This window comes from Streptomyces sp. Qhu_M48 (assembly GCF_051305195.1).
Taxonomy (GTDB): Bacteria; Actinomycetota; Actinomycetes; order Streptomycetales; family Streptomycetaceae; genus Streptomyces.
Genome location: NZ_CP195432.1, coordinates 4,692,426 through 4,923,111, shown reverse-complemented (window position 1 = coordinate 4,923,111; position 230,686 = coordinate 4,692,426). Strand labels below are relative to the sequence as shown.

At 72.5% G+C, this 230,686-nt stretch carries 196 protein-coding genes, 1 tRNA gene and 5 pseudogenes (2 of these 202 only partly in view); 111 read left to right on the top strand and 91 right to left on the bottom strand.

The genetic code is table 11. The features are described from left to right. Window positions 1–347 carry the 3' portion of an ArsR/SmtB family transcription factor gene (locus ACRRSS_RS22290; RefSeq protein ID WP_435972889.1) on the top strand. It extends 34 nt beyond the left edge of the window, so 347 of the gene's 381 nt are visible here — the last part of the coding sequence; the start codon falls outside the window, past its left edge; the stop codon is at window positions 345–347. Between the two features lie 10 nt (window positions 348–357). On the opposite strand, the pseudogene ACRRSS_RS22285 reads toward ACRRSS_RS22290, so the two are convergent. Further along, window positions 358–771, bottom strand: a pseudogene (locus ACRRSS_RS22285) (arsenate reductase ArsC). Between the two features lie 88 nt (window positions 772–859). Here ACRRSS_RS22285 and ACRRSS_RS22280 point away from each other — a divergent pair. The 7 genes from ACRRSS_RS22280 to ACRRSS_RS22250 all read left to right on the top strand — a co-directional run bounded on the left by ACRRSS_RS22280 (window position 860) and on the right by ACRRSS_RS22250 (window position 6,938). Beyond that, window positions 860–1,168 carry an ArsR/SmtB family transcription factor gene (locus tag ACRRSS_RS22280; protein ID WP_435972888.1) on the top strand — a complete coding sequence of 103 codons (309 nt, stop codon included), beginning with the start codon at window positions 860–862 and terminating at the stop codon, window positions 1,166–1,168. A gap of 585 nt (window positions 1,169–1,753) precedes the next feature. Further along, window positions 1,754–3,016: an ATP-grasp domain-containing protein gene (locus tag ACRRSS_RS22275; protein WP_435972887.1), complete on the top strand. Its 1,263-nt coding sequence runs from the start codon at window positions 1,754–1,756 to the stop codon at window positions 3,014–3,016. Between the two features lie 38 nt (window positions 3,017–3,054). Then, window positions 3,055–4,080 carry an S-methyl-5-thioribose-1-phosphate isomerase gene (gene mtnA, locus ACRRSS_RS22270; RefSeq protein WP_435972886.1) on the top strand — a complete coding sequence of 342 codons (1,026 nt, stop codon included), beginning with the start codon at window positions 3,055–3,057 and terminating at the stop codon, window positions 4,078–4,080. Next, window positions 4,077–4,769, top strand: a complete 693-nt coding sequence (mtnB, locus tag ACRRSS_RS22265) for a methylthioribulose 1-phosphate dehydratase (RefSeq protein WP_435972885.1) — start codon at window positions 4,077–4,079, stop codon at window positions 4,767–4,769. The genes mtnA and mtnB overlap by 4 nt, the downstream gene beginning before the upstream one ends. Further along, window positions 4,766–5,341 (top strand): 1,2-dihydroxy-3-keto-5-methylthiopentene dioxygenase, encoded by a 576-nt coding sequence (locus ACRRSS_RS22260; RefSeq protein WP_435972884.1) that lies wholly within the window; start codon window positions 4,766–4,768, stop codon window positions 5,339–5,341. The genes mtnB and ACRRSS_RS22260 overlap by 4 nt, the downstream gene beginning before the upstream one ends. Continuing rightward, window positions 5,341–6,120, top strand: a complete 780-nt coding sequence (mtnC, locus tag ACRRSS_RS22255; RefSeq protein WP_435972883.1) for an acireductone synthase — start codon at window positions 5,341–5,343, stop codon at window positions 6,118–6,120. The genes ACRRSS_RS22260 and mtnC overlap by 1 nt, the downstream gene beginning before the upstream one ends. After that, window positions 6,117–6,938, top strand: a complete 822-nt coding sequence (locus tag ACRRSS_RS22250) for an S-methyl-5'-thioadenosine phosphorylase (RefSeq protein WP_435972882.1) — start codon at window positions 6,117–6,119, stop codon at window positions 6,936–6,938. Before mtnC ends, ACRRSS_RS22250 begins: the two co-directional genes overlap by 4 nt. An 80-nt stretch (window positions 6,939–7,018) precedes the next feature. Here the strand turns inward: ACRRSS_RS22250 and ACRRSS_RS22245 are convergent, their stop codons facing one another. Together ACRRSS_RS22245 and ACRRSS_RS22240 are read right to left on the bottom strand one after the other, a co-directional pair. Then, the gene (locus ACRRSS_RS22245) at window positions 7,019–7,531 is read right to left on the bottom strand and encodes an N-acetyltransferase family protein (RefSeq protein WP_435972881.1); all 513 of its coding nucleotides are present in this window, start codon (window positions 7,529–7,531) and stop codon (window positions 7,019–7,021) included. Between the two features lie 120 nt (window positions 7,532–7,651). Next, the gene (locus ACRRSS_RS22240) at window positions 7,652–8,773 is read right to left on the bottom strand and encodes a permease (protein ID WP_435972880.1); all 1,122 of its coding nucleotides are present in this window, start codon (window positions 8,771–8,773) and stop codon (window positions 7,652–7,654) included. Between the two features lie 399 nt (window positions 8,774–9,172). On the opposite strand from ACRRSS_RS22240, the gene ACRRSS_RS22235 reads away from it, so the two are divergent. Both ACRRSS_RS22235 and ACRRSS_RS22230 read left to right on the top strand, forming a co-directional pair. Then, window positions 9,173–9,502: an ArsR/SmtB family transcription factor gene (locus tag ACRRSS_RS22235; protein WP_229902042.1), complete on the top strand. Its 330-nt coding sequence runs from the start codon at window positions 9,173–9,175 to the stop codon at window positions 9,500–9,502. A gap of 107 nt (window positions 9,503–9,609) precedes the next feature. After that, window positions 9,610–9,909 (top strand): ArsR/SmtB family transcription factor, encoded by a 300-nt coding sequence (locus ACRRSS_RS22230; protein WP_435975395.1) that lies wholly within the window; start codon window positions 9,610–9,612, stop codon window positions 9,907–9,909. Between the two features lie 91 nt (window positions 9,910–10,000). Here the strand turns inward: ACRRSS_RS22230 and ACRRSS_RS22225 are convergent, their stop codons facing one another. Beyond that, window positions 10,001–10,513 carry an N-acetyltransferase family protein gene (locus ACRRSS_RS22225; protein WP_435972879.1) on the bottom strand — a complete coding sequence of 171 codons (513 nt, stop codon included), beginning with the start codon at window positions 10,511–10,513 and terminating at the stop codon, window positions 10,001–10,003. A 316-nt stretch (window positions 10,514–10,829) separates the two neighbouring features. Beyond that, window positions 10,830–11,192, bottom strand: a complete 363-nt coding sequence (locus ACRRSS_RS22220) for an ArsR/SmtB family transcription factor (RefSeq protein WP_187620923.1) — start codon at window positions 11,190–11,192, stop codon at window positions 10,830–10,832. A 380-nt stretch (window positions 11,193–11,572) separates the two neighbouring features. On the opposite strand from ACRRSS_RS22220, the gene ACRRSS_RS22215 reads away from it, so the two are divergent. Genes ACRRSS_RS22215 through ACRRSS_RS22205 form a run of 3 tightly spaced genes read left to right on the top strand, consistent with a single transcriptional unit; the run spans window position 11,573 to window position 14,695 of the window. Beyond that, window positions 11,573–12,937, top strand: coding sequence for an NAD(P)-binding domain-containing protein (locus ACRRSS_RS22215; RefSeq protein ID WP_435972878.1), 1,365 nt, complete (start codon window positions 11,573–11,575; stop codon window positions 12,935–12,937). Window positions 12,938–12,975: 38 nt separating this feature from the next. After that, window positions 12,976–13,443, top strand: a complete 468-nt coding sequence (locus tag ACRRSS_RS22210; RefSeq protein WP_435972877.1) for an ArsI/CadI family heavy metal resistance metalloenzyme — start codon at window positions 12,976–12,978, stop codon at window positions 13,441–13,443. 7 nt (window positions 13,444–13,450) lie between these two features. Then, a complete protein-coding gene (locus ACRRSS_RS22205; protein ID WP_435972876.1) occupies window positions 13,451–14,695 on the top strand; it encodes an MFS transporter in 1,245 nt (414 codons plus the stop codon). 15 nt (window positions 14,696–14,710) lie between these two features. Here ACRRSS_RS22205 and ACRRSS_RS22200 read toward each other — a convergent pair whose 3' ends face one another. Beyond that, entirely contained in the window at window positions 14,711–15,160 is a 450-nt protein-coding gene (locus ACRRSS_RS22200; protein ID WP_435972875.1) for an endonuclease domain-containing protein, read from the bottom strand. A 380-nt stretch (window positions 15,161–15,540) separates the two neighbouring features. Beyond that, a pseudogene (locus ACRRSS_RS22195) lies at window positions 15,541–15,645 on the bottom strand (LLM class flavin-dependent oxidoreductase); the annotation flags it as partial. Window positions 15,646–15,761: 116 nt separating this feature from the next. On the opposite strand from ACRRSS_RS22195, the gene ACRRSS_RS22190 reads away from it, so the two are divergent. After that, window positions 15,762–16,253: an LNS2 domain-containing protein gene (locus tag ACRRSS_RS22190; protein ID WP_435972874.1), complete on the top strand. Its 492-nt coding sequence runs from the start codon at window positions 15,762–15,764 to the stop codon at window positions 16,251–16,253. 265 nt (window positions 16,254–16,518) lie between these two features. Here the strand turns inward: ACRRSS_RS22190 and ACRRSS_RS22185 are convergent, their stop codons facing one another. Beyond that, window positions 16,519–16,734: a dodecin gene (locus ACRRSS_RS22185; protein ID WP_435972873.1), complete on the bottom strand. Its 216-nt coding sequence runs from the start codon at window positions 16,732–16,734 to the stop codon at window positions 16,519–16,521. A gap of 314 nt (window positions 16,735–17,048) precedes the next feature. Here ACRRSS_RS22185 and ACRRSS_RS22180 point away from each other — a divergent pair, with 314 nt between their 5' ends. From ACRRSS_RS22180 to ACRRSS_RS22170, 3 genes are all read left to right on the top strand, one after another. After that, entirely contained in the window at window positions 17,049–18,296 is a 1,248-nt protein-coding gene (locus ACRRSS_RS22180; RefSeq protein ID WP_435972872.1) for an extracellular solute-binding protein, read from the top strand. 136 nt (window positions 18,297–18,432) lie between these two features. Continuing rightward, window positions 18,433–19,281 (top strand): GNAT family N-acetyltransferase, encoded by an 849-nt coding sequence (locus ACRRSS_RS22175; RefSeq protein ID WP_435972871.1) that lies wholly within the window; start codon window positions 18,433–18,435, stop codon window positions 19,279–19,281. Continuing rightward, the gene (locus tag ACRRSS_RS22170; RefSeq protein ID WP_435972870.1) at window positions 19,278–20,231 is read left to right on the top strand and encodes a lysophospholipid acyltransferase family protein; all 954 of its coding nucleotides are present in this window, start codon (window positions 19,278–19,280) and stop codon (window positions 20,229–20,231) included. Before ACRRSS_RS22175 ends, ACRRSS_RS22170 begins: the two co-directional genes overlap by 4 nt. On the opposite strand, the gene egtD is transcribed toward ACRRSS_RS22170, so the two are convergent. The 4 genes from egtD to egtA are packed head-to-tail and all read right to left on the bottom strand — an operon-like array spanning window position 20,126 to window position 24,427. After that, window positions 20,126–21,091, bottom strand: coding sequence for an L-histidine N(alpha)-methyltransferase (gene egtD / locus ACRRSS_RS22165; protein ID WP_435972869.1), 966 nt, complete (start codon window positions 21,089–21,091; stop codon window positions 20,126–20,128). The genes ACRRSS_RS22170 and egtD overlap by 106 nt on opposite strands. Further along, a complete protein-coding gene (egtC, locus tag ACRRSS_RS22160; RefSeq protein ID WP_435972868.1) occupies window positions 21,088–21,840 on the bottom strand; it encodes an ergothioneine biosynthesis protein EgtC in 753 nt (250 codons plus the stop codon). Before egtC ends, egtD begins: the two co-directional genes overlap by 4 nt. Further along, the gene (gene egtB, locus ACRRSS_RS22155; RefSeq protein ID WP_435972867.1) at window positions 21,840–23,171 is read right to left on the bottom strand and encodes an ergothioneine biosynthesis protein EgtB; all 1,332 of its coding nucleotides are present in this window, start codon (window positions 23,169–23,171) and stop codon (window positions 21,840–21,842) included. The genes egtC and egtB overlap by 1 nt, the downstream gene beginning before the upstream one ends. After that, the gene (egtA, locus tag ACRRSS_RS22150) at window positions 23,168–24,427 is read right to left on the bottom strand and encodes an ergothioneine biosynthesis glutamate--cysteine ligase EgtA (protein WP_435972866.1); all 1,260 of its coding nucleotides are present in this window, start codon (window positions 24,425–24,427) and stop codon (window positions 23,168–23,170) included. Before egtA ends, egtB begins: the two co-directional genes overlap by 4 nt. Window positions 24,428–24,666: 239 nt before the next feature. On the opposite strand from egtA, the gene ACRRSS_RS22145 reads away from it, so the two are divergent. Further along, window positions 24,667–25,500 carry a TIGR02452 family protein gene (locus ACRRSS_RS22145; RefSeq protein WP_435972865.1) on the top strand — a complete coding sequence of 278 codons (834 nt, stop codon included), beginning with the start codon at window positions 24,667–24,669 and terminating at the stop codon, window positions 25,498–25,500. Window positions 25,501–25,577: 77 nt separating this feature from the next. Continuing rightward, window positions 25,578–25,748 (top strand): hypothetical protein, encoded by a 171-nt coding sequence (locus ACRRSS_RS22140; protein ID WP_351908720.1) that lies wholly within the window; start codon window positions 25,578–25,580, stop codon window positions 25,746–25,748. A gap of 87 nt (window positions 25,749–25,835) precedes the next feature. Here ACRRSS_RS22140 and ACRRSS_RS22135 read toward each other — a convergent pair whose 3' ends face one another. The 4 genes from ACRRSS_RS22135 to ACRRSS_RS22120 all read right to left on the bottom strand — a co-directional run bounded on the left by ACRRSS_RS22135 (window position 25,836) and on the right by ACRRSS_RS22120 (window position 29,680). Then, window positions 25,836–27,251 (bottom strand): flotillin family protein, encoded by a 1,416-nt coding sequence (locus ACRRSS_RS22135; RefSeq protein ID WP_435972864.1) that lies wholly within the window; start codon window positions 27,249–27,251, stop codon window positions 25,836–25,838. An 83-nt stretch (window positions 27,252–27,334) separates the two neighbouring features. Beyond that, entirely contained in the window at window positions 27,335–27,565 is a 231-nt protein-coding gene (locus tag ACRRSS_RS22130) for a hypothetical protein (RefSeq protein WP_435972863.1), read from the bottom strand. A gap of 14 nt (window positions 27,566–27,579) precedes the next feature. After that, the gene (locus tag ACRRSS_RS22125) at window positions 27,580–28,287 is read right to left on the bottom strand and encodes an alpha/beta fold hydrolase (RefSeq protein ID WP_435972862.1); all 708 of its coding nucleotides are present in this window, start codon (window positions 28,285–28,287) and stop codon (window positions 27,580–27,582) included. A gap of 43 nt (window positions 28,288–28,330) precedes the next feature. After that, complete coding sequence (locus ACRRSS_RS22120) at window positions 28,331–29,680, bottom strand: MFS transporter (RefSeq protein WP_435972861.1); 1,350 nt, start codon at window positions 29,678–29,680, stop codon at window positions 28,331–28,333. A gap of 158 nt (window positions 29,681–29,838) precedes the next feature. On the opposite strand from ACRRSS_RS22120, the gene ACRRSS_RS22115 reads away from it, so the two are divergent. From ACRRSS_RS22115 to ACRRSS_RS22105, 3 genes are all read left to right on the top strand, one after another. Further along, entirely contained in the window at window positions 29,839–30,873 is a 1,035-nt protein-coding gene (locus ACRRSS_RS22115) for a LacI family DNA-binding transcriptional regulator (RefSeq protein WP_435972860.1), read from the top strand. Between the two features lie 18 nt (window positions 30,874–30,891). After that, entirely contained in the window at window positions 30,892–31,161 is a 270-nt protein-coding gene (locus ACRRSS_RS22110; RefSeq protein WP_435972859.1) for a hypothetical protein, read from the top strand. A gap of 373 nt (window positions 31,162–31,534) precedes the next feature. Beyond that, on the top strand, window positions 31,535–32,722 hold the full coding sequence (locus tag ACRRSS_RS22105) for a thiolase family protein (RefSeq protein ID WP_435972858.1): 1,188 nt from the start codon (window positions 31,535–31,537) through the stop codon (window positions 32,720–32,722). A 235-nt stretch (window positions 32,723–32,957) separates the two neighbouring features. Here ACRRSS_RS22105 and trxA read toward each other — a convergent pair whose 3' ends face one another. Next, window positions 32,958–33,332, bottom strand: coding sequence for a thioredoxin (trxA, locus tag ACRRSS_RS22100; RefSeq protein ID WP_435972857.1), 375 nt, complete (start codon window positions 33,330–33,332; stop codon window positions 32,958–32,960). A 115-nt stretch (window positions 33,333–33,447) separates the two neighbouring features. Between trxA and ACRRSS_RS22095 the strand changes: the two genes are divergently transcribed. Beyond that, complete coding sequence (locus ACRRSS_RS22095) at window positions 33,448–34,896, top strand: dihydrolipoyl dehydrogenase family protein (RefSeq protein ID WP_435972856.1); 1,449 nt, start codon at window positions 33,448–33,450, stop codon at window positions 34,894–34,896. 191 nt (window positions 34,897–35,087) lie between these two features. On the opposite strand, the gene ACRRSS_RS22090 is transcribed toward ACRRSS_RS22095, so the two are convergent. After that, window positions 35,088–35,684, bottom strand: a complete 597-nt coding sequence (locus ACRRSS_RS22090) for a TetR/AcrR family transcriptional regulator (protein WP_435975394.1) — start codon at window positions 35,682–35,684, stop codon at window positions 35,088–35,090. A gap of 209 nt (window positions 35,685–35,893) precedes the next feature. Here ACRRSS_RS22090 and ACRRSS_RS22085 point away from each other — a divergent pair, with 209 nt between their 5' ends. Then, window positions 35,894–37,309, top strand: coding sequence for a purine-cytosine permease family protein (locus ACRRSS_RS22085; protein WP_435972855.1), 1,416 nt, complete (start codon window positions 35,894–35,896; stop codon window positions 37,307–37,309). 60 nt (window positions 37,310–37,369) lie between these two features. Next, on the top strand, window positions 37,370–39,031 hold the full coding sequence (locus ACRRSS_RS22080; protein WP_435972854.1) for an amidohydrolase: 1,662 nt from the start codon (window positions 37,370–37,372) through the stop codon (window positions 39,029–39,031). A 131-nt stretch (window positions 39,032–39,162) separates the two neighbouring features. Here the strand turns inward: ACRRSS_RS22080 and ACRRSS_RS22075 are convergent, their stop codons facing one another. The 3 genes from ACRRSS_RS22075 to ACRRSS_RS22065 all read right to left on the bottom strand — a co-directional run bounded on the left by ACRRSS_RS22075 (window position 39,163) and on the right by ACRRSS_RS22065 (window position 40,832). Then, a complete protein-coding gene (locus tag ACRRSS_RS22075) occupies window positions 39,163–39,858 on the bottom strand; it encodes a DUF305 domain-containing protein (protein ID WP_435972853.1) in 696 nt (231 codons plus the stop codon). A gap of 88 nt (window positions 39,859–39,946) precedes the next feature. Then, a complete protein-coding gene (locus tag ACRRSS_RS22070) occupies window positions 39,947–40,351 on the bottom strand; it encodes a DUF6153 family protein (protein ID WP_435972852.1) in 405 nt (134 codons plus the stop codon). Window positions 40,352–40,484: 133 nt separating this feature from the next. Then, entirely contained in the window at window positions 40,485–40,832 is a 348-nt protein-coding gene (locus ACRRSS_RS22065; protein WP_435972851.1) for a tetratricopeptide repeat protein, read from the bottom strand. Window positions 40,833–40,935: 103 nt separating this feature from the next. Between ACRRSS_RS22065 and ACRRSS_RS22060 the strand changes: the two genes are divergently transcribed. Further along, window positions 40,936–41,901, top strand: a complete 966-nt coding sequence (locus ACRRSS_RS22060) for a pirin family protein (RefSeq protein WP_435972850.1) — start codon at window positions 40,936–40,938, stop codon at window positions 41,899–41,901. A gap of 495 nt (window positions 41,902–42,396) precedes the next feature. On the opposite strand, the gene ACRRSS_RS22055 is transcribed toward ACRRSS_RS22060, so the two are convergent. Next, window positions 42,397–43,239 (bottom strand): DUF6585 family protein, encoded by an 843-nt coding sequence (locus tag ACRRSS_RS22055; RefSeq protein WP_435972849.1) that lies wholly within the window; start codon window positions 43,237–43,239, stop codon window positions 42,397–42,399. Window positions 43,240–43,544: 305 nt separating this feature from the next. Between ACRRSS_RS22055 and ACRRSS_RS22050 the strand changes: the two genes are divergently transcribed. The 6 genes from ACRRSS_RS22050 to ACRRSS_RS22025 all read left to right on the top strand — a co-directional run bounded on the left by ACRRSS_RS22050 (window position 43,545) and on the right by ACRRSS_RS22025 (window position 54,343). Beyond that, window positions 43,545–43,922 (top strand): hypothetical protein, encoded by a 378-nt coding sequence (locus tag ACRRSS_RS22050; RefSeq protein ID WP_435972848.1) that lies wholly within the window; start codon window positions 43,545–43,547, stop codon window positions 43,920–43,922. Then, window positions 43,919–47,548: a protein kinase domain-containing protein gene (locus ACRRSS_RS22045; protein WP_435972847.1), complete on the top strand. Its 3,630-nt coding sequence runs from the start codon at window positions 43,919–43,921 to the stop codon at window positions 47,546–47,548. Before ACRRSS_RS22050 ends, ACRRSS_RS22045 begins: the two co-directional genes overlap by 4 nt. Before the next feature lie 187 nt (window positions 47,549–47,735). Next, window positions 47,736–51,761 carry a protein kinase domain-containing protein gene (locus tag ACRRSS_RS22040; RefSeq protein ID WP_435972846.1) on the top strand — a complete coding sequence of 1,342 codons (4,026 nt, stop codon included), beginning with the start codon at window positions 47,736–47,738 and terminating at the stop codon, window positions 51,759–51,761. 58 nt (window positions 51,762–51,819) lie between these two features. Beyond that, window positions 51,820–52,266: a hypothetical protein gene (locus tag ACRRSS_RS22035; protein ID WP_435972845.1), complete on the top strand. Its 447-nt coding sequence runs from the start codon at window positions 51,820–51,822 to the stop codon at window positions 52,264–52,266. 16 nt (window positions 52,267–52,282) lie between these two features. Beyond that, a complete protein-coding gene (locus tag ACRRSS_RS22030) occupies window positions 52,283–53,629 on the top strand; it encodes a protein kinase domain-containing protein (RefSeq protein WP_435972844.1) in 1,347 nt (448 codons plus the stop codon). A gap of 309 nt (window positions 53,630–53,938) precedes the next feature. After that, window positions 53,939–54,343, top strand: a complete 405-nt coding sequence (locus ACRRSS_RS22025) for a type II toxin-antitoxin system PemK/MazF family toxin (RefSeq protein ID WP_435972843.1) — start codon at window positions 53,939–53,941, stop codon at window positions 54,341–54,343. Between the two features lie 589 nt (window positions 54,344–54,932). On the opposite strand, the gene ACRRSS_RS22020 is transcribed toward ACRRSS_RS22025, so the two are convergent. Next, the gene (locus ACRRSS_RS22020) at window positions 54,933–57,098 is read right to left on the bottom strand and encodes a glycoside hydrolase family 9 protein (RefSeq protein WP_435972842.1); all 2,166 of its coding nucleotides are present in this window, start codon (window positions 57,096–57,098) and stop codon (window positions 54,933–54,935) included. Between the two features lie 279 nt (window positions 57,099–57,377). Here ACRRSS_RS22020 and ACRRSS_RS22015 point away from each other — a divergent pair. The 7 genes and pseudogenes from ACRRSS_RS22015 to ACRRSS_RS21985 form a co-directional block, all read left to right on the top strand. After that, window positions 57,378–57,518, top strand: a pseudogene (locus tag ACRRSS_RS22015) (arsenic transporter); the annotation flags it as partial. Window positions 57,519–57,553: 35 nt separating this feature from the next. Continuing rightward, window positions 57,554–58,068: pseudogene (locus ACRRSS_RS22010) on the top strand (universal stress protein). Between the two features lie 378 nt (window positions 58,069–58,446). Beyond that, window positions 58,447–59,448, top strand: a complete 1,002-nt coding sequence (locus ACRRSS_RS22005; RefSeq protein ID WP_435972841.1) for an ABC transporter substrate-binding protein — start codon at window positions 58,447–58,449, stop codon at window positions 59,446–59,448. 67 nt (window positions 59,449–59,515) lie between these two features. Beyond that, a complete protein-coding gene (locus tag ACRRSS_RS22000) occupies window positions 59,516–61,075 on the top strand; it encodes a sugar ABC transporter ATP-binding protein (RefSeq protein WP_435972840.1) in 1,560 nt (519 codons plus the stop codon). Beyond that, complete coding sequence (locus ACRRSS_RS21995; RefSeq protein WP_435972839.1) at window positions 61,072–62,187, top strand: ABC transporter permease; 1,116 nt, start codon at window positions 61,072–61,074, stop codon at window positions 62,185–62,187. Before ACRRSS_RS22000 ends, ACRRSS_RS21995 begins: the two co-directional genes overlap by 4 nt. Then, window positions 62,184–63,182: a galactofuranose ABC transporter, permease protein YjfF gene (gene yjfF / locus ACRRSS_RS21990; protein WP_435972838.1), complete on the top strand. Its 999-nt coding sequence runs from the start codon at window positions 62,184–62,186 to the stop codon at window positions 63,180–63,182. Before ACRRSS_RS21995 ends, yjfF begins: the two co-directional genes overlap by 4 nt. A 118-nt stretch (window positions 63,183–63,300) precedes the next feature. Then, window positions 63,301–64,368 (top strand): aldose epimerase family protein, encoded by a 1,068-nt coding sequence (locus ACRRSS_RS21985; RefSeq protein WP_435972837.1) that lies wholly within the window; start codon window positions 63,301–63,303, stop codon window positions 64,366–64,368. 75 nt (window positions 64,369–64,443) lie between these two features. Here ACRRSS_RS21985 and mmsB read toward each other — a convergent pair whose 3' ends face one another. The 3 genes from mmsB to chvE are packed head-to-tail and all read right to left on the bottom strand — an operon-like array spanning window position 64,444 to window position 68,434. Then, complete coding sequence (mmsB, locus tag ACRRSS_RS21980) at window positions 64,444–65,688, bottom strand: multiple monosaccharide ABC transporter permease (RefSeq protein ID WP_435972836.1); 1,245 nt, start codon at window positions 65,686–65,688, stop codon at window positions 64,444–64,446. Next, window positions 65,685–67,328, bottom strand: coding sequence for a multiple monosaccharide ABC transporter ATP-binding protein (mmsA, locus tag ACRRSS_RS21975; protein ID WP_435972835.1), 1,644 nt, complete (start codon window positions 67,326–67,328; stop codon window positions 65,685–65,687). Before mmsA ends, mmsB begins: the two co-directional genes overlap by 4 nt. Further along, a complete protein-coding gene (gene chvE / locus ACRRSS_RS21970) occupies window positions 67,325–68,434 on the bottom strand; it encodes a multiple monosaccharide ABC transporter substrate-binding protein (RefSeq protein ID WP_435972834.1) in 1,110 nt (369 codons plus the stop codon). Before chvE ends, mmsA begins: the two co-directional genes overlap by 4 nt. Before the next feature lie 221 nt (window positions 68,435–68,655). On the opposite strand from chvE, the gene ACRRSS_RS21965 reads away from it, so the two are divergent. The 4 genes from ACRRSS_RS21965 to araD all read left to right on the top strand — a co-directional run bounded on the left by ACRRSS_RS21965 (window position 68,656) and on the right by araD (window position 74,118). Further along, window positions 68,656–69,702, top strand: coding sequence for a LacI family DNA-binding transcriptional regulator (locus ACRRSS_RS21965; protein ID WP_435972833.1), 1,047 nt, complete (start codon window positions 68,656–68,658; stop codon window positions 69,700–69,702). A 373-nt stretch (window positions 69,703–70,075) separates the two neighbouring features. Beyond that, window positions 70,076–71,782, top strand: coding sequence for a ribulokinase (araB, locus tag ACRRSS_RS21960; RefSeq protein ID WP_435972832.1), 1,707 nt, complete (start codon window positions 70,076–70,078; stop codon window positions 71,780–71,782). A 75-nt stretch (window positions 71,783–71,857) separates the two neighbouring features. After that, a complete protein-coding gene (gene araA, locus ACRRSS_RS21955) occupies window positions 71,858–73,366 on the top strand; it encodes an L-arabinose isomerase (RefSeq protein ID WP_435972831.1) in 1,509 nt (502 codons plus the stop codon). Between the two features lie 38 nt (window positions 73,367–73,404). Next, entirely contained in the window at window positions 73,405–74,118 is a 714-nt protein-coding gene (araD, locus tag ACRRSS_RS21950; RefSeq protein WP_435972830.1) for an L-ribulose-5-phosphate 4-epimerase AraD, read from the top strand. Window positions 74,119–74,175: 57 nt separating this feature from the next. Here araD and ACRRSS_RS21945 read toward each other — a convergent pair whose 3' ends face one another. The 4 genes from ACRRSS_RS21945 to ACRRSS_RS21930 form a co-directional block, all read right to left on the bottom strand. Beyond that, window positions 74,176–75,615: an endo-1,4-beta-xylanase gene (locus tag ACRRSS_RS21945; protein ID WP_435972829.1), complete on the bottom strand. Its 1,440-nt coding sequence runs from the start codon at window positions 75,613–75,615 to the stop codon at window positions 74,176–74,178. A gap of 354 nt (window positions 75,616–75,969) precedes the next feature. Beyond that, window positions 75,970–77,448 carry a glycoside hydrolase family 43 protein gene (locus tag ACRRSS_RS21940; protein ID WP_435972828.1) on the bottom strand — a complete coding sequence of 493 codons (1,479 nt, stop codon included), beginning with the start codon at window positions 77,446–77,448 and terminating at the stop codon, window positions 75,970–75,972. After that, window positions 77,445–79,664, bottom strand: a complete 2,220-nt coding sequence (locus ACRRSS_RS21935; RefSeq protein WP_435972827.1) for a beta-glucosidase — start codon at window positions 79,662–79,664, stop codon at window positions 77,445–77,447. Before ACRRSS_RS21935 ends, ACRRSS_RS21940 begins: the two co-directional genes overlap by 4 nt. A gap of 9 nt (window positions 79,665–79,673) precedes the next feature. Beyond that, the gene (locus ACRRSS_RS21930) at window positions 79,674–80,687 is read right to left on the bottom strand and encodes a LacI family DNA-binding transcriptional regulator (RefSeq protein WP_435972826.1); all 1,014 of its coding nucleotides are present in this window, start codon (window positions 80,685–80,687) and stop codon (window positions 79,674–79,676) included. Between the two features lie 262 nt (window positions 80,688–80,949). On the opposite strand from ACRRSS_RS21930, the gene ACRRSS_RS21925 reads away from it, so the two are divergent. From ACRRSS_RS21925 to ACRRSS_RS21895, 7 genes are all read left to right on the top strand, one after another. Next, window positions 80,950–82,242: an extracellular solute-binding protein gene (locus tag ACRRSS_RS21925; protein WP_435972825.1), complete on the top strand. Its 1,293-nt coding sequence runs from the start codon at window positions 80,950–80,952 to the stop codon at window positions 82,240–82,242. Window positions 82,243–82,246: 4 nt separating this feature from the next. Next, entirely contained in the window at window positions 82,247–83,224 is a 978-nt protein-coding gene (locus tag ACRRSS_RS21920) for a carbohydrate ABC transporter permease (protein ID WP_435972824.1), read from the top strand. Beyond that, window positions 83,221–84,051, top strand: a complete 831-nt coding sequence (locus ACRRSS_RS21915; protein WP_435972823.1) for a carbohydrate ABC transporter permease — start codon at window positions 83,221–83,223, stop codon at window positions 84,049–84,051. The genes ACRRSS_RS21920 and ACRRSS_RS21915 overlap by 4 nt, the downstream gene beginning before the upstream one ends. A gap of 298 nt (window positions 84,052–84,349) precedes the next feature. Further along, entirely contained in the window at window positions 84,350–85,825 is a 1,476-nt protein-coding gene (locus ACRRSS_RS21910; RefSeq protein ID WP_435972822.1) for a non-reducing end alpha-L-arabinofuranosidase family hydrolase, read from the top strand. 476 nt (window positions 85,826–86,301) lie between these two features. Further along, a complete protein-coding gene (locus ACRRSS_RS21905) occupies window positions 86,302–87,186 on the top strand; it encodes a hypothetical protein (RefSeq protein ID WP_435972821.1) in 885 nt (294 codons plus the stop codon). Window positions 87,187–87,317: 131 nt separating this feature from the next. Continuing rightward, on the top strand, window positions 87,318–87,728 hold the full coding sequence (locus tag ACRRSS_RS21900) for an SgcJ/EcaC family oxidoreductase (RefSeq protein WP_435975393.1): 411 nt from the start codon (window positions 87,318–87,320) through the stop codon (window positions 87,726–87,728). A gap of 202 nt (window positions 87,729–87,930) precedes the next feature. After that, window positions 87,931–88,101: a hypothetical protein gene (locus ACRRSS_RS21895; RefSeq protein WP_435972820.1), complete on the top strand. Its 171-nt coding sequence runs from the start codon at window positions 87,931–87,933 to the stop codon at window positions 88,099–88,101. Between the two features lie 16 nt (window positions 88,102–88,117). Here the strand turns inward: ACRRSS_RS21895 and ACRRSS_RS21890 are convergent, their stop codons facing one another. The 6 genes from ACRRSS_RS21890 to ACRRSS_RS21865 form a co-directional block, all read right to left on the bottom strand. Then, a complete protein-coding gene (locus ACRRSS_RS21890; protein WP_435972819.1) occupies window positions 88,118–88,306 on the bottom strand; it encodes a CsbD family protein in 189 nt (62 codons plus the stop codon). 111 nt (window positions 88,307–88,417) lie between these two features. Further along, a complete protein-coding gene (locus ACRRSS_RS21885) occupies window positions 88,418–88,744 on the bottom strand; it encodes a hypothetical protein (RefSeq protein WP_435972818.1) in 327 nt (108 codons plus the stop codon). 159 nt (window positions 88,745–88,903) lie between these two features. Beyond that, the gene (locus tag ACRRSS_RS21880; protein WP_435972817.1) at window positions 88,904–90,172 is read right to left on the bottom strand and encodes an MFS transporter; all 1,269 of its coding nucleotides are present in this window, start codon (window positions 90,170–90,172) and stop codon (window positions 88,904–88,906) included. 1 nt (window position 90,173) lies between these two features. Next, window positions 90,174–91,946, bottom strand: coding sequence for a condensation domain-containing protein (locus tag ACRRSS_RS21875; protein WP_435972816.1), 1,773 nt, complete (start codon window positions 91,944–91,946; stop codon window positions 90,174–90,176). Continuing rightward, window positions 91,943–93,277: a DUF6271 family protein gene (locus ACRRSS_RS21870; RefSeq protein WP_435972815.1), complete on the bottom strand. Its 1,335-nt coding sequence runs from the start codon at window positions 93,275–93,277 to the stop codon at window positions 91,943–91,945. Before ACRRSS_RS21870 ends, ACRRSS_RS21875 begins: the two co-directional genes overlap by 4 nt. After that, window positions 93,259–94,407, bottom strand: a complete 1,149-nt coding sequence (locus tag ACRRSS_RS21865; protein WP_435972814.1) for a phytanoyl-CoA dioxygenase family protein — start codon at window positions 94,405–94,407, stop codon at window positions 93,259–93,261. The genes ACRRSS_RS21870 and ACRRSS_RS21865 overlap by 19 nt, the downstream gene beginning before the upstream one ends. Window positions 94,408–94,947: 540 nt before the next feature. Between ACRRSS_RS21865 and ACRRSS_RS21860 the strand changes: the two genes are divergently transcribed. The 11 genes from ACRRSS_RS21860 (at window position 94,948) to ACRRSS_RS21810 (ending at window position 108,804) form a co-directional block, all read left to right on the top strand. Further along, window positions 94,948–95,808 (top strand): hypothetical protein, encoded by an 861-nt coding sequence (locus ACRRSS_RS21860; RefSeq protein WP_435972813.1) that lies wholly within the window; start codon window positions 94,948–94,950, stop codon window positions 95,806–95,808. Window positions 95,809–95,873: 65 nt separating this feature from the next. Continuing rightward, entirely contained in the window at window positions 95,874–96,107 is a 234-nt protein-coding gene (locus ACRRSS_RS21855) for an acyl carrier protein (RefSeq protein ID WP_351900396.1), read from the top strand. 22 nt (window positions 96,108–96,129) lie between these two features. Next, window positions 96,130–97,008, top strand: coding sequence for a 4'-phosphopantetheinyl transferase family protein (locus tag ACRRSS_RS21850; RefSeq protein ID WP_435972812.1), 879 nt, complete (start codon window positions 96,130–96,132; stop codon window positions 97,006–97,008). 220 nt (window positions 97,009–97,228) lie between these two features. After that, window positions 97,229–98,218: an alpha/beta hydrolase gene (locus ACRRSS_RS21845; RefSeq protein ID WP_435972811.1), complete on the top strand. Its 990-nt coding sequence runs from the start codon at window positions 97,229–97,231 to the stop codon at window positions 98,216–98,218. Window positions 98,219–98,306: 88 nt separating this feature from the next. Then, window positions 98,307–99,752, top strand: coding sequence for a peptidoglycan DD-metalloendopeptidase family protein (locus ACRRSS_RS21840; RefSeq protein WP_435975392.1), 1,446 nt, complete (start codon window positions 98,307–98,309; stop codon window positions 99,750–99,752). A gap of 29 nt (window positions 99,753–99,781) precedes the next feature. After that, window positions 99,782–101,275, top strand: coding sequence for a hypothetical protein (locus ACRRSS_RS21835; RefSeq protein ID WP_435972810.1), 1,494 nt, complete (start codon window positions 99,782–99,784; stop codon window positions 101,273–101,275). An 856-nt stretch (window positions 101,276–102,131) separates the two neighbouring features. After that, complete coding sequence (locus ACRRSS_RS21830) at window positions 102,132–103,370, top strand: hypothetical protein (protein WP_435972809.1); 1,239 nt, start codon at window positions 102,132–102,134, stop codon at window positions 103,368–103,370. 168 nt (window positions 103,371–103,538) lie between these two features. Then, window positions 103,539–104,336 (top strand): serine/threonine protein kinase, encoded by a 798-nt coding sequence (locus ACRRSS_RS21825; RefSeq protein ID WP_435972808.1) that lies wholly within the window; start codon window positions 103,539–103,541, stop codon window positions 104,334–104,336. Between the two features lie 5 nt (window positions 104,337–104,341). Then, complete coding sequence (locus ACRRSS_RS21820) at window positions 104,342–105,802, top strand: serine/threonine-protein kinase (RefSeq protein WP_435972807.1); 1,461 nt, start codon at window positions 104,342–104,344, stop codon at window positions 105,800–105,802. A gap of 147 nt (window positions 105,803–105,949) precedes the next feature. Then, window positions 105,950–107,020 (top strand): AI-2E family transporter, encoded by a 1,071-nt coding sequence (locus tag ACRRSS_RS21815; RefSeq protein ID WP_435972806.1) that lies wholly within the window; start codon window positions 105,950–105,952, stop codon window positions 107,018–107,020. Between the two features lie 134 nt (window positions 107,021–107,154). Beyond that, window positions 107,155–108,804 carry a glycosyl hydrolase family 8 gene (locus tag ACRRSS_RS21810; RefSeq protein WP_435972805.1) on the top strand — a complete coding sequence of 550 codons (1,650 nt, stop codon included), beginning with the start codon at window positions 107,155–107,157 and terminating at the stop codon, window positions 108,802–108,804. Here the strand turns inward: ACRRSS_RS21810 and ACRRSS_RS21805 are convergent. The 3 genes from ACRRSS_RS21805 to ACRRSS_RS21795 all read right to left on the bottom strand — a co-directional run bounded on the left by ACRRSS_RS21805 (window position 108,781) and on the right by ACRRSS_RS21795 (window position 112,700). Beyond that, window positions 108,781–110,484, bottom strand: coding sequence for an FAD-dependent monooxygenase (locus ACRRSS_RS21805; protein ID WP_435972804.1), 1,704 nt, complete (start codon window positions 110,482–110,484; stop codon window positions 108,781–108,783). The two genes, ACRRSS_RS21810 and ACRRSS_RS21805, sit on opposite strands and share 24 nt — an antisense overlap. 270 nt (window positions 110,485–110,754) lie before the next feature. After that, complete coding sequence (locus ACRRSS_RS21800; RefSeq protein WP_435972803.1) at window positions 110,755–112,107, bottom strand: carboxyl transferase domain-containing protein; 1,353 nt, start codon at window positions 112,105–112,107, stop codon at window positions 110,755–110,757. 134 nt (window positions 112,108–112,241) lie between these two features. Further along, on the bottom strand, window positions 112,242–112,700 hold the full coding sequence (locus ACRRSS_RS21795; RefSeq protein WP_435972802.1) for a Crp/Fnr family transcriptional regulator: 459 nt from the start codon (window positions 112,698–112,700) through the stop codon (window positions 112,242–112,244). Window positions 112,701–113,085: 385 nt separating this feature from the next. Here ACRRSS_RS21795 and ACRRSS_RS21790 point away from each other — a divergent pair, with 385 nt between their 5' ends. From ACRRSS_RS21790 to ACRRSS_RS21775, 4 genes are read left to right on the top strand one after another with little or no spacing between them, the layout of a single operon-like run. Next, window positions 113,086–113,850 carry an amino acid ABC transporter ATP-binding protein gene (locus tag ACRRSS_RS21790; RefSeq protein WP_435972801.1) on the top strand — a complete coding sequence of 255 codons (765 nt, stop codon included), beginning with the start codon at window positions 113,086–113,088 and terminating at the stop codon, window positions 113,848–113,850. A 10-nt stretch (window positions 113,851–113,860) separates the two neighbouring features. After that, window positions 113,861–114,709, top strand: a complete 849-nt coding sequence (locus tag ACRRSS_RS21785; RefSeq protein WP_435972800.1) for a glutamate ABC transporter substrate-binding protein — start codon at window positions 113,861–113,863, stop codon at window positions 114,707–114,709. A gap of 10 nt (window positions 114,710–114,719) precedes the next feature. After that, complete coding sequence (locus ACRRSS_RS21780) at window positions 114,720–115,385, top strand: amino acid ABC transporter permease (RefSeq protein ID WP_435972799.1); 666 nt, start codon at window positions 114,720–114,722, stop codon at window positions 115,383–115,385. Beyond that, entirely contained in the window at window positions 115,382–116,296 is a 915-nt protein-coding gene (locus ACRRSS_RS21775; RefSeq protein WP_435972798.1) for an amino acid ABC transporter permease, read from the top strand. Before ACRRSS_RS21780 ends, ACRRSS_RS21775 begins: the two co-directional genes overlap by 4 nt. A 121-nt stretch (window positions 116,297–116,417) precedes the next feature. Here ACRRSS_RS21775 and ACRRSS_RS21770 read toward each other — a convergent pair whose 3' ends face one another. Both ACRRSS_RS21770 and ACRRSS_RS21765 read right to left on the bottom strand, forming a co-directional pair. After that, window positions 116,418–117,173 carry an anti-sigma factor gene (locus ACRRSS_RS21770; RefSeq protein WP_435972797.1) on the bottom strand — a complete coding sequence of 252 codons (756 nt, stop codon included), beginning with the start codon at window positions 117,171–117,173 and terminating at the stop codon, window positions 116,418–116,420. Next, entirely contained in the window at window positions 117,170–117,754 is a 585-nt protein-coding gene (locus tag ACRRSS_RS21765; RefSeq protein WP_351900416.1) for a sigma-70 family RNA polymerase sigma factor, read from the bottom strand. Before ACRRSS_RS21765 ends, ACRRSS_RS21770 begins: the two co-directional genes overlap by 4 nt. Before the next feature lie 225 nt (window positions 117,755–117,979). Here ACRRSS_RS21765 and ACRRSS_RS21760 point away from each other — a divergent pair, with 225 nt between their 5' ends. Next, window positions 117,980–118,609: a fasciclin domain-containing protein gene (locus tag ACRRSS_RS21760; protein WP_435972796.1), complete on the top strand. Its 630-nt coding sequence runs from the start codon at window positions 117,980–117,982 to the stop codon at window positions 118,607–118,609. Window positions 118,610–118,621: 12 nt separating this feature from the next. Here the strand turns inward: ACRRSS_RS21760 and ACRRSS_RS21755 are convergent, their stop codons facing one another. Continuing rightward, window positions 118,622–120,754: an MMPL family transporter gene (locus ACRRSS_RS21755; protein WP_435972795.1), complete on the bottom strand. Its 2,133-nt coding sequence runs from the start codon at window positions 120,752–120,754 to the stop codon at window positions 118,622–118,624. A 291-nt stretch (window positions 120,755–121,045) separates the two neighbouring features. Continuing rightward, a complete protein-coding gene (locus ACRRSS_RS21750) occupies window positions 121,046–121,540 on the bottom strand; it encodes a MarR family winged helix-turn-helix transcriptional regulator (RefSeq protein WP_435972794.1) in 495 nt (164 codons plus the stop codon). A gap of 141 nt (window positions 121,541–121,681) precedes the next feature. On the opposite strand from ACRRSS_RS21750, the gene ACRRSS_RS21745 reads away from it, so the two are divergent. Both ACRRSS_RS21745 and ACRRSS_RS21740 read left to right on the top strand, forming a co-directional pair. Next, window positions 121,682–123,292: an SDR family oxidoreductase gene (locus tag ACRRSS_RS21745; RefSeq protein WP_435972793.1), complete on the top strand. Its 1,611-nt coding sequence runs from the start codon at window positions 121,682–121,684 to the stop codon at window positions 123,290–123,292. A 229-nt stretch (window positions 123,293–123,521) separates the two neighbouring features. Continuing rightward, on the top strand, window positions 123,522–124,895 hold the full coding sequence (locus ACRRSS_RS21740; protein ID WP_435972792.1) for a cryptochrome/photolyase family protein: 1,374 nt from the start codon (window positions 123,522–123,524) through the stop codon (window positions 124,893–124,895). A 40-nt stretch (window positions 124,896–124,935) separates the two neighbouring features. Here the strand turns inward: ACRRSS_RS21740 and ACRRSS_RS21735 are convergent, their stop codons facing one another. After that, complete coding sequence (locus ACRRSS_RS21735) at window positions 124,936–125,928, bottom strand: MerR family transcriptional regulator (protein WP_435972791.1); 993 nt, start codon at window positions 125,926–125,928, stop codon at window positions 124,936–124,938. Between the two features lie 133 nt (window positions 125,929–126,061). On the opposite strand from ACRRSS_RS21735, the gene ACRRSS_RS21730 reads away from it, so the two are divergent. From ACRRSS_RS21730 to ACRRSS_RS21670, 13 genes are all read left to right on the top strand, one after another. Continuing rightward, window positions 126,062–126,748 (top strand): sigma-70 family RNA polymerase sigma factor, encoded by a 687-nt coding sequence (locus tag ACRRSS_RS21730; protein ID WP_435972790.1) that lies wholly within the window; start codon window positions 126,062–126,064, stop codon window positions 126,746–126,748. A 94-nt stretch (window positions 126,749–126,842) separates the two neighbouring features. Further along, window positions 126,843–128,429, top strand: coding sequence for a molybdopterin-dependent oxidoreductase (locus ACRRSS_RS21725; RefSeq protein ID WP_435972789.1), 1,587 nt, complete (start codon window positions 126,843–126,845; stop codon window positions 128,427–128,429). Window positions 128,430–128,462: 33 nt separating this feature from the next. Continuing rightward, window positions 128,463–130,541, top strand: coding sequence for an ATP-binding protein (locus tag ACRRSS_RS21720; protein ID WP_435972788.1), 2,079 nt, complete (start codon window positions 128,463–128,465; stop codon window positions 130,539–130,541). 181 nt (window positions 130,542–130,722) lie between these two features. Continuing rightward, window positions 130,723–131,553: an ammonia-dependent NAD(+) synthetase gene (gene nadE, locus ACRRSS_RS21715; RefSeq protein ID WP_435972787.1), complete on the top strand. Its 831-nt coding sequence runs from the start codon at window positions 130,723–130,725 to the stop codon at window positions 131,551–131,553. A 105-nt stretch (window positions 131,554–131,658) separates the two neighbouring features. Continuing rightward, window positions 131,659–132,048, top strand: coding sequence for a VOC family protein (locus ACRRSS_RS21710; RefSeq protein ID WP_435972786.1), 390 nt, complete (start codon window positions 131,659–131,661; stop codon window positions 132,046–132,048). 116 nt (window positions 132,049–132,164) lie between these two features. Continuing rightward, entirely contained in the window at window positions 132,165–132,845 is a 681-nt protein-coding gene (locus ACRRSS_RS21705) for an ABC transporter permease (protein ID WP_435972785.1), read from the top strand. Next, entirely contained in the window at window positions 132,842–133,516 is a 675-nt protein-coding gene (locus ACRRSS_RS21700; protein ID WP_435972784.1) for an ABC transporter permease, read from the top strand. The genes ACRRSS_RS21705 and ACRRSS_RS21700 overlap by 4 nt, the downstream gene beginning before the upstream one ends. Then, window positions 133,513–134,481 carry an ABC transporter substrate-binding protein gene (locus ACRRSS_RS21695; protein WP_435972783.1) on the top strand — a complete coding sequence of 323 codons (969 nt, stop codon included), beginning with the start codon at window positions 133,513–133,515 and terminating at the stop codon, window positions 134,479–134,481. The genes ACRRSS_RS21700 and ACRRSS_RS21695 overlap by 4 nt, the downstream gene beginning before the upstream one ends. A 175-nt stretch (window positions 134,482–134,656) precedes the next feature. Continuing rightward, entirely contained in the window at window positions 134,657–136,129 is a 1,473-nt protein-coding gene (locus ACRRSS_RS21690) for a cellulase family glycosylhydrolase (RefSeq protein ID WP_435972782.1), read from the top strand. 132 nt (window positions 136,130–136,261) lie between these two features. After that, window positions 136,262–137,569, top strand: coding sequence for an alpha/beta fold hydrolase (locus tag ACRRSS_RS21685; protein ID WP_435972781.1), 1,308 nt, complete (start codon window positions 136,262–136,264; stop codon window positions 137,567–137,569). Window positions 137,570–137,637: 68 nt separating this feature from the next. Further along, a complete protein-coding gene (locus ACRRSS_RS21680) occupies window positions 137,638–138,825 on the top strand; it encodes a GntR family transcriptional regulator (protein WP_435972780.1) in 1,188 nt (395 codons plus the stop codon). A 90-nt stretch (window positions 138,826–138,915) separates the two neighbouring features. After that, window positions 138,916–139,848: an SIS domain-containing protein gene (locus ACRRSS_RS21675; protein WP_435972779.1), complete on the top strand. Its 933-nt coding sequence runs from the start codon at window positions 138,916–138,918 to the stop codon at window positions 139,846–139,848. Beyond that, window positions 139,845–140,597, top strand: a complete 753-nt coding sequence (locus tag ACRRSS_RS21670; protein ID WP_435972778.1) for a PIG-L deacetylase family protein — start codon at window positions 139,845–139,847, stop codon at window positions 140,595–140,597. The genes ACRRSS_RS21675 and ACRRSS_RS21670 overlap by 4 nt, the downstream gene beginning before the upstream one ends. Window positions 140,598–140,628: 31 nt before the next feature. Here ACRRSS_RS21670 and ACRRSS_RS21665 read toward each other — a convergent pair whose 3' ends face one another. Continuing rightward, the gene (locus ACRRSS_RS21665; protein WP_435972777.1) at window positions 140,629–141,408 is read right to left on the bottom strand and encodes a VOC family protein; all 780 of its coding nucleotides are present in this window, start codon (window positions 141,406–141,408) and stop codon (window positions 140,629–140,631) included. A 193-nt stretch (window positions 141,409–141,601) separates the two neighbouring features. Then, window positions 141,602–142,564 (bottom strand): annotated as a pseudogene (locus ACRRSS_RS21660) (NAD(P)/FAD-dependent oxidoreductase); the annotation flags it as partial. Window positions 142,565–142,631: 67 nt separating this feature from the next. On the opposite strand from ACRRSS_RS21660, the gene ACRRSS_RS21655 reads away from it, so the two are divergent. The 11 genes from ACRRSS_RS21655 to ACRRSS_RS21605 all read left to right on the top strand — a co-directional run bounded on the left by ACRRSS_RS21655 (window position 142,632) and on the right by ACRRSS_RS21605 (window position 153,877). Beyond that, window positions 142,632–143,219, top strand: a complete 588-nt coding sequence (locus tag ACRRSS_RS21655; RefSeq protein ID WP_435972776.1) for a helix-turn-helix domain-containing protein — start codon at window positions 142,632–142,634, stop codon at window positions 143,217–143,219. Window positions 143,220–143,338: 119 nt separating this feature from the next. Further along, window positions 143,339–144,307: an NADPH:quinone oxidoreductase family protein gene (locus ACRRSS_RS21650; RefSeq protein WP_435972775.1), complete on the top strand. Its 969-nt coding sequence runs from the start codon at window positions 143,339–143,341 to the stop codon at window positions 144,305–144,307. Beyond that, window positions 144,304–145,485, top strand: coding sequence for an acyl-CoA dehydrogenase family protein (locus ACRRSS_RS21645; protein ID WP_435972774.1), 1,182 nt, complete (start codon window positions 144,304–144,306; stop codon window positions 145,483–145,485). Before ACRRSS_RS21650 ends, ACRRSS_RS21645 begins: the two co-directional genes overlap by 4 nt. Then, entirely contained in the window at window positions 145,482–146,615 is a 1,134-nt protein-coding gene (locus ACRRSS_RS21640) for an acyl-CoA dehydrogenase family protein (RefSeq protein ID WP_435972773.1), read from the top strand. The genes ACRRSS_RS21645 and ACRRSS_RS21640 overlap by 4 nt, the downstream gene beginning before the upstream one ends. Window positions 146,616–146,703: 88 nt before the next feature. Further along, window positions 146,704–148,320 (top strand): ABC transporter substrate-binding protein, encoded by a 1,617-nt coding sequence (locus ACRRSS_RS21635; protein ID WP_435972772.1) that lies wholly within the window; start codon window positions 146,704–146,706, stop codon window positions 148,318–148,320. Next, on the top strand, window positions 148,317–149,309 hold the full coding sequence (locus ACRRSS_RS21630) for an ABC transporter permease (protein ID WP_435972771.1): 993 nt from the start codon (window positions 148,317–148,319) through the stop codon (window positions 149,307–149,309). Before ACRRSS_RS21635 ends, ACRRSS_RS21630 begins: the two co-directional genes overlap by 4 nt. Then, window positions 149,302–150,138 (top strand): ABC transporter permease, encoded by an 837-nt coding sequence (locus ACRRSS_RS21625; protein WP_435972770.1) that lies wholly within the window; start codon window positions 149,302–149,304, stop codon window positions 150,136–150,138. Before ACRRSS_RS21630 ends, ACRRSS_RS21625 begins: the two co-directional genes overlap by 8 nt. Window positions 150,139–150,167: 29 nt before the next feature. Continuing rightward, window positions 150,168–151,172 (top strand): ABC transporter ATP-binding protein, encoded by a 1,005-nt coding sequence (locus ACRRSS_RS21620; RefSeq protein WP_435975391.1) that lies wholly within the window; start codon window positions 150,168–150,170, stop codon window positions 151,170–151,172. Then, window positions 151,165–151,857 (top strand): ABC transporter ATP-binding protein, encoded by a 693-nt coding sequence (locus tag ACRRSS_RS21615; protein ID WP_435972769.1) that lies wholly within the window; start codon window positions 151,165–151,167, stop codon window positions 151,855–151,857. The genes ACRRSS_RS21620 and ACRRSS_RS21615 overlap by 8 nt, the downstream gene beginning before the upstream one ends. A gap of 119 nt (window positions 151,858–151,976) precedes the next feature. Then, window positions 151,977–152,171, top strand: coding sequence for a hypothetical protein (locus tag ACRRSS_RS21610; protein ID WP_435972768.1), 195 nt, complete (start codon window positions 151,977–151,979; stop codon window positions 152,169–152,171). Window positions 152,172–152,326: 155 nt separating this feature from the next. Beyond that, window positions 152,327–153,877 (top strand): hypothetical protein, encoded by a 1,551-nt coding sequence (locus ACRRSS_RS21605; RefSeq protein WP_435972767.1) that lies wholly within the window; start codon window positions 152,327–152,329, stop codon window positions 153,875–153,877. Between the two features lie 58 nt (window positions 153,878–153,935). Here the strand turns inward: ACRRSS_RS21605 and ACRRSS_RS21600 are convergent, their stop codons facing one another. The 3 genes from ACRRSS_RS21600 to ACRRSS_RS21590 all read right to left on the bottom strand — a co-directional run bounded on the left by ACRRSS_RS21600 (window position 153,936) and on the right by ACRRSS_RS21590 (window position 156,373). Further along, a complete protein-coding gene (locus ACRRSS_RS21600) occupies window positions 153,936–154,733 on the bottom strand; it encodes a VOC family protein (RefSeq protein ID WP_435972766.1) in 798 nt (265 codons plus the stop codon). Between the two features lie 108 nt (window positions 154,734–154,841). After that, window positions 154,842–155,783: a universal stress protein gene (locus ACRRSS_RS21595; protein ID WP_435972765.1), complete on the bottom strand. Its 942-nt coding sequence runs from the start codon at window positions 155,781–155,783 to the stop codon at window positions 154,842–154,844. A 191-nt stretch (window positions 155,784–155,974) separates the two neighbouring features. Further along, entirely contained in the window at window positions 155,975–156,373 is a 399-nt protein-coding gene (locus ACRRSS_RS21590; RefSeq protein WP_351900460.1) for a DUF5997 family protein, read from the bottom strand. Window positions 156,374–156,437: 64 nt separating this feature from the next. On the opposite strand from ACRRSS_RS21590, the gene ACRRSS_RS21585 reads away from it, so the two are divergent. After that, window positions 156,438–157,265, top strand: a complete 828-nt coding sequence (locus ACRRSS_RS21585; RefSeq protein WP_435972764.1) for a LysR family substrate-binding domain-containing protein — start codon at window positions 156,438–156,440, stop codon at window positions 157,263–157,265. 96 nt (window positions 157,266–157,361) lie between these two features. After that, entirely contained in the window at window positions 157,362–157,940 is a 579-nt protein-coding gene (locus tag ACRRSS_RS21580; RefSeq protein ID WP_435972763.1) for a Type-2Aa cytolytic delta-endotoxin, read from the top strand. A gap of 63 nt (window positions 157,941–158,003) precedes the next feature. Here the strand turns inward: ACRRSS_RS21580 and ACRRSS_RS21575 are convergent, their stop codons facing one another. The 3 genes from ACRRSS_RS21575 to ACRRSS_RS21565 all read right to left on the bottom strand — a co-directional run bounded on the left by ACRRSS_RS21575 (window position 158,004) and on the right by ACRRSS_RS21565 (window position 162,581). Then, window positions 158,004–159,662 (bottom strand): FAD-dependent oxidoreductase, encoded by a 1,659-nt coding sequence (locus tag ACRRSS_RS21575; RefSeq protein WP_435972762.1) that lies wholly within the window; start codon window positions 159,660–159,662, stop codon window positions 158,004–158,006. A 33-nt stretch (window positions 159,663–159,695) separates the two neighbouring features. Then, the gene (locus tag ACRRSS_RS21570) at window positions 159,696–160,598 is read right to left on the bottom strand and encodes an AurF N-oxygenase family protein (protein WP_435972761.1); all 903 of its coding nucleotides are present in this window, start codon (window positions 160,596–160,598) and stop codon (window positions 159,696–159,698) included. A 204-nt stretch (window positions 160,599–160,802) separates the two neighbouring features. Then, entirely contained in the window at window positions 160,803–162,581 is a 1,779-nt protein-coding gene (locus ACRRSS_RS21565) for a S8 family peptidase (protein WP_435975390.1), read from the bottom strand. Between the two features lie 191 nt (window positions 162,582–162,772). Here ACRRSS_RS21565 and ACRRSS_RS21560 point away from each other — a divergent pair, with 191 nt between their 5' ends. Further along, on the top strand, window positions 162,773–162,946 hold the full coding sequence (locus tag ACRRSS_RS21560; protein ID WP_435972760.1) for a hypothetical protein: 174 nt from the start codon (window positions 162,773–162,775) through the stop codon (window positions 162,944–162,946). Between the two features lie 50 nt (window positions 162,947–162,996). Here ACRRSS_RS21560 and ACRRSS_RS21555 read toward each other — a convergent pair whose 3' ends face one another. Continuing rightward, on the bottom strand, window positions 162,997–165,999 hold the full coding sequence (locus ACRRSS_RS21555; protein ID WP_435972759.1) for a carbohydrate binding domain-containing protein: 3,003 nt from the start codon (window positions 165,997–165,999) through the stop codon (window positions 162,997–162,999). 269 nt (window positions 166,000–166,268) lie between these two features. Here ACRRSS_RS21555 and ACRRSS_RS21550 point away from each other — a divergent pair, with 269 nt between their 5' ends. Then, on the top strand, window positions 166,269–166,406 hold the full coding sequence (locus tag ACRRSS_RS21550; RefSeq protein WP_435972758.1) for a hypothetical protein: 138 nt from the start codon (window positions 166,269–166,271) through the stop codon (window positions 166,404–166,406). A gap of 12 nt (window positions 166,407–166,418) precedes the next feature. On the opposite strand, the gene ACRRSS_RS21545 is transcribed toward ACRRSS_RS21550, so the two are convergent. Beyond that, window positions 166,419–166,748, bottom strand: a complete 330-nt coding sequence (locus tag ACRRSS_RS21545) for a helix-turn-helix domain-containing protein (RefSeq protein ID WP_435972757.1) — start codon at window positions 166,746–166,748, stop codon at window positions 166,419–166,421. 186 nt (window positions 166,749–166,934) lie between these two features. Then, window positions 166,935–167,396 (bottom strand): MarR family winged helix-turn-helix transcriptional regulator, encoded by a 462-nt coding sequence (locus tag ACRRSS_RS21540; protein ID WP_435972756.1) that lies wholly within the window; start codon window positions 167,394–167,396, stop codon window positions 166,935–166,937. A 104-nt stretch (window positions 167,397–167,500) separates the two neighbouring features. Between ACRRSS_RS21540 and ACRRSS_RS21535 the strand changes: the two genes are divergently transcribed. Further along, window positions 167,501–168,448: a quinone oxidoreductase family protein gene (locus ACRRSS_RS21535; protein ID WP_435972755.1), complete on the top strand. Its 948-nt coding sequence runs from the start codon at window positions 167,501–167,503 to the stop codon at window positions 168,446–168,448. Between the two features lie 103 nt (window positions 168,449–168,551). Here the strand turns inward: ACRRSS_RS21535 and ACRRSS_RS21530 are convergent, their stop codons facing one another. Continuing rightward, a complete protein-coding gene (locus ACRRSS_RS21530) occupies window positions 168,552–169,019 on the bottom strand; it encodes a MarR family winged helix-turn-helix transcriptional regulator (RefSeq protein ID WP_435972754.1) in 468 nt (155 codons plus the stop codon). A 118-nt stretch (window positions 169,020–169,137) separates the two neighbouring features. Here ACRRSS_RS21530 and ACRRSS_RS21525 point away from each other — a divergent pair, with 118 nt between their 5' ends. Next, window positions 169,138–170,604, top strand: a complete 1,467-nt coding sequence (locus ACRRSS_RS21525) for an MFS transporter (protein ID WP_435972753.1) — start codon at window positions 169,138–169,140, stop codon at window positions 170,602–170,604. A 184-nt stretch (window positions 170,605–170,788) separates the two neighbouring features. Here the strand turns inward: ACRRSS_RS21525 and ACRRSS_RS21520 are convergent, their stop codons facing one another. From ACRRSS_RS21520 to ACRRSS_RS21485, 8 genes are all read right to left on the bottom strand, one after another. Continuing rightward, entirely contained in the window at window positions 170,789–171,625 is an 837-nt protein-coding gene (locus tag ACRRSS_RS21520) for a VOC family protein (protein WP_435972752.1), read from the bottom strand. Between the two features lie 103 nt (window positions 171,626–171,728). Beyond that, window positions 171,729–174,461 carry a fumarate reductase/succinate dehydrogenase flavoprotein subunit gene (locus ACRRSS_RS21515; protein ID WP_435972751.1) on the bottom strand — a complete coding sequence of 911 codons (2,733 nt, stop codon included), beginning with the start codon at window positions 174,459–174,461 and terminating at the stop codon, window positions 171,729–171,731. A gap of 61 nt (window positions 174,462–174,522) precedes the next feature. Further along, the gene (locus tag ACRRSS_RS21510; RefSeq protein ID WP_435972750.1) at window positions 174,523–175,299 is read right to left on the bottom strand and encodes an ABC transporter ATP-binding protein; all 777 of its coding nucleotides are present in this window, start codon (window positions 175,297–175,299) and stop codon (window positions 174,523–174,525) included. Next, window positions 175,296–176,153 (bottom strand): ABC transporter permease, encoded by an 858-nt coding sequence (locus ACRRSS_RS21505; RefSeq protein ID WP_435972749.1) that lies wholly within the window; start codon window positions 176,151–176,153, stop codon window positions 175,296–175,298. Before ACRRSS_RS21505 ends, ACRRSS_RS21510 begins: the two co-directional genes overlap by 4 nt. Beyond that, complete coding sequence (locus ACRRSS_RS21500) at window positions 176,150–177,508, bottom strand: ABC transporter substrate-binding protein (protein ID WP_435972748.1); 1,359 nt, start codon at window positions 177,506–177,508, stop codon at window positions 176,150–176,152. Before ACRRSS_RS21500 ends, ACRRSS_RS21505 begins: the two co-directional genes overlap by 4 nt. Before the next feature lie 44 nt (window positions 177,509–177,552). Continuing rightward, window positions 177,553–177,780 carry a 4Fe-4S dicluster domain-containing protein gene (locus tag ACRRSS_RS21495; protein WP_030313017.1) on the bottom strand — a complete coding sequence of 76 codons (228 nt, stop codon included), beginning with the start codon at window positions 177,778–177,780 and terminating at the stop codon, window positions 177,553–177,555. Window positions 177,781–177,820: 40 nt separating this feature from the next. After that, entirely contained in the window at window positions 177,821–178,588 is a 768-nt protein-coding gene (locus ACRRSS_RS21490; protein ID WP_435972747.1) for a GntR family transcriptional regulator, read from the bottom strand. A gap of 564 nt (window positions 178,589–179,152) precedes the next feature. Then, window positions 179,153–179,818, bottom strand: a complete 666-nt coding sequence (locus ACRRSS_RS21485; RefSeq protein WP_435972746.1) for a GOLPH3/VPS74 family protein — start codon at window positions 179,816–179,818, stop codon at window positions 179,153–179,155. Window positions 179,819–180,066: 248 nt separating this feature from the next. Here ACRRSS_RS21485 and ACRRSS_RS21480 point away from each other — a divergent pair, with 248 nt between their 5' ends. From ACRRSS_RS21480 to ACRRSS_RS21470, 3 genes are all read left to right on the top strand, one after another. Continuing rightward, entirely contained in the window at window positions 180,067–181,002 is a 936-nt protein-coding gene (locus tag ACRRSS_RS21480) for a LysR substrate-binding domain-containing protein (RefSeq protein WP_435972745.1), read from the top strand. A 277-nt stretch (window positions 181,003–181,279) separates the two neighbouring features. Beyond that, on the top strand, window positions 181,280–182,650 hold the full coding sequence (locus tag ACRRSS_RS21475; protein ID WP_435972744.1) for a carbohydrate-binding protein: 1,371 nt from the start codon (window positions 181,280–181,282) through the stop codon (window positions 182,648–182,650). Window positions 182,651–182,785: 135 nt separating this feature from the next. After that, on the top strand, window positions 182,786–183,538 hold the full coding sequence (locus tag ACRRSS_RS21470) for a hypothetical protein (RefSeq protein WP_435972743.1): 753 nt from the start codon (window positions 182,786–182,788) through the stop codon (window positions 183,536–183,538). A 17-nt stretch (window positions 183,539–183,555) separates the two neighbouring features. Here ACRRSS_RS21470 and ACRRSS_RS21465 read toward each other — a convergent pair whose 3' ends face one another. From ACRRSS_RS21465 to ACRRSS_RS21450, 4 genes are all read right to left on the bottom strand, one after another. Continuing rightward, window positions 183,556–184,959, bottom strand: a complete 1,404-nt coding sequence (locus ACRRSS_RS21465; protein WP_435972742.1) for a GH1 family beta-glucosidase — start codon at window positions 184,957–184,959, stop codon at window positions 183,556–183,558. A 64-nt stretch (window positions 184,960–185,023) separates the two neighbouring features. After that, window positions 185,024–185,962, bottom strand: coding sequence for a carbohydrate ABC transporter permease (locus ACRRSS_RS21460; RefSeq protein ID WP_435972741.1), 939 nt, complete (start codon window positions 185,960–185,962; stop codon window positions 185,024–185,026). Beyond that, window positions 185,959–186,924 carry a carbohydrate ABC transporter permease gene (locus ACRRSS_RS21455; RefSeq protein WP_435972740.1) on the bottom strand — a complete coding sequence of 322 codons (966 nt, stop codon included), beginning with the start codon at window positions 186,922–186,924 and terminating at the stop codon, window positions 185,959–185,961. Before ACRRSS_RS21455 ends, ACRRSS_RS21460 begins: the two co-directional genes overlap by 4 nt. Window positions 186,925–187,226: 302 nt before the next feature. Then, window positions 187,227–188,540 (bottom strand): ABC transporter substrate-binding protein, encoded by a 1,314-nt coding sequence (locus ACRRSS_RS21450; RefSeq protein ID WP_435972739.1) that lies wholly within the window; start codon window positions 188,538–188,540, stop codon window positions 187,227–187,229. Between the two features lie 280 nt (window positions 188,541–188,820). Here ACRRSS_RS21450 and ACRRSS_RS21445 point away from each other — a divergent pair, with 280 nt between their 5' ends. After that, complete coding sequence (locus ACRRSS_RS21445; RefSeq protein WP_435972738.1) at window positions 188,821–191,592, top strand: glycosyl hydrolase; 2,772 nt, start codon at window positions 188,821–188,823, stop codon at window positions 191,590–191,592. Window positions 191,593–191,744: 152 nt separating this feature from the next. Here ACRRSS_RS21445 and ACRRSS_RS21440 read toward each other — a convergent pair whose 3' ends face one another. After that, a complete protein-coding gene (locus ACRRSS_RS21440; protein ID WP_435972737.1) occupies window positions 191,745–192,770 on the bottom strand; it encodes a LacI family DNA-binding transcriptional regulator in 1,026 nt (341 codons plus the stop codon). Window positions 192,771–193,034: 264 nt separating this feature from the next. Here ACRRSS_RS21440 and ACRRSS_RS21435 point away from each other — a divergent pair. The 3 genes from ACRRSS_RS21435 (at window position 193,035) to ACRRSS_RS21425 (ending at window position 200,361) form a co-directional block, all read left to right on the top strand. After that, window positions 193,035–193,106: transfer RNA gene (locus ACRRSS_RS21435), tRNA-Pro, on the top strand. Window positions 193,107–193,109: 3 nt separating this feature from the next. After that, window positions 193,110–195,443: a hypothetical protein gene (locus tag ACRRSS_RS21430; RefSeq protein WP_435972736.1), complete on the top strand. Its 2,334-nt coding sequence runs from the start codon at window positions 193,110–193,112 to the stop codon at window positions 195,441–195,443. A 28-nt stretch (window positions 195,444–195,471) separates the two neighbouring features. Further along, window positions 195,472–200,361, top strand: a complete 4,890-nt coding sequence (locus tag ACRRSS_RS21425; RefSeq protein WP_435972735.1) for a hypothetical protein — start codon at window positions 195,472–195,474, stop codon at window positions 200,359–200,361. Between the two features lie 30 nt (window positions 200,362–200,391). Here the strand turns inward: ACRRSS_RS21425 and acpS are convergent, their stop codons facing one another. Next, window positions 200,392–200,988, bottom strand: coding sequence for a holo-ACP synthase (acpS, locus tag ACRRSS_RS21420; protein WP_435972734.1), 597 nt, complete (start codon window positions 200,986–200,988; stop codon window positions 200,392–200,394). Window positions 200,989–201,103: 115 nt separating this feature from the next. On the opposite strand from acpS, the gene ACRRSS_RS21415 reads away from it, so the two are divergent. Continuing rightward, complete coding sequence (locus ACRRSS_RS21415) at window positions 201,104–202,189, top strand: branched-chain amino acid aminotransferase (protein WP_435972733.1); 1,086 nt, start codon at window positions 201,104–201,106, stop codon at window positions 202,187–202,189. 214 nt (window positions 202,190–202,403) lie between these two features. On the opposite strand, the gene ACRRSS_RS21410 is transcribed toward ACRRSS_RS21415, so the two are convergent. From ACRRSS_RS21410 to ACRRSS_RS21340, 15 genes are all read right to left on the bottom strand, one after another. Beyond that, window positions 202,404–203,768: a S8 family serine peptidase gene (locus ACRRSS_RS21410; RefSeq protein WP_435972732.1), complete on the bottom strand. Its 1,365-nt coding sequence runs from the start codon at window positions 203,766–203,768 to the stop codon at window positions 202,404–202,406. Between the two features lie 14 nt (window positions 203,769–203,782). After that, the gene (locus tag ACRRSS_RS21405) at window positions 203,783–205,357 is read right to left on the bottom strand and encodes an amino acid adenylation domain-containing protein (protein WP_435972731.1); all 1,575 of its coding nucleotides are present in this window, start codon (window positions 205,355–205,357) and stop codon (window positions 203,783–203,785) included. After that, on the bottom strand, window positions 205,354–205,920 hold the full coding sequence (locus ACRRSS_RS21400) for an RBBP9/YdeN family alpha/beta hydrolase (RefSeq protein WP_435972730.1): 567 nt from the start codon (window positions 205,918–205,920) through the stop codon (window positions 205,354–205,356). The genes ACRRSS_RS21405 and ACRRSS_RS21400 overlap by 4 nt, the downstream gene beginning before the upstream one ends. 58 nt (window positions 205,921–205,978) lie before the next feature. After that, window positions 205,979–206,260, bottom strand: a complete 282-nt coding sequence (locus ACRRSS_RS21395) for an acyl carrier protein (protein WP_435972729.1) — start codon at window positions 206,258–206,260, stop codon at window positions 205,979–205,981. Between the two features lie 6 nt (window positions 206,261–206,266). Next, on the bottom strand, window positions 206,267–207,847 hold the full coding sequence (locus ACRRSS_RS21390; protein WP_435972728.1) for a coproporphyrinogen-III oxidase family protein: 1,581 nt from the start codon (window positions 207,845–207,847) through the stop codon (window positions 206,267–206,269). Between the two features lie 22 nt (window positions 207,848–207,869). Then, a complete protein-coding gene (locus ACRRSS_RS21385; protein ID WP_435972727.1) occupies window positions 207,870–208,163 on the bottom strand; it encodes a 4Fe-4S dicluster domain-containing protein in 294 nt (97 codons plus the stop codon). 79 nt (window positions 208,164–208,242) lie between these two features. Beyond that, window positions 208,243–209,328 (bottom strand): aminotransferase class IV, encoded by a 1,086-nt coding sequence (locus ACRRSS_RS21380; protein ID WP_435972726.1) that lies wholly within the window; start codon window positions 209,326–209,328, stop codon window positions 208,243–208,245. Further along, window positions 209,325–210,563, bottom strand: coding sequence for an ATP-grasp domain-containing protein (locus tag ACRRSS_RS21375; RefSeq protein ID WP_435972725.1), 1,239 nt, complete (start codon window positions 210,561–210,563; stop codon window positions 209,325–209,327). The genes ACRRSS_RS21380 and ACRRSS_RS21375 overlap by 4 nt, the downstream gene beginning before the upstream one ends. Then, window positions 210,557–211,714 carry a GNAT family N-acetyltransferase gene (locus ACRRSS_RS21370; protein ID WP_435972724.1) on the bottom strand — a complete coding sequence of 386 codons (1,158 nt, stop codon included), beginning with the start codon at window positions 211,712–211,714 and terminating at the stop codon, window positions 210,557–210,559. The genes ACRRSS_RS21375 and ACRRSS_RS21370 overlap by 7 nt, the downstream gene beginning before the upstream one ends. Then, a complete protein-coding gene (locus ACRRSS_RS21365) occupies window positions 211,699–212,952 on the bottom strand; it encodes an MFS transporter (protein ID WP_435972723.1) in 1,254 nt (417 codons plus the stop codon). Before ACRRSS_RS21365 ends, ACRRSS_RS21370 begins: the two co-directional genes overlap by 16 nt. Then, window positions 212,952–213,536, bottom strand: a complete 585-nt coding sequence (locus tag ACRRSS_RS21360) for a bacilysin biosynthesis protein BacA (protein ID WP_435972722.1) — start codon at window positions 213,534–213,536, stop codon at window positions 212,952–212,954. The genes ACRRSS_RS21365 and ACRRSS_RS21360 overlap by 1 nt, the downstream gene beginning before the upstream one ends. Continuing rightward, the gene (locus ACRRSS_RS21355; protein ID WP_435972721.1) at window positions 213,533–214,666 is read right to left on the bottom strand and encodes a branched-chain amino acid aminotransferase; all 1,134 of its coding nucleotides are present in this window, start codon (window positions 214,664–214,666) and stop codon (window positions 213,533–213,535) included. The genes ACRRSS_RS21360 and ACRRSS_RS21355 overlap by 4 nt, the downstream gene beginning before the upstream one ends. Next, window positions 214,659–215,804 (bottom strand): DUF6421 family protein, encoded by a 1,146-nt coding sequence (locus tag ACRRSS_RS21350; protein WP_435972720.1) that lies wholly within the window; start codon window positions 215,802–215,804, stop codon window positions 214,659–214,661. Before ACRRSS_RS21350 ends, ACRRSS_RS21355 begins: the two co-directional genes overlap by 8 nt. A gap of 330 nt (window positions 215,805–216,134) precedes the next feature. Then, a complete protein-coding gene (locus tag ACRRSS_RS21345; RefSeq protein WP_435972719.1) occupies window positions 216,135–216,932 on the bottom strand; it encodes a CbtA family protein in 798 nt (265 codons plus the stop codon). 14 nt (window positions 216,933–216,946) lie between these two features. Then, window positions 216,947–217,174: a CbtB domain-containing protein gene (locus tag ACRRSS_RS21340; RefSeq protein WP_351900523.1), complete on the bottom strand. Its 228-nt coding sequence runs from the start codon at window positions 217,172–217,174 to the stop codon at window positions 216,947–216,949. Window positions 217,175–217,475: 301 nt separating this feature from the next. On the opposite strand from ACRRSS_RS21340, the gene ACRRSS_RS21335 reads away from it, so the two are divergent. Next, window positions 217,476–218,048, top strand: coding sequence for a histidine phosphatase family protein (locus ACRRSS_RS21335; protein ID WP_435972718.1), 573 nt, complete (start codon window positions 217,476–217,478; stop codon window positions 218,046–218,048). A gap of 47 nt (window positions 218,049–218,095) precedes the next feature. Here ACRRSS_RS21335 and ACRRSS_RS21330 read toward each other — a convergent pair whose 3' ends face one another. The 4 genes from ACRRSS_RS21330 to ACRRSS_RS21315 form a co-directional block, all read right to left on the bottom strand. Then, complete coding sequence (locus tag ACRRSS_RS21330) at window positions 218,096–219,205, bottom strand: FecCD family ABC transporter permease (protein WP_435972717.1); 1,110 nt, start codon at window positions 219,203–219,205, stop codon at window positions 218,096–218,098. After that, window positions 219,202–220,170, bottom strand: a complete 969-nt coding sequence (locus ACRRSS_RS21325; RefSeq protein WP_435972716.1) for a FecCD family ABC transporter permease — start codon at window positions 220,168–220,170, stop codon at window positions 219,202–219,204. Before ACRRSS_RS21325 ends, ACRRSS_RS21330 begins: the two co-directional genes overlap by 4 nt. 79 nt (window positions 220,171–220,249) lie before the next feature. After that, window positions 220,250–221,302 carry an iron-siderophore ABC transporter substrate-binding protein gene (locus tag ACRRSS_RS21320; protein ID WP_435972715.1) on the bottom strand — a complete coding sequence of 351 codons (1,053 nt, stop codon included), beginning with the start codon at window positions 221,300–221,302 and terminating at the stop codon, window positions 220,250–220,252. A 110-nt stretch (window positions 221,303–221,412) separates the two neighbouring features. Then, window positions 221,413–221,754, bottom strand: a complete 342-nt coding sequence (locus ACRRSS_RS21315) for a hypothetical protein (protein WP_435972714.1) — start codon at window positions 221,752–221,754, stop codon at window positions 221,413–221,415. An 86-nt stretch (window positions 221,755–221,840) separates the two neighbouring features. Here ACRRSS_RS21315 and ACRRSS_RS21310 point away from each other — a divergent pair, with 86 nt between their 5' ends. Beyond that, on the top strand, window positions 221,841–222,422 hold the full coding sequence (locus tag ACRRSS_RS21310) for a GNAT family N-acetyltransferase (protein ID WP_435972713.1): 582 nt from the start codon (window positions 221,841–221,843) through the stop codon (window positions 222,420–222,422). 329 nt (window positions 222,423–222,751) lie between these two features. Here ACRRSS_RS21310 and ACRRSS_RS21305 read toward each other — a convergent pair whose 3' ends face one another. Both ACRRSS_RS21305 and ACRRSS_RS21300 read right to left on the bottom strand, forming a co-directional pair. Beyond that, a complete protein-coding gene (locus tag ACRRSS_RS21305) occupies window positions 222,752–223,516 on the bottom strand; it encodes a MarR family winged helix-turn-helix transcriptional regulator (protein ID WP_435972712.1) in 765 nt (254 codons plus the stop codon). Window positions 223,517–223,666: 150 nt separating this feature from the next. Next, window positions 223,667–224,614: a methionyl-tRNA formyltransferase gene (locus tag ACRRSS_RS21300; RefSeq protein ID WP_435972711.1), complete on the bottom strand. Its 948-nt coding sequence runs from the start codon at window positions 224,612–224,614 to the stop codon at window positions 223,667–223,669. A gap of 248 nt (window positions 224,615–224,862) precedes the next feature. Between ACRRSS_RS21300 and ACRRSS_RS21295 the strand changes: the two genes are divergently transcribed. The 3 genes from ACRRSS_RS21295 to ACRRSS_RS21285 form a co-directional block, all read left to right on the top strand. Continuing rightward, a complete protein-coding gene (locus ACRRSS_RS21295) occupies window positions 224,863–226,248 on the top strand; it encodes a lysine N(6)-hydroxylase/L-ornithine N(5)-oxygenase family protein (RefSeq protein WP_435972710.1) in 1,386 nt (461 codons plus the stop codon). 109 nt (window positions 226,249–226,357) lie between these two features. After that, window positions 226,358–227,419: an iron-siderophore ABC transporter substrate-binding protein gene (locus ACRRSS_RS21290; protein ID WP_435972709.1), complete on the top strand. Its 1,062-nt coding sequence runs from the start codon at window positions 226,358–226,360 to the stop codon at window positions 227,417–227,419. 130 nt (window positions 227,420–227,549) lie between these two features. Beyond that, on the top strand, window positions 227,550–230,686 hold the start of the coding sequence (locus tag ACRRSS_RS21285; protein ID WP_435972708.1) for an amino acid adenylation domain-containing protein. It continues 11,278 nt past the right edge of the window; 3,137 of the gene's 14,415 nt are visible here — the first part of the coding sequence; the start codon lies at window positions 227,550–227,552; the stop codon falls past the right edge of the window.

Genomic DNA, 230,686 nt, shown 5'->3' with positions numbered 1-230,686 from the left:
ACGTGAGCGAGGAGCACTGTGTGCCCTGCTCTCCGGGGCGGCTGATCGACCGCGTAGAAGTCGAGACGCTGACCGCCCAGTTGAAGGCGATGGCTGACCAGACCCGCCTCCAGATCGTCCACCTCATCGACCAGTCGCCGGCCGGAGAACTCTGCGTCTGCGACCTGACCGAGTCGCTCGACCTGGCCCAGCCCACGGTGAGTCGCCACCTGAAGATCCTTACCACGGCCGGGCTTCTGCGCCGCGAACAGCGAGGAACCTGGGCCTGGTTCTCGATCCGCTGGGATGCTCTTCAGGGGCTCAGGAAGCATGCCTTCCCCCGAGGTGTCGACTGCTCGCCGTTCTGACCGTTCTGGTTCAACGTGCCGCCGCAGCGTCCATCTCCACGATGAGATTCTCGACGAGGTCCCTGATGGCATCGCGGATGGGGCGGACCGCCTCCACCCCTTGCCCGGCCGGGTCGTCGAGCTTCCAGTCGAGGTAGCGCTTGCCGGGGAACACTTCGCAGGTGTCCCCACAGCCCATGGTGACGCACACGTCCGACTCGCCGACGGCTTCCGTGGTGAGGATCCTGGGGACCTCCGCGGACATGTCGATGCCGACTTAGCGCATCGCTTCGACCGCCGCCGGATTCACCGACGAGGCCGGGGCGGAGCCCGCCGAACGGACCTCGATCCGGTCGCCGGCCAAGTGGCGAAGCCACGCGGCGGCCATCTGGGACCGGCCGGCGTTGTGAATGCAGACGAACAGGACAGAGGGCATCCGGGACACGTACGTCCCCTCAAATGGGCAGCGATACAAGAGCGTTCAGAAATCTGGTGGTTGACACCGGTTGTGCTCGGTGTGTCACGATCAAGCCATGCTGACGTCGGTGAACGCGGAACTGCTGAGGGCCCTGGCTGACCCACTACGGCTTCGCATCGTGTGCCTGCTTGCCTGTGAGTCGCTGTGTACGACTCATCTTGTCGAGGAGACGGGCGCGCGGCAGACGAACCTGTCGAACCATCTCCGGGTTCTCCGGGAAGCGGGTGTCGTGGAGACCGAGCCCTGCGGGCGTTTCACCTACTACCGACTGCGCCCCGAGGCGCTGGTCGATCTGGCCACGTTCTTCGGCGGTCTGGTCGACGGGGCGCACGAAGTCTCTGTGGCCCGGCGGCCGTGCGGTTGAGAGCCCGGCCGCTTCTTCTTCGAGCGCCCGCGCCGTCTCGACGTCCACTCGCCCGTGGCCCCCGCGGGCTGCGGATCGCGATCCGTGCGCGAAGGCTACTCTCTCCCCGCCGCTCTGACGACCCCGGTGCAGGTGGCTCGAGCACGTCAGCGACCGCGTGGGGCAGGTTGCGCCCGGGGGTCATCCGCTGCGTCTGGAAAATCGATGGTTACCGATCGAATTTCGACACGCGTCGCGCAGACAAGGCGTCATCCTGCAGCCCTGGCGACGGAATCCGCAAGAGTCGCAAGGTGTGTGGGCGCCCTTGGTTTCTACGGTTCTCATCTGCATGAATGCCCCCACTGGGCAACCTGACCAGCTTGCGCAAGCACCTACAGAGGTGGGCGAATCGGGGCAGGGGTGCGTGTGGCGGTGACGTCCGGCAGGGGGTGGCCCTTCGATTCATTCATCGATCTATTGACATACATCGCTTAACGCTGGCAAGGTTCCGGCCGTCGGCCGACAGCGCCGTGGCCGACCAGGGCGCTGCCCCGCTCCGTCGGCCGGCCTCGGCCCCGACCACACGTCGACACGAAGGTTCCCACCATGGCCGCCACGCCCCACCCGCACTCGTCTACCACCGAGGCACCGGTCCTGCTTCTCATGGGCAGCGGTGACCGCCGCTACCGGGAGTACCTCGTGGCGGCCGTCTCCCGCCACTTCCGCCTGTGGCTCCTCGACGCCCACGAGCCGAGTTGGCAACTGCCCTACGTGGAGGGGACCTCACTCCTCGACACCAAGAACCTCGACGAACTCCTCGCCGAGGCGAAGAAGGTCATGCAACGGATTCCCGTCGCAGGGGTCTTCACCTACGACGAGTCCCTCGTGCACGCTGCCGCGCGCCTCGCTGAAGCGCTCGGCCTGCCCGGGAGCGCACCCGAAGCGGTGCTCGCCTGCCGCGACAAGGCGACCACTCGGGCACGGTTGACGGCCGCCGACGTGCCGCAGCCGGCCTGCACCCCGGTCTCCACGGCGGCTGAGGCGCGCCGTGCGGCCGATGCGACCGGCTATCCCGTGGTGGTCAAGGCCCGTGGACTCGCAGGCAGCCTCGGTGTCGTCCGAGCCGACCACGGCGACGCCGTCGAAGAGGCCTTCGAAGCGGCCAGCTCCGCCAACTGGCCCGGAGTACCCCGCTACGAGGCCGACGTGCTGGTCGAGGAGTACCTCACCGGTCCCGAGATCAGCATCGACGCGGTCGTCGTCGACGGTGTGTGCACCCCGATGATCGTGGCGCGCAAGCAGGTCGGGATGGACCCGTACTTCGAAGAGACCGGCCACACCGTCGACGCCACCGACCCCCTCCTCCAGGACTCTGAACTCCTGGACCAGTTGCACCGCATCCACAAGTCGCTCGGCTTCGAACACGGCTCCACTCACACCGAGTTCAAGCTCACCCCCAAGGGGCCGCGCCTCGTCGAGATCAACGCGCGCCTCGGCGGCGACTTCATCCCCCTCATCGGAATGCTCGCCACCGGCACCGATCCCGCCGTCGCCGCCGCCCAAGTGGCAGCCGGGCTCACCCCCGACACCACGCCGAAGTCGCAGAAGACCGCAGCCATCAGGTTCCTCTACCCGGAGCGCGACTGCGAGGCGGTCGAAGTGGTCGTCCGAACCGACCTCTTCGGGTCCACGGTGCACAGCGCGGTCGCGACCGCCGGCCCCGGCACCCGGCTGGCCCTCCCGCCCCGGGCGTACATGAACCGGTACGGCTACGTCATCGCCGTCGGCGAGGACCACGAGCAGGTCACCGCCGACGTGGACGCAGCGCCCACCCTGGTCGAACTGCGGTCGCGCCCCCTGACCGACTAACCGGGTTCCACCTTTCAGGCCCCAAGGAGCCGCCGCCCGTGAGCAAGCCCTCCGACCAGCCGTCACTGCGCTGGGACGACAACGCGATCATCACCCTCGACCAGCGCGCGCTGCCCCACGAGCGGCGGCTCCTGCGCCTGGACACCGTGGACGACGTCATCACCGCCATCACGACCCTCTCGGTACGGGGTGCCCCCTCCATCGGTCTCGCGGGCGCACTGGGCGTCGCGCTGTCGGCGTACCTGCACTGCCCGCCCCGGGCAGACGGCCTGGGACGCGAGGCCGTACGCGCCGACGCCCGGCGGATCGTCGCCGCCCGCCCCACGGCCGTCAACCTCGCCTGGGCCGTGGGAAGGGCGCTCGGGCGGCTCTCCGACGGCCCCGACGCCGTCCTGGCCGAGGCCACGGCGATGATCGAGGAAGACAGGGCGGTCAACCGGCGGATGGTCGAGCACGCGGCACGGGCGGTACGGGACCGCTGCCCCCAGCGCTCCCTGCGGCTCCTGACCCACTGCAACACCGGCCGCCTGGCGACCGCCGCCGTGGGCACCGCGCTGGGCACGATCCTCGCCCTCGCGGAGGCCGGACAGGTCACCGAGGTCCTCGTCGACGAGACCCGGCCGCTCCTGCAGGGCGCCCGGCTGACGGCCTGGGAACTGGCCGAGGCCGGCGTGCCGCATCGCGTATGCGTGGACAGCGCGGCCGCCGCGGCCATGAGCCAGGGGCTCGTCGACTGCGTCCTCGTCGGAGCCGACCGCATCACCGCGCGAGGGGACGTGGCCAACAAGATCGGCACCTACGGACTGGCGATCGCCGCCGCCCACCACGACATTCCGTTCATCGTCGTGGCCCCGGAGTCGTCGTGGGACAGGTCGCTCGCCGACGGCCGGGACATCGTCATCGAGGAACGCGCTGCCGACGAGGTGACCTCCTACGGCGGGGTCCGCACCACGCCGCGCGGTACCCGCGCGTACAACCCCGCCTTCGACGTCACCCCGGCTTCCCTGATCACCGCGATCGTCTCCGAGCACGGTGTCCACCACGCATCCGAGGTGAGCGCATGAGCTACGCGCCGTCCACCGCCGCAGGCAAGCAGACCGCCCAGCAGCTGGCCGACATCTCCCGCACCCTGTATGAGCGCGGCTGGATGCCGGGCACGTCCGGCAACATTTCCACGCGGCTGCCCGACCATCCCGACCGGGCACTGATCACGGCGAGTGGCCGGGACAAGGGCGACCTGACCGCCCGGGACGTGGTGGAGGTCGACGCCCGCACCGGCGAGGCATCCCATCCCGGCCAGGTCCGCCCCTCGGCGGAGACAGCCATCCACGCGGCGGTCTACCGCGCCACCGGCGCCCGCGCCGTCATCCACGTCCACTCCCCGTACGCCACCGTCGTCGCCCACCGCGCCGCTGCCCTGGACGCTGTCTCCTCGGTACGAGTGGATCGCTTCGAACTGCTCAAGGGACTGGGACTGAACGACCCGACGTTCACGGACCTGCCGGTGTTCCCCAACTGGCCCCGGGTCGACCGAATCGCCGATGACGTCGCCTCCCACCTCGCGGTCGACCGGGACGCACCGCCCGGGCTGCTCCTGGCCGATCACGGCATCACCACATGGGGCGACTCGCTGGGGCAGGCGAAGATCCGGCTCGAGTGCCTCGAGTCGCTCTGCCAGCTGCTCGTGCTCTCTCACGCCGAGCTGCATGTCTCCCGTGCCGCGCAGGCACCCGACCACAGGACCGCGCCATGACACTGCTGCAGATCATGCCGGACGACGCACCGGACACCGTGCTGCTCCGCACCCGCGACGAGGACGCCATCGCGCAGGCCCTGCGCGAACGATCGGTCTCCTTCACCCGTTGGCCCCTGCGCGCACAGGTGACGCCGCAGACGTCGTCCGAGGAACTGCTCGACGCCTACCGGACCGAGGTCGACGAGCTGTGCGCCGACCAAGGGCTCCGCCTCGTCGACGTGGCCCGTCTGCACCCCGAGGAGGCAGCGGAGTGGCAGGAGCGTGCGGCCAAGGCACGCTCGACCTTCCTCGACGAGCACAGGCACGCCGAGGACGAGGTCCGGTTCTTCGCCCACGGCACCGGCTGCTTCTACCTGCACCTCGACGACCGCGTGTACGCCGTCGTGTGCGAGGCAGGCGACCTTCTGTCGGTCCCGGCCGGCACCCGGCACTGGTTCGACATGGGTCCGGTACCGGACTTCTGCGCCATCCGGTTCTTCGAGAAGGAGGACGGCTGGGTGGGCGACTTCACCCAGGAGCCCATCGCCGAAGGCTTCCCCCGCCTCGACGCGATCCTGCGGGAAGGCTGATGCCGGGCAGCCGGCAGGCCCACGTTCCCGAGATCGGGCTGCGGGCTGTCGTCCTCGACATCGAGGGAACCACCGGCTCCCTCAGTCACGTACGGGACGTCCTCTTCCCCTACGCGCGTGAGCGGCTCGCTCCCTGGCTCGTCGCTCACCGCGGCACCGCCCCCTGGCGGCAGATCCTCGACGCGGTCACCGCCCACACCGGGGAGGCCCAGGACGAGGCGAGCGCTCTGGCGCTCCTGGAGCAGTGGGCCGATGCCGATGTGAAGGCGGCGCCGCTGAAGACGCTGCAGGGACTGATCTGGTCCGGCGGCTACGCGGCGGGCGAGTTGTACGGACACGTGTACCCGGACGTACCGCCCGCACTCGACTGCTGGCGGACACAGGGCACGGGCCGCTTCATCTACTCCTCCGGCTCCGTTGCCGCCCAGCGGGACTGGTTCGGCCACACGGCCCACGGCGACCTGCGCCCCCTGCTCGACGGCTACTTCGACCTGACGACGGCCGGCCCCAAGGCGGACGCCGACTCCTACCGTGCGATCGCGGCGGAGCTGGGGCACGCACCCGCCGACCTGCTGTTCGTCAGCGACGTCGGTGCCGAGCTCGACGCCGCGGCCGAGGCCGGCTGGCAGACGGTGGCCGTGCGCCGCCCCGACGACGAACGCGCGGCCGTGCCTGGTCACGAGGCCGTCGCCTCTCTCACCCCACTCGTTTCCCTGACCCGGCCCGGGCAGCTCCACGGCCCCGGTCGACGCGCCCACGCAGGAGGAACCAAGCGATGAGTGATCCGTCCGACTCGGCGCCGAAGGCCGACATCGCGGTCATCGGCGGCAGCGGCTTCTACGAACTTCTGGAATCGGTACAGCGCGTCGAGGTCACCACCCCGTACGGCGCACCCTCCGACGCGGTGTCCGTCGGCACCGTGGGCGACCGCAGAGTGGCCTTCCTGCCCCGGCACGGCAGCCACCACGAACTCCCCCCGCACCGCATCAACTACCGCGCCAACATGTGGGCCCTGCGCTCGCTGGGGGTACGGCAGGTCCTCGCGCCCTGCGCCGTCGGCTCGCTGCGCGGTTCCCTCGGCCCCGGAAGCGTCGTCCTCCCCGACCAGCTCGTCGACCGGACCGCCGGCCGCGTGCAGACGTACTACGAGCACGGCGCCACCCACGTGTCGTTCGCCGATCCGTACTGTGCGTCGGGCCGCGCGGCCGTGCTCAAGGCCGCAGGGGAGGCAGGCGCCGAAGTCCACGACGGGGGAGTGATGGTGGTCGTCGAAGGCCCCCGGTTCTCCACCCGGGCGGAGTCCCAGTGGTACGCCTCCGCAGGCTGGTCCCTGATCAACATGACCGGGCACCCCGAAGCCGTACTCGCCCGTGAACTCGCCCTCTGCTACACCTCCATAGCCCTGGTCACCGACTACGACGCGGGTGTGGAGCACGGAGAGGGCGTCTCGCAGGACGAGGTGTTCCGCGTGTTCGCGGCGAACGTGGAACGCCTGAAGGGCCTGGTCCTGAAGACCGTCGACCTCCTGGAGCGCGAGCGGGCCTGCGCGTGCGCGACGGCACTGGACGGGATGGACCTGCCGTTCGAGCTCCCCTGACACGGTGGTCTGTACGGGCCATGTCCGTATCGACCAGGGACATACAGGCTGATGCCGGTCACCGTGGTGACCGGCATCAGTCATACGACCACCGGGCTGCGGCGCTCCACGAGCAGGACGTCGCGCCAGACGCCGTGATGTCGGGCCACGCGCTCTCGTCGGCCCAGCACGCGGAACCCCACGGACTCGTGCAGGGCCAGGCTCGCCACGTTCTCGGGGAAGATGCCCGCCTGGATCGTCCAGATCCCCGCCTTCTCCGTGGAGACGATCAACGCCTCCAGAAGCGCGCGCCCCACACCGGCTCCGCGCGCCGTGGGACTGACATACACGGAATGCTCGACGACCCCCGTGTAGGCGGGACGAGCCGAGACGCGGGACACCGCCGTCCAGCCGACGACCCGCCGTTGTACGTCGAGCGCCACGAGCCGGTGGGCCGGCAGCTTGGAGGTGTCGAAGGCGCTCCACGGCGGTGCGGCCGTCTCGAACGTGGCGTTTCCCTCGTCGATGCCCTGCTGGTAGATCGCCATGACGGCGGGCGCATGGTCGTCGGTCATGGGGGCGAGAACGATTGCGGTGCGTGGGGGTGCGGCCATGCTCGGCTCCTTTCCGGGGTGCGCTCCTGGAAGGTGCGCACGGGGGCGGGTACGGCGACGCTCCTGTGGCGGCGTCGGCCGCCACAGGAGCGTGGGTGGGGGGTGAGGAGGAGTTCCAGGTCAGAGAATCGCCAGCGAGACCAGGCCGATAGCCACGCTGCCGAGGAGGCCCACGCCGAGGTAGAACGCGAAGACCTTCGCCTTGACGACGCTCTTGACGGCCACCATCGCCGGGATCGTCGTGATGGCACCGCCGAGAAGGAAGGTGACACCCGCGGCAGCGACCATGCCCTGATCCAGGAGACCCTCGACGACCGGGATGGCGCCGACGCCGTTGAGGTAGAGCGGGACGCTGATGAGCCCGGCGACCAGGACGGAGAGGACGCCGTCCGTGCCCAGGATGCCCGACACGACGTCGGTGGGCACGTAGCGGACGATCAGGGCTTCGAGGACGATGGCGAGCAGCAGCCACTTGCCCAGGATCAGCGAGTCGCTGACGATCTCCTTGAGGATCTCGCCGGCGCGGAGGTTCTTGATGTCACGCCGGACGAGCACACGCCACGGAGTGCCGTCGTCGTCCGCGTCGTTCCGTGCGGTGGTGGAGCAACCTCCCGCCGCAGGCGTGGGCTCCTGTGTGGCACCTCCGCAGCCACCCTCGGGCGTGCCGCCGCCGACGCCGCCGCCACCGACGGTCACGGGCTCGGGGACGGTCGCCTTCGCCGTGGAGCACGCCGTCTCGGGAACGGTCACCGTCTCCTGAGTGCAGGTCTTCGCGGGCGTCTTCTCCTCAGTGGAGTCGAGCAGGGGATCGGCGAACCGCCCACGCCGTTCGAGCGCCAGGACGATGAGACCCGCGCCGAAGCTCAGCACCAGGGCACCGATGAGACGGGCGGTGGCGATGGGGAGCCCGAGCTGGGCGGCGGAGAGCGCGTAGATCTCCGGGTCCATGGAGGGGGAGGCGATCCAGAACGACATGACCGCCGAGAGCGGGACGCCGGCTATCAGGAAGCGGCGGATCAGCGGGATCACGGTGAAGGAGCAGAAGGGGCTGAAAGCTCCGATGGCCGTGACGATGGCGATGCCGAGGACGCCCTTACGCCCGTGGGCGAAGCTGCGGCGCGCGACCACGTCGATCGACAGACGCTGTACGGCGATCCCCAGGACGATGGCGACCAGGAACCACGGGAGATAGTGCAGCACCTCGAACAGGATGAACCGGCCAAGGGCCAGCAATTCGTCCACAGGTGAACCTCTCTGAGACGGTGACACATGAGGGGGAGCGGCGCCGTGAAGGAACGTACGGGGGACGTCGCGAGCCGCGTGGGGAGGCTCGAGCGGCATCCCCTTTATCGAATATCGATGATAGACGATTAAAGAGATGCCCGGCAATGGGGATCCGAGGTCCCTCGTCGCGCCGAAGAAGCCCGCCCTGCGCTTCCGGTGGCGGTTGCCAGGAAGGGAGCCTTGTTCCCAGGTCGCACCGGCGTGGCTACCTTCCATGTGGTGTCTACACAGTCGCTCGCGGCCGTGTCCTCGGGCGTGCCTGTGGCGCGGGCGGGCCTCAGCGGGCCCTCCGCAGGCCCCATCTGCGTGGAGCGAACCTTGCCGTCGCGGGTGGTCATCGAATAACATCGATGGATCATGAGCGGTACGATGAATGCCCAGCTGATCGACCGAAGCACGGCCGAGTCCTACGCAACCTGGTTCAAGGCCCTCTCCGACCCCACCCGCGTGCAGATCCTCAATCTCCTAGCGCTGGCAACCGGGCCGATGAGTGTCGGAGAGATCGTGGACCGGATGGGCGTCGGACAGTCGACGGTGTCCCACCACCTGAAGCTGCTCGCCGACGTGCGATTCGTCCTGCGCGAGCGTCAGGGGACCTCGATGCTCTACTCCATCAACGTCGCCTGCGTGGCTTGCTTCCCCAGTGCCGCCGACGCCGTCATGGGCCGCCCCGCGGCCTCGGCGTGAGGACCGGCCCCTTGACCAAGCCGACCCCACACATACCCGGTGCGCCCCCTACCGCCTGCTGCCCACCCATCGTGACCGCCGCGCTGTCCGAAGGGGACGCCGAGATCATGGCGGCGATGTTCAAGGCGCTGGCCGACCCCGTCCGACTCCGCCTCCTGTCCAGAGTGGCCTCGCACCCCAACGGTGAGGCATGCGTCTGCGACATAGCCGACGTGGGCGTCTCACAGCCCACGGTCAGCCACCATCTGAAGAAGCTCCGGGAAGCGGGCCTGCTCACTTCCGAGCGGCGCGGCACCTGGGTGTACTACCGCCCGGCGCCCGGCGTCCTGGCCTCGCTGGGGGAGTTCCTCGCCGACACCGAGAAGGCCGGTAAGGAAGAGATCGCGCTGACGGCCCAGGCATCCTGACGTTCGGCGCCGCCGCCCCTGCTCAGGGGCGGCGGCGCCGGTTCCGTCCTGGTGTGCGTGCCCGCATGCGGGCAGGCGTGCTTCCTTGCCGTCAGTCGATGCGCGGGCTGCGACGCTCCACGAGGACGGTGTCGCGCCAGACACCGTGGTGGCGGCCGACACGCTCGCGCGTGCCGATGATCCGGAAGCCCGCACGGGCGTGGACGGCGAGGCTGGCGGAGTTCTCAGGGAAGATGCCGGACTGAATCGTCCAGATCCCGGCCGCCTCGGTGGAGTCGATGAGCGCCTTCAGCAACACCGAGGCGACGCCGCGCCCCCGTGCATGGGGGTGTACGTACACGGAGTGCTCGACGACTCCGGCGTACGCGCACCGGTCGGAGACCTTCGTGGCCGCCACCCACCCGAGCACCCGGCCGGCCTCGTCGACCGCGGCGAATCGATGCGCGGGCATCTTGGCCGCGTCGAACTGTTCCCAGGTCGGAGCGGAGGTCTCGAAGGTGGCGTTGCCCTCGTCGATGCCGGCCTGGTAGATCGCGACGACCTCGTCGGCGTGATCGGCCGTGAGAGGTACGACGGTGATGGTGCGCATGGCTGATCCGGTCATGGGGCGGAGTCTCCCAGACGGTGGTGTGAGTCCGGCGCCGAGGCGGCGCCGCTCTTCGGGCTGCGCAGCAGCGCCCACGTGCTGCGTGACCTGGAATCGCCGCCGTGGACCGAACCGTCCGATGCCCGGCGCCTCATCGCGACCTGCCCGACGATCGAGGAGCAAGGCACGGGAGCGCGGGTCACCGTGGGCCGGTCCGGCGACCTCACACGTCTTCGCTTGCCCCACCGATCCCGACCATCCGGACAGGTGGAACATCCGGTAGCTCTTGGGCCAGCCTCGCTGGACAAAGCCACCCCGGCGACCTTGAGACCGGTCAGGCCGAGGCTGCCTTGGTGAGGAGGGCTCCCATGGCGGCGAGAACGGTGGGCTCGACGCGGTAGTAGACCCAGGTGCCGCGCCGTTCCGAGGAGAGCAGCCCGGCTTCCTTCAGCTTCTTCAGGTGGTGGGAGACCGTGGGCTGGGAGACGCCGACGTCGGAGATGTCGCAGACGCATGCCTCGCCACCCTCATGCGAGGCGACGGAGGAGAAGAGCCGCAGCCGGACCGGGTCGCCCAGCGCCTTGAACATGACAGCAGTCCGCTCGGCCTCCTCGGCGGTCAGAGGCCGCTCGTTCAGAGGCGGGCAGCAGGGCTCTATCTCGGGCTCCAGTACCGGCAGTACCTTGACGTTCGACATGTATCTATGTTGACACATGTCGAACCAGGCGCCCAGGGATTCACCCCTTGAGCCGTGCTCGGGCATGCCGACGACCGTTGTCAGCCGAGCCGGGATGCTTGCGATCGGAGCGCCGCTACAGGTCGTCGCGCAAGGGGGCGGCCGGTGCGAGCGCGACGAGGCTGGGCGTCTTGCGCCTATACCCCTGGGGCATAGGGCCCCTTTCTTTTCTGGTCGGCCCGCGTGAGGCCGGCCCGATGGCGAATATCGGCGCGAGCTACGGGGGTGAATGCCGCAGCACCGTCTAGGTTCGATGGATGTCTATGTTGACGCTTGTCGAATCAAGTGCCATGCTGAAGACACAAGAGATCGACGAACGTCGAATCAAAAGGGGAAGATCCGTGAACGTCACCGCCATCGACCAGCTGCCCGTCGTGGTCGTCGGAGCCGGGCCCGCCGGTCTGGCCGCTGCCGCGCACCTTGTCGACCGAGGCCTGGAACCCTTGGTCCTGGAGGCCGGCACCCAGGCGGGAGCGGCGGTGCGGGAATGGTCCCACGTGCGACTTTTCTCCGCCTGGGGCGAGGTCGTCGACCCGGTCGCCGAGAAGCTCCTGGCGCCGACCGGCTGGGTGAAGCCGGACGCGGACACCTACCCGACCGGCGGGGACTGGGCGGCCGCCTACCTCCAGCCGCTCGCGGACGTCCTCGGCGACAGGATCCGGCTCGACGCCCGGGTCACCGGCGTCTCCCGCACCGGACGCGACCGCGTCGTCGACGCCGACCGCGAGCAGCAGCCCTTCACGGTGCACATCCGCTACGGAGCCGGACGTGAGGAGCGCGTCCTTGCCCGGGCCGTGATCGACGCCTCCGGTACGTGGTCCACCCCGAGCCCCGCCGGCGGCGACGGACTCCCGGCCCTCGGCGAGCGCGCGGCGGCCGACCGGATCTCCTACCGCGTTCCCGACCTCAAGGACCCCGCCGTGCGCGCCCGTTACGCAGGCCGGCGCACCGCCGTCATCGGCTCCGGAGCCTCCGCCTTCACCGCCCTCGCCTCGCTCGCCGCCCTCGCACAGTCCCAGGACGGCGCAGACACTCGTGCGACATGGATCCTGCGGCGCGCCATTTCGGGCAACACCTTCGGCGGAGGCAGCGCCGACCAGCTCCCCGCCCGCGGCGCCCTCGGCCTCGCGGCGAAGGCCGCGGTCGACGAGGGGTACGCGGACGCCGTCACCGGCTTCCGTACGGATGCGATCGAGCGCGACGGCGAGCGCCTGGTCCTGGTCGCCGAGGACGGCCGACGGCTCGACCCGGTCGACGAGGTCATCGTCCTCACCGGGTTCCGCCCCGACCTGACCTTCCTCGATGAGCTGCGCCTCGGCCTTGACGACCGTCTCCAGGCCCCGGTCGAGCTGGCTCCGCTGATCGACCCGAACCAGCACTCCTGCGGCACGGTCTACCCGCACGGTGTGAAGGAGCTGGCGCACCCGGAGGAAGGCGTGTACCTGGTGGGCATGAAGTCCTATGGCCGCGCTCCGTCCTTCCTGGCCCTCACGGGCTACGAGCAGGTCCGCTCGGTCGTCGCCGCCATCGCCGGCGACCGCGAGTCCGCCGAGCGCGTCGAGCTCGTGCTCCCCGAGACCGGGGTCTGCGGCGGCGCCGGCCTCTTCGACCAGCCCGCCGACACCCCGGCCGGCGGCGGCTGCTGCGCGAGCCCGACGGCGCTCCAGATCGGCGTCGGAGCCCCGGCCGTCTCCGGCGGTTGCTGACCCCACCCCATCCACCCACCCGCAGCTGGAGGAACACGATGTCCCGCGTACAGCTCGCCCTGCGCGTCCCCGACCTGGCGGCGTCCGTCGCCTTCTACAGCAAGCTCTTCGGCACCGAACCGGCCAAGCTCCGTGACGGCTACGCCAACTTCGCCATTGAGGAACCGCCGCTCAAGCTCGTCCTCGTCGAAGGCGCCGAGGACGAGGACACCCGTCTGGACCACCTCGGCGTGGAGGTCGGCACCACCGATGCGGTCCACGCCGCCACCGCCCGCCTGGGCGAGGCCGGTCTGCCGACGACGGAGGAGAACGACACCACCTGTTGTTACGCCCTCCAGGACAAGGTGTGGGTCCACGGCCCCGGCCGTGAACCGTGGGAGGTGTACGTCGTCAAGGCGGACGCCGACACCCTGACCAAGCAACATGGCAGCACCTGCTGTGCCGGCACAGCGGCCACCGCCGACAACGAGGCGAGTGAACCGGTCGCCGCCGGCGGATGCTGCTGATCTCTCGATGACCGACCTTCACACCCGCGGAGCCGCGACCGGAGCAGGGGACCGGTCGCGGCCTCGTGCCGTTCTGCCCGCGCTCTGCGCCACCCAGATCACCAGCTGGGGCATCGTCTACTACGCCTTCCCGGTCCTGAACCCACAGATCACCGCCGACAGCGGATGGTCCACCGGCGCCACGGCGGCGGCGTTCTCGCTCGCCCTGGTCGTGTCCGGGATCGCCGGGATACGCGTGGGCCGCATCATCGACCACCGCGGCCCACGCACGGTCATGACGGCGGGCTCCGTGGCCGGGGTCCTGAGTCTGGTGATCGTGGCCCTGGCGCCGAACCTTCCGTTGTTCTTCGCCGGGTGGCTGCTGGGCGGGTTGGCCATGGCGGCGACCTTCTACCAGCCCGCGTTCGCCGCACTCACCCGCTGGTGGGCCCCCGACCACGTCCGCGCCCTCACGATCGTGACTCTTGCCGGCGGCCTCGCCTCCACGGTCTTCGCCCCGCTCACCGCGGCCCTGGCCGACCAACTGTCGTGGCGCGAGACCTATCTGGTGCTGGCGGCGATCCTCGCCGCCGTCACGATCCCGGCCCACGCGATCGCCCTCAGAGCCCCCTGGCCCCCGGCGGCACCCTCCCCGGCCGGTACGGACGCGAGCCCCGGCTCGGTCGCCCGCAGCCGACCGTTCCTCCTGCTCGCGGTCGCGTTCACCCTCTCGGCCTTCGCGATGTACGCCGTGGTCGTCGCTCTCGTCCCACTTCTGCTCGAACGCGGCTACACCACGTCCCAAGCGGCCTGGGCTCTCGGCCTCGGCGGCGCGGGCCAGACCCTCGGCCGCACGCTCTACGCCCCGCTCGCCCGCCTCACCGGCACGACAGTCCGCACCACGACCCTCATCGCGCTGGGCGCCCTGACCACCGCGGCCCTCGCCGTCACGCCGGGCCCGTACGGCCTGGTGATCACGGTGTCGATGGCAGCAGGCATGGTCCGCGGCAACCTCACGCTCCTCCAGGCCACTGCGATCACCGACCGCTGGGGCACACAGCACTACGGCCGACTCTCCGGAATCCTCACCGCGCCAGCCATGACCGCCTCAGCCCTCGCCCCCTTCACCGCCGCCCTTCTTGTGGGACCGTTGGGCGGCTATCCGGACCTGTTCGGAGCGCTCGCGGGTATCGGGGCGGTGGCCGCGTTCGTCGCGACGGCGACATCCGTCCCCGCCCCGCCCGCCCCGGCCCGGCCGAGCGCCCCGTTCTGAGCGTCGGCTACCCGGTCACGGGCAAGCAGGGCTCTCGACTCCGTTCTCAGCGGCCAGTTCCTCAGCGTATTTTCGGTCCATGATGAAGGACCATGAGGTTGGAAGGTACCGGTTGTCGCGGCCGTCGATGACCTCTGCTGCAGGCTTGCGCGCGGGTGGGTCGTTCAAGTAGCTGTGAAATCGCGGGCTATCGCGCAGCTCCGCAGGCCACCTTTCATAGGTGGGAAGCCGGTTGAGGTTGCACGGTTTGCACAGGATCCCGCGCACGCAGCATCCGCGCGAGCGCAGCGGACCGCAGCAACTGTGGTCGTGGTCGATCTGCCAGATCGACTTCGCCTCATGCGGGATGCCCATGTCGCAGGCCTCATCGCTGTCGCCGCAGAGAGCACAGCTGAATCCCTGTGCTCGCCAGATGGCGTTGTAACGCGCTATCGAGAGCCCGTACTTCCACATGCGCCGCTGCATCCGACGGCACCGGGCGCACACCTCTGAGCCCGCGACCAGGCGAGGAACCCAGTCCCGGCACAAGAGGCACAACTCGTCGCAGGCGTCGTCCCAGTCCCAGTCGCTTTCCTGTCCCCGTCTTGCCACCAAGACTCCCCTCTCCGCGGTGCGCACGAAGATAGGGCACGGGACTGACAGCGGCCTCTATGGGAAAGAGGCTGAGCTCATGGAGCGACCTGCCATGTGCTGTGACCGAGGCGCTCGAACCGGTCGGGTCCCGGGGAGCGTGGAACCTGGGCACACACGGCAGAGCGCAGAGTCGGCCCGGCGCGCCACCTTGCGGGAGCCGCCGCCGCCCGAGACCCGCAGAAGCGGTGGTGGCCGAGGGCCTCCACCTCCTAGGCGAGCCGTACGGTGTCGCGCAGCGCCCGGGGGGCGTCCTCGCCCTCCCGGGTGCGGGAGCGGTCGAGGACGGAGAAGCGGGTGCCGTCGGGAAAGGTGCTCACACGGGGTTCAACGCGGGAGACGTGCGGGGAGTCCGGGGACGGCGCCGAACGGGTTCCCGGGGGCGTCGCGGAGGGGACGCGCGGTGGATGTCCGACGGGGCTCCTAGGCTGGGGCCGTGACAGCCGACAACGACAGGCCGCTGGCCGTCTTCGACCTCGACAACACCCTCGCCGCGACCGCCCACCGCCAGCACTTCCTGGAGCGGCGCCCCAAGGACTGGGACGCCTTCTTCGCCGCGGCGCCCGACGATCCGCCGCTCGCCGAGGGGATCGCGCTGTGCCGGGAGGCGGCCGAGGAGTGCGACGTCGTCTATCTCACCGGGCGTCCGGAGCGCTGCCGTCGGGACACCCTGGCCTGGCTGGCCGGGCAGGAGCTGCCGGAGGGGCCGGTCCACATGCGCCGCAACCGGGACTTCCGGCCGGCCCGGGTGACCAAGGTGGAGATCCTGCGCCGGCTCGCCGCCGACCGGGGGGTCAGGATGCTCGTCGACGACGACCCGCTGGTGTGCGACGCGGCGGAGGCGGCCGGGTTCAGGGTCGTACGGGCCCTGTGGGCGACCCCGTCGGAGGAGCTGAGGGACGCCCAGGAGAAGGAGGGCCGGACCTGAGCCTCGCGGGCCCGGCGGCCCGATCGCGTTCGACGGCACCACGCGGGGGCCGACGGGCGCGACCGCGTACGACGCCGGCCCCACGCGGCCGGCGAACCCGGCCCCACGAGGCTGGCGAATCCGGCCCCACGCGGCCGGGCCTCGCAGGCCGGCGCCGGATCGCGCCCGCCCCCGACCGCGTACGGCCGAAGCGGGGACGCCGGTCCTGCCGTGCCCTCGGGCCCCGTTCTCGGGCCGCGTCCCGGGGTCGTCCGCCGCCCGTGACTCAGGCCTCGTCCTCCAGGCGGAATCCGACCTTCAGGCCGACCTGGTAGTGCTCGATCGCGCCGTCGACGATGTGGCCGCGGACCTGGGTCACCTCGAACCAGTCGAGGCCCCTCAGGGTCTGCGAGGCGCGCTTGATGCCGTTGTCGATGGCCTCGTCGACGCCCTCGGTGGACGTGCCGACGATCTCGGTGACGCGGTAGGTGTGGTTCGACATGGGGGCCGGGCTCCTCTCGTTGGGTTCCTCCACCGTGCCCCAGGGCTCGGCGGCGCGCGACACGGCATCGGCCGGGCGGCCGACGAATCCACCGCCCCGGCGCCGACCAGAAGCGACTGACGGGTAGTTACCGAAGGTAACGGAATAGATGGGGCGTCCAGGGCGCGGAAGGGGATGGTCAGGGACTTGACCATCCCGTTGGTCCAGACCAGAATCCAGGCCACATACCCGCGCGAACACCCCGTTCGGTCCCCCCATGTCGGGTCAGCCCCCCATGCGCACGACCCTGTGCTGAACCGCAGAAGGTGACCCACGTGAAGAACCGCCATCTCGCCTGTCCACTGGCAGCCGTCACCGCGCTCGCCCTCGCCGGCTGCGGGATGCTGCCCGGCGGAGGCGGGACCAAGACCGTCAGCATCTGGCTCATGCGGGACAGCGTCAGCGAGGACTTCCTCAACCGCTTCACCGAGGCCTACGAGGAGGAGCACGACGGCGTCGACCTCCAGGTCACCATCCAGGAGTGGACCGGCATCGGGAAGAAGGTCACCGAGGCGATCCAGGGCTCCGGCGGACCCGACGTCATCGAGGTCGGCAACACCCAGGTCGCCCAGTACGCCGACACCGAGAAGCTCTACGACCTCACCCTGGAGTCGGTCCGCGACCTCGGCAGCGAGGACTGGCTGCCCGGTCTCGCCGAGCCCGGCAGCATCGGCGGATCCCAGTACGGCATCCCCTGGTACGCGGCCAACCGCATCGTCATCTACAACAAGGACCTCTTCGCCGACGCCGGCATCGACAAGCCCCCGGCCACCCGCGCCGAGTGGCTCGCCGACACCGAGAAGCTCAACAGCAACGGCTCCCAGGGCATCTACCTCGCCGGACAGGACTGGTACACCCTCGCGGGGTTCATCTGGGACGAGGGCGGCGAACTCGCCACCGACAAGGGCGGCGCGTGGACCGGCGCGCTCGAGAGCTCGGCCGCCCTGCGCGGCATGGCCTACTACAAGGCGCTCCAGTCCCTCGGCTCCGGACCGAAGGACGCCGACGAGCAGAACCCGCCGCAGGCCGACGTCTTCGCCAAGGGCGACGTGGCCCAGCTGATCGCCGTGCCCGGCGCCGTCGCCGCGATCCTCAAGGCCAACCCGGGCCTCAAGGACAAGCTCGGCTACTTCCCGATACCCGGCGCCAAGGCAGGCCAGCCCTGCGCCGTCTTCACCGGCGGCTCCGACCTCATCATCCCGGAGAACGCCCCCCAGCGCGGGGCCGCCCTCGACGTCGTCAAGGCGCTCGCCGGCGAGAAGTGGCAGACCGAACTCGCCCGCACCATGGGCTACGTGCCCAACAAGAAGGGCCTCGCCTCCGTCGTCGCCGGCCAGGAGGCCACCGCCGTCATGGCCAAGGGCGCCGCGCGCGGCCGGGCCACCCCCAACTCCCCGCAGTGGGCGAACGTCGAGGCCGACAACCCCATCAAGCCCTACATGACGGCCGTCCTCCAGGGCGAGGACCCCCTGAAGGCCGCCAAGGAGGCCTCGACCGCCATCACGGACACCCTCGCCGAATAGCATTCAGCGCCTCCACACCCGCGAGTCCCCGGACGGTCATGTCGAATCCAGCCGGTCACGGAAGAAGTAAGGAGCAGGGCCACCGCTCACGGCCCGGCCCCGCCCCTTTCTTTTCCGTACGCCGGAGGAGCCCGACATGGCCGCACCGACCCCCACGCTCGCCGTCCCCGCCCCGCCGCAGGTCCCCGCCCAGCCCCGGGCCCTCGCCGTCCCCCCGTCCCTCGCCGCCCCCCGGCCCCCGGCCGAGGAGCCCGCGCCCCGGTACGTCGTCGGTCTCGCCCGCGACCAGGAGGACGTCCGCGCCGCCCAGCGGCTGCGCCACCAGGTCTTCGCCGGCGAACTCGGCGCCCGGCTCGACGGACCCGAGCCCGGCCTCGACTCCGACGCCTTCGACGCGTACTGCGACCACCTCCTCGTACGGGAGGAGACCACCGGCGAGATCGTCGGCACCTACCGCCTCCTGCCGCCCGACCGGGCCGCCGTCGCGGGGCGCCTCTACTCCGAGAGCGAGTTCGACCTCACCCGGCTCGCCCCCGTCCGCCACGACCTGGTGGAGGTCGGCCGCTCCTGCGTCCACCCCGCCCACCGCAACGGCGCCGTCATCGCCCTCATCTGGGCCGGACTCGCCCGCTACATGACGAGCACCGGCCACAACTGGCTCGCCGGCTGCTGCTCCCTGCCGCTCGCCGACGGAGGCACCCTCGCCGCCGCCACCTGGGACACCGTCAAGGCCAAGCACCTCGCCCCCGAGGAGTACTGGGTCACCCCGCACCGGCTGTGGAACTCCGAGGGCGTCGCCCGCCCCGAGGGCCGCGCCGAACTCCCGCCGCTGCTCCGCGGCTACCTCCGGCTCGGCGCCTGGGTCTGCGGCGCCCCCGCGCACGACCCCGACTTCGGCGTCGCCGACCTCTACGTCCTGCTCTCCCTGCGCCGGACCAACCCGCGCTACCTCAAGCACTTCCTCTCGCTCGCCCCGGCGCGGTGAACGGGACCACGGCCCCGTCGCCGTGGCTCCCCACGGCGCCCTGCACCCCGGGCCGCTGCGCCGCCCACCCCGAAGCCGCCCACCCCGAAGCCGCCCACCCCGCGTCAGCCCACCCCGCGTCCGGGCACCGGCCTCCCGGGGCGGCCGGGGCGGCTGGGGCGGCCGGATCCGTCCGCGCCGTGGCCCGGCTGGCCGCGGGACTCGCCACCGTCGTCCTCGGCGTCCTGCTCGCCCCGGCCACGGGCCTGCTCCCGACCGCCGTCCGGATCGCCCTCGTCCGGCACTGGCTGCGGGCGGTGGTCCGCGCCTTCGGCGTCCACGTCCGGTACGAGGGCGAGCCGGGCGGCGGCCCGCTCCTCGTGGTCGCCAACCACGTCTCCTGGCTCGACATACCGCTGATAGCGACCGTGCTGCCCGGCCGGATGGTCGCCAAGTCCGAGGTGCGCCGCTGGCCCGTCCTCGGCACCGTCGCCGCGCTCGGCGGCACCCTCTTCATCGACCGGGACGGGCTCAGAGCTCTGCCCGGCACCGTCCGCGCGATGGCCGGGGTGCTCGCCGGCGGCGGCCGGGTGATCGTCTTCCCGGAGGGCTCGACCTGGTGCGGACGAGCCGGCGGGCGGTTCCGGCCGGCCGCGTTCCAGGCCGCCCTCGACGCCGGCTGCGCCGTGCAGCCGGTACGGATCGACTACCGGCCCACCGGAGCCGCCGCGTACGTCGGGGACGACCCGCTCGGTACCTCCCTGTGGCGGGTCGTCACCACCCGCCGGCCCACCGCCGTCGTACGCCTCCGCGAGCCCTTTCCCGCGGCCCGGCACCCGGACCGGCGTGCCCTCGCGGCAGCCGCTCAGCGGGCCGTCGCGAGCGACACCGCGAACCTTCCCCCGCCGTCGGTCCACCAGCGGTCCAGGTCGAGGCCGGCCTCCGCCAGTTCGGCCCGTACGCCCGCCTGACGGAACTTCGCGGACACCTCCGTCCGCATCTCCTCGCCCGCCGCGAAGGGCACCACGAGATTCAGCTCTGGGATCTTCACGGTGAGCGCGCGGCGGGCCCGCAGCCGCATCTCGATCCACTCCCGCTCGCGGTCCCACACCGCCACGTGGTCGAAGGCGTCCGGATCGAAGTCGGCGCCCAGCTCCCGGTCGATCACCGACAGCACGTTCTTGTTGAAGGCGGCCGTCACCCCGGCCGCGTCATCGTAGGCGGCCGTGAGAGTCGCCTCGTCCTTCACCAGGTCCGTGCCGAGCAGCAGGGCGTCGCCCGGCGTGAGCATCGCCCGCACCGAGCGCAGGAAGCTGCTCCGCTCACCGGGGAGCAGATTGCCGATGGTGCCGCCGAGGAAGGCCACCAGACGCGGGCCCGGCGTCCCCGGCAGCGCGAGCCCCCGGGTGAAGTCGGCGACCAGCGCGTGCACCCGCAGCTCCGGCCGCTCGGCGAGCAGCGACTCGGCCGCCCCGGTCAGCGCGGACTCGCTGACGTCCACCGGCACGTAGCTTTCGAGCCCCGGGAGCAGGGCGTCGATCAGGAACCGGGTCTTCTCCGAGGAGCCGGAACCCAGCTCCACCAGGGTCCTTGCCCCGGTGGCGGCGGCGATCTCCGGCGCCCGCTCGGCCAGGATCTCCCGCTCGGCCCGCGTCGGATAGTACTCGGGCAGCCGGGTGATCTCCTCGAAGAGGTCGCTGCCCCGGGCGTCGTAGAACCACTTCGGCGGCAGCTCCTTGGGGGAGCGGCCCAGTCCGTGGAGGACGTCGGCGCGCAGGTCGGCGCCGGCGGCGTCCGCGGCGAGGGTGCGGGTCAGCTGGAACGGGCTCACGCGGAGGGCTCCTTGAGCGGGGTGAGGGTGACGTCGGCGCGGGTGGCGGTCACGAGCGTGCGCTCGGGAACCTCTCGCCAGCGCGGATCGTCGTCGTAGGGTTCGGAGGCCACGACCACCCGGTCGGGACCCGTCAGGTACCAGAGGCTGTTCTCCCAGGCGGTCGCGGCGATCAGCGAACCGTCGGTGAGCAGCAGGTTCAGCCGGGAGCCGGGGGCCGCCTCGGCGGCCTCCCGCACCGTGTCGGCCAGGGCGGGGCCCGGCGCGTCGCCGGACCGCAGCCGGTGCAGGACGAGCGCCCAGAGCAGCGCCGAGTCGGTGCGGGCCTCGACGCGGAGGAGCTCGCCGGCCGACAGCGTCCCGGCGAGCGGCTCCAGGGAGCCGGGCCAGTCCTCGACCGCGCCGTTGTGGCTGAACAGCCAGGGCCCGGCGGCGAACGGAGCCGCCGCCGCCTCCCCGTCGGCGCCCGGCAGCGTGGCGCCCCGGACCGCCGCGAGCAGTGCCCCGGAGCGCACCACCCGGGCGAGGTCCGCGAAGGACAGGTCGCCCCAGATGGGGGCCGCCCGCCGGTAGCGCGCGGGGACCGGATCGCCCTCCGCGTACCAGCCCACCCCGAAGCCGTCGGCGTTCACCACACCGCTGCTCTGCGTCCGGGGGTCCCAGGACTGCCGCAGCAGGCCGTGCTCCGGCTTCACCAGCAGCTCCCCGAGCGCCACCGGCTCGCCGAGGAAGGCGACATGGCGGCACATCAGCCCAGCTCCGCGTCGCGTGCCGTGCGGAAGCCGGAGAAGATCTGCCGCCGCACCGGCAGGTCCCAGTTCCGGAAGGTGCCCCGGCAGGCGACCGCGTCCACCGCGAACGACCCGCCCCGGAGCACCTTGTGCTCCGGCCCGAAGAACACCTCCGAGTACTCCTTGTACGGGAAGGCCGTGAAGCCCGGATACGGCAGGAAGTCGCTCGCCGTCCACTCCCACACGTCACCGATCAGCTGCCGTACGCCCAGCGGCGAGGCACCCTCCGGATAGCTGCCCGCCGCCGCCGGACGCAGGTGCCGCTGGCTCAGGTTGGCGTGCGCGGGCCCCGGGTCGGCGTCGCCCCACGGATAGCGCCGCGAGCGCCCGGACACCGGGTCGTACCGGGCGGCCTTCTCCCACTCCGCCTCGGTCGGCAGCCGCCGGCCCGCCCAGCGGGCGTAGGCGTCCGCCTCGTACCAGCTCACGTGCACGACCGGCTCGTCCTCGGGGACCGGCTCCGTCACCCCGAACCGGCGGCGCAGCCACTGGGCGCCGTCCCGGCGCCAGAACAGCGGCGCCGCGATGCCGTGCTCCCTGATCTGCGCCCAGCCCTCGGGCCGCCACCAGCGCCGGTCCGTGTACCCGCCCTCGGCCATGAAGGCCAGATAGGCGCCGTTGGTGACCGGAGTGGTGTCGATGCGGAAGGCGGGCACGGTCCGGGGGTGCGCCGGACGCTCGTTGTCGAGGGCCCACGGCTCGTCCGAGGTGCCCATCGTGAACGGGCCCCCGGGGACGAGGACGTCGGCGGGCAGCGGACCGGTCCGCGGAGCCGGCGGCGGGGGAGCGGTCAGCGCGACCGGCCCCCTCCTCAGCTGATGGGTGATCAGCATCGTCTCATCGTGCTGCTGTTCGTGCTGCGCGATCATGCCGAACGCGAAGGCGGCGTCGAGCAGCGGCCGCCCCTCGAACCGGGCGCTCTCCAACACGTCCAGGACCCGGAGCCGTACGTCCGCCGCGTAGGCGCGGGCCTCGCCCGGCGCGAGCAGCGGCAGCGACGGACGGCTGGCCCGTGAGTGCTCGAAGGCGTCGTACAGCGAGTCGATCTCGGGCCGCAGCGCCTCCTGCCCCGCGACGGCCCGCCACAGCCACTGCTCCTCCTGGTTGCCGATGTGCGCCAGGTCCCAGACCAGCGGCGACATCAAGGGGGAGTGCTGGGCGGTGAGTTCGCCGTCCTCGACGCAGGAGGTCAGCAGCGCCGTACGGTCCCGTGCGACGGTCAGCGCCTCCAGGGCCCGCCGGCGCAGGGCCTCCGGATCGTTCCGGGGCCCCGTCTCCGTCGTCGTCATGACGTCACCGCCTCGAAGTCGTCGGCCGGGCAGCTCCCGGGGAGCACGTACCGCTCGTGGTACGCGGCGACCGCCCGCCGCACCTCGTCGCTCGCCCCGATCCGGGGCAGCGCCTCCAGGGCGGACGAGAACACGGCGCGCGCGGCGGCGTGCAGCTCGGGGTCGGCGAGGCCGTCACGGGCCGCCGCGAGCCACAGCGGATTGCGCGGCGCGGGACCCGGCCCGGCGCGCTCGGCGAGCGGCTTCACCGCCCGGTACACGGTCTCGGCGGCCTCCGAGTCGTCGAACACCGCCGTCGTCACCGCCACCGGCACCATCCAGCCGTCCAGGCCGGGCTGCGCGTCGACCATCCGCAGCTCCAGATGACCGCGCGGACGCACCGGCGGGAAGAGTGTCGTCATGTGGTACCGCAGGTCGTCGGCGTCGGCGGGCCGGGGAAGGCCCGTACGCAGCCAGTCGCGGAAGGTCAGCCCCTCCGGCACCGGCCACGGCCCCTCCTCCATCCGTACGCACATCACCGGGGTGTCCAGGACGTGCGCCGCCCACCGCGCGCGAGGCTCTCCGTCCTGCGGGGGCGCGAGGGCCCGCAGCGGGTCGAGATCCGCCCACAGCGACTGCCGCGTCGAGCGCCAGCCCGTGCGCCGGCCCCCGTGCAGCGGGGAGTTGGCGAAGGCGGCCACGAGCACCGCGCCCACGAGATGGGAGAGCTGCCAGCGCCGGTGGTAGCCGAGCGGACCGGGCTCCTCCAGACCGGCGTCGAGACAGATCTGCACCGAGGCCGACTCGCGCATCATCGCCCGCCCCGCCGGGCCCGTCCGGTCGAGCGCGGCCTCCATCGCGTCGTACCGCGGTTCGTGGAGCACCCGGCCGCGCGGCGCGTGCCAGGGATCCACCCCGTACCCGCTGAGGGTCAGACCGAGCCGGCCGAGCGTCGACCGCACCGCCCGCAGGTCGGTGGCGAGCGAGTCGAGGCACTCCATGAGCGATCCGGCCGGGCGCGAGCTGAGCTCCAGCTGCCCACCGGGTTCGAAGGTGAGGGACGACACCAGCGGCAGGGACCGCACGGTGTCGAGGGCCGCCGCGAGCCTCGGCGTCCGCACGGGGACGCGGGGGTCACGCAGCTCGTGGACGAGCCACTCCAGCTCGACCCCGACGGTACGGGGCGGGCCGGTCTTGAAGCAGATACATCGCAGCAGGTCCTCCGCCTCCCTCACGGTGAGAGGGGGGCCGCCACGCGGTATGCCGCTCGACGACATCCGTGCACCTCCTGGTCATCGGGACTGCTCCCGGAGAGTCGTTGTCTCCACCTAAAGCCACTGCCGAGCGGCGTGCAAGAGCGCCCCCGGCCCGCCGGACGCGCCCCCCGTGCACCCGCCCGACCGAAACGGCCTGCCTCACCGGCTGCCCGCGAAAGCCGGCACGGAACCCCGGGGCTCGGCGACATGGCCGGGAAAACCCGTTGTGGCGGCCGAGAGGGGACGATCATCCTGAGCCCATGAGTGCACGACTGCGCGCGATCGCGCGGCAGACCGAGGAGATCGTGGCCGCGGGCCGCTACCGGGCCCCGGACGGCCGGACCGTCTCGCTCACCGAGGACCTGACCGCCGCCCTGGCCGGAACCCGCCTCCACGGCCCCGGACCCGTCACGGTCACCCCCGACACCGACCGGACGCCCACCCTCGTCGTCACCGGCGAGAGCAGTCTGGAAGCCGCCCGCAGGATGACCCGCGCCGACGCGGACCGTCCGGTGGCCGTCCTGAACTTCGCCTCCGCACGCAACCCCGGCGGCGGCTACCTCAACGGCGCCCAGGCGCAGGAGGAGGCCCTCTGCCGGTCCTCCGCCCTCCACACCACCCTGCTCCGCGCCCCCGCCTACTACGCCCACCACCGCGAGGAACGGGACGTCTTCTACACCGACCGGGTCATCCACTCGCCTCGCGTACCCGTCTTCCGCGACGACCGCGGCGGCCTCCTCGCCGAACCCTTCACCGTCGGCTTCCTCACCTCGCCCGCCCCCAACGCGGGCGTCGTGCGCCGCCGCACCCCCGACCGCGTCGGCGACCTGCCCGCCGCCCTCGCCGCCCGCGCCGAACGGGTCATGGAGACGGCCGCCGCGTCGGGCTACCGGCGGCTCGTGCTCGGCGCCTGGGGCTGCGGCGTCTTCCAGAACGACCCGGAGCAGGTCGCCGGCGCGTTCACGGCCCTGCTCACCGGGGACGGACGCTTCGCCGGCCACTTCGAGGAGATCGTCTTCGCCGTCCTGGACCGCGCCAAGGGCACGCCCACCCTGGCCGCCTTCGACCGGGTCGTCGGGGCGACCGCCGCCTGACATGCGGCCCCCGCACCCCCGTGACAGGCTGAGGAGACACGGACCATCGTCCGAGACTCCGCACGGGAGGCACCATCGTGGGCAAGAAACAGACCCGGACGAACCGGGGAGCCCGTACCGGCGGCCATGAGCACCGCACCGAGGCGGCCACGAAGGAACAGAGCACGGCGGTTCCCCGGCCGGAGCCCTCGATGCCGCTCGTGGAGCACTCCTCACACCGCAAGGAACGGAAGTTCGGCCACAACTGAGCCGAGCGGGGGACGGGGTCGACAGGGATACGCGGAAGGGGCCCGGCGCCGTCACGGCGCCGGGCCCCTCCCTCACCGCCGGGACCGCTACTCCTTGTCGCCGACCGTGATCTCGACGCCGGCCTCCGCCCCCCGGGGCGCCGGCGGCACCCCGGTGCCGAGCCGCTCCTGAGCCCCCGGGTTCATCGTGGAGAGCAGCTGCCGGGCCAGACCGAGCCCGGTCCCGCCCATGGTCAGCGCCTTGGCGAAGACGTCCGCCATGCCGTCGGCGCCGTTCAGGAGCACCATCTGGTCCACGTTCCCGAACGCCGACGCGCCCGCCGAGACGATCTCGGGCCACTTCTCGGCCAGCTGCTGGGCGACCACGGCCTCCTGGTTCTCCGCCAGCGCCGCCGCACGGGCCTTGATCGCCTCGGCCTCCGCCAGACCCTTCGCCCGGGTCGCCTCGGCGACCGCGAGCCCCTTCGCGTGCTGCGCCGCCGCCTCCGCCTCGCCCGTGAGCCGGGTCGCGGTCGCCAGGGCCGCGCTCGCCAGCTCCGTCTCCTTCGCCTCGGCCTCGGCCGCCGAGATCCGGGCGTCGCGCTCGGCCGCGGCCAGCGTCCGGGTCTCGTACGCCATCGCGTCGGCCGGCTTGCGGACCTCCGCCTGGAGCTGCTGCTCCTTGCGGTGTCCCTCCAGCTCGGCGACCCGGGTCTCCTGGACCACGACCTCCTGGCGCGAGGCGGCCTCGGCCAGCGGACCGGCCTGCCGGGCCCGCGCGGAGGCCTGGTCCCGCTCGGCCTGGTAGCCCGCCTGGAGGATCTCGCTGTCGCGGGTCGCCTCCGACATGCGCGCCGCGGCCTGCTGTTCGGCCTCGGTCGCCCGCCGGTTCGCCTCGGCCTGCGCGATCCGCGCGTCCCGCGTGACGGCGGCCGCGTGCGGGGCGGCCAGGTTCTTGATGTACCCGGTCGGATCCTCGATCTCGTGGATCTGCAAGGAGTCGACGATCAGGCCGAGCTTCTCCATCTCCGTGCCACAGGCCGAACGGGCCTGCCCGGTCAGCTTCTCCCGGTCACGGATCATGTCCTCCACCGTCAACCCGCCGACGATGGCGCGGAGATGACCGGCGAAGACGATGTGCACCCGCTCCGACATCAGCTTCTGCTGATCGAGGAAACGGCGCGCCGCGTTGGCGATCGACACGAAGTCGTCACCGACCTTGAAGATCACCACACCGCGGACCTTGAGCGGAATGCCCTGATGCGTGACGCACTCGACGGACAGCTGAGTCTCGTTGAGGTCGAGCGAGAGCTTGCGGACCGCCTGGACACCGGGCAGCACGAGCGTGCCGCGGCCGGTGACGATGCGGAACCCCATGCCCGCGCCGAGAGCCTCGTTCTTGTGGTTGGAACCGGAGATGATGAGCGCCTCGTTGGGTTCCGCGACACGCCACATCATTTTGAACACAGCGACGAGAACGACGAAGGCGCCGACGACGACCCCCGCCAGGATGCCGATGCCCATGGGCCTGATCCCCCTTCACCGGAGCCGACGTGGATCCGGTGAGGGGAGTGTGCGCCTGTGACGGGCGCCACTCAACGGCTCGGTCAACTGTCGTACGCGGCTGTGACATAGACGGTGCGTGGAGGGAGATGTTCCATGACCATCACGACCGTTCCGACATCGATCCGTTCCTTCGGCGCGGCCGGATGGGCGAGGAAGTGCTCGGCACCGCCCCGGATCCGGACGATCACCTCACCGACGAGACCGGGCCCGACGGTGCCCGTCACCCGGCCGAGCAGTCCCACCATCGAGGAGTCCATCGACGCGTCGTCCATGACCGAACGGTACGTCAGATCCAGCCCTCCAGGGCGGAGATGAACCCGTCGAAGTCGTCCCGGTGGATGGTGTGACCCGACCTGGCCACCGTACGGACGGTGAATCCACGCTCCTCCAGCATGCGGGCGGCGTCGGGCGGGACCAGCGTGCTCGGGTCGGCGAGGGTGACCAGGGAGGGGACGGTGGCGCGGGCCGGCCACAGGTCGGCCCCCACGAACTCCAACAGACCGTAGGCCGATCGCTCGTCCCAGAGGCGTACCGCCTCCATCTCGGTGTCGAGGTCCTCATCCGCCCAGCCGGGGTTGAAGCTCCTGATCTGCTCCCTGGTCAGTGACTTGCCCCGGACGAAGAGCTCGGCCCGGTAGCCGGCGGGGCCCGCGCTCAAGTGCCAGGCCGGGTCGGAGTAGACCGCGCGGACCGGCTTCAGCCGCTCCAGGGCGTGGGCGAGGACGAGGCCGCCGAGCGAGTGCCCGACGGCCAACTCGGCCCCGGCCGGAAGGGTTTCGACGAGATCGTCGGCATAGTCCTCCGGCCGGTACCCCTCCGGCCCGGCGGCCCGCCCGCTCACCCCGTGCCCCCGAAGGTCCACCGCGAGCACCCGGTAGCCGCGCTCCGCCAGCGCCGGTCCGACCCGCCGCCACGTGCGGTGGTCGGCCATGATGCCGTGGACGAGGAGGGCGATCCGGTCACCGGATCCCCAGGTGGTGGTGTGCAGGCGCACGATGCCGCCTCTCTGACGGTGGTCTGCGCGCGCCGACCGGGGGTCAGCGCACGCTGCGGATGGGGCGCACGGCGAGTGCGCCGAGTACCGACAGTACGGCCGCGATCAGGAACAGCGCCGTGTACCCGCCACTCAGCGAGACGACGAGCGAGGCCACGAAGGGGGCGACGATCTGCGGGCCCGCGTTGGCGACGTTGAGGACGCCCATGTCACGGGCCGCGTCCTCGGCCTTCGGCAACACCATGGTCACCAGGGCGGTGTCGACGGCCATGTAACAGCCGAAGCCGAGTCCGTTGACGGCGGCGAAGGCCAGCATCGCCGCCCAGCTCGTCGAGACGGCCGGGATGAGCAGGGCCGCGGCGGCGAGCGCCGCCGAGGCGCCGACGAAGAGCTTGCGCCGGTCGAACCGGTCCGAGAGCCAGCCGCCGAGCACGGTGGAGACCACCATGGCGACCGAGGTGAGCGGCATGAGGATCGCCACCGCCTCCTCGGGGCTCAGCCCGGCGGGCAGGTCGGTGTGGTCCTTGAGGATGTACAGCTGGAATCCGGCCACCGCGAAGTAGCCGAGGACCAGCAGGGCGCGGCCGATGAAGGCCCAGCGGAAGTCGTGGTCCTTCAGAGCGCCGCCGAAGGCCGCGATCTGCTCCCGCACCGGCAGCGGGGCCTTGGCCGGCATGCGCCGCTCGCGGGCGCAGGTGGTGAACAGCACGGCGGTGGCCGCGATGACCGCGCCGAAGACGAGGTAGCCGGTGCGGTAGTCCTCGGAGAACGCGGCGCCGACGAGGGCGCCGATCGTCGAGCCGACGGGCAGCCCGAGTCCGACGGCCGCCGAGGCCTTGCCGCGGGCGGCCAGTGGCACCCGGTCGGGTACCACGGAGGTCAGGGCCGCCTGGTAGACGTTCATGACGGCCTGCCCCAGGCACCAGGCGATGGTGACGAGCAGGATGGTGTGGACGCTGCCGAGGAGCAGCATCACGGGGACGGCGAGCAGGCCGCCGGCGAGGATCCACGGGTTGCGGCGGCCCGAGCGGTCCGAGAGGGCGCCCGCGACGGGGTTGAAGACGGTGGCGAAGATCGCGGATATGCCGGAGACGAGGCCGAAGTTCGCCACCTTGCCGGCGGGGTCGATCTCCTCGATCTGGAGTGCGAGGAGCATGCCGGGGACGCCGATGTACAGGGCGTACATCGCGGTGTTCCCGGCGAGGAGCAGGGGAAGCAGGCCACGCGTCGGCCGCGCGGCCGCGGGGGAGCCGGGCGCACGGGAGGCGGAGCCGGAGTCGGGTCCGGACGGGGTGCCGGAGTCGGATCCGGAGGGGGTCCCGGACGGGGTGCCGGAGTCGGATCCGGTGCCGGATCCCGAATCCGAGCCGGTCTCGGGGGAGGAAAGGGCCACGGTGCCCTCCTGGGGAGGATCGCCCGACGAGGGGGCGAGAGGCGGAACGAACGGGAGGTGTTTACACGTGTCAGTGACACGTGTGAGCATTGTGTAGCACTCGATTCCGGCCATCCGCCAGACCCCGTGCGGGATCGTTCTGGAAAGATGCCGAAGCGATGAGCCAGCCAACCGAACAGACCCCCGAACGCCCCACCGGGCGCACGGTCCCGACCAGCGCCGACGTCGCCCGCCTCGCGGGCGTCTCCCGGGCCACCGTCTCGTACGTCCTGAACAACACCTCGGCCGTCCGCATCAGCGAGCCCACCCGCCGCCGGGTGCGCGAAGCGGCCGAGGAACTCGGGTACGTGCCCCACGCCGCCGCCCGCAGCCTGCGCGCCGGCCACAGCCGGATGGTGCTGCTGCCCACCTCCCACGTCCCCGTCGGGCCGCTGTACAGCCAGTTCTTCAACGAGTTCCAGTGGGCCCTGCGGCGCCTCGACTACACGGTGGTCCAGTACGGCAGCGTCGGCCTGGAGGCCGAGGAGGCCGCCCGCGCCTGGGCCGAGCTCCGGCCCGTGGCCGTGGTCTCGCTCGGCGAGGTCCGGCTCACCGGACAGGGCGTGGAGATCCTCAAGCGGTCCGGGGCGCGGGCCGTGATCACCCTCGGCACCCAGGAGGTGGAGGGAGCCCACGCGCTCGTCATGGACCAGGGGCGGGTGGGCGAGGTGGCCACCGCCCACCTCGTGGAGAGCGGCCGGCGTCGGATCGGCGTCGTCATCCCCGAGGAGCCGGGCCTCGCGATGTTCTCCGGCCCCCGGCTCGACGGCGCCCGGCGCGCGGTCGAGGGCACCGACGCCACCGTCGTCCCCCTGCCCCTGCGGTACGAGGAGGATTCGGCGCACGCGCTCGCGGCCCGCTGGCGCGAGCTGGGCCTCGACGGGGTCTTCGCCTACAACGACGAGTACGCGATGCTCCTGATGCGGGCGCTCCAGGACGCGGGTGTCGCGGTGCCGGGGGAGACCGCCGTCGTCGGTGCCGACGATCTGCTCCTCGGCCGGCTCCTGCGGCCCCGGCTCAGCACCGTACAGATCGACATGGTCCTCGGCCGCGAGCTGGCGGAGCTGGTCGACCGGGCCGTACGGGAACCGGAGACCCCGCCCCGCAGCCGTGAGCTGCTCGCCTCGCGGGTCGTCCGGCGGGAGTCCAGCTGAACGCTTAGCGTCGGGACCATGAGCACAGTTCCGAAGCGTTTCGAGATCCTGCTGGTCCCCTCGCACGTCCTGGACCGGGGCGATGCCTCCGTGACGGACAGCGCGGTCCGTTCGGCGGTCGTCGAGGCCACCGGGCGGCAGGGCGAGTCGGGCTACCCGATCTACGAGGGGCACGGTCTCAGGGCCGACATCGACCCGGAGACGCGGACGGTCGAGGCGCTGCTCGTCGACGGGCGCGAGCTCGACTACGGCCTGACGGCCCTCGTCCGTCCGCCGTCCCGGGCCTGACCCGGGGAGCCCTCCGCTTGCCTTGCCCCGCCGTCCCGGGCCTGCCCCAAGGCGTCCTTTCCCTGCCTGTCCGGCAGTCCCGTGCCTGACCCGGGTGCCCTTCCCCTGCCGACCCCGCCGTCCCGTGCCTCACCCGGGGCCGCACTTCCCCTGCCTGCCCCGCAGTCCCTCGTATCCCCTCCCCGGGGGTCTCGCCTCCGCCCCCTCCATGCCCTTCCCCGTCCCGTGTCCCGAGACGGCCCGTTGACACGGCGGACCCCGGGACGGAGACTCTGCGCGCGCACCCGAGCCGGGCTCCCGGGCCGCGCGCTCGGGCGAAAGCCTTTTCACCGGGCGGACAGAGTCGTTCCGAAGGTCACGTGGGAGAGAACCGATGAGCATCCGCGACGTCTACATCGTCGACGCCGTCCGCACCCCGATCGGGAAGTTCGGGGGCGCCCTCGCCCCGGTCCGCCCCGACGACCTCGCGGCGCACGTCGTCCGGGCCCTCGTGGACCGTTCGCCCGCGCTCGACCCGGCCCGCGTCGACGACGTGTACTTCGGCGACGCCAACGGCGCGGGCGAGGACAACCGCGACGTGGCGCGGATGGCCGTGCTGCTCGCCGGGCTGCCCGTCTCCGTCCCCGGCGTCACCGTCAACCGCCTCTGCGGCTCCGGCCTCGAAGCCGTCATCCAGGCGGCCCGCGCGGTCGCCCTCGGCGACGCCTCCGTGGCGATCGCCGGCGGCGTCGAGTCGATGTCCCGCGCCCCCTGGGTCCTGCAGAAGCCCGAGCGGGCCTTCCCGGCCGGCCACCAGCAGCTCCACTCGACGACCCTCGGCTGGCGCATGACCAACCCGCGCATGCCCGCCGAGTGGACGGTCGCGCTCGGCGAGGGCGCGGAGCTGATCGCGGACAAGCACGCCCTCACCCGGGAGCAGCAGGACGCCTTCGCCCTCGCCAGTCACCGCAAGGCCGCCGAGGCCTGGGCGAAGGGGCTGTACGACGACGAGGTCGTGCCCTACCCGGGGGTCGAGCTCGGCCGGGACGAGTGCATCCGCGACTCCACCTCCATCGAGGCCCTCGCCAAGCTGAAGCCCTCCTTCCGCGCCGAGGGCGGCACCGTCACGGCGGGCAACTCCTCGCCGCTCAACGACGGGGCCGCGGCCCTGCTCCTCGTCGACGAGGATGGGCTGCGCGAGACCGGCCGGGAGCCGCTCGCACGGATCCGCGCCTCCGCCGTGACCGGCATCGAGCCCCAGCTCTTCGGCCTCGGCCCGGTCGAGGCGGTCCGGCGCGCGCTGGAGAAGGCGGGACGCTCCTTCGCCGACCTGCGGACCTTCGAGCTCAACGAGGCCTTCGCGGCACAGTCGCTCGGCTGCCTCGCGGAATGGCCGGAACTCGACCCCGAGATCGTGAACCCGCGCGGCGGAGCGGTCGCCATCGGTCACCCGCTCGGGGCCTCGGGCGCCCGGCTCGCCGGATCGGTGGCGCACCAGCTGGCGGCCGCGGGCTCGGGCACGGGCCTCGCCGCCCTCTGCATCGGTGTCGGCCAGGGCATCGCGCTGGTCCTGGAACGCTGAGCCCGAGCGGGCCCGCCGAACCCGACCCGGGTCCGCCCGGGCCGATGAGGTCCGCCGAACCCGAGCGGGTCCGCCCAGGCCGAAGAGGTCCGCTGAACCTCGGCGGGCCCGCCGACCCGCCCCGGCGCCGCTCGGCCGGCCGTCCGCCGCCGACTCGCCACGCCGCTGCCGAGTCCGTCCCGGACATGACGCGAGGGGGGTACGGGAGAGACTCCCGTACCCCCCTCGCGGTGGGTCACTGCCGCGGGGACTCCTTGGCGTCCTCGACGGACTTGCGGACCTCGTCCATGTCCAGCTTGCGCGCCTGGCCGATGACGTCCTCCAGGGCGTTCTCCGGCAGCGCGCCGGGCTGCGCGAACACGGCCACGTTGTCGCGGACGATCATCAGCGTCGGGATCGAGCGGATCTCGAACGCCGCCGCCAGCTCCTGCTGCGCCTCGGTGTCCACCTTGGCGAAGACCAGGTCCTGGTGGCGCTCCGAGGCGGCCTCGTAGACCGGGCCGAACTGACGGCAGGGACCGCACCAGGAAGCCCAGAAGTCGATCAGGACGAACTCGTTGCCGCTGACGACCTCGTCGAAGTTGTCCTTGGTGAGCTCTACGGTGCTCATGCTTCCTACCTTTCGGGGTCTCCTGGCGGTGTCCTCACGGTCCCCTGGGGACTCGCCCGGCACAACGGCGTATCGAGCCGCGCTATTCCGCACCGCTGCCGCCAGACTGGGACCCATGACACGAACGGTGGAAGACGGGCGCGAGCACGAGTACGACGTTGTGGTCCTGGGCGCCGGCCCGGTGGGCGAGAACGTCGTCGACCGGGTGCGGGCCGCCGGCCTCAGCGCCGCGATCGTCGAGAGCGAGCTGATCGGCGGCGAGTGCTCGTACTGGGCCTGCATGCCCAGCAAGGCGCTCCTGCGCCCCGTGCTCGCCCGCTCCGACGCCCGGAAGGTCGCGGGCCTGCGAGAGTCGGTCTACGGACCGCTCGACGCCCTGGAGGTCTTCGCCCACCGGGACGAGGTCGTCGGCGACTGGACGGACGACGGCCAGGTGGACTGGCTGGACTCGATCGGCGTACGGGTCTTCCGGGGCCACGGCCGCCTCCTCGGGGAGCGCCGGGTCGAGGTCACGGCCCCCGAGGGCGAGCGCCATGTCCTCACCGCCCGGCACGCGGTGGCCGTCTGCACCGGCAGCCGTGCCGTCCTCCCCGACCTGCCCGGCCTGGCCGGGGCGCGGCCCTGGACCAGCCGTGAGGCGACCAGCTCCGACCGGGTGCCCGGGCGCCTGATCGTGGTCGGCGGGGGAGTGGTGGGCGTGGAGATGGCCACCGCCTGGCACGCCCTCGGCTCGAAGGTCACGATGCTCGTTCGGGGCGGGGGCCTGCTGCCCCGGATGGAACCCTTCGTCGGTGAGCACCTGGCCGAGGCCCTCACCGCGCGCGGCGCGGAGATCCGTACCGGCGTCTCCGTCACCGCGGTGGTGCGCGACGGGGGTACGGGGCCGGTCACCGTGGTCCTGGAGGGCGGCGACCACGTCGAGGGCGACCAGGTGCTCTTCGCGACCGGCCGGGCCCCGCGCACCGAGGACATCGGCCTGGAGAAGGCCGGTCTGAAGCCGGGCTCGTGGCTCGACGTCGACGACAGCCTGCGGGTGACCGGAAGCGACTGGCTCTACGCCGTCGGGGACGTCAACCACCGCGCGCTCCTGACCCACCAGGGCAAGTACCAGGCCCGGATCGCCGGCGCCGCGATCGCCGCCCGGGCCCGGGCCGCCGAGCCGCTGGACGAGGGGAGCTGGGGCGCGCACGCGGCCACCGCCGACCACGCCGCCGTGCCGCAGGTGGTGTTCAGCGACCCCGAGGCGGCCGCCGTCGGTCTGTCGCTCGCCGAGGCCGAGCGGGCCGGGTACCGGGCCCGGGCCGTGGACCTCGACATGGGCCAGGTCGCCGGGGCCGGACTCTACGCCCAGGGCTACCGCGGACACGCCCGGATGGTCGTCGACCTCGACCGCGAGGTCGTCCTCGGCGCCACCTTCGTCGGCCCGGGCATCGGAGAGCTGGTCCACTCGGCGACGGTCGCCGTCGTCGGCGAGGTCCCGATCGCCCGCCTGTGGCACGCCGTCCCGTCGTACCCGACGCTGAGCGAGGCGTGGCTGCGCCTTCTTGAGGCGTACCGGGGCTGAGTCGCCCCCGGCGGGCCGGGGCCGGTGGGGAGACGGGCGCCCGCCGGGCCGGGCCACCGGACGCCCGTCGGACGAGGGACGTCCGGTAAGCCCGGCCTCCCGGCCCCCGTCAGCCGCCAGCGGTCAGCCGTCAGCCGTCAGCCGTCAGCCGTCAGCCGTCAGCCGTCGGGGGTCCGGCAGGCCCGCCCCCGTCAGCCGACGCTCCCGGCCGGTGTGTCGCCCGTCCCGGAGCCGTACGGCGTGATCAGTGCCCGTGTCGCCGAGCGGGCCACCTCCAGGGCCGGCCGGGTGTCACGGCCGGACTGCTGGCCCAGGACGACCCGGGTGCTCAACCCGTCGAGCAGGGCGAGGAGTTCGGAGGCGCGGGCGGCGATGTCGAGGGGGGCGAAGCGGCGTCGCGCGACCCCCGCCGCGAGCAGCGTCTCCAGGTCGTCCTGCCAGCCCCGGTCCAGCTCCTCCTGCGCCTCGCCGAGCGCGCTGTTGCCGGGGGTACGGGCCCACAGCTCGATCCACAGGGTCCAGCGCGGATCCCGCGGGCCGCGCGGCAGATAGAGCCGGAGGAACCCGTCGAGCTTGCGCTCGGCCGTGACCCGCCGTGACAGCAGCGCCCGGCGCTCCTCGGTGAGCCCGGCCTCGCTCCAGCGGAGGGCGGCGAGCAGCAGCAGGTCCTTGCTGCCGAAGTAGTACAGGATGTGGCCGCCGCTCGTGCCGAGCCGCTCCGCGAGCGCCGACATGGTGAGGGAGGCGAGGCCGTCCTCGGCGATCGCCGCCATGGCCTCTTCGAGCATCCGCTCCTGGGTGACGTGCCCGTCCCGTCGTCGTGCCGCCCCCGCCGTCGCCCCTGCCACCGTCACACTCCCCGTCCTGCCGTTTCCGCGAACCGATCGCCAGGTCGACCTTAATCGCAACCTCCGAAGGTCTTGACGTGGCCTGAACCCATCGCACATCTTGAATGGCATTCAAAGAGTTAGAACGGCGTTCAAGACAGGAGTGCGGTGTGCTCGGACACGAGACGGCGCCCGTGACCACGGGGCCCACAAGGACCACGGGTCGGGACGAGGTGTTCCAGGTCGAGGAGCACGGGATCGACCCCATACCCGACGCCGAACGGCACGGCGGCGCCAAGGACGTCTTCTGGCTCTGGTTCGGGTCGAACCTCACCTTCACCTACGTCATCAACGGCTCCCTCGCCGTCGCCTTCGGGCTCTCCTTCTGGCAGGCCACCGCCGTCGTCGTGATCGGCGGGCTCTCCTTCCTCGCCATCGGCGCGGCCGGACTCAGCGGTGTGCGCACCGGCACCGCCACCCTCGTCATCTCCCGCGCAGCCTTCGGGCCGCGCGGCAACTGGCCCGCCGGCCTGCTGAACTGGATCGTCAGCATCGGCTACACCATCGTGAACACCGTCGTGGGCACCCTCGCCCTCGAAACCTTCTTCGCCGACCTCGGCTGGAGCGGCGGATCGGCCGCCCGGGCCCTGGCCCTCGGCGTCACCCTCGCGCTGACCTTCGCCGTCGCCCTCTGGGGCCACGCCACCGTCCAGTTCGCCGAACGCTGGATGGCGTACGTCCTCGCCGCCGGCTTCGCCGTCCTGCTCGTCCTCGTCCTGCCCGGCGCCGACACCTCCGCCCCCTCGGCCGCACCCGGCGCCTCGGGGTGGAGCCTCGCCTTCGTCGTCATGCTCGCGGGCCCCTTCTCGTACCTCCCGATGCCCGCCGACTACACCCGCTACCTGCCCCGCACGACCTCCCTCAAGGCCGTGACCTGGAGCGGAGCCCTCGGTGGTTTCGTCTCCTCCGTCGCCCTGGGCGTCGCGGGAGTGGCCGCCGCGACCCAGGTCGACATGACCGACGCCGTCGCCGGCACCGAGAGCCTGCTCCCCGGCTGGTTCCAGCCCCTCTTCCTCGCCCTGGTCCTCGGCGGGTCCGTCACCAACTCGATCATCACGCTCTACTCGTCGAGCCTGAACCTCCAGGTCCTCGGCATCCCCTGGAGCCGGGCCCGCGCCATCGTCATCAGCGCCGCCGTCACCGCCCTCGGCTCCCTCGGCGCCCTCTTCCTCACCGACTTCACCACCTCGCTCCTCTCCTTCCTCTCCCTCCTGATCATCGTCTTCGCCCCCTGGGGCGGGGTCTTCCTCGCCGACATGGTGCTCCGACGCTGCACGTACGACGCCGCCGGACTGCACACGCCCGCCGGCGGCGCCTACTGGTACCGCTCCGGCTGGCACCCGGCCGGTGTCACCGCGCTCCTCGCGGGCCTCCTCTTCTCCGCGCTCACCTGCGACTCGGAGCTGTGGACCGGCCCGCTCGTCGCCCCCCTCGGCGGCGCGGACCTCACCCTGCTCGGCGCGGCGGTCTCGGCCCTGGTGTACGTGCTCCTCGCACGCCGCACCGTGGCGCCGGTGCCCGCCTGAGACCCGCCCGAACCCCCTCGCACACCCCTCGCCGGTACGTACGCCATGGAGTCACCCCGCATGAACAGCGCCACCCCTTCCCCCGCCCCCGCCGACCTCCTCCTCACCGGCGCCCGGATCCACACCGTCGACCCCGCGCTGCCCGAGGCCCAGGCCCTTGCCGTCCGCGCGGGCCGGATCGTCTGGCTCGGCTCCGACGCCGACGCGGCGGCCTGGACCGGGCCCGGCACCCGGGTGCTCGACGCCGCCGGCCGGCTGGTCCTCCCCGGCTTCGTCGACGCCCACAACCACGTCCGCCTCGGCTCCGACGACGCCTGCGTCCAACTCGCCGGCGCCCGCACCCTCGACGAGATCCACGACCGCGTCCGCGCCTGGCACACCGCCCACCCGGACGCCGAGTGGATCGAGGCCGAGGCCTTCGACTACTCCGCCGTCCCCGGCGGACGGATGCCCACCGCCGCCGACCTCGACCCGGCCACCGGCGACACCCCCGCCCTCGTCCTCAGCTACGACGTCCACACCGCCTGGCTCAACACCGCCGCCCTCCGCCGGCTCGGCGTCGACCGCGACCACACCGACCTGCCCTTCGGACGGGCCGTCACCGACCCCACGACCGGTGAGCCCACCGGGTTCGTGAAGGACTTCGCCATCAAGGGGCTCTCCCGCGAGGGCCACCGCGCCCTGCGCGAACTCGGCCTCCCCTGGGCCTCGCCCGACCGGCAGTACGGCAGGCTCGCCAAGAGCCTCGACGACGCCATCGGCTTCGGCATCACGACCGTCGTCGAACCCCAGAACTCCCTCGACGACCTCGCCCTCTTCCAGCGCGCCCGGGGCGAGGGCCGGCTCCGCTCCCGGATCGTGGCCGCGCTCTTCCACCCGCGCGGCACCACCGACGCCGACCTGGACGAGTTCCGGGCCGCCGCGAGGGAGTTCTCCGACGACCGGCTGCGGGTCGGCCCGCTCAAGCTGTACATCGACGACGTCGTGGAACCCCGTACCGCCGCCCTCCTGGAACCGTACGCGGGCTGCTCCCACCACCGCGGCGACACCTTCTACCCGCCCGAGGAGTTCGCCGACCTGCTCACCCGTCTCGACGCGCGCGGCTTCCAGTGCTTCGTCCACGCCACCGGCGACCGGGGCATCCGGACCGTCCTCGACGCCGTCGAGCGGGCCCGCGCCGTCAACGGACCGCGCGACGCCCGCCACCAGGTCGTCCACGTCGAGTGCCTCGACCCGGCCGACACCCCGCGCTTCGCCGCCCTCGGCGTCGTCGCCTGCATGCAGCCCCGGCACGCCGCCCCGGACATCGCGGGACCCGGCCAGGACTGGGCCGAGAACGTCGGCCCCGACCGCTGGCACAAGGCCTGGCCGCTGCGCAGCCTGCACGCCGCCGGGGCGGTCCTCGCCCTGTCCAGCGACTGGAACGTCGCCGAGATGGACCCCATGGTCGGCATCCACGCCGCCGTCACCCGCCGCCCGCCCGGCGGCGGCGAGGCGTGGACGGCGGGGGAGACGATCGACGTCGCCACCGCCGTCGAGGGCTACACGATGGGCTCGGCGTACGCCAACTTCCTGGAACACGAGCGGGGCTCGCTGACGGTGGGCAAGCTGGCCGACTTCGTCGTCCTCTCCCGCGACATCCTGCGCGTCGCCCCCGAGGAGATCCCGGGCACGGTGGCCGAGACGGTCGTGGTGGGCGGCGAGGTGGTGGTCGAGCGCTGAACCCGGGCGAAGTCCCCGGCGGGCTCTGGCCCTGGCAGGCTCCGGCCCGGGCGGGCTCCGGCCCGGGTGGGCGGCCCGGGTGGGCGGCCAGGCCCCTCCCGGGTGGGAGGGGCCTGGCCGCCGGGGGCGGGTCAGAGCCGGTCGAGGACCTCGCGCAGGGCGGTCACCTCGGCGGACTGGGTCCGCACGACGTCGTCGGCGAGCGCCTTGGCCGTCGCGTTGCGGCCGTTCCTCTGCTCGTCCTTCGCCATCTCGACGGCGCCGTCGTGGTGGGCGATCATCAGCTCGGCGAACCTGCGGTCGAAGGCCCTGCCCTTGACGGCGGCCAGGTCCTTCATGTCCCGGTCGGACATCATCCCGGCCATGCCGTGGGAGCCCTCGGCGCCGGAACCGTGACCGGCGGACTCGGGCCTGCCCCAGCCCTTGAGCCAGGCCTTCATCTTCTGGATCTCCGGGTCCTGGGCCCGCTCGATCGCGGCGACCAGCTTCTTGACCTCGGGGTCCTCGGCCCGGCCCTCGGCGAGCTGCGCCATCTCCAGGGCCTGCTCGTGGTGGGGGATCATCATCTGCGCGAACATGACGTCCGCGTCGTTGAACGCGCCGGGGGCCGAGGCCCCGCCGGCGGAACCGTCGGCGGTGGCGGACGGAGAGGTGGGCGCGGAGGCCGAGGCCGAGGCGGAGGCGGACGCGCCGCCGTGGCTCGTACCGCCGTGGCCCGTTCCGCTCGTCGTGTCGTCGGTGCCACAGGCGGCGAGCAGGAGCCCGGTCGCGGTGACGGCGCCGAGGAGGGCGAACTTCCTGGTGGTGCGGTGGGTGAAGGCACGCATGTGGGTGATACCTCGTGTGCTGGTCGTACGGAAAAGGGCAGGCCGAAGCGTTCACGGGCAGCGCGAGGCGCCCGCGGGGCGGTACGGCCTAGATCCGCAGGACGGACAGCTGGGCGAGGTCGGGAGGACGGGGCGGCGGCGCGTGCGGCCCCGGCGCGGGCGCGAGCCGCGCGAGGAGGAGGGCGAGCCAGTCGGGGCGCCGTCCGAGTGCGGCCCGGACGAGACCCGCGAGCAGCCAGCCGGCGAGGACGGCCACGCACAGGGTGGTCATGTCCATCGCCGTGCCCGGCTCGTGCCCGGCGGAGGAGCCCTCGTCACCGTGGGCGCCGTGGGAGGCGGCGCTGACGGAGATGGCCCCCGTGTCGCCGCCGGAGCCCTCGGGATGGCCGACGGTGTGCATGAGGAACACCCCGAGCGCGAGCACGACGACGAGCAGAAGGTGCGCCAGGGCACCTTCCGCTCGTCGACGGCGTTCCGCCCGGTGTGTACGCACGGCCAGGACCTCCCGGCCGGTGAATATACCGTGCGGGGGTATCAGGACCGTGTGAAGGGCCGCGCCTCGGCCGCGTCACGGCGGCCCGGCGGGGCCGTGCCTCGGCCGTGTCACGGTGGCCCGGCGGGCTGCGTCAGGGCGCGGGTGTCTCGCCCGCCATGGCGGCGGCCATCCGCAGGTGCGGCGCGGCCTCGTCCGCCCGCCCGAGCCGCTCCAGGGTGCGTCCGAGCATCAGCCGGGCGTAGTGCTCGACCGGGTCGCGCTCCAGGATCGTCCGCAGCTCGGTCTCGGCCCGGGAGAGCTGGGCGGAGTGGTAGTAGGCCCGCGCGAGCAGGAGCCGCTGGGCCGTCTGGTCCGGGTGCTCGGCGACCAGACCGCTCAGGATGCGGACGGCGGTCCCGTACTCCTTCGCGTCGAAGAAGAACCGCGCGCGGTCCCAGCGTTCTCCGGCTGTTCCGAACTCGTAGTACGTGTCGCTCACTTGCTCTCCCTCTCCGGAGTGCCGGATCTGCCACCCTGTGGGGTGGTCGACCAGGACAACACGCCTGGATGGTTGAACATTCCACAAGGATGGGTCGAGCGTCATGAGCAACCTTGATCGTCACGCCACGCTTTCCGTGTGCGGCGGCCGCGGATTCGTCGTCGCCGAGCCGGTACGGGAACTCCTCAGCCCCCGTCACGTCCGGCTCGGCGAGTCGACCGAGGTCCGCCGGCTGCTCCCCAACCTGGGCCGGCGGATGGTCGGAGCCTGGGCCTTCGTCGACCACTACGGCCCCGACGACATCGCCGACGAACCCGGCATGCAGGTCCCGCCGCACCCGCACATGGGTCTGCAGACCGTCAGCTGGCTCCACGAGGGCGAGGTCCTGCACCGAGACTCCACCGGCAGCCTCCAGACCGTCCGGCCGCGCGAACTGGGCCTGATGACCTCGGGGCGGGCCATCTCCCACTCGGAGGAGAGCCCCGCCCCGCACGCCCGCTTCCTGCACGGCGCCCAGCTCTGGGTCGCCCTGCCCGACGCCCACCGCCAGGTGGAGCCGCACTTCGAGCACCACGCCGACCTGCCCCGGGTCACCGGCCAGGGCCTCACGGCCACGGTGATCCTGGGCGAGCTGGACGGCGCCGCCTCGCCGGGGACCACGTACACCCCGCTCGTCGGCGCTGACCTCGCCCTGACGGCCGGCACCGAGACGGACCTTCCCCTCGACCCCGACTTCGAGTACGCGGTCCTGGCGATGTCCGGCGAGGCCCACGTCGAAGGCGTCCCGGTCCTCCCCGGCTCCATGCTCTACCTCGGCTGCGGCCGCACCGAACTCCCCCTCCGCGCGGTCTCCGACGCCGGCCTGATGCTCCTCGGCGGCGAACCCTTCGAGGAGGAGATCGTCATGTGGTGGAACTTCGTGGGCCGCACGGACGAGGAGATCCGCGAGGCGCGGGAGGCCTGGATGCGGGGCGACCGTTTCGGCGAGGTGAAGGGGTACGACGGCGGTCGGCTGGACGCCCCGGAGCTTCCGGCGACCCGGCTGAAAGCCCGAGGGCGGGCGCGCTGAACTGGGCTTTCCCTCCTCGGGGCCAGGGCCTGAATGGCGTTCGCTCGGTCACATCCCCGACTTTCCGCCCGGCGCTGGGAGGGATGGCGAAGTCCTCCCTCCCAGCGCCGCAGCCGGTGCGGTGTGCTTCTGCGGTGTGCCCGGTACTGCCGGCTCGACCACCGCTACCGAACGCCACCCCCGCAACCGGTGGGACGCCGCCCGATTCCCGAGACTCTGATCACGATCGGACCGGGCCCTGAGGGCAGCGGCCCGGCGGACCGCGAGAGTGGCATGGCCACCTCCGCAGCTGAGCCGTCTACCAGCTCCCCACCGCCTCAACTGACCCGCATCGACGCACAATCAACGGACATTGCCAGGGCCCTGAGCTGACGCGTGCCACCGCACACTCTCTTTCCAGCATTCCTCGCTCGCCCATTGACATTGCTGAGGGCCTGTTCGGCGAAACCATCCGCCCGCCGTCAGTGATGGCCGCGATGTTCCTGCCTGCGGGCCTCAGGACTGACGTGTGGCTTCGTGCAGTCTCGTGGCCACGGTGTAGAAGACCGGGAAGTTCGGTATCGACGAGACCGGGACGTCCATCGCGAGGAGCCGCCGGCCATCCTCCTTGACGTGAAGGCGGCCGTTGACAGGCCGCATTTCGCGTATGCGGGTCCACGGGAGGGTCTGCCCTTTGAATTCCATCCCGTTCAGGCTCAGCCTGATCGTGTTGAAGATGAGTTCCTGCCCGTGCGCCACGTCTTCCAGGGCGCGGCGCAGTTGGGCTTCGCTGACCGCCTGCACGATGGCCGGGCCCCATTGCCTGGGGTCGGTGAACTCCGCTCCCTGTACATGGGTGACGATGCCCGCGTAGCGGGAGGTGGACGTCCTGCGGGTATCGCCGATGGTGAGGGCCACTCCGTCCTCACCGATCAGCGTGTACACGTAGCTCGATTCGGTGATGCCGTTCTTCCGAGAGTGGAGCACGTCCTGGTGGACCTGGACGGAGTCCCAGCCGAAGGTGTGGGCCTTTCCGTCGTGGGTGGTCACTACCGCGCCGTGCTGGAAGAGGTCGAGCCGCGCGTTCCTGCCGCGCCGGGCCAGCTTGATCTTTTCGATCAGCATCCATCCGAACACCACGTACATGAGTGAGAAGGCCAGTAGCGGTATCGAAGCACCGAACGCGACGGTCATCGCGATCAGCAGCGGTGTGCCCCCGCCGACGAGGATGATGCCGCCCAGCACGTACCCGGCCCACGGCGGGCGCCTGGCCACATGGGTGGCCCGCTTCGCGCCGAGCCACGCGGCCGTGCCTGATCCGGTCATGCCGTCCCTACCCTCGGGTATCCCGTCGTCCACGGCGATGTGGTGGGACCACAACTCCGCACTCGAAGTCACTCTGGGGCACTCCCATGTTCCTGCACTGAAATCCCGCTGCAGGGAGCATGAAACCCGCAGCCAGACCTCCGCCGCGCCTGCAGGACACCCGAGGCTGACGGCCGGCCAGTGCTCGTGTCGCGCCACGCCGTCTCCCGGGAACGTCCGGCGTGCTCTCAGCCACTCCGAGAGGGGCGCCGGGCTGACCGGCTATGCCGCGATGGGCAAGATCGTGTGGCACAGTCGTTCGGGGTGCGGAGCGGCGGTGACGGGGGGAACACGACGTCATGAGTAAGGACTTCGAGGCGCATAGGGCCGCTCTCGGGCTCGATGAGGCTGCGGCACAGGTGGACAAGGGGCTCGAGTCCGGGTTTCGGGCGGGCGGGTCCGGGCGGCGGCAGATCGCCCAGGCGGACCGGCAGCAGGCGAGCGACGACCACGCCCACCACTGGTGGATCGAGCTGGACCTGCCGGTCGCGACCGCGGAGCACCAGGGAACTGCCGCCATGGCGATGACAGGCCTGCGCGACGGCTTCGGCACCGCCGACCCGCCGGACCTCCTCCACCCGGTATGGCACGAGAATGCCGGAGACCTGGACACCGTCATCGGGCTCCTGCTCGGACACCGACCGCCCGTCGGCGGCATGGAGCAGGGGGACCGATGAGCACAGGAGTGTCCGAGGTCCCGTGGTCGTGGCGGATCGGGGATGTCGTCGCCGGGCTCTACGAGGTGGCCGCCGTGCACGGAGACGGCGGGATGGGCGTGGTGTACAAGGTCAGGCACCGGGTCTGGGATGTCGATCTGGCGGTCAAGAGCCCGCGTCCTGAGCGGTTCCGGGGCGCAGTCGACCGGGAGCGTTTCGTCGCCGAGGCGGAGGCATGGGTCTCCCTGGGGTTGCACCCGCATGTGTGTGCGTGTCACTACGTCCGGACGCTGGGGGGCGTTCCGCGGATCTTCGCTGAGTATGTCGAAGGCGGCAGCCTGCGCGAGTGGATCGATGACCGCAGGCTGTACGCGGGCGGGCGGCAGGAGATCCAAGCCCGGATTCTGGACGTGGCGATCCAGATCGCGTGGGGTCTCGAGCATGCGCACAGCCGGGGTCTGGTGCATCAGGATGTCAAGCCGGCCAACGTGCTGCTGGACGGCGCGGGCACTGCCAAGGTCACCGACTTCGGGTTGGCCCGGGCCCGTTCCGTCACCGCTGCGCCTGACAGCTCGCCCGCAGACTCGCCGGGCCTCAGTGTGCTGGTGTCCAGCGGTGGCCTCACACCTGCCTACGCCTCTCCCGAACAGGCCGGCGGACGCCCCTTGGGGAGACGCAGCGACCTCTACAGCTTCGCGGTCTCGGTCCTGGAGATGTTCAACGGCGGGGTGAGCTGCATGACCGGAGCCGTCGCGGGCGAGGCGCTGGGCCTCTACCGCGCCGAAGGGCCGACCGACGCGGGCCTTCCCGCCATGCCGCCCTACCTGCACACCCTGCTGGCGCGGTGCCTGGAGGAAGAGCCGGGGCGAAGGCCCGCGTCGATGGCCGAAGTAGCCGCTCAACTGGCCAACATCTACCGGCGGGTGACCGGCCTGGCGTATCCGCGTCCGGCCCCGGCAGCCGCTGATCTGCGCGCCGACGAGCTGGGCAACCGGGCCCTTTCGCTGCTCGACCTCGGACGTGAGGCGGAAGCCGACGCCGCGTTCGCGGCGGCCCTGGAGGCCGACCCGCGCCATCTGGAGACCATCTACAACGCCGGGGGGCGGCGGTGGCGGCGCGGCGCGGTCTCCGACGAAGACCTCGTCGCCGAGATCGAGACGATCCGCGCCGACACAGGCGACAGCCGGCAGGCCAGGCACCTGCTCGCCCAGGTGCACATGGAACGCGGCGACCTCACCTCGGCCCGCGAACTCCTGGACCGAGTGCCCGCCCAGGAGCGGCCCGAGGTGCGGGCGACGCTGCGCACCCTCGACTCCGGCGAGATCGGCGACGCCCGTTGCACCGGCACCCGCGAGATCCCCTGGCACCAGAACCCGCCCCCGCGCACCAAGCTGCCGATTCGACTCAGCCCTGACGGGACCAGGGCGCTGACCGGCGAGGCGGACGGCACGCTGCGGCTGTGGGATTTGAGTACCGGAGCGTGCCTCCTGACGCTGAACGGACACGAGGGGCCCGTGCGCTCGGTCGACCTGAGCGGAATGCTCGCGGTGTCCGCGGGAGAGGATGACACCGTACGGCTGTGGGACCTGGCAGAAGGCCGGTGCATGCGGGTCATACCGGCGAGGGCCGGAGAGGCCGGCTTCGGCCTGGGCGGGCGGGTCGCGGTCTACTCGGACTGGAACGCCCGGTCCCACGTGTGGGACATCCGGGAGGAGCGAATCCGGGGGACGCTCAAGGCCCAAGGCTCCTACGGGCTGCGATCGGCGCGGGTGAGCCCCGACGGCCGCTGGGCACTGATCGCCGACACTGGGGGGCAGTCCACCGTCAGAGTGTGGGACCTCGAAGACTGCACTCTCCGGCACGTGCTGACCGGCCACGGTCCGGGACTTGCGGACCCCATCGGCTTCAGCCCCGACGGGCGTCACGCGGCCATCGCGACGTTCGGCGGGCCGATTCGCCTGTGGAATCTCAGCGAAGGCCGATGCGTACGCACTCTGGAGGCGGCCCGCGGGGGCGGCTTCGCCTCCCTGAGCGCCGACGGACGGCATATGCTGACCGGCCTCGGCGGATTCCTGCGCTTCTGGGACTGGGAAACGGGCCGCTGCGTACGGACCTTCAGGGTTCCCCAGGGCAGGTTGAGGGCCGTCCGCCTCAGCCCGGACGCCCGGTCCGCGCTGTCGATCGGCGACGACAACACGGTCCGTGGGTGGGACCTTCCGCACGGCTACCGTGCCGCGCCAACTCTGAGCCGTCCCCGCCGGCACACCGAGCTGAGCCTTCTCGGCGCGCGGGTGGACACCATGGTCGCCGAGGCGGAGCAAGCTGTCAGAGACCATCGCCTCCCGGCCGCGCTCGACCTGCTCAGACAGGCACGCGAGACCCCGGGGCACGAACGGGCGCCTGAGGTCCTGTCCGCCTGGCGGGCCCTGGGCAGTCGATCCGTGCGGACGGGTCTGCGAGCGGCTTGGCAGTGGCCGGACCTCACCGGGCATACGCGCGGCGTCAACGCCATCGACCTCACCGGCGATGGCCGGACAGCGGTCTCCGGAGGTGCTGACGGGACGATCCGGCTGTGGGACATCGAGGTCGGCGTCTGCACCGGCGTACTCAAAGGGCATACCAGCGCGGTGCACTCGGCGTGTCTGAGTCCCGACGGGCGGCGGCTGCTGTCCGGGGACTGGAGCGGCGTCGTACGGCTGTGGCGGCTCGATACCGGTGAGTGCCTGCGCACCTTCCCCGGTACCCACGCGCTGCCGGACCTCGTAGAGCCGGAACCCGCCACCAGCGGATGCGTCGTGGATGAACCGCTCATGGGCGCCGCGCACGTGGGGTTCAGCGCCGACGGACGGATGGCGGTGGTCGGAGGCGCTGATGGCGGTGTACGGCTGTGGGACCTCGGAACCGGCCGCCATCTGAGTACGCTCAGGGACGAGGCAGGCCCACCGGCGAGGGGCGGCAGCCAGGGGGTCGGCGTCACCGCCGTCTGGATCGGGCCCGACGGCAGGCTCGCCGCTTCCGCCGACCGGGGGATGATCCGACTGTGGGATCTGGGCAGCGGACGCTGCCTGCACAGCCTGCGGGCCCCGGCGAGCGCCGGGCCGTTCCCCGAGAGCGTGACGGCGCTGAGCCTCAGTGCCGACGGACGCTTCGCCCTCTCCAGCGGGCTGGCCAGCTGGCCGCTCCGGCTGTGGGACACCACGACCGGAAAGTGCGTACGCGAATTCGACGCGCTCGGAGGCTGGGCGACACAGGCCCGCTTCACCGTCGACGGCCGCTTCGCGGTCTCCGCCCACATGGGCACCGTCGGCATCTGGCACATCGGCAGCGCACAGTGCGTGCGCACCCTCGAATTCTCCGGAAAGGGCCACCTGCAATCCCTCGCCCTGTCCCGCGACAGCCGCTTCGTACTCACCGGGGACGGTGAAGGGACCATCCGGCGATGGGAGCTGGACTGGGAACTCGGCGCCCGCGAGTTGGCGGACTGGGACCCGGGAGCGGCCCCCTACCTGGAAACCTTCCTCCGCCGCCACGGAGGGCAGTGGACGGCCGGTGACGAGGAGGATCTGCTCCAGCTCCTCCAGCACGCCGGATACGGCTGGCTGCGCCCGGAAGGCATTCGGAGCAGACTCGACCGCATGACCGCATGACCGCGACCGCATGACATGCCGCCCGGGGCGCCGCCCCGCGGTCGCCCCCGCGTCCAGGACCGATGTCATCCATCCGGCTCTCAAGGAGCATCCCCACCACGTCGGTTGGACTCCATCGCGCACCACGAGAATTTCATGGACCCGCCCTAGAGTGGGCGATCGTCTTTGATCATGGGTGGTGCCGGGGGTGGCTGTGGACGAGGCGTTGGAGATACCGGCGGTGTGGCGCGTCGGCGACGTCATCGACGGACGGTACGAGGTCTCCCTGGTGCACGAGCGCGGCGGGATGGGATTGGTCTACCGAGTCCGGCATCTCGCATGGGGAATCGACCTGGCGGTGAAGTGCCCGCGGCCGGAGCTGTTCACCGGTGCGGTCGACCGCGAGCGGTTCGTCGACGAGGCGGAGACCTGGGTGTCCCTGGGCCTGCATCCGAACGTCTGCAGTTGCTACTACGTGCGCACGATGGGCGGCGTTCCCAGGGTGTTCGCCGAGTACGTCCCCGGCGGGAGCCTGCGGGAGTGGATCGACGACCGGCGGCTCTACCAGGGGGGACGCCAGAAGGCGTTGGCCCGGATCATGGACGTGGCGATCCAGGTCTCCTGGGGGCTGGCGCACGCCCATGACCGGGGCCTGGTCCACCAGGACGTGAAGCCGGACAACATCCTGCTCGATGGTGACGTCTCGCAGGACCTCGCGGCCAAGGTCACCGACTTCGGGCTGGCGCGGGCACGGGCGACCGCTGGGACACGTTCCGCAGGCGACAGTTCGTCGGACAGGACCGTGAGGGTGCCCACAGGCGGGATGACTCGTGCCTATGCCTCGCCCGAGCAACTGGCCGGCAGGGCTCTGGGGCGTCGCAGCGACATCTACAGCTTCGCGGTGTCGGTCTTGGAGATGTTCACGGGCGGAGTCACCTGGATGATCGGCTCTGTCGCCGGTGAGGTGCTCACCGCCTATCGCGCCGGCGGGCCGGAAGACGACGGACTGCCACATGTCCCGGATGCTGTGGCCGACCTGCTCGAGCGGTGCCTGGAGGCGGACCCGGCCCGGCGACCCCGGACGATGGCCGACGTCGCCGGCTCCTTGGCGGGCATGTACCGGGACGCTGCGGGACGCCCGTACCCCCGCGTGCAGCCGGCGGCGGCCGACCTGCGGGCGGATGAGTGGAACAACCGCGCGCTGTCGCTGGTCGACCTGGGCAGACCCGTCCAGGCGGAGGAGGCGTTCACGGCAGCGCTGAAGGCGGATCCGCGGCACGTGCGGGCCACCTACAACGCCGGCATGTGGCGGTGGCGGCGCGGTGAGATCAGCGACGAGGGACTCCTGGCCGACATCGAAGCGGTCCGCGCCGACACCGGCGACACGTGGCAGGCACGCCACGCCCTTGTCCAGGTGCAGTTGGAACGCGCCGCCCTCGACGAGGCGCGCGCGCTGGCCGACCGGCTCGTACGCGAGCAGCCGGCAGAGCACGAGGTCCAGGACACGGTACGCACCCTGCGCTCAGGACACCTGACCGGGGCCGGCTGCGTCGACCGGCGGGACGTGCCGTGGGCCGCTCACCCGCCCGTCTATCCCACCACGCTACGGCTCACCCCCGACCTGCGGTTCGCGTTCGTCGGCGGCCGTGACGGCATGCTGCGGCGTTGGGACGTCCGGAGCGGGAAGTGCCTGGTGGCCATCGAAGGGCACGAACGCCAGATCCGCTCCGTCGACGTGAGCGCGGACGGGCGTTTCGCCCTCTCCGGAGGCGCTGACGGGGTCGTGGGGTTCTGGGACCTGGCCGACGGCCGCTGTCTGGGCCGCGCAGCCATCAGTCACCCGGACGGGCAGCCGAACCCGGGCATGATCAGCCAGGTGCGCTTGAGCGGCGATGCCAGTCTGGCGCTGTGCTCAACGTCCTCCGGGAAGATCTTCTCCTGGGAATTCCACTCCGGCAAAGGCCGAGCCGTTCTCGAAGGCCCGGAGTGGCACGGGCGCACGCTCGAGGTGAGCGACGACGCGCGCTGGGCACTGGCGTCCGGTGGGGTGGCCGAGAATGGCACGGTGCGGCTGTGGGACCTGTCGGCCGGACGGCTCCGGCATGTCCTGCGGTCAGGTTCCGGTTTCTCCGAGCCTATGGGCATCAGCCCGGACGGCGCGTCAGCCGTCACGAGCGGCGCCGATGGGAGGATCCAGGTCTGGGACATCGACAGCGGCACGTGCGTGCGCACACTCAGCGGACACTCCAGGACGGCGTCGGTGGTGTCGCTGAGTACCGACGGCCGGTACGCGATCAGCGGCGGACGGGACAAGAGCATCCGCTTCTGGGAGCTGGGGACCGGTCGCTGCCTGCGGACCTTCGAGGGCCTGGAGAGCGTGCCGCTCGCGGTCGCGCTGAGCCCGGACGGACGGCACGCGGTCTCCGTGGAAGCGCATATCCACCGCACCTGGGGACTGCCGGGAAGGCACTCCAGCGTGCTGCTGACGAGCCGGCCGCGGGCGCACGGCGAGGTGAGCCGGCTGAGAGCCCAGGTGGCGGATCTGGCAGCGGAGGCGGAGCAGGCACGCGCGTCCGGCCGGTACGCGCACGCACTCGAGCTGCTCACGCAGGCGAGGAACACCCCCGGATTCGAACGGGACCCCGAGCTCCTGTCCGCATGGCGGGCCCTGGGCCGGTCAACCGTCCGCGTAGGGCTGCGGTCCGCTTGGCGGGTCAGGCCCCTTCGTGCCCATGACCGCCATCTCAACTCGGTCGACGTGTCCGAGGACGGCCGGATCGCCGTGACCGCCGGCAGCGACCGGACGGCACGACTGTGGGACCTCGAAAGCGGAGCGTGCGTCCGCGTCCTCGACGGTCACTCCCACCACAATGTCCAGTCGGTCCGGCTGAGCGCCGACGGACGCTATGTGCTGTCCGGATGCCAGGACGGCACCGTACGGCTCTGGCGCGCCGATGACGGCGAGTGCCTGCGAGTCATGGACGGCCACCGCCACGGCGTTTCGTGGCTGCGGTTCAGTCCCGACGGCCGCTCGGCCCTGGTCGGCGCAGGGGGGAGCACGATCCGGTTCTGGGACCTCGAGAGCGCCAGACCGCCGATGACGCTGGAGGCCGAACGCGCGCAGGCGGACACGGCCGGAGCCACCGAGGGTCAGCGCCTCGTCGCCCACCACGGATACGCCGCCAATTCCGTACAGCTGTGGGACCTGGACAGCGGCCAGGGCCTGCTGACCTTGCGGGGGCACGCCGAGCAGCTGACGTCGGTGTGCCTGAGTGCCGATGAACGAGTCGTGCTCTCCAGCGAGCGGACCATCCGGCTGTGGGACACGGCGAGCGGACAGTGCCTGCGGGTATTCGACGAACATCCGGGCCGGGCGAACGCGGTCCAGCTCAGCGCGGACGGCCGTTTCGCGGTGTCCGGCCACAGCGACTCCCTCGTGCGCCTGTGGGATGTCGGGAGTGGACGCTGCGTCCGCGTCCTCGAAGGTCACCGGACAAGCGTGTCCAGCGTCGCCTTGACGCCCGACGGCCGTTTCGCCCTCTCCGGCGAAGAGGACGGCACCGTTCAGCTCTGGGAACTCGACTGGGAACTGGCCGCACGTGAACCGGCCGAATGGGACGACGCCGCGCGGCCGCACCTGGAGGCCTTCCTCGCCTGGCACCCGACACCGCTGGCCGATCGCGATGTGGACACCCTGCTCGGCCGTCTGCGCGACGCCGGCTACGGCTGGTTGCGGCCCGACGGCGTACGCGCCCAGCTCCACCGCCTGGCGACCGCCCCCGCGGCACCCTCCCGAGCGGAGGCACCCGAGCCTCCGCGCACCGTCACCACGAACCCTGAACCCGAGCGCGCGAACACGAAGCTGAAGCCGGTCGGGCTGTACCGGCAGATGTACGAAGGGTGGCTGGACCACCTCCCTTCCATCCACGAAGCCCGTACGGGGCACGTGCTCGATGACCGGGCCCAGGTCATCGCATACATGAAGACCGAAGCCTTCGCCGCATTCGACTACATGTCGGCCATCCACGACCTGCTCGACCAGAAGTCGTACATCCCCGGCGGGCCGTCCTTGCACACGGACGGAGTGTGGGTCTGGCGAACCGACTCGATCCACTACTTCGAGAATCACCAGCTGGAAATTCCCGAGGACTTCCTCCGCCACGTACGGGGAAGCGACTACCGGCCGCGCACCGATCACGCTTTCGACTACGACGATCTCGACCCGTTCATGTAGGCCTGATGCCAGACCGTTCGATGTCTGCCGACCTGACGGCACGCTCCATACCCGGGACATGGAGGCTGGTAGCGAGGTGACCAATCCACAGCGACCAATCCACAGCCGGGACTCCGGGCGACGAACGGGTAACGGGGGAGTTCGTCCCTGGGGTCGGTATGAAGCGGGACGACGAGGACGCGGTGTGGGCGGAGTGGCTGAGGAGTCCGCGTTCGCGGGGGATATCGAAAGGGGCGTGCGTGTGTGGAAGACCGCGGGGGCGGTGGCGGCGGCAGTGAATCCGACCATCCGGCAACCGCCCGATCAGCGGCTGCCGGACAGAGCCATCGACGCCTTCGACCGGGCGTGCGCTGCGGTCCGTATCCGAACGCTGAGACCGGACTCCGCGCGGCGTGGCCGACCGGCACGGGGAGGACGGAACTGGCCGAGGCGCCGGCCCTCGACGGCGACATCCCCGACGACTCGATGGTCCGGGTCGACGCCGCGGACGAGACACTGTCCTTGAGAACGGAGAACTCCTGATGACGCTACCGCCCGCCACCGTCAAACTCACGCTCGTCAAAGGGCGGCTGGACCCGGCCGAGTACGTCTATGACGAACGCACCACCTGCGTCCTCGGCCGCTCCTCGGACTGCTCCCCGCAACTGCCGAACGACGAGCACCACCGCACCGTCTCTCGCCACCACTGTCTCATCGACATCAACCCGCCCGATATCCGCATCCGCGACTTCGGCAGCCTCAACGGAACCTATGTCAACGGCGAGAAAATCGGCCAGCGCCGCCAGGGGCTCACTCCTGCCGAGGCCGCGGGCGATTCGTACCCGGAGCACGATCTGTCCGACGGCGACGAGATCCGCATCGGCGAGACCGTCCTGCGGGTCGGTGTCACGAGCCGGCAGTCCACCCGCGTCCTCGGCACCTGCGCCAAATGCGGCCGAGAGGTGGGCGACCCCGGCCGCGACGGCGAAGTGCTGTGCGCCGTCTGCCAGTCGGAGCCTGCCGCCGTGCTGGAGCTGCTGCTGGACCAGGCGAAGGGCGGACGCGTCGACCTCAAGGCCATCCACGGCTACAGGGTGATGCGAGAACTCGGCCGGGGCGGCATGGGTGCGGTCTATCTGGCGCGACACGAGTCCACCGGAGCAGAGGTGGCGCTCAAGGTGATGCTGCCCAAGGTCGCTGCGAACGCCACGGCCCGTGCCCGTTTCCTGCGCGAGGTGGGGCTGACCAGGGCGATGCGGCATCCGCATGTGGTGGCGCTGCACGACGCGGGCTTCGCCAACGGCACTTTCTATCTGACCACCGACTTCTGCACCAGCGGCAGCCTCGACCGCCTGCTGGTCCGACGCGGGGGCCGCCTCCCGGCCGACGAGGCCGTTCCTCTGGCCCTGCAGGCCCTGCGCGGACTGGAACACGCCCATGACCGAGGCGTCATCCACCGCGACCTCACCCCGTCCAACATCCTCCTGGACGGCACCATGACGGCGAAGATCGCGGACTTCGGCATCGGCAAGGCCTTCGACCAGGCCGGCCTCAGTGGCCTCACCCGCACCGGCGCCACCGCGGGCAAGCCGATGTTCATGCCACGCCAGCAAGTCATCAACTTTCGAAAGGCGCCGCCTGCGGTGGATGTCTGGGCTCTTGCCGCCTGCCTGTACCAGATGCTCACCGGAAAGACCCCCCGCGAGTTCCCGCCCACGAAGGACCCCTGGCAGGTGGTCCTGCAGGAGCCGGCCATCCCGATCCGCCGCCGCGAGCCCGGCATCCCGGCGCCGCTGGCCGACGTCATCGATCAGGCGCTGCGTGAACGCCCGGAGATAGGCTTCCGGAGTGCGACGGACTTCCGGGTGGCGCTGGAGCAGGCCTCGTAGTCCTCATGGCGGCATCGGTCGACTACGGCCACGTCGACCACAGTCACGTCAGCGAGGTCCGGGACGGGGCCCGGTGGCCGGCGTCCGGGAACCGGGTGACCACGCGGGCGGCATGCTGCGGTTTTGGTCGCGAATTCGGCCAACAGGCCCTCGGACGCCTCCTGCCGGAGGGCAGCGTCTACGCTGTGACCTGCGGCCACCGCGTGATCGTTTGTCTTCACACACCGATGATCAACGGTGGGCGCGCCCGTCTCCACAGCGCGTCAGGGTCGCGCGGCGTCTGCCTGCCGTCATGTGTCTGGAGGACTTGTGCGACGTGGCGAGGTCTGGTGGGTCCAGTTCGACGAGCGGAGGTTGGTCGTACTGTTGTCGGGAGACGACGCGTCCGGGATCCGGGTGATGCAGGTCGTCGCTCCGGCGGGCGTCGACATCAGCGGTCTGGGCATCGAAGTGACGGTGGGTGCCGGTGAAGGACTGCCGTTCGAGGGCGTGCTGCGGCTCGCGTTCCCGCGTGCGGGCTTCACCCCGTGCACGTGGCTGACCACTGTGTCCCGGGACGACCTGATTGAGCGAGCGGCCGTCCTGTCCTCCGTGAAGCTCGGCGAGATTGACGACGCCCTCCGACTCGCTGAACAAGCGCGGGAGCGGACCCCGGCCACGACCGCGAAGCTCAGCGAGATGAGGGATGCCCTCCGGCTCGGTGAACTCGGGTAGTCGGAGAAGGAGCCGACGCCCGTGACGGCCTGGGCGATCTCGGGCGAGGTGATCGATGCTGGCCACCTGCCACCTGCCACCTGCCACCTGCCACCTGCCACCTGCCACCTGCCACCTGCCACCTGCCACCTGCCGCCTGCCACCTGCCACCTGCCGCCTCGGCGGCGGGGCGACCGTTTCGGCGAGGTGAAGGGGTACGACAGTGCACGGCTGGACTCTCCTGGGGTCCCGCCGACCCCGCTGAGGGCGCGAGGGCGGATGCGTTGACCCGCGGTTTTCTCCATTCACGTGCGCGGTGGTGACGTACTCCCCGCTGCCGAGGGTGAGGGAGGCCGTGACGCCTCCGGTGCCGCCGTGGATGAGAGTCCTGACGTACGAATTCGTCGGTTCCGTAGGGGAGTTCGCCAGCGTGCCGGGACCGCTGTCGATGCCGGCGCCGCCGCTGGTGGGAGTGCGGTACGGGTGGGCGGTGTCGGCGACGTAGAGGCGGGCGCGGTAGTTGAAGTCCTCTTGGACGTGGACGATGTCGTACGGCGCGACCCGTCGGCCGGGCCCGACGGAGGTGCCCGTCCGGGCCCGGCCGGTCGGGTCAGGCGCAGGCGCCGGCGTTGAGCGTGAAGGCCGTGGGAGAGGGAGTCGAGCCGGTGTGGCTCCCCTGGACTCCGAAACTCACGGTCGCTCCCGGGGCGATCGTCCGGTTCCAGTCCGTGTTGCGGGCGCTGACGGCGGTGCCGCTCTGGGTGACGGTGGCGTTCCACGAGCTCGTGACGCGCTGGCCGACCGGGTAGGCCCAGGCCAGCTGCCAACCGTCCACGGCCGTCGGGCCGGTGTTCCTGACGGTGACGGTCGCGGTGAAGCCGGTGCTCCAGACGTTGCTCACCGCGTGCGTCACCGCGCAGGAGGCGGTGGGCGGTTCGCCGCCGGTGGAGGTCCGCTCGGCGGCGTAGGCGGCGAGCCAGGCCAACGGGGCGTTCCAGTTGACCGCCACCTCGTTGGTCGAGTACGAGTCGATGTGGTCGACGTAGCAGGCGGCGGGGGCGCAGCCGCGCAGCCTCTCCTGGGCCACCGTGTCCTGGAGTGCGCTGTTGGGGCCGCCCGCGAGCGAACCGGCGGGCGGGTGGGGCAGCGAGGCGTCCAGCTGGTGTGCCCAGAAGCGGTGGTGCTGGTTCTGCGAGGATGCCTCGCCGTGGCCGGTGACGTACGACAGGCCCAGGGCGTTGCGCCCCAGCAGGTAGTCCATGGCCTCCAGGGCTCCGGCGCGGTAGCGCGCGTCGCCCGTCAGCTCCCCGGCGACGGCCATGACGACGGCGTCGTTGGCGACCGCACCGTTCGATCCCCAGAAGTAGCCGTCCGCGGGGACGGGTACGGCGTACCCCTGGGCGGCCATCCTGGACAGGTAGCCGTCGGCCGCGGCGGCCACCGAGGTGCGGATCCGGGCCGTGTCGGCGGCGGGCAGCCCGTTCGGGACGGTGGCCAGGACGAGCCGGCCGAGTGCGGCGGTGTCCGCCCAGCCGAATCCGTACGGGCTGAAGGCGTCCGCGGAGGTGTGCCAGGACGAGGAGGTGACCGCGTCCCGGTAGGCGCTCTCGCCGGTCGCCGCGTACAGCTCGGCCGCGGCCCAGTAGAACTCGTCGGTGACCCGCGTGTCCCCGTAGGCCCCGCCGCCGGTGCTGTCGGAATCCGGTGCGTACATCGCCGGGCTGGTCCGGGCGCCGCTCCACGCCCGGCGTGCGGCCGACAGGCAGCGGTCGGCGTAGGCGGAGTCGTACGGCCGGAAGACCCTCGCGCACTGCGCGGCGGCTGCCGCGAGGTTGAGGGTGGCCGCCGTGGACGGCCGGTGCAGCTCGCGTGGCTGGGAATCCTGTTCGGGGCGCGTCGGCATGCCGGTCCAGGCGGCGTCATGGATCTTGTGGAACGCCATGCCCGCGTGCGGCTTGCCATCGGGCACCTGCATCCGCATCAGGAAGTCGAGCTCCCACCGCGCCTCGTCGAGGACGTCGGGTATGCCGTTGCCGCGCTCGGGGACGCGCAGGGTGGAGTCGCCCAGCGCCGCTTCCTTTCCCGCTCGCTCGGCCCGCTCGAAGGAGCTGACGAGCAGCCAGGTGGAGATGCCGCCGTTGACCACGTACTTACCGTGGTCGCCGGCGTCGTACCAGCCGCCCCTGACATCTTGGCTGTAGTCGCACACGGTGGCCTGACAGGGGACGGAGACGTCGCCCTTGTTGGGTGCGACGCCGAGGTGTCCGGCCGGACGCGCGTAGGCGGAACCCACGAGGGAGGCGTCGATCGCGATGCCGCTGCGCTGGTGGTGGAAGAACGCCATCGCGTCGGAGCGCAGCGTGTCGTAGAGGTCCACGCGGATGTCGAAGGGAGCGCTGCTGCTGCCGTCCACGGTCAGGACGTACCCGGCGCCCGCCGTCCGGTGCGAGGAGAAGTCCGCCACCTGGACAGACTGTCCGGAGGGGATGTCCGCGCCGCGCGGGACGGTCGAACCAGAGGCGACCACCGTCCCGTTCGCGTTCCGCAACTGCCAGCCGAGTGCCTGCGTGGCCGTGGTGACGACGGTGGCGCGCTTCGGCCCGTCGGGCAGGTAGCCGACCTGGTTGACGCGTACGGCTGTGGTCGCCGCCGCCATGGCGGAGGCGCCCGCAGCAGCCTCAGCCGGCAGGAGACCTCCGATGAGGAGCGCGCCCGTCAGGAGCGTGGCGGAGAGGCGTGCGGGGCGGCGCGGTAACGAGGCCGTGGTGGGGGGCATGGCGGCTCCTACGGGATGTGGGGGTCAGCAGGAAGAAGCGCTGGTGGCGTCGCGAGCCGGCGGAGAGCCGGGGCTCATCTCGGATGAGCAGATGTCGACTCTCGCCTGCGGCCCACTTCTCCTCGCCGGCGCGACTGGTGGGGCACAGCTGGTGGGAGCGCTCCCATGCAGCGTCGCATCCCATCGCGGCCGGCAGGCTGGAGATCTGCAGCGGACACTAGTGACGCCCGGTGCCGCCGTCAACGGTCCCGACGGGGGCACTACGAAGTCGGCCTCGCCGGCTCGCTGGCCACCCTGCTGTGGCGGCGCATCGCCCACGCCCACGACGGTGAGGTGGAGCTGACGGCGTTCACCCGGCTCGGCGTGTACGCGGTCCCCGCGAGCCTCCTGGCCGCCGTCCGGGCACGGTGGCTCTCGCTGCCCTCGCCGGAGAAGGCTGCTACCCATGGCCGTGGTTGGTCGTCTGGATCGCCGAGGGCACCTGGCCCGCCTGTGGGGACGTCGCCCGCGCGCACCCTCCGGCGGACGCCGTGATCGCCTGCCGCACGTCACCTCGGTGGACGTCCCGGGTGCGGCCCATGGCGCGTTCGCCGGGCTTGTGGACCGTGGCCATGCCTCGGGGAACCGCCCGGTCGAAGGCTGGGGGAGGGACCCCCGGAACGCACCTGGAGCACCTCGCGGCCGACTCCGCGCGGCAGTCGCTCCAGGATGCCGCCGACCGTCTGGGCGCCCCTGCACATGTACCGGGCGCACCGGGCGAGTCGAGCGCGAGGTCGTCGCCGTGGCCGAGGCGTGCGACCTGCTGATTCCGGCCCGGGGCGGCGACCGTGCCCACCTCGGACCGCACAGCCTCGGTCCCGCCGCACGCTTCGTCGTCGACCACGCCCGCTGCCCGGTGCTGCTCGTGTGGCCCGAACCGCCGCCGGGGCCGCCCACCTTGTCGCCTCCTCTTCCGCGTCACGCCGTCTGACGGGCGACGAACCGCCGCCCGTCACCGGCGGGGCCGGTCACCCAGCCCCGCTTCCGCGCGAGCCCGCGGGTGGGAGGCTTCCCGTGGCCGACGTGGACGGGGGCTGAGCGGGGCTGTTAACGCTCACAACCTGTGGGTGAGGCTAGCTGTCCGGCGGCTCGTCCCTCCGCATCAAGAACGGGTAACAGCCGTACGAGCTCTTGAGTTACGCGCGTGTTAGCGCTCACAATGTGTCGCGTTCGGCAGCCCACCGGTCGTCAGGGGTCGGCGCACACTCCGCCTCCGCCCCGCTCAACCACCGCTGAGCAGCCACACCTTCGCCGGGCCCCCCTTCAGGGCGCCGCCCGGTACGACGCACGTCCCGAGAGGAACCACGACATGGCCCACAGAGCCCTCCGCGTCATCGCCGCCGTAGCCCTGGCCGGTGGTGTGCTGACCGCCTGCACCACCGAGCCCGCGACCACCGGTACCACCGGCGGCGCCGGCAAGGGCTCCTCCGACGGCAGACTGGTGCTCGGGTTCGCCCAGGTAGGAGCCGAGAGCGGCTGGCGCACCGCCAACACCAAGTCCGTCCGCGAGGCCGCCGAGAAGGCCGGCATCACGCTCAAGTTCTCCGACGCGCAGCAGAAGCAGGAGAACCAGATCAAGGCGATCCGCACCTTCATCCAGCAGAAGGTGGACGTCATCGCCTTCTCCCCGGTGGTGGAGTCCGGCTGGGACACCGTGCTGAAGGAGGCCAAGAGCGCCGGCATCCCGGTGATCCTCACCGACCGTGCGGTCGACTCGCAGGACACCTCCCTCTACCGGACCTTCCTCGGCTCCGACTTCGTCAAGGAGGGGCAGGAGGCCGGCAAGTGGCTCGTGAGGGAGTACGAGGGGACCTCCGAGCCGGTCAACGTCGTCGAGCTCCAGGGCACCACCGGCTCCGCACCCGCCAACGACCGCAAGGCCGGCTTCGCCGAGGTCGTCAAGGGCGACTCCAAGTTCAAGGTCATCGCCTCCCAGACCGGCGACTTCACCCGTGCCAAGGGCAAGGAGGTCATGCAGGCCTTCCTCAAGTCCCACAAGGACATCGACGTCCTGTACGCCCACAACGACGACATGGCCCTGGGCGCGATCCAGGCCATCGAGGAGGCGGGCAGGAAGCCGGGCACCGACATCAAGGTGATCTCCGTCGACGGCATCAAGGACGCCTTCGTCGCCATGAAGGAGAAGAAGATCAACGTGGTGGTCGAGTGCAACCCGCTGCTCGGCGACCAGTTGATGGAACTCGCCAAGAAGGTCGCGGCGGGGGAGAGCGTCCCGCGACGGGTCGAGGTCAAGGAGGGCGTCTTCACCCAGGACCAGGCCGCGGCCGCGCTGCCCGGCCGCCAGTACTGACCCGACGCCCGCACCAGACCGGGGGCGGTCCTCACGCCGCCCCCGACCCCTCAGGAGAGGAGGGCGGATGGCAGCCCCACCCACCCCCACGCCCACCCGCACCGACCGGCCGGTCCTGGAGGCCCACGGCATCCGCAAGGCGTTCCCCGGCGTCCTCGCCCTCGACGGCGTGGACCTGCGCCTCTTCCCCGGCGAGGTCCACGCCCTGATGGGCGAGAACGGCGCCGGCAAGTCGACCCTCATCAAGGTACTCACCGGCGTCCACCCGCCCGACGCGGGAACGGTCTCCGTCGACGGCGGCCCCCAGCGGTTCGCCGAACCGCTGGAAGCGCAGCACGCCGGAATCAGCACGGTGTACCAGGAGGTGAACCTGTGCCCCAACCTCTCGGTCGCGGAGAACATCCTCATCGGCCGTGAACCCCGGCGCCTGGGGCTGGTCCACTGGTCGGCCCTCCACGAACGCGCGGCACGGCTCATCACCGAACTGGAACTGGACCTCGACGTCCGCCTGCCGCTGAGCGCGCACTCCCTCGCCGTCCAGCAACTGGTCGCGATCGTACGAGCCGTGGACGTCAAGGCGAAGGTCCTCATCCTCGACGAGCCCACCTCCAGCCTCGACCGGGACGAAGTCGCCCAGCTGTTCACCCTGGTGCGCACACTGCGCGACCGGGGCGTCGCGATCCTCTTCGTCACCCACTTCCTCGACCAGGTCTTCGACCTGTGCGACCGGGTGACCGTCCTGCGCAACGGACGCCTCGAAGGCGAGTACCGGATCGACGAGCTGACACCCGTGACCCTCGTACACCGCATGGTCGGGAGCGAACTGCGCATCCTCGACGAACTGGCCGAGACATCCCACACCGGCCCCACGGCCCGCCCCGGCTCCGAGGACACGCCCTTCCTCAGCGCCCGCGGCCTCGCCCGGGCCGGTGCCGTCCAGCCCTACGACCTGGACATCCACCGCGGCGAGGTCATCGGCCTGGCCGGGCTCCTCGGCTCCGGACGCACCGAGGCGGCCCGGCTGCTCTTCGGCGCCGACCACGCCGACGGAGGCGAGCTCCGGATCGACGGCGAGCGCGCCGTCCTGCGATCGCCCCGCGCCGCGATCGCCCACAAGATCGCCTTCTGCTCGGAGAACCGCAAGGCGGAGGGCCTGATCGGCGAACTCACCGTCCGCGAGAACATCGTGCTCGCCCTCCAGGCCGCACGCGGCTGGACCAGACCCCTCTCCCGCACCCGACAGGACGAGATCGCCGCCCGGTGGACCGAGGTTCTCGACATCCGCCCGGCCGACCCCGAGGCACAGGTCCGCAACCTCAGCGGGGGCAACCAGCAGAAGGTGCTGCTCGCCCGATGGCTGCTCACCGACCCCGAGCTGCTGATCCTGGACGAACCCACCAGGGGCATCGACATCGGCGCCAAGACGGAGATCCAGAAACTGGTCACCCGCCTGGCCGCGGAAGGCACCGCGGTCCTCTTCATCTCCGCCGAACTCGAGGAAGTACTGCGGCTGAGCCACCGGGTCGGCGTGCTGCGCGACCACCGGCTCGTCGCCACCCTCCCCAACGACACGACCCTGACGCCCGACCGGATCCTGGGCGCCATCGCCACCGGAGCCACCTCATGACACCACCTGACGACACCGGCGCCGGGGGGCGTCCGGTCCGGGCGCCAGGAGCCCGGCGGCTCGTCGAGCACCGCCTGTTCTGGCCCGCCGCAGTGCTGGTCGCCCTGCTGGTGGGGAACGTCGCGTTCACCCATGACTTCCTCACCGTCAGAGTCCAGAACGGACACCTGTACGGCAGCCTGATCGACATCCTGCAGTTCGGTGCCCCCCTGATCCTGGTCTCTCTCGGCATGACGCTCGTGATCGCCACCCGGGGCATCGATCTCTCGGTCGGCTCGACGGTCGCCATCGCCGGCGCCCTCGCGTGCGAGCACATCGCCACCGCGAAGGACCCGGGGAGCCTGTCCACCGTCCTGTCGGCGATCGCGGTGGCGGTCGGTGTGGCCGCCGCGATCGGACTGCTGAACGGCCTCCTCGTCGCCCGGCTCGGCGTCCAGCCCATCGTCGCCACGCTGGTCCTCATGGTCGCCGGACGCGGCGTGGCCCAACTGATCACCGACGGCCAGATCATCAGCGTGTCCAGCAGCCCCTACAAGATGATCGGCGGCGGCTACTGGCTCACCCTCCCCTTCGCCGTCCTCCTCGCCGCGGCCCTCGTCGCCGTCACCTCCCTCGTCACCCGGCGTACCGCGCTCGGGCTGCTCATCGAATCGGTGGGCGGCAACCCGGTCGCCAGCCGACTCGTCGGCATCCGGGCAGTCGGCCTCCTGGTCATGGTCTACGTCGTCAGCGCCGTGTGCGCCTCGGTGGCCGGCCTGATGATCAGCTCCAACGTGTCCAGTGCGGACGGCAACAACGCCGGCCTGTGGATCGAACTGGACGCGATACTCGCCGTCGTCATCGGCGGCACCGCCCTGACGGGCGGTCGCTTCTCCCTCGGCGGGACGGTCCTGGGCGCGCTGATCATCCAGACCCTCTCGACCACGATCTACACCCTCGGCGTACCGCCCGAGACCACCCTCGTCTTCAAGGCCCTGGTCGTCATCGTCGTGTGTCTCGTCCAGTCGCCCGCGTTCCGCGCGCGACTCCCACGCCGTCACCGAAAGGCCGCCCCGGACCCGGCCACCGCGGCCGACGACCTGACGGCCAGCCGGCAGGAGGTCCACCCGTGAGCACCACCCTCGCCAAGCCGCTCCACCGCTTCTCGGCACGGCACGCCGCCCGCCTGCCGCTCATGGTGACGGCCACGCTGCTGGTCGCGATGTTCGCGATCGGCTCCGTGCAGTACGAAGGCTTCTTCTCCGCGCAGGTCCTGCTCAACGTCCTGATCGACAACGGCTTCCTGCTCGTCGTGGCGATCGGCATGACGTTCGTCGTCCTCACCGGCGGGATCGACCTCTCGGTCGGTTCCATGGTGGCCCTGTCGACCATGCTGACGGCCTGGCTCGTCGAACAGAACGGCCTGCCGCTGGCCCTGGCGGTGCCGGTGGTCCTGCTGGTGGGAGCAGGAGGCGGCGCCCTCATGGGCTGGGTGATCCACACCTTCGAGATCCAGCCCTTCATCGTCACCCTCGCGGGCATGTTCCTCGCCCGCGGCCTCTGCTACATGATCAGCACCGAGTCCATCTCCGTCACCGACCCGGCGACCACCCGGATCGCCCAGTCGCGGGTGCTCCTGCCCGGGGGCCTGTTCGTCTCCCCCGCGGTGGTCATCGCCCTGGTCGTGCTGGTGCTCGCCTTCGTCGTCCTCCACCACACCCGCTTCGGCCGCACCGTCTACGCCCTGGGCGGCAACGAGTCCTCCGCCCGTCTCATGGGCCTGCCTGTGGGGCGCACCAAGGTCGTGGTGTACGCCGTGAGCGGCCTGTGTTCGGCCCTCGGCGGTCTGCTGCTGACCTTCTACATGCTGTCCGGCTACGCCCTGCACGCCGTCGGCATGGAACTCGACGCCATCGCCGCCGCCGTGATCGGCGGGACTCTGCTGACCGGAGGTTCCGGTTTCGTCCTGGGAACCGCCCTGGGCGTGACGGTCCTCGGCCTGATCCAGACCATCATCAGCTTCCAGGGCACGCTCAGTTCGTGGTGGACCCGCATCGTCATCGGCGGTCTGCTGTTCGTCTTCATCCTCCTCCAACGCCTCTTCGCAGGATCCCGCCAGGCGGAATAGACCCCTCGCCAAGAGCGAACCCCGAGCCCGTCCTCCGCGTACGAACGCGCCCAGGGAGGGGGCAGGGGCCCTCCCTGCCCCCTTTCCGGCTGTGCCCTCTCGCCGACCAGGAACCTCCATGAACCCATCACCGTCCCCCTGCACCGGGGTCCCCCCGGTCTGCCGCCCCGACCCGTACGCCGGACAACGATGGACCTTCGGCTTCCCCGGCGGGCTCACGGCGGAGGTGCACACCCGCGGGGCCCGCCTCCACGGGCTGTGGGCGCCGGACCGGGACGGCACCCCGGCCGACATCGTCCTCGCTCCTCGCGACCCGGCCCGGACGGCCACCACCGCCCGGTACTTCGGCGCCACCGTCGGCCGCTACGCCAACCGCATCGCACACGGTCGGTTCTCCCTGGACGCGAAGCCGTACCAGCTGACCACGCAGGAGAACGGCCACTGCCTGCACGGTGGAACCGACGGCTTCGACACCCGCCTCTGGGAAGCAGAGAGCGTGCACACCGCGGAGCGCACCGGGGTGCTCCTGCACCTCCGCAGCCCGGACGGCGACCAGGGGTTCCCGGGAACCCTGGACGTCACCGTCAGCTGCCTCATCGGCCGCGACGACGAACTCGCCTTCACCTACACGGCGGTCACTGACGCGGCCACCCTGGTCAACCTGACCAACCACGCGTACTTCAACCTCGACGGCGAGGGCGCCGGCGACATCCTCGGCCACGAACTCGCCGTCCACGCCTCCCACTACACACCGGTCGACGACGACCTCATTCCGCTCGGGGACCACCGCCCCGTCTCCGGCACCGCGTTCGACCTCCGCCGGCCGCTGAGGATCGCCGAGGCCCTGGCCCGCCCCGGCGCGGACGGCGGGTTCGACCACAACTTCGTCCTGAGCCCGCACGGCGACACATCCCTCCGCCGGGCCGCCGTCCTCCACGCGCCGGCCACGGGCCGCCGCTTGGAGGTGCTGACCACGGAGCCCGGACTGCAGGTCTACACCGCGGGGCAGTTCGACGGAACGGTCCTCGGCAAGAGCGGTACGCCCTACCTGGCGGGCGCCGGAATCGCGCTGGAGACCCAGCACTTCCCCGACTCCCCGAACCGCCCCGGTGACCCTTCGGCGGTGCTGCGCCCCGGCGACGAGTACCGGTCGAGGACGGTCTTGCGGTTCAGCACGCGCGGCTGACCGCGTACGAGCACGCCGACATGGCCGTGCCCGCCGGTGGAGGAACCGGCGGGCACAGCCGTCATCGGAGGGACGTCAGGCACCAGCCCTGCGCTTGTTCCACACGTCGAAGCCGACCGCCGCGAGGAGCACCAGGCCTTTGATGACCTGCTGCCAGTCGGTGCCCACCCCGACGAGGTTCATGCCGTTGTTGAGCACGCCGAGGACCAGGCCGCCGATGATGGCTCCCAGGACGGTCCCGACTCCACCGCTCATCGACGCCCCGCCGATGAACGCGGCGGCGATGGCCTCCAGTTCGAAGTTCACGCCCGCCTTCGGCGAGGCCGCGTTGAAGCGCGCGGCGAAGACGAGCCCGGCGAGCGCCGCGAGCATTCCCATGTTGAGGAACACGGCGAAGGTCACCTTCCTGTCCTTGACCCCGGACAGCTTGGCGGCCGGCAGGTTCCCCCCGATCGCGTACACGTGGCGGCCGATCACCGCGTTGCGCATCACGTAACCGAAGCCGACCAGCAGCGCGGCCAGGATCAGGAGGACCACGGGGGCGCCCTTGTAGCTGGCGAGCAGCAGGGTGGTGACCAGGACAGCGGCGACCAGCGCCGTCAGCTTCAGCGCGAACAGGCCCGTGGGGAGCGGCTCCAGAGCGAATTCCCGCTGGCGACGGCGGTCCCGCACCTCCTGGAACACCACGTAGGCGACCAGGCCAAGGCCGAGGAGCAGGGTCCCGTTGTGGTAGTTGGTCTGCGGTCCCACCTCCGGCAGGAAGCCGTTGGCGATCTTCTGCAGTCCGTCAGGGAACGGGCCGAGCGTCTGCCCCTTGAGGAAGATCTCCGTCAGCCCGCGGAACAGCAGCATGCCGGCGAGCGTCACGATGAACGACGGTATGCCGACGTACGCGATGAAGAATCCCTGGAGGGCGCCGGCGACGGCTCCCAGCAGCAGGGTGAGGAGCACCGCGACGGGCCAGGCCACCTGGTGCTCGACCATGAGCACTGCCCCGATGCCACCGACCAGGGCCATCAGGGAGCCCACCGACAGGTCGATGTGCCCGGAGATGATGACGATCATCATGCCGATGGCCAGGATGAGGATGTAGCTGTTCTGCAGCACCAGGTTGGAGACGTTGCGCGGCAGCAGGAGGTCGCCGCCCGTCCAGATCTGGAACAGGAGCACGATCAGGCCGAGTGCGAAGAGCATCCCGTACTGGCGCATGTTCCGCCGGACGCCGTCCAGAAGCACCCGGGTCAGCGGTGCCCCGGTGGACGGAGCCCCGCGGCCCGGGGGCGCCGGTGTGGTCGTTTCCGTGCTGACGTCGGTGCTCATGCCTGGTGTCCTTCGCTGGAGGCGCCGCCCGCGGTGACCGCCGGTGGCGCGGGGGTGTCCTGTGTCATGTGCCGCATCAGGACTTCCTGGGTGGCGTCCTCGCGGGCGACTTCGCCGGTCAGCCGGCCCGCGGCCATGGTGTAGACGCGGTCGCACATGCCGAGCAGTTCGGGCAGCTCGGAGGAGATGAGGAGAATCGCCTTGCCCTCGGCGGCGAGCCGGTCGATCACGGTGTAGATCTCGAACTTGGCTCCCACGTCGACTCCTCGGGTGGGCTCGTCGAGGATGAGGACGTCCGGCCCGGCGAGGATCCACTTGCTGAGAACGACCTTCTGCTGGTTGCCGCCGGAAAGGCGGCCGACCGGCTCGAGGACGTTCGGAGCCTTGATGTTCATGGTCCGCCGGTACCGTTCGGCCACCTTGCGCTCCTCATGCCCGTCGACGACGCCGCGGCGGGCGAGGGCGCCGAGCGACGCGAGCGAGATGTTCCGGCTCACGGAGTCCCCGAGGTTGAGCCCGTAGTGCTTGCGGTCCTCGGTGACGTACGCGATGCCGTGGGCGACCGCCTCGGGGACCGTGCGTGTCCGTACCTCGCGGCCGTCCTTGAGCACGGTGCCCTGCTCGTAGTGGCCGTAGGAACGGCCGAAGACGCTCATCGCGAGTTCGGTCCGGCCGGCCCCCATGAGCCCCGCGACGCCGACGATCTCCCCGCGGCGGACCTGGAGCGAGACCCCGTCGACGGCCTTGCGGCCGCGGTCGAGGGGGTGACGTACGGTCCAGTCCCGGATCTCCAGGACAGGGGCGGCGTCGGCCGGGCCCTCGTACGGCGTGCGGTCGGGGAACCGGCTGTCGAGGTCACGCCCCACCATGCCGCGGATGATGCGTTCCTCGGTGGTGGCGGGGTCCCTGACGTCGAGGGTCTCGATGGAGCGCCCGTCGCGCAGGATGGTGACGGAGTCCGCGATCTGGGCGATCTCGTTCAGCTTGTGCGAGATGATGATCGAAGTGATGCCCTGGCTCTTCAGCTCCCGCATCAGCCGCAGCAGCTTCGCGCTGTCCTCGTCGTTGAGCGCCGCGGTGGGCTCGTCGAGGATCAGGAGGCGGACGTTCTTCGCCAGTGCCTTCGCGATCTCCACGAGCTGCTGCTTGCCGACACCGATGTCGGCGACCCGGGTCTCGGGGTGTTCGTCGAGCCCGACCCGCCGGAGCAGTTCGGAAGCACGGCGCAGCGCCTCGTGCCAGTCGATGATCCCGCGCCGGGACGGCTCGTTGCCGAGGAAGACGTTCTCGGCGATCGACAGGTAGGGAACGAGGGCGAGCTCCTGGTGGATGATGACGATGCCGCGCTGCTCGCTGGCCCTGATGTCCTTGAACCGGCACGGCACGCCTTCGAAGAGGATCTCGCCCTCGTAGGTGCCGTGCGGGTGGACGCCGGACAGGACCTTCATGAGCGTCGACTTGCCGGCACCGTTCTCGCCGCACAGGGCGTGCACCTCGCCGCGCTCCACGGACAGGGTCACGTCGGACAGCGCTCTGACTCCGGGGAAGGTCTTGACGATGGACCGCATCTCGAGGACGGGGCCGGCCGGGGGCGAGGCGGAGACGGGAACCTTGGGGGAGCGGGCCGGGACGGGCGTCACCGCAGTTCCTCGGCGTTGATGTAGCCCGAGTCGACCAGGACCTTCCGGTAGTTCGACTTGTCGACGCTGACCGGATCGAGCAGGAAGGCCGGGACCACCTTCCTGCCGTTGTCGTAGGTGGCGTCGTCGTTGATCTCGGGCTTCTTGCCGGCGAGGACGGCGGTCACCATGTCCGCGGCGACCTGCGCGAGCGCGCGTGTGTCCTTGTAGACGGTCTGCGTCTGCTGGCCCGCGATGATCGACTTCACGGAGGCGACCTCCGCGTCCTGGCCGGTGACGACCGGCAGCGGCTTGGCGGCGCTCCCGTAGTCGTCGGACTTCAGGGCGGACAGGATGCCGATGGAGATGCCGTCGTAGGGGGACAGCACGGCGTCGACCCGGGCAGTGGAGTACGAGGAGGTCAGCAGGTCGTCCATGCGCTTCTGCGCCGTCCCTCCGTCCCAGCGCAACGTGGTGACCTGGTTGAGCTGGGTCTGCTGGGAGCGTACGACCAACTGCTTCTTGTCGAGGTAGGGCTTCAGCACCTTCATGGCGCCGTCGAAGAAGTACTTGGTGTTGTTGTCGTCGTTGGACCCGGCGAACAGCTCGATGTTGAAGGGGCCCTTCTTCGAGCCGGCCTTCAGCCCCAGCTTCTCCACGATGTACGTGGCCTGGAGTTCGCCGACCTTCTCGTTGTCGAAGGAGGCGTAGTAGTCGACGTGCGGGGAGCCCAGGATGAGCCGGTCGTAGGAGATGACCGGGATGCGGGCGTCCGCCGCCTGCTGCAGGACGTTGGACAGGGCCTCGCCGTTGATGGCGGCCACGACCAGGGCGTCGACGCCCTGGGTGATCATGTTCTCGATCTGGGCGACCTGCTGGTCGGGGTCGTCCTCGCCGTACTGCAGGGTCGTGGCGAAGCCGGCCTTCTTCAGGCTTTCGGTCATGTTGCGGCCGTCGGCGATCCACCGCTCGGAGGACTTGGTGGGCATCGCGATGCCGATGGTGAGGTCCTTCGTGTCCTTCGACTCCTGGCTGCCGCCCTCGCTGTTCTGCCCGCAGGCTGTCAGGAGCAGGGCACAGCCGGTGGTCACGGCCAGGAGGGCGGACGCGGATCGGAACTTCTTCATGGGTTACCTGGCAATCCCGTCGTCGAGGCGGCTCCGGCCGGGACGGGCGGCGGCAGCGCGGGTCCTCGCACCACCGGGACGACACCGTTCCGGCTGGGTGGCCGGGGCTTCGGCGCCCCGGTCGAGCTAGATTGTTAGCGCTCACAACGGCGTGATACAAGAGGCGCTAAGGTTTTTCTCGTATCGATACGCAGCCGTAAGCAGGGAGAAGGGAGGCGAACGTGGCGCATCCCGCGGAAGAAGTCCGCCCGCCGACGATGGCCGACGTCGCACGAGAGGCGGGGGTCTCCCACCAGACCGTCTCCCGGGTGCTGAGCGATCACCCCAACGTGCGCGCGGCCACCCGGGAACAGGTCACCCTGGCCATCGAGCGGCTGGGCTACCGCCGCAACTCCGCCGCACGCGCCCTGGTGACGCGCCGTACGAGGACGCTGGGTGTCATCGCCGTCAACACCGCCCTGTACGGCCCTGCCAGCACCCTGACCGGCCTGGAGGAGGCGGCCCGGGAGCAGGGCTACCTCGTCTCGACCGTCAGTCTGCGCACCGGAGAGGGGCAGGGGCTCAAGGACGCCATCGACCACCTCGCCTCCTGGGGTGTGGAGGGCGTCGTCGCCATCACCCCGCAACGCTCGCACGTGCAGGCGCTCGCCGAGCTGGACGCGCCCTTCCCCGTGGTCACCGTGGAGGGTGGGCATCAGCTCGACCTGCCCGGCGTCTCCCTCGACCAGGAGCTCGGCGCCCGCATGGTCACGGAGCACCTGCTCGCCGCCGGGCACGGCAATGTCTGGCACGTGGCGGGTCCCGACGACTGGCTGGAGAGCGAGGCCCGCACCGCGGGATGGCGCACCGTCCTGGAGGAGAGCGGCATCCGCCCTCCGCGCGTACTGACGGGGGACTGGAGCCCGCTGTCCGGCTACCGGGCGGGACAGGAACTCGCGGGACTCGCCCTGGCCCGCCGCGGGGCGACACCGGTCACGGCCGTCTTCGTCGCCAACGACCAGATGGCGCTCGGCGTGCTGCGGGCGCTGCGCGAGGGCGGGATCCGCACCCCCGGACAGGTCGCCGTCGCCGGCTTCGACGACATCCCCGAGGCCGAGTTCTTCCCTCCGCCGCTGACGACGGTCCGCCAGGACTTCGCCGCCATCGGGCGCCGGAGCATCGGGCTCCTGGTGGACCACATCGAGGGTCGCGCCCGGAAGGCCGAGCACCTCCTGGTGGAACCGCAGCTCATCATGCGCGCGAGCACGCGCCCCTCGAACGAATCCTGACGCGGCGGGCGGGCTCTCGCCACCGCCTCCTGGCCGGCCGGTGACAGGCCTCCTGTCCGCTGTCTGCTGTCTGCGGCCTGCTGTCTGTCGCCTGATATCCGGCGCCTGTCGTTCGGCGGCACACGCGCGTCGGTCCGCCCGCGCAAGCGCCCCGTCCACAGCTCCGCCCCGTCCGCCCCCCGGCGGGCTGGCCGCGACGCAGGGCCGGCCGCGACGTCGGGTCGCCTCTCGACCTAGGTGAGCGCTCACTTCAGAGGCCCCGTTTCCCGCCCAATGTGCGACAGGACTGCACGCAGCTCTTGTCCAACTCAATTGTGAGCGTTAACAATCAGGGTGCTCCTCTGGCCCTGCTCATGACGAGAGAGATCGCATCGTGACCACACACGCCCTTTCCGACCCCGCAGCCCGTCACCATCCCGAGGCCTGCACCATCGGAGTCGACTTCGGCACCCTCTCCGGGCGCGCCGTCGTGGTCAGGGTCCGGGACGGCGCCGAACTCGGTTCGTCGGTCCACGAGTACCGCCACGCGGTCATCGACGACCGCCTTCCCGCCACCGGCGCCCCCCTGCCCCCCGACTGGGCCCTGCAGCACCCCGAGGACTGGCGCGACGTCCTGCGTACCGCCGTTCCGGCGGCGCTCGCCGACGCAGGAGTCGACCCGGCCCGCGTCATCGGCATCGCCACCGACTTCACCGCCTGCACGGTCCTGCCGACCACCCCGGACGGCACTCCGCTCGCCCTGACGCCCGAGTGGGCCGACCGCCCGCATGCCTGGCCCAAACTGTGGAAGCACCACGCGGCCCAGGGGCAGGCCGACCGCATCAACGCCCTCGCTCACGCCCACGGCGAGAAGTGGATCGCACGGTACGGCGGCAGGATCTCCTCCGAGTGGCAGTTCGCCAAGGCGCTCCAGGTCCTGGAAGAGGACCCGGCCGTCTACGCCGCCTGCGCCCGCTGGATCGAGGCGGCCGACTGGATCGTCTGGCAGCTGACCGGCACCGAGTCCCGCAACACCTGCACCGCCGGCTACAAGGGCATCCACCAGGACGGCGCCTACCCCTCGCCCGGCTTCCTCGCCCGACTCCACCCGGACTTCGCCGACTTCCCCGCCACGCGCCTGGAGCACCCGTTGTCACCCCTGGGCTCCCGTGCCGGCGGACTGAGCGGCCGGGCCGCGCACTGGACCGGGCTCCCCGAGGGCGTCGCCGTCGCCGTCGGCAACGTCGACGCCCATGTGGCCGCGCCCGCCGCGGGCGCCGTCGAGAACGGCCGGATGCTCGCCATCATGGGCACCTCCACCTGCCACGTACTCAACGGCGCCACCCTCGCCGAGGTGCCCGGCATCTGCGGGGTCGTCGACGGCGGCATAGTCGAGGGTGCCTACGGCTACGAGGCCGGCCAGAGCGCGGTCGGTGACATTTTCGCCTGGTGGCTCCGGCAGGGCGTACCGGACCCCTACCGCGCCGAGGCGGAGGCCTCGGGCGAGGACCTGCACCAACTCCTGACCCGCAGGGCCGCCGGCCAGCCGGTCGGCGCGCACGGCCTGGTCGCCCTGGACTGGATGAACGGCAACCGGTCCCCCCTGGTCGACCACCACCTCTCCGGAGTCATCGCCGGCCTCACCCTCGACACCCGGCCCGAAGACGTCTACCGGGCTCTGCTCGAATCCACCGCCTACGGGACCCGGCTGATCGTCGAGGCCTTCGAGGACGGCGGCATCCCCGTCGAGGAGTTCATCGTCACCGGAGGACTGAGGAAGAACGCGCTGCTCATGCAGATCTACGCCGACGTGCTCCGCCGCCCCGTCTCCCTCGGCGCCTCCGAGCAGGGGCCGGCGCTCGGCTCGGCCATCCACGCCGCCGTCGCCGCGTGCGCCTACCCCGACGTCCGCTCCGCCGCCGCCGTGATGGGAAGCGTCCGGCGCCACGCCTACGTGCCCGACCCCGCGCGGGCGGACGCCTACGACGCGCTGTTCAGCGAGTACCGCGCCCTGCACGAGCACTTCGGCACCGGCGCGGACCTCCTCCTGCACCGACTGCGACGGATCCGCAACACCGCACGCGCCGCCACCACCGGCTGACCGGGCCACCTCCCCGCCCACAGCCGCCATCGGCCCGACCTCTCCGCCCCAGCACCTCCGAGGAGCACACCCGACATGACGCTCGCCCAGCCCGACCGCGAGATCTGGTTTCTCACCGGAAGCCAGGCCCTCTACGGCGACGACACCCTGGCCCAGGTCGCCGACCAGTCCCGCGCCATCTGCGACACCCTCGCCGGGCAGCCCCAAATGACCGTCCGCCTGGTGTGGAAGCCGGTCCTCACCGACGCGGCCGCCATCCGCGCGGTCTGCCTGGAGGCCAACGCCGACGACCGCTGCATCGGCCTGATCGCCTGGATGCACACCTTCTCCCCGGCCAAGATGTGGATCGCCGGCCTCGACGCCCTGCGCAAGCCCCTGCTGCACCTGCACACTCAGGCCAACCGCCAACTGCCCTGGGCCACCATTGACATGGACTTCATGAACCTGAACCAGGCCGCCCACGGCGACCGCGAGTTCGGCTTCGTCCAGACCCGCCTCGGTGTCCCGCGCAAGACCGTGGCCGGTCACGTCTCCACCCCCGACGTCGTCGACCGCATCGCCGGATGGGCACGCGCCGCCGTCGGCCGGTCCGAACTCACCACCCTCAAACTCGCCCGGTTCGGCGACAACATGCGCGACGTCGCCGTCACCGAAGGCGACAAGGTCGAGGCACAGCTGCGGTTCGGGGTCTCGGTCAACACGTACGGCGTCAACGACCTCGTCGCCGTGGTCGACGCCGCCCCCGACGACACCGTCGCCGACCTCGTCAAGGAGTACCAGGACCTCTACGCCCTCGCGCCCGAGCTGCGGCCCGGCGGTGAGCGTCACGACTCCCTGCGCTATGCCGCCCGCGTCGAAGCCGGCCTGCGTACCTTCCTCACCGAAGGCGGGTTCCGCGCCTTCACCACCAACTTCGAGGACCTCGGGGGCCTGCGCCAGCTGCCCGGCCTCGCCGTGCAGCGCCTGATGGCGGACGGCTACGGCTTCGGCGGCGAAGGAGACTGGAAGACCTCCACCCTGCTGCGCACACTGAAGGCGATGGCCCACGGCCTGCCCGGCGGTACCTCCTTCATGGAGGACTACACCTACGACCTCACGCCGGGCCAGGAGCTCATCCTCGGCGCCCACATGCTCGAGGTCTGCCCCTCCCTGACCACGGCCACGCCGTCCTGCGAGCTCCACCCGCTCGGCATCGGCGGACGAGAGGACCCGGTCCGCCTCGTCTTCGACGCGGACCCGGGTCCGGCCGTCGTCGTCGGCCTCGCCGACATGGGCGACCGGTTCCGCCTCGTCGCCAACCACATCGACGTCGTCGCCCCGCCCGAGCCGCTGCCGAAGCTCCCCGTCGCCCGAGCCGTCTGGCGCCCCCGCCCCGACCTGCGCACCTCCACCGAGGCCTGGCTGACGGCCGGAGCGCCGCACCACACCGTCCTGACCACCTCCCTCGGCGGCGAGGAGCTCGACGACCTCGCCGAGATGCTGCGGACCGAACTCGCGGTCATCGACGAGGACACCACCATCCGGCGCTTCACGCGCGAGCTGCGCTGGAACCAGGCCTACCACCGCCTGGCCCAGAGCCTGTGAGGACCCCCGCCACCACTCCCACCAGGACGGAGCCCGCCGTGAGCACCGCCGTTTCCGAGGAACTGCGCCGAGAGGTACTGGAGGCCAACCTCCGCATCCCCCGAGCCGGGCTCGCCACTCTGACCTGGGGCAACGTGAGCGGTGTGGACCGACAAGCCGGTGTCTTCGTCATCAAGCCCTCGGGCGTGGCCTACGACGTGCTGCGCGAGGAGGACCTGGTCGTCGTCTCGCTGTCCGACGGAAGCGTCGTGGATGGCCACCTGCGACCGTCCACCGACACGGAGACTCATCGGAGCCTCTACCTGGCCTTCCCCTCCATCGGAGGCGTGACCCACACGCACTCCACCCACGCCGTCGCCTTCGCCCAGGCCCGGCGCCCGATACCCGTGCTCGGTACGACCCACGCGGACACCTTCAACGGTCCCGTCCCCGTCACCGAGGCCCTCACCCCCCTGCAGTGCGCCACGGACTACGAGTACAACACCGGCCAGGTCATCGTGGACCTCTTGGGCGGCGACGACACCCGGGCCCGGGAGGTCCCGGGCGCCCTGGTCGCCCACCACGGCCCGTTCACCTGGGGTGCCGACGCCACCACGTCCCTGGAGCACGCCATCGTCTGCGAGGCGGTGGCCGAGATGGCCCTCCACACCATCGCCCTGGGCACGGTCGAGCCCCCGCGACACGTGCTGGACCGCCACTTCACGCGCAAGCACGGCCCCGACGCCTACTACGGCAACCCTCCGTCTGCCTGACCGCGTCGAGGGGAGCCAGGATCACCCTGACTCCCCTCCATGGTGCGCCGCAGCGGGTCAGGTGCGGGTCCAGCGCTGATTGCCGCCGTTCCAGCAGGAGTAGAGCTGGATCAGGGTGCCGTTGGCGGTGCCGTTGGCGGCGGCGTCGAGGCAGAGGCCGGACTGGACGCCGACGACGGTTCCGTCGGAGTTGAGGCGCCACTTCTGGTTGTCGCCGCCCCAGCAGCCGTGGATCTGCACCTTGGCGCCGTTGCCGGTGCCGGCGGCGTCCAGGCACTTGTCGCCGTAGACCCTGAGCTCACCCGTGGTGGTGTGGGTCCACTGTTGGTTGGTGCGGTTGTTGCAGTCCCACAGCTGGAGTTGGGTGCCGTCGGTGGTCACGGCACCGGGTACGTCCAGGCAGCGGCCCGAGGCGACTCCCTTGATCGCTCCGGAGCCGGGGGAGGGGGGCGGAGTGGGGTTGGGGGAGACGGCGTTGAGCGCGTTGAGGACGGAGGTGTAGGCGGGCTTCCTGCTGCCGTCGCCGTTGAACAGCAGTGGCGTGTGCTCGGCTCGCCAGGAGTCGGTGTCTCGCACGCCCCAGACGGTGATGCCGAGGCAGCGGGGAATGGCCAGGCAGTCGTTGGTCACGTTGGCGTAGGTCGTGCCCGAGGCGCCCTGGATGTCGAGTTCGGTGATGGCGACGTCGACGCCGAGGGCTGCGAAGTTCTGCAGAGTGGTGCGGAAGTTGCTGTTGTAGGGGCTGTCGTTGTTGAAGTGCGACTGGAAGCCGACGCAGTCGATGGGCACGCCGCGTTGCTTGAAGTCCCGGACCATGGCGTACATGGCCTGGGTCTTGGCCCAGGTCCAGTTCTCGACGTTGTAGTCGTTGTAGCAGAGCTTGGCTGCCGGGTCGGCGGCGCGTGCGGTGCGGAAGGCGACCTCGATCCAGTCGTTGCCGGTGCGCTGCAGGTTGGAGTCGCGCCGGGCTCCCGAGGTGCCGTCGACGAAGGCCTCGTTCACGACGTCCCACTGGGCGATCTTGCCCTTGTAGTGGGCCATCACGCCGTTGATGTGGTGGGTCATGGCCTGGCGCAGCGCGCTGCCGCTGAGGTTCTGCATCCAGGCGGGCTGCTGGGAGTGCCAGGCCAGGGTGTGGCCCCGCACCTGCTTGCCGTTCTGCACCGCCCAGTTGTAGACGCGGTCGCCGGCGGCGAAGTCGAACCGGCCCTGCTGGGGTTCGGTGGCGTCGATCTTCATCTCGTTCTCGGCCGTCACCGAGTCGAACTCGCGGGTCGCGATCGTCGTGTACGTCGAGTCGTTGAGCCTGCCCGACGCGATGGCGGTGCCGAAGTACCGGCCGCTCTGCGCCGCCGCCCTGCCGAGCGTGCTCTCGGCGGCGTGTGAGGTCGGCGGCGCCACCAGCACGGTGGCGGAACCGAGGACGCCGACGATCAGCGCCGCGCAGAGGCCCCCTATTTTCCGGCGGACGGTGGACGAGGTGGCGTGTAAACGCATGACTGGACCTCCAGTACGGAAATCACGGATGGATGCGAGCGCGGCGGGAAGAAATTCCGCGACGGCGATGTCCGCGCCTGTGGAAAAGGGCGCGGACCATCAGGGCGCAATGATTCGAGGCCGGCACCGCGGCACGCAGACAAAGGGCCGGTGGCGCCTCGAATTCAGTCTGGAAACACCGCAGGAACATGTCAAGTGTTTCGGGGAGTTTTCGGTAATGCGGCCCGATGATGGGGCCGGATTGGTCCTTTGGGAGGTCCGTCAGGGAATTCGGAAGCGCCATGAAGGAAGCAGTCCCTATCGAAAGTGTTTCGATAGGGACTGCTTCCTTCATAAGTGAGGGCTTGCCTCGGTTCACATTTCCAGGGCGTCGATGCCCGTCGCCCCGGAGGGGCGGTTCGGATACGTGATGTCGAACCAGGTGAAGTGGGCCTGGTTCGTGGACGGGCGGCCGTGGGAGGTGGCGTAGAGGCCGAGCTGGACGCTGGTGAACAGCGGCCTGAGGAAGGTGGCTTCGACGGTGGCCAGGTCCCGCCAGGCACCGTCCGGCGCCGCATGGGCGAAGGTGTGGCTGAAGCCCCGGACGCGGACCCCCAGGCGAACGGGCCCCGGGGGGACGGGATCACGGGCCAGGACCTCGGGCCCGTGGCGGAGGACGAGTCCTTCCTCGGTGCGAAGGAAGAGGAGGTGGGTGTCGTCGTCGAGGACGACGGCGAGGCCGGCCTGTTCGCCCGGTGCTGCGGGAGTGAAGTGCAGTTCGGTGGACACGTCGCAGTCGGGTTGTTCCTGGGGGCGGGCCAGGAGGGACGGGACGGTCCGTTCGCCGAGGTGTTCGGGGCGGAGCTGGAGGCGGAGCCCGTCGCCGGTGGTCCAGAACGGGGTGCGAGGGGTGCGCAGGGTGCTCCAGTCGGCGGAGAGTTCGGCGAAGTCGTCGTGGAGCGGGCAGCGGGGGCTCGTGTGGCCGACGGGGGAGAAGACCGGCCGGCCGTCACTCCACGTGACCCTGCTGAGGAAGGTCTCGCGGCCGATGGCGGAGCCCGGGCGGACGCCCAGGAGGACGGCCCGCCAGTCGCCGTCCGGGGTCTGCACGAGGTCGGCGTGCCCGGTGCAGGTGACGGGGCCCCTCCGGGCGGGAGGTAGGGCCGGGTTGCCGGGGGTGCCCCTGTACGGGCCGGTCACGTGGGCGGCGCGGGCGGCCACCACGCTGTGGTCCACGTCGGTACCGCCCTCCGCGGTGAGCAGGAGGCAGGTCCCGTCGATCCTGTAGAGGTGCGGGGCCTCCGACCAGCGGGCGCCCGTCCGGCTTCCCGACCACAGGACGTACTCGCGTCCTGTGAGCCTTCGTTCACCGGGAAGGTACTCACGCATCCAGATCTCGGTGCGGCCCGCGACCTCGTCCAGCACGCGGGCGGCGGTGAACCAGGCCCGGCCGTCTCCGTCCGGCCCGTCGTCGAAGAACAGCGACGGGTCGAAGCCCTCTCCCTCCAGCCAGTACGGTTCCGACCACGGCCCGGCCGGGTCGGCCGCCGTGACGACGAAGTGTCCGGGGCCGTCCATCAGCGTGCAGACGAGGTGGAAGAGCCCGTCATGGTGCCGGATCGTCGGTGCGAACAGGCCGCGTGAAGGCTCGCACCCGTCGAGGTCGAGCTGGGACGGTCGGTCCAGCGCGGAGCCGAGACGTCGCCAGTTCACGAGATCGCGGCTGTGGAACACGGGGAGCCCCGGGAACCACTCGAAGCTGGACGTCACCAGGTAGTAGTCCGCCCCCACCCGACAGACGGACGGGTCGGGCCGGAACCCGGGCAGCACGGGATCATCGAAGGCCGTACTCATGGGACCGGGACGATCTCGACCGGCACGGACAGCACGCGGTCGGCCGCCGGGTGGCGTACCGGGCCGCGCAGGGTGAAGGAGCCCTGGAGCGGGAGGTCGCCGCTGGAGTGTCCGACGGCCACGCCGATCTCTCCGGGCTCCACCCTCCTGCGCAGGTCGACCCCGGTGAAGGAGGTCCGGTCGGCGTGGACGGAGAAGGTGATCCGGGCGGCCTCGCCCGGCCGCAGCTCGACTCTGCCGAATCCGGCCAGCCACCGCCGGGGCCGGACGACGGACGCCTCGGGGTCTGACAGGTACAGCTGGACCACCTCGGTCCCGGCCACCTCGCCGACGTTGCGTACGGTGACCGCGACGGAGACGGCCCCGTCCGTCGGGGCGACGGGATCCACCGAGAGATCCGAGCAGGTGAAGCTGGTCCAGCTCAGCCCGTGCCCGAACGGGAACAGCGGAGTCGGGTCCACCGAGCTCCAGTCGGTGTGCCCGCCCAACGCGGAGTGCAGGTAGGTACCGGGCTGTCCGCCGACCTGGCGGGGGATGGAGACGGGGAGCCGCCCGGATGGCTCCGCGGCCCCGCTGATGATCCGGGCCAGCGCCGTCCCGCCCTCTTCGCCGGGGAAGAAGGCCTGGACGACGGCCGCCGCGCGGTCGGCGAGCGAGCCGAGCGCGTAGGGGCGTCCGGAGACGAGGACCAGGACGGTCGGCACCCCGGAGTCCAGCACGGCGGAGGCGAGTGCGGCCTGGTCACCGGGCAGGTCGAGGGTCTCGGCGTCGCAGCCCTCCCCCGAGGTGCCTCGGCCGAACATGCCGGCCCGGTCGCCGAGTACGAGCACGTGCACCTCCGGATCCTCCGCGGTGACCGTGAACCCGACGGCGGTGAGCGCCTCGCCGAGCGTCGGGATCTCCAGCCCGGGGTGGCCGGGCAGCGCCACGTGGTTGGGGAAGGAGTAGCAGCCGAGGAACGAGTGGGGGTCGTCGGCGTACGGCCCGCTGACCGCGACCCGGCACGGGCGCAGGGGCAGGATGCCGTCGTTGGCGAGCAGCACGGTGGACCGCTCGGCCAGGAGCCTGGCCAGGGCCCGGTTCTCCGGCGGGTCGAGGTCGACGGGCTCGGGCTTGACGGGTGCCCAGTCGGGGTCGAGCAGGCCGAGTTCGGCCTTCTGCAGCAGGACCCTCTCCGCGGCCCGGTCGACGAGCTCCCCGGGAACGTCTCCCGACCGTACGAGTGCGGTCAGCGGCTCGCCGTAGCAGCGGGCGGTGGGCAGCTCGACGTCGATTCCGGCGGTCAACGCCAGCGCGCCGGCCGCGCCGCGAGACCCGGTGACGCCGTGCCGGGTCTCCAGGAAGGAGACGGAGTAGTAGTCGGCGACGACGACACCGCCGAAGCCGAGTTCGTCCCTGAGCACTCCGGTCAGCAGGTGTTCGTCGGCGGCGACCGGGACACCGTCCACATCGGTGTAGCTGTTCATCACCGACCGGGCGCCTCCCTCGCGCAGCGCCCGTACGAAGGGCTCGACCAGCACGTCGGCGAACTCGCGCGGCCCCGCGGCGACGGGGGCCATGTTCCGGCCGCCGCGAGAGGCCGAGTATCCGGCGAAATGCTTGAGCGTCGCCACGACGCCGGCGCCTTCCAGGCCCTGTACGTAGGCGGTGCCGATCGCTCCGACGAGATAGGGGTCCTCGCCGATGCACTCCTCGGTCCTTCCCCACCGGTAGTCGCGGACCACGTCGAGCACCGGGGCCAGCCCCTGATGGACGCCGACCCGCCGCATCCCCTCACCGATGGCCCCGGCCATCCGCCGCACGAGCCCGGGGTCGAAGGACGCGCCCCAGGCGAGCGGCCCGGGGAAGACCGTGGCCCCGAACGTCATGAACCCGGTCAGGCATTCCTCGTGAGCGATCGCCGGAATGCCGAACCGGCCGGACCCGGTCACCTGGCGCTGGAGTGAGGCGAGGCGCTCCATACCGGCTTCCGCGGTGATCGGCGCGGTTCCGTACACCCGGGTGAGCTGGCCGAGACCGTATCCGACGATGTCGTCGAGGTCCGGCGCGGGCTCGCTGGAATCGTCCTCCATCGGCGCGACGGGTACTCCGGGATTCGAGGGCAGGGCCCAGAAGCCGGTGAGTTGCCCCGCCTTCTCTTCCAGCGTCATCCGACTCAGCAGATCGGCGACTCGCACGGAGGCGGGCAGGAGAGGATCACGCCAGGGCTCGGGCAAGGGGTTCTCCTAGGGACGGGGCGAGGCGGTGGAGAGCCGGACCTTGAGCTCGGTCGAGAGCTCCATCCGGGGGCTGACCAGGGGCTGGTCCTCCAGAAGCTGGAACAGCGTGCGGGCTGCGAGCCGACCCATCTCCTCCAGCGGCTGACGCACCGTCGTCAGCGGAGGTGACAGCCATTCGCACATCGGCAGGTCGTCGAAACCGACCACGCTGAGGTCCCCCGGGATGCTCAGTCCGCCCTGCCGGGCGGCCTCGTAGACACCCATCGCCTGCTGGTCGCTCCCGGCGAAGACGGCCGTCGGTGGCTCGGGCAGGGCGAGCAGCTCCCGGGCACACCGGAACCCGCCCTCGTGCTGGAAGTCGCCGAACCGGATCAGGTCGCGGTCGACCTCGATCCCGGCCCGCTCCAGAGCGGCCCGGTAGCCGTCGATGCGGGCCTGGCTGCAGAGCATCTCCTTGCGCCCGCCGATGGCGGCGATCCGGCGGTGCCCCATCTCCAGCAGGTGCTCGGTGGCCGCGAGGCCGCCCGCCCAGTTGGTCGCGCCGATGCTCGGCACGCCGTTGCCCGGCAGGTCGATCGGGTCGATGACGACCAGCGCCACCCCGCCCCGTTCGACCTGGGCGCGCTGGGCCTGGGTGACCGAGGCGGTGACGAGGATGACGCCGTCGCTGTGGTGTTGGACCGGCAGGGCGGCCCAGCTCGACGGAGTGGCCTCGCCCGGCGGCACGAGCGACACGACGGTGCCGACGCCCCGCTGGGCGCACTCGGCCTCGACGCCGCGCAGTATCTCCACCGCCCACGCGCTGTCCAGACCGCCGATGATCAGGTCGACGAGGCCCGATCTGCGAGCCCTGTTCTGCCGGCCGGGCTGGAGGTAGTTGTGGGATCGCAGCAGTACTTCGATCCGTTCGCGTGTCGAGGGCGCGACGTCGGACCGACCGTTGATCACCTTGGAGACAGTGGCCTGGGAGACCCCTGCCTCCGCGGCGATGACCGCCAGAGTCGCCCGCTGCTCGCTCAACTTCCCTCCTCCTCGACGCCGTCGGGCGACGATAGGTATCGCAAACTTTCGAAGAGTTTCTGATCGGCACGACTGCTTGTCAAGCCTGCGTTCAAGCGGCGCTTCAAGATAGATCGGTGAGAAGTCTTGACCGTACAGCCTGACGTTCCTAGTTTATGGCACCACGGAATTCGAGAGTATTTCGAAAAGTTTTCGAGCACGGCATCGGCACTGAACCCGGCAGTGGCCCGGCATCGAACCGGCATCCCCTCACGGAGGTCCCATGGCCAGCACCCCCCCGAGCCGACGAAACTTCCTCGCGCTCGCTGGCTTCACCGCACTGTCCGTCTCCATGACCGCGGCCTGCGGAGCCGGCGCGTCCGGCGGCGGGCCGTCGGCCGACGGCAAGGTGACGTTCGAGTGGTGGAACATCGCCACGACGGAGCCGGGCAAGTCCCTCTTCCCGCAGATCTCCTCGGCGTTCACGACCGCTCACCCCAACGTCGCGATCACCACGACCTCGCTGGAGAACGAGGCCTTCAAATCCAAGCTGACCGCCACCACCTCTTCGGGCAGGCTCCCCGATGTCTTCCAGACCTGGGGCGGCGGTGTGCTGCGGCAGCAGGTCGACGCGGGGCTGGTCGAGGACCTCACCGACGTCCTGGACTGGTCGACCGACCTCACCCCGGTCTCGCTGCAGGCCTACCAGTTCGACGGCCGCACCTACGGGGTGCCCTACGACATCGGCATGGTCGGCTTCTGGTACAACAAGAAACTCTTCGCCGAGGCCGGGATCACCGCCCCGCCGGCCACCTGGGCCGAGTTCCTCGACGGAGTCAGGAAGCTCAAGGCGGCGGGCATCACCCCGATCGCCCTCGCGGGCAAGGAGAAGTGGCCGGGCCACTACTACTGGGCCTACCTCGCGATGCGTGTCGCCGGCCTCCCCGCGCTGCAGAAGGCCGCGACCACCAAGGACTTCACCGGCGCCGGCTTCGTCCAGGCGGGCGCCCACCTCAAGGAGCTCGTCGACCTCCACCCGTTCCAGACGGCCTTTCTCGGCGCCGGCTACGCCACCCCCGGCGGGCAGGCCGCGACCATGGGCAACGGCAAGGCCGCCATGGAGCTGATGGGGCAGTGGGGGCCGTCGGTGCAGAAGGACGCGGGCGCCGACCTCGGAGCGGACCTGGGCTTCTTCCCCTTCCCCACGGTCGACGGAGGTGTGGGGCAGGCCACCGAGGTGTTCGGTGGCGGCGGTGGCTTCGCGTTGCGCAAGGGCGCCCCGAAGGAGGCGCTGGACTTCCTGAGGTTCTTCGTCCTGGAGAACGAGTCCAAGCTGCTGGCCTCCAACGGCTATCTGCCGGTGGTCAAGGGTGCGGAGAGCCAGCTCACCGACGTCAACAAGAAGGTGGTGGCCGCGAGCCTGGTCAAGGCGACGGGCTTCCAGCTCTTCCTCGACCAGGCCTACCCTCCGGCGGTCGGCCAGGAGGTCAACGACAGCGTCGCCGACCTCATAGCCGGCAAGAAGACCCCCGAGCAGGTCACCACGTCGATCACCGAGGCTGCGAAGAGTGCCTAGCGCCGTGTCCCCCCTGGCTGAGGAGCGGACGGAGGAAGCCGCGCCGGCGCACCCGCCGGTCCCGGCCCGGTCGCGCCCGCGCGGGTGGGGCGACTGGGCGTCGGTCGCCTGGTTCCTCGTCCCGGCCCTCGTCCTCTTCCTCGTCTTCGTCCTCGCCCCGATCATCGTCGCCGTGTACACGGGCTTCTTCAAATGGGGCGGGATCGGCCCCATGGACGATTTCGTCGGCTTCGCGAACTACACCAGACTCTTCGACGACGAGGTCTTCCTCGGCGACCTGGGGCGCGGGCTGTACCTGATCGTCCTGTCGATCACGATCCAGCTGCCGTTCGCCCTGTTCACCGCGGTCCTGCTCAACCAGAGGCTCCGTGGCCGGGCCGTCTACCGGATGCTGTTCTTCGCGCCGTACATCCTGTCCGAGGTGGTCACGGCGGTCCTCTTCACGATGATCTTCCTGCCCGGCACCGGCATGGCCGACCATCTCGCCGGCCTCCTGGGCCTGGAGGGATTACAGGGCAAGTGGCTCGCCGACCCCTCGACGGTCATGCCGACCCTCTTCGTCGTCATGATCTGGAAGTACTTCGGCTTCCACATGATGCTCTTCCTCGCCGGACTGCAGAGCATCCCGTCCGAGATCCTCGAGGCCGCCGCCATCGACGGCGCCGACGCCTGGCAGCGCTTCCGGCACGTGACGCTGCCGCTCCTCGGCCCGACCGTCCGGATCAGCGTCTTCCTGTCGATCATCGGGTCCATCCAGCTCTTCGACCTCGTCTGGGTCATGACCGCGGGCGGACCCAACCACTCCTCCGAGACGATGGCGATCGCGATGTTCCAGTTCGGGTTCAAGCGGTACCAGGTCGGCTACGCCAGCGCGATCAGTGTGGTGCTGTTCATGATCAGCCTGGTCTTCTCCCTCTTCTACCAGCGCTACGTGCTCCGCCGCGATCTGAGCGGAGCCGTCACCCCAGGAGGCGGCCGATGAACGCCCGCCGGACGGCACGCGGTCTCTCACTGCACGCCGTGGTCTGGCTGATCGCCGCGTTCGTCGCCGTACCGCTGCTCTACGCGGTGATCTCCGGGTTCAAGAGCACCGGCGAGCTCACGACGAATCCGTTCGGGCTGCCGGAGCGGTGGAAGACCGGAAACTACACCGGAATTCTCGGCGACGGAATGTTCTGGCGACAGATCGCCAACAGCGCGGGAATCGCGATCGGTACGACGGTCTGCACGGTCGCGGCCTCCGCGATGGCGGCGTTCGTGCTGGCCCGATATGCCTTCCGGGGACGGGAGTTGTTCTATACGCTCTTCACGATCGGGTTGATGTTCCCGTTCGCGGTGGCCGTCCTGCCGCTCTTCCTCATGCTGCGAACCTTCGGCCTGCTGGACAATCCGCTCGGAGTGATCCTCCCGCAGGCGGCTTTCGGGCTTCCCATGACGATCGTGATCCTGCGCGGCTTCTTCCGGACCATCCCGGCTGAGATCGAGGAGGCCGCCACCGTGGACGGCTGCGGCAAGCTCCGCTTCTTCTGGAAGATCCTGCTGCCGATGGCACGTCCGGCGCTCGGTACGGTCTCGGTGCTGGCGGTCGTCGCGAGCTGGAACAACTTCTTCCTGCCGCTGCTGGTGTTCAGCGATCCGAAATGGCAGACGATCCCGGTCGGCGTCCAGCAGTTCCAAGGCCAGTACTCGACCGACTTCGCGTTGGTCCTCGCCTACATCGTGCTCGCCATGGTCCCGGCCCTCGCCTTCTACGCCGTCGCCGAGCGCCAGCTGATCGGCGGCCTCACCGCCGGCGCCACCAAGGGTTGACCTGTCCCGCGTGACCCGCACCCCGAGGAGGCTTTGTGAAACGCCTGACCGCTCTGACGGCAGTCATACTGTTAGCGCTAACAACTCATCGCGAGGCCAGCCGGCACGCCGAGCCCGAACTCGGCATCCGGATGGACCTCCCGGCGACTGCCGCTGGCACCGGACGACACCCTGCCGCTCTTCGGCGTGTGCGGCCTTCTCCACGCCTGTTCCGTCCCCGTCCCGTCCTCCTGGCGCCGCGGCCGCCGCGCGGTTCGTCGGAGTCACCTCACCGCCAACCCCCGAAGGAGCCCTTCTGATGAGGTTTCGCCATCCACCCCTGGTCCTGAGTCTCGTCCTCGCGGTCCTGTCGTCCTTGCTGCTCGGGGCCACTCTCCTCACTGCCCCGCCCGCCGCCGCGGCCACCATCGACACCAGCGCCTGGTACGTGCTGGTCAACCGCAACAGCGGAAAGGCCCTGGACGTCCACAACCTCGCGACCGGCGACGGCGCCCGCATCACCCAGTGGACCAGGAACGACCAGAACCAGCAGCAGTGGCAGTTCGTCGCCTCCGGCGACGGCTACTACCGCGTCAAGTCCCGCCACTCGGGCAAGGTCCTGGACGTCCAGAACGGTTCCACCGCCAACGGCGGCGCGATCGTCCAGTGGACGGACGTGAACGGCACCGATCAGCAGTGGCGGCCGGCCGACAGCGCGGACGGTCACATCAGGCTCGTCGCCCGCCACAGCGGCAAGGCCCTCGAAGTCCAGGGCGGCTCCACCGCCGACAACGCGAACATCGTCCAGTACGACGACTGGGGCGGCGCCAACCAGCAGTGGCAGCTCGTCAAGGTCGCCGGCGGCACCCCCGGCACCTGTGTCCTTCCCTCGACGTACCGCTGGTCGTCGACGGGCGCGCTGGCGCAGCCCAAGGCCGGGTGGGCCTCGCTCAAGGACTTCACCGTCGCCCCCCACAACGGCAAGCACCTCGTCTACGCGACGACGCACGGCACCACGGGGACGGGAGTGGGCTGGGGCTCGATGAACTTCACCCCGTTCACCGACTGGTCTCAGATGGCCACGACGGGCCAGAACAAGATGTCGAACTCCGTCGTCGCACCCACGCTCTTCCACTTCGCGCCGAAGAACATCTGGGTGCTCGCCTACCAATGGGGCAGGACCGCCTTCTCCTACCGGACGTCGAGCGACCCCACCAACCCGAACGGCTGGTCGGCGGAGCAGGAGCTCTTCTCCGGAACCATCGCCGACTCGGGCACGGGCCCGATCGACCAGACGCTCATCGCCGACGACCGGAACATGTACCTGTTCTTCGCCGGTGACAACGGCAAGATCTACCGGGCGAGCATGCCGATCGGGAACTTCCCCGGCAGCTTCGGCTCGTCGTACACGACGGTCATGAACGACACGGCGAAGAACCTGTTCGAGGCGCCCCAGGTCTACAAGGTCAAGGGCCAGAACCAGTACCTCATGATCGTCGAGGCCCGGGGCGCGAGTGAGCAGCGCTTCTTCCGCTCGTTCACGGCCTCCAGCCTGAGCGGTGCGTGGACCCCGCAGGCCGCGACCGAGAACAACCCCTTCGCGGGGAAGGCCAACAGCGGAGCCACCTGGACCGACGACATCAGCCACGGCGAGTTGATCCGCGCCGGCGCCGACCAGACCTTCACGATCGACCCCTGCAACCTGCAGTTCCTCTACCAGGGTCGTGATCCCAACTCCGGCGGTGACTACGGCCAGTGGGCCTACCGCCCGGGTCTGCTGACGCTCCAGCGCTGACGACGCGGCGGGCTCGGTGGTCACCCGAGCCCGCCATGGTCGCGGGCCGGGGCCGCGTCCGGGACCGGCATCGCCTTCGCCGTGGTCGCCAAAGAGTCCATGACCGGCTGTCGGGGACAGCCGGCCCTCTGCGGCCCGAGCCCGCGCGAACCCAATGTCCTGGGGCTGATCACCCGCGGCTGCTGCTCCAACCCCGAGATCGGGGCCCGGCTCGCGCTCAGCGCCCGCACCGGCACCCCCCCCACATCGTGCACGTCTTCGACAAGCTCGGACGCGGCACGCTCTCCCCAGTGTCTGAGAGGACCTCGATAGCCCAGCTCCAGGGCTCTTCGAAGGAGGAGGAGATCCGCGAGGCGCGGGAGGCCTGGACGACATCCGGCCGCTTCGGTGTCCCGGGCTGCGGACCGCGGGTGAGGTGGGGCGACGTCCACGTTTCGCTGTCCGCGGCGCGGCCGGCCCGGCACTAGGCTCGCTTCGTGGAACACCCTGAGCACCGCGCCGAAGGCGCGGGTCCGTTCACCACCCGGCTCACCTGGCACCGCCCCGAGGGGGAGACGGTGGTGTGGGAGTCGCGGCTCGCGCGCAAGCGCGGGGCGCTGTCCGTGCGGGGCCCCGGCCGCACGGTCGCCGTGTCCCCGACGGCCGACGCCGAGGCGCTCGGCCGTCTTCGGAGGCTCAACGCCGTCGCCTCGGCCGCCTTCTTCCTCGGCGGCATGCTCTTCGCCCTCGGCGCCGCGGTCGCCCAGTTCGGCTCGGGCGATCCGGTCGAGAGCGCCTCGATCTACTTCGCGGGCGGGCTGTTCTTCACCACCGGGGGCTACACCTCGCTCCTCCAGGTGCTGAACGCGCCCCGCCACTCCCCGGGCGGCGGTCCACTGGCCACGGTCGGCCGGCGGTGGTGGGGGTACGAGCCGATGCGGCTGGACTGGCTCAGTGCGTTCGTGCTCTTCGCCGGGACGCTCGTGTTCGGGGTCAACCTGCTGGACTCCTTCCTGCAGGGGCTCACCGTCCAGCAGACCAATCGGCTGATCTGGACTCCCGACGTGATCGGGTGCGTGCTGTTCCTGGTCTCGGGCCACCTCGCCTTCGCCGAGATCTGCCATCGCTCCCGGCCGTGCCTCCGCTCGCGCAGTCTCGGCTGGTGGGTGGTGGCGGTGAACCAGTTCGGGTCGGTGCTCTTCATGGTCGCCGCGCTGGCCGCCTTCACCCGGCCCACCACCCAGAGCCTGGTCAACACCGACATCGCCAACTGGGGGACGTTGTGCGGTGCGCTGTGCTTCTCCGTCGGCGGCGTGCTCCAGGCCTTCGAACGTCCCCAGGGCGTCAACGCCGACCCGCGTTCGCCTCGGTCAGCGCCTTAGGGTTCACGGTCCGAAGGAGCGGGACGATGACGGCGAGGGCGTCGACGGCGAACACGGCGAGGGCGGCGCGGATGCCGAGCCGTTCGGCCAGGGGAGCAACACTTGACCTCAATCATGCTTGAGGTGTGACGATGATCCACATGACCACGGAATCCATATCCCACGCTGCGGACATCGAAGCGATCAGCCGGCTCGTCGCCACCGTCGAGCACGCCCAGCAGAACAAGGACCCCGAGGAGTTCCTCGGCCTGTTCCACCCCGACGCGATCTGGACCACGGCCCACGGCAAGGTCCTCATCGGCCTCGACGCGATCTCGGAGTTCACCCGCAAGGTCCTCCCGGCGGCGACCTGGGACGGCAAGGTCACCTACGAGGTGGTCCACGTGCTCTTCATCCGCCCCGACGTCGCCGCGGTCAAGGTCCGTCAGCGATACCTGTCCCCGGGCGAGGAGAGCGAGGGCGCCCCGCTGTACGTCATCTCCAAGCAGGCCGACGGCCGCTGGCTGCTGACCGCCTGCCAGAACACGGTCCTCGCCGACTAGCGTGCCCGACGGTCGCGTCCGGAGCCGGATCGTGAGGGCTTCCGGACCGGCTGGAACCGCGTGCGGTCCGCCCGCCGGTCCGGTGTGACGACCAGGGACGGCGGCGGTGGCGGGCCTCCGCGCCGAGGAGGGCAGGGGAGGCCGGGTGGCGCGATCCGATCCGATGCGGGCCGCGCGTACGTCGTGCACTGGGGAAGGTGCGGTGGCGCACCTCCGGGCCCTCCGCCCCTCACGCGCTGCGGCGCGACGGGAGGCACCGCCAGGAAACGGACGACCCAGCGAACGTCAGGAGACGCACATGCCCGAGGTCGTCGAGACGCAGGCCGCGCAGGGGGCCCTCGTCCTCGCCACCCTGCGCACGGCCCTGCGCTGACGCCGCGCGAGGTCCGTCAGGAGGTGCGTCGCCGCATCCCGTCGCGGGCCCTCAGCGCGCTCTCGTGCACCTTCTCCATCCCCTTGCGGGCCTTGGCCGCCAGCTGGTCGCCCTTGCCCTCCCTCTCCAGGGCGGAGTCGCCGGTCACCTTGCCGAGGGTCTCCTTGATCTTGCCCTTGCCCTTCAGCACGGAACTCTTGCGCATGGTGGCTTCCTCTCCTGGGGCGAACAGATCGTCCTGGAAGGCCGGGGATCCAGGCCTTCCACCGGCGGCTGCCCTCATCACCGGGGATCATGCGACGGCCCGCCCACGAGGTCACCGGCGGCGGCGCGCCGCCGCACCGACGTACACCAGCCGGATCAGGCACACGGCGGTGACCACCCACACGGCCGCGAAGCACCAGAGGGGGACGGCGGACGACGACACGGCGGCGATGACGAACAGTGCGGCGCAGACGGCGCCGAGCCCCGCCGTGCACCAGCCGAGACGGCGCCGGAGGACCGTGTTCCACCGGCCTCCCGGGCGCGCGGGGGCGTGCCCGAAGGAGCGCAGCTCGCGATCGAGGGTCTCATCGCCCCGTAGGCCCTCCTCGATGCTGTCGAGGAGCTTCCGTTCCTGGTGGGTGAGCTTGGGATCGTGCATGACGAGCTCCCGTCGAGCGGTCCGGTCACCGGTCGGTACTGGAACACATGTTCCTCGACTCGCCCGCGCCCGGGAATCCCCGCGTACGTCCTTCGTCCAGCATCTCCGAGAACGGGCCGGGCCGCCGGTGGAGGACCGGCGGCCCCGTACCGCACCGGGTCAGCCGCCGCCGCCGACGGCCGCCGCCGCCTCCTTCGGTGCCCGGCCCAGCGCCCGGATCGCCGGGACGCAGAGCATGACGCCGATGAGCACGACACCGATCACCGAGGAGAAGAGCAGTACCCGGTCCGCCCCGAAGGAGTCCGCCGCCGGGCCGGCCAGGGCGCGGCCCAGCGGGATGACCATGATGGAACCGGCGACGTCGTAGGCCGAGACACGGCTCAGGACGGCCAGCGGGATGTGGGTCTGCACGCTCGTCGCCCACATGACCCCCCAGAAGGCGAACCCGCAGCCGGCCACGACCCCCGTGAGCGCCGTGACCGTGAAGGACCAGCCGAGGGCCGGTGCCAGCGGGTTCAGCGTGAAGAAGAACATCGCGCAGGCCCCCGCGACCAGCGGGCGCGGCGGGCGGACCCGCATGCCGAGCAGACCGCCGATGATCGTCCCGGCGCCGTCGGCCGAGGCGATCCAGCCGTATCCGCTCGCTCCGTGCTGTTCGGTGAGCAGGGCCGCGCCCAGGGGCAGGGCCGGGCCGAAGACGAAGAGGCCGTACACCGCCCATACGGCGATGACCCCCCACAGCCAGGCGCGGGAGCGGAACTCGTGCCATCCGGTGGCCAGCCGCCGCAGCATCGGCTCGTCGCTCTCGTCCCGGGCCGTGCCGAGCCTGCGCAGCGGCGCCAGACCGAGGGCGCTGAGCGCGTAGGCCGCCGCGATGACCACGAAGGAGCCCGCGACGTCCCAGTAGGCCACGAGGAGACCGGCCACGCCGGGGCCGAGCAGGGTGCAGATCGCCTCGGAGATCCGCAGCAGCGCGTTGGCCCGCTGGATGTCCTCGGCGACCTGCGGCACCAGACTCGCGAGACCCGGCTGGAACATGGCCGTCGCCGCGCCGCTGAGCGCGAGCAACGCCATGATCTGCCACAGCCGGATGTCCGTGGCGACCAGCAGCACCGCGAGGGCGAGCATGGCCACCATGCGCACCACGTCCGCGCCGACCATCATCACCTGCGGGGTGAACCGGTCGGCGAGCACGCCGCCGAACAGGACCAGCACGACGATCGGCGCCATCCAGGCGGCAAGCGCGTATCCCACGCCGCCCGCCCCGTACCCCGCCCCGAGCACGGCGGTCGTGAGCGACACCATCAGCATGCCGTCGGCCAGCAGCGAGGTGCTGCGGGCGGTGAAGAACAGCCGGAAGCGACTCGACCGCCACGGGCTGGGCGGCGAGCTCTGCTCCCGCCGCGCGGTTACCTCATCCATCGTCATGTCACATCCGCCGGTCCCGGCCGGTCCCTTCGCTGAGAATCTGCTGACGGAGCCAAGCGCTGCTCCGGTCCGCCTCCGCCGGCGGGTCCTGGACGATCACGTACCGGCGCGGCGCCAGCACTCCCGGGCGGCCGGGGAGGGCGTCCATCAGCGCCGTGTGGGCCCCCGCCGGGGTCAGCGGGGTGTCGCCGGCCGCGATGTACGCGGTCAGGTGCGCGGCGAGGTCACCGGCGGCCCCTTCCGGCGGAGTGCTCCCGCTCTCGTACGGGGCGTCCGCCGTGACGTGGACGGGCAGGCCCTCCAGGGCCTCGCTCAGGGCCTCCGCCACGAGGGGCGGCGACGTCCAGGAGCCGTCCACCCGGCACCACCGGGGCCCGCGCTCGACCGGGTGGACCCCCGTCACCCCGCTGAGCGACGCGAGCGGCACGTCGGCCGCCCCGACCGCTTCCAGGAGCCGTACGAGACCGGTGAGGAAGCCCTCCGCCTCGTCCCGCTTGAACAGCGCGGGGTCGGCCCACAGGGAGAGGTGGACCAGCGGGTCCGTCGCGTAGACGAAGGTCAGGACGCGGGTCGGCAGGACCTGGTCCGGCCCCCAGCTCAGTTCGAGGTCCGGGCCGGTGGTGTCGTCGGGGGTGCCCGAGGTGACGGTGGCGACGGTGTCGGGGAGTGAACTCACGTCGTTGAGGACGACGTCGCGCGCGAACTGGCTGCCGCGATCGAAGGTGGCCCGCCCGATCATCTCCCAGAGGGCGACCGCGTCGAACTGACTGTGCCGGTAGGCGTTCAGGGCCGCCCCCCAGGCCTTCCTGAGGAGCGCGTCGAAGCTCGGCACCCGGACGTCGAGGGCGAGCAGGGCGTCCTGGGAGAGGGTGTTCACCGAGCGCGCGAGCCGGGGGTGGTACCGGTTGGACGTCGGGACGGCGGCCACGCAGGCGGGCTGCCCCGTCCGGTGGGCGACGAGCGCGCACCAGGCGGTCAGCAGCACGGTGGCCGAGGGACTGCCGGTGCGCTCGGCCGCGAGGGCCAGGGCCCGCGCGGCCCGCCGCGACCGGAGGGTGAGCCGGGGTGTCGCCACCTCGGTGCCCTCGGCGCCCGGCTCCGCGAACATCGCCTGGGGGCCGGTGCGGATGATCCCCTCCCAGTACCGCAGCGAGGCCCCGGACTTACGGAGCCCGGCGGGCGTCGCCTCCTCGGTGGCCAGGTCGAGCGGGGTGAGGGAGGCGACGGGAGGAAGCGCATCGCCCGCGAGCAGGCTCAGCCACTCCTCCTTGAGGACCGCGAGCGCGCCGACGTCGGTCACGGCGTGGCTCGCCGCCATGGTCACGTAGGCGGGTGCGCCGGCCAGCGTGACGAGGGAGATCCGGAGGGGGAAGTCCCGGTCCAGGCGGAATCGTTCGATCCGTGCCCCACGGGCGAGGGACTCGGCGTACGCGGCGGGTCGACCGGGGAGCTCGTCGTGGTCGAGGACCGTGACCGTGAACGCGCCCGCCGGTGCCACCACCTGCTCGTCGGGCGCGCTGCCCGGACCGTGCGGAAAGGTCGTACGCAGGGCCTCGTGCCGTACGGCGAGCGCGCGCAGCGCCTCGATCACCGCCTCCGTGCCGGTCCCGTCGGGAACCGGCCACACGTCGTGGATGTTGATGTGCTCGGGCTCGTCCCGCAGCATGCAGCGGATCATGTTGGCCTGCCCCATGGTGACGGGGCCCCGGCGCGCCTCACCGCCCGCGTACGCGACGGTGACGGTGTGCGTGCTCCTCGGCTGGTGGCGGCTCATGCGATGCCTTTCACGGACGCTTGCGGCAGGGCGGGGCGGTGGTCCCGACGGCTCGCCCTGGCCAGGGCCTCCCAGGCGTCGGTCAACAGGGCGAACTCCTCCATGTCCCGCCGGGCCTCCTCGACGAGCCGGTCGCGGCGGGCCGCGAGGACGTCCGCCGCCGTCGCGTAACGCCCGCCGAGCCTGCGGAACGAGCGGTCGAGGACGGCGAGCCGTTCGGCGTTCTCCGCCGGGTCCACGCGCGCGCCGTCCCTGACGAACCCGGCGACGACGGAGGCGCTCACATGCCCCTCGGCGTCGAGCAGTGCGTCACCGGCCTTCCTCAACCCCGCGTACACGGCGTCGAAGTGCGGGGCGGAGAGGAGGAACTTCGCGAACCGCACCTGGTAGGCGAGGAACCCCTCGTCGGAACGGCGCTCACCGGTATGGAAGTTGACGATGTGCCGGTTGTGCAGGACGCCCGGCAGGCGGGCGTCCTGAACCAGGTGGATCAGGAAGTAGTCGCTTCCGATGGTGTCGGTGGCGGGCGGCAGCGGCACCCGGCCGTAGACCTCGCGGTCGAAGGCGATGTTGCACATGTCCACGCGGGTGGGGCTGACGCTGGTGAGGGTGGAGAGGTCGCCGGTGAACGCGGCGGTTCCGGCGCCCCGGAAGGACTCCTCGATCAGGTTCCTGCGCCAGATCTCCGGGTAGCCGGCGGGGACCGACAGGCCGACGACGTCCTCGTACACGGCGGGGTCGAGCCGGCGGATCTCCGCGACGTCCACGGACATCTCGCCGACGAAGGACCCGCCGACCATGGCCACGGGCCGGTCCGCGTACGCCGGGTCGAGCCGGCTCCGGGACACCAGGCCGGAGACGTCGGCGGCCCGGCGGCCCAGGGTCATGAGCTCGTGGTGGAGGGGGAACACCGGCTCGCCGTCCAGGTACTGGTATCGGCTGTCCGAGTCCCGGCGGTGCACCGAGGTGCAGCCGAGGGCCTCCGCGAAGAGGAAGGCGCGGTTGGTGCAGGCCCCGTACGAGAGGCGCGACGGGAGCATCAGGTCGAGCACCCGCTCCGGCGCGGCGACGCCGGACCGGGCGACGGCCCCCTGGAGGAAGGTCCGCTGCTCGTCCTCGTCCAGGTGGTGCACGACCACACCCGGGACCCGGGGCAGGGCGGCCACGGCGGCGCGGTGCTCGGCGAGCACGGCGGGGGCGGAGGAGTCCAGGACGAGGAGGTGCACCTCGACGCCGAAGCGGTGGGCGCCGTAGGCGGCCTCCTCGGCCACGGCCCCGATGGTCGCGGCGCAGGCCCGGTTGGTGGGCAGGGTCAGACAGACACGGCGCACGCCGGCTCCCCGCCCTGGTCGGGGACGGCGGAGGGCGCGGCGGGGGCTGTGGGCCTGCTGGTGGCGGCGTCCGCACCCGTGCTCGCCTCGGCGTCCGTTTCCTTCCACGAGGTGAGTCCGAGCAGGCGGCTGCCGAGTTCGTTCAGGGTGGCCGTGGGGTACCGCTTGGACTCGTGGAGCACCGGGTCGCCGACCAGGGTCCGGTTCCAGCGCGGGGTGCGCAGATGGCGCCAGGAGTCCACGCGGGACTTCCTGAGCCGCTCGTGCTCTTCGAGCGCCGGCATCATGGACAGGTACTGGACCGCCCGCACCTGGTCCCGGGAGACGTTGCGCGCCACGCCGTGGGCGAGCAGGCCGTTCCAGATCAGCAGGTCGCCGGGGCGCAGGTCGGGGCGGACGACGGGGTACTCCGTACGGTCCACGGCGGGCCGGAGGGGGTCCCGGCCGGCCGGCTGGGCGATCTTCCACTCCTCGAACCGCCGGAACAGCTCCGGGTTGCACTGGAAGCCGCCCGACTCGGGCCGGGTGTCGTTGAGCGCGATGATCCCCTGCACCCGCTGCGGTGGGACGCCGAGCGTGGTGTCGATGTCCCAGTGCAGTTCGATGTCGAAGCCCCGGTCCGTGGGCTCGATCAGGGCGCGGTCGCGGTTCCTGACGTTGGGCGGGTTGAGGTTGAGCCGGTCCTGGGTGACCCACAGCTCCTCGCAGTCCCAGACGTCGACGAAGGCGTCGTAGACCCGCTGGGACTGCCGGTTGTCCCAGAGGAGCTGGTGGTGGTACGCCTCGACGAAGCCGTAGACGTGCAGCTGCTGGTCCAGTTCGGAGCGGAACGGGCGGTCCTCGTACCAGCTGTCGGGCCGGTCGGGGTCGAGGCCCTGGAACTCCCAGGTGAAGTCGAGGAGTCGCTTCGCCGTCTCCGCCGGGACCGCCTCCCGGACGATGACGTATCCGTACGTCTGCCAGTGCGCGAAGTCCTCCTCGGACAGCACCCGCAGGGGCCGCGACTTCTTCAGCTCCCGCAGGGTGGTCTGGGCGAGGTAGGACTCGCCGTCCGCGCTGAAGTACGGCAGGTCCGACGCGGCCCGGTGGAGGTGGGGGCGGCGGGGGCGAGGCGGAGCGGGTGTCGTCATGTGGTCCCTCCAAAGCGGGAGTCGGGGGAGGAGATTCGGCTCGGCGGCGGGCGCGGGCGGCGGGAGGGGCGATCCGTGCCCTCCTCGGTCGGTGGACAGCACGGGGCGACCCCCGGCGCGGGGCCGGTGGCGGACGGCACGGACGGACGGCTCGACGTGGCGCGGGTGCGTGGCCACGCCGTTCAGCAGAATTGGTTTAGACCATAGCCGGTGTCAAGTGTCATCTCAATATGCGGAGTTGTGTCGGGACGATGACCGGCACGTGGCGCGCACAAGATCGCCGACCCGGCGGCTTTGGTCTAGACAACAGCCTCGCGACTGGCCTAGTGTCCCCATGCGCAGTCCGGTCCTGACGGGGAATCAGCCGGCCTCCCCGCCGCGCGTCGCGGTCAACGGTGACCACGCTCACGGACGGTCGCACGTACCCGCGTACACGGGGGAACTCGTACGCACCGCCGCGACGACGCCGCAGCCGATCCGTGCCGCCCGTCCGGCCGACACCCTTGACTGTTCGTCCACGCCCCAGAGGGAGCGGTTTCCATGAGCACACCCAGCACCACGGCCCTGCCGGACGGCGGCCTGAAGAGCCCAGGTGCGGGCCTGATCACCCTGGACCCGGTCCGCACCGCGCTCCTGCGCGGCCTGGACGACCTGCTCACCGGACTGGCCGGACGGCTCTCCGCGCCCGAGGTCGTCGGCCCGCCGCTGCTGTCCGTGGAGGGTCTGGCGAAGCTCGACTTCTTCCGCAACTTCCCCCATCTCGGCGTCTCCGCCGGTCGATTCGAGCCGGGCGCGCTCGACAGCCTGGCCGCCGGCGAGGCACCGGGAGAGCTGCCGCTCCGGCCGACCGGCTATCTGCTGCCGTCCGCCACCTGCTACGGACTGCTGCTCTCCCTGGAGGGCCGGGACGTCGGCGAGGACGGCCTCCGGCTCTCCGCCGCAGGCCGCTGCTTCCGCAACGAGACCCACTACGACGGGCTGCGCCGCCTCTGGGGCTTCCACATGCGCGAGGTCCTGTACCTCGGCACCAAGCAGGGCTCCGTCGAACACCTCGATCAGGGAGCCGAGTTCATCCTGGAGGCCGCCGCGCGCCTCGGACTGGAACTGAAGCGGGCCGTGGCCGACGACCCCTTCTACGACAAGGGCGGCTCCCGCGCCAAGCTGATGGCGCTCGACCCGGTCAAGCACGAGTTCTGCGCGCCCGACGGGACCGCCATCGCCTCCGTCAACCGCCACCGGAACTTCTTCGGCGAGCGGCTGGACATCAGCGCGGGGTCGGCGGGACCGGCGTACAGCGCGTGCGTCGCCTTCGGCGTCGAGCGCTGGGTCCACGCCATGATCCTCACCCACGGCACGCCCGAGCAGGCTCTGGACCGGCTCCGCGACGCCCGCCTCTCGTAACCCCGCCACGGCAGTGGCGCCCGCCCCACGTCAACCCGTACCGCAGTAAGGAGCGACCCCTCCCCATGGAACGCATCGCCGCGTGGCTTCACGAGAAGAACCCCGGTCTCGACGGCCCGATCGACGTCGACGAGGACCTCATCGAGGCCCGTCTCATCGACTCCATGGACTTCCTGGAGTTCATCGACCTCCTGGAGGACCTCTCCGGCACCAGCATCGACCTCCAGGACGTCACCATCGACGACTTCCGCACGCTCGGCCGCGTCCAGGAGCGCTTCCTGAGCGCCGCCGCCGGATGAGCGACCGCGTCACCACCGTTCGATGACCTCCGGCCCGGGAGCGGGCGGAGACGCGGCCGGACCGGGCGCCGCCTCGGACACGGATGTCCCCGGACCGGGTGCCGCCTCGGACACGGACGCGGCCGGACCGGGCGCGGCCGTCGTCGTCGTGGCGACCACCCGGGAGGTCCTGGACCACCCGGAGCTGCACGAGGACCTGCTCGCGCCCTGGGAGCGGCGACGGCTGTCCGGGATACGGCTGCCGAGCCGCCGTGACGACGTGGTGGCCTCGCGGCTCCTGGTCCGGCTGTGCGCCGCCCTCTACACCGGACTGCCGCCGGCCGGGGCGGCCCCGGCCCAGCTCTGCCCCGACTGCGGCCGGGACGGCCACGGGCGCCCGTACCTGCCCGGCCGTCCCGGCGTGGGTGTCAGCCTCAGCCACGCCGACGGCCTCGTCGCGGCGGCCGTCGGGCCGGGCGCCATCGGCGTCGACGTCGAGCCGTCGACGCGCCGCCCCGGCCCCCTGCGGGTCCTTCGCCGCCTGCTGCCCGAGACGGCCCTCGCCGAGGCCACGGCGCAGCCCGACCCCGGGCGGGCGCTGCTCCGGCTGTGGGTGCGCAGGGAAGCCCTGCTGAAGGCGGGCCGGGCCGACTTCACAGGCCGGGCCGACGGCCTCCTCGGCCAGGACGGCCTCCACCTCCTCGAATGGACGGACCGGGGCCGAGGCGCCGTCGCGGCGGTGGCCGGTACGGCGCCGGCGAAGGTCCTCCCGGTGTCCGCGTCCGGTCAGGCGAGGGTCCTCCCGGTGTCCGTGTCCGGTCAGGCGAGGGTCCTCCCCGTGTCCGCCTCTGGTCCGGCGAAGGTTCTCCCGGTGTCCGCGTCCACCGCAGCCGCGCCCCGTCGTGGCGGAGCCTCCCGCTAGGGAGAGCCTCGCCCACCGCGTCGGCGCCGTCCCGCCCCACCCCGCGTCCGGGCACCCCGCCGCCGTCCCGCCGCCGTCTCCGGCCCCGTGTACCCACCCCTATCCCAGCGGGTCCTCCGTGTCTCTCCGGAAGGTTCCGGGTGCTCCCGGCGTGACCCCCGTCGCTACGTTCCAAGCGGCCAGGAACCACGTCCGTCCCGCTCCCGACCCGGAGGCCACGTTGACCGCGCAGCACCCCACCCGCAGAAGCATCCTCAAGTCCGCCGGCGGGCTCTCGGCCGCGATGGCCCTGGGCGCCGGAGGCGTCCTCGCGGGGGCGTCGTCGGCCTCGGCCGCCGGTGACGGCTTCGGTCTGCGCATCGTGGACCGCAACGAGAGCGACCACCGGATGTGGTACTACCGCTTCGCGACCGAGGCGATCGGCTGGAACCCCGGCGTGAACGTGCTGCTCCCCGACGACTACCACTGGAGCGGCCGTACCTACCCCGTCCTCTACCTCTTCCACGGCGGCGGCACGGACCAGGACTTCATCACCTTCGACCGCGAGGGCGTCCGCGCCTGGACCGCGGGCAAGCCGATCATCGTGGTCATGCCCGACGGCGGCCACGCGGGCTGGTACTCCAACCCCGTCAGCTCCAACGTGGGCCCCCGGAACTGGGAGCACTTCCACATCGGCCAGCTGCTCCCGTGGGTCGAGGCGAACTTCCGCACCTTCGCCGAGTACGACGGGCGCGCGGTGTCCGGGTTCTCGATGGGCGGCTTCGGCGCCCTGAAGTACGCGGCCAAGTACTACGGCCACTTCGCCTCGGTCAGCGCCCACTCCGGCCCGGCCAGCCTGCGCCGCGACGGCGGCCTCGTCGGCCACTGGGCCAACGCCTCGGCCGCGGCCCTCGACCTCAACGGCGGCACGATCTACGGGGCCCCGTTCTGGGACGAGGCCCGGGTGAGCGCCGACAACCCCGTCCAGCGGATCGAGAGCTACCGCCACAAGCGGGTCTTCCTCGTGGCCGGCACGAGCCCCGATCCCATCAACTGGTTCGACACGGCCAACGAGACCCAGGTCCTCGCCGGACAGCGGGAGTTCCGTGGGCTCCTCGGCAACGCGGGCATCCCGCACGAGTGGCACGAGCTGCCCGGCGGCCACTTCATCCGCCACGACATGATGCGGCGCGACATCGACGGCATCATCGGCCGGCTCCGCAAGGCATAAGGAGCCTCTCGTGTCTCTCGGAACGCCCCCTCTCTCCCGACGCGCGGTGACCTGCGTGCTCGGCGTGCTCGCCACCCTGCTGCCGGCCATGGCGGCGACGACCCCGGCCGTGGCCAGGGCCGCCACCTCCGCGGCGGCGTGCCCGACCACCGGAGTCGTCACCCAGCCCTACCGCCCCGGTCACAACGGCGTGGACATCGCCGACGACCTCGGTACCCCGATCTACGCCGTGGGCGACGGCCAGGTGACCATCTCCGGCTACAGCGGCGACTACGGCCAGTGGATCCGCGTCCAGCACGCCGACGGGAGGATCTCCGAGTACGGGCACATGTACCAGCGGGACGTCTCCGTCGGCGACCACGTCGTGGCCGGCCAGCGGATCGCCCTGATGGGATCCGAGGGCAACTCGACCGGCTCCCACCTCCACCTGAGGATCTGGGGCGACAGGTCGGCCTCGTACGGCATCGACCCGGAGCTCTACCTGGCCGAGGGCGGCATCACGCTGCCCTGCGTCCCGGGCGGCGGAGGTCAGCCCCCGAGGCCGCTGGTGTATCCGGCGGAGTCGGGGCGGGTGGTGTCGGCGCGGTCGGCGGACGGTCGTCTGGAGGTGTTCGCGGCGGCGGCCGATGGTGTGCATCATGCCTGGCAGACGCGGTCGAGCGGGAGCTGGTCGGCGTGGGAGAGGCTGGGTGGTCCGGGGAACGCGGAGCTGGCGATCGCGCCGAACGCGGATGGTCGTCTGGAGATGTTCGCGATCAGCGGCGGTACCTTCCTGCACCGCTATCAGCTTTCGCCTTCCGGCGCTTGGTCGGGGTGGGAGGCCTTCGGCGGTGGTGGTCGTGACATCGCGGCGGGGGTGAACGCCGACGGCCGGATCGAGGTCTACGCCTCGGGCCCGGTCGGGCTCTTCCACAGGTATCAGGTCGCCCCGAACGGCGGCTGGTCGGAGTGGGAGCCCACGGGCGGTGGTCCTGCCGACGCCCGCATCGAGATGGAGAAGGCGCCGGACGGTCGTCTTGAGGTGTTCGCGTTGAACGGCAGCACTTTCCAGCACCGGTATCAGACGGCTCCGAACGGTGGCTGGTCGTCGTGGGAGACCTTCGGCGGTGGCGGTCGCGATCTGACCGTGGACCACAATGCCGATGGGCGGCTTGAGGTCTTCGCCTCCGGTCCGGTCGGCGTGTTCCACAAGTACCAGACTGGTGCGGCGAGTTGGTCGGAGTGGGAGCCGACGGGTGGTCCGGTGAACGCGCAGCTCAGCAGTGAGCGTACGCCGGACGGGCGGGTCGAGGTCTTCGCGATGAACGGGGACACCGCGATGCACGCCTGGCAGACCGGCGCCAACGCGGCCTACACCGACTGGGCCGTGTTCGGCACCGGTGGCACGGAGGTCACGGCCACGACCAACGCGGACGGGCGGATCGAGGTCTTCGGCACGAGCCACGCCGGCACCTTCCACAAGTGGCAGACCGGCTTCTCGACCTGGTCCGAGTGGGGTTGGGTCGGCGACACCGCAGGACCCGTACTCGACTGATGCGGCCCCACACCCCAAGGAGGCAGTGGATGAACAGCGTTCAGCGCTCCACGCCGAGCCACCCCACACCGTCCCGGCGCGGCGCCCCGCACCGGATCGTCCTGTCCGTGCTGACGTCGCTGCTCATCGCCGGAGGCATGCTCGTCGGTGCCTCGCCCGCGTACGCCGCGCCGAGCGACCTGTGCGCGCAGACCGGCTACACGGCCGGCTTCCGGGGCGACGGTCTGGTGACCGCCGTCGCCGTCGCCCTCGCGGAGTCCAGCTGCAACCCGTCGGCGACCAACGTCCAGAACAACACGCCCCCCTCCAGGGACCGCGGTCTGTGGCAGATCAACGACTACTGGCACCCCGAGGTCGACGACGCCTGCGCCTACGACGCCCAGTGCAACGCGAACGCGGCGTTCGAGATCTCCTCCGGCGGTACGAACTGGCAGCCCTGGTCCACGTACAACCAGGGCCACCACTGGCGGCACATGGACGAGGCGCGGGCCGCCGTGGACCGCCTCGGCCACCACGAGCCGGGGCCCGGACCGCTGGTGTATCCGGCGGAGTCGGGGCGGGTGGTGTCGGCGCGGTCGGCGGACGGTCGTCTGGAGGTGTTCGCGGCGGCGGCCGATGGTGTGCATCATGCCTGGCAGACGCGGTCGAGCGGGAGCTGGTCGGCGTGGGAGAGGCTGGGTGGTCCGGGGAACGCGGAGCTGGCGATCGCGCCGAACGCGGATGGTCGTCTGGAGATGTTCGCGATCAGCGGCGGTACCTTCCTGCACCGCTATCAGCTTTCGCCTTCCGGCGCTTGGTCGGGGTGGGAGGCCTTCGGCGGTGGTGGTCGTGACATCGCGGCGGGGGTGAACGCCGACGGCCGGATCGAGGTCTACGCCTCGGGCCCGGTCGGGCTCTTCCACAGGTATCAGGTCGCCCCGAACGGCGGCTGGTCGGAGTGGGAGCCCACGGGCGGTGGTCCTGCCGACGCCCGCATCGAGATGGAGAAGGCGCCGGACGGTCGGCTTGAGGTGTTCGCGTTGAACGGCAGCACTTTCCAGCACCGGTATCAGACGGCTCCGAACGGGGGCTGGTCGTCGTGGGAGACCTTCGGCGGTGGCGGTCGCGATCTGACCGTGGACCACAATGCCGATGGGCGGCTTGAGGTCTTCGCCTCCGGTCCGGTCGGCGTGTTCCACAAGTACCAGACTGGTCAGGCCGGTTGGTCGGAGTGGGAGCCGACGGGTGGTCCGGTGAACGCGCAGCTCAGCAGTGAGCGTACGCCGGACGGGCGGGTCGAGGTCTTCGCGATGAACGGGGACACCGCGATGCACGCCTGGCAGACCGGCGCCAACGCGGCCTACACCGACTGGGCCGTGTTCGGCACCGGTGGCACGGAGGTCACCGCCACGACCAACGCGGACGGGCGGATCGAGGTCTTCGGCACCAGCCACGCCGGCACCTTCCACAAGTGGCAGACCGGCTTCTCGACCTGGTCCGAGTGGGGTTGGGTCGGCGACACCGCAGGACCCGTCCTCAATTGAACCGCCCGCGGTCCCCCTGGAGAGACGAGCATGCCGCCGATCAGCAGACGGAACCTGTTGCGGGGCGCCGCGGGGGCGGGCCCCCTCCCGCTCCTCGGCGCCGGCCATGCCGTCGCCGGGGCCGCCGCCCCCGACGCCGGGACCGCCCCCACCCCGGGGACGGTCCCGGCCACCGGGGCCGTCCCGCCCGCCTCCTGGATCGGCGCCGGGCCCTTCACCCCCGTGTACGACCCGTCCACCGCCACCCGGCGGCGCTATCTGAACGACCACACGCTGATCAGGGCCCTGGGCCGCTGGCACCTCTTCAGCATCGTCGGGAACTCCGCGCCGCCCGGTGAGTCCCCGGACAGTTCGGCGGAGGTCTCCTTCGCCCACGCCTCCGCGCCGACGCCGCACGGCCCGTGGACCACCCACGCCGACGCCCTCACCGTCGCGCCCTCCTACTTCGGTGAGGAACACCTGTGGGCCCCGCACGTCGTCGAGGCGTACGGGAAGTTCTGGATGTTCTACGCAGCCGGGGGCGCGAGCGGCGCCGCGATCAACCTCGCCACCTCGACCGATCTGCTCACCTGGACCCGGGAGCCGTCCGGCCCGCTGTTCCGGGGCCTCGCGGCGCGCGACCCGATGGTGATCCGCGCCGGCGGCACATGGGTCATGTACTACACCGAGCTCTCCGGTCCCGGCGGCCACCACGTCGTCGCCCGCCGACCTCGTCCACTGGAGCGCGCCGGGCGTCGCGTTCACGGACGCGAGCACCGACACGACCGTCTCCGTCACCGAGTCGCCGTACGTCGTCGAACGGGACGGCTGGTACTACCTGTTCATCGGGCCGCGCAACGGCTACGAGGGCACCGATGTGCTCGCCTCGCGCGACCCGTACCGCTTCGACCTGGCCGGCTACGCGGGCCACGTCGGCGGTCACGCCGTCGAGGTGTTCGCCGACGGGGACACCTGGTACGCGAGCGCCGCCGGATGGTTCCGGCAGGGGCTGTACGTCGCCCCCCTGGAGTGGCGGCCGACGCCCCCGCCGTGGCAGAGCCCGGACAACCCCGTCGCCGGTCTCGACGCCGACGGCCGCCTGACCGTCTTCGCGCTCGACGCCGGTGACCGCTCGATGCTGCGGCGCGTCCAGCTCGACCCGTACGCCGGCACCTGGTCGGCCTGGGAGACCTTCGGCGGTCCCGCCGGGGCGGTTCCCACCCTCGCCCGCGACACCGACGGTCGCCTGGAGGTCTTCTCGCTCGCCCCGGGCGGTGTCCACCTGCACCACCGGGTGCAGCGGCCGGACGGCGGCTGGTACGACTGGGAGGAGTTCGGCGGCCCGGCGGGCGCGGCCCCCGCCGTCGCCCGCGACGCCGCCGGCCGGCTAGAGGTCTTCGCGCCGAGCCCCGGCTGCGCCTCCGTCGCGCGGCGCCGCCAGGCGACCCCGGGATCACTGGACTGGGAACCGTGGGAGGCCGGATTCGGCGGACCCGTGGGCGCGCCGCCCGTCGTCGCGGCCAACGCCGACGGGCGTCTGGAGGTGTTCGCGCTCGCTCCCGGCGGCGCGGCACTCCACCACCGGTGGCAGACCTCGCCCAACGGCCCCTGGGCCACGTGGAGCCGGTTCGGCACCGCGGCCGGCTCCGCGCCCCGCGTGGCCGGGGACGGCAGCGGCAGGCTCGCGGTCGTCGCGATCGGCCCCTCGGGCATGGGGGCCTTCCACCGGCGGCAGTCCGTGCCCGGCGGAGGCTGGGACGCCTGGCAGTCGATGTTCGGCTGGACGGAGGCGGCGCCGATGCTCGCGCCCAGCGCGGACGGGCGTCTGGAGGCCTTCGCGCTGTCACCCGGGGGCGCGCGTCTGCGCCACCGCTGGCACGTGGCGCCCGGCGGCGGCTGGGATTCCGGGGACGAGTTCGGTGAACCCGGCGTCCTCCTCGCCGCCACGCCGACGGCCGCGGCCGACGCCACCGGACGGCTGCACGTCTTCGCCGTCACGGCCGACGGCCGGATCCGCACCCGCGTACAGGAGCGGCCCAGCGGCGGCTGGCGCCCGTGGACCGCCTTCGGCGACCGGCCGGTCGCCCCGCTCCGCTCGGGCCGCCCGACCCTCTGAACCCGGTCCGCGCGGCCACCTCGACCCGGGGCCGGACCGCCGGTCCCCCTCCCGCCGCCGCCCCCGGGCCGGTCATGGAAGTGGCCGATGCCATACGGTGAACCGCCGCGTACTACCGGTAGCGTTCTGCGTACATGACAGCTGTCGACGCGCGGGACAGGAGGAGAGGTGAGCGGCATAGTCGTGCATCTGCCGCAGGGGAGCGGCGGTACCGGCGACGGGGAGCCGTCCGGCGACGCGGTGACCCTCAGGCTCGGGCCGGGGGAGCGGGCGCGCTTCGGGCGGGGCTCGTCGAGGACACCGGTCGAACTCCGCCTGGCCGACGCGGCGATCTCCCGTCTCGCGGGCGAGATCCGTGTCACCGACGACCACTGGCAGTTGAGCAACCACAGCACGACCCACAGCTATCTCGTCGAGAACCCGGAGGGCGCCGGGGAGTACCTGCGGGTGCCGCCACGGCGGGCCGGCGCGCCCATCCCCTTCGAGTTCTCCCGGGTGGTGCTGCCCACCCGCCGTGACACCACGGTCTCCTTCCAGGTGTTCGCGCCCGACCACGTCTACCTGGACCCGTTCGGCACGGGCGGTTCGTGGGAGAGCCGTACGGTCACGGCGTACTCGCTCGACGAGACCGCCACGTACTTCCTGGTCCTCGCCGCGCTCTGCGAGCCCTGGTTACGGGACCAGTCGCCGGCCGCGGTGCCGACGACCCCGCAGGTCGTGGAGCGGCTCAGGGGGCACGCCTCCTGCGCCAGACTGACGGCCCGTGCGGTGAGCTCGCACATCGACTACCTCGCCGAGGAGAAGCTGAGGGTGGTCGGGGGAGCCGCGGCGTCGGAGGCCGGCCGCGATCGCCGGCACGGCAAACGCGAGGCCGTGGTGGGGCTCGCGCTGAGATTCGGGATCGTGCGGGAGGAGCATCTCGCGCTGTTGCCGCCCCGGGCCGAACCGGCCGCACGGGGACGGTAGAGGACGTGGTGCCGGTGCGGGGCCGGAGCACGTCGTGGGGGAGCGACCGGGCGGAACCGCTGCCTCCGGGCCACCGGTTGGGCCGCTGGGTGGTCTGCGAACCGATCGGGGCCGGTGGCTGGGCGACCGTCTACGCGGGTCACCCGGCGGAGGGCGGGCACGATCCGGCGGCCGGGACCGCCGAGGTCGCCCTCAAGGTCATGCCGACCGCCGGGCTAGCGCCCCGTCAGGCCCGCCGCGTGGCCGAAGCCGCCCGGCGCGAGGTCGAACTCGGCCGCGCGGCAGGGCATCCGAGGCTCGTACGGCTCCTCGACTCCCTGGTCCTCAGCTCACCGGAGCATCCGTTCCTGGACGGCGCGATCGTGCTGGTCATGGAGCGGGCCCGGTGCAGCCTCCGGGAGCTGCTCGACGCCGGGGTGACCGAGGCGGAGGGCGGCCGGATCGTGGCCGGCATCTGCGAGGGCCTCGCCCATCTGCACGCCTCCGGCTGGGTGCACGCCGACCTCAAGCCCGAGAACGTCCTGATCGGCGAGGACGGTTCGGTGAAGCTCTCGGACTTCGGCCTCGCCACCGAGGTGACCGGAACACACGGCTACGCGCCCCCGATGGGCACCCTGGACTACCTCCCGCCCGAACGGTGGCGGGCGCCGCTCGGAGAGCTCGGGGTCGAGATCCGGCCGAGTGCCGACATCTGGGCCCTGGGCATCGTGACCCATGAGGTGTTCGCCTCCGGTGCCTCGCCGTTCAACGGTGCCACCCCGATGGCCCGGGGCGCCGCCGTCCAGGAGTACGCGGAGGGGCGGGCCCCGCTGCGGATGGACCAGACGGTCCCGGAGTTCTGGCGGGCCCTCGCCGCCGACTGCCTCGCCCCCACCCACGCCGCCCGGGCCGCGCACACGGCCGAGAGCCTGCTCGCGCGGATCTCCGCCCACGAGGCCGGGCGGACGGAACCGGCTGCCGGGCTCCGTACCCCGCGCAGGGGGCGCCGGACCCGGGCCGCCCTCCTCGCCGTCACGGTGTGCGGGGCGGTGGGCGCCTCGATCTGGTCGTACACGGGCCGCGACGGGGGACCGGGGCGGGTGGAGGCCTCCGGTGAATCCCTCGTACGGGTAAGGGTGTTCAACGCCGAGCGGGGCTGTCAGGAGCGCGTGGACCGCGACCCGCAGTGCAGTCTCGGCCTGGCGATCGACCCCCGGAGGCCGTACACCGCCGAGAACGTCGTACCCACCCGGGTCTGGCACGGGGACGTCCTCGACGCCGAATGCGAGGTCCCCCGGGGACAGTCGATCATCGACGAGGAGGATCTGGAGTCCACGCGCTGGTTCCGAGTCCGTCTGCCGCGCGGGGAGGTGCGCGAGGGCACGGCGGCAGGCACGGGCCTGGACGCGCGGAGCTCGGCCTGGCTGCCCGCCGTCCGCACCAAGGACCGCCCGGTGCTCCCGCGCTGCGCGCACCCCGTCCCGTGAGGTGATCCGGGCGACGGGAGGGCGGGTGCGGCGACGGGCGACGGCGCGGGCCGCCCCGGACCCGGTCGGCCGAATGCCGCGCGCGTGTCGGGCGAATGTCGGGCCTCGGGTGTGGGCCCGCGCCTCCCCGGTGGTAGGTCGTACGCCATGCAGCCAGGCACACCGCCGACGGTGACCCCCTTCCTCCGCACGGCCGCCGCCTACGCGTGGCGGCTGCTGATCGTCGGCGTGCTCGTCTACAGCCTGTTCGCGGTGCTCGGGCGCTTCCACGAGATCGGTGTCGCCGTCTTCCTCGGACTGGTGATCACCGCGCTGCTGCGGCCCGTCGCCGACCTGGTCGCCCGGGGGCTGCCCCGGCCCGCGGCGGTCGCCCTCACCCTGCTCGGCAGCGTCGCGGTCGTCCTCGGCGTGCTCACCCTGGTCGGCGAGGCCGTGGCGGGGGAGCGGACGACCCTCGTGCGCGAGTTCCGGGACGGGATCGGCCGGATCGAGAACTGGCTGGAGCAGCCGCCGTTCCGGCTGGACCCGGGGGCGCTGACCGGCCTCCAGTCCAGGATCGGCGAGTTCCTCTCCAGCCACCGTTCGACGCTGGTCAGCGAGGCGGTGAGCGGCGCCGGCCATGTGGTGGCCGTCCTGACGACACTGGCCCTCGCGCTGTTCTGCGCGGTGTTCTTCATCCACTCGGGCGACCGGCAGTGGGGCTGGTTCCAGGAACAGCTGCCGCGCTCGGTGCGCGGCCGGGTGACGATCGGCGGCCGGGCGGCCTGGCGTACCTTCACCGGGTACACGCACGGGATCGTGCTGGTCGCGGCGGTGAACGCGATCCTGGTCGGGGTCGCGCTCTGGCTCCTCGGGGTTCCGCTGGCGGTACCGCTGGCCCTGCTGGAGTTCCTGGCCGCGTTCGTCCCGCTGATCGGCTCGCCGATCGCCCTCGCGGTCGCCGCCGTCGTGGCGCTCGCCTCGCAGGGACCGCTGGTGGCGGCGGTCGTCGTCGGTCTGATCGTGGTGATCGGCCAGATCGAGGGACACCTGCTGCACCCCCTCGTCATGAGCTGGGCCGTCCGGCTCCACCCCCTGGTGGTGGCGATCTCGGTCATCGCGGGTTCGATCGCCGCCGGCATCGTGGGCGCCGTGGTGGCCGTGCCCCTGGTCTCGGTGGTCTGGTCGGTCCACACGGCGCTCCGGGACGCCCGGCGGGCGGCGGCGCAGGTGAGCTGACGAGGCATCAAGCCATCTCCGGACGGGCCCGGTTGTCGTGCGGGGTCTTGCGCGGGAGGTCGGCTCTCTCTACTCTCCGGCTAATCGTTAGGAATATTTCCTAACGATTAGCCATGGAGGGAAAGGGAGTTGTCATGCGTAGACGAAGCGTCTCGCTGCTCGGGCTCGCCGGACTGCTGGCGGTACCCCTGACAGTGCTGCCGCAGGCACAGGCCGCGGACGGTCTGGTGTCCACCGGGAAAGCGGTGACGGCCTCCTCCACCGAGACCTCGGCCTTCGGGGCCGGTCTCGCGGTGGACGGGAACACGGCCACCCGCTGGGCGAGCCTCGAAGGGGTCGATCCGCAGTGGATCCGGATCGACCTCGGGGCCGTCCACACCATCTCCCGCGTCAAGCTCAACTGGGAGGACGCGTACGGGAAGACGTACAAGATACAGACCTCGGCCGACGGATCGACCTGGTCCGACGTCTACTCCACCACCGCGGGCAACGGCGCGACCGACGACCTGACGGTCTCCGGCAGCGGCCGCTACGTCCGGATGCACGGCACCGGCAGAGGCACGCCGTACGGCTACTCCCTCTGGGAGTTCGAGGTGTACGGCGCGCCCACCGGCGGCGGCGGGGGCGGCGGAACGGGGGCCGTCCCCTTCGGCAGCCACCTCAAGCCCTACGCCGCCGGCATCCTGAAGCCCTCGGGATCCCAGGCCACGAACGACCAGAAGGTCGTCGACTACTACAAGCGCTGGAAGTCCGCCTTCGTCCGGCAGAACTGCGGCAACGGCTGGTACCAGATCATCTCGCCCGACGCCGACCACCCGTACGTCGCCGAGGCGCAGGGCTACGGCATGGTCGTCACCGCCACCATGGCGGGCGCCGACCCCGACGCGAAGAAGATCTTCGACGGCCTCGTCAAGTGGAAGATCGACCACCCCTCCTCCATCAACCCGAACCTGCTCGCCGCCGAACAGGACACCGCCTGCAAGAGCGTCAACGGCGGTGACGGCGCCACCGACGGAGACATGGACGTGGCCTACGGCCTGCTCCTCGCCGACAAGCAGTGGGGCAGCACCGGCACCTACGACTACAAGGACCTCGCGCTCAAGCACATCGCCGCGATCAAGAAGGACGAGCTCAACCCGACGACCAAGCTCCTGAAGCTGGGCGACTGGACCAGCTCGGGCGACCAGTACTACTGGATCTCCCGCACCTCGGACTGGATGGTCGACCACTTCCGCGCCTTCCGCACCGCCTCCGGCGACACCACCTGGGACGCCGTGCGCACCGCCCACCAGACCCAGATCTCCCGGCTCCAGTCGACCTACGCCTCCGGCACCGGACTCCTCCCCGACTTCGTCGTCGACACCAACACCACGCCCAGGCCCGCCCCCGGGCAGGTCCTGGAGGACCCCAACGACGGCGCGTACTGGTGGAACGCCTGTCGCACCCCGTGGCGCATCGCCGACGACGCGGTGACCAGCGGTGACGCGACGTCGCTCGCCGCCGCCCGGAAGCTCAACAGCTGGATCAAGACCAAGACCGGCGGCGACCCGAACAAGATCGCCATCGGGTACAAGCTCAACGGCACCCAGATCTCGGCGGGCAGCGAGGCCGCCTACTTCGCCCCGTTCGCGGTGGCCGCGATGACCGACCCCGGCAGCCAGGCCTGGCTGGACGCCCTGTGGAACAAGATGCTGGCCACCCCGATCGACACCAGCAGCTACTTCTCCGCCAGCATCCAGCTCCAGGTCATGATCACCGCCTCAGGGAACCACTGGGTCCCGTAGCGGCACGGAGAGCGCCCCGAGACAGCCGGACAGGGCCGCCGCGGTGCCGTCGAGCGGGAACCGGGCGGCGAGTTGCCCGTCGGGGCGTACGACGAGACCGGTGGGGCCGTCGGGGAGGTAGAGCCGTGCGAACTCCCCGGCGGCGTCCCGGTACGCCGGGACGCCGAGAGAGGCGGGCGGAGCGTCCCCGGCCCCCGCGCCGTCCCGGGACAGAACGACGAGGACGGCGAGGGGGAGCGGGCCGGCGGCGGCTCGTGCGGCGTCCGCCGCCCGCCCCAGCTCGGAGGCGTCGGACCCGTACAGCAGGACCACGTGCCCCGGCCGGCCGCGCAGGACGTCGAGCAGCCGGAGCGGGTAGGCGGCGACGGGTGTGGTCAGCCCGGCGCAGTCCGGGGCACGGTCACCGGGTTGCGGCGCGCCGGGCGGGCCGTACGGGACGCCCGAGAGCGGACCGTCCCGGTAGCCGACCAGCAACTGGGCCTCACGGAGCAGCAGGGACCGCCGGTCGTCCGGGTCGTTCTCGAAGCCCTGGGTGGAGTGGCGGACGGTCCGGCCGACGACCTCCTCGCCCACCGGACGACGCTCGGCGTCATAGCTGCCGAGCAGCGCGGGCCCCGCCTCGCCGCGCACCACCAGACCGAGCTTCCAGCCCAGGTTGGCGGCGTCCTGGACACCGGTGTTCATGCCCTGCGCGCCGGTCGGCGGATGGATGTGGGCGGCGTCGCCGGCGACGAAGACCCGTCCCTCGCCGTAGCGGTCGACGATGCGGTGGCTGATCCGGAAGACCGAGGACCAGCGCAGGGCGGAGAGCCGGGCGGCGCGCGGGGCGAGGCGGTCGACGACGTCCTGGAGGTCGGGGAGTCCGGGGCCGTGCCCGCCGTCGAGGCCGTGGACGATCCCGTCCGGCGGGGCCGCGCGGTCGGCCCGCCGGCGATCGGCTCCGGCCGGTCCGGCCGGGTCGGGCGGCACCTTCATCGACATCCGGTAGCGGCCCGCCCCCGGCAACGGGACGCAGACGAGCACGTCGTCCGGGGAACCGTCGGCCGCGCGGTGCTCGCAGCGGAGCGCGTACCCGGGAGGCAGCTCCCAGTCGGATTCGGCCACGACATCGCCCAGCATGTACGTCTCCGGGAAGGCACCGCCCTCGAACGACAGGCCCAGCGTCTTGCGCACGACGCTGTGCGCGCCGTCGCAGCCGACCAGATAGCGGACCCGCAGCTCCTCCGCGGCGCCCGAGGCGGCGCGCAGGGCGGCGGTCACCCCGTCCGCGTCCTGTGTGAAGGAGACCAGTTCCGTGCCGCGTTCGACCGCCGTGCCGAACCCGGCGACGTACTCCTCCAGGAGCCGCTCGGTCTCGTACTGCGGCAGCGCGGCGAACCCGTACGGCACCTCCGGCGGCAGTTCCAGGTCGAGCCGCGCCGCCTCCGTGCCGTTGACGTAGGTCAGTTGGCCGCGCATCGGGACGGCGGCCTCCAGGACGGCCCGCGCCAGACCCATCCGGTCCCAGAGCTCCAGGGTGCGCGGCTGGATGCCGACCGCCTTGGCATACGGCAGACGCGCGGGCAGCCGGTCGACGATCCGGCAGCCCACCCTCTGACGGCGGAGCTCGGCCGCGGCACTCAGGCCGACCGGTCCCGCTCCCACGATCAGTACGTCGGTGGTGGTCCCGGTGTGCGCCACGGGTGCCTCCCAGTCCTCGCCGGTCTCCCGTCCGGTCCCGCACTCCATGGTCACCCGCCGCCGCCGGTTCGGCGAACGGTGCGGGACCGGGGAGGGTGCCCGGAGTTCCTCCCGGACATGAGCGACAGCCCCGCGCGTGGCCCGGGCGAGACCGGCGCCCGCCGTCCGCGCGGCACCACCGAGTGGCCGCTGGCCGGCATCTTCGCCCAGCGCGGCAAGAACCGGCCGAACCGAAGCCGGGGCCGGGAGCCGGTAGCCGGGTGCAGGCTCTCAGGACTGCGGTGCCGCCTCCACCACCCCGCGCGCGACGCCGAGTTCGACCAGGTCCCGCGGGCGCAGGCGCAGGTGGTCCGCTGTCGTGGCGGCCTCCTCCGGGGGGCGCTTCAGGATGGACGCGGCGGCCTCCGGGGCGATCACCGAGAAGTAACTGTCCGGCGTGGCCCAGAGGTTGCCGGGGGCGGCGAGGGCGAGCGCGCCGCCCGAGCCGCCCTCGCCGACGAGGAGGGAGGCGAGCGGGACGCGCGCGGACGCGACGGCGGCGAACAGGTCGGCGATCGCCGGGCCCGCCCCGGCGCGTTCCGCCTCGGGGTCGTTGGCCGCTCCCGGCGTGTCGATGAGGGTGAGGACGGGGATGCCGAGCCGGTCGGCGAGGCGGACCAGGCGCGCGGCCGTACGGAAGCCGGCCGGGCGGGTCGCGGTCCCGCACTGCGCGGCGTAGGCGACCGTACGGCCGTCGGGGAGTCTGCCGAAGCCGCACCGCATGCCCGGGTCGACGCCCCCGGCGCGGTCGCCGGAGATCTCCTCGCGGGCGGTGAAGTGCGCGTCGAGGTAGGCGGCGGCCCGGGGGCGCTCCGGATGCCGGGCCCGTGCCACGGCCTCCCAGCCGCTCGCGGCGGGCGGCGCGTCCGGGGCGCCGAGCGCGCGCGGCGGGGTCACCGGGCCCTCGGCGGGGCGGGTGAGCAGGGCGAGCCAGCGCCCGAGCGTGTCGCGGAGCGCGTCGGGTTCCACGATCGCGTCGACGTGGCCGTGGGCGAGCTGCGCCTCCGCGGTGTACGCGGCGGGGTCCGCGTCCGGCGGGCGGACGCGGGAACCGGCGAAGGCGACCTGCGCGCCGGGCAGGGCGAGGGCGACGTCCGATCCCGCTCCCAGGGTGGCCCAGCCGCCACCCGTCGTCGGGTCCCGTAGGACGGCGATCTGCGGCAGCCCGGCGGCCCTGGTACGGGCCGACTCGCCCGCCAGGTGCTGCAGTTGGAGCAGGGCCCGCATGCCCTCGTGCATCCGGCTGCCTCCGGTGGCCGGCAGGACGACCACGGGCAGCCGCCGGGCGCGGGCCAGCGCGTGGGCGGCGGCGGCACGCGCTCCCGTCCGCTCCCCGAGCGAACCGCCGAGGAAACGGAACTCGAAGGAGACGAGGACCGCCTCGACCCCTCCGATCGTGCCCGTACCGCAGACCACCGACTCGGTCTCGCCGGTGCGGTCGGAGGCGCGCGCGTGCGCGGCGGAGTACCCGGGCCAGTCGATCGGCCCGTCACCCTTCAACGGCCCCTCGGTGAAGGGGCTTTCGGTGAAGTCGTCGCCGGTGACGAGGGCGATCGCCTCACGTGCCGTCGTCGGGTCGCTCATCGGTGGCCTCGCCGCTCGTCGCCGGAGGGTGGGGGAGGTGCGGCCGGGGACGGGCGTACCCGGGTCGTACGCCTCCCACCGTACCGTTCGGCCGCGCGCCGTCCTCCGTGGCCTGCGTCACCCCGCGCCCTGGCTCACGCCAGGATGCCGCTCCCGTGCGGGGCGTACAGGTCCAGGAGGCGGACCCGGGTCACATGGAGGCGGTGGGCCAGGATCGCACCCACCCAGAACATGACCGACGCCCCGAACTCCGCGTCCCCGCGGCACATCGAGCGGACGGCCGGGGCGTCGAACTCGTGCGCCCGCACCGGCGTCATCGCCTCGGCGCCCGACTGGCACAGATACGGCGGGAACAGCCACGACAGCCCGACCAGCTCCCCGTGGCGCAGGGTCTCGATCACCGGCGCCCCCCGGCCCGGAACCTTCGCGTCGAGCGTCACCGCGCCCGTCTTCACGATCCAGAACCGGTCGGCGTACTGCTGTTCCTCGAACAGCCGGTGACCGGACTCGAAGTGCACGTCCTCGGCGAAGGCCATCAGGCGCTCCCGGTGCTCCTGAGGCAACGTGCTGACCTTGGGTGCGGCACTGCTCATGGCGGACCCTCCTCGCACACTCGGCTCCCACCCCCAGTGTCCGTCAGGGTGCCCCGGCGCGCGTCCGCTCCGGCGGACATGCGGTACGGCCACCCTCCCGCAGCGTGACGCACGGCGCGGGCCCCCTCCCGAAGCGTGACGCACGGCGCGGCCACCCTCCCGCAGCGTGACGCACGGCGCGGCCCCCTCCCGAAGCGTGACGCCGGGGTCACGGGGCGGAAGCAGGGGCGGGTTCCGTCCCCGCACGGAGGCGGGCGACCTGCCGAACGTGACCCGGACTCGTCTCTCACCCTCCGTGTCCACCCCTCCGGAGTGCGGGGGCCCGATGGAGGGCGGAGCATGAACGTGAGGAGGGGCAGACGGGGGCGTGAGCCAGGAGGGTGCCATGCCCGTCCCGGAAGGCGCGGACGGCGGCGACGCGCTCGTCGTGCTGCGGGGCGTCGACAAGCACTTCGGCACCCTGCACGTCCTCCACTCGATCGACCTCACGATCCACCGCGGCGAGGTCGTCGTCGTCATCGGGCCCTCCGGCTCGGGGAAGTCGACGCTCTGCCGCGCGATCAACCGTCTGGAGACCATCGACAAGGGCGAGATCGTCGTCGACGGGCGCCCCCTGCCGGCCGAGGGACGCGAACTCGCGGCCCTGCGGGCCGACGTCGGCATGGTCTTCCAGTCGTTCAACCTCTTCGCGCACAAGACGGTGCTCGGCAACGTCACCCTGGGCCGGATCAAGGTCCGCAAGAAGGACCGGAAGGAGGCCGAGGAGCGCGCCCGCGCCCTCCTCGACCGGGTCGGTGTCGCCGAGCAGGCGGAGAAGTACCCGGCCCAGCTCTCCGGCGGCCAGCAGCAGCGCGTGGCGATCGCCCGCGCCCTCGCCATGGATCCGAAGGTGATGCTCTTCGACGAACCGACCTCCGCGCTCGACCCCGAGATGATCAACGAGGTCCTTGAGGTCATGCAGCAGCTCGCCCGGGACGGCATGACGATGGTCGTCGTCACCCACGAGATGGGCTTCGCCCGATCCGCCGCCAACCGCGTCGTCTTCATGGCCGACGGCCGGATCGTCGAGGAGACGACACCGGACGAGTTCTTCAACAACCCGCGCAGCGACCGTGCCCGGGACTTCCTCTCCAAGATCCTCCATCACTGAGGTGATCCTCATGAACCCGACCAGGACCGGCAGGGCCTCCGTGGCGATCGCCGCGGCCGTCGTCCTCTCCTTCACCTCCACCGGATTCGCGAACGGCGCCACCGGCGCGGTGCCACGCGACCACGGCGGCGACGAGATCACCGTCGGCATCAAGTTCGACCAGCCCGGGATCGGCCTGAAGACCCCCGACGGCACCTACACGGGCTTCGACGTCGACGTGGCCACGTACGTCGCCAAGCAGCTCGGCCACGAGCCGTCCGACATCGTGTGGAAGGAGGCCAAGAGCGCCGACCGGGAGACGCTGCTCCAGCGCGGTGACGTGGACTTCATCGCGGCCTCGTACTCGATCAACGACGAACGGGCCGAGAAGGTCGACTTCGCGGGCCCCTACCTCCTGGCCCACCAGGACGTCCTGATCCGCGCCGACGACGACTCCATCAAGCAGCCGTCGGACCTGAACAACAAGCGGCTCTGCTCGGTCACCGGCTCGACGTCCGCGCAGAACGTGAAGGACGACATCGCCCCCGACGCCCAACTCCAGGAGTACGGCGGTTACTCCGAGTGCCTGACCGGACTCGAGAACGGTGTCATCGACGCCGTCACCACCGACGACTCGATCCTCGCCGGGTACGCCGCGCAGAGCCAGTTCAAGGACAAGTTCAAGCTCGGCGGCTTCAAGATGAGCAACGAGAACTACGGCATCGGCGTCCAGAAGGGCAGCGACCTCAAGGCCAAGATCAACACCGCCCTGGAGAAGATGGTCGCCGACGGCTCCTGGGACGCGGCGGTCGAGAAGAACTTCGGCCCCGCCGGTTACCAGAACGAGCCCGCGCCGAAGATCGGCGTCATCGTGGACTGAGCGGCCCGCCGTGTTCGACTTCCTCCAGGGGTACGACCTGCTCGGAGCCTTCTGGGTGACGGTGCAGCTCACCGTCTACTCCGCGATCGGCTCCCTCGTCTGGGGGACGCTGCTGGCCGCGATGCGTGTCAGCCCCGTCCCCCTCATGCGGGGCTTCGGCACCGTCTACGTCAACATCGTCCGCAACATCCCGCTCACCGTCATCATCGTCTTCACCTCGCTCGGTCTCTTCCAGACCCTCGGCGTCAGCCTGGGCGCCGACCGGTTCACCACGATCAACTTCCGGCTCGCCGTCCTCGGACTCACCGCCTACACCAGCGCCTTCGTCTGCGAGGCGGTCCGCTCCGGCATCAACACGGTCCCCCTCGGCCAGGTCGAGGCCGCCCGCGCCATCGGGCTCGGCTTCCCTCAGGTCCTTCGGATCGTCGTGCTCCCGCAGGCCTTCCGTTCCGTCGTCGGACCCCTCGCCAACGTCCTCATCGCCCTCACCAAGAACACCACCGTGGCCGCCGCCATCGGCGTCGCCGAAGCGGCCCTGCTGATGCGCGAGATGATCGAGAACGAGGCCCAGCTCATCCTGATCTCCGCGATCTTCGCCGCCGGCTTCATCTGCCTCACCCTGCCCACCGGGCTCTTCCTCGGCTGGGTGGCCAAGAAGGTGGCGGTGAAACGGTGAAGACCAGACCCACCGTCCTCTACGACGTGCCCGGCCCGCGCGCCCGGCGGCGCAACCTCCTGTGGACCCTGCTGTTCCTGATCGCGCTCGCCTCCGTGGTGTGGTGGGTGCTGGTGAGCCTCGCCGACCAGGACCAGCTCGAATGGTCCAAGTGGGCCCCCTTCTTCACGGACGCCCGGGTCTGGGAGACGTACATCCTCCCCGCCCTCAAGAACACCGTGATCGCCGCCGGACTCGCCATGGTGCTCGCCCTGCCCCTGGGCGCGCTCCTCGGCATCTCCCGCCTCTCCGACCACCGGGCCGTGCGGGGAGCGGCGGGCACCGTCGTCGAGTTCTTCCGGGCCATCCCCGTCCTGATCCTCATGCTCTTCGCCAACGCGGCCCTCTCCGAGTTCACCGACATCAGCCCGGACACCCGCCCGCTGTACGCCGTCGTCACCGGCCTCGTCCTCTACAACGCGTCCGTACTCGCCGAGGTCGTCCGCGCCGGCATCCTCGCGCTGCCCACCGGCCAGACCGACGCGGCGAAGGCCGTCGGCATGCGCAAGGGGCAGACCATGACGTACGTGCTCCTCCCGCAGTCGGTCACGGCCATGCTGCCCGCCCTCGTCAGCCAGCTCGTCGTCATCGTGAAGGACACCGCGCTGGGCGGCGCGATGCTCGGCTTCTCCGAACTCCTCGCCTCCGTCCGCCCGCTGAGCGCCAACTACGGGGCCAACACGATCGCCTGCTTCACCGTCGTCGCCGTGATCTTCGTCGTCCTCAACTTCGCGCTCACCACCTTCGCCTCCTGGCTCGAAGGCCGGCTGCGGCGCGGCAAGAAGTCCACGGGCGCGGTCGTCGGAGCGGGGGCCGTCGAGGAACTGGCCACGCCCGGCGAGCACATGGGCCCGGCCGACGGGACCAGATGACCTCGGACGGCCCGTGCACGGGTTCGTCCGGGCCTACTCACGCGCGCGCACGTGCGGGGCCCCGCACGTGCGTCCCGAGGTGCCACTCACGGGCGGGCCCCGGCCGCCCGCGCGTGGTGTGTCAGACGGCAGGGAAGGCCAGCACCGCCACCGGGTCCGAGGTCGGTCGCGGTGAGCCGCCGGCCGGTTCGACGGTGACCCCCATCCCCGAGGCCCCGTCCACGGGTCCCTGGAGGAGGGTCGCCTCGGCGGTGGCCCCCGGGTCCATGAGCCCGGCGGGGCGCATGGTGCCCTTGTCGTCGTACCAGAGCTGGTACACCTTGCCGGCCGGCGGAGGCGCCATGCCGGACGCCGCGAACACCGCCCGGTCCAGCGAGGCCGAGACGACGACCGTGCCCACCGCGCCGCCGTCGAGCCGGCTGGTGGAGACCCGGGCGTCCGGGGCGGCCAGGACCACGGCGACGGCGTCGTTCGCCGCCCGCGCCCGGTCCGTCTCCTGCCGGGCCTCCCCGGCCAGCTCGTACTGCCAGGCCGCGACCCCGCCGAGCCCGACGGCCCCGGCCAGGCACGCCGCGAGCGCCCAGTGCGACCACCGCCGGAGGCCGCGCCGCCCGCGCGGGGCCCGCACCGGACTCGTGGTCGGCGGCGGCTCCTGGCGTACGGTCGCGATCCGCTCCATCACCCCGGCCCGCAGCGTGGCGGTCGGCGCCGTCGCGACGGCGAGTCCGAGCCGGGCCACGGTCTCGGAGAACTCCTCGACCTCCAGGGCGCAGGAGGCGCACCCGGCCAGGTGCAGCCTTACGGCCCCGCGCTCCTCGGGGTCCAGGGCGTCGAGCGCGTACGCGCCGGTCAGCGTGTGCGGGTCCACGGTGTTCACGCGCCCACCCCCAGGCAGTCCCTGAGCCGGATGAGCCCGTCGCGCATCCGCGCCTTGACGGTGCCCAGCGGCGCCGCCAGCAGTTCCGCGACCTCCCGGTAGCTGAGGCCGCGGTAGTACGCCAGCGTCACCGACTGACGCTGCAACTCGGTGAGGCCGCGCAGACAGCGCCGTACCTGCTCGCGCTCCAGACGGCTCTCCACCTGCTCCACGACCTCGTCGTAGGCCGGCGTGTGGTCCAGGAGAGCCACCCGCTTCTCACGGTCCGACGCCGCCTGCTCGGAGCGCACCCGGTCGACGGCCCTGCGGTGCGCGAGGGTCAGGACCCAGGTCATCACCGATCCGCGCGCGGGCTGGTAGCGGGCAGCGGTGCGCCACACCTCGACCAGCACCTCCTGGGCGACCTCCTCCGACTGGGCGGGGTCTCGCAGCACGGTCCGCACGAGGCCGAGCACCGGCCCGGAGACGGCCTCGAAGACGCCCGTGAAGGCCTGCTGGTCACCGAGGGCCACCCGGCCCATCAGTTCGGGCAGGTCCGGAGCCGTGGACCGGGCCCTGCCGATCCGTACGTTCTCTGTCACCGGGGAGATCCTCCAGAAAGCACTCGGTTATGTGGAGGGATTCGGAGCCCTCGGCCTGTCGGACGGGTCGGTGTTCGCACTCTTTCTCACAGCTCCGTGCCACCGAGGGGCGGCGGCGGGACCTCCTCACTCCTTCGGGCGACAGAACCATCCGGACGCGGGCCCGCGCCGAATAGGGGGCGTGGGACTCACCGGCCGGTGAGTCCCGAAGCCCCAGGAGCGATCATGAACAGCCAGACCTTCCGCCGTGCCACCGTCGCCGTGACCGCCGCCGTCCTGCTGCCGCTGGGCCTCACCGCCTGTTCGGCCGAGGCGAGCGGCGACGGAGCGGCGGCCCCCGCGGCTCCGTCGCAGTCGGCCACGGCCACGGCCGCGAAGGCCGACGGCCCCTTCGGCCCCGGGTGCGCCTCGGTGCCGACGGAGGGCGCCGGGTCCTTCGACGGCATGGCGAAGGACCCGGTGGCCACGGCCGCCTCGAACAACCCCGAACTGTCCACGCTGGTCGCGGCCGTCAAGCAGGCCGGTCTGGTCGACACGCTGAACACCGCGGAGAACATCACGGTCTTCGCGCCGACCAACGCGGCCTTCGCCAAGATCCCGAAGGCCGACCTGGACAAGGTCCTCGCGGACAAGCCGATGCTGACCGACATCCTCACCTACCACGTCGTCGGCAAGGAGCTGACCCCGAAGCAGCTGGAGAACGGCTCCTTCGAGACCCTCCAGAAGGGCACGCTGACCACCAAGGGCTCCGGCGAGTCCTACACGGTGAACGACTCCGCGAAGGTGGTCTGCGGCAACGTCCCCACCGCCAACGCGACGGTCTACATCATCGACACGGTGCTGATGCCCAAGTAACGGTGCCGACGCCTACGGAGCGGAGGCCTTCTCCGGAGGAGCACCACCACCCTCGGGCCCCGTCGTACGCCGGCTGAGTTCACCCGGCCACCACGCGACGGGGCCGAGGTCGCGCACGAGGGCGGGGACGAGGAGCGAGCGGACCACCAGGGTGTCCAGGAGCACGCCGAAGGCGACGATGAAGGCGATCTGCACCAGGAAGGCGAGCGGGATGACGCCCAGGGCCGCGAAGGTGGCGGCGAGGACGACACCGGCGGAGGTGATGACACCGCCGGTGGCGGTCAGCCCGCGCAGGACGCCCTCCCGGACGCCGTGCCGCAGCGACTCCTCCCGGACCCGGGACATCAGGAAGATGTTGTAGTCCACGCCGAGCGCCACCAGGAACACGAACCCGTAGAGCGGCACCGAGGAGTCCGTACCGGTGAATCCGAAGACGTGCTGGAAGACCAGGGCCGAGACCCCGAGGGTGGCGACGAAGTTCAGGGCCACCGTGGCGACGAGCAGCACCGGCATCAGGAGCGAGCGCAGCAGGCCGACGAGGATGGTCAGGATGACGGCGAGCACCACCGGGACGATCAGCATCCGGTCGCGCTCGGCGGTCCGCTGGGTGTCGTACCGCTGTGCCGTGTATCCGCCGACCAGGGCCTCCGCCCCCGGCACCGCGTGCACGGACGCGCGGAGCCGGGCGACGGCCTCCCCGGCCGCGTCGCTGTCCGCCGCGTCGGTCAGGGTGACGTCGATCCGGACCCGTCCGTCGACGACGAGCGGCGCACCGGCCCCGGGCCGGCCGGAGGCGGTGACCGCGTCGGCCGAGGCCACTCCCTCGACGTCCTCGGCCGCCGCCTTCACCCGGACGAGCGCGTCCGCGTCGGCGATCACGATCGCCGGGTTGCCCGCTCCGCCGGGGAAGTGCCGGCCGAGCGTCTCCTGCGCGGCCACGGACGGAGCGTCGTTCACGAAGATCTCGTCGAGCGGGACCCCCTTGGAGTCGAGCATGGGGGCGAAGGCCGCGCAGGCGAGGAGGCCGGCGAGCGTCGCCGCCCAGACCTTGCGCGGAGCCCGGTCCACCAGGGCGGCCACCCGCCGCCAGATCCCGGTGCCGCCGCTCTCGGAGTCGGACGGGCGCGGCCGGGCGGGCCAGTACGCGGCACGTCCGAGCAGGACCAGGACGGCCGGCAGGAAGGTCAGGGCGCTCAGCACGGCGCAGACGATGCCGATGGCGCCCACCGGACCGAGGGCCCGGTTGTTCGTCAGATCGCTGAACAGGAGCGCGAGCAGGCCGAGCGCGACGGTGGCCGCGCTGGCCGTGATCGGCCCGGCCGACTGGCGCAGCGCCGCGCGCATGGCCGGGAAGCGGTCCCCCTCGTGACGGGCGAGTTCCTCGCGGTAGCGGGCGGCGAGGAGCAGGGCGTAGTCGGTGGCGGCGCCGATGACCAGGATCGACAGGATGCCCTGCACCTGGCCGTCGACGCGGACGATGTCGTGGTCGGCGAGCACGTACACGACGGCGCAGGCCAGGGCGAGCGAGAACACCGCGCCGACGATGATGACCAGGGGCAGCAGCACGCTGCGGTACACGAGCAGCAGGATGAGCAGCACCGTCACCAGGGCGACCGCGAGCAGCAGTCCGTCGATGCCGGCGAAGGCGTCCGACAGGTCGGCCTGGGTGGCGGCGGGACCCGCCAGCCACACGGTGGTGCCGGGCACGGAGGAGGCGGCGCGGTCGATCGCTCCGAGCGTGGGCGCCAGCTCCTCGCCGAGGTCGGGGCGGAGCTGGACGACTCCGCGCAGCGCCTCGCCGTCCTCGGAGGGGAGGGCGGGGGACGGGGCGCCGACGACCCCGGGCTTGCCGGTGAGGGTGGCCAGCGCGCGCGTGGCGGCGGAGCGCGTCTCCGGGTCGATCCGCCCGCCGCCGGGCGAGGTCCAGACGACGAGCGCGGGGAGGGTCTCCTGCTGGCGGAAGTCCCGCTGGGCCTCGATCACCCGGGTGGACTCGGCGCTGCGGGGCAGGAAGGCGGCCTGGTCGTTGGTGGCCACCTCGCCGAGCTTTCCGGCGTACGGGCCGAGGCCGCCGCCGACGGCGAGCCAGACGACGAGCAGGACGAGGGGCAGGAGACGGACTGCCCTTCGTGTGGGGCGGGACATGCGGACTCCAGGGACGAGGGGACGAGGTCTCGACAGTTATCTCAATGAAAAAGAATCTCAATGATTGAGAGAGATTGAAGCACGGCTGGGAACCTCGGCGGGGCGGGGGGTGGGAACGGGGCGGAGGAGGCGGACCGGTCTGGGTGCGAGGTCGGTCAGTGCGCGGACCGGCCGGGAGTACGGCGCCGGCCAGGGAGACGGAATTCGGTCACGGGCGGGTGGATCGGCCAGGGGGACAGGAGGGGCGCCGGGACCACCCGGCCAAGCGGCAGTGTACGGGCGGCGGCCCCGTCAGCGACGGGGCACGCGCAGGTCGCCGAGCTCCTCGTTCAGCGCGTCCAGGAACCGCAGGGCCGCGGACAGCTCCTCCTCGCCGAACCTGAGCCGGGCCCGGTCCGCCGCCTGCGCCAACGGCATGAAGTAACTGCGCGCGGCGGCCTTCGCCCCCTCCACGTAGTGCACGTGCACCACCCTGCGGTCGGCGCTCTCCCGGGACCGCCGGACGTGCCCGGCCTTCTCCAGCCGGTCGAGACAGGCCGTCACCGCCCCCGACGTCAGCCCCAGGTGCTCCCTCAGCCGGCCCGGGGTCAGCGGCTCCGGGCTGTCCAGGACGACCGAGAGCGCCTGGATGTCCGTGGGATGCAGTCCCTGCGCGAGCGCGAAACCATGGACCAGTCGGTTGATCTCACCGTTCGCCCGCCGGAGCGCGCGCGCGAAGCTCTGGAGATCACCCGGAGCGCCCTCGGGGTGGGTCCCACCGGTCCCGGATTCCTCTGTACTGGCCACACGATCAGCCTATAGATACCGGCAGGTGCATCCACAGAGGCCGCGTCGGGGGAAAGGATCGGGAAGCCCCCCGGGGCCGCCGGGGGACCCCCGGACGGAGGCGGAGCCGAACGGGCCCCGACAGCGGAACGGAGCAGCTTCATGAGCGACGCGTCAGGACAGGAGACCCCGGGACCGCTCTGCCTGGTCACGGGCGCCAGCGGCTACATCGGCGGACGCCTCGTCCCCGAACTCCTGGCGGCCGGATACCGGGTGCGCTGCCTGGCCCGCACCCCCGCGAAGCTGCGGGACCACCCCTGGGCCGGAGACGTGGAGATCGTCCGGGGGGACGTCACCGACGCCGAGACGCTCGCCCCCGCCCTCCAGGACGTCGACGTCGCCTACTACCTGGTGCACGCCCTCGGCGGCGGGCACGACTTCGAGCGCACCGACCGCCTGGCGGCCCGCACCTTCGCCGAACAGGCCCGCGCCGCCGGGGTCGGCCGCATCGTCTACCTGGGCGGCCTCAGCCCCCGGGACATCCCGGACCGGGAACTCTCGCCGCACCTGCGCTCCCGCGCCGAGGTGGGCCGCATCCTCCTGGAGTCCGGCGTCCCCACCACGGTGCTCCGCGCCGCCGTCATCATCGGATCCGGCTCGGCCTCCTTCGAGATGCTCCGCTACCTCACGGAACGCCTGCCCGTCATGGTCACCCCGAGCTGGGTGCGCACCCGGATCCAGCCGATCGCCGTCCGGGACGTGCTGCGCTACCTCGTCGGCAGCGCCCGGATGCCCGCGGAGGTCAGCCGCGCCTTCGACATCGGCGGCCCCGACATCCTCACCTACCTCGACATGATGCGCCGCTACGCCGACGTCGCCGGGCTGCCCCGGCGGCTCATCCTCCCCGTGCCGGTCCTGACACCGCGCCTGTCCAGCCACTGGATCAACCTGGTCACCCCGGTCCCGCGCTCCATCGCCCGCCCCCTGGCCGAGTCACTCCGGTACGAGGTCGTCTGCGACGAGCACGACATCGCCGACTGGGTGCCGGACCCGCCCGGCTCCCCTCTCGCCTTCGGCACGGCGCTCTCGCTCGCCCTCGAACGCGTCCGCGAGGCCCGGATCGTCACCCGCTGGTCCTCCGCGTCCGTGCCCGGCGCACCGAGCGACCCGCTGCCCACCGACCCCGACTGGGCGGGCGGCAGCCTCTACACGGACGAGCGCGAGCGGACCGTGGACGCCTCGCCGCAGGCGCTGTGGCGGGTCGTCGAGGGCATCGGCGGGGAGAACGGCTGGTACTCCTTCCCGCTCGCCTGGGCCGTCCGGGGCTGGCTCGACCGGCTGGTGGGAGGCGTCGGACTGCGCCGGGGCCGACGGGACGCCTCCCACCTGCGGGTCGGCGACTCGCTGGACTTCTGGCGGGTGGAGGAGATCGAGCGCGGCAGGCTGCTGCGGCTGCGGGCCGAGATGCGCCTGCCCGGACTCGCCTGGCTGGAGATGTACGTCGAGCGCGACGGGAACGGGATGACCCGCTACCGCCAGCGGGCCCTCTTCCACCCCCACGGCCTGGCGGGCCAGGCCTACTGGTGGAGCGTCTCGCCCTTCCACGCCGTGGTCTTCGGCGGGATGGCCCGCAAGATCGCGCGGACGGCGGAGGCCAACGGGACGGCGGCCGGGGAGACGCCGGGCGAGGACCGGGACGGAGCGGCCACGGGCCCGCGCCCCGCGACCGCCGACCACCCCGCACCGGCCACCGCGCGGGACCGCGAGGAGTGAGGATGGCGGTGCGGTGTGGTCCCGCCCCGGTGTCGCCAGTCTCGCCTGTCTCGTCGGTCTTCCCGGTCTTCCCGGTCTCCCAGGCCTCCCCGGTCTTCCCGGCCTCCCCGCCCCGTGGACCGCATCCGGATCGCCCCCTCACCGCGAATGACCCCCGCAAGGTCAGCCCCGTGCCCACCCCGGCCGCGCGTCGCGCGGCGGGGCGTGGTCCCCTGCCAGGAGCGGTGCCATGAACGTCTCGGTCGTCCTGTTCACCTCGGACCTCCGCGTCCACGACCATCCGCCGCTCCGCGCCGCGCTGAACCGGGGGAACCAGGTCGTGCCCCTGTTCGTCCGCGATCCGGCCGTGGACCGCGCCGGCCCCCCCGCTCCGAACCGTCTCACCTTCCTCGCCGCCTGCCTCACCGACCTCGACGCCGGACTGCGGGAGCGCGGCGGCCGGCTCGTGGTCCGCTCGGGCGACCCCGTCGTCGAGGTGTGCGCCGTCGTGCGCGAGGCCGACGCCGACGACGTCCACATGGCGGCCGGATGCAGCGGCTTCGCGCGGCGCCGTGAGGACCGCCTGCGCCGCGCCCTGGAGGCGGACGGCCGCCGCCTGTACGTCCACGACGGCGTCGTCACCGCCCTGCCCGCCGGGGCCGTGACACCGAACGGCTCGGACCACTACGCGGTCTTCACCCCCTACTTCCAACGCTGGTCGCGCGAGCGTCTGCGCGAACCGATCGCGGCGCCCCGCCGGGTCCCGGTACCCGACGGGATCCGCTCCGAGGAGGTGCCCGCCCCGGCGGACGTCCCCGACGTCTCCGCCGGCCTGGCCACCGGCGGCGAGAAGGAGGGCCGCGAGCGGCTCACCGCATGGCTCGGACGGGGCGCCGACACGTACGAGGAGGGACACGACGACCTCGCGGGCGACGCGACCTCGCACCTGTCGCCCTACCTCCACTTCGGGGCCGTCTCGGCGGCCGAGGCCGTCCACCGGGCCCGGTCGAGGGGCGGCCACGGCGCCGAGGCGTTCGTTCGGCAGCTCTGCTGGCGCGACTTCCACCACCAGGTCCTCGCCGCCCGCCCCGACGCCGCCGCCGCCGACTACCGCACCCGGCACGACCGCTGGCGGCGCGGGAAGGATGCCGAGGACGACCTCCGGGCCTGGCGGGAGGGCCGTACCGGCTACCCGGTCGTGGACGCCGCGATGCGTCAGCTCGCCCACGAGGGGTGGATGCACAACCGGGGACGGCTGCTCACGGCTTCGTTCCTGACCAAGACCCTGTACCTCGACTGGCGTGAGGGCGCGCGCCACTTCATGGACCTGCTGGTCGACGGCGATGTCGCCAACAACCAGCTCAACTGGCAGTGGATGGCCGGCACCGGCACCGACAGCCGCCCCAACCGGGTGCTCAACCCGGTGATCCAGGGCAAGCGGTACGACCCCGACGGCGCCTACGTCCGGCGCTGGGTGCCGGAACTCGCCGGACTCGAAGGCGCCGCGATCCACGAGCCGTGGAAGCTGCCCGGCCTCGAACGGGCCCGGTACGACTACCCGGACCCCGTGGTCGAACTCGCCGACGGTCTCGCCCGCTTCAAGCACGCCCGCGACCGGGACTGAACGCCGCGGCTCCCGGCGGGCCCGGCACTCCGGTCGGCTCTCAGGACCACGCCGACGTGGAAGCGGGCCGCTCCCCGTCCCGCGCCGCCTCGCAGAGCCCGCGCAGCACGGCCAGGGCCTCGCGCAGTCCGCCGGGGCGCAGCATCCCCGGCGCGGGGGTGCGGCCCGCCCAGCCGGGGCCCGCGAGGAGGACGACCGGACGGGTCCTGGCGCCCTTGACGCCCCAGGAGGTGTCGGCGATGTGGCGGGCCAGCGGGTGGTGCGCCGTGGACCGCGCCTGGGCCCACAGCACGACCGCGGCCGGTCCGGTCCGCCGTACCGCCTGGTCGAGCGCCTCCGGTGGCACCGCCGCCCCGAACATCAGGGTGGGCAACCCGATTTCGGCGAGTCCCGCGGCCAGGGCCTCCAGGGGGAGCGTGTGCTGCTCGTCGGGCACGCAGGCGAGCAGGACCGGGGGAGTGCGGGCCGCGCGGGAAGCAGAGCGGGTCACGGCGCCGAACCGGCGCAGAGCCGACGACACGTGCCAGGAGAGCAGGTGCTCCACCTCGACGTAACGGTCCTCCGACGTCTGCCACTTGCGGCCGACGGCGTGCAGGGCCGGGGCCATCACGTCCTCCCAGGCGGCGACCAGACCGTGCTTCGCGATCGTGGACTCCAGCAGCTCGTCCATGGCTCCGGAGTCGAGCCGGACCGCCGCGCGGCCCAGGCCCCGCAGCTCCCGTCGTACCTCGTCCGGAGACGGTTCGTCCGCCGGAAGCGGCGCCGGGGGCGCGTCGTCGGCGGCGGGCGGGGCGGGCGCCGCTCCGGCCATGGCGGTGCGGGCCGCCTCCGCCGGGGGGACCCCCGACGCGGTCAGCCGGCACATCTCCCGCAGGACGGCGATGTCCTCCGGCGACCAGCGCCGGTGCCTGCCGTCCTCACGGGCGGCGGGGCCGATGCCGTAGCGCCGGTCCCAGGAGCGCAGGGTCGTGGGGGCGACGCCCAGGCGGCGGGCGACCGCTCCGCTGGTGAGGCCCGGCGTGAGCTCGGTCATGGCTCCAGGATACGACGCACAAGCGATGCGAGTGGAGCCGCGTCGGCGCCGCGACGGAGCCTGGTGGTGCCCCCGCGAGGGAGCCCCGCCCGCCGACCGGTCACCTCCGGTCCAGGTCAGAGGAGCAGCCGCCATGACCGCACCGAGTACCGTCCTCCGGTCGTCGTCCCGGAGCGAGGCCCGGTCCCCGTACGACCGCGAGGCCGGCGGGATCGCCGAGGCGTTCGTACGCGGCGAGGCCCGGTCCCTGTCCGACCGCGAGCTCGCCGAGGGCTTCGTACGCGGAGACGACCGGTGCCTGGTCGCCGCCCACGACCGGTGGTCCGGCCTCGTGACCTCTCTCGCCGCCCGCAGCCTCGGCGACCCCAAGGAGGCCGAGGACGTCGGACAGCAGGTCTTCCTCGCCGCCTGGCGGGGCCGCGCCGGCTACCGGCCGGAGCGCGGCCCGTTCCCCGGCTGGCTCGTCGGCATCACCCGGCGGAAGATCGCCGACGCCCTCGCGGCGCGTACCCGCCGCCGGGACCTGGTGATCGCGGCCGGGACGCGGCTGGCCCACGACGACGACGCGGCGGCCCACGGCCCCGACGCGGTCCTCGACCGGCTCATGGTCGCCGGTGAGCTGGCGAAACTCCCGGCCGCGCAGCGCCAGGTACTCGCCATGGCCTTCTACGGGGACCTCACGCAGGTCCAGATCGCCGAACGCACCGGCCTGCCGCTCGGCACCGTGAAGAGCCACGCGCGGCGCGGCCTCGACCGGATGCGCCGCTCGCTGACCGACACGCCGGGACGGAACCGGCGCGCCACGTCCCTCGCGAGCTGAGGCCGGGCACGACGCGGAGCGGGCTTCCCCGGCGCGTCCACCCGTCCAGGTGAATCGGCCCATCCGGAGCGCCGTCGATGCCGAAACGAGAGGCATGAGCCTCTCAGCGCCCCCGCGCGAGCCCACGCGCACGGACCGCCTCCTGGCAGCGGTCGGCGGCCTCCTCGCCGCGTACGTCTCGCTCGCCGTCGCGGACCTCGCCGCCTTCTGGGTACGGCCGGAGGCGAGCCCCGTCCCCGCCGTCGGCGGAGCCGTCGTCGACCGGACCCCCGCCGCCCTCAAGGACTGGGCCATCCGCGCCTTCGGCGAGAGCGACAAGGCCGTCCTCCAGCTCGGCATCCTGGTCCTTCTCGGCGTCCTCGCCGTCGGGATCGGACTGCTCGCGCTGCGCCACCGTCCGCTCGGCTCGGCGGCCGTCGGGGCCTTCGGCGTCCTCGGGGCCCTGGCCGCCGTCACCCGCCCCGACTCGGACTCGGCCATGGACGCCGTGCCCTCGCTGGTCGGCTCGGCAGCGGGCGCCCTCCTGCTGTACGTCCTGACCGGCCGTCTCACCCGGGGGGCCGGCGCGGGGTCCGAGGCCGCCCGCGCCGACCGGCGGAGCTTCCTGGTCGTCGCCGCCTCCACCGGTCTCGCCGCGACCGGCGCCGCCGCCCTCGCCCGGGCGGTCGGCAGCCCCGTGGCGGAGAACGCCGCCGCCTCCCGCGCCGCCCTGCGCCTGCCCCGGCCGGCGTCCCCCGCGCCGGCCGTACCCCCCGGAGCCCAGCTCGACGTCCCCGGCATCAGCCCCTTCGTCACCCCCAACCGCGACTTCTACCGCGTCGACACCGCCCTCGTGGTCCCCAGGGTCGACGCCGACCGCTGGCACCTGCGCCTCCACGGCGGCGGAGTGCGCCGGGACGTCACGTACACCCTGCGGGAGCTGATGTCCCGGCCGGCGATCGAGCGGGACATCACCCTCGCCTGTGTCTCCAACGAGGTCGGCGGCCCCTACGTCGGCAACGCCCGCTGGCTCGGCGTGCCCCTCGCCGGCCTCCTCCGCGAGGCCGGCGTCCGCCCGCCCTCCGAGGGCGGACCCGCCGACCAGCTCGTCGCCCGCTCCGTCGACGGCATGGCCATCGGCACCCCCGTCGAGCAGGTCATGGACGGCCGCGACGCCCTCCTCGCCTTCGGGATGAACGGCGAACCCCTGCCCTTCTCCCACGGCTTCCCCGTCCGCATGCTCGTCCCCGGCCTCTACGGGTACGTCTCCGCCTGCAAGTGGATCGAGTCGATCGAGCTCACCACCTTCGACGCCTACGACGCCTACTGGGTGCCGCGCGGCTGGTCCGCCGAGGCCCCCGTCAAGACCCAGTCCCGCATCGACACCCCCCGCCCCTTCGCCGGCCCCGCAGCCGGCACCGTGATGGTCGCCGGGGTCGCCTGGGCCCAGCACCGGGGCATCCGCCGGGTCGAGGTACGGATCGACGACGGCCCCTGGCAGGAGGCCCGGCTCGCCGCCGAGGACAGCAGCGACACCTGGCGCCAGTGGGCCCACCCGTGGGAGGCCGCCCCCGGCCGGCACACCCTCACCGTCCGCGCCACCGACGGCACCGGCGCCACCCAGCCGGAGGAGCGCACCGACACCATGCCGAACGGGGCGCAGGGGTGGCACTCGGTGGTCGTCACGGTCGAAGGTGCGTAACGAAGCGGATCCGTAGGCCCGTTCCTCGCCCACATGAGGGAGACTGCTGCCGTGCGTGGACATCTACCGGACGAGAACCCCGGTTTCGTGGGACGCCGCACGGAACTGGAGCGCGTGTCCGCCGCGTTGGCGGAACACCGCCTCGTCACCGTGACCGGCGTCGGGGGAGTCGGGAAGACCCGGCTCGCGCTGCGCGCCGCGCACCGCGCCGCCGACCGGTACCCGGACGGTGTCTGGTGGACCGACCTCGGTCAGCTCGACGGCGACCGCCTCCTCGTCGCCCTCGTCGCCGACTCCGTCGACCTCGCCGACCACACCCCCGGCACCGCGACCACCGGGCTCCGCCGCCGCCTCGCCGACGACCGCCTGCTGCTCGTCCTCGACTCCTGCGAGCACCTCGCCGAACCCTGCGCCCGGCTCGTCGCCGACCTCCTCGCCGCCGCCCCCGGACTCACCGTCCTCACCACCAGCCGCCGCCCCCTGGGCGTCGAGGGCGAGCGGGTCGTCGCTCTCGACCCGCTCCCGCCGGCCGGACGCGACGCCCTGGAACTGCTCCGCCGCGCCGCCGGGGAGGAGTTCCCCGCCGCGGGCCCCGCCGGCGAGATCTGCGTACGCCTTGAGGGCATCCCGCTCGCCCTCGAACTGGCCGCCGCGCAGATCCGCCTCCAGGGCGCCGAAGCCGTTCGCGACCAGCTCGGCACCCGGTTCGACGCCCCGCCCACCGCCCGCTTCGACCTGCTCGCCCACACGGAGCGGGTGTGGCCGAGCCGCCACCAGACCCTGCGCGCGGCCATCGGCTGGAGCCACGAGCTGAGCGCGCCCCTGGAACGCCTCCTCTGGGCACGCCTGTCCGTCTTCCGGGGCCCCTTCGACCTCGCGTCGGCGACCGCCGTGTGCATCGGCGGCCCGCTGAACCGCGCGACCCTCCCGGGCGCGCTCGACGGACTCGTCCGCGCCTCCGTGGTCCGCCCGCCGGACGCGGCCGGCCGGCACCGGATGCTCGACACGATCCGCGCGTACGGGGCGACCTGGCTGGACCGGACCGGCGAGACCGGCACCGTCGCCGACCGGCACGCCGCCCACTTCCGGGGCCTGGCGCGCCGGGCGGAGAGCGCATGGCACGGCGCCCGGCAACCACGCTGGTACCGGACCGTCGACGCCCACCACACCGACCTGCGCACCGCCCTCGACCGGCTGCTGCGCACCGACCCCGACGCGGCCCTCGACCTCATCGGCTCCGTCGCCTTCGCCTGGTCCTGCCGAGGCCGTCTCCGCGAGGCCTGCGACGGCCTCGAACAGGCCCTCCTGCTGAGCGACGCCCGTGGCCGCGTCCGGGCCCGCGCCCTGTGGGCGCTCGGCGTCACCCTCGTGCTCCAGGGCGAGTTCGGTCCCGCCCAGGAGGTCAGCGAGCGCTGCGCCCGCGAGGCGCGGCACGCGGAGTACACGGAGCACGCCGAGAGTCGCCCCGGTGACCCCACGCTCGACGCCGCCGCCCTCGCCGGGCTCCTCGCCCTGACCACCGGCCGGCCGATGGCCGCGTACGTCGTCGTGGGCCACGTGCTCGACGCGGCGCGGGACGGCGCCGACACCGCCGCCCGGCTCCGCTGCCGCCTCGTCCGGGTCTTCGCCCTCACCGGCCTCGGCCGGCTCGCCGAGGCCCGGGAGCAGGCGCTCGCCCTGCGCGCCCGGTGCGAGGAGCTCGACGAGCACTGGACCCGGACCGCCCTGGAGTACCAGCTCGCCCTCACCGGGCTTCTGGAGGGTGACCCGGCGACCGCCGCCGGACACGCCCGCGCCATGCTCGAAGGCACCCGCGGACTCGGCGCGAGCCTGGGCGTCGCCCTCGGTCTCGACGTCCTCGCCACCGCCCTCGCGGCGGCCGGCGACGGCGAGCGGGCGGCGGACGTCTCCGGCACCGGGGAGGCGTTCTGGCGCTCCACCGGACAGCCCCGGCGCGGTCTGCCCGGGCTGCGGGCCCTCCACGAGAAGTACACCGACACGGTCCGCGCGACGATCGGCGAGCCCGCCTACGAGGAGATCTTCGTACGCGCCCTCACCGGTCTGCCGCAGGACGGCCTCGACCGGGCGCTGCGCGTCCCCCGGCAGCGCTGAGGGCCGGGGCGCACGGGAGGCCGGGGAGTAAGGGCCGGTGCGCACGGGGCAGGGCGACGCCCCCGTACACCGATGCGTAGAGTCGACTCCCGTAGCCCCGTCGGCGCGCGGCCCCGGCATCCACCGGGACATCCAGGACACCCCCGGTCCGCCGCCGACCGACCCTGACGAGGAGACCCCCGTGACCGACCCGGCGTCCACCGCCCGCCAGCAGCAGATCGCCCGGGACCTCCAGGTGGCCGAGACCTTCGACCCGCGGGCCGAGATCGAGCGCCGCGTGGCCTTCCTCACCGAGCGCCTCACCTCCACCGGTCTGCGCTCCCTCGTCCTCGGCATCAGCGGTGGCGTCGACTCCACGACCGCCGGCCGGCTCTGCCAGCTCGCCGTGGAGCGGGCCCGCGCCGCCGGTCACGAGGCCACCTTCTACGCGATGCGCCTGCCGTACGGCGTCCAGGCCGACGAGAAGGACGCGCAGACCGCGCTCGGCTTCATCCGCGCCGACCAGGTCCTCACCGTGGACGTCAAGGCGGCCAGCGACGCGGCCCTGGAGGCGGCACTCGCCGGCGGCCTGACGTTCCGCGACGCCCACCACCAGGACTTCGTGCGAGGCAACATCAAGGCCCGCCAGCGGATGATCGCCCAGTACGCGGTCGCCGGCGCCCACGACGGGCTCGTCGTCGGCACCGACCACGCCGCCGAGGCCGTCTCCGGCTTCTTCACCAAGTTCGGCGACGGCGCCGCGGACGTCGTCCCGCTCACCGGCCTGACCAAGCGGCGCGTCCGCGCCGTCGGCGCCGAGCTCGGCGCCCCGGCCGAGCTGGTGTGGAAGACCCCCACGGCCGACCTGGAGACCCTCGACCCGGGCAAGCCCGACGAGGACGCGCTCGGTGTCACCTACGACGACATCGACGACTTCCTGGAGGGCAAGCCCGTCGCGGAGGCCGCCTTCGCCTCGATCGTGCGCCGCTACGAGCTCACCGAGCACAAGCGGCAGCTGCCGATCGCGCCCTGAGCGCCCGCGCCCGGAGGGGCGGCGGGAGCGGCGAGCGGCGGAGTGCGGACAGTCGGCGGATCCTGGAAGGGGCGCCCCCTCAGGGGCGCCGGAAGGGAGCACGTCATGTTCGGCTCAACCTCTGCGTTCAGCGGTTTCTCGGTCGACGACCTCGACGCCGCCCGCCGCTTCTACGGCGAGACCCTCGGTCTGAAGGTGCGGGACGAGGGCCAGGACGACATGCGGATGCTGTTCCTCACCCTGGCCGGCGGGACCCGGGTCTTCGTCTACCCCAAGGACGACCACACTCCCGCGACCTTCACGATCCTCAACTTCGAGGTCGACGACATCGACCGGGCCGTCGACGAGCTGACGGGGCGCGGAGTGACCCTGGAGCGCTACGAGGGATTCGAGGCCGACGAGAAGGGCATCGTGCGGGTCGAGGGCGGACCGGCCGTCGCGTGGTTCACGGACCCGGCGGGCAACGTCCTGTCGGTCCTCCAGACCGACGGCTGACGGACCCGGACGCGGGTCGCCGCCGACGGACTGCGTCGGCCCGTACGGACCGGGCGGACCGACCCGAACGGACCGGCCCGGGTGCGCGGCGGGCCCGTACCGCCTCGAATGGGAGGGTGATCGCGCCGCCCGACGACTGCCTCGCCCGCAACGAGTGGATCTGCGGCGCCTATCTCTCCACCCGGAGCCAGATCCTCGCCGACGCCGTCGTGCAGCACGTCCAGCTGGCCGGAGTCTCCGTCGCCCTCGGCCTGGTGCTGGCGCTTCCCCTCGCGGTCGCCGCCCGCCGCTGGGGCTGGGCGGCGGCTCCCGTCCTCGGGGTCACGACCCTCCTGTACACGATCCCGGCGCTCGCGATGTTCTCGCTGCTCCTGCCCGTGTACGGACTCTCCGGCGCGCTGGTCGTGGCGGGCCTCGTCCTGTACTCCCTCACGCTCCTCGTCCGCAACATCCTCGCCGGGCTCCGCGCCGTCCCCGAGGAGACCCGGCAGGCGGCGCGCGGCATGGGGTACGGGCCGGTCCGGCTCCTCCTCGCCGTCGAGCTGCCGCTCGCGCTGCCCGCGGCGATGGCCGGGCTGCGGATCGCCGCCGTGTCCGCCGTCTCCCTCGTGACGATCGGCGCGATCGTGGGCCACGGCGGCCTCGGCAACCTCATCTACTCCGGGATGAACACGTACTTCAAGGCGCAGGTCCTCACCGCCTCCGTGCTCTGCGTCCTCATCGCCGTCGCCGCCGACCTGCTCCTCCTCGGCGCGCAACGCCTGCTCACCCCCTGGACCCGCGGGCGGGCCGCGTGACGACCCTCGCCGAGGCCTGGTCCTGGCTCACCACCTCCGCCCACTGGTCCGGCGAGAACGGCGTCTGGCACCGGCTCGGCGAGCACCTGTACCTCACCGCCGTCTCCCTCGTCATCAGCTGTGCGGTCGCGCTGCCGGTCGCGCTCGTCCTCGGCCATCTCGGCAGGGGCGGCGCGCTCGCCGTGAACCTCTCCAACGCCGGCCGGGCCGTCCCCACCTTCGCCGTCCTCGTGCTGCTCCTGCTCAGCCCGATCGGTTCGTACGGCGACTGGCCGACGATCATCGCCCTGGTGCTGTTCGCCGTGCCCCCGCTGCTGACCAACGCGTACGTGGGGATACGGGGAGTCGACGCCGATGTCGTCCGGGCCGCCCGGGGCATGGGCATGACGGGCGGCCAGACCCTCGTCCGGGTCGAACTGCCGCTCGCGCTGCCGTTGATCCTCACCGGTGTGCGGATCGCCGCCGTCCAGCTCGTCGCCACCGCCACCGTGGCCGCGCTCGCCGGGGGCGGCGGGCTCGGCCGGATCATCACCGCCGGGTTCAATCTCGCCTCCACCCCGCAGGTCGTCGCCGGGGCCTGTCTCGTCGCGGTCCTCGCGCTCCTGGTGGAGGGGGTCTTCGAGGCCGTCCAGCGGCTGGCGCCCGCCGCGGGGCGGGGGAGCGGCGGGTGAACGGGCGGCGTCCCCGCGCGCTCCTCGCCGCCCTCGGCCCGCTGCTCGCGGTCTGTGCCGGTCTCGGCGGCTGCGCGGCCGGCCCGTCGCTGGAGGACCGCGACGCGGTCACGGCCCCGCCGGGCGACAGCCGCGACCTGACCGTCGGCTCGGCCGGATTCACCGAGAGCGACCTGCTGGCGCAGATGTACGCCCTGCTGCTCCAGAAGGCCGGATACCGGACGAAGATCCTCTCCGTCACCAACCGCGAGCTGTACGAACCGGCCCTGGAGCGCGGCCAGATCGATGTCGTGCCGGAGTACGCGGCGACCTTCGCCGACTGGCTGAACGCCAAGGTCAACGGCGCGGACGCGCCGCCCGTCGGCTCGCCCGACCTGGCCGCGACCATGACGGCGCTCCGGGCGCTCGCGGGACCGCGCGGACTCACCGTCCTGGACGCGGGCCGTGCGGTCGACCAGAACGCCTTCGCCGTGACCGCCGACTTCGCCGCCGAGCACCGGCTGAAGACGCTCAGCGACCTCGGCGCGACCGGTCTTCCCGTGCGGCTCGCGGCCGGGGACGAATGCGTCCGGCGGCCGTACTGCGCCCCCGGTCTGAGGAAGGTCTACGGCATCGACGTGACCGCCGTCGACCCCAAGGGCGTCGGCACCACCCCGGCCAAGCAGGCCGTCCAGAACGGCCAGGACCAGCTGGTGCTGACCACGACGACCGACGCCACGCTCGACGAGTTCGGGCTCGTCCTGCTCGCCGACGACAGACATCTCCAGAACGCGGACTTCATTGTCCCCGTCGTCAACCGCGCCCGCGCCGGGAGCGAGGGCGTCACCCGCGCGCTCGCGCGGCTCAACGCGGTCCTGACCACGGCCGATCTGGCGCATCTGAACGAACAGGTGGACAGCTGGCGGCGGCTCCCGGAGGACGTGGCGCGGAACTATCTCGTGGAGAAGGGGCTCGTCCCCGGCTGACGTCGGCGGGCCGCGCCGTCAGCCCGCTGAACAGCGTCTCTTGTCATGACCCTTGCAAGGGGGTTCAGGGCCCTGCTATTCATCTGTTAGGAAAGTTTCCTGCCAGTCCAGCCCAGGTCCAGTCCAGCAGGACCCCACCACCCCATCCCCCGTTCGTCGTTCCATGGAGACCCCCATGACTTCGGCACGATCCGCACGCCCCCGCATCCGCCCCGGCCTCCGGCGCCTCGGTGTCGCCGGCACCGCCCTCGGCGCCCTGCTCCTCGGCCTCGCCACGGCGCCTCCCACGGCGAGCGCCGCCCCCGTCACCCACGAGGCGGAGACGGCCACCGTCTCGAGGGGCCTCGTCGAGTCCAACCACACCGGCTTCACCGGGAACGGGTTCGTCAACTACGACAACGCCACCGGAAGTCACGTCCAGTGGAACGTCAACGCCGCACAGGCGGGCCCCGCGACGCTCACCCTGCGCTACGCCAACGGCAGCACCAACAACCGCCCCATGGACATCGCCGTCAACGGCGCCGTCGTCGCCGCGGGCAGGTCCTTCGCCGGCACCGGCGCCTGGACCACCTGGGCGACCACCACCGTCACCACCACCCTCAAGGCCGGCGCCAACACCGTCCGCGCCACCGCCACCACCGCCGACGGCGGCCCCAACGTCGACCACCTCGCCGTCGACAGCGCCACCACCCCGCCGACCACCGGCAGCACCCCGGCCGCGATCAACGGCCAGCTGAGGGTCTGCGGCACCAAGCTCTGCAACCAGTACAACAAGCCGATCCAGCTGCGCGGCATGTCCAGCCACGGCACCCAGTGGTACGGCCAGTGCCTGACCGGCGGCTCGCTCGACGCCCTCGCCAAGGACTGGAACGCCGACGTCCTGCGCGTCTCCACCTACGTCCAGGAGGGGGGATACGAGACCGACCCGCGCAAGTACACCGACCTCGCCCACTCCCTCATCGAGCAGGCCACCGCGCGCGGCCTGTACGTGATCGTCGACTGGCACATGCTCGACCCGGGCGACCCGCACCACAACCTCGCCCGCGCCAAGACCTTCTTCACCGAGATCGCCCAGCGCCACGGCGCCAAGACCAACCTGCTCTACGAGATCGCCAACGAGCCCAGCGGCGTCGCCTGGTCCCGCATCAAGAGCTACGCCGAGCAGCTCATCCCGGTCATCCGCGCCAAGGACGCCGAGACCCCGATCCTCGTCGGGACGCGCGCGTGGTCCTCGTTCGGCGTCTCCGAGGGCGCGAACGAGTCCGAGGTCGTGTCCAACCCGGTGAACGCCACCAACATCATGTACACCTTCCACTTCTACGCCTCCTCGCACCGCGACGAGTACCTGAACACGCTCTCCCGCGCCGCCGACAAGCTGCCCGTCTTCGTCACCGAGTTCGGCACGCAGAACTACGCCGGCGAGGGCGCGAACGACTTCGCCATGAGCCAGCGCTTCCTCGACCTCATGGCCGCGAAGAAGATCAGCTGGGTCAACTGGAACTTCTCCGACGACGAGCGCAGCGGCGCCGTCTTCAAGTCCGGCACCTGCGCCGCCGGCGGCACCTGGACCGGAACCGCCTCCCTGAAGCCCGCCGGCGTCTGGATCCGGGACCGCGTCAGGACCGCGGACGCCTTCCCGACCTCCTGACACCCCGGCCCGACCGCCCCACCCCCAGGGCCCGCTGACACTCCGGACCCCTGAGGCGCCCCGCCTCCGGTACGCCCCCGCCGTGTGATCCACTGTCCTCGCGGGGGCGTACCGAACAGGAGCAGGAACAGCGTGACCACCTACCGGCAGCCGGGACTCGTCCTCACCGACCACCGCTTCCCCGTCCCCCTCGACCACGCCCGGCCCGACGGCGAGCGGATCGAGGTCTTCGGCCGAGAGGTCGTCGCGAGCGGCCACGCCGGAGCGGACCCGGAACGGCTCCCCTGGCTGGTCTACCTGGAGGGCGGCCCCGGCTTCGGCGCCCGCCGCTTCATCGGCCCGCAGGCCTGGCTCGGCCGGGCCGTCAAGGAGTTCCGCGTCCTCCTCCTCGACCAGCGCGGCACCGGGCGCTCCACCCCCGCCAACCGCCAGACCCTGCCGCTCCGCGGCACCCCGGCCGAGCAGGCCGACTACCTCGCCCACTTCCGCGCCGACTCCATCGTCAAGGACTGCGAGACCATCCGGCGCCGGCTCACCGGCGGCGCCCCCTGGACCGTCCTCGGCCAGAGCTTCGGCGGCTTCTGCGCCACCCACTACCTCTCCACCGCCCCCCAGGGCCTGGAACGGGTCCTGATCACCGGCGGCCTGCCCTCCCTGGACGCCACCGCCGACGAGGTCTACCGCGCCGCCTTCCCCCGTGTCCTGCGCAAGAACGAGGCCCACTTCGCCCGCTACCCGCAGGACGCCGAACGGGCCCGCGCCGTCGCCGCCCACCTCCTCGACCACGAGGTCACCCTCCCCGGCGGCGGCCCGCTCACCCCCGAGGCCTTCCAGTCCCTCGGCATCCTCCTCGGCTCCGGCGACGGCACCCACCAGCTCCACCTGCTCCTGGAGAGCGCGTTCGTCCCCACCCCGGGCGGACCCGCCCTCGCCGACGCCTTCCTGGAGCAGGTCCAGGCCCACCTGTCGTTCGCGGGGCACCCGCTGTACGCCCTGCTCCACGAGGCCATCTACGCCCAGGGGCAGGGCCCCACCGACTGGGCGGCCGAACGCGTCCGGGCCGAGCACCCCGCGTTCGACGCCCGCACCGCCCTCGCCGGGGGCAGCCCGCTCCTCTTCACCGGCGAGACGATCCACCCCTGGCACTTCACCACCGACCCCGCCCTGCGCCCGCTCCGCGAGACCGCCGAACTCCTCGCCGCCCGCACCGACTGGGCCCCGCTCTACGACGCCGACCGCCTCGCCGCCAACCGGGTCCCGGTCGCCGCCGCCGTCTACCACGACGACATGTACGTCGACACCGCCCACTCCCTCGACACCGCGCGCGCCATCCGCGGCCTGCGCACCTGGGTGACCGACGAGTTCGAGCACGACGGCGTACGGGCGGGGGGACCGCGCGTCCTCGACCGGCTGCTCGCCCTCGCCCGGGACGAGATCTGACGGCTCCCGCATAGGATGCGGCGCGCCCCCGACGCGCAGGGGCGCGCCGCGAGCACGAGGGGGTCCGGATGACGGGACGCGAGACACCGGCGTCCGGCCGGGAGCTGAAGTTCCGGGCCCTCACGGCCGAACTGCGGCGCGGCATCCTCGACGGCACCTGGCCGCCCGGCAGCAAACTCCCCACCGAACGCGCCCTCGCCACCGAGACGGGCGTGTCGGTGACCACCGTCCGCCGCGCCTACGAGGACCTCGTCGGCCTCGGCCTGGTCGAACGCCGCCAGGGCGCGGGCACGTTCGCCGCCCACCGCCCCGAACGGACCGTCGGACAGCGGATCGTCGGCGTCCTCGTCCCCGACACCACCTTCTACTACCCGAGGGTCCTCCAGGGCATCGAGAAGGAACTCGCGCGGGCCGGCGCCCGGCTCGTCCTCGCCTGCTCCCACTACGACCCCGACGAGGAGGACGCCGCCCTCGAACGCCTGCTCTCGGCCGGCGTCCACGGACTCCTCCTCGTCCCCGGCCTGCACACCGCCGCCGACCCCGGACGGCGCGCCGAGGAACTGCTCGCCCTGCCCGTCCCCGCCGTCCTCGTCGAGCGCCGACTGGCCGCGTACGGCCCCGGCGACCCCACCGAGCACGTCTGCACCGACCACGAGGGCGGCGCCTACGACGCCGTGCGCCATCTGCGGGCCCTCGGCCACGAGCGCCTCGGACTCGTCGCCCGTACCGACGCGCCCACCACCGCGCCCATCGAGTCCGGCTTCGCCCGCGCCGTCGCCGACCTCGGGCTGCCCGGGGCATCGGCGTACGAGCGGGACGTGATGGCCCGCTGGGACCCGGACCGCGCCGACCGCGCCCTCACCGCGCTGCGGGCCGCCGGTGTCACGGCCGCGCTCTGCTTCGGCGACCGGGAGGCCGCGCTGATGCTCGGGGCCGCGCGCCGCGCCGGAGTGCGGGTCCCGGGCGACCTCGCCCTGATCAGCTACGACAACGAGTTCGCCGATGTCGCGGAGATCCCGTTGACCGCCGTCTCGCCGCACAAGTACCAGCTCGGCCGGCTCGCCGCGCAGATCCTGCTCCGGCGCCTCGCCGAGGGCGAGGCCGCCCCGCTGCACCAGGTGCAGCTCCGCCCCCGGCTCGTCGTCCGCGCCTCCTGCGGCGGCGGACGGGGAACGGAGGGCGGACCCGGGACGGCGGGCGGCCCCGGCGCCGGGGGCGGTCAGGGGACGGACGGCGCGCGAAAGTCCAAGCGATGAGCACCCATTGCTCATGGAGTGCTTCCGACGGACACCGGTAGAACTCGGACCGGGCCCCGCGAGGGGACCCTCCGAGGAGAGGAACCGGACATGAGCACCCACGTCAGCGCGGAGATCGCCGGCCAGCCCGACTGCTGGCGCCGCGCCGCCGAGATCGCCGCGCGCGACGGCGGCCGGCTGCCGGCCGGAGGCGAGCGCGTGGCGGTGGTCGGCTGCGGCACCTCGTACTTCATCGCCCGCGCCTACGCGGCGCTGCGCGAGTCCCTCGGCGCGGGCGAGACCGACGCCTTCCCCGCCTCCGACTCCACACCGCTCGGGCGCGGTTACGACCGGATCGTCGCCCTCACCCGGTCCGGCACCACCACGGAGGTCGTGAACCTGCTCGCCCGCGCGGCGGGGAACATCCCGACCGTCGCCCTCACCGGCGTCCCCGACAGTCCCGCCGGACGGCTCGCGGACCGCGTCGTCGACCTCGGCTTCGCCGACGAACGCTCCGTCGTCCAGACCCGGTTCGCGACCACCGCCCTCCAACTCCTGCGCGCCGGGCTCGGGGTGGACCTCGGTCCGGCGATCGCCGACGCCGAACTCGTCCTGTACGAGCGGCTGCCGGCCGCCTGGGAGCGGCGCGGCCAGTTCACCTTCCTCGGCACCGGCTGGACCGTCGGACTCGCCGACGAGGCGGCCCTCAAGCTCCGCGAAGTGGCCCGCGCCTGGACGGAGTCGTACGCGGCGATGGAGTACCGCCACGGTCCGATCAGCATCAGCGACCGGTCCAGCCTCGTCTGGTGCCTGGGCCCCGCGCCCTCGGGACTCAAGGACGAAGTGGAGTCCACGGGCGCGCTGTTCGCCGCCGACGCGATCGATCCGGTGGCCGCGCTCGTCCGCGCGCAGCGGCTCGCGGTCGCCCTCGCGAACCGGCGCGGTCTCAACCCCGACCGGCCCCGGAACGTCTCGCGTTCGGTGATCCTCTCCGGTGCGTTCCGCCCGACGGCCGAGGAGGCGGCCCGTATCCTGCGGTCATGATCGAAACCGGTGTCACGGACCTCGCGGAGATGCCCGGCGACTGGCGGCGCGCCCTCGCCGTCGTCGCCCACCCCGACGACCTGGAGTACGGCTGCGCGGCCGCCGTCGCCGGGTGGACGGACGCGGGCAAGGAGGTGGTCTACGTCCTCGCCACCCGTGGGGAGGCGGGGATCGACACCCTCGCCCCGGACGTCTGCGGTCCGCTGCGCGAGCGGGAGCAGCGGGACAGCGCCGCCGTCGTCGGGGTGGACACGGTCGAGTTCCTCGACCACCGGGACGGGATCATCGAGTACGGGCTGGGGCTGCGCCGTGACATCGCGGCCGCGATCCGCCGCCACCGCCCGGAACTCGTCGTCACGCTCAACCACCGCGACACCTGGGGCGACGGCCCCGGCGCCCCCTGGAACACCCCCGACCACCTGGCCGTCGGACGGGCCACGCTCGACGCGGCCGCCGACGCCGGGAACCGCTGGATCTTCCCCGAGCTCGCCGACCAGGGCCTGGAGCCCTGGAACGGGGTGCGCTGGGTCGCGGTCGCCGCCTCCAGCACCCCGACGCACGCGGTCGACGCGGCCCCGGGCCTGGACCGCGCGATCCGCTCGCTGCTCTGCCACCGCGCGTACATCGAGGCGCTGACGGACGAGGACCCGGAGCAGTACGTCCGGTCCTTCCTCACGGCGGCGACGGGCCGCGCGTCCGCCCGCTTCGGCGGCCGCGCGGCGGTGACCTTCGAACTCTTCGCACGCTGACGGACCGGGGACCGGACCGTCGGCCGTGCGGTCAGCCCATCGGCGCGGGCTTCAGCACCGCGAAGGGCGCGCCGAAGGGGTCCGCCAGCCAGGCGATCCGGCCCACGTCCGGGACGTCGGCCGCGGGCATCAGGACCGAACCGCCGTTGCCCTGGGCCGAGGCCGCGACGGCGTCCGCGTCCTCGACGTCGAAGTACGGGATCCAGCGCGGGACGTCGCCGTCGTCCAGGAACTCGGCGGCGCCGCCGAAGGTGGCGTCCTCCTGGTCCCCCTCGGCGGTGGAGAGGACCCGGTACTTCATCCCGGGCGCCTCCATCGCGGCCCACCGCCAGCCGAACAGGGTCCGGTAGAAACCGAGGACGGCCTCCGGGTCGGCGACGTGCAGCTCCGCCCAGACCAGGGTGTTCGTCGACGAGGTCCGTTCGAGGCCCTTGTTGGCGCCGGGCTGCCAGACGGCGAAGCGCGCGCCGCCCGGGTCGGTGAGGGCTGCCATGCGGCCCGCGTCCATGACGTCGAGCGCCGCGACGCGCACGGAGCCGCCCGCCGCCTCGGCGGCGTGCTGCGCGGCCTCGGCGTCCGGGGTCTGGAAGTACACGGTCCAGGCGCTGTCCGCGCCCTCCTCGGTGAGCGGGCCGAGGGCGGCGACCGTGCGGCCGTCCTGCTGGAAGAAGCCGTAGCCCCCTGTGTCGGGCCCGGCGGAGCGGAACTCCCAGCCGAAGACGGCGCCGTAGAAGGCGGCCGCCGCCCCGGTGTCGGGACTGCCGAGATCGATCCAGCAGGGAGAACCCGTGGTGAACTGCGTACCGAGCATGGGAGGTGCCCGTCCTTCCGTCGTCCGTGGCTGTGGCCGCGCGGTGCCCTCGCCGGCCCGGCCCGGGCGGCCGGGAGGCGGTCGGCCGGGGGCGGGGGAGCCGCGCGCGCCGCCGGTCCCTCGGGCTTCCGGCCGCCATGACCGATCCTCGCCCCTCGGTTCGGGCGGCGCAGCCGCAGCCGCCGGGGTTCATCCGACCGGCCGCCTTCGCCTCCAGGTCGCCGAGGAGCAGCTCGCTGTTGAGCGCGACACCGGCCCGGTAGCCCCGGCTCACCGCGTTGGCCACCTGTTCCTGCGGTCCCGTCACGTTCCCGGCCGCCCACACGCCGGGCACGCTCGTCCGGCCCGTCTCGTCCACCGCCACGAACTCGCCGAACGGGGTCGTCCGCAGCTCCGCGCCCAGCTGCCGCAGCACCCCGTCCCGGGCCGCGAGGCGCGAGGCCGCGGCGAAGACCACCGAGCGGGCCACGGTCCGGCCGTCGGCGAGCCGCACCCCGGTCAGCCGGTCGTCCTCCACCGCGAGACCGGCCACCTCGCCCCGCACGACGCGGACGCCCGCCGCGTCGAGGAGGGCCGCGTCGTGCTCGGACGGCTCACCGGCGGTGTGCAGGAACAGGGTCACGTCCTTCGACCAGTGCGCGACCATCAGTGCCTGGTGCGCGGGCATGGCCGGGTGGGCGATGACGCCGAAGGCCTGGTCGCGGACCTCCCAGCCGTGGCAGTACGGGCAGTGCAGCACGTCCCGCCCCCACCGCTCGGCGAGGCCGTCGATCGCGGGCAGCTCGTCGACGAGTCCGGTGGTGACGACGAGCCGCCGCGCGCCGACCGAGGCGCCGTCGGCCAGCGTGACGACGAAGCCGCCGTTCCCGTCCGGTGCCGCGCCCGTCACCTCGCCGGTCCGGTGCTCGACCCCGTACCCGGCGATCTCGGCCCGTCCCGCCGCCAGGAAGCCGGCCGGGCTCATACCGTCCCGGGACAGGACGCCCTGCATGTGGGCGGCGGGGGCGTTGCGCGGCCGGCCGGCGTCGACGACCAGGGTCCGGCGCAGTGACCGGCCCAGGACCAGGGCGGCGCTGAGGCCGGCCGCGCCGCCGCCGACCACCACCGCCTCGTACGCGGAGGTGCTGTCCCGCTCTGCCTTCAGATGTGCGTTCATGGGCCGAGCGTCGCCCGGATCCGGTGGATCCGGCAAGCAATCTTGCCATTTCTGCAACACTGGACGCATGACCGAAGACGATCGCATCGACGCCGTCCTGAACGAGGTCGGCCCCCGGCTCCGCCGGGTCCGCCGCGACCGCGGGGTGACGCTGGCCGAGCTGTCCGCCGCCACCGGCATCTCCGTGAGCACCCTCTCCCGGCTGGAGTCCGGGCAGCGCAGGCCCAGCCTCGAACTGCTCCTGCCGCTCGCCCGCGCCCACCAGGTCCCGCTCGACGAGCTGGTCGGCGCCCCCGCGACGGGCGACCCCCGGGTCCGCGCCAAGCCGATCGTGCGCCACGGCCGCACGATGTACCCGCTGACCCGGCAGCCCGGCGGCCTCCAGGCGTACAAGGTGATCCAGGAGAAGCCGCAGGAGGACCCGGAGCCGCGCGTCCACGAGGGCTACGAGTGGCTGTACGTGCTCTCGGGGAGGCTCCGGCTCGTCCTCGGGGAGCACGACGTCGTCCTCGGGGCCGGCGAGGCGGCCGAGTTCGACACGCGCGTCCCGCACTGGTTCGGGCCGACGGCCGACGGGCCGGTGGAGTTCCTGAGCCTCTTCGGCCCGCAGGGGGAGCGGATGCACGTCCGGGCCCGCCCGAAGAAGTCCGGCTGACGCGCGGACCGGACCGGCGCGGCGGGTCCACTGTCCGAAGAAGTCCGGCCGACCGGTTCCCCCGGGGCAAGCGACCGCTTAGTATGCCACCGACCACTCGGTACGGAGGAGGCTTCCGGATGCAGGCATGGCGTGTGTACGAGAACGGGGAACCGGCCGCGGTGATGCGCCGCGAGGAGGTGGCACCACCCACACCCGGCGACGGCCAGGTCCTCCTCAGGGTCCGCGCCGCGAACGTCAACTTCCCCGACGCCCTCCTGTGCCGCGGCCACTACCAGGTACGCCCCCCGCTGCCCTTCACCCCCGGCGTCGAGGTCTGCGCGGAGACCGAGGACGGCCGCAGGGTCATCACCACCGCGGCCCTCCCGCACGGCGGCTTCGCCGAGCACGTGCTCGCCGACGCCGCCGGACTGCTCCCCGCCCCCGAGTCGCTCGACGACGCCGAGGCCGCCGCCCTCCACATCGGCTACCAGACCGGCTGGTTCGGCCTGCACCGCCGTGCCGCCCTCCAGGAGGGCGAGACCCTCCTGGTCCACGCGGCCGCCGGCGGCGTCGGCAGCGCCGCCGTCCAGCTCGGCAAGGCCGCCGGCGCCACCGTCATCGGGGTCGTCGGCGGACCGGAGAAGGCCGCCGTCGCCCGCGCGCTCGGCTGCGACGTGGTCGTCGACCGGCGAGCGGAGGACGTCGTCGCCGCCGTCAAGGCCGCGACCGGCGGCCGGGGCGCCGACGTGATCTACGACCCGGTCGGCGGCGAGGCCTACCAGCAGTCCGCCAAGTGCGTCGCCTTCGAGGGCCGGATCGTGGTCGTCGGCTTCGCGAGCGGCACCGTCCCCGCGCCCGCCCTCAACCACGCCCTGGTGAAGAACTACTCGGTCCTCGGCCTCCACTGGGGCCTGTACGCGGCGAAGGACCCTGCCTCGATCGGGCGCTGCCACGAGACCCTCACGGCCTACGCCGCCAAGGGCCTCATCAAGCCGCTCATCGGTGAGCGCGTCCCCTTCGCCGGCGCCGCGGACGCCGTCCAGCGGGTCGCCGACGGCACCACCACCGGGCGCCTCGTCGTCCTCCCGGAAGGGGCCCACGCATGACCGACGCCGACGAACTCCGCTCCCTCACAAGGGCATTGCTGGCCGACCACCCGCCGGCCACCACCGACCGCACCGACTTCCTGCGCGCCCGCTTCGACGCCGGACTCGCCTGGGTGCACTACCCGGTCGGCCTCGGCGGGCTCGACGCGCCCCGCGCCCTCCAGACCGTCGTCGACGCCGAACTCGCCGCCGCCGGAGCGTCCGACAACGACCCGCGCAAGATCGGCATCGGCCTCGGCATGGCCGCCCCCACCGTCCTCGCCCACGGCTCCGAGGAGGTCAGGCGGCGCTTCCTGCGGCCCCTCTGGGTCGGCGAGGAGGTGTGGTGCCAGCTCTTCAGCGAGCCCGGCGCGGGCTCCGACCTCGCCGCGCTCGCCACCCGCGCCGTCCGCGACGGCGAGGACTGGGTGGTCGACGGGCAGAAGGTGTGGACCTCCAGCGCCCACACGGCCCGCTGGGCCATCCTCATCGCCCGCACCGACCCCGACGCCCCCAAGCACCGGGGCATCACCTACTTCGTCTGCGACATGACGGCCCCCGGTGTGGAGGTCCGGCCGCTGCGCCAGATCACCGGCGAGGCCGAGTTCAACGAGGTCTTCCTCACCGGGGTCCGCATCCCCGACGCCCACCGCCTCGGCGAGGTCGGCGACGGCTGGCGGGTCGCCCAGACCACCCTCATGAACGAGCGGGTCTCCATCGGCGGCGCCCGCATCCCCCGCGAGGGCGGCATGATCGGGAAGGCCGCCACGACCTGGCGCGAGCGCCCCGAGCTGCGCACCCACGACCTCCACCGGCGCCTCCTCGACCTCTGGGTCGACGCCGAGGTGGCCAGGCTCTCCGGGGAACGGCTCCGTCAGCAGCTCGTCGCGGGCCGGCCCGGCCCCGAGGGCAGCGCGATGAAGCTCGCCTTCGCCCGCCTCAACCAGGCCATCAGCGGCCTGGAGGTCGAACTCCTCGGTGACGAGGGCCTGTTGTACGGGGAGTGGGAGATGCGCCGCCCCGACCTGGTCGACTTCACCGGCCGCGACGCCGGCTACCGCTATCTGCGGTCCAAGGGCAACTCGATCGAGGGCGGGACCAGCGAGGTGCTGCTCAACATCGTCGCCGAGCGGGTCCTGGGCCTGCCGCCCGAGCCCCGCAACGACAAGGACGTCGCCTGGAAGGACCTCGCCCGATGACGGAACAGACGGAACAGACGGAACAGACGGAACAGACGGAACAGACGGAACAGCCCCTCGACCTCCTCTACTCGGAGACCGAGGACGACCTGCGCGCGGCCGTCCGCGCCCTGCTCGCCGACCGGGCCGGCCACCAGACCCTCCTCGGCCGGATCGAGACGGACAGCCCGTACGTCCCCGGCCTGTGGAAGTCGCTCGCGGCCGACATCGGAGCGGCCGGCCTCCTCGTTCCCGAGAAGCTCGGCGGTCAGGGCGCGAGCCACCGCGAGGCCGCCGTCGTCCTGGAGGAGCTCGGCCGCGCGGTGACCCCGCTGCCGTACCTGACGAGCGCGGTGGTGGCCACCGAGACCCTGCTCGCCCTGGCGGGGGAGAGCGACGAGACGGCCGCGCTGCTCGCGGACCTCGCGAGCGGCCGTACGGTCGCGGTCCTCGCCGTACCGCTGTCGACCGCACCCGACGCCGACGCGGCGACAGGTCCCTCCGCGTCCGGGGTCGCCGACGCCACCGCCGCCGACGTGTTCCTCGTCCCCCGCGCCGACGGCCTGTACGCCGTACCCGCGGGGGAGGCGACCGTCGAGCCGCGGACCCCGCTCGACCTCACCCGTCCGCTCGCCACGGTCACCACCGGGGCCGGGAGCGGCACCCGGCTCGCGGGGCCCGAGGCCTCCCGCGCGGCGGTCCGGCGCGGACTCCTCTCCGGGGCCGGACTCCTCGCCTCCGAGCAGCTCGGTCTCGCCGAGTGGTGCCTGGAGGAGACCGTCCGGTACACCCGCGAGCGCCACCAGTTCAACCGCCCGGTCGGCTCCTTCCAGGCCCTCAAGCACCGCATGGCCCAGCTCTGGCTGGACCTCGTCGGGGCCCGGGCGGCCGCCCGGGCCGCGGCCGACGCGCTGGCCACCGGGAGCGCGGACGCCCCGCTGACCGTCGCCGTCGCGCAGGCGTACTGCTCCAAGGTGGCCGTCCGGGCCGCCGAGGAGTGCGTCCAGCTGCACGGCGGGATCGGGATGACGTGGGAGCACCCCGCCCATCTGGCCCTGAAGCGGGCCAAGTCCGACCAGATCGCCCTGGGTTCGGCGGGCCGGCATCAGGACGCGATCGCCGCCCTCGTCGGCCTGGCGCCCCCCGTGTAAGGGGCCGCCGCGTCCACACCCCTTTACATACTGTTTAATTGCAATCTCTTCGCAATAACAGTTGATCTCCAAAAGGGGTGTGGACACGATGACCGCCCGATTCCTCCGCGGCACGGCCGCCGCGACGCTCACGGGGGCCCTGGCCCTCGCGGCGGCGGCCTGCTCGAACCCCGGCTCCACCGCCGGGGGCACCGGCGGACCCAAGGATTCCGCGGTCGTCGGCATCGCCTACGAGCCGGAGACCCTCAGCCCGCTCCTCGGCTACGGCAAGGACGGCAACTCCAAGATCTTCGACGGGCTCCTCGCCTTCGACGCCGACATGAAGCTCCAGCCGGCGCTCGCGAGCGAGCTGCCGCGGATCGGCGACGGCGGCCTCACCTACACGTACACCCTCCGCAAGGGCGTCACCTTCAGCGACGGCGCCCCCTTCACGGCGAAGGACGTCGTCTTCACCTACCGGACGATCCTCGACCCGAAGACGAACAACGCCTCCCGCACCGAGCTCGACGCCCTCAAGAGCGTCGAGGCGGTCGGCGACGACACCGTCGTCTTCCGGCTCAAGTACCCCTACGCGCCCTTCGCCGAGCGCACCGTCCACGCCATCGCCCCCGAGCACGTCGCGGCGCAGCAGGACGTCAACACCGGTGCCTTCACCACCAAGCCGATCGGCACCGGCCCCTACGTCCTCACCGGCTGGTCCAAGGGCGAGAAGCTCAGCTTCAAGGCCAACCCCACCTACTGGAACGGCGTGCCCGCGGTGAAGAAGTTCACCATGGCGATCATCAAGGACGACGACGTCCGCGCCACCCGGCTCCGCGCCGGAGACCTCGACGGCGCCGTCCTGCCGCCCAACCTCGCGGCCGGGTTCAAGGGCGACAAGACGAAGAAGACGTGGCAGGCGAAGACCTACGACTACCGTACGGTCACCCTCCCCACCCACAACAAGGTCGCCGGCGACACCGCCGTCCGGCGCGCCCTCGACCTGGCCGTCGACCGGCAGGCCATGGTCGACCAGATCCTCGAAGGCGCCGGGAAGCCCGCCTACGGGCCCGTCCCCACCGACAGCCCCTGGTTCGCGAAGGGCACCGAGCGCCGCCACGACCTCGCCGGCGCGCGGAAGATCCTCGACGAGGCCGGCTGGAAGCCCGGCCCCGACGGCGTCCGCGTCAGGAACGGTGTCCGCGCCACCTTCCCGATCTGGTACCTCTCCGGCGACAAGCTCCGCCAGGACCACGCCCTCGCGTACGTCTCCGACGCCAAGAAGGCCGGCATCGACATCACCGCCCAGGCCGGCACCTGGGAGGTCATCGAGCCCCGGATGAAGACCGACGCGGTCCTCGCGGGCGGCGGGTCGCCCGGCGACCCCGACTTCGACCAGTACCTGCTCCTGAACTCCGCCCTCGCCGGCGACGGCTTCAACAACATGGCCTGGTACGACAACAAGGCCGTCGACCGCGCCCTGGAGGACGGGCGCCGCACCGACGACCTCACCGAGCGCCGTGCCGCGTACGACACCGTCCAGCGCGAACTGGTGAAGAACCCCGGCTACACCTTCCTCACCCACATCGACCACCTCTACGTCGTCGACGACGCCTGGGACGGCCTCGACACCCAGACCGAGCCGCACGACCACGGCCTCGCCTCCGGCCCCTGGTGGAACGTCGAGAGCTGGAAGCCGAAGACCGCCGGAGCGACGCAGAAGTGAAGCGCCGCCTCCCCTGGGGGGCCATGGCGCGGATGACGGGACGGCGCGCCCTGGCCGCCGTCCCCGTCCTCCTCGGCGTCACCTTCGCGGTGTTCGCCGTCGCCGAAGCCTCCCCGTTCGACCCCGTCAAGGCCTACGCCGGCACCGCTGGACTCACCGCCTCGCAGGAGAACCTCGACCAGCTCCGCGCCAACCTCGGCGTCGACCGGCCCCTCCTCACCCGCTGGTGGGAGTGGCTCACCTCGGCCCTCACCGGCGACCTCGGCGACTCCGCCGTCATGCGCCGCCCCGTCGCCGAGGTCATCGGCGAACGCCTCGGCTGGTCCGTCATCCTCGCCGTCACCGCCTTCCTCGTCGCCATCGTCCTCGGCACCCTCCTCGGCGTCCTCGCCGGACGCCGTCGCGGCGGCCTCGTCGACCGGGCCGTCAGCTCCGTCGCGTACACCCTGGAAGCCGCCCCCGCCTTCTGGCTCGGCCTCCTCGCCATCTGGTTCTTCGCCCTCCAGCTGGGCGCCCTGCCCGCCGGCGGCCTCACCGACACCGCGAGCGACACCGTCACCCTCGACCAGGTCGCCCGCCACCTCGTGCTGCCCGCGCTCGTCCTCGGCCTCTCGCAGCTGCCGTGGTTCTTCCTCTACGTCCGCCAGGGCGTCGGCGACGCCCTCGACGAGGACCCCGTCCGCGGCGCCCGCGCCCGCGGCCTGCGCGAACGCACCGTCCTCACCGGCCACGCCCTCCGCTCCGGAATGCTGCCCATGCTCACCCTCGTCGGCTCCCGCGTCCCCGAGCTGATCACCGGAGCCCTGCTCGTGGAGACCGTCTTCAGCTGGCCCGGCATCGCCGCCGCCACCGTCACGGCGGCCACCTCCGTCGACTTCCCGCTCCTCGCCGCGCTCACGGTGCTCGCCACCGCCGCCGTACTCCTCGGCAACCTCCTCTCCGACCTCCTGTACGGACTCGCCGACCCGAGGGTGGGCTTCGATGGCTGACCCGCGCACCCACCGCCTGCGGCTCTGGAGCTCCGCCGTCGTCGTCGGCGTCGTCCTCCTGGCCGTCCTCGTGGTGCCGCCGTTCGTCCAGCTCGACGAACAGGCCGTCGACCTCTCCAGGAAACTCCTCCCGCCCTCCTGGGACCACCCCTTCGGCACCGACGACCTCGGCCGCGACCTCCTCCTGCGCTGCGTCTACGGCCTGCGGGTCTCCCTCCTCGTGGGACTCGTCGCCGCGCTCGTCGCCACCGTCGTAGGCACCGCGGTCGGGGCGGCGGCCGGAGCCCTCGGCGGCTGGATCGACCGCACCCTCATGCGGCTCGTCGACGCCTTCTCCTCCGTGCCGCACCTGCTCCTCGGCATCTTCGTGGTGGCCCTCTTCCGGCCCGGCGTCTGGCCCGTCATCGCCTCCGTCGCCGTCACCCACTGGCTCTCCACCGCCCGGATCGTGCGCTCCGAGGTCCTCTCCCTGCGCACCCGGCCGTTCGTCGACGCCGCCGTCTCCGGCGGCGCCTCCCGGTGGCGCGTCACCGTACGGCACCTGCTGCCCGCCGTCCTGCCGCAGGCCGGACTCGCCGCCGTCCTGATGGTCCCGCACGCCATGTGGCACGAGTCCGCGCTGTCCTTCCTCGGCCTGGGCCTGCCCAGCCACCAGGCCAGCCTCGGCAACCTCGTACAGAACGCCCGCTCCTCGCTCCTCGCCGGGTACGGCTGGCCGACCCTCTTCCCCGGCGTCCTGCTCATCGTGCCGACCCTCGCCATCGCCGGGCTCGCCGGCGTCTGGCGCGACCGGCTCAACCCGCGCCGTCGATCGGAGCTGATGCTGTGAACGCCCCGCCCGCTCCCGGACGCAAGGTCCTGCGCGCACTCGACGCCGTCGCCGCCGAGCGGGCCGGGGACGCCGTCCTCAGCGTCCGCGACCTCACCGTCCGCTTCCGGCTCCGGGGCGGCCGTACCGTCGCCGCCGTCACCGACGCCGACTTCGACCTCGCGGCGGGCGAGTGCCTCGCCCTCGTCGGCGAGAGCGGCTGCGGCAAGTCCGTCCTCGCCTCCGCGCTCCTCGGCCTGCTGCCCGCCAACGCGGAGACCTCGGGCACGGCGCTGCTCGCGCCCCCCGAGGGCACAAAGGACGCGGACGCCGTCGACCTGCTCGCCGCCGACGAGAGGACCCTCGCCCGCACCGTACGGGGCCGCCGCGTCGGCCTCGTACCGCAGAGCCCCGCCGCCCACCTCACCCCCGTCCGCACCGTACGGTCCCAGCTGGAGGAGACCGTCCGCGCCCTCACCGGCACCTCCCGCCGGGCCCGCGGGAAGGCCGCCGAGGACGCCGCCGCACGGGCCGCCTTCCCCGCCGGACACCTCGACCGCTACCCGCACGAACTCTCCGGCGGCCTCGCCCAGCGCGCCGCCACCGCCCTCGCCCTCATCGGCGACGCCCGGCTGCTCCTCGCCGACGAGCCCACCACGGGTCTCGACCGCGACCTCGTCGACCGCACCGTCGACGAACTGCGCCGCCACGCCGACGACGGCCGCGGCCTGCTCCTCATCACCCACGACCTGGCCGCCGCCGAACGCATCGCCGACCGCGTAGCCGTCATGTACGCGGGTCGGATCGTCGAGATCGCCCCCGCCCACCGCTTCTTCGGCTCCGCGGGCCCCCGCCACCCCTACGCCAGGGGACTCCTCGACGCCCTCCCCGACCGGGGGTTCACCCCGATCCCCGGCATGCCCCCGGAACTCTCCGCGCTCCCCGAGGGGTGCGCCTTCGCCCCGCGCTGCCCCGCGGCCACCGAACTCTGCGCCACCCGACCCGCGTTCACCGCCGGCGTGGCCTGCCACCACCCGGAGCGCCCCCGTGCTTGAACTCGACGCCGTCACCGCCGGCTACGACCGCCGCACCCCCGTCTTCCGTGGCGCCTCGCTCACCGTCGCCCCCGGCGAGTCCGTCGGACTCCTCGGCCCCAGCGGCTGCGGCAAGTCCACCCTCGCCCGGGTCGCCGCGCTCCTCCACCGCCCCCACGCGGGCCGCCTCGTCCTCGACGGCACCGAGATCCGCGCCTGGCGCCACCGCGCCCCGCGCGAACTCCGCACCGCCGTCGGCGTCGTCTTCCAACAGCCCCGCACCGCCGCCGACCCCCGGCTCACCCTCGCCGACCTCGTCGTCGAGCCGCTGCGCGCCACCGGACGGCGCGCCGAGGCCCCGGCCCGGCTCGCCGAACTCGCCCCGGCCGTCGGCCTCACCCCCGACCTCCTCGTCCGCCGCCCCCACGAGGTCAGCGACGGTCAGCTCCAACGCGCCTGTCTGGGCCGCGCCCTGGCCCTGCGCCCCCGCTGGCTCATCTGCGACGAGATGACCGCGATGCTCGACGCCTCCACGACAGCCGCCCTGGTCACCGCCGTCGAGGCCTACCGGGCCGACACCGGCGCCGGCCTCCTCGCCGTCGGCCACGACCGCGTCCTGCTGAGCCGCTGGTGCGACCGTACGGTGGAGTGGAAGGACTGCCTGCCCGCCGAGGAGAGCCCCGCCTCCCCACCACCCGGCGGCTGAGCCCGGACGGATCTCACCCGTATGGCCGCCGCGCCATACGCCCGGACGGACCGCCCATTCCGCCACACTGTCCGCCGAACGCCGCAATTCCGGTGCGGCGACGGAGGGACGTGAACGCGATGGCCGTTTCCATTTCTGTCCTGGTGCTGCTGCTGGTGCTGGCCGTGATCTTCCTGCGGAGCGGCGGGCTCAAACTGACCCACGCGCTCGTCTGCGCCCTGCTCGGCTTCTTCCTCGCCGGCACCAGCATGGCGCCCACCATCCACAACGGGGTCGCGGCCACCGCCGACGTGGTCTCCAGCCTCAGGCCGTGATCATTGCGCGGTCGTGAACTGCCTATGAAACGCAGGCCAGTTGCATGTACATCTCACGGACTCGGGCCTAGCGTCGGCCGTCGGCGCGACAGACGCCGGCAACCCGAGGAGCCGCAGTGACCACGCCCCCGCCACCAAGACGAGCCCGCGCGCTCGTGCTGATCGCCGCGCTGAGCGCGACCCTCCTCGCGGGCGCCGCCCCCGTCGCCCAGGCCGAGGAGATACCGCTCGCCATCGGCCACCGGCTCGTCGACCACTACGACGGCGCCCCCGGCACCGCTCGGCCCGTGCCCGGCAAGGGCACCGCCCAGCACCCGCACCTCGCCCCCAACGGGCGCAGCGGGATGCACGCCGACGGCGCGGGCAGCGGCACCCACCCCTACCCCGGGCCGCTCGGCCGCGCCCCGCGCGTGGACAGCGAGAAGATCGCCCCCGTCGGCGGTGAGTGCGCCACCGTCACCTTCGACTCCGGCGGCCGGCTCGTCACCGTGTGCGGCACCTTCAACGGCTTCCTGCTGAAGCTGCTCGACCCGGGCACCCTGGACACCCTCGCCGAGTACAAGCTGCCGCAGCGCTCCTCCACGGTCGAGGCCATCACCCGCCTGGACTTCGAGAAGATCTTCAAGGACACCTCCGGCGGCGCCTACTTCTACCTCGACAACCAGGACAGGGTCGTCCTCGCCGACTCCCGGCAGCACATCCAGCGCATCGCCCACCGCCAGAAGGTCGACGGCGCCTGGGAGTTCGTCGTCGAGAACGACTGGGACCTCACCTCCCTCGTCCCGCACGACTGCGTCACCTGGACCAACCTCCTCCCCAGCGGCGTCTGCGACCCCGTCACCTCCGTCATGCCGGACTGGGACGGCCGCATCTGGTGGGTCACCCGCCTCGGCCGCGTCGGCACCGTCGACCCCGCCACGGGCGCGCTCCGCGCGATCCGGCTGGCGGGCGAGGAGATCCAGAACTCCTTCTCCGTCGCCGAGGACGGCGTCTCCCTCGTCACCGACCACGCCCTGTACAGCTTCGAGGCCGACGCCGACGGGGTCCCGCGCGTGCGGTGGCGCGAGGTGTACGACCGGGGGACCGGCACCAAGCCCGGTTCGGTGAACCAGGGTTCGGGCACCACCCCCGACCTCTTCGGCACCGGTGACGAGTACGTCGCCATCACCGACAACGCCGACGACCGGATGAACGTCCTCGTCTACCGCAGGGGCGTCGACGTCCCCGCCGCCGAGCGCCTCGTCTGCAAGGTGCCGGTCTTCGGCTCCGGAGCCTCCACCACCGACAACTCGCTGATCAGCTGGGGTAACAGCCTCGTCGTCGAGAACAACTACGGCTACGAGAACCCGAGCACGCTCCTCCTCGGCAAGAGCGTCGTCGGCGGCGCGACCCGGATCGACGTCCGCGCCGACGGCAGCGGTTGCGACACCGTCTGGGAGAGCGACGTCCGCTCGCCCTCGACCGTGCCGAAGCTCTCCACCGCCAACGGCCTGCTCTACTTCTACGAGAAGCGCCCCAACTCCTTGGGCATCGACGCCTGGTACCTCACGGCCGTCGACTTCCGCACCGGCCGGCGGGTCTTCAGCCGCTTCACCGGCACCGGCCTCTCGTACGACAACAACTGGGCCCCGATCACCCTCGGGCCCGACGGCACCGCGTACGTGGGCGTGTTCAACGGCATCATCGCCGTCCGCGACACCGCCTGACGCGCACGGAACCGCCCCGGGACCTCGGTCCCGGGGCGGTTCCGCTCTCCCGTACCGCTCAGGTGAACTCGGGCATGTCGCCGACGGTGGTCCTGAGGTCGATCACGGCGAACGCGGCCCCCTGCGGGTCCAGGATCGCCGCGAAACGGCCGAAGGGACTGTCCATCGGCCCGAACACCTTCCGTCCACCGAGGCGTTCGGCCGCCTCTACGGCCTTGTCGCAGTTGTCGACGGCGAAGTACAGCTGGATGTACGAGGGGATCTCCGGCGGGAAGTCCTCCGTCGTCATCACCATCCGGCCGAGCACCGGATCGGCACCGAGGTCGAAGACCCGGTAGTCCATCTCCCCGTCCCGCATCGTCTTGGAGCCGTATCCGAAGACCGTGGTGAAGAACGGGTCGGCCTTCGCCGGCTCCCGGGTGAAGACCTCGGCCCAGGCGTACGAGCCGGTCTCGCCCTGCAGCTCGAAGCCCGTGTGCTCACCCGGCTGCCAGACGCCGAACGTGGCACCCGACGGCTCCTGCGCGAGGCACATCGTGCCGAAGTCGCCGACCTGCATCGGCTCCATGAGGACGGTGCCGCCCGCGCTCCGGATCCGCTCCGCCGTGGCGGCGGCGTCGGGGGAGGAGAGGTACAGACACCAGGCCGACGGCATGTCGCCGTCCTGCCCCGGCATCGGCGGCACGACGGCCGCGACCGCCTTCCCGTTCTTGTACGCCTGCGTGTAGTTGCCGTACTCGGAGGAGGACTCGCCGAAGGTCCAGCCGAGCACGTCGCCGTAGAACGTCTTGGCGCCCTCGACGTCGTTGAACATCGCGTCGGCCCAGATCGGCGTGCCTGCGGGTGATGCGCCCATGACGGTGACTCCCACTTCCGCTTCGATGACGTGTTCCTACGAGCCACGCTAGTCACGGCCGCCCCGGGGCGCTCGGTGACACGGTGTGACCACCCCCGGATGCCCCGGTCAGGCCGGGAGCGCCGGGGGGACCACGGAGACCGGGCAGTGCGCGTGGTGCAGCACCGCGTGGGCGACCGAGCCGATCAGCAGCGATCCGAAGCGGTGCCGGTGATGGCGGCCCACGACCAGCAGTCCGGCGTCCCGCGAGCCCTCCACCAGGCGTCCCGCCGCGTCACCCGGCACCACCGCCGGGCGCAGGTCGACCCCCGGCCACCGTGCCGCGAACGGGACCAGCCGTTCCTCCTGCTCCCGCGCCGCCCCCCGGACGAGCCCCTCCGTCTCGTCCGCGAGCGGCAGGGGCGGCGGCACCTGGAGCGCCGGGGCGGGGGAGACCATCAGGGCGCTGGGCTGCGGAGGCACCCGGAACGCCGTCACCACCTCCAGGGGGACGCCCCGGTGGTGCGCCGCCTCGAAGGCGAAGGCGATCACCTCGTCAGGAGTCTCCTCCGTCTGCAGTCCGAGCAGCACCCGGCCCGCCTCCGCGCCGCCCTCCAGGACGGCCGCCCGGGCCTCGTGCGGGACGACGACGAGCGGGCAGGGGGCCGTCGAGGCGAGGGTGCGGCTGGTCGAGCCGAGCAGCAGGCTCGCGAAACCGCCGTGGCCACGGGAACCGGTCACCAGGAGCCGTGCGCCCCGGGCCGCTGTCGGCAGGGCGTCGGTCACCGACCCGTCCAAGGACTCGTACCGCACGGGAACGCCGTGCCCGCGCTCCTCCACCCCGTTCCGTACGGCCGTCACGACCGCGTCGGGAATCTCGGGCGACCCGCCGAGGGAGGCGATCCGGGCGGCGCCGAGCTGCAGGGCGTCGGAGCGCACATGGGCCACGACCAGCGGAGATCCCAGGTGCTCGGCGGCGCTCAGGGCCCACTCCAGGGCCCGGAGACTGTGCTCGGAGCCGTCCACTCCGACGACGACGGGCGGCCCGGACGCGGTACTCGTGTCACTCATGGGGGAATGACTCCCGCGCCCGCGCGAACGCCACACCGGTGTTTTCCCGCGGGCCGGTGAGCGAACGCCACACCGGTGCGGAGCGGTGGAGACCGGGCCGGTGACCGGGCGCGCGGCCGGTCACCGGCCCGCGGAAACGAAGCAGGACCGGCCCCCCGCTCGTCACGGGGGGCCGGTCCTGGGGGAGACGATCAGGCGTTCTCGTCGCGGCGCGCCCGCTCCGCGTCGCGCTCCTTGATGCGGACGGTCTCCTTGCGGACCTCCGCCTGGGTGGCGCGCTCCTTCTGCAGCCACTCGGGGAGCTCCTGCTTGAGGGCGTCGATCTGCTCGGTGGTGAGCGCCTCGGTGATGCCGCCGCGCGCGAGACCGGCGATGGAGACGCCGAGCTTCTGCGCGACCACCGGGCGGGGGTGCGGGCCGTTCTTCCGGAGCTCCTGGAGCCAGGCGGGCGGATCGGTCTGGAGCTCGTTCAGTTCGGAGCGCGAGACGACACCCTCCTGGAACTCCGCGGGGGTGGCCTCGAGGTACACACCCAGCTTCTTCGCCGCGGTGGCGGGCTTCATCGTCTGGGTGTTCTGGTGCGACGTCATGGTGTCAAGGGTATCGAGCGTGCGGCCGGGTTCCGACCACGGCAGCTACCGGTAACCTGGCCGGGTGACAGGCTCGGACGCTTCCCCCTCAGACTCCCCCGTGGTCGCCGCCTCGGACTCCTCCTCCTTCCGGCTGGCGTACGTCCCCGGAGTGACCCCCTCGAAGTGGGTGCGGGTCTGGAACGAGCGGCTGCCCGACGTGCCCCTCACCCTTCTCTCCCTGACGCCCGCCGAGGCCTTCGGCGCCCTCCGGGAGGGCGCGGCCGACGCCGGTCTGGTCCGGCTCCCGGTCGACGGGGACGATCTGAGCGCCATCCCGCTCTACACGGAGACGACGGTCGTCGTCCTCCCCAAGGACCACCCGCTCGCGGCGGCCGAGGAGGTGTCGGCCGAGGACCTCGCGGAGGAGCTCGTCCTGCACCCGCTCGACGACACCCTCGGCTGGGAGCGCCCGCCGGGCCGCCCGGCGAACGAACGCCCCGCGACGACCGCCGACGCGATCGAGCTGGTCGCGGCGGGTGTCGGTCTGCTGGCCGTGCCCCAGTCCCTCGCCCGGCTGCACCACCGCAAGGACCTCACCTACCGGACGCTGACGGAGGGCGCGCAGTCGCGGGTGGCCCTGTCGTGGCCGGCCGCCGACGAGGCGCCCGACCTGGTGGAGGAGTTCATCGGCATCGTGCGCGGCCGCACGGTGAACAGCACCCGCGGCCGCCGCGCCGAGGCCCAGAAGGGCCAGAAGCAGCCGAAGGAGCAGAAGGGCGCCGGCAAGCCCGCCAGGTCCGGGAAGCCGGGTGCGGGCGCGCGTACCGGCCGGCCCACGGCCCGGAAGCCCGGCGGCGCCGGAGGCTCCGGCCGGGGCCGCACCGGCGGGAAGCCCCGCAAGCGGTCCTGAGCCGGCCCCGTCCGTACGGCGGACGCCGCCCGCTCCGGCGGGGGGCCGCTCGTCATACTGACCCCTCCTGATCATCGAGATCACACAGGAGGAGCTTTGGCCGCCAGTTTCAGGACCGTCGTCGAGGTCGGCGCGGACCATCTCGACCAGGCCCGGTCCATCGACCGGGTCTTCCAGCGGGCGATCGCGCCGGCGACCGTCAACTTCGACTTCGAGGCGATACGGGAGGCCGCGGCGGCCGTTCCGGACAGCACCGTGGTGAAGATGGTGCGGGGCTGGGGGCTCCAGGAGTACGCCCCCGTCCTGGTGATGGTGCTCTCCCTCAAGGAGGCCGTCCGGCAGGCGCTTCCGCCCGAGTGCGCGGAGGCCGGGTTCTGGTCCACCGTCGAGCGGGAGCTCGTCCGGGCCTTCACGGGGCTCGCCGCGCAGGAGGGGCTGCCCGGTCTCTCCTTCTACGAGGAGACCGGGGAGCGGACCCGTTTCTACCGGGACCTGTTCTTCGCCCTCCAGGATGAGGAGACCGGAGAGTACATGTACGCCCTGGCCTTCTGCGTCGACGTGACGGTCGAGCTGCCGAAGGCGGAGGCCGTCGCCCTCGAACTGACCGACGTCGTGCCGTTCGCGGTGCGGCTCAACGCGATCGTGGTCCGCCAGGCCCTGGGTCTCGTGGCCTGACGTACCCCGTCGAACTGTTCCACCGGCCCGCCGTCCCGGGCCGGACCCCCCCCTCCGCCTCCCTCAGTCCTTCGGGCGCCGACGCCCGCCCCGGGCCGCCGCGACCAGCTCCGGCACCGTGGCCAGCTTGACCCGGGGACGCCCCGCGTCCCGGCCCCTGGCCCGCTCGGTCCGGTCGATGGCCGCGAGCCCCCGCGCGTCGACGAGGTGCCGGCTGCGGCGCTGTGCCAGCCGGCGGAACTCCCGCGCCGTGCCCGTCGGTGCCGGGAGCGTACCCGCGACCGCGTCCGCGAGCAGCGTCCCGACGGTCTCCTCCGCGCAGGCGCGGTTGGCCCCGATGCCCCCGGACGGCCCGCGCTTGATCCAGCCGACGACATAGCAGCCGGGCAGGCCCGCGATCCGGCCCGCCTCGTGCGGCACCGTGCCGGTCGCCTCGTCGAAGGGCAGCCCCGCCAGCGGCACCCCCCGGTATCCGATCGCCCGGACGAGGAGCCCCGCCGCGATCTCCGTACCGTCCGCGGAGCCCGCCCCGGTCACCCGGACCGCCCGTACGGAGTCGGTGCCGAGCGCCTCGACCGGGGCGGAGTGGAAGCGCAGCACGATCCGGCGCCGGTCCGGCGCGGGAGCGCGCGACCAGTCCACCGCCTCCCGGGCCACGCCCCCGAGGAGCGCGGCCTTCTCCCCGGCCGCCGCCGCGTCGACGGCCGCGCCGGTGCGCGGGTCCCCGTCGTCGACGACCAGGTCCACGCCCGGCAGGTGCTTCAGAGCGAGCAGCTCGGACGCCGTGTACGCCGCGTGCTCGGGCCCCCGGCGGCCGAGCAGCACCACCTCGCGGACCCGGGTGCCCCGCAGCGCCGCGAGGGCGTGGTCGGCGATGTCCGTACCGGCGAGGGCGTCGGGATCCGTGACGAGGACCCGGGCGACGTCGAGGGCGACGTTGCCGTTGCCGACCACGACGACCCGCTCGGCGGAGAGCCGGACCGCGTCCGCGCCGGTCTCGGGGTGCGCGTTGTACCAGGAGACGACGGAGGTCGCCGAGACGCTGCCGGGCAGCTCCTCGCCGGGGATGCCGAGGCGCCGGTCGGAGGGCGCGCCCACCGCGTAGATCACCGCGTCGTGGTGGGCGGCCAGCTCCTCGACGGTGACCTCCTTGCCGACCTCCACGCCCAGCCGCATCCGGACCCGGGGGTGGGAGTGGAAGCGGGAGAAGGTCTCCCCGGCCCCCTTGGTGGCCGGGTGGTCGGGCGCCACGCCGTACCGCACGAGCCCGCCCGCCACCGGCAGCCGGTCGACCAGGGTGACCTCGGCGTTGGTGTGCAGGAGCAGGTCCTCGGCGGCGTACATGCCGGCGGGTCCGGTGCCGACGACCGCGATCCGCAGCGGGGCGAAGTCGGAGGGCAGCGAGCGGGGGAAGGTGGGGGCGCCCCAGCTGTGGAAGTTGGGCGAGGCGAGCGCCGGCGCGGGGGGCCGGTCCGCGTAGTACTCCGCGTTGATCGCCTCGTACTCCCGCAGCCGTCCGGTGAGCCGGTCCACCGGGAAGATCGCGTCGACGGGGCAGGCGTCGGCGCAGGCGCCGCAGTCGATGCAGGCCTCGGGGTCGACGTACAGCATGTCCGTGGTGCCGAAGTCCGGCTCCCCGGGCGTCGGATGGATGCAGTTGACGGGACAGACGGCGACGCAGGTCGCGTCGTTGCAGCACGTCTGGGTGATCGCGTAGGTCATGTCGTCGGCTCGGCTCTGCTCGGCTCGGAGGGGTCAGACGAGGTGGGCGCGCTGGTAGAAGAAGAGCGCGGGCCGGGTCAGCATCCCGACGTCGGCCAGGAACTCCATCAGTCCGGAGCAACTGGCGCGCAGCTGCGCCTTGTAGTGCTCGTTGGCGGCCGCCTCGCGACGGGCCCGCTCGGGGTCGAGTCCGGCGCGCACGTACACCTCGGGGTTCACCAGGCTGGTGATGATGTAGTACGCGGCGATGGCGACGACGAGGGCCTGGAAGTGGCGGCGGGTCCTGCCCGCACGGGCGAGGTGGCGGCGCGTCTCGTCCCGGGCGAACTTCATGTGCCGGGATTCCTCGACGACATGGATGTTGCTGATGGTGCGGACGAAGGGGACGACCCGCTCGTCGCGCATCCAGTCGCGCTGCATGACGTCGAGGACCTCCTCGGCGACGAGGATGCCGGCGTACGCGGCCTCGCCGAAGCCGACGGTCTTCATGAAGCGCCCGAGTTCGAGCACGGCCCGCCTGGGCCGGTAGGAGGGCGCGCCGAGCTTCTGGGAGCCGCGGGCGAACATGATCGAGTGCCGGCATTCGTCGGCGATCTCGGTGAGGGCCCACTGGAACCGGGGGTCGGTGTGGTCCATGCGGTAGATGTCGCGGAGCACCATCTGCTGGAGGATCATCTCGAACCAGATGCCGGTGCTGGCCACCGAGGCGGTCTCCTGGCGGGTCAGCTCCTTGCGCTGCTCCTCGGTCATCTCGTTCCAGTACGCCGTGCCGTAGAGGGAGTTCCACTCGGGGCTCTGCCCGTGGAAGTCCTTGTCGAGCGGGGTGTCCCAGTCGACGTCGACGGCGGGGTCGTACGACAGCTTCGCGGCCGACCGGAGCAGTCGCTCGGCGACATCCTGATCCTCGTTGTCCGGGCGAACGGTGCTGCTGGCCATGGTGCGGCTCCTTGGATCGCGCGATCGGCTCGGGACGCTTGTTAGACGTCGCGTCTAGCAAGCTTGTTAGACGGAACGTATAGCAAGGCTCGCGGCAGGCCTACCCCCCGGTACGGACTTTTTCTCCCGGCGAACGCGGAACGGGGCCGGAGCCCGGTCGGCTCCGGCCCCGTCAACGGGACGCGTGAAGAAGGTGCTTGGGCGTCAGAAGGTCAGGTTCCAGGCGTCGATCCTGCCCGTGTCCTGGCTCGCGTTGTCGTTCACGCGAAGCTTCCAGACCCCGTTCGCGACCTCGGAGGAGGCGTTGACCGTGAAGGTCTGGACGATGTTGTCCGTACCGCTGCCGGTCCGGTTGTGGACCGTGTAGACGGTGCCGTCCGGCGCCACCAGATCGACCTTCAGGTCGCCGATGTAGGTGTGCTTGACGTCCACGCCCACCTTCAGCGTGGCCGGCGCGTTGCCCGTCACGCCGCTGACCGTGATCGGGCTCTCGACCGTGCCGTTGTCCACGATCGTGACGTCGGCGAGGTTCTCGAAGTACTTGCCGGGCGGCGGGGTGGTGCCCCCGACGGCCTTCAGGGCGTCGACCGCGCCCTCACCGAAGAAGCCGTTCCTGGTCGTGGTGCCCTTGCAGCGGGTGTCCGAGGGGCACGCGCGGTCCGTGGCCTGGACGCCCAGCTGGTCCCGGATCTGCGCCGGGGTGAACGCCGGGTTCACGCTCGCGATCAGGGCCGCGACGCCCGCCACGTGCGGGGAGGCCATCGACGTGCCGTTCATGTTGCCGTACTTGCCGCCCGGGAGCGTCGAGTAGACACCGGAGGCGCCGTCGCCGCCGGGGGCCGCGATGTCGATGACGCCGTTGCCGAAGTTCGAGTACGAGGCCTTGGCGCCGCCGTTGCCCTGCGCGGCGACGGTCACGACGCCGGGCAGCTCGGTCGGGATGTCGATGCACGCGTTGGTGATCGTGCGGGTGACCGGCGTCGAGTCGTTGGGGCTCTCGGAGTCCGTCGTCTTGTTCGCCAGGTCGTAGTTGGAGTTGCCGGCGGCGGCGACCTGGAGCGAACCCTTGCCCTCGGCGTACGCCTGCGCCCGGCGGACACCCTCGATGATGGCGGCCTGGTCCACGTTGTCCGGGCAGTTGAACTGCCACGGGTCCGTGTAGTAGCTGTTGTTGGTGACCTTGAAGCCGTGGTCACCGGCCCATACGAAGCCGCAGATCGTGTTCTCCGCGAAGAACAGGCTGCTGGTCGGCTCCGCGATGCGGACGGAGGATATCCTCACGCCCGGCGCGACGCCGATGACGCCCTTGCCGTTCTTGGCGGCCGCGATCGTGCCCGCGACGTGCGTGCCGTGGGTGCCGACGTCACGCCAGGAACCCGCCCGCGTGTCCACCTTGCCGTAGGCGCAGGAGGCCGAGTCGGCGGCGTTGAAGTTGGGCGCGATGTCCTGGTGCTGGTCGTCCACGCCGGTGTCCAGGACGCCGACCTTCACCGTCGGCGAACCGGTGGTGACCGCCCAGGCCTGCTCGGCCTTGATCTGCGTCATGTCCCAGCGGTTCGACTCCGTGAGCGTGGTCGTCGACTGCGAGGGGTTGGCCGGGAGCGCCGGGTTGTAGGCGTCGGCGGGGACGTCGGAGGTACGGGTCGCCCCGACCTGCTGGACGCCGCCGACCGTGCGCATCGACGAGGCGAACGACGCGGACGTCGAGTGCGCCACGATCACGCCGATCGCGTCGTAGGTGGCGAAGACGGAACCGCCGTTGCCCGCCACGGCGCCGCTGACCGCCGAGGTGCCGCCGGGCGCCGTGATCACCAGGTACGCGCGCGTGCCCGCGGCCCAGGCGGCCGGGGCCGGGGTGGCCGTCGTGGTGGTCGTCGCCCCCGCCGAACGGGCCGCGACGGGCGCGGTGTCCGACGGTGCTGCCTGGGCGAATCCGGCGGGGGCGGCGAGCGCCACGGTCGTACCGAGGGCGGCGACGGCTATGGCCGACGTTCTCAACCGGCTGGATATGAGGGAAAACAATGCGTCCTCCGATGACCCGGTGGCGCGGGTGGCGCCCGCCGGGCCCTGTGATGTGTGGGGTGGACGCAAGATCGCAGACTCGCGAGGCGGAAGGAAGCGTTCTGTCCGAGAAGCCTGTTCGCGTTACGCACTGTTGACCGGACAGCGTCGGAATGGCCCGATTTCCCCGGTGCACCGAGCCGGAACTGATCGCCTCGGCCGTGGCCGCGGCCTTCGCCGGAACGCTCGCCGACTGGCTGCGCGGCCTCGTGGAGGGCGGCTCCGACCGGATCGCCCACCAGATCTGGCGCCTGCTCGTCACCCTGCACCGCACACCCCTGCGGTAGCCGGAGCCGTGGGGGCGGGAGCGGCCGGCGCCCGCCCCCAGGCCCGGCGCTCACTTCAGGTACGGGCCCGGGGCGCCGATCCTGCCGGGGCCGTTCAGGACGTAGACCCGCAGGTTGCCCTTGCCGGGTGCGGCGACCGTGAGGGTGCCGCCGGTGACGCTCCGCACGTCCCCGGTGACGGCGTCGGTGTACGTGCCGTTCGGGATGCCCGTGTAGGTGGCCCCGCCCGAGACCGTGACGAGGGCGAAGCTGTCCGTCGCGCCGCTGGTGTACCGGCGCTTGAACGCCATGTCGCCCGAGACGCCCTCGGTGGAGTACTGGCCCGTCTGGAGCGCCGGGACCGCCCGGCGGATCTGGTTGAGCCGCTGCACGTGCTTCACCAGGGGCTGCTGGAGCGTGGTGGCGACCGCTCCGGAGGCCGAGGAGACCTGGGAGAAGTCGGAGGCCGTGACGGAGCCGGCGACATGGTCGCCGAAGTACGCGCGGCCGGTCGTCGCGAGCGGGCAGGACGGCCCGCAGTCGATCTTCCTCCCCTTCTGGAACTCGATCTCGGAGCCGTAGTACAGGGTCGGGATGCCGCGGAAGGTCCACATCAGGGACATGTTCTCCGCCCAGGCGTCGGTGCCGCCCGCGTACCGCTCGCTCGACTTGTTGGGACCGTAGTCGTGGCTGTCGACGTAGACGACGTTGTACGTGGCGTCGTTGTAGCTGTCGTCGGAGTCCTTGCCGTTGTGGAAGGCGTTGGAGGCGTCACCGAAGTTCATGTGCATGCGCATGTCGATGACGTTCATGCCGGAGAACCGGCTGTGGTCGGGGGCGTGGTAGCTGTTCCCGTTCAGGAAGGCGTTGGTGGAGGTGGGCTGGGCGCCCGTGCCCAGCTGCTGTTCGTGGTCGTACATCTGCAGGGCGGCCGCGGCGTCGTCGGCGGCGTACTCCTTGCGCTCCTTCCAGGTGTAGAACTGCGCCGAGTGGTTCACCGAGCCGCGGTTCCACTTGTCGTTCACGAAGGCCGCGACCTCGCCGAAGACGAAGAAGTTCTTCGCGGCTTCGGCGCCGTGGCGCCGCGTCACCCGTTCCTGGATCGCGGGCAGGAAGCGGCGGTTCCAGGTGGTGCGCGGGATGTGCACGGCCGTGTCGACGCGGAACCCGTCGACCCCCATGTCGATGTACTTGTCGTACGCGCCGATGAGATAGTTCTGCACGGCCGGGTTCTCGGTGTTGAAGTCGGCCAGGTCCTCGTGCAGCCAGCACGAACGGGAGTCCTCGCCTTCCCAGTTGCCGATCCAGCACTGGTGGAAGAGCGCCTTCGGGAACATCCCGGACGTCGGGCTCGGCCACTGGCAGTTGTAGACGGTGTACCCCTCGGCGCTCTTGCCGCCGGTGGGCTTTCCCCAGTCGAGACAGGTGTTGCCGGCCGGCTCCGCCGTCGACCACAGGTCGCCGTTGTAGTACGACTTCCCGGACTTCGTGTCGATCGTCAGCCCGTCGTACTCGAAACCGGGCTGCTTCTCGTCGTAGTACCAGCTCCACTGGCTGTCCCGCACGCCGTACACGGTGGGCGTGAACAGGCCCTTGGCTCCCCAGCGGGAGGAGTGGTTGTAGACGACGTCCTGGTAGATCTTCATGCCCTTGGCGTGGGCCGCGTCGATCAGGTCCTGGTAGGAGGCGCCGGCCGACTCCAGTCGGGGATCGACCTGGTAGAAGTCCCAGCCGTGGTAGCCGTGGTAGTCGTAGTCGGACCGGTTGAGGACCACCGGGGTGACCCAGATCGCGGAGAAGCCGAGGCCCTTGACGTAGTCCAGCTTCTGGATGAGGCCCTTGAAGTCACCCCGGAACATGGGGTCGTCGTTGGCGGCGTTGCCCGACGTGACGTGCTGGCCGCCGCCCCGGTTGTTCGAGGTGTCGCCGTCGTTGAAGCGCGCGGTGAGGACGAAGTAGATCGGGTCCTTGCGCGGGTCGGTGCCGAGCGGCTTCCCGTTGCCGGGGTCGGCCGTCTTCTCCCCGGTGGTGGCGGTGGTGGCGGCCGACGCGGGGGAGACGTTCCCGGCGGCGTCCACGGCCTTCACCGTGTAGGTGTACGCGGTCCGTTCGGCGAGGCCGGTGTCGGAGAACACGGTGGAGGTGACGTCGGTGACGACCGTGCCACCGCTGCCGCCGACCCGGTTGACCTGGTACTTCGTCACGCCCCTGTCGTCCGTCGCGGGATCCCAGGTGAGCAGCACCGAGACGCCGTCGGCGGCGGCGGTGACCCGGGCGGGGGGCGTCGGGGCCTTGGTGTCGGGTACCTCGGCGGCGCACGGGTCGGCCGCGTTCGCCGTCACCACGTTGTTCCGTACGGTGCTCACGCCCGTGCCGAGGGTGTAGTCGGAGCCCCGGTTGTTGTCCCAGGTGCCGTTGCCGTTGTTGAAGGCGGCCTTGAGGGAAGCGGCCGTCCCCAGGTCGACCTCGCGCTTCCACCAGCCGGCGCAGGCGGCCTGCATGCCGACGCCGGGGACGGTCGTCCAGGCGCCCCCCGCGGGCTGGTGGTGGAGGTTGACGGTGGACCAGCCCAGGGTCTCGGTCGAGTAGTAGACGGTGGCCCTGGCGCCCGGGGCCGGGGTCGGAGTCGGAGTCGGGTCGGGTGTGGTTCCGGCGCAGGGGTCGGAGTGGGCCACGACCCCGTCCTTGACGGTGACGGAGCCGGTGCCCAGGGCGTAGTTCCCGCCGCCGTTGTTGTCCCAGGTGCCGCTGCCGTCGGTGAAGGTGGCCTGGAGCCCGGTGGCCGTGCCGAGCGGGACGGTCCGCTTCACCCAGTCCGTGCAGGCCGCCTCCATGGCCACGCCGGGGACGGCGGTCCAGGCACCGCCGTCCGGCGCGTAATGGAGGTTGTACCGAGCCCAGTTCCTGGTCTTCGTCCAGTAGAAGACCGTCGCCGTGTTCTCGGCGGTGGCCGCGACGGGCTCGGTACGCGGGGAGGTCTCGCCGGACGGCGCGGCCACCAGGCCGAGAAGGCCTGCGGCGACCGCCAGGGCGGCTGTCGGGCGCGCCGACAACCGTCTGCGGGTGCGTGTCATCTGAATCTCCAGGCGGGGGGCGACGCGTCCCAGGGCAGACCTCTCCCCTGGGGACGGGAGGCGGCCCGTTGGAAACACAGTCGGAAAGTTGCGGAAACATCTTGCGTCGGCCGGAAGTTACCGCCGCCCGTCCCCCGCGTAAAGGGTTCCGGCGGAGGGTGGGGTTCTCGGTCGAGCCGGGCCGGCAGGTCGTCCAGGTCGGAGGTGGTGAACTTCCATTGGAGCGGCTGTGCCGTGGCGTTGTAGCGGTCTTCGAATGCTCGGAGCCGGTGTCCACGATCCAGAAGACGCGTTTGGCGCTGGCGCAGGGCTCGGTGGCCATGACCGGGGCGACCAGGGCCATGAAGGGCACGATGCAGGCCTTCGGCTCGCAGCGGCCGAAGATCTTCGCGCGGTGGACGTCGTAGGCGGCCAGGTAGCTAGCGCGCCGCCGCGGCCGTACGCGTGATTGACGCGCATCGCCCGGGCCCGGCCCGGGGCCAGGGTCGGATGGCAGCGGCAGCCAACTCCGGGCACGACCAGCGCGCCAGCGGTACGCCGGTCTCGGCGGGTAGCCGGCAGGCCGGCGCCTTGGCCTGGGCGACCTGCGGTGGGGTGAACGAGGGCGGCCTGTCCGAGCGCCTGCGGTCGGACAGGCCGGGTAGGCCGCCGGCGGCGAACCGGCCCCGCCAGGTGCGCACCGTGTCCACGTGCATCCGCGTCTGCGCGGCTATCCGGGCGGTGGAGCGCCCCCGGGCCGCCAGCAGCACGATGGTTGCCCCCCGTCGGGCCTGATGGGGGTCTTGTTGCCGTAAGCCGTCTTCTTCAGGCGGTGGCGCTCGGCGGCGGTCAGCACCACGGGCACGGCAGAACAGGCAGGCATCGCGGGCGGGGTGACCGAACTTCCAGAGGGGGTACGCAATGATGAGGCTCCCGCGTGTGTGGCGGCCGCGGGCTCAGCTGGTGGGCGGGGCTGTCGCGTGGCGCGTCTGCTGGATCAGGACGGTGGTGGCGCGTTCCAGAAGCTCGCAGAGTGAGGCGTGTTCGGAGGGCGTGAACGCGTCGATGAGCGCGCGCTCAAGGACGATCACCTCCTGGTAGGCGTGGTCCAGCAGCGCCTGGCCCTCATCGGTGAGGGTGGCGATCTGCACCTTGGCGTGCACCGGGGACGTCTCGCGGCGGATGAGCTCCTTGGTCTCCATATTGGTCAGCACGCTGCTCATGCTCTGCTGCGTCACCCCGCAGGAGCGGGCCAGTTGGGCGCCGGACATGCCGCCTTCGCGCGAGAGGATCAACAGCACGGTGTACTGCGTCATGGTCAGCCCGTAGGTACGCAGTACCGCCTCGTGGTGCGCCATCAACGCCTGCTCCGACCGCCTGATCCGGGTGCAGAGGTCGTTCTCGATCTGAGCTTCCACCGCGTACTCCCCTCCACTGACAGGTTCATGGGTTGACTCAGGAACCTTATATGTCTACGTTTCTCAACTGTAAGGATACTGAGTCAACACAGGGGGCTGTAACCGTGAAGGCTATCGTTCTCGACACCGATGACCACTACCGGGTAGCCGAACTCGATGAGCCCACCCCCGGCCCCGGCCAGGTGGCAATCCGTGTGGCCTACGCCGGGATCCAGTGGGGCGACACCATGGTCAGGGACGGCCACTTCGCCGTACCGCGTCCCTTCGTCCCGGGGTTCGAGGCATCCGGGCACATCGTCGCGGTCGGCGCGGGCATCGACGCACGCCGTGTAGGTGAGGCAGTCACCGCACTGACCACCTCAGGCGCCTACGCCGAGGTGGTCCTGGCATCCGCCGCGCTTACGTGGGACATCGGCGATATGCCGTTGCGGACGGCCGCAGGTCTCGGGTGGGGCGCACCGACCGCCTACGACCTGATCAACACCGCCGCGCACGTGCGGCCCGGCGAAAGCGTGCTGATCCACGCCGCCGCCGGCTCAGTCGGCACGCTCGCCGCCCAGTTCGCCCGACTGGCCGGAGCGGGCAGGATCGTCGGTGTGGTCGGCACTGCCGCCAGGGCCGACTACGCCGCGCGGTTCGGGTACGACCAGCTCCTGCTCCGCGAGGAGTTCCCGGCCAACCTCGGCGACGAGAAGCCCGACGTCATCCTCGACCCGGTCGGCGGCTCGACCCGCACCGCCGGCCTCGAGCAGCTCGCCGTACACGGCCGGCTGGTGGCATACGGCAACCTCGCCACGTACGAACCCGTCCTCGCCGATGCCAACGACCTCCTCACGCACGGCAAGTCACTCCTGACCTACAACAGCAACCTGCTCAGCCAGACCCACCCCGAGCGGCTCGCCGACAGTGCCCGCCGCGCACTCGACCTCGTCGCCGACGGCAAGGTCCGCATGGACATCACCACCGAGTACGTCCTCGGGGACCTGGCCACGGCCGTGCAGCGCCTCGCCGAGGGCGCAACCCACGGCAAGAGCATCCTCCGCGTCGCCTGACAGCGCTGGGCAGCGACCAGGGCCGCTCCTCGCGACGGTGGATCGCCGGGCTCGCGGCCCGAGGGGTTCCTGACGTCCCCTCGGGGGGTCGTTGAGGGGGTCGTCAGGGGCGCGGCCAGGGCCGTCCCTCCAGGCGCTCGATGTCCCGGTTGAAGCGTTCGAGGAAGGCCGCGAAGCGGGCCACGTCCTCGGGCGACCAGTGCTCCATGACCCGGTCGAGACCCTCGATGTTGGAGTTCCGGTCCGCGTCCAGGCGCCGCTCGCCCTCCTCGGTGATGCGGAACTTGCGGGCGATCCCGCCCTCGGGGTCGGGGATGCGCTCCACGACCCCGGCCCGCAGCATCGCCGCGGTCTGCCGGTTGAGGGTGGAGGCGTCGAGCCCGAAGGCCTCGGTGAGCTGGCCGATGGACATGGGCCCGTGCATCCGGATGCGGCTCAGGAGGACGTACGCGCTGCGGTCGAGGTTGCCGCCGCCCGCCCGGGGGCGGGGTGCGTACAGGTGGGCGTGCCGGCCGAGCAGCATGGTCTCGAACTCGACCAGGTGAATGGGTTTGTCCACGGGCTTGTCCATAAGGCCATTGTCTCTCGCGAGCGTGCGATGTGCAGCATACATAATTTGTGTAGGGCGCCATCGCTGTGCATGATGCATATATCTCGGCAGGCCGCCGGGAGAGACCGAGGGAGAACACGTGGACGGCTCCAAGCCCGACGCCCCACCCGGACGCGTCGTCGGCGTCCTCGCGCTCGCGGGCATCGTGGCCGCACTCATGCAGACCCTGGTGGTGCCGCTCATCGGCGACCTCCCGAAGCTGCTCGACACCACCGCCTCCAACGCCTCCTGGGTGATCACCGCCACCCTGCTCGCGGGCGCCGTCGCCACCCCCGTGGCCGGCCGGCTCGGCGACACCCTCGGCAAGCGGCGGGTCCTGCTCGTCTCCGTGATCCCGCTGATCGTCGGCTCGGTCGTCTGCGCCCTCGCCTCCTCCGTCGTCCCGATGATCGTCGGACGCGGTCTCCAGGGCCTCGGCATGGGCGTCGTCCCGCTCGGCATCAGCCTGCTCCGCGACATCCTCCCGGCCGAGAAGCTGGGCGGCTCCATCGCCCTCATGAGCGCCTCCATGGGCGTCGGCGGCGCCCTCGGCCTGCCCTTCTCCGCCGCCGTCGCCGAGAACGCCAGCTGGCGCGTCCTCTTCTGGGTCGCCGCCGGACTCAGCGCCGTCGTCGGCGTCCTCATCTGGCGCGTCGCCCCCGCGGGCCGCCGCGCCGCCGCCCCCGGCCGCTTCGACGTGCCGGGCGCGCTCGGCCTCGGCGTCGGACTCGTCGCCCTGCTGCTCGCCGTGTCCAAGGGCGCCACCTGGGGCTGGGGCAGCGGCACCACCCTCGGCCTCTTCGCCGTCGCGACCGTCGTCCTGCTCGCCTGGGGCCGGTGGGAGCTGCGTACCCGCGACCCCCTCGTCGACCTGCGGGTCACCGCCCGCCCCGTCGTCCTGATGACCAACCTGGCGTCCGTCCTGGTCGGATTCGCCATGTACGCGCAGTCCCTGGTCGTCCCCCAGCTGTTCCAGCTGCCCGAGGCCACCGGCTACGGACTCGGCCAGTCGATGATGGCCATGGGCCTGTGGATGGCCCCGGCGGGCCTGATGATGATGGTCCTGGCGCCGCTCGGCGCCAAGCTCTCGGCGGCCCGCGGGCCCAAGGTCACCCTCTCCGTCGGCGCGCTCGTCATCGCCGTCGGATACGGCTCCTCGCTCGCCCTCATGGGTTCGACCGTCGGCCTGCTCGTCGTGACCCTCATCTGCAACACGGGCGTCGGCCTCGCCTACGGGGCCATGCCGGCCCTCATCATGGGCGCGGTCCCGCAGGAGGAGACGGCGTCGGCCAACAGCTTCAACACCCTGATGCGGTCCATCGGCACCTCCGTCTCGGCCGCCGTGATCGGCGTGGTCCTCGCCCAGATGACCACGACCCTGGGCGGCCACGGGCTCCCCTCCGAGGAGGGCTTCCGCGTCGCCATGCTCATCGGCTGCGGGGTCGGCCTGGCGGCGGCGGTCGTCGCCGCGCTCATCCCCGGCCGGGCCGTCGCCGCGGCCACCGGCGACCCGGACGGCGCCGGGCCGGAGACCGCGCCGCGGGCCGCCTCCGGGGCGGCCGCCTGACCGGCCCGCCACCGCGCACCGACCGGCGAGCGGTGGCGGGCCCGGGGAAGCCCCCGGCCCGCACCGCTCGGCCGTGAGGCCAGGGGAAGCCCCCGGCGCCCGAACCGCTCGGCGTGAGGCCCTGGGAAGCCCTCGGCCCGCACCGCTCGGCCGTGAGTGCCTCCGCCCCCGCGCCCGTCGGGCCTCAGCCCTTGCGTTCCCCGGCCGCCTCCAGGGCGAAGAGCGCCCCCTCCGGGTCCCGCACGACCACCACGCGGCGCCCCTCGGTCTCCTCCGGGCCGCGTACGCCGCCCCAGTCCCCACCGGGCACGATCGAACCGCCGTGGGCCTCGACCGCCGCCGCGGCCGCCTCCGGGTCGGGCACCCGGAACCGCACCAGCCACCGCGGACGCAGCTGCGGCCGCGGCGAAGCGGCCTCGACCGGACCGCTGTTCAGCCGGGCGACCGCCTCGCCGTCGCGACGGAGCACCACCTTGTCCTGCTCGTACGACACCTCGAAGCTCCCGGGGCTCCCGTCCGCCCAGCGGAACACCTCCCCGTAGAACACGGCCGCCTCGAAGGCGTCCCGCGTGTGCAGCTCCAGCCAGGCCGGCGCCGAGTGCTCGCCGATGTGCAGACGGGTCTCCGGCCGCCCCTCCCACACGCCGAACGCCGCGCCCTCCCGGTCGGTGGCGAGCGCCGCGCGTCCCTGGGGCGGGTAGGCGACCGGCCCGACGCCGACCGTGCCGCCGCGCTCCCGGATCCGCGCCACCGCCAGATCGGCGTCGTCGACCGCGAAGAACGCCGTCCAGGCCACCTGCACGGACAGCTCGGCGGCGACCGCCGCGATCCCGGCCACGGGCTGGTCGCCCAGCCGGGCCACCGCGTACTCGCGCTCGTCACCGCCCCGCCGGAACGTCCAGCCCAGCACGGCTCCGTAGAAGCGCTCCGCCGCGTCGAGATCGCGTGCGGTCAGACTCAGCCAGCACGGTGCTCCCACCACCTCTCCGGTCGTCGGCCCCGACACCGGCACCACCTCCATGTCGTCCTGCTCGCTGCGTGCGTCGTGCGCCCCTTCCCCGCTCCGTCGCACCGCATGCGCGCACTCACCCGACTGCCGCCGATCACCACCCGCCCGGGTGCGCTCAGCGCGCCGCGCGGGCGGCGTAGGCCCGTACGTCGGCGTCCGGGTCGTCGACCGCCCCCGCCAGCGCCGCACGGGCCAGGGGGTCGGCGCGGTGGGCCAGGAGCGAGAGGACGGCGGCCTTGCGTACGTCCGCGTTCGCGTCGTCCAGCGCCCCGGCGAGCGCCGCGACGGACACGTCCGCGGGGGCGGCCCGCAGGGCGGTCGCGGCGCCCGAGCGGACCTGCCAGGCGGCATCGCCGAGCGCCGTCACCGCCCGCGCCGCGTACCCGGGCGGGCAGCCGGTGCCGGCGAGCGCGCCGAGCGCCGCCCCCCTGACCAGCGGATCGGCGTCGTCCAGCAGCGGTCCCAGCGGCTCCGGCGCCGGGTTCCGTACGGCGGCGAGGCCTCGCGCCACCGCCACCCGGACCTCACGGGCCGGGTCCGCGGCCGCCCCCGCCAGCTCACCGACGGCGTCCACCGAGACCAGCGCCCGGACGGCCTGGACGCGCACCTCCACGGCGTCGTCGCCGAGCGTTCCCGCGTACAGGGGGGCGTCCCCGAGCCGTAGCGCCCGCAGGACCTCCAGGGCGGCGGCGCGCACCACCACGTCGGGAACCGCGAGGGCCTCGCGCAGCCCCTCCCCGAGCTCCGGTCCGGCGGGCAGCACCTCGACCAGCTCCCGCAGGGCCGCCGAGGCGGCGGCCCGGACCACGGGGGAGCCGTCCCGCAGCCGCGCGGCGAGCGCCGGACCCGTACCGGTGGGCGCGGTCTCGCCGAGCGCGGTGACGGCGGCGGCCCGTACCGAGGGATCGGCGTCGTCCAGATAGGGGCCGAGCGCGTCGAGATCGGGGGAGTCCTCGACGAGCGACAGCAGCCGGAGCAGCCGGGGGTGGGGCGCCGCGACCGGCGCGGACACGACGGGACCCGGAGGCTCCGCGCCCGTACGCGCGGCCGGGGCCGCCTCCCGGGGGCCGGCCGTGGCGACCGGCACGAGCTCCACCTCGCCGAGGTGCCGCTCGGGACCGCCCGGTGGTGCGAACTCCGGCACCGGAACCAGGTACGGCTCCACCGGCCGGGCCGTGAACACCATCGCCCCGGAAGGGGACTTGCGCAGGTCCAGGTGGTGCAGCCAGTCCGTGTCGTCCCGCTCCGGATGGTCGAGCCGCTCGTGGTAGAGACCCCAGCGCGACTCCGTCCGGGCGAGCGAGGCCCGCGCCGCCATCTCGGCGCAGTCCCTGATGAACGACACCTCCGCGCACCGCATCAGCTCGTGCGCCGTGCGCGCCCCCATGCCCGCGATCTCCTCCGACATCCGGGTGAACGCCTCGACGGCCAGGGAGAGCTTCGCGCCCGTCTTCGGCGGCGCCACGTAGTCGTTGACGAACCGCCGCAGCTTGTACTCGACCTGCGGCTGCGGCGGCCCCTCCGGGTGGCGCAGCGGCCGGTAGACGAGTTCGTGCGCGGCGGCGATCTGCTCCTGGTCCAACTCCCCTTCGTACGCCCGGTACCGGGCCGCGTCCTCGCCCGCCAGATCACCGAAGACGAACGCCCCGATCATGTAGTTGTGCGGTACGGAGGCCAGGTCGCCGGCCGCGTACAGCCGGGGCACGGTGGTCCGGGCGTGGGAGTCCACCCGTACCCCCGAGGCCGAATGCCCGCCGCACAGCCCGATCTCGGAGATGTGCATCTCGATGTCATGGGTCCGGTAGTCGTGTCCCCGGCCCTCGTGGAAGGTGCCGCGCGTGGGCCGCTCCGTCGTGTGCAGGATCGACTCGACCGCGCCGATGGTCTCCTCGGGCAGATGGCTCAGCTTGAGGTAGACGGGGGCCCGGTCCGAAGCCAGTTCGGCCGCGAACTCGGCCATCATCTGCCCCGACCAGTAGTCCGACTCCACGAACCGCTTGCCGTGCCGGTTCACCTGGTAGCCGCCGAAGGGGTTGGCGACATAGGCGCAGGCCGGGCCGTTGTAGTCCTTGATCAGGGGGTTGATCTGGAAGCACTCGATCCCGGTGAGGGCCGCGCCCGCGTGGTAGGCCATGGCGTAGCCGTCGCCCGCGTTCGTCGGGTTCTCGTACGTCCCGTACAGATAGCCGGAGGCGGGCAGCCCGAGGCGCCCGCAGGGACCGGTCGCCAGGATCACGGCCCCCGCCCGGACCACGACGAACGCGCCGGTACGGGTGTGGAACCCGGCCGCGCCGACCGCGCGCCCGTCCTCCGGGTGCGTGAGGACCCGGACCGGCATGACCCGGTTCTCGATCCGGATCCGCTCGCGCATCTCGCGCCGCCGCAGCTGCCGGTAGAGGACCTTCTTGACGTCCTTGCCCTCGGGCATGGGCAGCACGTACGAGCCGGACCGGTGCACCTGCCGGACCGCGTACTCCCCGTGCTCGTCCTTCTCGAACTTCACCCCGTACGACTCCAGGCGCTGGACCATGCCGAAGCCGCGGGTCGCCGTCTGCCGGACCGTCGACTGGTCCACGAGGCCGTCGTTGGCGCGGGTGATCTCGGCGACGTAGGCGTCCGGTTCGGCGCGGCCGGGCACGACCGCGTTGTTGACGCCGTCCATGCCCATGGCGAGGGCGCCGGAGTGCCGTACGTGCGCCTTCTCCAGGAGCAGGACGTTCGCCCCGCGCTCGGCGGCGGTCAGCGCGGCCATGGTGCCGGCGGTGCCGCCGCCGATGACGAGCACGTCGCAGGAGAGCACGGTCGCGTCGGCGGGATCGGGAACGGTCAGAAGGGTGTCGGTGTCCACAAGGGATGCCTTTCGGGGCTTCGGGGGTTCGGGCGCGCGCCGGCCGCCCGTCAGGGGGCCCTCAGAGGGAGTCGAGGACGCGGCGGCGCAGCGCGGTCGTGTCCGGCGCCCGGTGGGCGTCGCGCGAGCGCGGCCGGGGCACGTCCAGGACCTCCCCGGACGCGAACAGCACGACGCGGTCGCCGAGGTGCAGCGCCTCGTCCACGTCGTGCGTGACGAAGACGACCGTCGCGCCGGTGCCCCGGAGGATCTCCACCAGGAGGTCCTGCATGCCCGCGCGGGTGTGCGCGTCCAGCGCGCCGAACGGCTCGTCCATCAGGACCGCGCGCGGCCGCCCCGCGAGCGCGCGGGCCAGCTGGACGCGCTGCCGCTGCCCGCCGGACAGCTGGTGCGGCAGCTTGCGGGCGTGCTCGCCGAGCCCCACCCGCTCCAGCCACTCCCCGGCCGAGCGGCGCCGCTCCGCCCGGGGCACCCGGCGGATCGCGAGCGGCAGTTCCACATTGGCGCGGACCGACCGCCAGGGCAGCAGGGCGTCGTGCTGGAAGACCAGGGCCCGGTCGGCGCCGGGCCGCAGGATCGGCTCCCCGTCCTGGGTGACCCGCCCTTCCAACGGCGGCAGGAGTCCGGCGAGGGTGCGCAGCAGGGTGGTCTTGCCGCAGCCCGAGGGGCCCACCACGGTCAGCAGTTCGCCGGGTGCGATCCGCAGGTCCACGAGGCCGGGCACGGCGACCCCCTCGGGGTGGCCGAGGCGGACCCCGTGCAGGGCGAGTTCGGCGCCGCCGGGGGCCGGCGCGGCCGCCGGATCCGTGGACAGGGCGGACGGGCTCACGGTGCTCATGGAACCGGCTCCTTCTGGGGCGGGCGGACGGCGGTGACGGCGGGAGCGGGCCCGCCCGCCCCCCGGGCGGGACCCACCGGGCCCCGGGCGGCCGGACGCGGCAGCCACGCGGTGACGCGGCGGCCGAGCGTCTCCACCGCGGTGGAGGTGAGCCAGCCCAGGGCGCCGATGGTGGCCATGCCGACGAAGACGCCCGGGTAGTCGACGACCGTGTAGTCCTGCCAGGTGCGGTAGCCCACCCCGTACTCGCCGGAGATCATCTCCGCCGAGATCACACAGATCCACGAGACGCCGATGCCGACCGACAGACCGCCGAAGATCCCCGGCAGGGCCCCCGGCAGGACCACCGAGAACAGCACCCGCGCCCGGCCGCCGCCCAGGGTGAGCACGGCCTCCTCCCACACCGGGTCGAGGGCCCGCACCGCGTGCCGGGTCGACACGAGGACGGGGAAGAGGGCGGCGGCGCAGGTGATGAAGACGATGCCCTGTTCGTTGGTGGGCAGCAGCAGGATCGCGACCGGGACCAGGGCGATGGCGGGGATCGGACGCACCACCTCCACCAGCGGGCCCAGGAGGTCGGCGGCCCACCGGGACCGGGCGATCGCCGTCCCGGCCGCCACTCCGAGCACGGCCGCGAGGAGGAAGCCGACGGCGATCCGGCGCAGGCTGTGGCCGAGGTCCTGCCAGTAGGCCTCGGTGCCGACCCGGTCGGCGAGGGCGGAGGCGACCTCGCCGACCGTGGGGAACTGCTCGAACCGGAGCCACACGTTGACGTCGTACGCGGTCAGCAGCTGCCACAGGCCGAGCGCCACAAGCGGGGAGGCCACCCGGACCAGACGGCGGCCGACGCTCATGACGCGAGCCTCACGGCGTCCGCGTACGCCACGATCCGGGAGCCGGGGTGCCCGGCGGCGTACCGCTCGGCTCCCGACCGGGTCACGAAGGCCCGCCACTGCCCGCCGTCCGCGACCCACACCGCCCGGTCCGCGAACCACTGCGTCCCCGTCACGGCGTCCGGCACGTACGCGGCCCGCACCGGGGCCCCCTTGACCGCCTTGAGCAGGGCGCCGGGGCTGTCGAAGGAACGGGTGGTGTCCTGCCCCCTCAGCCACAGCTCCGCCTTCGGGACGCCCGCCTTCGGATACTTGAGGCCTGGCACCGCCCGGCGCAGCGGCGCCGCGTCGACGAACGCGTCCACGTCGACGTCCTTCACCAGACCGGCCTCCTTCAGGACCGGCAGGTCCTCCTTGAGTGCGGCCACCAGCTCCGGGCGGAGCGCCGGGTCGAAGGTGGCGATGCCCTGGGCGCCGTTGTAGAGGTGGACGACCTCGGCGGGCAGCCCGGTCTCCTTCGCCACCGACTCGGCGGCGGCGACCGGCTGGGTCCGCAGGTGGTCCGTGGCCCGGTGCTGGGCCCGCAGGAAGGCGTCGAGGACGGCGGGCCGCCGCTCGGCGAACCGCTCCCGGACGGTGACGCCGTGGAAGGTCGGCAGGTTCAGCTCCGCCCCGTCGTACAGGGGTGTGGCCTTGCCCTGGAAGGCGAGCAGACCGGGCCAGGCGACGAACTGGGAGAGCGCGTCCACACTGCCCGCCGCCAGGGCCGAAGCCCCCACGCTCGGCTGCTGGTTGAGCTTGCGGACGTCCTTCGCCGGGTCGACCCCGGCACGCCGCAGCGCCCGTACGAGGGTGCCGTCGGCGGCCGAACCGACACTGGTCGACACCTTGCGGCCCTTCAGGTCCGCGAGCGAACGCAGCGGTGAACCGGGCGCGGTGACGACGGTGTTGAGGCCGCCGCGCAGGTTGTAGCCGGTGACCGCGACCAGCCGCGTCGGCTCCTTGAGCTCCTTGCCGCGCGCCGCGTTGATCAGCAGGGGGAAGTCGCCCATCGAACCGATGTCGATCTTCCCCGCCGTCATCTGCGCGGTGATCGGGGCCCCGGTCGCGTAGTCCTGCCAGACCACCCGGTAGGCGACACCGTCCTTCCGCCCCTGGGCCGCCAGCTCCTCCTCGAAGTAGCCGAGGGAGCGCAGCAGGGTGCCCGCGGTGACGGTGTTGATGGTCTTCGACTGGTAGCCGACGGTCACCGTGACCGACTTCGCGTCGGCCCCGTCCCCGGCGTCCGCGCCGCAGGCGGTGGCGAGCGGCAGGAGGAGGGCCAGCGGGAGTGCGAGCGGGAGGGCGGCGGAGCGGACGACCGGGCGGGCCGTCACGCGGAGCAGGGGAAGTCCTCCTCGGGACACGGGAGTTCGGCCTTTCACCGGAGCAGATAGGGCATGTTGACGGTCACCGCGCCGGTGGGGCAGCGGGCGGCGCACGGGCCGCAGTACCAGCACTCGTCCACGTGCATGTACGCCTTGCCGTCCTCCTCGCGGATCGCGAGCGAGTCCAGCGGACACATGTCGACGCAGAGCGTGCACCCGTCGATGCACTTCGACTCGTCGATGGTCACGGGCACGTCGGCACGCTGGGGGACCAGAGGCATGGCTGTCTCCAGGAAGGGGTGAACGGTACGGGGGAAGGGGTCAGAGCGAGCGGCGGAGAACGCCGCCCATGGTGATGCGGTCGCCGCGGAACCGGATGAACTCCAGGTCCACCGGCCGTCCGTCGGGCAGACAGGTCAGCCGCTCCAGCATGAGGACGGCGGCCCCGCGCGGGGCCTGCAGCACGGCGGCGGAGTGCGCGTCGGCGTTGACCGCCTCCAGGGTGATCTCGGCGTGCCCCAGCGGACCGCCGGTCAGCTGCTCCAGGAGCCGGAACACATCGGTGTTCTCCAGGTCGCAGCCGAGGAGTTCACCCCCGATGTCCATCGGGAGGTACGACAGGTCGAGCGAGAGCGGCAGCCCGTTGAGGCGCCGCAGCCGCTCGACGCACAGCACGTCGGAGTGGTCCGGAAGTCCGAGCCGGTGGGCCACGGGGGCGGGGGCCGGGACCGGGCCGACGGTGCGCACCTCGTTGGTGACCCGCCCGTGCTCGCGCAGTGTCTCGGCGAGCCCCTGGAGCCGGTCCAGACCGTGCGGAAACTTCTCGCACACCACCACCGTGCCGACCCCCGGCTGCCGTTCGACGATCTGCTCGCCGCGCAGCAGGTCCAGGGCCTGCCGGACGGTGTTCCGGCTCGCCCGGAAGTCGGCCGCGATCACGTCCTCCAGAGGAAGGATCCCGCCCGGGAAGCCACCCGCCAGGATCTGGTGGCGCAGCAGGTCGGCGAGCTGCCGCGCCCGGTCCGCGCGCAGCCGGCGACGGCGGGCGGCGGCGACCGGGAGGGCGGCGGAGGCGGGTTCGGCGGGCATGGCAAGGAACGTAGCCGTGGGACGGCCCCGATGGTGTTGCGGCAGTATTGCGCCACCTGACAGCCCGTACGCACCGCCCTGACCTGCGGTGACGCAGGGCGTCCGGGGAGATCCGCCACCCGCCCGCCCACCACGTGGACGGGCGGCCGCCCACCATGCGGAAACGTCGGCCGGCCTGCGTCTCCGGGCGAACAGCTCCCTGACGCTTCGGACGACCCGCGCCCGCCCCGTGGGCTCGACCGCGCCACGGAGCGGGCGAGCCGGCCGTCGCCGCGTTAGCGGAACGTGAGTGAGACGTGAGCGGCGGCGGGAAGAGTGGTGCGTGTCGGCAGGCCAGGGGCGGTGTCACCACCGCTCCGTTCGGGGCCGCCGGCACGTACCGGAGGAGTGCCGGTGCGTGCGCACCGGACGCGGGGCGGGCCGTGGGGGCCCGCCCCGCGTCTCCGGGCCCCGTCTCCGGGCCTCGCGTCTCCGGGCCGCGTGTCCGGGCCCGGCGTGTCCGGGCCCGGCGTTTCCGGGCCCCGCGGGTCCCGCGCGCGAGCCCGGCTCCCGGTCAGCGGCGCTTCAGCTCGTGACCGTCACGATCGTCGCGGCCGTCACCGCGAGCATCGCGGCCTGCATGTCGCGGATCGCCCGCCGCACGCCCTCCGCCGCCCACTGGCCGGCCGTGATCTCCTCCAGGCGCGAGGCGACCTCCTTGCGCGGCATGTCGGGGAAGGCGAGGTGGTGCAGCTTGGCGCCGTGGATCAGGGCGAGGAGGCCCGTGGTGCGGGCGTGGTGCGTGGGACCCTCATGGAGCGCCGTCCGCAGCCGGGCCCTCAGGTCGCGTTCGACCGAGCCGTCCGCCTCCGGGTAGCGGGTGACGGGGAAGAGGCCCAGCACCCTGTGCTGCTCCTCGCGCACCAGGCCGCGCTCGCACAGGCTCACCGTCGTGGCCTTCACGGCCTTGGTGTGGTCCTTCGTCAGCCACTCGGTGACCTTCGGGGCCCGGCCCTTCTTCGCGCACCAGGCCGCGAGCTGCCCCAGCCGCTCGTCGAGGAGCGGCACCTCCGTGGGCGTCGCGTCGGTCACCCGCAGCCGCCCGCCGTCGACCGACACCCGCCCGGCGAGCACGAGATCGAGCAGGATGCCGCCCGCCACGGCCCACGCGGCGGACTGCCGTTCCTTCGCCGCCCCGGACTCGTCGTCCAGGGACAGCAGCATGATCTCCTCCGCGAGCGTGACCGCCACCCGTATCCCTTGCCTTCCGCACATCGGTCTCTTCGGCGCCCGGCACGTCCCTCCGTGCCCCCTCGGCGCCCTTCGCCCCTGAGGACGTGCGGCGGACCCCGACGGTTCCCGGACGCCGCGTCGCCGTCCTCGTGACCTGGGCCGTTGTGCGGGCGCGGAGGGAGCGGAGCGCGTACGGGGAGTCACGGACCCGCACCCGTCCCCGCTTTGGTCTGGACCGCTGGGGGCGGGGGCGTCAAGCTCTCGGTATGGACTTGGAGCTGCGGCACCTCAAGACGATCCGGGCCATCGCGGACGCGGGCAGCCTCACGCGCGCCGCGACCGCGCTCGGGCTGGCGCAGCCGGCGCTCAGTGCCCAGCTCAAGCGGATCGAACGGGCCCTGGGCGGCGCCCTGTTCGAACGGGGACGGGAGGGCGTACGGGCCACGGCGCTCGGAGACCTGGTCCTCGACCGGGCCAGGGTGGTGCTGCCCGCCGTCTGCGAGCTGCAGGAGGAGGCGGTGCGGTTCGCGCGCGACGGCGCGGAGGGCTACCGGCTCGGCGGTACGCACGGGCCGCTGCTCGGGGGCCTGGTCGACCGGATCGCGCGGACGGATCCCGGAGCGTCGGTGACCACGTACATCTCCTGGTCGGAACGCGAGGTCGCCGGTGGAGTGGCCGACGGGCGGCTGGACTTCGCCCTGGTGGGCGTCTGCGGGGAGAGCGGCCCGCCCGAGGCGGGACGGCTCGCGTGGACGGAGGTCGCCCGCGACCCGGTGTACGTGATGCTGGCCGCCGACCACCCCCTGGCACCCCGCGCCGAGATCGACCTGGCCGAACTGGCGGCGGAGGCCTGGACCGACGTGCCGGGCGACGGCTGCTTCGGCGACTGTTTCGCGGCCGCGTGCGTGCGGGCGGGGTTCACCCCGGCCCGCGTGTACGAGACGGACACCGCGTCCTGTGTGCACCTGGTGCAGGTCGGCCGGGCCGTCGGGCTCTGCCGGGCCACCTTCCCCGTCACCCCGGGCGTCGTCACCCGCCCGCTCGCCGGTGCCCCGCTGCTGTGGCGGCACCTGCTCGGGTGGCACCCCGAAGGGCGGGCCGCCTCCCGGGCCGCCGCCGTCCTCGCCCACACCCGGGCCGCCCACGCCGACGCGCTGGCGGCCAGCGCGGGCCGCGTGCCCGCTCCGGCACCCCCGGTGTGACGGCACCACGCGCGTGACGGGCCCCGGTGTGCAGGCCCCGATGTGACGGTGTCACGCGTGTGACGGCCCCTCGGGTCACGGCGCCACCCGCGTGACGCCACAACCTGATGCCGCCGTTCCCGGTTCGGCCACCACCCGATGACGCCATAACGCGATGGCAGGGGCCAACTGGCAACTGCCGCCGCCCCGTCGAGCTCCCTACGGTTCCAGCAGATCCCCCACCGAGATCCGAATCCGTGATCCGTGATCCGAGATCCGAGAACCGAGGAGACTCCCCATGCTCCGACGACACGCCCGCTCGGCGTGTACCGCCCTGGTCGCCGCCGGAATGGCGCTGGCCGGGCTCCAGGCCGGTTCCGCCGCCGCGGCCCCGGACGCCCCGCACCTCCACCGGGCCCCGGCGGTCAAGACCGCCGCCCAGGCCCTCGGCGCCGACTCCGCCCGGCCCGAGCTGCTCCAGGCCATGCGGCGCGACCTGGGACTCACCCACTCCCAGGCCCTCACCCGCCTCGCCAACGAGGCCGAGGCCGGTGCCACCGCCGCCCGGCTCCGCCAGGACCTGGGCGGCGCCTTCGCCGGCGCCTGGGTGGACGGCGCCGAGGCCGGCACCCTGACCGTGGCCACCACCCGCGCCACCGACGCGGCCGCGATACGGGCCACGGGCGCGCGGGCCCGGCTCGTGACGCACAGTCTGACCTCCCTGGAGCGGGTCAAGGAGACCCTCGACAAGGCCGCCACCGCAGACGTGCCCGTCCGGTACGTCGACGTCCGCGCCAACGTCCTGGTCGTCGAGGAGGCGCGGGCCGGAGCCGGTGCGCGGCTCGTCGGGGCCGCCGGTGTCCCGGGCGGCCTGGTCCGGGTCGTCCGCACCGCCGAGGCCCCCCGCCCGCTGTACGACATCCGGGGCGGGGACGCGTACTACATGGGCGGCGGCGGACGCTGCTCGGTCGGCTTCGCGGTCACGCGCGGCACCACCCAGGGCTTCGCCACCGCCGGCCACTGCGGCCGGACCGGCACCACCACCAGCGGGTTCAACCAGGTGGCCCAGGGCAGCTTCCAGGGCTCGACGTTCCCCGGCAACGACATGGCCTGGGTCGCCGCCAACACCAACTGGACCGCCACCCCGTACGTCAAGGGCTCCGGCGGCGCGAACGTCCAGGTGACCGGCTCGGTCCTGCAGCCCGTCGGCTCCTCCGTGTGCCGCTCCGGCTCGACCACCGGCTGGCACTGCGGCACCGTGCAGCAGCACAACACGAGCGTCACCTACCCGGAGGGCACCATCTCCGGGGTGACGCGTACGACGGTCTGCGCCGAACCCGGTGACTCCGGAGGCTCGTACATCTCCGGCAGCCAGGCGCAGGGCGTGACCTCCGGCGGTTCCGGCAACTGCTCCAGCGGCGGGACGACCTTCTTCCAGCCGCTGAACCCGCTGCTGCAGAACTACGGCCTGACGCTGAAGACCACCGGCGTCGACCCGGGCCCCGGGCCGGGCGAGCCCGAGCCGGGCGGCACCTGGGCGGCGGGCAAGGTCTACGCCGCCGGTGACGTGGTCACGTACGGCGGGGCGAGCTACCGCTGCCTCCAGGGCCACCAGGCCCAGGCCGGCTGGCAGCCGCCGAACGTCCCGGCGCTGTGGCAGCGTCTGTGACGCCGACCGGTCGGTGAGCAGGGGTGCCGCGAACCCGAGGGGGTGTCGCGGCACCCCTGCTCGTTTTCCCCGTATGATCACCGCGATCTTGATCGTGATCGCCGGGTCAGCGCCACTTCGCGGGGGAGTCGCCGTATGAGCAGGGTTCGGGCCGTCGTGGCCGCGGTCGTTCTGGTGTCGGCCGTGGCGGGATGCGGGGCGGTCGATCCATCGGACGCGAAGCCCTCGGCCGGGAAGCCGGCGGCCGGTACGCCGTCGGCGGCGCCGTCCTCCGCCGCGAGCGCGGTCGCCGACGTGGAGAACGACACGCCGTCCTCGGCCGGGAAGCTCGGCGCCGACCCGGGCACCCGGTACAGGGCCATCGCCGTCCCGGCCCTGGAGGGCCAGGTCTGCGACGAGGGCGACGGCGGCTTCCACTACGGCAGCGACCTCGACATGATCGTCTCCGGCGACGACGACCTGACACAGATCGAGGGCGACAGCCAGGACCTGGCCGACGAGGTGTCCTGCTTCGGCAGCCCGCGCAACGTCCTCCGGATGGGCTCCATGTCGGCCACGGCACCCACCTTCACGGCCAGGACCACGCTGTACGAGCAGGTGGCCGACCCCGTCGCCGCGCTGAACCGGATCTTCGACGCGTCCGTGGAGCTCGCGACCGGCTACGGCCGCGACTTCACCGGAGAGGCCAAGGTCGTCACGAGCGAGACCCTCGTCGTGAAGTGCCGGCAGAACGTCACCAACACCTTCCCGATGACCACCTGCTTCTGGGCGAACTACGGGGCGGCCGGCGTCGTGGACTTCTTCCCCGCGAACGGGGAGCAGTACGTACCGATCGACTCGGCCGTCCCGTGGACCCAGGCCTTCGTCGCGGGCGCCCTGCGCGCGTAGCCGCCCGGACCCGCGCCTCAGGCCTCGGCGAGGCCTCCTCGGGCGATGACCTCCGCGTACCAGCGGGCGCTGTCCTTGAGTGTCCGGCGCTGGGTCGCGAAGTCCACGTGCACGATGCCGAACCGCTTGCTGTAGCCGTACGCCCACTCGAAGTTGTCCAGGAGCGACCACAGGAAGTACCCGCGCACGTCCGCGCCGTCCGCGAGGGCGCGGTGCACCGCCGCCAGGTGCGCGTGGAGGTACGCCACCCGCTCCGGGTCCTTCACGTTGCCCGAGGGGTCGGCGTAGTCGTCGTACGCGGCGCCGTTCTCGGTGATCACCAGCGGGACGTCCGGGAGTTCGTCCCGCAGCCGGACCAGCAGCTCGTGCAGCCCGTCCGCGTCCACCGGCCAGTCCATCGCGGTGCGCGGCCCGGGGATCGGCTCGAACCGGACGTGCCGCTCCGCACCCGCCCACGGCGAGGGCGACTCGGAGGTGCCCGCCGCGACGACCGAGGGGGAGTAGTAGTTGATGCCGAGCGAGTCGATCGGCGCCGCCGCCGTCTCCAGGTCGCCGTCCCGCACGAACGACCAGTCCGTGACGGACGCCGTGTCGCGGACCAGATCCTCCGGGAGCCGTCCGTGGAACACGGGGTCGAGGAAGATCCGGTTGCCGACGGCATCGATGCGGCGGGCCGCGTCGAGGTCCTCGGGCGCCTGCGAAAGGGCCCGTACGGCATGGAGGTTGAGGGTCAGGGACACCTCCGCCGAGCCGGGCAGCGCCCCGCGCAGGGTCCGCGCCCCGAGCCCGTGCGCCAGGTTGAGGTGGTGGGCGGCGCGCAGCGCGGCGAGGTCGCTGGTGCGGCCGGGAGCGTGCACGCCGTTGCCGTAGCCGAGGAAGGCGGCGCACCAGGGCTCGTTGAGCGTCGTCCAGGTCGCCACCCGGTCGCCGAGGGCGTCCGCCATGATCCCCGCGTACTCGGCGAACCGGTACGCGGTCTCCCGCTGCGGCCAGCCGCCCGCGTCCTCCAGCTCCTGCGGCAGGTCCCAGTGGTAGAGCGTCGCCACGGGGCGGATGCCGGCGTCGAGGAGACGGTCCACGAGGCGCCGGTAGAAGTCCAGGCCCTGGCGCACGGCCGGGCCGCGTCCGGTGGGCTGGACCCGGGGCCAGGCGATCGAGAAGCGGTAGTCGGTCACGCCGAGCCGCCGCATCAGCGCGACGTCCTCGTCGACCCGGTGGTAGTGGTCGGCGGCGATGTCGCCGGTGTCGCCGTTGCGCACCTTCCCCGGCGTACGGCTGAAGGTGTCCCAGATGGAGGGCGTACGGCCGTCCTCGGCCGCCGCCCCCTCGATCTGGTACGCGGCCGTGGCGGTGCCCCAGCGGAACCCCTCGGGGAAGCGGAGGGCGGTCGTGGTGTCGGTGCGTGCGTCGAGCGTGGTCATGGGGTGGGAACTCCCTGGGGTGAGACGTCTGGGGGAGGCGTGGAGCAGGCGGGGCGGGCGGGCGTCAGCCCTTGACCGCGCCCTGCATGATGCCGCCGACGATCTGCCGGCCGAGGAGGCCGAAGACGAGCAGCACCGGGAGGGTGCCGAGCAGCGTTCCGGCCATGATCACGGACTGGTCGTGGACGTAGCCGCCGCCGAGCTGGCGCAGGGCGACCTGGACGGTGGGCTCGGACGAGGTGAGGGCGACGACCGGCCAGAAGAAGTCGTTCCAGGCGGCCATGAAGGTCAGCAGGCCGAGCACGGCCATGCCGGGCCGGGCGATCGGCACGACGATCGACCAGAAGATCCGGGCGGTGGAGGCGCCGTCGACCCGCGCGGCCTCGATCAGCTCGTCCGGCAGCGACTGCACCAGGTACTGGCGCATGAAGAACACCCCGAACGCGGAGACCAGGCCCGGCAGGATCACCGCCTGGAGCTGGTTCACCCAGCCGAGTTCGGCGATCAGCATGAACAGCGGGATCACCCCGAGCTGCGGCGGGATCATCATGGTGCCGACGGTGATCGCGAGGAGCGCGCCCCGGCCCCGGAAGCGGAGCTTGGCGAAGGCGAACCCGGCGAGCGTGCAGCAGAGCACGGTGCCGAGGGTGATCGAGCCGGACACGATGAGCGAGTTGAGGAGCGCCTTGCCGATGTCCGCCTCTTCGAGGACCGCCTCGAAGTTGCGGATCAGGTTCGGGCCGGGCAGCAGGGTGGGCGGGACCTTCGCCAGGTCGGCGTTGGAGCGGCTCGCGGCGACGATCGTCCAGTAGAACGGGAAGGCGGAGAACAGGACGGCGACGACGAGGATCCCGTAGGCGAGCGGACCGGCGTGCAGGGTGCGACCCGCCCGGGAGGCACCCCGGCGGGGCACGCGCGCGCGTGTGGGGGGCGGGGGAGCGGCCGGCGGGTCGGCGGGAGCGGTCGACGCCGAGGTCGTCGCCGGGGCGATCGGCGCGGTCATCGGCCGGCCTCCTTGCGGGAACGGCGGCGCGCGATCAGGGCGTTGACCCCGACGAGCACCACGATGAGCAGGAACATCACCCAGGCGATGGCGGCGGCCCGGCCCAGGTGGAAGAAGCCCCAGCCCTGCTCGTACATGTAGAGCCCGAGCGTCTGGTACTGGTGCGAGATTCCACCCGATATGGAGCCTTCGAGCAGCAGCGGTTCGCCGAACAGCTGGGTCGCGCCGATCGTCGAGACGATGACGGTGAACAGGATGGTGGGGCGCAGTCCGGGCAGGGTGACGTGGAAGAACTGGCGCCACCGCGAGGCCCCGTCCATCGCGGCGGCCTCGTACAGCTCGTTCGGGATCGACTGCATGCCGGCCAGGTAGATCAGCGCGTTGTAGCCGGTCCAGCGCCAGATGACGACCGTGGACACGGCGATCTGCGAGGCGACCGTGCCGTTCTGCCAGTCGACGGGGTCGATGCCGACGAGCCCGAGCGCGTAGTTGATCAGCCCGAAGTCCCGCCCGAAGAGCTGGGCGAAGACCAGGGTGGCGGCGGCCACCGAGGTCGCGTACGGCAGGAGGACCGCCGTCCGCAGGAAGGTGCGGCCGCGCATCCGGTAGTTCAGCAGGTGGGCGAGGCCGAGGGCCATGACCAGCTGCGGCACGGTGGAGAGCACACCGATGGTGAAGGTGTTGCGCAGCGAGAGCCAGAAGTACTCGTCGCCGAAGAGCGCGGTGTAGTTCCCGAGGCCGCGCCACTCCATGTCGCCGGGCGTCTGGAGTTCCACCCGGTAGAGCGAGACGAAGGCCGTGTAGATCAGCGGGAAGAGGCCGAAGGCGGCGAACAGGGTGAAGAACGGGGCGAGGTAGGCGTACGGCGAGAACGTCTGCCAGGCCCGCCGGGCGGTGCCCCGGCGCGCGGGCGGCGGGACCGGCCTCTGCGGGGCCGGGGACTCGGATGCGGTGAGGGTCACGGTGCGGCCCTTCGGGGGTGGGGTCGGGCGGGGGCGCGGCGCGCGCGGGGCGCGGGCGGGGGGCGGGTCGGTGTCGGGTCGGGCCGGGCGGTGACCGGGCCGGACGGACGCCCGTGGGGGGACGGGAGCGGCGTGGGAGGGAATCGGGCCGGGTCCGGGCCCCGCGGGCACGCCCAGGGGCGCCGGTGTGCCGGGCCGGGCCCCGTGAGGCCGCCCCGGGCCGGTGAGCCGGGCCGGCCGGGGCTCCGTGAAGCGGCCGGGCCGGACGGACGCCCGTGGGCGGGAGTCCGTCCGCGCGCGCGTCAGCCGATCGTGTTCGCGACGCCCTTCTTCGCGTTCGACCACGCCTTCTCCGGCGACGTGCCCTTGCGCTCGACCTCGCTCAGCGCGTTCGTGATCTGCTGCGCGATGTTCTGGTCGTGCACGCCCAGGACCTGGACCGGGGCCGCCTTCGCCGCCTCGCCGAAGATCTGCCCGATCGGGGCGTCGGAGAAGAACGGGTCCTTCGCTCCGGCGACCTTCTCGATCGCGCCGGTGGCGGAGGGGAAGTTGCCCTGCTTCTCGAAGAGCCGGGTCTGCTGCTCGGGGGCGGTGAGCCACTTCACCAGCTCGTACGCCTCCTTCTTGTGCTTCGCGGCCTTCGGCACCGCCAGGTACGAGCCGCCCCAGTTGCCGGCGCCGCCGGGCAGCGCGGCGACGTCCCACTTGCCCTTGCCGGTCTCGCCGGCCTGGCCCTTGATGTAGCCGAGCATCCAGGCGGGGCACGGGATCGTGGCGAAGGAACCGGCGGCGAAGGCCTGGTTCCACTGCGGCGACCACTGGTCGAGCTTGGCGCTCAGCCCGTCCTGGGCCGCCTGCACGGAGTGGTCCCAGGCGGTGCGCAGCGCCGGGTTGTCCTCCCAGATCAGCTTCCCGGAGGCGTCGTAGTACCGCTCCTTCTCCTGCCCGATCATGATCGAGTAGAGGCTGCCGACGCTGTCGAGCCAGGCGCTCTTGCCGGGGGCCTTCGCCTTGTACTGCTTGCCGAGCGCCAGGTACCCGTCCCAGGTGGCCCACTTCTTGGCGAGCTCCGTGCGGTCGGTGGGCAGACCGGCCTGCTTGAACAGGTCGGTGCGGTAGCACATCGCCTCCGGGCCGACGTCGGTGCCGAGGCCGAGGACCTCGCCGCCCTTGCCGGTGGCGGCGGCCCACTTGGCCGGCGCGAACTGGCCCTCCAGCGCGTCCGCGCCGTACTTCCTCAGGTCCTCGAACCGCTCGGACTGCTGCTGGGCGACGGAGGCGATCCGGCCCACCTCGATGCCCTGGACGTCGGCGAGGCCGGCGCCGCCCGCGAGCCGGGTCTGGAGGGACTTCCAGTAGTCGGCCTCGTCCTCGGTGTCCGTCTGCTTGATGGTGACGCCGGGGTGGAGCTTCTCGTACTCGGCGTACAGACCGGCCTCTTTGTATCCGAAGGAGCCGAACAGGTCGACGGTGATCGTGACCTTGCCCCCCGCGCCGTCGGCGGACGTGTCGTCCGACGCACCTCCGCAGGCTGCGAGCAGGGCGCCGGTGAGCGCGACCGCCCCCAGACGGACGGCGGTTCTCCTGGCGGTGGTGGCGGCTCGGGCGATGGGCATGGGAAGCCTCCCTTGGCTCCGGAACGAGCGAGAGCGACTGAGAGCGCTCTCAAGCATGCGGGGGGAGCGTGCCTGGGACGGAGCCCATCCGTCAAGGCTCGAAGGCGTAACGGACGGGACGAGCCGCCAACTCGGCTCTGTGTTCAATCTCTTGACACACTCGTTTCGCGGGTTTTACGTTTCCGGCGTTCTGAGAGCGCTCTCTGGAGCGGTCTCCGCCCCCCATCCCCGCGCATCCCCTCCGTGCCCCCACTCGTCGCGACGACATGAGGTGCCGTACATGCCAGCCCCCCGCACAAGGCCGGCCGCCGCGCTGGTCCTGGTCTCCGCCCTCGCCGCCCTGGGACTCGGCCCCGCCGCCGCCCCCGCGGCCGCCGCCACCGTTCCCACGGGCGCCGGAAGCTACTCCGACACCCGCCCCGCCGGAACCTCCGGACCCACCACCAACACCGGCGCCCCGGTCACCCCCAAGGTCACCGCCGCCGCCCAGGGCAAGCCGGTCCCCACCAACGACTGGTGGTCCTCCCTCGCCTTCCAGCGCTACGGGGACAACCCGTACTCCACCCCCATGTACGGCCACCCGCTCACCTACCAGGCCGTCGCCGGCGGCCTGGAGGTCGGCTACCCGACCAGCCCCGCGATCGTCGGGGACGGGCGCCAGTACGAGTTCGCCCACAAGCGGGACCTCACCCTCGGCCTCACCGGCCTCAACTCCCCGGACACCAGGGCCGACGCCTGGTCCGACTGGACCGTCACCCCCTACTGGTCCGACGGCGCCCGCACCCTGCGCACCACCATCGGCCACGGCATGCCCTTCGTGTACGCCAAGGGCACCGGCGGCGACGCGCGGATCACCACCGCCACCGCGCCCACCGTCTTCGCCGACCAGGGCAACGTCCTCGGCGTCACCGTCGCGGGCCACCACTACGCCCTCTTCTCGCCCACCGGAACCGACTGGAACGTCTCCGGCTCCACCATCACCGCCGGACTCGGCGGCAAGGACTACTTCTCCGTCGCCGTCCTGCCCTCCACCGACGCCCTGGCGACCTACCGGAAGTACGCCTTCAGCTTCGTCACCGGCTCCACCGTGAGCTGGGGCTACGACGCCGGAACCGTCCGTGCCACCTACGCCCTCACCACCGAGGCGAAGGAGGGCACCGAACGCGGCGCCCTCCAGGCGCTCTACCGTCACCAGTGGCTGCACACCACCGACCCCCTCACCCCGTACACCTACGTCTCGCCCCGGGGCACCATGAAGGTCCGGGAGTCGGCCACCTTCACGACCACCCAGAAGGCCGCCGCCACCCTGCCCGGACTGCCCGGCTCCACCGGCGTGGACACCGCACGGCTGCGCGGTTACCTGAACGAGGTCGCGAACTCCGCCGACCCCTTCTCCGGAGCCGTCGACACCTACTGGACCGGCAAGGCCCTCGGCAAGCTCGCCCAGCTGGTCCCGCTCGCCGACCAGATCGGTGAGACCGCGACCCGCGACAAGCTCCTCGGCCAGATCAAGGGCCGACTCCAGGAGTGGTTCACGGCGGGCGGCGCCACCGAGTTCTCGTACGACAACGCCTGGAAGACCCTCACCGGCTACCCGGCCTCCTACGGCAGCGACACCGAACTCAACGACCACCACTTCCACTACGGCTACTACGTCTACGCCGCCGCGATCGTCGCCCAGTACGACGCCGCCTGGGCCGCCGACTCGGCCTGGGGCGCCATGGTCAAGACCCTGGTCCGCGACACCGCCAACCCCAGCCGCACCGACACCGCCTACCCGTTCCTGCGCGGCTTCGACGTCTACGCCGGACACAGCTGGGCCAGCGGCCACCAGGGCTTCGCCGCCGGCAACAACCAGGAGTCGTCCTCCGAGTCGACCAACCTCAGCGCCGCGCTCGTCCTCTGGGGCTCGGCCACCGGCAACACCCAGCTCCGGGACCTCGGCACCTATCTGCTCACCACCGAGGGCGAGGCCATCGCCCAGTACTGGTTCGACGCCGACCAGCAGGTCTTCCCCGGCGCCTTCCAGCACGACACCGTCGGCATGGTCTGGGGCAGCGGCGGCGCCTACGCCACCTGGTGGACCGCCAACCCCGAGGAGATCCACGGCATCAACGTCCTTCCTGTGACCGGTGGTTCGCTCCACCTCGGCGGGCACAAGGACGCGATCCGCCGCAACATCGCCGAGATGGAACGCGAGAACGGCGGCCCGGCCGTCGAATGGCGCGACATCCTCTGGGAGTTCCAGTCCCTCGCCGACCCCGGAGCCGCCAGGGCCAAGTGGGACGCGGGCCACGCCGGCTACACCCCCGAGGCGGGGGAGTCCAAGGCCCACACCTACCACTGGCTCACCGCACTCGACACGCTCGGCGCGCCCGACACGACGGTCACCGGATCCATTCCCACCTCGGCCGTCTTCGCCAAGAACGGCACGCGGACGTACGTGGCCCACAACCACGGCTCCACGGCCCGTACCGTCACCTTCTCCGACGGCAAGTCCCTCTCCGTGCCCGCGCGTTCCACCGCGTCCGGCACCGGCGCGGGCGGCCCCGGACCCGACCCCGAGCCCGGCACCGGCAACACCTTCCAGCTCCGCACCGGCGGGACGCTCACCACGGCCACCGGCGCCACGGCGGGCAGCGACACCCTCGCCTCCGCGCAGGGCGGCAACCACGACGGCACCCCGAACCGGCCGCTCGTCTACGAGGCCAGGGGAGTCAACGGCACGCTCAAGGCCGGGGGTTCCACCGCCTTCCGCCTCCAGGTCGACGCCGGCACGGGGGTCGGACTCGGCCAGCAGGCCCGGATCAGCTACGACCTCACCGGTGACGGCACCTTCGAACGGACGGAGACGTACCACTACTTCGCGACCGACCCGGTGACGGGCTGGGAGGAGTACGCCCAGTCCCGCGGCCTCAAGTCCGCCACCGGAACGCTCGGCAACCTGACCGGCGGGACGGTACGCGTCGAGGTCTGGAGCGCCATCGGGAACGGGGACTCCCGGCTCCAGACGGGCACCGACCGCTCCGTGGTCGTCATCCCGTACGACTGACCGGATCGCCTCGGGTACGGCGGCCGGTCGGGTCCCCTCGGGGCGCGGCGGCCGACCGCGGCCCCCAGGGGTACGGCGGCGGGCCCGGGTTCCTCCTCACCCGGGCCCGCCGTCCCCTGCCCGTCGTCGTGCCGCCGCTCCGCGGACCGGCCTCATGCCGAGTCGCGGAGCACGAGCGACGTCGGGGTGATCACCGATGCCGGAAGCTCGGGGCCGGTCCCGTCGAGCAGCCGCATCAGAAGCTTCACCATCAGCCGCCCCATGCCCTCGATGTCCTGGTGCACCGTCGTCAGGGACGGGGAGGTGCCGCGGACCACCGAGTCCATGTCGTCGAAGCCGACGACCGCCACGTCCTCGGGGACGCGCACACCGCGCTCCCGCAGGGTCAGCAACGCCCCCGACGCCATCAGGTCGTTGGCGACGAAGACGCCGTCGACGTCCGGCCGCCGGTCGAGCAGCTCCGCCATGGCGCGGGCACCGCTCGCCTCGGTGAAGTCGCCCCGGCACAGCAGCCCGGGGTCGGCGTCGACGAGGACGTCACGGTAGCCGTGCATCCGGTCGAGCGCGGAAGTCTGGTCGTCCGGCCCGGAGATGTGGGCGATGGTCCGCCGCCCGAGCCCCACCAGGTGCCGCACCGCCTCCCGGGCACCGCCTCGGTTGTCGCAGTCCACGTACGGCACGGCCGGGCTGGTGCCGGGAGCCGGCCGCCCGCCGAGGACGACCGGGATGCGGATCCGGTCGATCACGGCCGGCAGCGCGTCGTCGTTGTGCAGGGAGAAGGCCAGCGCGCCGTCCACGTGCCCGCCGCCCAGATAGCGCGCGATCCGGTCGTGGTCCCCCGGGCCCTCCACCCACAGCAGCACCAGCTGGGCGTCGTGCGCGGTCAGCTCCCGGCTGATGCCCCGTACCTGCTGCTCGAAGAAGGGGTCCGAGAAGATCCGGAACTCGGGCTCCGCGATGATCACCGCCACGGCGCCGTTGCGCCGGGTGACCAGGGTGCGGGCCGCGTGGTTGGGCACGTAGCCGAGCTCGTCGACCGCCCTGCGCACCTTCTCGACCAGCGGAGGGCGCACGCCCGCACCCCCGTTGACGACCCGGGAGGCCGTGGCGCGGGACACGCCGGCGCGAGCGGCGACGGCTTCCAGCGTGGGGCGGGGCCCCGTGGTCTGCTCGGGCAAGGCGGGCGCTCCTCGGCTGCGTGGGGTGGACGGTGTCCGGCGTGCGGCGGGCGCGTTCCGGTGCGCGTCGTACGGTGTGCGTTCTTGTGCGGATCAGGATATCTGTACCCCCCACCCTCTGAGAGCGCTCCCAGCCCGAAACGCCACCCGCCGTCCCGGGGGTGCGGGGCCGGTCACGCGGGCCCCGGACATCCGCCGGTACCGAAGGACCGCCGAAAACCCCGTTGCCGCGCTTTCGGCACCCTGGCTACCGTCAGGGCCCTACGACGTGTAGCTCAGCAGCAGAGCGCCGGGCTCGGGACCCGGAGGGCGCGGGGGCGGAACCCGCCATGTCGGCTTATGGACACACACGCTGACAAGCAGCCCCCGATCATCTCCGGCGCCTACGCCGAGGGCAGGCTCGCCCGCGCCTTCGTCACCGCGCTCACCCACGCGGACCCCGCCACGCGCGCGCGTGCCGAGGAACGGGCCGGCGGCTGGCGCCGTGTGCTCGCGGGCATGGCCGCGGGCACCCTGAAGGTCGGCTCGCGCACCCCGGTACGCGGCCTGCCCGCCTGGGTGACCCCCGAGGTGCTGCACGGCGGCTTCGCCACGGGCACCGCCCGTGCCGGTGGCCCCCTGCTCGCGTACGAGACGGAGGCGGCGCGGAAGGCCGGCGTACCGGAGGACAGGGAAGCCCTCTTCGCCCACTGCCTCACCGAGACGGGCCTGGCGGAGCTGTGGGGGCTCCTCGACAGCACCTGCTACGAGGTGGCCCTCCCCGAGGAGGCCGCGCTGCTCACAGTGGCCTGGCTCGTCCGTGCGGGGGAGGCCGAGGCGGCCCTCGACCTCGTCCGGGAGATCGCTCCGTTCGCGGCCACGCTGCGGTTCACCCCCCGCCCGACCGGGTCCCCGGCGCCCGACACCGACGCCGTGCACCGCCGTACGGTCGCGGAGGCGGGCGCCACGCTCGCCGCCCGCGGCCCGAACGGCGCCGTCGAGACCCAGCGCGAGGCGCTCCGCGTCTGGCGGCCCTTCGAGGACGAACTGCTCGGACACTGGCTGGAGACGGCGGGACCCGACCACCGGGTCCTCGACCGCGCGCCCGGCGGCGGGTGGCACGAACGCGGCACCGCCCTCCTCGACCGCTACCGGTCCCTGGCCCTGGAGCACACCCTGTGCGGCCGTCACCGCGACCCCAGGGGGAACCCCGGGATCCTGCGCGAAGCCCTGGAGGAGACGGCGGCCGGGCGGCCGCTCGACGCGCGGCGGCTCGGACTGCTGCGGCACGCCGTCGCCTCGATGGTCCGCAAGAGGGGGCTGCCCGGTTCGGAACGGCACACGGCGGTACGGAGCGCCCAGGCGGCCCAGGCCGCCCTGCCCTCCCACCGGGACGTCGCCCACCTCGTGGCCCACCGGTTGTCCGGCCTTCCGCAGGACTCCGGCGCGGCCGACGTGAGCGCGCTCGTCGCCCCGGTGACCGAGGCCGAGGGGGAGCGGTCGGGCCTGCCCGCGGGGACGGTCGTACCGCCCGCGATCCGCCGCGTGGTCGAGGCGGCGCGGAGCGCGCCGCTCCCCACCCTCGTGGAGCTCGGTGTGGTGCCCTCCGCCGAGGTGCTCGCCGAGCTGGTGCCCCAGCTCGTCGCCGCCGAGACCGCCCGGGCCCACCGGGACGCCCCGCTGCGCACGCTGGCGGCCGCGAACTACCGGGCCTTCCGCAACCGCCGCTCCCTGCTGCTGCTCGACCTGGAGCGGCAGGTCCGGATCGAGGAACTGCCCTGGGTCCGCGCGGTGTCGGCCCAGCGGGCCTCGGGCGCCGACGTCCGCGACTCCGCGCACGCGACGCTGCGCCGGCTCGCCGAGGTCGCCGTGGACGGCTTCCCCGGCACCCTGCTGCCCAACCCGCTCGTCCGTGAACTCTCCGTGCTCGCCCGCCGGACCGGCCTCGACGCCCCCCTGGTCGAGGAGCTGGCCGCCGACATCTTCATGGGCACCTTCAGCCCGAAGTTCCAGGCCGCCGCCGTGGTGGCCGGGAAGCTGCTCGGCGACGGCTCGTTGTACGAGCGGTACTACGGCATCGACTACGCCGCCGTCCGCGCCCTGGCCGACGCCGGGCCCGGACGCGGGGCGGCCCGGCGGAAGGCCGCGCGGGACGCGCCGGAGTTCGCCGCGCTGTGCCACGAGCGGGCCGGCGCGCGCCCCTTCGGCGGCGTGGCGGAGAATGGCACGGTGATCGAGCAGGCCCAGATCCTCACGACCCACAACCTCGCCACCCTGGTCCACCGCGTCGGCATCGCGCCCGCGGGCGGCTGGGCGGACCTGGCCCGCCGCTGCTTCGTCACGGTCTGCCGCCTGACCGGACGGGTGCACCACGAGCGGTGGCCGCTCGCCACGGTCAAGGACGCGGCGTACGCCTGGCGGCAGATGCTGTTCCACCTGTCCCTGTGCGACGGGGAGACGGCGGCCGGGGTACTGGCCGGGATGCCGGGGGAGCTGGCCCGTCACCCCGGACACGTGGCCGCCCGTCTGGCACCGGCCCTGGCGGGTCTGCGGCTGGTCGCCGACGGCGGTTCCTTCGCCGCCGACGGCACGGCGGACGCCGGACGGGCCCGCAGACTGACCGGCTGGACCGCCACGGGCGGACACTGGCTGTGCGTCGAGCCGACGGGGCCCGGGCGGCTGCCGGAGGCGTGAACACCCGCCGCCGCGGGCGGTGTCAGTGGTGCGTGCGACGATCCAGGACATGATCGCCTCGCTCGAAGCCCTGTTGCCCGTCGACGGCAGGACGCACGTCTCGACCACGTACGCCGACTGGGTCGCCGCCCACGACCCGGGCGCGGCCGGGGCGGCGCGCGACCTGACGGAGGACATGGGCGACGAACTCAACCGTTCCTGGACCAAGCCCGGCGCCTTCGTCGACGCGATGGCGTGGCGGGCACGACGGCTCCCGACGGCGCACCTGCCCTGGTTCTGGGACACCGTGGGGCACCGTCTCATCGGCTACGGGAGCCGTCCCGGCGGCCGGGCCTACGTGGCGGCGCGGGCCGCCGAGGCCGAGCACGGGCTCGCGGTGGATCCCGCCTACCGCCGGGCCAACGGTCTGCTGTTCGCCAAGGGCGGGGCCATGCCCGCCAAGGAGTTCGGGGCCCACCAGCGCTTCCTCGCCGAGACCCTGGAGCCCGTCGAGGCGTACGCGGCGCTGGGGGTCTTCCTGACCGCGTGGGCGGGCTCGAAGGCGGACCTGCCGGCGGACCTGGTGCGCCGGGTGCGGGCCGCCGCGAAGAAGGCCGGGCACGGGGACGACGAGGTCGCGGGGGTGGTGGCCGCGATCCTCTCCGTCACCCGGGGGAAGTCCGTGCCCGACGCGCTCCTCACCGCCGCCGAGCCGATCCTGACGGCCCATCCGCCGACGGACGAGATCGCCGCCGGACTCGTCGAGGTCTTCCCCGAGAGCGTCACCGACGGCGGACCCTGGCTGCGGGTGCTGATCGGCTGCGGCGCGACCGCGGCCATGGAGGCGGGACGGGTGGTCCCGGACCGCGGACTGCACCACTGGGTCGGGCACTTCGTCCACATGTACCAGTACGCGCGGCAGCCCCGCGGCGGCGTCGGACGGCAGCAGCTTCCGCCGGAGTTCCTCGACCTGGTCGGCCGCCTCGGGCCGCGCCTGCGCGCGGCGGGCGACGCCGTGACCGTGCACACCACCCGGCACCACTACCAGGGCTTCGACGCGGACGTGCTGGACGCCTGCCTGGCGGCCGGGGTCACGGTCGTCGACCCGGGCCCGGAGACCCGGATGCGCTTCTGGGGCGAGCGGTCCCAGCGGGACCTCACGGCGCTCGCCGCCGACCCCGTGTTCGGCCCCCGCCTCGAAGGAACCGTCCACGCCGGACTCACGCCGAACTGGTACGGCGCACCGGCGCGCACGCCCGGATCGGCCGTCACGCTGCTCCCGGGCAACGAGGGCATCGCCCAGGAGGTGGCCGGGCGGGTCGGCAAGCTCGTCGACACCGTCGGCGGCGGCGGCATGGCGGGGGCCGAGGAGGCCGTCGCCGAGCTGGAGACCGTCCTCGACCGGCCCACGGTGACGGCGCTCGGCGGAATCGTCGACGCCCTCGCGGGCGCGTCCGCCGGAGGGGCGCTGCGGCGCTCCCTCGCGGCCGGTCTGCCGGAGGAGCTGGCGTGGCCGGCCCTGGAGGCGGTGTACGAGGAGTTCGCGGCGGAGGCCGCGCGCGAGGCGGAGACCGGCCGGACGACACCGCCTGGGACGCCGGGTGAGCCGGGAACGCCGGACGCCCCGGCGGCGGCTGGGGAGCAGGGCGGCGCCCAGGCCGGGCCGGAAGCGGCCGGGGCGGCCGCGGTGCTCGGCGCGGCCGGACTCCCCGGAGTGGCCGGGGTGACCTCCACCTGGCCCGTGCTCACGGTCTTCGGGCGCGACCGGGCCGTCGCCGTCGCCCCCGACGGGGTGCGCGGCTCCTGCCGGTTCACGGTGCCGGAGGGCGCGACGATGTTCGCCGTCCACTACGTGGGCGGCTCCTTCCTGGTGAGCTGGACCCTCGGGTCGAGCCCGTACCACTGCGACACGGCCGTCTGGGCCGACCGGCCGGACGAGCCGTTCACCCCGACCGAGTCCGGCGGTCTGGTGGCCTTCGGCGGCAGCCTGGACGGCGGGTACGGCTTCCAGTTCGAGACCGCCGACGGCGGCGGGCGTCACGGCGGCCTCCGGGTGACGCGCCCCGGCGACACCGGGGGCATCGACCGGGAGGAGCTCCAGCTCGGCGACGGCACCAGGATCTGGACCAACGCCGTCTACGGCGGGCGGGCGTGGGAGGTGGTGGACCCGGTCACCGGCGAGCGGCTCGGCGCGACACCGCTGCCGGACTTCCCCGGCCTCCCCGCGAGCACCGGCCCCGCCGAGGGGGACATGACCGTGGCCCGCGAGGCGCTCCAGCTGGCGCCGCTGCCCGCCGGTCTGACCGACTCGCCGCTGGGCAGCCGGGACGGGCTCGTCGGCACCCGCGTGCTGTTCCGCACCCGCCACCGCGACCACGCGCCGGACCACTTCCTGGTGGAGAGCGTCGACGGGCGCTCGGCCCGGTTCGACATCGACCGGCCGGGACAGGAGCCGTGGGGCCTCTGGGCACCCCCGGAGGGGGCCGTGGAGGACGTGGTCCTCGCCGAGGCGCAGACCTGGACGGGCGTGCGCGCCTACACGGCGGACGGCGTCCTGCTGTGGGAGCTGGACGGGCACCACTCGCCCCGGCATCCCCGGGTGAAGCCGAAGCGTCGGGCCACCGCGTCCCACGGTGTGGCCCTGCCGCCCGCGTTCTGGTACCTGCTGCGGACCCGCGACCCGGCGGGCTCCAAGGCGCTCCGCACGGTGGGGCGGCAGACCGCGGACACCCTCCTGGCCGCCGCCCTCGACGGGACGGAGGCGCTGCGCGCCGCCGTGGCGCGCGAGCTGCCCGAGATCACCGATCCGGTCCTGGTCGAGGCGGTCCTCGCGGTGGGCGAGCGGGCGGCGCGGGTGGAGGAGCGCCGCCGCGTCCTGCACCGACGCGTCACCCTCCTCGCCGAGGCGCCGCCGGTCCTGCCGAGCCGCGCCGTGCCCGACACCGAGCTGATGCCCGCGCTCTTCGGCCTCCTCGTGGACGGGCAGAGCGACGCCTGGCGGCGGGCCAAGGACGCGGCACAGCCGGCGACGCTGAGCGCGCTCGCCGCCGACGGCGCCTGCCTGGCCGGGACGATCGCCGAGGAGGTGCGGCGGCTCTCCCCGCCCGCCCCGCCCCACGACTGGTCGCAGCTGCTCGGCTCGATCGACGCCGTGGCCTGGCGGGCGGCGGTGGCCCCGACCCCCGACACGGAGCGGTCGGCCCTCCTCGGGCTCCTGGAGACCTGGGCCGACCAGCCGTTCGCCCGCGCGGGCGGCCGGTGGTGGGTGGGCCGCGCCTCCGGCACCGAAGTCCTGGACCGGGTACGGGAGGGTGGCAGGCCCGTGGCGTCCGCCGAGGCCTGGGACGGCGGCGGGAGGTGCTGGTTCGTGGCGCCCGCCGGCGACGGCACGGGCGAGCCGCCGGTCCCGGAGGACGCCGGACGGACCCGGCTCGTGCGGGTGGACCGCGACGACGCCGCCCGGTTGCGGGCCCTGCTCGCGGCGATCGAGGCGAACGGCCCCGTGCCGGTGCCCGAGTCGGCGGCCGTCCGCTTCGCCGAACTGACCGGTGTCCGCCGGGCCGTGGCCCGGCTCGTGGTCGCCGGTCTGGTCGGCCGCGGCGACCGGGACGCGGACCGCTCCCTGGCCCGCAAGGCCCCGTACAAGGCGAGCCCGATGACGGCCGAGGCGTACGGGAAGCTCCGCGCGCGGCTCGGCGGCGACGGCCGGAGGGCCGTCCTGGCCGCCGCGCTGCCCGAGGACCCGGCCGAGCTGTGGCGGCCCGGCGGCGTCGAGGCGGCCGTGGAGCGGATGGCCGCGGTATGGAGCGAGCGGATGGGGACGCTGTCCGCCGTGCACGACGAGGCGGCCGACGCCCTGGAGGCCGATCTGGGCCTCTCCGACGTCTGGGCCCGGCGCCTCGCCGGGGGCTACGAGGCCGCCCGGGACGACACGGTCCCGGCGGCCGGCTGGGACCTCGCGGCGCCCTCGTACGGCCTCGGTGTGGAGGTGCGGGCCCTGCCGCCGGCCGGACCCGAACTGCCCTACGGCACGCCGGTCGGTCTGCCGCTCGACCGCATCGCGAGCGCGCTGGTGTGGGCCTGGACCGACCGCCCCGTCGGGGACCCCGCGGTGGCCGGTGCGACGGCCCTGTACGAGACGCTGCGAGCGGAACTGGCCCGTCCCGAACTCCTCGTCGAACTGCCCGGCGGCCGGATCCAGGACAGCACGGTGCCGATCGCCGAGCGGTTCGGGCCCGCGCGGCTGCCCGTGTCGACGGACCGCCGCAAGGAGCAGGGGGAGATGCCCGCGACGACCGCGTACGACTCCGGCCCCCTGGTGGTGTGCGTGCCCGGCGGCGACGCCTTCCTGCGGCCCGCCCTGGTCGCCGACCCCGAGGCGTGGCGGCGGGTCCGGGAGATCACCGACCTCGCCGAGGAGCTGGACCGGGTGGCGCCGCTGCTGGTGGGCGGCGGACTCGACCGCATGATGCGGCGGGCGGTCTCGGGAGCCGTACCCGACGGAGCCTACGAGGCGGATCCCCGGCACTCCTGCCCCGAGCTCGTCGCGCGCGCGGCCGGGGAACTGGGCGTGGAGGCGGACGCCGCCGCGCTCTACCTCCAGCTGGCGGCGCTGGCCGCGCCCACCGACCGGAACGTACGGCGGTGGAACGGCTGGACGAGCAAGCGGCACACGGAGGTCCGGGCGGAACTCCTCGCCACCGGCGCGGTCCTGGAGGCCAAGCGGGCACGGGCGGGCCGGACGCTGTTCCTGCCCGGGGAGTGGACCGAGCTCAAGGCCCCGCACCTGCCGCTCGAAAAGGTGAAACTGGCGAGCCATCAGGTGCGTCCGCTGTGGAGCAACCGGATGCGGGCCCCGTTCGTCCGGGTACTGCCGACGGCACCCCTGCACGAGCTGTTCGCCCAGGCGTGGGAGCGCGAACGGGGCCGGAGCGCCTGACCAGGAGGAGTGGGCCGGGTCCCGCCCGGCTCACTCCTCCTGGAGTCCGGCCACGAAGGCGTGGGCGAGGGTACGGGTGTGGGTGAGCGTGATCAGCCAGGACCGTATCCCCGCCTCCTCCGCCAGGCCGGCGGCGCGGCCGGTCAGCCGGAGGGACGGGCTCCCGGACGGGGCGCGCACCACCTCGATCTCGGTGAGGACCGAACCGGTGAGGCCCACGCCCAGCGCCTTGAGCACCGCCTCCTTGGCGGCGAAGCGTACGGCGTACCGCTCGGCCGAGTCCGCGGGGATGTCGCAGTAGGCGCGCTCGGCCGTGGTGAACACCCGTGCCGAGAAACGCGGTTGACGGGCCAGGACGGCCCGCATCTCGTCCACCTCCACCAGGTCCGTGCCCACCCGGAGGACCCGCCTGCCGACCAGCCCGGACGCGGCCGCGACCGTGGCCTCGCCGACGGCCCCGCACCCCGCCCCCGGCCCCACGCCGACCGCCCCCGGCCCGGCGCCCTCCGCCCCCGGCTCGGCCTCGGCCGCTCCCGGCGCCGCTTCTGCCGACTCGGGGGCCTGTTCGCCGACCCTCTCGCCGACCGCCCCGACGGTCTCTCCGCCGTCCACCGAACCGATCATCATCCCAAGATCCAACTCTCTTGCTCCGTCGGGCGATCGGCCGATAAGGTGCCGAGCCGTCACCCATGATGGAGCACGCGCGCGCCGTCACCGAGCGCCGACCGAGAGGGTCCCCGCGATGAGTCTGCGGTTCACGCTTCAGCCCAACCCCACTCCCACGAGTCCCGGGCGGCGCGCCGAGATCCTCGCCGATCCCGGGTTCGGCCAGTACTTCACCGACCACATGGCCCGCGCGGTGTGGACGGCGGACGGCGGCTGGAGCGACGCCGCCGTGGTCCCCTTCGCGCCGATCCCCATGCACCCCGCCGCCGCCGTCCTGCACTACGCGCAGGAGATCTTCGAGGGCATGAAGGCCTACCGGCACGCGGACGGCTCCGTCTGGACCTTCCGCCCGGAGGCCAACGGCGAGCGGTTCGTGCGCTCCGCCCGGCGCCTCGCCCTCCCCGAACTCCCGCTGCCCGCCTTCCTCGACTCGGTCACCGAACTCGTCCGGGCCGATCAGGTGTGGGTTCCGACCGGCGAGGAACAGAGCCTCTACCTGCGCCCGTTCATGTTCGCCTCCGAGCCCTTCCTCGGCGTGCGGCCCGCCGCCGAGGTCACGTACATGGTCATCGCCTCGCCGGTCGGCCCGTACTTCTCGGGGGGCGTGAAGCCGGTCTCGATCTGGCTCTCCACGGACTACACCCGAGCCGGGCGCGGCGGGACCGGCGCCGCCAAGTGCGGCGGAAACTACGCGGCCAGCCTCGCGCCGATGCTGGAGGCCGGCGAGCACGGCTGCGACCAGGTCTGCTTCCTCGACGCGGCCGAGGGCCGGTACGTCGAGGAACTCGGCGGCATGAACCTGTACTTCGTCACGGACGACGGGCGCCTGGTCACCCCGGAGCTGGGCACCATCCTGGAGGGGGTCACGCGCGCGTCGATCCTCGCCCTCGCAAAGGAGACGGGGCTCGACGTGGAGGAGCGGGCCGTCGAGATCACCGAATGGCAGGAGGGCGCCCGGACCGGCGCCATCCGTGAGGTCTTCGCCTGCGGCACCGGCGCCGTGGTGACCCCCGTCGGGCGCCTCGTCTGGCACGACGGCGAGGTCGTCGCACCGGACACGGGCGCCGAGGACTCGGTGACGATGCGGCTGCGCCGCCGTCTGGTGGACATCCAGTTCGGGCGGGCGGAGGACCCGCACGGCTGGATGCGGAGGCTCGTCTGACGGTCTGACGGTCTGACGGTCTGACGGTCTGACGGTCTGACGGACCGACGGACCGACGGACCGACGGACCGACGGACGCCCGGGACCGCACGCGGCATGGCGTGCACCGCACACGGCATGGCGTGCACCGCCTCGGCACACCGCACCCGCCACACCGCACCCGGCACACCGGGCCCCGCACGCCACCGGCTTGTGGGGCCCGGGGGACCGGTTCCTAGGCCCCCGCCGTCAGCAGGCCGAGGCCCACCGCGTCGTTCGGGCAGACGCCCCCGCAGTCGTCCCCGGTGGACGTGGTCCCCCCGGTGACCGGCAGGCAGGCGTCCGCGAGGTCTCCGGCCCGCAGGGCGCGGCCCCCGCCCACTCCCCGCTGCACGGCGAGCGCCACCACTCCGGCCGCGTACGCCGTCGCGCCCGAGGTCCCGCTGGAGACCAGCCAGCCGTCGTCCGGCGCGGTCCCGTCGTAGGCGCTGTTGCGGCGGTCGAACAGACAGCCCGGCTGGGTCGGGAAGACGATGTAGTCACCGTGCGGAAGCGTCCCGCAGGGGCCCGACAGGTCGGGGACGCTCCGGCCGGGGAAGACCGCCGAGCGGTAGCTCGACGCCAGGTCGGAGGCGTGCCGCGCGCCGTCGGGGCCGACATGGACGCCGCCGACCGTCAGGGCGCCCGGGGTGGCCACCGACTGGAACATGGCGGTGCGCCGGTCGGTGGAGCCGTTGCCCGCGGCGAACAGGACGGTGATGCCCCGCCGGACCGCGTCGGCGACCTCCAGGTGCAGCTGGGGCTCCTCCCGCAGGGTTCCCCAGCTGCAGGAGATGACGTCCGGCGCCAGCTCCACCGCCCGCTGGAACGCGGCGAGCGGGAAGGAGAAGGCCTCGTTCGCCATCTTCACCATCGTGAGCTCGGCCCGGGGGGCGACCGCCAGGAGCAGCGCCGACATGGCGGTGCCGTGTCCGCGCTCGTCGGCGGCGGGGTCGAGGCCGTCGACGGCGGGCACCACGGAGGTCGTGTACCCGTGCGCGCGGTGGTGCGGATGCGCGTACAGGCCGGTGTCGACCATCACCACCCGTACCCCCTCGCCCCGGATCCCGGCGGCGTGCAGCGGCTCGGCGCCGGCCACGCGGACGGCGTCCTCGGGCAGCCGCAGATACCGGTCGGTGGGCGGCAGCGGCGGGGCGGCCGCGACGGTCAGCTCGAAGCCGGAGCGGGGGGCCCGTACCTCGGCGACCAGCTCGGGACGGACGCGCGAGCGCAGGGCGCGCGCGGCCTTCAGCTCGTACCGCACCGACCCCCGGATGTACTTGTTGCGCACGGGAAGGACGGGGCTGCCGAAGACCTCCGCGAGCAGGGTGTTCTCCCCGGCGACGGTGAGTCCGACCTCCGTCCGCGCCTCCACGCTCAGCCCCTCGCCGGTGAACGCGTCGGCGAGCGCCTCCACCACTCCGGGGGCGGGCAGGAACTCCTCCACCGGGTGGCGCAGCAGCAGGGCGGGATCGGAGCCGATCCGGAGCCCGGTGGCCGAGCGGGGGACGACGGTGACGACCCCGCGCCGCTCGAAGCGGGTGAGCTCCTCCTCCACCATGCGGTGCCTTCCCTTCAGCCGTTCGCGAGCGCCCGCAGGCGGTGCCGGTCGAGCTTGCCGGACGGGGTCAGGTTCACGTCCTCGTCGGTGAGGAAGTCGATCCGGGCGGGGAGCATGTAGCCGGGCAGCCGGAGGGCCAGTTCCCGCCGCAGCTCGGTCTCGTCGGGACCGGATCCGTCCCCCCGGCCCAGGACGAAGAGCGTGATGGCCTTCCCCGTCACGGGGTGTTCGGCCGGGACCGCGCAGCAGTCCGTCACCCCCGCCACGGCGAGGGTGGCCGCGTCCACCTCGGAGAGATGGACGAGGTTGCCGTTGATCTTGAGGGCGTCGTCGCGGCGGCCCAGGAAGACGAGCGCTCCGTCGTCCCGGCGCCGGACGTAGTCGCCGGAGCGGTAGTAGCGGCCCCCGGCGGGGCCGGGCAGCTCCACGACCGCCCGCGCGGTGCGGTCCGGTTCGCCGCAGTACCCCACCATCACCTGCGGGCCGCCGATGAGCAGTTCCCCGGTCCCGCCGTCCGGGACCGGCCGGAGCTCGTCGTCGACGACGAGGACGTCGACGTTCGGCAGGGGGCCGCCGATGGGCAGGAACTCCTCCTCGTACCCGGCGATGTCGTCGGTGAGGAAGAGCGTCGCGCTGTGGGTGGTCTCGGTCGGCCCGTACCCGTGCACGTACGTGAGGCCGGGCACCATCGCCGCGAACGCGCGCAGCACCGGGACCGGGCAGGACTCACCGCCGAACCAGAGCCTCCGCAGCGAGGTCAGGTCGCGTCGGCCGGCGTCGCTGAAGCGGCCCACCAGCATGCGGATCACCGAGGGGACGAGGAGGGTGTCGGTGATCCGCCACTCCTCGACGGCCCGGGTGATCTGCGTGGCCATCCGCAGCCGGGGCAGCAGATGGACGGAGCCGCCGACCAGGAAGGTCGACCAGAGGTCGACGACCGAGGCGTCGAAGAAGAGCGGCGCCACGTTGAGGAAGCGCATGCCGTCCTCGAAGCCGACCACCTTCTGCACCCCTTCGAGGAGGGCGCACAGCGAGCGGTGACTTATCACCACGCCCTTGGGGGAGCCGGTCGAGCCCGAGGTGAAGACGACGTACGCGTGGTCCTCTGGGCTGCGGTCCGACGGGCCGGCCGGACGCACGTCGCTCTCTGCGGCCGGATCCCACCCCGTGCCGCCGGGGCCGTCCCCGACGGTCACCACGCTGCCCGCGGGCGCCCCGTCGAGCAGCCCCCGGTGCTCGGGGTGGACCAGGGTGACCGTGGGCTCGCACAGGCCGAGCAGCAGGGCGATCCGGGCGGCCGGCAGCGACTCGTCCACCGGTACGTACCGGGCACCGAGCCGCAGCGCCGCCCACATGACCGTCACCGAGGCGACCGACTTGTCCATCACCATGGCGACCGTGGAGCCCCGGCCGACGCCGAGACCGGCCAGGAGATCGGTCAGCGTCTGCGTCCGCCGCGCGAGGGTCCGGTAGGTGACCGCCTCCCCGGTGTCGAGCGCCACCACGGCCGTGGCGTCGCTCGCGCGGCGGCGCTCGAGGATCTCGTCGGCGAACGGCGGCACGCCGGCGCCGTCCGGGTGCCCGGTCATCGGTCCTCCTGCCAGGTGAGGGGTGACTCCAGACGCCGGTGGACCGCGTCGAGCAGCTCCGGGAAGGCCTCCATCCTCTGGTCGTACGAGCCGAAGTGGCCCATGCCGTCCATCACGGTGAGGTCGCTCCCGGTCAGCCGGTGCAGCTCCTCGGCGACCTCGAAGGGGACCCAGGGGTCGTCCCTGGAGTGGAACTGCGCGATGAAGCGCTGGTTGCCCCGGATGGCGTCCCAGTCCCACGGGCGGTCGAAGAAGCCGCTGCGGCGCTCCAGTTCGAAGCCGCAGTCGGTGTGGTGGCCGGCCACGGCGAACGTACCGAGCAGCGGTGCCGTCTCCGCGTACCGGAACGCGGTGAGCGCGCCGGACGAGTGCCCGACGATCACCGTGTTCTCGTCTGGCCGGATCACGTCCGTGAGGTACGGCAGCCAGAACCGCATCCGGCCCTTGATCGGGTCCGGAAAGGTCTCGGCCACCACCCGGTGGCCGAGGGCCTCCAGTTCCCGTCTGAGGTACGGGAACCAGATGCCCTCGACGCTCGCCCCGGCGTTCCCGTGGATCAGCACGATCCGCACGTCCGCCCGGGAACGGGGCCGGGCAGCGCCCGGCCCCGTCGTGGAGATCTCAGACAGGGGACACCTCGTCGTCCAGGAGCTCTTCGAGCAGCTCGGAGAGCGAACCCAGGGTCGCGAAGTTCTCGACGGTCAGCAGCTCCGGTTCGAGCTCGATGTCGTAGAACGTCTCGAAGGCCAGGGTCAGTTCGATCATCTGGGTCGAGTTCAGCGAGAGCCCGCCGTTGAACAGCGGGGTCTCGGAGGAGAGTTCGACCCGCTGGTGCGGGAAGATCTCGGCGATGACCTCGCGGAGGTCGTCCTCGATGTCCGCCTGGGTCTTGCGGTCGCTCACCGTCGGTCAGCTCCTCTCGGGCGCGGCGGTGCCCTCGGCCGGCGTCTTCGTCGGGGCGCCCTCGCCCGGCGTCTTCGCCCCGCCGGCGGCGTCCTCGTCCGCCGTCTTCGGGCGGGTCTGCAGGAAGAGCGGGGTCCGCGGGATGTTCTGGGCGTCCTGGTGGAACGGGTTGCGCTTGTTCTTCAGCGAGAGGTACATGGTGCGGCGGGCCCGCGCCTTCTCCTCGTCGGAGTAGAAGAGGAACGCGATGTTGCCGGCGTTCTCCCGGCCGACCTGGGTGAGCGTCAGCTCCTCGTCGGTCTCCACCGCGTAGCCGCCCTCGACCAGCCAGTCGACCTCGCGGCGGTACTTCTCGAAGTTGGCGACGTCCGCCTTCCTCACCGTCCCGAAGACCGGGAAGAAGACCATGACGCGGTTCTCGACCTCGTCCTCGCTGCAGATGCGGCCCTGCTCGATGGGGATGATCCCGGCCTCGACCTCACGCATCCACCGCTCGACGTCGGTGTGGTTGCGGTAGCTGCGCTCGCCCATGTAGTTCTCGGCGGCCGGACCGATGCCGAGGGTGTAGCTGGCGCGGTAACCGTTGCCGCCGCAGGCGTGGTTGAGGCCGATCTCGCCCGCGTCGTCGAGGTGGGTGAAGAAGTTGATCAGGAGCTGCTTGTCGTAGCCGTAGTCCGCGAGCCCCTGCTTGATCTGCCGGTACTGCTCGCGCTCGATCGCGCCCGAGGGCTTGACGTCGGCGACCTTGCCCGCGCGGATCTGCTGGTCGAGCCGGGTGCCCTCCCACTGGTTGAAGCGGTAGGTCTGCACGAAGCTGGGGCGCAGCTCGGCGCAGATGCCGTGGAGGTCCTTGGCGAGCACCTCGTCGTCCTGCCCCGGCAGGTTGTACATGAGGTCGAGCGCGAAGGTGCGGATGCCGGCCTTGCGGATGTTCTCGGCCGTCTGGTGGACCTGCTCGACGGTGGCCTTGATAGTGAGCTTCTTGCGGATCTCCGGGTCGAGGGTCTGCACGCCGAAGGAGATCCGGGTGATGCCGAGCGACTTCAGCATCTCGATGTAGCCGTCCTTGGAGAGCCCGAGCGGGCTGCCCTCCAGGGAGATGCCGTCGACCTCGCTGAGGTCGAACTCGCGGTGAACGGCCTCCAGGATGGTGGCCATCGAGTCCTGTTCGAGCGCGGAGGGCGTGCCGCCGCCGAACTGGACGTACTTGATCTTCGTTCCCCGGAAGTACCTCGAGCGCGCGTTCCGCTCGATCTCCTTCACCATCGCCTGGACGAACCGCTTCTGCCGCTCGCCCTGGTACTTCGCCGCGGACTCCTTGAAGCACGCGCAGAAGTTGCAGAACGCCTCGCAGAACGGGATGTGGAAGTAGAGCAGGATGTCGGTCTGCTCGGGGTGGGACTGCCGGTCCAGGAAGGAGAAGTACTCGGCCTTCTTCGCCTCGTCGTCGAGGGAGTCCTGGAAGGCGCAGATCTTGGGGTAGAACCACGTGACGTTGGTGCGCTTCTCGGGGCTCTCGAACTCGTCCTTCAGATAGAAGTTCGAGTCGAGCCCGAGCATGAAGGGGTTCTCGACTTGGGTCGTCATGGCCTCGGCTCCCGCTCTCTGTTCAGGAAGGCTGGCTGGCGGGTTCCCCGTGGGGACCCCGGCTCTCGTGGAGGACCGGGTACGTGCCGCTCATCTCTCCGTTGATCTCGATCCACTGGAGCTTGTCCTCCGGCAGGTCGACGTCCGCCCAGATGGCCTCGGGCGGGCACTCGGCGACGCACGCGTTGCAGTCGATGCATTCCTCGGGGTTGATGTAGAGCATCTCGGGGCCCTCGTGGAAACAGCTCACGGGGCAGACGTCCACACAGTCCGTGTACTTGCAGCCGATGCACTCGTCGGTGACGACGTACGCCATCTTCTCGGTACCTCCGCGCTCTGTGTTACCGGCGGTTCCGGCGTTCCCGCCGGCTCGTGTCACAGGGGGTGTGACGCCCTCACGCGTGGATCGGCGCGACCTCGGTCAGCCGGCGCATCCAGCCGAAACGGTCGACCGCCTCGCCCCGGTGGATGCCGTCGAGCAGCTCGCGGAACCGACCGGTCACGGGACCGGCCTCCTCGGATGCGAACCGGTACTCCTCGCCCTGGTGGCCGAGCGCGGTCACCGGTGCGACGCCCGCCTCGGTGCCGGTGGCGAAGGCCTCGGTGACGGTGCCGTCGGCGATCCCCTTGAGGACCTCCGCGAGCTCCACCGGCCGCTCGACGACCCGCGTCCCGGAGTCCCGCGCCAGCTTGACGACGGAGTCGCGGGTGACACCGGGCAGGACGGACCGGTCGAGGGCCGGAGTGGTCAGCACCCCGTCGATCACGAAGAAGGCGTTGAGGTGACCGATCTGCTGCACGAAGCGGCCCTGCGGCCCGTCGAGCCACAGCACGTGGTCGTACCCGTAGTTGGCGGCGACCTCCCCGGGCACCACGCCGGCCGCCAGGGACCCGGCGTCGTTGACGTCACCGGTGCCGCCTGGCCAGGCCCGGACGTATCCGTCGAGCGCCATCGCCCGGACCGGCCTGCCCGCCGCGGCGGGGTCGGCGACGGAGGCGAGGACGTAGAAGAGGCAGTCGTCGGCGGGGGAGGGGGCGAGCCCCGCGCCGTCGGCGGCGAGCACCGCGCGCAGGTGCAGGGCCGCGCCGGCCTCCGCCGGGAGCCACTCCTGGTCCAGCTCGACCAGGGCGCGCACCGAGCTCCACACCCGGTCGAAGTCGACCTGCGGCAGGGCGAGGCGGCGGGCGCCGTTGTTCAGCCGTTTGACGTGGCTGTCCGGGCGGAACACGGCGACGGTGCCGTCCTCCGTCCGGTAGGCCGTGAACGTGTCCACGACCGTCTGGCCGGCCAGCACGGCGGCCGCGGTGGGCCGCAGCGCCGGGATCGTGTCCCGGTCGGCCACGGTGAGCCCCTGCCAGGTACGGCGCTTCCCGGTCCGCATGAAGAAGGCGTGATCGGTGAGGACCGGCACGGTCGACCCGTCCGCCTCCGGCCGCGTGCGGGGGGTGGCGGTGGGTGTGACCACCAGTTCGTTGCTCATGCGCGGACACCTTCCTTGTCCTTGGGGTCGACGCCCTCGACGTCGACCCTCACGTCTCCGATGACCGAGGCGACGAGACGCTCGACCCGGTCGAGGGCTCCCTCGAAGTGGATACGGGCGACCCGGTTGCTGAAGATGTCGCCGGGGTCGAGCACCGCGCCCGGCTCCGCCTCCGGGACCAGCTCGCGGAACTCGGGCGCCGAGGTGAACGGCTCGGCACCGGCCAGCGTCCCGGCGAACGTCCCGGGCCGGTCGGTGGTGACGAAGGCCAGGCCCGCGCTCACCGGGGAGAGCGGACCCGGTTCGTGCCGCAGCCCGCGGGCGGCGTCCGCCGCCGCGGCGCACAGGTCCACTCCGGGCCCGGCGAGCACGAGTTCGGGGATGTTGTCACCGGCGAGCCGGGCGCCGACCTCGATCAGCACCGGCCCCCGGTCGCGGTCGATCCGGGTCTCGATGTGGAAGGGGCCCACCGACAGCTCGAAGGCCTTGACGACCCGCCGGGCGAACTCCTCCAGGAGCACGCCGTGCGGCGACCCGTCCGGCGCGGTGGCGATGTGGCCCATCTCGAAGAAGTCCGGCTCCGCGGAGAGGAACTTGGTGGTGACGCTGGCCAGGTGCGGGCCGTCCACGTCCACCCAGCCGTCCAGCGAGAACTCCGGCCCCTCGACGTACTCCTCCACCAGGGCCGCCCGGCGCGGGTTCGGATGGAACCTCACCTCGCCCGGCCCGTGCACGGTCGCGCAGGCGCGCCCGTACTCCTCCTCGTCGCGGCAGAGGCTCACCATCAGGCTCCCGCCGCAGTCGACGGGCTTCACGACGACCGGGAAGGGCAGCGGGCACGGACCCGCGGACCCGGGCTCCACGAGCACCGACCGGGGGAACGCGACACCCCGCTCGGCGCACCAGCGGCGCATCACGTCCTTCTGCCGCACCGCCTCGGCCGCGTCCGCGCCGAGCGCCGGGAGGCCGAGGGCCCTGGCCAGCTCGGCGCTCTCCGGCACCACGTACTCGAAGCCCGCGACGACCCCGGTGGGCCGGGCGCCGGACTCCCCGACGAGCCGGAGCAGCTCCGGCACGCCCCGGTCGGGATGCCAGTCGACGACGGTCGCGGCCGCCCGGACCTCCGGGGGGAGCAGCTCGGGGAACTGGGTCGGGATCAGGCAGGGAACCCCGGACTCCACCACCCGGGCGGCGAGCCGGACCCCCGCCGACAGGGGCTGGACGACGATCAGCACGGCAGGACCTCCGACGACGCTCCGGCGAGGAACCGCTCGTCGTCCCCGAGGAATCCCCAGTCGGGGGCGGGAACGGGCGGGCGCCGGTCGGGGCGGGACATGAACAGGGCCCGGCGGGCGTGGAGTTCGGCGCCGCGCAGCGACTTCGCCCGGTACGAGGTGACACCGAGGTGGACGGCGTCGAGCCCCCGCTCCAGCGCGAGCCTCAACGGGCCGTACACCGTCGCCTCGAAGTACTCGCCCGAAGCGCCGTGCCCGGCCGCGTAGTCGCAGCCGAAGACCCGCATGTGCAGCGTCCGACCGTGGACGATGCCGAGCGCGAAGGCGGCCGGCCGGTCCTGGGCGTCCAGGACCTCGGTGACGACCACATCGCCGCCGGTCCCGTCCTCACCGCCCCCGATGCTCAGGCAGCGGAGCAGGTAGCGGACCGCGCCCTCCTCGCTGAGCTCCTCGCCGTGCCGGGCCTGGACCTGGCAGACGAGCGGCGCGTACCGCTCCAGGTCCGCCGGGTCGGCGGCCACGCTCCGCGACCGGTACCCGCCGGCGGCGAGCCGCTTCAGGTCGCGGCGTACCAGCGAACGCCGGGAGGCGGGCAGCGCCGCCACGTGCTCGTCGAAGTCCGCGCCGCGCGGCCGGACCACCGCCGTCGGCGGACAGGGCGTGGCGACGGTGGCGAACCCGGGCAGCGCGGCCAGGTCACGGGCCTCCTCCTCCGGCAGGTACCACCAGGAGACGTGCGAGGCGCCGCGCTCCTCGGCCCGCTCCAGGAGCCGTTCGCAGAGCGCCGTGAGGAGCGGGGCGCGATCCGCGCCGGAGACACCGGGGCCGATCAGAACCCGGTTGTCGTACCCGGTGCGCGAGCCGGCCAGGACCTGCACCTGCGGGGCGTATCCGAGCAGGGTCGCCTCGTTGTAGAGCGGGTTGCTGTCGCCGCCGGACGCCGTGTGGAACGGCACGAGACCGCCGGTCAGGCCGCTCCGGCCGTCGTGGGCGACCAGATAGGCCGTGTCGAAGCCGCGGTCGCCCTCCTGGGAGACCGTCCAGCGCCGGGAGCTGTAGAACCCGCCCTCGTCGAGCCACGACTCGTCGGCCGCGTGGGGATCGAGCCGCGACCGCTCTCCCACCACGAAGGGTGTCAGCGTGTCGTCCATGCCTCGTCCTGCCTCTCGGTCGTGTACGTCCCCCCGGCCAGGACCCAGGTGGCGACGACGCTCAGCACCGCGACGAGCGTGGCGGCCACCGGGGCCGTGGTGAACAGCAGCAGCAGGGCCGCGGCGCCCGCCCCGATCGGGATGGTCCCGAAGGCGAACGTCCGGTACACCGCGTTCACCCGGCCCAGCATCCCCTCGGGAGACACCAGCTGACGCCGGGTCAGGGAGTGCACGTTGTAGAACGCCATGGCCGCGCCGTACACGAGCATGCTCGCGAGGAAGGCCGCCGCTCCCCAGACGCCGAAGCCCAGCGCCCACAGCGCCGCGAGCAGCGCCGCCTGCGAGACGAGCAGCGCCCACACCCAGGAGCGGGCGCCGTCCCCGCCGCCGTACCGCGCGGTGGCCTTGGCGCCGATCACACTGCCGATGCCCGCCGCGCTGAAGCCGATGCCGAGGAAGGCGACCGAGTGCTCGGCCTCCTGCACCACGGCGATGAACAGCACGCTCAGGGCGACCTGTTCGGCGAGGTTGAACAGGGAACCGGCCGCCACCAGGCGCCGCAGCGGGTCGGACGCCGCCACCGCCGTGAACCCGGCCCGGATGGAAGCGCTCTCCCGGCTCGCACGGTTCTTCGACGGCATGCGTCGGGCCCGCAGGGCCGCACCGCCGAAGAGGTACGAGAGGGAGTCCAGGGCGAGGGCGAGCCCCGGCCCCAGTCCGGAGACGACCAGACCGCCGACGGCGGGCCCGGCGGTCTGCGAGACCGCGTTGACCGCCGCCAACTGCCCGTTGGCCCGTGTCAGGTCCTCGGTGTCCACCGTGTCGGGGACATAGGCGAGGAGGGCCGTGTCGAACAGCGCGGTGAACGCGCCGAGCAGCACCGCGGCCCCGAACAGCACCGCGTAGTCCAGCAGGGCCAGGGCGGCCAGCGTGACGATCAGGAGCAGGACGAGGGCGCGCGCGAAGTGGGACGCGTACAGCAGCGGCCCCCGGTCCCGCAGGTCCGCGAGCCGCCCCGCGAACGGGGTCACGAGGAGGACGGGCACGAACTGCGCGCCGCTCAGCAGCGCGATCTGCGACGGCGAGGCGTCCAGGTCCACGGCGGCGAGCACGGGCAGGGCCACCAGGGTCAACTGGGAGCCGGCCGAGGACACCGCCTCGCTCGCCATGAGGGCCTGGAAGGCGGCCGGCAGGCCGCGGCGGCCGGCCGGCGCGTCCTTCCGGAGGGTCCTGCGCATCACACCGCCCCGGTCGTGGCGCCGGTGCCGGACTTGCCGACGTGCAGGGTGAACACCATCGGGACGGGCCCGAAGTTCTCCAGGACCCGCAGGCCCTCGGCCTGGGCCGCCCGGCCCGTGGTGACACAGGCGTCGTACTCCCCGGCCGCGCACAGGGCGGCGGCCCGGGAGTTGCTGCTCGCCAGGGACACGGCACCCCGGTCGGCCACCAGGCAGCTGGGGGCCGGGTGGGAGACGATCGTCCGGACGGCGGTGCCCTCCGACCGGCCCGCGAGGACCATGTCGTGGGTGTCCAGGATGAAGCTGTCGACCATCTCGAGCCGGTGCAGGTTCCCGAAGACGAGGTCGTGCAGCCGGGGGTAGACGGCGCAGGCCAGGATGGCCTCGCTCCCGTCGAAGCCCATCACGTCGAGCCCGTCCTCCACCTCGGAGTGGAGCAGGACCGTACCGGCGACACCGCGCTCGGCGAACCAGTGGTGCGCGGCCTTCTCCAGATTGGTGCCGGAGGGGCCGAGGGTGTGGATTCTCGTGACTCCCGACAGCGTCCCGTCGCGGTCGGACTTCAGCCCCGTGCTGGCGTTCATGCGCGTCGTCCCTCGCCCTCGTCTGCGGCCGCTGCGGGCCCGGTGACCGGCAGCAGCCAGCCGTGCGTGTCGGGTGTACGTGCGTGCTGGACGTCCAGGAGGGCGCCGCGCAGCCGTGCGGTCACCGGGCCCTCCCTGCCGTCACCGACGACCAGGTCCTCGCCCGCGGTTCCGAGCCGCCCCACCGCGACGACCACACCGGCCGTCCCGCAGGCGAACATCTCGGCCAGGGCACCGGAGCGGATCCCGTCGCGGACGGCGTCGATCGCGGTGGGCTCCTCCACGGCCGGCAGGCCGAGGCCACCGGCGAGGGTGAGGAGGGAGTCGCGGGTGATGCCCCGGACGATCGTGCCGTCGCACGGCGGGGTGGTCAGCCGGGGCCCGTCCTCGCCGTGCCAGACGAAGAAGACGTTCATCGTGCTGAGTTCCTCGACCCAGCGGCGTTCGACACCGTCGAGCCAGAGGGCCTCGTCGTACCCGGCGGCCTGGGCCTCGGTCCTGGTCAGCAGGCTGGCGGCGTAGTTGCCCGCGCACTTCGCCTCGCCCGTCCCGCCCCGTACCGCGCGCACCGTCTCCGTGGCGGCGGTGACCGCGAGCGGCCGGAAGCCGCTCCCGAAACAGGGGTCGGCGGGGTAGGCCAGGAAGACGCACCGGTAGCTGTGCGAGGGCCTGAGCCCCATCTCGGCCTCGGTGGCGATCAGCAGCGGCCGGACGTACAGGCTCTGCCCGTACCCGCCGGGCACCCACCGCTCGTCGGCGGCGACCAGTTCGGCACAGGCCCAGGTGAACAGGTCGACGGGCATCTCGGCCATCGCGAGCCGCGCGGCCGAGCGTCCGAGGCGCCGACCGTGGTCGGCCGCCCGGAAGAGGGACACCGAACCGTCCGCGCCGCGGAAGGCCTTCATGCCCTCGAAGACGGCCTGCCCGTAGTGGAGCCCCAGCGTCGCGGGATCCATGGGCAGCGTGTCGTACGGCTGGACGCGGGGCTCCGACCAGCCGGCCCCGGCCTCCCACTCCACGACGGCGACCCGTCCGGTGGAGTGGCGGCAGAAACCGGGGTCCCGGAGGATCCGGTCGAGGGCGGGCGGTGCGGGCGCTCCGGGCGGGCCGGACGCGGGTGTCTCAGACATGGACCTCGGAACCCCACAGACCGATCGGTGCCAGGGGGCCGCCGTAACGGTCGGGCTTGCTCTCCGGCTTCCGCAGGAGCGTCCCGTAGAGGAAGTCCACCGCCCCCGTCCGGTAGGCGTCGTCGTCCTCGGTCGTCTCGATCTCCTCGATCCGCCGGACGAGTTCGCGGACGCACTCCACGATCTCCGTCTTGGAGCCGAGGGCGCGCCGCCCCCGCCCGTCGTCCGTGAAGAGTCCGTGCGCGGCGAGCCAGGTGCCGAGCGCGAAGCCCGTACCGGAGTCGAAGTTGCGCAGCGGCTCGGGCTGCGCCGGGTAGCGGAAGAGCCGTTCGAGCAGGATGTACTCGAAGACGACGGGGCCGTACGGCACGTCCTCCTCGAAGCAGGCGATCGCCGACTTCATGTCGACCTTGAGCTCCTCCAGGAGCCCGGGCCGCCACTTCGTCTTGAGGGCCAGGTGCTGGTCGAGCGGGCGGGGGCCGGTGTGGTGGAAGTAGTCGTGCATGTACCCCCAGACGCACCGGGCCTGGTACACGTCCTCGGGGTCGATCCCGGGGGAGACGAGGCCGGAGTCACCGGCGAACGGGGACCCGGGACCGCAGAGCCGCTCCGTGATCGCCAGGGTCTGGGCGTAGATGTCGACGTGCCGGTCGAAGAAGAACCAGGCGAAGTTCTGGTGGGTACATCGGCCGGCCGCCGGGATGTTCTCCGGGAAGAACACCACGCAGTTGCCCTCCCGCAGCCCCCGGGAGGCGGAGAGCAGGCGGGTCGACTGGAAGACGGCCTTGGGGTGCGGGTAGACGTCCTGGAGGTACGGCGTGCAGTCGGGATCCTGCCGGACCACGGAGAACGCCTCGATGTGGACCTCGTGGCGGTCGCTGTTGGGCAGGATCACCGGGCCGATGTACGCGGCGGCCTCACCGTCCGCCGGGGCGGGCACGGTGTCCCGGGTGGCGTCGAACTCCGGCACACCCTCGCACCCGGCCTCCGCCCAGGCCGCCAAGTCCCCTAGTGTGGCTGATATCTGATGCTCCGACAGGAGTCCGGAGAGTCCTTCCACAGCCACGCGCACCTCGTCGAGGACCGCGCTCGGGTCCCCCTCCGTCTCGCCGCTCCGCACCGCCCGGAGGCGGTCCACGGCAGGGACGACCCGACGTTCGAAATCCAGAAGCTGGGCAACGGTACGCGGACCCACTCCACCCCCCACAGCAATGGCCCCGAAACGGAGCCACGGGGGCTCCGTTCGTCACACCTACGTCAAGCACGGCCGGTCGCCAGGGACGCTAACACTCCAACTCGACTCCGAACAATGGATGTTCGAAGATCGGGACGCCGACTCCTCGACCTGCGACAACGCGTGCCGGGGCGCGCCCGGACGCACCGGCGCGCGCGGGGTGCCGTCCGGAAACACGGAACCGCCCCGCACGCCGGGGCGTGCGGGGCGGTCCTGCCCGGAAGGGTCGCGTGATCAGCCGGTGACCGGAGCCCCGACGGGGGCCGGGGTGTCGGCGGACGCCCGGGCGGCCAGGGCCTTCTGCGCGAGGGCTCCGAAGACCACGCCGAACACCGCCCACAGCACGGCCTGGACCCCCAGGGAGGCCAGCCTGAACTCCCAGAGGAGCGCGGCGGGGAAGCCCACCTGGACGGCGTCGTCGTTGGCCGGAAGCAGCGCGAAGGCGAGACCCGTCACGACGAGGAAACCGGCGGCGGCGACCAGCGTCGCGTTCCAGTTGCCCAGGCGCGGAGCGAGCCGCCGTCCGATGACCACCGCCGCGAGACCGAGGAGCACACTGAGCAGGATCATCAGGAAGAACAGCGTGGTGCGCTTCCCGATCGTGTCCGGGTTGCCGACCGCCGGCGGGGTCGCCGGATACTTCAGGAACGGCACCAGGTAGACGGTGGTGAACGCCGCCGCCGCGGTGAGCGCCGCGGTCGCCCGAGGGCCGAACCGGCCGACGCGGCCGAGCGCGAAGGAGAACGCGAGCGCGGCGATGCCGCCGAGCGCCACGCCGTAGACGAGGACACCGGTCGCCAGACCGAAGGTGGACTGGACGGGGCGGCTGACCACCTCCTCCTCCGCGGCCTCCGCGCCGGCGGCGCCGTGCCCGGCGTGCGCCTCCTCGGCGGCCCGCGCCTCCTCGACGGCTATGGAGCCGTTCACGGAGGGCTCACCGAACACGTAGGCGACGCCGAAGGCGAGGAGACCGGCGATCAGGCCCGCGAACATGCCGCGGACCAGCAGGGATCTGACAGTCGAGGCGTGCATGTGCGTCACGCCTCTCAGTGGCAGGGGAAGCCGAGCAGATGACGTCCGTCGTGCACCCACTCGTGCACGTCGGAGCCCGCGAACAGGGACGTGGCACCCTGCTCGGCGCCCACGAAGTACAGGGCGATCAGGGCGAGAAGCCCCACGAAGAAGGCCCAGGGGAGAACGGCCCGTACGGGCAGCGGAGCCGGTACGGCCACGGAAGGGGCGGATGCGGCAGCGGAGACGACAGCCTCGGCCATGATGAAACCTCCTACGGGGAACTCGCGTCCCTGACGGTGGTGCAGGACGACGGTCCACGGGTCTGACTCACCGTGACCCACCCTCGGGGGTGCCACGGCATACAGTGGCGCGACCGTGCCGGATTCACACCGGGCTTCCGTCTCGCCGTCGTCACGCTGTTCAAATGTCGCCCGACCGTACCGCCCACCCGCGCCGCCGCCAAGGGCGTGAGGCACGAATCACCTCCGTACGCCCACGGGCTGAGACGCGGTCCGGCGGTACCCTTGGCGCCGCCCCCGGCGCCGACCGAGAAGGAAGCCGATGACCGTCCGGCTGACGCTGATCTCCCCCGCGACGAACGGGGCGCTGCGCGACACCGGGTTCGACGACGACAGCCCGCTCGATCCCTCGGGGATCGCCGCCGCCGAGTCCCTCGCCTCCGCCGTCGACCCGTCCTCCCGTGCCTACGCCTCGCCGTCCGCGCGCTGCCGCCGCACCGCCGAGGCCCTCGGGCTGCGGGCGGAACCCGTGACCGAGCTCGCCGGCTGCGCCATGGGGCGCTGGAGGGGACGCCTCCTCGCGTCCGTCGTCGCCGCCGAGGAGGCCGCGGTCGGTGCCTGGCTGTCCGACCCGGCAGCGGCCCCGCACGGCGGGGAGTCACTGCGCGAGCTGCGCGTACGGGTCGGTGCGTGGCTCGACGGATCGCTGTCCGGCTCCGGACGCGTCACGGTCGTCGCCGAACCGGACGTGATCCGCGCCGCGACGGTCCACGCCCTCGGGGCGCCGGACGAGACGGCCTGGCGCCTCGACGTCCGCCCCCTCGCCGCCGTCCACCTCAGCGGCCGCGCCGGGCGCTGGAACCTGCGCCTCGGCGACCCGCTCGGGCCCGCCTAGCACGACGCCCCCCGCCGGCCGGGCGGGGGGCGTCGCGTCAGGCGGGGTCAGGCGGCGGGGCGACGCCACTCACGGAGCAGCAGATGGCCCAGGTACGCGCCTCCGACGGCCATCGTGTACAGACCGACCGGCAGGTCGTCGAAGAGCGGCGACTGCTGTGCGGCGAGGTCGGCGAGGACCAGGAGCAGGGCGCCGAGCAGGGTGGACATGACCAGGTGCGGGCCCCCGCTCCGGGTGACGCGCTTGGCGATCTGCGGCGCGGTCAGGGAGACGAACGCGATGGGCCCGGCCACGCTGACGGCTCCCGCGGACAGGACGATCGACAGCGCGACCGCCCAGGTCGCGGTACGGCCCGGGCGGGCGCCCAGACCGGTCGAGAGGTCGTCGCCCATCTCCCCGACGCTCAGGGGCCGCGCGAGGAGCGCCGCGAACGGCACGGAGACGAGCAGCACCGTCCAGATGGTCGCCGCGTCCTCCCAGGACCGGGCGGAGAGGCTGCCGTTGACATAGGCGGTCAGCGCGCTGGCCTTGTCGCGCTCGACGGCGTACACCACGTACTGGGTCAGCGCCGTCGCCATCGCGGCCACGCCGATGCCGGCCACCACGAGCCGCCCCGGGCTGCGGAACCCGGTGCCCGTGGAGAGGAAGACGACCGCCATCGCGAGGACCGCGCCGAGCAGGGCGCCGACGGCCACCGGCAGGACGTCGGGCAGGAACAGGGCGGCGGCGGCCGCTCCCGCTCCGGCTCCGGCGCCGAGCCCGATCACGTCGGGGCTGCCCAGCGGGTTGCGGGTGACGGACTGGAACAGCGCCCCCGACAGTCCGAAGGCCGCGCCGGTGGCGATGGCCACCACGAGCCGAGGGCCGCGCAGCCTGTTGAGGACGAAGGCGTTCTTGCCCGTGGCGTCACCGGCGAGGGCCGACGGCAGATCGGGCAGGTCGATGCCGAGCCGTCCCAGCGACAGGGTGGCCACAGCCGCGACGAGGAGCAGCAGCAGGCTCACCACGGCGACGATCACGGAGCGGCCGCGGACGGGTACGGCGACCCAGGGGCCGATCCGCAGGATCCGGCGGCCTGCGGGGCGGGGCCCGCGGGCCGCCGTCCCCGCGCTGCCCGCGGTGGCGGTCGGAGCGGTGGCCGGGTCGGCGGTCTTCATGCCGCTCCCCTCATACGACGGACGGCGAAGAGCAGGGCGGGGGCCCCGACGAAGGCGGTGACGACACCGACCATGAGCTCCTGCGGGCGCATCACGACCCGGCCGATGACGTCGGCGAAGAGCAGCAGCGCGGGCCCGAGGAGGGAGGTGAGGAGGATCTGGGCCCGGAAGTCCGCGCCCACCAGGATCCGCACCACGTGCGGGACGGCGAGGCCGACGAAGGCGATGGGCCCGACGGCGGCCGTCGCGGCGGCGGCCAACAGGGTCGCGGCGAGCAGACCCGCCCCCTTGACGCGGGCCGGACTGATGCCGAGGGAGGCGGCCTTGTCGTCGCCCATCGCCATCGCGTTGAGCCCCGGCGCCAGCAGCAGGGCCAGCAGGAAGCCGGCCCCGGCGAACGGCAGGACCGCCCACAGGGCGTCGAAGCCGCGCCCGCCGAGCGCGCCCACCACCCAGTAGCGGTACGTGTCGAAGACACGCGGGTCGGACAGGGCGACGGCCTGGATGAACGCGGCGAGGACCGCGGAGAGCACCGCGCCGGCGAGCACCAGACGGACCGGTCCGCCCCCGCCGCCCGCGGTTCCGACGACGTGGACGGCGACACCGGTCAGGAGGGCACCGAGGAGGGCCCACCAGATGGTCTCCCGCTGCCCGGAGGCACCGAGGAAGGCGGTGGCGGCGACGATGCTCGCGGAGGCGCCCGCGTTGATGCCGAGGAGCCCCGGCTCGGCGAGCGGATTGCGCGTGATGCCCTGCATCAACGTGCCCGCGACGGCGAGGCAGAGGCCGGCGAGCACGCCGAGGGCGGTGCGCGGGTAGCGGCTCTCGACGACGGTACGGAGGTACGCGTCGCCGCCGCCGGTGACGACCCGCAGGACGTCACCCGCGGACGTCGCCCTGCTGCCGAACATCACGCTGGCGAGCAGGGCGAGGGCGAGCAGGCCCAGACACAGGACGGCGGCCATGACATGCCGGGCAGGGCCCCGCCGTACCACGGCGGGGCCTCGACCGGTGCTGGAGAGTGTGGTCACCTCGGGACCGCTGCTACTTCCCGGCCTTGGCGACGGCCTTGTCGATCATCGGCAGGTAGCGCTCGATGCTGTACGGGACCGTGAGCGGGTTGATCATCGACGAGGCGGTGACGAACGGCGTGTCGTGGCTGTAGACGAGCGCGTCCTTCTTCACGGCGGGGATGGCCGCGTAGAGGGGCTGGGCCTCGACGGTCTTGCGGGACTTCTCGTCCATGTAGAACGTGAACGCGATGTCGCTCTTGGCGAGCTTGTTGGCGTTCTCCAGGCCGATCAGGGCCGAATCGGTGCCCTCGGTCTCCTTGAAGGTGTTCACGACCGGGTCGACCTTGAGGCCCAGCTTGGAGACCATCGCGACGCGCTGCTCCTCGGGCTTGAAGATGCCGAGGGTGCCGGGGCCGGTGTTGTAGATGTACGAGAACGTGACGTTCTTGTAGTTCGGGCGGGAGGCGGCCGCGTCGGCGAGCTGCTTGTCGATCTTCGACTCCAGCTCCTTGGCCTTCTCCGGCTGTCCGAGCGCCTTGGCGACGATCTCGATCTGCTGGTCCCAGTTGGTGCTCCACGCCTTCTCGGGGTAGGCGACGGTCGGCGCGATGTCCTTGAGGATGTCGTACTGCTTCTGCGTCAGGCCGGACCAGGGGGCGAGGATGACGTCGGGCTCGAGCTCGGTGATGGCCTCGATGTCGAGTTCCTCGCCGCCCTTGAACTGCTTGGGCAGCGTGGCGCCGGACTTCGTCACGGCCTCGTGGATCCAGGGGAGGTAGCCGGTCTTGTCGCTGCCCCAGGGGTACTCCTCGATGCCGACCGGGACGTTGCCGAGGGCGATGGCGGTCTCGGCGGAACCCTGGCCGAGGGTCACCACGCGCTTCGGCCTGTCCTTGATGACGGCGTCGCCGAGGGCGCTCTTGATGGTGACGGGGAAGGCGCCCGCCGGGGCCTTGGCCGCCGACCCCGCCGCGCCGTCCTTCTTGTCGTCCGAGCCGCATCCGGTCACCAGCAGGCCGAGCGAGACCGTGGCGGCGCCCGCCACGAGAACGCGACGGCTGAGGGGGGTGAACACAGAAGGCATGGTGGTTCCTTGTCTCCGGGCAGGGGGTGCGCTGTGGCCGCGACGGACGCCCCCACGGACGGAAGTGCGCGGGTCGGCGGCCAACTCGGTGCTTGTTAGGTGAGCCTAACCTATTCCGCTTCTGCCTCGATCACCAGGGGCCCTACGGTGCGACGGCCTTCCGTGAGATCGAAGAACTCCAGGCGGAGCCGCCCCACCGCCTCGGGGGCCGGCCCCTCGTCGAGCCGCGCCCGCCCGCCCGCGCCGCCCAGGCTCCGGGGCCTCCTCCTCGCCCTGGTCGCGTCCGCGATGGTGCGGAGCTTCCTGCGCGCCACCGTGCCCGGCGGGGCGACGGCCCTGCTCGATGAGCTCTCGTTCGGCTCGACCTCCGAGGCGTCGACGTACAGCACGTCGGCGACCTCCCGCGTGAGCCGCTCGCGTCCGAACGCCTGCCGTCCGGCCGTGTCGACCACCGAGGCGTCGTCTTCCGTCCGACGCGTGACGTGATTCGAATGCTCCGAATGGCACGGCGAGTTAGGTAAGGCTTACCTCATTCTCTATGGTGTGGTGGAGTCAGGCGGCGGCGCGGCTCCCGGTGGACCCCGCCGCCCTCCAACTCCACGAGAGTGAGAAGCCGTTGACCACAGCCATGCCCCGCCCGGGCCTCCGGTCGGAGCCCGTCGCCGTCGTCCGCCCCGCCGGGCGCTCCGACGCCGCCGCCGTGCACCGGCTGTCCGCGCCCTTCGTGCGGGACGGAGCCCTCCGGGACCGGCCGGCGAGCCGGTACGCCCGCGACGCGGCGGACTTCCTCGTCGCCGAGGGAGAAAGCGGAGAACTGGCGGGGTGTGTCGCGCTGCGCCGTCGGGACGACGCGCACGGCGGAGCGGCCGCCGTGCTCTACAACTTCTGCGTGGCGGAGGGGAGTCAGGGGTGCGGCATCGGCTCCGCGCTGCTGCGGGCCGTGCTCGCCGAGGCCGTGGCCCAGGGTGCGTCCCGGGTGTTCACCGCGACCGCCGGCAGCGGGCTGCTCTTCCTGCGCCACGGGTTCACCGTGGGCGGCGAGGAGGAGGCGCCCCCGACGTGGCGCGCCTCCCTCGACCCGGCGCGGGGCTCCCGGGTCCTGGTGCGCGCCCTGACCTGAGCGTGGGTGAGGCCGGGGTGGACACGGTTCGTCGCGGCGCGCACCCCCGGCGCCGAACTCGGTGCCGGGGGTCTCGGGGTGGGGGTGTTCCCGGGCGCGGGCCGCGAGCCCCGGTCCCCGCGCCACGCGTCCGGGCCGGCAGGAGTCGCCGCGTCGGCTCGTCGTTCCGGACCCCGTGGGCTCCTCGTAGGGGAGTCGGTGGACGTCGGTGTCGAACGGTTCGGCGAGCACCAGGGATTCGGGATGGAACCGGGCGCCGCGCGGGGTGCCCGCCGGGATCCGGAGCGCCACGGACGGGGTGAGCTCCTGGGCGCCGCCCGGCGTGGAGGTCAGGACCCGGCGCGAGGGGCCGGCGGACCGTCACCGCGCCGGCGTACGCCGGCCGGGGGCCGTTCGAGGTGATGGTGCACCCGCCTCAGCAGGGAAGCGAGTTGCTCGCGTTCCGCCGTGTCGAGCGGGGCCAGGATCTCGTCGTCCGTGGACGCGATCTCCGCGCTGAGCCCGGCGAGGTACGCGCGGCCCTCCGCGGTGAGCCGTACGACCACCCGGCGGCGGTCCGTCTGGTCGCGAACGCAGTCCACCTGCCCGACGCGGGCGAGGTCGTTGACGATCTTCACCAGGTCGCTGGCGTTCATGTCGAGCCGGGAGGCGAGTGCCGTCTTCATCTGCGGACCGAGGTCGGCGAGCAGCGTCATCACGGTGAGGTGCCACAGACGCAGGCCGCGGGCCTCCAGCTTCTCCGTGAGGCGGCGGCGCGCGATCTTGCCCAGCGCGTACATGAGGTACGCGTTGAGGTCCAGCACGCTGGGGGGCGTCATGCCCAGGGAGGGCGGGGCCGTGACGGCGGCGGGGGGATCCTCCCGGTCCGCTTCGGCGGCGGCGGCGGTCTCGGCGACGGCGCTCGGCAGGGCCTCTCCACGTCCGGCGACGCCGGAGACATCCGTGGTGACCGTCACCGTGCCGAGTGTCAGGTCGGTGTTCGCGAGGGAGCTGAAGACCTTCGCCCAGTCGGTCGGCATGGTGGAGATGCCGACGACGGCGAAGGTCGCGCCCGACGCGTCGTAGGCGGCACCGCTGACGATCGGCTGTTCCATCACCGCTCCTCGCTGTCCGCGCGGCCGAGTGGCGTCAACCGCCTGTCCTCACCGTTGGGTTGGGTCAACCTACCCGACTCCGACAGGGGGGCCGCCACGCCGCTCACGCGTGCCCGGCGGCCCCCGTCGACGTGCACGGGGTCCATGCGGTCAGGGCCGCCCGACGAGATAGCCGCCCATGGCGGTGAAGTACTCGGTCGCGGGCAGCTCGCGGCCGTCCTCGGTCCGGACGCGGGTGATGGCCAGACCGTGGTTGCGGCCCGTGCGCGCGTCGGCCCCGGCGACGATGACGACGCCGTCGCCCTCGCGGTAGAAGACGCGGCCCGGCGTGCCGCCGTAACGCCCCTCGGAGACCACGGCGGAGAGGATTTCGAGGCGCTTGCCCTTGTGGAAGGTGAAGGCGCTCGGGTACGGGGCGGACTGGGCGCGGACGAGGCGCTCCAGGACGTCGGCCGGCCAGTTCCAGTCGATGCGGATGTCCTCCTCGGCGCGCTTGTGGAAGAAGCTGGCCTGGGAGCGGTCCTGCCGGGTGAACTCGGCCGTACCGGAGGCGATCTGGTCGAGCGCGCCGATGGTGACGGGGGCGATGAGGTCGACCGTCTTGTGGAAGAGGTCGGTCGCGGTGTCCTTCGGTCCGACGGTGACGGCCCGCTGCTGGACGATGTCGCCGGCGTCGAGCACCTCGTCCATCATGTGGGCGGTGACGCCGACTTCGGGCTCGCCGTTGATGAGGGCCCAGATCAGGGGGGAGAAGCCCGCGTACTTGGGGAGCAGCGAGTCGTGGATGTTGAGCGTCCCGTGGCGCGGCAGGTTGTAGATGTGCGGCGGGATCCACGTGCGCCAGTTGTTGGCGACGATGATGTCCGGGTCGGCCTCCTTGAGGCGCGTCAACAGCTCCTCGTCGTCAGGCCTGTTGCGGATGACGACGGGAACGCCGTGCTCCTCCGCCAGATCGGCGACCGAGTCGCTCCAGATCTTCTCGTAGGCGTGCTCGCTCTTGGGGTGCGTCACGACCAGAACCACGTCGTGTTCGGAGTCCAGGAGCGCTTGGAGGGTGCGGTGGCCCCAGGTCTGATAGCCGAACATGACGACCCGCATATGGGGTTCCTCCTCAGAAGAGCGATTGACCACCAGTCAGTAAAGCAAGGCTTACCTAACAGTGCAACTGGCTTGATTTGTACGGCTCTTCATGGCCGACTTCCATCCCCTGCCCGATTCGTCCCGTCGACAGTCACGCTTAATCAGGTTAGCTTTACCTAAGTTAGGTGGGGCTGCCGGTGACGCCGGCGTGCTCGACGCCCCCGTTCCCCCCCCCCCAGCATCTTTCCCGCACGAATGGGAGTGACATGTCGCAGGGTTCTCCTGGTGACGCACCTCTGGTCCACGACCTCATAGGCATCGGCTTCGGGCCGTCCAATGTGGCCATGGCGATAGCGCTCAGCGAGCACAACGCACGCGTGGGGAGAGAGGAAGCGGTCACCGCCCACTTCTTCGAGCGCCAGCCGCAGTTCGGCTGGCACCGCGGCATGCTGATCGACGACGCGACCATGCAGGTGTCCTTCCTCAAGGACCTGGTGACGCTGCGCAACCCGACCAGCGAGTACAGCTTCCTCTGCTACCTGCAGAGCAAGGGCCGGCTGATCGACTTCGTCAACCACAAGAACCTCTTCCCCCTGCGCGTCGAGTTCCACGACTACTTCGAGTGGGCCGCGTCCAAGGTGGACGACATGGTCTCCTACGGCCACGAGATCATCTCCGTGGAGCCGGTCGAGCGTGACGGCGTCGTCGAGTACCTCGACGTCACCGCCCGCGCCGGAGACGAGCTGGTCGTCCACCGCGCCCGCAACCTCGTCCTCGGCACGGGACTCCGCCCGAAGATGCCGGAGGGCGTCGAGCGCAGCGACCGCGTCTGGCACAACTCCGACCTGCTCCGCAAGGTCGAGAGCCTGGAGGGCACGAACCCCGAGCGGATCGTCGTCGTCGGCGCCGGACAGAGCGCCGCCGAGAACGTGGCCTACCTGCACCGCCGCTTCCCCGAGGCCGAGATCTGCGCCGTCTTCTCCCGGTACGGGTACAGCCCCGCCGACGACAGCGCCTTCGCCAACCGGATCTTCGACCCCGAGGCCGTCGACGAGTACTTCACGGCCCCGGACGACGTCAAGCGCAAGCTGATGGACTATCACGGGAACACGAACTACTCCGTGGTGGACATCGACCTCATCGACGACCTCTACCGGCAGGCGTACCAGGAGAAGGTCCTCGGCACCGAGCGGCTGCGCTTCATCAACATCTCCCGGCTCACGGGCGTGGAGGACGGCCCGGACAAGGTCCGCGCCCTCGTCACCTCCCTCGTCACCGGTGAGGAGTCCGTCCTCGAAGCCGACGTCGTCGTCTACGCCACGGGCTACACCCCCGCCGAGCCCCTCGGTCTGCTCGGCCCGGTCGGCGACCGCTGCCACCGCGACGCCCAGGGCCGGGTCCGGGTCGAGCGGGACTACCGTCTCGCCACCGACCCCGAACTCCGCTGCGGGATCTACCTCCAGGGCGGCACCGAGCACACCCACGGCATCACGTCGTCGCTGCTCTCCAACACCGCGATCAGGGTCGGCGAGATCCTCGACTCGGTCCTCGACCGAGCCCCGGCCCCGGTCGACGCCTCCGTCTCCGTCCCCGCCCCTGCCTCCGCCGACGAGGTCAGGTCCGTGATCGACGGCGTGGGCACGGCGCGCTAGCGTCACCCCCCGTCCCACCCCCCCACGCGACATCGCCACTCCCGCCGCGCGGCACCCTCGTGCGCCCCGGGGGGCGTGGCAGCACTGTGAATCCCCGAAAGGAACGTCCGTGTCCGCTGGTGCACGTCCCGCTCTGGCGCGGTTCGCCAGATCCGCTCCCCGCGTAGCCGTTCTCGCGGTGGCGGCCCTCGCCCTCTCCGCCTGTGGCGGTGGGGCCGAGAAGTCCGAGTCGCCGTCGCCCGCCACCTCCTCGGCCTCGGCTGACGGAGGGGCCAAGCCGGCCGCGTTCCCCGTCACGGTCGAGCACAAGTACGGCTCCACGACCATCGACAAGGAGCCGAAGACGGTCGTCACCCTCGGCCTCTCCGACCAGGACGCGGTGCTCGCGCTCGGCATCAAGCCGGCCGGATCGGTCGACTGGTTCAAGGAGAAGCCGTACGGCAAGTGGCCCTGGACCAAGGACAAGTGGGGCTCGAACACCCCGCAGATCGTCGGTGAGCGCGACGAGTACAACATCGAGAAGATCGCGGCCCTCAAGCCCGACCTCGTCATCGCCCAGTACTCGGGGATGAAGAAGGAGCAGTACGACACGCTCTCCAAGTTCACCAAGGTCGTCGCCCAGCCCAAGGACCACCCGGACTACGGTGCCCCCTGGCAGCTGATGACCCAGCAGATCGGCAAGTCGCTCGGCAAGGACGCCGAGGCGTCCAAGCTGATCGCGGACATCGACGCCCGCTTCAAGGCCGCCCGCGAGAAGCACCCCGAGTGGGCCACCAGGACACTTGCCGTCGCCGACAGCTTCGAGGCCGGCAAGTACTCGGCGTTCACGAAGACCGACCCCAAGTCGATCTTCTTCCAGGAGCTGGGCTTCAAGCTCAAGCCGGAGATCGACACCCTCGCCAAGCCGGGCTTCAACGTCGCCGAGCTCAGCGCGGAGAAGCTCGACGTCCTCGACGTCGACCGGCTCGTCTGGGTCACCTCCAGCACCGAGGCCAACGACCGCATCAAGGCCGAGCCGCTCTACAAGAAGCTGAAGGTCAACCAGGAGAAGCGCGACCTGTTCGTGCCGTACCAGGACCCGGACATCGGCGCCGCGTTCTCCTTCAACACCGTTCTGTCGATCCCGTACGCCATCGACCAGATCGAGCCGCTCCTCGCGGCCGTCAAGTGACGCACACCAGCTGACGTGCCACCAGTCGGCAGCTGACCCGACCGACGGCGTGGCGGAACTCTCGCCACGCCGTCGGCGCTTGTGCCGTCACCGTCTGCCACGCACCTCCAGGGAAAGGCCACTTCGTACGATGTTTGACGTCGAGTCGGACCGGAAGCCCACCACCGGCCTCCCCGTCACCGGCGGGCAATCCGGCATCTGGCTGGCCCAGCAGATCGAACCGGACAGCGCCGCCTACAACATCGTCTTCGCGCTCGACCTCCGCGGCGCCGTCGACCTCGACCGCCTCACCGCCGCCGTCCGCCGGGCCGTCGAAGAGGCCGAGTGCCTGCACGTCACGGTCGCCCCCGGAGCCGACGGGCCCCGGCAGACCCCCCGTACCACCCCCGTCGACATCGCCGTCGTCGACCTGCGCGCCGCCGCCGACCCCGAGGAGGCCGCCGCCGCGTGGATGGCCGCCGACCGCGAGCGGCCCGTCGACCTCGCCCACGGACCCCTCTTCGCGCAGGCTCTGCTGCGACTCTCCGACGACCAGGTCCTCTGGTCCCAGCGCTACCACCACATCGTGGCGGACGGCATGGCCGTCGCCCTCATCACCCGCCGCACCGGCGAGTACTACACCTCCACCGAGGAGGCGCCCGCACCCCGCGCCTGGTCCCTCGCCGATCTCGTCGCCGCCGACCACGCCTACCGCGCCTCCGAGCGGCACGCCGCCGACCGCGCCTGGTGGCTGGAGCGGCTGGCCGGCCGGACCGAGCCCGTGCGCCTCGTCGACCGGGCCGCCGCCCCCATGACCCGCCGGCTGCGCCGCACCACCGAACTCGCCCCGGAGACCGTCGAGCGGCTGAACGCCGCAGCCGTCACCACCGGCGTCCGGCCGTCCCGGCTCCTGCTCGCCGCCGTCGCCGCCTACCTCCACCGCGTCAGCGGCGAACAGGACCTCGTCCTCGGCCTGCCCGTCGCCGCCCGCGAGGACGAGGTCTCCGCCCGCGTCCCCGGCATGGTGTCCAACATCGTCCCGCTGCGCCTCGACGTCCGCCCCGGCACCACCGGCTCCGCCCTCGTCGCCCAGGTCCGCGAGACCGTGCGCGACGCCGTCGCCCACGGCCGCTACCGCGCCGAGGACCTCGCCAGGGAACTCGGCCTGGTCGACGGCGTACCGGAGCTGGTCGGCCCCACCGTCAACATCCTGCCCCGCTCCGAGGGCCTGGACTTCGACGGTCACGCGACCGATCTGCGGCCCGTCTGGCTCGGCCCGGTCAGCGACCTCGCGTTCGGCTTCGCCGAGTGCGCCGGCGGCCAGGGCTACGCCGTCCACCTCGACGCGGACGCCGACGCCTGCGACGAGGCCACCCTCGCCGACCACGAGCGCCGCTTCCTCACGCTCCTCCACACCTTCACCGGCGACCCCGACCTCCCCGTCGGCCGGATCGAGCTGACCTCCGAGGCCGAACGCGACCTGCTCCTTGACGAGTTCGGCGTCGCGCCCACCGAGTCCCCCGAGCTGTCCTGGCCCGCCGCCTTCGAGGCCCAGGTCCGCCGCACCCCCGAGTCCGTCGCGCTGGTCTGCGAGGACCGCGAGCTGACGTACGCCGAGCTGGACGAGGCCGCCGACCGGCTCGCCCACCTGCTCCGCTCCCGGGGCGTCGGCGCCGAGGACGTGGTGGGCGTCGCCCTGCCCCGCTCGCCCGAACTGGTCGTGGCGCTGCTCGCCGTGATGAAGGCCGGTGCCGCCTACCTGCCGCTCGACGCCGACCACCCGCGGGACCGCATCGCCTACATGCTGTCCGACGCCGGGGCCCGCACCGTCGTCACCGTCCGCGCGCTCGCCGGGGAGCTTCCCGGGATCGAGGGCGTGGGCCACCTGCTGCTCGACGACCCGGCCACCGTCGACGCCCTCGCCGCGCCGGCCCACCTCGACCCTGCTCCGCCGGTCGTCCTCGGCCAGGCCGCGTACGTCATCTACACCTCGGGCTCGACGGGCCGCCCCAAGGGCGTCGTCGTCTCGCACGACGGCGTCGGCAGTCTGATCGCCACCGCGACCGACCGGATCGGCATCACCGCCGAGAGCCGCGTCGTGCAGTTCGCCTCCGTCGGCTTCGACGTGACGGTCTGGGACCTGATCATGTCGCTGTGCGTCGGCGGACGGATCGTCGTCGTCCCCGCCGAGCGCCGCGTCGCCGGCCCCGCGCTCACCGAGTACATCGCGCGCCACCGCGCCACCCACATGATCCTGCCGCCCTCGCTCGTCTCCGCGCTGCCGCAGGAGTGCGAACTCCCCGACGGCGCCGTGCTGATCGTCGGCACCGAGGCCGTCCCCAGCGAGCTGATCGCCCGCTGGGGCGGACGGCTCCGGGTCGTGGTCGCCTACGGTCTCACCGAGGCGACCGTCAACTCCACCCTCTGGCTCGCCGACCCCGACCGTCCCGGCCCCGCCCCGATCGGCGAGCCCGACCCCAACACCCGGGCGTACGTCCTCGACACGGCGCTCCGGCCCGTACCCGTCGGCACGGAGGGCGAGCTGTACGTCTCGGGGCGCGGCCTCGCCCGCGGCTACCTGGGCCGCCACGCCCTGACCTCGGAGCGGTTCGTCGCCGACCCGTACGGGGAGCCCGGCTCCCGCATGTACCGCACGGGCGACCGGGTCCGCTGGGGCGCCGACGGCAACCTGGAGTTCCTCGGCCGCGCCGACGGCCAGATCAAGATCCGCGGCCACCGCGTGGAGCCGGGCGAGATCGAGAGCGCCTTCATGGCCTGCGAGGGCATCGCCCAGGCAGCCGTCCTCGCCCGGGAGGACCACCGGGGCGTCAAGCGCCTCGTGGCCTACCTCGTCCCGGAGGCCGGGGCGACCGCCGCGGGCGCGGTGGCCGCGACCAGGGACACCGCGACCAGGGACACCGCGACCGCCGGCGGGACCAGCGCCGCCGCCGGGACCAGCGACACCGGGACCGCCGCCGGCCCTGACACCGGGGCGGCGGTGACGGCCGCACGCGCGCGCGTGACGGACGCCCTGCCCGACTACATGGTGCCGTCCGCCGTCGTCGTCCTCGACGGCCCGCTCCCGCTCACCCCCAACGGCAAGCTCGACGCCAAGGCGCTGCCCGAACCCCGCTGGACCTCCCTGACCGGCACCGACACCCCGAGCACCCCGGCGGAGACCACCCTCGCCGCCCTGTTCGCCGAGGTCCTCGGCCTGCCGGCCGTGGGCGTCCACGACAGCTTCTTCGAGCTCGGCGGCGACAGCATCGTCGCCATCCAGCTCGTGAA

Coding starts and splice junctions, on each gene's coding strand:
- ACRRSS_RS21370 (WP_435972724.1), bottom strand. CDS start 211,714: ATGGACGACACGCTGACACCCTTCGTGGTGGGAGAGCGGTCGCGGCTC.
- ACRRSS_RS22020 (WP_435972842.1), bottom strand. CDS start 57,098: ATGCCCCCCACCACGGCCTCGTTACCGCGCCGCCCCGCACGCCTCTCC.
- ACRRSS_RS21925 (WP_435972825.1), top strand. CDS start 80,950: ATGGCCAGCACCCCCCCGAGCCGACGAAACTTCCTCGCGCTCGCTGGC.
- ACRRSS_RS21320 (WP_435972715.1), bottom strand. CDS start 221,302: ATGCCTTCTGTGTTCACCCCCCTCAGCCGTCGCGTTCTCGTGGCGGGC.
- ACRRSS_RS22105 (WP_435972858.1), top strand. CDS start 31,535: ATGAGCATCCGCGACGTCTACATCGTCGACGCCGTCCGCACCCCGATC.
- ACRRSS_RS22075 (WP_435972853.1), bottom strand. CDS start 39,858: ATGCGTGCCTTCACCCACCGCACCACCAGGAAGTTCGCCCTCCTCGGC.
- ACRRSS_RS21465 (WP_435972742.1), bottom strand. CDS start 184,959: ATGACCACGCTCGACGCACGCACCGACACCACGACCGCCCTCCGCTTC.
- ACRRSS_RS21670 (WP_435972778.1), top strand. CDS start 139,845: ATGATCGAAACCGGTGTCACGGACCTCGCGGAGATGCCCGGCGACTGG.
- ACRRSS_RS21875 (WP_435972816.1), bottom strand. CDS start 91,946: ATGAGCCGCCACCAGCCGAGGAGCACGCACACCGTCACCGTCGCGTAC.
- ACRRSS_RS21760 (WP_435972796.1), top strand. CDS start 117,980: ATGAACAGCCAGACCTTCCGCCGTGCCACCGTCGCCGTGACCGCCGCC.
- ACRRSS_RS21495 (WP_030313017.1), bottom strand. CDS start 177,780: ATGCCTCTGGTCCCCCAGCGTGCCGACGTGCCCGTGACCATCGACGAG.
- ACRRSS_RS22090 (WP_435975394.1), bottom strand. CDS start 35,684: ATGCTCGAAGAGGCCATGGCGGCGATCGCCGAGGACGGCCTCGCCTCC.
- ACRRSS_RS22200 (WP_435972875.1), bottom strand. CDS start 15,160: ATGCAGCGGCGCATGTGGAAGTACGGGCTCTCGATAGCGCGTTACAAC.
- ACRRSS_RS21345 (WP_435972719.1), bottom strand. CDS start 216,932: ATGCACGCCTCGACTGTCAGATCCCTGCTGGTCCGCGGCATGTTCGCG.
- ACRRSS_RS21675 (WP_435972779.1), top strand. CDS start 138,916: ATGAGCACCCACGTCAGCGCGGAGATCGCCGGCCAGCCCGACTGCTGG.
- ACRRSS_RS21360 (WP_435972722.1), bottom strand. CDS start 213,536: ATGAACGCCAGCACGGGGCTGAAGTCCGACCGCGACGGGACGCTGTCG.
- ACRRSS_RS21390 (WP_435972728.1), bottom strand. CDS start 207,847: ATGACGACCCAAGTCGAGAACCCCTTCATGCTCGGGCTCGACTCGAAC.
- ACRRSS_RS21625 (WP_435972770.1), top strand. CDS start 149,302: ATGGCTGACCCGCGCACCCACCGCCTGCGGCTCTGGAGCTCCGCCGTC.
- ACRRSS_RS21810 (WP_435972805.1), top strand. CDS start 107,155: ATGCGTAGACGAAGCGTCTCGCTGCTCGGGCTCGCCGGACTGCTGGCG.
- ACRRSS_RS21655 (WP_435972776.1), top strand. CDS start 142,632: ATGACCGAAGACGATCGCATCGACGCCGTCCTGAACGAGGTCGGCCCC.
- ACRRSS_RS21890 (WP_435972819.1), bottom strand. CDS start 88,306: ATGCGCAAGAGTTCCGTGCTGAAGGGCAAGGGCAAGATCAAGGAGACC.
- ACRRSS_RS22210 (WP_435972877.1), top strand. CDS start 12,976: ATGTCCCGCGTACAGCTCGCCCTGCGCGTCCCCGACCTGGCGGCGTCC.
- ACRRSS_RS22145 (WP_435972865.1), top strand. CDS start 24,667: ATGAGTGCACGACTGCGCGCGATCGCGCGGCAGACCGAGGAGATCGTG.
- ACRRSS_RS21310 (WP_435972713.1), top strand. CDS start 221,841: ATGGTGTGGTGGAGTCAGGCGGCGGCGCGGCTCCCGGTGGACCCCGCC.
- ACRRSS_RS21600 (WP_435972766.1), bottom strand. CDS start 154,733: ATGGGCGCATCACCCGCAGGCACGCCGATCTGGGCCGACGCGATGTTC.
- ACRRSS_RS22080 (WP_435972854.1), top strand. CDS start 37,370: ATGAACAGCGCCACCCCTTCCCCCGCCCCCGCCGACCTCCTCCTCACC.
- ACRRSS_RS21520 (WP_435972752.1), bottom strand. CDS start 171,625: ATGGAGGTGGTGCCGGTGTCGGGGCCGACGACCGGAGAGGTGGTGGGA.
- ACRRSS_RS21915 (WP_435972823.1), top strand. CDS start 83,221: ATGAACGCCCGCCGGACGGCACGCGGTCTCTCACTGCACGCCGTGGTC.
- ACRRSS_RS21365 (WP_435972723.1), bottom strand. CDS start 212,952: ATGCGCAGGACCCTCCGGAAGGACGCGCCGGCCGGCCGCCGCGGCCTG.
- ACRRSS_RS21645 (WP_435972774.1), top strand. CDS start 144,304: ATGACCGACGCCGACGAACTCCGCTCCCTCACAAGGGCATTGCTGGCC.
- mmsB (WP_435972836.1), bottom strand. CDS start 65,688: ATGAGCACCGACGTCAGCACGGAAACGACCACACCGGCGCCCCCGGGC.
- ACRRSS_RS21490 (WP_435972747.1), bottom strand. CDS start 178,588: ATGCCCGCCGAACCCGCCTCCGCCGCCCTCCCGGTCGCCGCCGCCCGC.
- ACRRSS_RS21510 (WP_435972750.1), bottom strand. CDS start 175,299: ATGAGCACCGTGAGCCCGTCCGCCCTGTCCACGGATCCGGCGGCCGCG.
- ACRRSS_RS22280 (WP_435972888.1), top strand. CDS start 860: ATGCTGACGTCGGTGAACGCGGAACTGCTGAGGGCCCTGGCTGACCCA.
- ACRRSS_RS21530 (WP_435972754.1), bottom strand. CDS start 169,019: ATGGACAAGCCCGTGGACAAACCCATTCACCTGGTCGAGTTCGAGACC.
- trxA (WP_435972857.1), bottom strand. CDS start 33,332: ATGAGCACCGTAGAGCTCACCAAGGACAACTTCGACGAGGTCGTCAGC.
- ACRRSS_RS21305 (WP_435972712.1), bottom strand. CDS start 223,516: ATGGAACAGCCGATCGTCAGCGGTGCCGCCTACGACGCGTCGGGCGCG.
- ACRRSS_RS22035 (WP_435972845.1), top strand. CDS start 51,820: ATGGAGGCTGGTAGCGAGGTGACCAATCCACAGCGACCAATCCACAGC.
- ACRRSS_RS21995 (WP_435972839.1), top strand. CDS start 61,072: ATGACACCACCTGACGACACCGGCGCCGGGGGGCGTCCGGTCCGGGCG.
- ACRRSS_RS21860 (WP_435972813.1), top strand. CDS start 94,948: ATGAGCACACCCAGCACCACGGCCCTGCCGGACGGCGGCCTGAAGAGC.
- ACRRSS_RS21430 (WP_435972736.1), top strand. CDS start 193,110: ATGGACACACACGCTGACAAGCAGCCCCCGATCATCTCCGGCGCCTAC.
- ACRRSS_RS21650 (WP_435972775.1), top strand. CDS start 143,339: ATGCAGGCATGGCGTGTGTACGAGAACGGGGAACCGGCCGCGGTGATG.
- ACRRSS_RS21635 (WP_435972772.1), top strand. CDS start 146,704: ATGACCGCCCGATTCCTCCGCGGCACGGCCGCCGCGACGCTCACGGGG.
- ACRRSS_RS22205 (WP_435972876.1), top strand. CDS start 13,451: ATGACCGACCTTCACACCCGCGGAGCCGCGACCGGAGCAGGGGACCGG.
- ACRRSS_RS21795 (WP_435972802.1), bottom strand. CDS start 112,700: ATGAGCAGTGCCGCACCCAAGGTCAGCACGTTGCCTCAGGAGCACCGG.
- ACRRSS_RS21690 (WP_435972782.1), top strand. CDS start 134,657: ATGACTTCGGCACGATCCGCACGCCCCCGCATCCGCCCCGGCCTCCGG.
- ACRRSS_RS21710 (WP_435972786.1), top strand. CDS start 131,659: ATGTTCGGCTCAACCTCTGCGTTCAGCGGTTTCTCGGTCGACGACCTC.
- ACRRSS_RS21340 (WP_351900523.1), bottom strand. CDS start 217,174: ATGGCCGAGGCTGTCGTCTCCGCTGCCGCATCCGCCCCTTCCGTGGCC.
- ACRRSS_RS21380 (WP_435972726.1), bottom strand. CDS start 209,328: ATGAGCAACGAACTGGTGGTCACACCCACCGCCACCCCCCGCACGCGG.
- mtnB (WP_435972885.1), top strand. CDS start 4,077: ATGAGCTACGCGCCGTCCACCGCCGCAGGCAAGCAGACCGCCCAGCAG.
- ACRRSS_RS22185 (WP_435972873.1), bottom strand. CDS start 16,734: ATGTCGAACCACACCTACCGCGTCACCGAGATCGTCGGCACGTCCACC.
- ACRRSS_RS22060 (WP_435972850.1), top strand. CDS start 40,936: ATGAGCAACCTTGATCGTCACGCCACGCTTTCCGTGTGCGGCGGCCGC.
- ACRRSS_RS22235 (WP_229902042.1), top strand. CDS start 9,173: ATGAGCGGTACGATGAATGCCCAGCTGATCGACCGAAGCACGGCCGAG.
- ACRRSS_RS21595 (WP_435972765.1), bottom strand. CDS start 155,783: ATGAGTGACACGAGTACCGCGTCCGGGCCGCCCGTCGTCGTCGGAGTG.
- ACRRSS_RS21405 (WP_435972731.1), bottom strand. CDS start 205,357: ATGACCGGGCACCCGGACGGCGCCGGCGTGCCGCCGTTCGCCGACGAG.
- ACRRSS_RS21445 (WP_435972738.1), top strand. CDS start 188,821: ATGCCAGCCCCCCGCACAAGGCCGGCCGCCGCGCTGGTCCTGGTCTCC.
- ACRRSS_RS22220 (WP_187620923.1), bottom strand. CDS start 11,192: ATGTCGAACGTCAAGGTACTGCCGGTACTGGAGCCCGAGATAGAGCCC.
- egtB (WP_435972867.1), bottom strand. CDS start 23,171: ATGACGACGACGGAGACGGGGCCCCGGAACGATCCGGAGGCCCTGCGC.
- ACRRSS_RS22095 (WP_435972856.1), top strand. CDS start 33,448: ATGACACGAACGGTGGAAGACGGGCGCGAGCACGAGTACGACGTTGTG.
- ACRRSS_RS21880 (WP_435972817.1), bottom strand. CDS start 90,172: ATGACGATGGATGAGGTAACCGCGCGGCGGGAGCAGAGCTCGCCGCCC.
- ACRRSS_RS21295 (WP_435972710.1), top strand. CDS start 224,863: ATGTCGCAGGGTTCTCCTGGTGACGCACCTCTGGTCCACGACCTCATA.
- ACRRSS_RS21800 (WP_435972803.1), bottom strand. CDS start 112,107: ATGAGCGACCCGACGACGGCACGTGAGGCGATCGCCCTCGTCACCGGC.
- ACRRSS_RS21940 (WP_435972828.1), bottom strand. CDS start 77,448: ATGAGTACGGCCTTCGATGATCCCGTGCTGCCCGGGTTCCGGCCCGAC.
- ACRRSS_RS21900 (WP_435975393.1), top strand. CDS start 87,318: ATGATCCACATGACCACGGAATCCATATCCCACGCTGCGGACATCGAA.
- ACRRSS_RS21460 (WP_435972741.1), bottom strand. CDS start 185,962: ATGACCGCGCCGATCGCCCCGGCGACGACCTCGGCGTCGACCGCTCCC.
- ACRRSS_RS21735 (WP_435972791.1), bottom strand. CDS start 125,928: ATGACCGAGCTCACGCCGGGCCTCACCAGCGGAGCGGTCGCCCGCCGC.
- ACRRSS_RS21325 (WP_435972716.1), bottom strand. CDS start 220,170: ATGGCCGCCGTCCTGTGTCTGGGCCTGCTCGCCCTCGCCCTGCTCGCC.
- ACRRSS_RS21575 (WP_435972762.1), bottom strand. CDS start 159,662: ATGACCTACGCGATCACCCAGACGTGCTGCAACGACGCGACCTGCGTC.
- ACRRSS_RS21590 (WP_351900460.1), bottom strand. CDS start 156,373: ATGACGTCGCACCAGAACACCCAGACGATGAAGCCCGCCACCGCGGCG.
- acpS (WP_435972734.1), bottom strand. CDS start 200,988: ATGATGATCGGTTCGGTGGACGGCGGAGAGACCGTCGGGGCGGTCGGC.
- ACRRSS_RS21330 (WP_435972717.1), bottom strand. CDS start 219,205: ATGAAGACCGCCGACCCGGCCACCGCTCCGACCGCCACCGCGGGCAGC.
- ACRRSS_RS21570 (WP_435972761.1), bottom strand. CDS start 160,598: ATGGCCAGCAGCACCGTTCGCCCGGACAACGAGGATCAGGATGTCGCC.
- ACRRSS_RS22115 (WP_435972860.1), top strand. CDS start 29,839: ATGAGCCAGCCAACCGAACAGACCCCCGAACGCCCCACCGGGCGCACG.
- ACRRSS_RS21410 (WP_435972732.1), bottom strand. CDS start 203,768: ATGGTGGAGGAGGAGCTCACCCGCTTCGAGCGGCGCGGGGTCGTCACC.
- ACRRSS_RS21475 (WP_435972744.1), top strand. CDS start 181,280: ATGCTCCGACGACACGCCCGCTCGGCGTGTACCGCCCTGGTCGCCGCC.
- ACRRSS_RS21450 (WP_435972739.1), bottom strand. CDS start 188,540: ATGCCCATCGCCCGAGCCGCCACCACCGCCAGGAGAACCGCCGTCCGT.
- ACRRSS_RS22260 (WP_435972884.1), top strand. CDS start 4,766: ATGACACTGCTGCAGATCATGCCGGACGACGCACCGGACACCGTGCTG.
- ACRRSS_RS21300 (WP_435972711.1), bottom strand. CDS start 224,614: ATGCGGGTCGTCATGTTCGGCTATCAGACCTGGGGCCACCGCACCCTC.
- ACRRSS_RS21680 (WP_435972780.1), top strand. CDS start 137,638: ATGACGGGACGCGAGACACCGGCGTCCGGCCGGGAGCTGAAGTTCCGG.
- ACRRSS_RS21555 (WP_435972759.1), bottom strand. CDS start 165,999: ATGACACGCACCCGCAGACGGTTGTCGGCGCGCCCGACAGCCGCCCTG.
- ACRRSS_RS21470 (WP_435972743.1), top strand. CDS start 182,786: ATGAGCAGGGTTCGGGCCGTCGTGGCCGCGGTCGTTCTGGTGTCGGCC.
- ACRRSS_RS21355 (WP_435972721.1), bottom strand. CDS start 214,666: ATGTCTGAGACACCCGCGTCCGGCCCGCCCGGAGCGCCCGCACCGCCC.
- ACRRSS_RS22005 (WP_435972841.1), top strand. CDS start 58,447: ATGGCCCACAGAGCCCTCCGCGTCATCGCCGCCGTAGCCCTGGCCGGT.
- ACRRSS_RS21790 (WP_435972801.1), top strand. CDS start 113,086: ATGCCCGTCCCGGAAGGCGCGGACGGCGGCGACGCGCTCGTCGTGCTG.
- ACRRSS_RS21885 (WP_435972818.1), bottom strand. CDS start 88,744: ATGCACGATCCCAAGCTCACCCACCAGGAACGGAAGCTCCTCGACAGC.
- ACRRSS_RS21855 (WP_351900396.1), top strand. CDS start 95,874: ATGGAACGCATCGCCGCGTGGCTTCACGAGAAGAACCCCGGTCTCGAC.
- ACRRSS_RS21745 (WP_435972793.1), top strand. CDS start 121,682: ATGAGCGACGCGTCAGGACAGGAGACCCCGGGACCGCTCTGCCTGGTC.
- ACRRSS_RS22045 (WP_435972847.1), top strand. CDS start 43,919: ATGAGCACAGGAGTGTCCGAGGTCCCGTGGTCGTGGCGGATCGGGGAT.
- chvE (WP_435972834.1), bottom strand. CDS start 68,434: ATGAAGAAGTTCCGATCCGCGTCCGCCCTCCTGGCCGTGACCACCGGC.
- ACRRSS_RS21865 (WP_435972814.1), bottom strand. CDS start 94,407: ATGACGACACCCGCTCCGCCTCGCCCCCGCCGCCCCCACCTCCACCGG.
- ACRRSS_RS22175 (WP_435972871.1), top strand. CDS start 18,433: ATGGCCGCACCGACCCCCACGCTCGCCGTCCCCGCCCCGCCGCAGGTC.
- ACRRSS_RS21835 (WP_435972810.1), top strand. CDS start 99,782: ATGAACAGCGTTCAGCGCTCCACGCCGAGCCACCCCACACCGTCCCGG.
- ACRRSS_RS21725 (WP_435972789.1), top strand. CDS start 126,843: ATGAGCCTCTCAGCGCCCCCGCGCGAGCCCACGCGCACGGACCGCCTC.
- ACRRSS_RS21335 (WP_435972718.1), top strand. CDS start 217,476: ATGACCGTCCGGCTGACGCTGATCTCCCCCGCGACGAACGGGGCGCTG.
- ACRRSS_RS21480 (WP_435972745.1), top strand. CDS start 180,067: ATGGACTTGGAGCTGCGGCACCTCAAGACGATCCGGGCCATCGCGGAC.
- ACRRSS_RS22050 (WP_435972848.1), top strand. CDS start 43,545: ATGAGTAAGGACTTCGAGGCGCATAGGGCCGCTCTCGGGCTCGATGAG.
- ACRRSS_RS21740 (WP_435972792.1), top strand. CDS start 123,522: ATGAACGTCTCGGTCGTCCTGTTCACCTCGGACCTCCGCGTCCACGAC.
- egtC (WP_435972868.1), bottom strand. CDS start 21,840: ATGTGCCGCCATGTCGCCTTCCTCGGCGAGCCGGTGGCGCTCGGGGAG.
- ACRRSS_RS21755 (WP_435972795.1), bottom strand. CDS start 120,754: ATGTCCCGCCCCACACGAAGGGCAGTCCGTCTCCTGCCCCTCGTCCTG.
- ACRRSS_RS22230 (WP_435975395.1), top strand. CDS start 9,610: ATGGCGGCGATGTTCAAGGCGCTGGCCGACCCCGTCCGACTCCGCCTC.
- ACRRSS_RS21560 (WP_435972760.1), top strand. CDS start 162,773: ATGGCCCGATTTCCCCGGTGCACCGAGCCGGAACTGATCGCCTCGGCC.
- ACRRSS_RS21850 (WP_435972812.1), top strand. CDS start 96,130: ATGACCTCCGGCCCGGGAGCGGGCGGAGACGCGGCCGGACCGGGCGCC.
- ACRRSS_RS21945 (WP_435972829.1), bottom strand. CDS start 75,615: ATGCGTTTACACGCCACCTCGTCCACCGTCCGCCGGAAAATAGGGGGC.
- ACRRSS_RS21505 (WP_435972749.1), bottom strand. CDS start 176,153: ATGAGCGTCGGCCGCCGTCTGGTCCGGGTGGCCTCCCCGCTTGTGGCG.
- ACRRSS_RS21665 (WP_435972777.1), bottom strand. CDS start 141,408: ATGCTCGGTACGCAGTTCACCACGGGTTCTCCCTGCTGGATCGATCTC.
- ACRRSS_RS21720 (WP_435972788.1), top strand. CDS start 128,463: ATGAGGGAGACTGCTGCCGTGCGTGGACATCTACCGGACGAGAACCCC.
- ACRRSS_RS21840 (WP_435975392.1), top strand. CDS start 98,307: ATGGCGGCGACGACCCCGGCCGTGGCCAGGGCCGCCACCTCCGCGGCG.
- ACRRSS_RS21985 (WP_435972837.1), top strand. CDS start 63,301: ATGAACCCATCACCGTCCCCCTGCACCGGGGTCCCCCCGGTCTGCCGC.
- ACRRSS_RS22130 (WP_435972863.1), bottom strand. CDS start 27,565: ATGGACGACGCGTCGATGGACTCCTCGATGGTGGGACTGCTCGGCCGG.
- mtnC (WP_435972883.1), top strand. CDS start 5,341: ATGCCGGGCAGCCGGCAGGCCCACGTTCCCGAGATCGGGCTGCGGGCT.
- ACRRSS_RS21415 (WP_435972733.1), top strand. CDS start 201,104: ATGAGTCTGCGGTTCACGCTTCAGCCCAACCCCACTCCCACGAGTCCC.
- araA (WP_435972831.1), top strand. CDS start 71,858: ATGACGCTCGCCCAGCCCGACCGCGAGATCTGGTTTCTCACCGGAAGC.
- ACRRSS_RS21785 (WP_435972800.1), top strand. CDS start 113,861: ATGAACCCGACCAGGACCGGCAGGGCCTCCGTGGCGATCGCCGCGGCC.
- ACRRSS_RS22245 (WP_435972881.1), bottom strand. CDS start 7,531: ATGGCCGCACCCCCACGCACCGCAATCGTTCTCGCCCCCATGACCGAC.
- ACRRSS_RS21730 (WP_435972790.1), top strand. CDS start 126,062: ATGACCGCACCGAGTACCGTCCTCCGGTCGTCGTCCCGGAGCGAGGCC.
- ACRRSS_RS22030 (WP_435972844.1), top strand. CDS start 52,283: ATGACGCTACCGCCCGCCACCGTCAAACTCACGCTCGTCAAAGGGCGG.
- ACRRSS_RS21610 (WP_435972768.1), top strand. CDS start 151,977: ATGGCCGTTTCCATTTCTGTCCTGGTGCTGCTGCTGGTGCTGGCCGTG.
- ACRRSS_RS21640 (WP_435972773.1), top strand. CDS start 145,482: ATGACGGAACAGACGGAACAGACGGAACAGACGGAACAGACGGAACAG.
- ACRRSS_RS22000 (WP_435972840.1), top strand. CDS start 59,516: ATGGCAGCCCCACCCACCCCCACGCCCACCCGCACCGACCGGCCGGTC.
- ACRRSS_RS22135 (WP_435972864.1), bottom strand. CDS start 27,251: ATGGGCATCGGCATCCTGGCGGGGGTCGTCGTCGGCGCCTTCGTCGTT.
- ACRRSS_RS22110 (WP_435972859.1), top strand. CDS start 30,892: ATGAGCACAGTTCCGAAGCGTTTCGAGATCCTGCTGGTCCCCTCGCAC.
- ACRRSS_RS22250 (WP_435972882.1), top strand. CDS start 6,117: ATGAGTGATCCGTCCGACTCGGCGCCGAAGGCCGACATCGCGGTCATC.
- ACRRSS_RS21385 (WP_435972727.1), bottom strand. CDS start 208,163: ATGGCGTACGTCGTCACCGACGAGTGCATCGGCTGCAAGTACACGGAC.
- ACRRSS_RS22225 (WP_435972879.1), bottom strand. CDS start 10,513: ATGACCGGATCAGCCATGCGCACCATCACCGTCGTACCTCTCACGGCC.
- egtA (WP_435972866.1), bottom strand. CDS start 24,427: ATGTCGTCGAGCGGCATACCGCGTGGCGGCCCCCCTCTCACCGTGAGG.
- ACRRSS_RS21910 (WP_435972822.1), top strand. CDS start 84,350: ATGAGGTTTCGCCATCCACCCCTGGTCCTGAGTCTCGTCCTCGCGGTC.
- ACRRSS_RS22275 (WP_435972887.1), top strand. CDS start 1,754: ATGGCCGCCACGCCCCACCCGCACTCGTCTACCACCGAGGCACCGGTC.
- ACRRSS_RS21815 (WP_435972806.1), top strand. CDS start 105,950: ATGCAGCCAGGCACACCGCCGACGGTGACCCCCTTCCTCCGCACGGCC.